The following is a 228,765-nucleotide window of genomic DNA, read 5'->3' on the forward strand; positions in this document are numbered from 1 at the left end:
CGGTCACCACCCCATCACCAGGTGATCAGGACGGCGGGCCCACCCTCACAGTCAGCCCTCGGTGCCCATGGCCAGCTTGCCGAGCATGTCGCGGGCCTTCTCGGCGTTGCGGGGCTGGCAGAGGACGTCGTAGCGCCCGGCCACGATCTGGCTCTGCGAGGTGAAGTCGCGCCGGCCGCGGGAGGCGCCGTAGGTGATGGCGCCCGAGACCACGCCGAACACGATGCCGATGACCAGGCCGGTCAGGATCGAGGCGAGGCCGCCGGTGGGCGAGAGCAGCGAGAGCACCAGGCCCACGAACAGACCCAGCCACGCCCCGGACGCCGCGCCCGTGAGCAGCACGCGCCCCCAGGTCAGGCGACCGATGACCCGCTCGACGAGCATGAGGTCGACGCCGACGATGGTCACGTCGGCGACGGGGAAGTCGTTGTCCGCCAGGTGGTCGACCGCGCGCTGGGCTTCCTCGTACTTGGCGTAGGAGCCCACCGGCCAGCCGGACGGCGGCTCGGGGAGGTTGGGCAGCCCGGGCTGGGTACCGGGTCGGCCGGTGAACGGCGCAGTCACGACGATTCCTCGCTGTCCTCTCGACGGTTGGCGTCCCGTACAACGCGGGACGCGGCCCGGGAGTGCCCGGGCCGGTACCGGTGTGACGGAGGACGGTACCGCCGATCAGCGCAGCTTGTAGTCCTTGAGCAGCCCGCGGCTGATGATCGTCTTCTGGATCTCCGAGGTGCCCTCGCCGATGAGCAGGAACGGCGCCTCGCGCATGAGGCGCTCGATCTCGTACTCCTTCGAGTAGCCGTAGCCGCCGTGGATGCGGAACGACTCCTCGGTGACCTCCTTGCAGTACTCCGAGGCGATCATCTTGGCCATCCCGGCCTCGACGTCGTTGCGCTCGCCGCGGTCCTTGAGGCGCGCGGCGTTGACCATCATGTGGTGCGCGGCCTCGACCTTGGTGGCCATCTCGGCGAGCTTGAACGAGATCGCCTGGTGCTGGGCGATCGGCTTGCCGAACGTGGAGCGCTGCTGGGCGTACTCGATGCCGAGCTCGAAGGCGCGGATCGCGATGCCGCAGGCGCGGGCGGCGACGTTGACGCGGCCGACCTCGACGCCGTCCATCATCTGCGCGAAGCCCTTGCCGGGTGCGTGGCCCAGCACCTGCGACTGCGGGATGCGGAAGCCGTCGAACACCATCTCGGTGGTGTCGACGCCCTTGTAGCCCATCTTGTCGATCTTGCCGGGGATGCTGAGGCCCTCGGCGACCTTCCCGAAGCCGCGCTCCTTGTCGACGAGGATCGTCGTCAGGTTCTGGTACGGCTTCTCGGCGCCCTCGTCGGTCTTGACCAGCACCGCCGACAGGTTCGACGACCCGCCGTTGGTCAGCCACATCTTGGCGCCGTTGACGACGTAGTCGTCGCCGTCGGCCTTGGCGCTGGTCTTGATGGCCGCGACGTCGGAGCCGAGGTCGGGCTCGGACATCGAGAACGACCCGGTGATCTCCCCGGTCGCCATCTTCGGCAGGTAGTGCGCCTTCTGCTCGGGCGTGCCGTGCTGGCGCAGCATGTAGGCGACGATGAAGTGGGTGTTGATGACGCCCGAGACGCTCATCCACCCGCGCGCGATCTGCTCGACGACCAGCGCGTAGGTCAGCAGCGACTCGCCCAGACCGTCGTACTCTTCCGGGATCATGAGCCCGAACAGGCCCATCTCCTTCATCCCGTCGACGATGTCCTGCGGGTAGACGTCGTCGTGCTCGAGCTGCTGCGCGTGCGGGATGATCTCCTTGTCCACGAAGTCGCGGACCGTGGAGAGGATCTCCTGCTGCACATCGGTCAGGCCGGCGGTCTGGGCGAGGCGTGCCATGCGTGGTGCTCCTGCTGCGTAGAAGTTACCGACGAGTGTGTGCTCAGCTCTCCGGCGGCGTCCACCGCTCGCCGCGGGACATGCCCGCCGCGCGGCCCTTGCCCGCGATGACCAGCGCCATCTTGCGCGACGCCTCGTCGATCATCTCGTCGCCGAGCATCGCGGAGCCCTTGGCGCCGCCCGCCTCCGAGGTGAACCAGTCGTAGGCGTCGAGGATGTTCTCGGCGTGGTCGTAGTCCTCCTGCGACGGCGAGAAGGTCTCGTTCGCGGCGTCGATCTGGCCGGGGTGGAGCACCCACTTGCCGTCGTAGCCGAGCGCGGCGGCGCGGTTCGCGACGCGGCGGAAGCCGTCGACGTCGCGGATCTGCAGGTAGGGGCCGTCGATGGCCTGCAGGTCGTTGGCCCGCGCGGCCATGAGGATCTGCATGAGGATGTAGTGGTAGGCGTCGCCCTCGGTGTAGCCGGGGGGCTGCTCGCCGACGACCAGCGACTTCATGTTGATCGAGGCCATGAAGTCGGCCGGGCCGAAGACGATGGTCTCCAGGCGCGGGCTCGACTCGGCGATCGCGACCACGTTGTTGAGCCCGCGCGCGTTCTCGATCTGCGCCTCGATGCCCAGCCGGCCGACCTCGAGGCCCATCGTCTTCTCGATCTGCGTGAGCAGCATGTCGAGCGCGTGGACCTGCTCGGGCGTCTGGACCTTCGGCAGCATGATCGCGTCGAGGTTGGCCCCGGCGCCCTCCACGACCTCGGTGACGTCGCGGTAGGTCCACTCGGTGGTCCAGTCGTTGACGCGCACGACGCGCGTCTTGCCCTCCCAGCCGCCCTCGTTGAGCGCGGCCACGATCGTCTTGCGGGCCTCGGGCTTCACCAGCGGCGCGCAGGCGTCCTCGAGGTCGAGGAAGACCTGGTCGGCGGGCAGGGTGCGGGCCTTGTCGATGAACTTCTGGCTCGACCCGGGCACCGCCAGGCACGACCGGCGGGGGCGGTTCACGACACTCACGAGACTGCTGACCTCCTCGTCGACACTGGCCGCCGATGCTGACACGGACGGTCACGGCGCATCGGCCGAGGTGGCGACCCTCTCACCGGTGACTCGATCCAGCCGCACGGCACGACCGGCGGCGCGCGACCGTTAACCTGCTGCCGTGACTACCGCCATGTCCAGGGTGTTCGTGGCCCGCATGGTCGGGCTGCCCGTCCTGGGCCCGGACGGCGAGCGGATCGGCCGCGTGCGCGACGCGGTGTGCGCGGTCGCGGTCGGCCCGCGGCCACCTCGCGTGCTCGGCCTCGTCGTCGGGGTGGGCTCGCGGCGGCGGATCTTCGTGCCGATGCTGCGGGTGACGGCGGTGGACGCGGCGGCGGTCACGCTCGCGACGGGGCAGGTCAACCTGCGGGCCTTCGCCCAGCGCCCCAACGAGGTGCTCGTCGTCGGCGAGATGCTCGACGCCCGCGTGCGGGTGGTCGACCACGACGCCGACGCGCAGGTCGTCGACGTGCTCATGGAGCACCAGCGCAGCCGCGACTGGCTGGTCACGCGCCTGGCGGTGCGCGAGCTGGTCGGGCGGCTGGGCCGGCGGGGCCCCGTGCAGGTGCTGCCGTGGGCGGCGATCTCCGGGCTCTCGCTCTCGGAGACCGGGCAGGGCACCGAGCAGCTGCTCTCGACGTTCGAGGACATGCGCCCGGCCGACATCGCGCACGCGCTGATGGACCTGCCGCAGCGTCGCCGCCACGACGTCGCCGACGGCCTGGGCGACGACCGGCTCGCCGACGTGCTCGAGGAGCTCCCGTCGTCCGAGCAGCAGGACCTCCTGCGCCACCTGTCCACCGAGCGCGCCGCCGACGTGCTCGAGGAGATGGACCCCGACGACGCCGCCGACCTGCTCGCGGACCTCCCCGGCGCCGAGTCCGAGGAGTTGCTCGGTCTCATGGAGCCCGAGGAGTCCGAGCCGGTCCGCCGCCTGCTGACCTACTCGTCGGACACGGCGGGCGGGCTCATGACGCCCGAGCCGATCGTGCTCCAGCCCGGCGCGACGATCGCCGAGGCGCTCGCCCACGTCCGCAACCCCGACATCACCCCGGCGCTGGCGTCGATGGTGTTCGTCTGCCGGCCGCCCACCGCCACGCCGACCGGGCGCTACCTCGGCTGCGTGCACGCCCAGCGGCTGCTGCGCGAGGCGCCGTCGGAGCTGGTCGCGGGCGTGCTCGACGCCGAGCTCACGCGGCTGGGGCCCGAGGCGTCGCTCGCCGAGGTCACCCGCTACTTCGCGACCTACAACCTCGTCTGCGGGCCCGTCATCGACGAGGGCGGGCACCTGGTCGGCGCCGTCACCGTCGACGACGTCCTCGACCACCTGCTGCCCGAGGACTGGCGCTCGCAGCCCGACCCGGAACCGGGCCGGACGGCACCGGCCCCGCCGGTCGCGCCGGCAGGAGGCGGTCGTGCCTGAGCCCACCACCCGCCGGCGCCTCGACCAGCCCGCCGGCACCCGCCGCATCCGCCTCACCGTCGACACCGAGTGGTTCGCGCGCGTCGCCGAGCGCCTCGCCCGCTTCCTCGGCACCGGGACGTTCCTGCTGTGGCAGTCGGTGATCGTCGTCACCTGGATCACGCTCAACGTCTTCGCGATCAGCCTGCAGTGGGACCCCTACCCGTTCATCCTGCTCAACCTCGCGTTCTCGACGCAGGCCGCGTACGCCGCGCCGCTGATCCTGCTGGCGCAGAACCGCCAGGACGACCGCGACCGCGTCTCCCTCGAGGAGGACCGCACCCGCGCCGGGCGGCTCTCGGCCGAGACCGAGTACCTCGCCCGCGAGCTGGCGTCGATGCGGCTGCAGCTCGGCGAGGTCGTCACCCGCGACTACCTGCGCGGCGAGCTGGAGCAGGCCCGCGGCATCCGGGACGGCGCCCGGGAGGGCGACCGGTCGGGCAAGCCGGACAAGGCCCTGGAGAAGGCGGTCACCAAGGCCGTGGACCGCGCGGTCAACCGCACGCTCGACGACGCCGTGGAGCGTGCCCTGGTCCGTGCCCTCGAGCAGCGGGCCCTCGCCGCGGAGGGCGAGCGGACCAACGGGCGCTGAGTGTGCTCCCGGTGCCGTCATCGCCCGCGCACGGGGCGTGACGCGCACCGCCTGCCGTGCCGGAGCCCCGCGGGTGACCGGCACGTAGCATGGGGGTGAGCCGACGGGGGCCTCACGCCTCCGCCCCGGTGCCCCGGCGGGTCCCCCGCGGTGCGTGGGCCCGGGTGTCCTCGAGATGTCGAGAAGGGTCCGATGGCCGCAGCACCATCCGTCGACGCGATCCGGTCAGCACTGGCCGGCGTCGAGGATCCCGAGATCCACCGCCCGATCACCGAGCTGGGCATGGTCAAGGACATCAACGTCCTCGACCACGGCAAGGTCGAGATCGGCGTCTACCTCACCGTGGCCGGCTGCCCGATGAAGGAGACGATCACCCAGCGGGTCACCTCGGCGGTGTCCGCCGTCTCGGGTGTCACCGCCGTGTCGGTCGACCTCGACGTCATGAACGACGAGCAGCGCCGCGAGCTGCGCAAGACGGTGCGCGGCGACGCCGACGAGCCCGTCATCCCGTTCGCCCAGCCCGGCTCGCTGACGCGCGTCTACGCCGTCGCGTCGGGCAAGGGCGGGGTCGGCAAGTCGTCGGTGACGGTCAACCTGGCCGCCGCGATGGCCGACCGCGGCCTGTCGGTCGGCGTGGTCGACGCCGACATCTACGGCCACTCGGTGCCGCGCATGCTCGGCACCGACGACCGGCCCACCAAGGTCGACGACATGATCCTCCCGCCGCAGGCCCACGGCGTGAAGGTCATCTCGATCGGCATGTTCACCCCGGGCAACACCCCGGTCGTCTGGCGCGGCCCGATGCTGCACCGCGCCCTGCAGCAGTTCCTCGCCGACGTCTTCTGGGGCGACCTCGACATCCTGCTGCTCGACCTGCCCCCGGGCACCGGCGACATCGCCATCTCGGTCGCGCAGCTGATCCCGAGCGCCGAGCTGCTCGTCGTCACCACGCCGCAGCAGGCCGCCGCCGAGGTCGCCGAGCGCGCCGGCGCCATCTCGCTGCAGACCCGCCAGCGCCTGGCCGGGGTCGTCGAGAACATGTCGTGGATGGACATGCCCGACGGCTCGCGCCTCGACCTGTTCGGGTCGGGCGGCGGGCAGGCCGTGGCCGACTCGCTGGCGAAGTCGGTGGGCGGGAACGTGCCGCTGCTGGGCCAGATCCCGATCGACACCCGCCTGCGCGAGGGCGGCGACGCCGGCGTCCCGCTGGTGCTCAGCCAGCCGGAGTCCGCCGCCGGCGCCGCCCTGCGCGCCGTCGCCGAGAAGCTCTCGGTGCGCTCGCGCGGCCTCGCGGGCATGTCGCTCAACATCTCGCCCGCGGGCCGCTAGTCACCTCCCCGCGTCGGTCGCCGTCCGGGTCGCAGCGAACGCGCTGTTCGCTGCCTCTAGGCGTACGAAGTCCGCGTTCGCTCGCGGGCTCGCGTTCGCCTCCGGCGGGCGAATGCGCTGTTCGCTGCCTCTACGCGTACGAACAGCGCGTTCGCTGCAGCACGCCGGTCACCGCCCCCGCGCCCGGTACGCCGCGCGCTGGTCCTTGGTGACCTGCTTCCAGCGCCCCCGACGCTCGGCCGCGAGCCGGGCGTCGGTGCGCGCCGCCGCCCACTCGTCCTCGCGCACGAGCTTGCGGTAGGCCTCGAGCCGCCGCGCCGGGAGCGTCCCGCCCCCGACGGCGTCCTGCACCGCGCAGCCGGGCTCGCGGTCGTGGGCGCAGTCGGCGAACCGGCACGCCTCGGCGAGCTCGACGACGTCGGCGAAGGCGCGGTCGATGCCCTCGGCCGCGTCGCGGACGCCCACCGCCCGCAGGCCCGGGGTGTCGACGAGCACCCCGCCGCCGGGCAGGGGCAGCAGCTCGCGGTGCACCGTGGTGTGGCGGCCCTTCCCGTCGACGGCGCGGACCGCCCCGGTGGCCATCGTCTCGGCGCCGAGCAGCGCGTTGGCGAGCGTGGACTTGCCGGCGCCCGAGGGCCCGACGAGGACCGTGGTGCCGCGGGCGGCGGCCGCGACCTCGGCGAGCCCGTCGCCGGTCACGGCGCTGACGGGCACGACGTCGACGCCGGGGGCCGCGACGGCGAGGTCCCCGAGCGCGTCGACCAGCGCCTCGCCGTCCCGGTCGATCTTCGTGAGGACGACGACGGGCGTCGCCCCGCTCTCCCACGCGAGGGCGAGCAGGCGTTCGACGCGGCCGGTCCGCAGCCCGGTGTCGAGGGGCACGGTGACCAGGACCGTGTCGACGTTGGCGGCGAGGACCTGCGCGTCGGAGCGCCCGGAGACCGTGGCGCGGACGAGGGCGGTGCGCCGGGGCAGCACCGCGGTGACGGTGCCGTCACCGACGAGGACCCAGTCGCCGACGGCGAGGGCGTGACCGCGCGGGTCGGCGTGGACGCGGTCGTCGGCGGTGAGGACGTCGACCCGACCGCGGTCGACGCGGGCGACCCGCCCGGGCGCGGCGCCGTCGGCCGACCCGGGCACGAGCGCGGCCCACGCGTCGTCCCAGCCGTAGCGGGTGAGGGTGGTGTGGTCAGGGGTGGGAACAGCAGCGAGCAACGGAGGAGGCCCTTCGAGGAGCCGCCGTCGGGCGACGGCGGGCAGGAGCCCTGGTGCGCGCAGCACTCGTCACGAGCCGGTCGGCGTCACCAGGAGGTGCGTCGGACGGCGCCCTTCATGGCGCCCGTGCGGGCGGCCATGGCGTTCACTCCTCGAACGGTTCCCCGGGGATCGACCTCCCCGGACGGAGCCAGCATGCTCCCCCGGCGCCGGCGCGCGCCAGAGCGTTTCCCGTGACCGTCAGGCCACCTGCAGCGACCGGCGGGACAGGCCCCACATGGTGCCGTCGATCGTCGTCGTCACCGGGGCCTCGGGGTCGGTGGCCGCGCCCAGGGTGACGAACAGCGGCACGAAGTGCTCGGCCGTCGGGTGCGCGTAGGGCATGCCCGGGGCCTGGCGGAAGCGGTGGAGGGTCTCGAGGTCGCCGCGGTCGAGCGCCTCGGCGGCCCAGGCGTCGAACTCGCCGGTCCAGCCCGGGGTCTCCTTCCCGCCGAGCATGTCGCGGGTCAGGAACGGCAGGCCGTGGGTCATGAAGCCCGAGCCGATGACGAGCACGCCCTCGCTGCGCAGCTCGCGCAGGCGGGTGCCGATGGCGAGCAGGCGGTCCGGCTCCTCCGTGGGCAGGCTCATCTGCAGGACCGGGACGTCGCCGAGCGGGTACATGACCTTGAGCGGCACCCAGGCCCCGTGGTCGAGCCCGCGGCGCGAGGTGTGCACCGGCTCGCCGTCGGGCAGCGTCGCCGCGACGCGGGCGGCGAGCGCGGAGGCGTCGGGCGTCGCGTAGGTCATGCGGTAGAAGCGCTCCGCGAACCCGCCGAAGTCGTACACGAGCGGGGTGCCGGCCTCGGGGCTCAAGAGCGTCAGCGGCGCGGACTCCCAGTGCGCCGAGACGATGAGGATCGCGCGCGGCGTCGGCAGCGTGTCCGCCCAGGCGCCCAGGCGCGTCATCCACTCCGCGTCGTCGAACAGCGGCGGCGCCCCGTGGCTGACGTAGAGCGCGGGCAGCGGCCCGTCCTGCGGGGTCCACGGCGCGCGGCGGGTGGCACGCTCCCGCGCGGCCGGCTCGTACGCGTCGAACGCCGCTCCCGGGTGGGCGGTGGCGAACGGATCCATGGCCTACTCCTCGCTTGATGATTCAACCGCCGAATCTACCTGCTTTGGGTTGAAGCATCAAGTAAAGTGGGGCCATGGACGACTCGCCCTGGCTCGACGACGCGGAGCAGCGGGCCTGGCGCCGGACGGCCGCGGTGATGACGCTGCTGCCCGCCGCGCTCGACGCCCAGCTCCAGCGTGACGCCGGCCTGACCCAGTTCTCGTACCTGACGCTGGCGATGCTCTCCGAGACGCCCGGGCGCACGCTGCCCATGAGCGCCCTGGCGGCCACCGTGAACTCGTCGCTCTCGCGACTCTCGCACGTCGTGGCGCGCCTCGAGCAGCAGGGCTGGGTGACGCGCGAGCCGTCGCCGGAGAGCGGGCGGGTGACCGTCGCGCGGCTCACCGAGGCGGGCATGGAGAAGGTCCGCGAGACCGCACCCGGGCACGCCGCGGAGGTCCGCCGGCTGATCTTCGACGCGCTCGACGACGAGGGCGTCTCGTCGCTGGCCTGCGTCACCGCGGCGATCCTCGGACGCCTCGACCCGGCCGGCGGGATGCGGGCGAACCCGCTCAGCCGCGAGGCCCACCCGGACGACGACCGATCCGCCACGGGGTGATGTCGGGCGGCACACCCTTGCCGCGCCGCCCGCTCAGGGGGAACGCCGCGAAGCGCTCGGCGTCGAGGAACTCGCGGCTGGTGCTGGAGACGCACACCTCGCCCGGTCCGGCGGCGTCGGTGATCCGGGCGGCGATGTTGACGTCGCGGCCGTAGTAGTCGCCGCCGAGCTGCTGCGGGGTCCCGACGTGCACGCCCGCGCGCAGGGCCAGGCGGTGCCCGTCGACCTCGAGCTCGCCGACGGCGTCGCGCGCCGCCAGCGCCACCTCGACCGCGTCCTCGACGGTCGGGTGCACGGCCATCAGCCCGTCGCCGAGCCGCTTGACGACGCGCCCGCGCCGGCGCACGAGGGGCTCGACGGCCGCGCCGACCCGCCGCAGCGCGGTCACCGCCACGTCGTCGCCGACCTCGAGGGTCCAGTCGGAGAACCCGGCGAGGTCGGTGAACAGGACGACGACGTGCTCGTCGCTGTGCTGCTCCTCGACCCCGGCGTGCGCCTGCCACACCTGTAGCGCGGTCAGCCCGACCTCGCGCAGCACGCTCGGGCGGGTCGCCGCCAGCGGGGCGAGCTGGGCCGCGAGCCGGCCGACGGCGTCGTCCCCGGTGGACAGGGGGTCGCCGTACGTGGCGTCGCCGGGCAGCCGGGAGCGCGCCCACTCGAGCGCGGCGAGGAGGCGCGGGTCGGAGTCGAGCCGGTGGGCCGCCTCCAGGACCCGGCGGCGCACCGGCTCACGGTGGGACGCGAGCACGTTGATCGACGGTAACAGCCGGTCCGCCGCCACCCCGTGCCCCCGAGCACCTCGTGAGGAGGGACACGGGCGCGCCCTCAGGTGGCGTCGGGGTCCACCGGGGCGATCTCGCCCGGGCCCAGCGGGCGGGCGGCCTCGGGGCGGCGGACGGTCGGTGCCGGCGTGGCGGGCACCGACCCGGTGGTGCCGGCGGTCGTGCTCGCGGTCGTGCTCGCGGACGTGCTCGCGGTCGTCCCCGGCGTCGGGGACCCGCTCCAGGTGCCGTCGGCGGGCGGCTCGGTGAACAGGTGCTGGCGGACCGCCCGGCGGGGGTTCAGGTCCCGCACCGAGCGCAGGTCCTCGAGCGGCTTGCGGAGCTCGTCGAACTCCGGCCCGAGCTCCTGGCGCAGCTGGTCGCGCGCGCCGGTCGCGTAGTCGCGGATCGTGCGCACGGTGTTCGCCACCCACGCCGCGGCGGCCGGGAGACGCTCGGGTCCGAGGACGAACAGCCCGACGAGCGCGAGGACGAGCAGCTCGGGCCAGCCGACGTTGTCGAACACCCCTGCCCCCTAGAGCGTGACCTGCAGCGTCAGCGGACGGCCCTGGCGCACCACGCCGAGGGTGATCACCTGGCCCGGCGGGTGCTCCCGCACGGCCACGACGAGCTCGTCGGCGGACGCGATGGGCCGGTCGTCGACCCGCAGGACCACGTCGCCCTCCAGCAGCCCGGCGCGCGACGCGGGTCCACCCTGGCGCACGTTGAGCACCTGCGCACCGTCCGCGGTGCCGTCCGTGACCGACTTCGCGTTCACCCCGAGGTCGCTGTGGGTGTAGCCGCCGGTGCGGATGATCGACTCGGCGATGACGCGGACGTCGTCGATCGGGATGGCGAAGCCGAGGCCGATCGATCCGCCCTCACCGCCGCCGAGGGTCCGGATCGCGGTGTTGATGCCGACGACGGCCCCGGAGGTGTCGACGAGCGCACCACCGGAGTTCCCGGGGTTGATGGCGGCGTCGGTCTGGATGGCGTCGATGACGGGGTTGGCCTCGGCCGACTCGGCGTCGAGCCGCACCGGGCGGTCGACCGAGCTGACGATGCCCTCGGTGACCGTGCCCGCGAGGCCGAGCGGCGAGCCGATCGCGATGACGCCGTCGCCGACGCGCAGGTCGGACGAGCGCCCGAGCTGGGCGACGACGGGGTTCGCGATGTCCACCTTGACCACGGCGATGTCGGTCTGCGGGTCGCGGCCGACGACGCGCGCGGGCGCCCGCAGCCCGGAGGCGAAGACGGCCTCGAGGGTGGCGCGCGGGTCGGTGGCGGCGAGCTCGACGACGTGGTTGTTGGTGACGATGTAGCCGTCGGGGCTGAGCACGACGCCCGACCCCGTGCCGCCGCTGGTGCCGGCCTGCAGCTCGAGCGACACCACCGCCGACGTCACACGGCCCGCCACCTCGGCCACCGAGCCCGGGGGGCGCTCGCGGCCGGTCTCGACCGGGGTCAGCGTGGCTCCCGGGTCGACGAGGCTGTCCGCACCACCCGCGACCGCCCAGCCGGCCACGCCCCCGACCCCGCCGAGCAGCAGCGCCACGGCGGCGAGCAGGGCCAGCGCGGTCGGCTGCACCCGGCGGCCGAGGATCAGCTCGCGGGCCGACAGGCGCGGGCCCACGGGGCGGGCCGCCTCGCCGGGCCGGGACTCGCCCAGCGCGGGGCCGCCGAGCTCGGCGCCCGTGCCGGGGTCGCGCCAGGGGTCGGCGGTCGCGGTCCCGCCCGCCCAGAAGTCGTCGGGCCCGTCGGTGGAGCGCTCCGGGGGCCGGTCGGGGCGCTGCAGCGACGTCGCGGCGCCGCCCTCGGGGCGCCCGAACGCCGCGGTCAGCGCCGGGGCGGGGGCGTCACGGTGCCCCGTCGGGCGCCGGCCGGCGTCACCGTTGCGGGCGCCGAAGCCGCCCTCGACCCCCGCGGGCCGGCCGAAGACGGCGGCGAGCTCCCGCTCGTCGGGGGCGTGGCCGTTCGGGTGGGCGGCGCCGTTCGCGGGGACGGTGCCGTTCGCGGGGACGGTGCCGTTCGGGTGGGCGCCGTTCGGGAGGGCGCCGTTCGGGAGGGCGCCGTTCGGGAGGGCGCCGTTCGGGGGGGCGCCGTTCGGGTGCGCGGCGCCGTTGGTGCCGTGCCCGTTGGTCGGCGCCTGGCCGTGGCCGGGGCCGTACCCGTCGGCGGGGTGGCCGTTGCTCGGGCCGTGGCCGTTGCTCGGGCCGGAGCCGTTGCCGGAGCCGTTGCCGGAGCCAGGGCCGGCGTCAGGGCCGTGCCCGGTCTCGGGGGTCGGGTCGGGGCGCGGGTCGGTGGGTCCGCTCATGACGCCTCCCCGCGGGGGGCGGCGGGCCGCGGCCCGGGCTCAACGGTGGTGCTCATCGCCCCTCCACCGTAGAGCCTCGGCCCGCGTCACGCGTCGACACGGTCACAGCGTGCGACCGGCGTGGTGAAGGGCCCGTCAGGGGGCGGGTCAGGGAGCGCCGGGTCCGGGCAGGCCCGGCGCCGGGGAGGTGGCGGTGCGCGCGCGGACGGCGAGGTCGGCGGCCGCGGCGGTGGGGGTGACGGTGGGCGCGACGACGACGGGCGCGCCCGGCGAGGACGCGGGCGCGGTGCCCGACACGACGGCGGGCCCGGAGAGGGCGGCCAGCGCGGCGGCGCCGACGACCACCCCGGAGCTCAGGGCCACGGGCACGCCGAGACTCCGGCGCCGCGCGCGGCGGCCGCGCGGGGTCTCGGCGGGGACGACGAGCTCGCCGTCGGGGCCCACGGCCAGCCCGGCGGGCGGCTCGGGCAGCGGGGCGGCGTGGGGGATCGAGCACAGGGCGCTGAGCAGCGAGCTCGGCACGGCCGGCCCCCCGGCGGCGCGGACCCGCCGGCGCGCCTGGCGCTGCGCGGCGACCTCGGCGGCGCAGGACAGGCAGTGGTCGACGTGCGCGGCGGCCCGGCGGGCCGGCCCGGGCGGGAGCTCGTCGTCGACGAACGCGACGACGGCGTCGAGCGCGAGGTGGCCGGCGTCGGTGAACCGACGCGGCCAGCCCCCCGTGCGCCCGGAGATCACAGCGACCTCCCCGGCGACCTCCGTGGGCCGGCGCCGACCCGGTCGGCGGCACGGGACTCGAGCGCGGCGCGCAGCGCCTGGCGCCCACGGTGGATGCGGCTTCGCACGGTTCCCAGTTTGACACCGAGCGTCGCCGCGATCTCCTCGTACGAGAGACCTTCCACGTCGCAGAGCACGACGGCGGCGCGGAACTCGGGCGCCAGGGCGTCGAGCGCGGCCTGCAGGTCGGGGTCGAGGTGGGCGTCGGACCAGACCTGCTCGGGGTCGGGGCCGCCGCCGGGCAGGCGGTCGGTGTCCTCGGGCAGGCCCTCCATCCGCAGGCGGGCGCGGCGGCGGACCATGTCGAGGAAGAGGTTGGTGGTGATGCGGTGCAGCCAGCCCTCGAACGTGCCGGGCTTGTAGCCCGCGAGCGACCGGAACACGCGGATGAACGTCTCCTGCGTGAGGTCCTCGGCGTCGTGGGCGTCGCCGGTCAGGCGGTACGCGAGGCGGTAGACGCGGTCGGCGTGCTGGCGCACGACGTCGTCCCAGGTCGGCGGCACCCAGGCCTCGCCGCCGTCGGCGAACGGCTCGGCCGCTGTGCTGACCTCGGGACGCTCGAGCAGGGCCGTCCCACCGTGCGACGGCCGGACGCCGTCGGACACCGGACCGGGGGAGGCGGCGGCGGGGACGGGGCGATCGGGCATCGGCGGGCGCGCTCCTCGGCTCGTCGGTGGCGGCGCCGGTCGGGGGTGCCCGGCGACCTGGCCACCACTGTGGCGGCCCGTGATGTCACGGGGGTGAGGTCGGCCTGAGAGACCCCTGAGTTTCGGGACGGGCCGGTGATCCGTCCCTCACCCCGTCCGTGTCGGCGGCGTGTCGGCGCGGCACGCCGCCCCGCACCCGGACCGCGCTCTAGCCTGCACGGATGGCGACGGGACGCCCCGGGGGGCGAGGGGGCGGCGGTGCGCGCGGCCCGTCCCGTCCGCTGCGGGCCGTGCGGCGCACCCCCGACGCCGCGACCGGTCCCGTGGCCGTCGGCGACGCCCCGGACGCCGCGTCCGACGCCGAGGCCGCCCGCGCCCGCGCGCGGACCCGTCTCGCCGAGCGCGCGGAGGCGTTCCTCGCCGAGGACGAGCTGGTCACCGGCCTGCGCGAGCGCGCCGTCGCGGAGGGCGTCGTGCCGGTCGCGCCCGCCACCGCCGCGGCGCTGACCTTCCTCGCGGCGTCGACGCGGGCGCGCGCGGTGGTCGAGATCGGCACCGGCCTGGGCCTCGCCACCGTCGCCCTCCTGCGCGGGATGCCCACCGACGGGCTGCTGACCAGCATCGACCCCGACGGCGACCGCCAGGCCCGGGCCCGCGCGGCCTGCGTCGAGGCGGGGTTCGCGGCGAACCGGGTGCGCATGATCAAGGGCACGTCGCGCCAGGTGCTCCCCCGCCTGTCCGACGCCGGCTACGACCTCGTCGTCGTCGACGGCGTCACCACCGAGTTCCCCCGCGACCTCGAGGCGTCGCTGCGCCTGCTGCGCCCGGGCGGGGTGGTGGTCGTCGACGACGTCCTGTGGTCCGGGCGCGTCGCCGACCCGGTGCGCCGCGAGGCGGTCGCCGGCGCGCTGCGCGAGACCGTGCGCCTCGTGCGGGAGGACGAGCGCCTCGTGCCGCTGCTGCTGCCGGTGGCCGAGGGCCTGCTCTGCGCCGCGCGGCGCTAGACGCGTCCGGCGACGAACTCCACGAGCGTGCGGGCGGCGAAGCCCGTGGCGCCCTTGGCGACCTCCTCGTGCGGGCTGTCGCAGCGCGCGGGCCCGGCGATGTCGAGGTGCGCCCACGGCTGCCCGTCGGTGAAGCGGCGCAGGAACAGGGCCGCCGCGATCCCTCCCGGGCCGCCCGGAGCCTGGCGCACGTCGGCGATGGTGGAGTCGACGTCGGGGTCGAGGTCCGCCGACAGCGGCATCGGCCACCACGACTCCCCCGTCGCCGCGCCGGCGTCGACGATCGCGGTGCGCAGGGCCGGCTCGCTGGCGAACACGCCGCCGGTGCGCACGCCGAGCGCGACCTTCATCGCCCCGGTCAGCGTGGCGACGTCGACGACGACGTCGGGGCCGAGCACCTCGAGGGCGTAGGCGATCGCGTCGGCGAGGACCATGCGGCCCTCGGCGTCGGTGTTGGTCACCTCGGTGGTGGTGCCCCCGCGGTGGCACACCAGGTCGCCGGGGCGGTACGCCGAGCCCGAGACGTGGTTCTCGGCGAGCGGGACGAGCCCGGTCACCCGCACCGGCACGCGCAGCCGGGCCAGGGCGCGCAGGGCGGCGACGACCGCCGCGCCGCCGGCGCAGTCGGTGCGCATGTCCGCCATGCCCGCGTTCGGCTTGATCGAGATGCCGCCGGTGTCGAACGTGATGCCCTTGCCGACGAGCACGACGTGGCCGGCGGCGGGGTCGGCGTCCGGCGGCGACCAGGACAGCTCGAGCAGCCGCGGCGGGCGCGACGAGCCACCGCCCACGGCGAGCACGCCGCCGAACCCCTCCGCGGCGAGCCAGTCCTCGTCCCGCACGGTGACCTCGAGGCCGCGGGCGTCGGCGACGAGCTCGCCGGCCGTGGCGGCGAACCAGGCCGGCGACTTGGCGCCCGAGGGCGTGTCCGCGAGGTCGCGGGCCCGGGCGGTCGCGGTGGCGAGCTCCACGGCGCGCTCGACGGCGTCGTGGTGCTCGGCGGGGACGTCGAGGTGCACGCGCACGCGCGGCGCGACGCCGTCGGGGCGGACGGTGAAGCGGTGCGAGCCGAGGACGACGCCGAGGGCCAGCGCGGCCCACTCGTCGGCGGTCGCGGGCCGGTCCTCGTCGCGGTCGGGGCGCAGGAGCGCGCTGCGGGTGGCGTCGGCGACGGCGTCGCCGAGGGCGTGCGCCGGCGCGTCCCGGACCGCGCGGACCGCCGCGGCGCCGGCGGCGCGCCAGTCGCGGGCGCGGCCCTCGCCGACCCCGACCAGCCAGCTCGCCGGGGCCTCGCCGGGCAGCGCGACCACGGCACCCGGCGAGGGGCGCCAGCCGGGCGGGGCGCCCTCGACGACCGAGGGCGCGTCGTCGTCGCTCCCGGTGCCGTCGGCGTCGGTCCCGGTGCTGCCGGAATCGGTGCTGCCGTGCTCGGTGGTGCCCTCGGTGGGGGTGCGCTCGTCACGCCGTCGCCAGCGCAGCACGGCGACGGCGCCGGCGGGCGCCTCGGGGGTGAGGACGGCGAGCGGGGTGGGCAGCGCCGGGGCGGCGAAGGCCGCGGAGGCCACGTCCGCGGCACCCTCGCTCTCCGCCCCGGCGGCGCCGTCCGGCCCGTCGGGCGTCGGGGTGCTCAGCCGACCACGCCCTGCAGGGCCTCCCGCAGGTCGCCCGCCTCGTCCGCCGTCATCTCGACGACGAGGCGCCCCCCACCCTCGAGCGGCACGCGCATCACGATGCCGCGCCCCTCCTTGGTGACCTCGAGGGGACCGTCACCGGTCCGGGGCTTCATGGCCGCCATAGCGTGCTCCCTCCACGAACTGGTCGTCTTCGCCCTCCCGTCGCCCGAAGGGACGACCGGGGAGCGCGCGCCGTGTGACAGGCGACGATTCTTCCCTATGGGTCCGACCGGCACGACACCGGAGCGATCACCCGGGCGTGTCCTCCCCGGTCAGGCACCGTCCGGGGCCTCCGGCGACCCCGCCGCGCGGAAGCACCCGGCCACGTGGTCGTCGACCATGCCGGTCGCCTGCATCATCGCGTAGCACGTCGTCGGGCCCACGAACCGGAAGCCGCGGGCCCGCAGGGCCTTGGCCATCGCCGTCGACTCCGACGTGGTCGCGGGCACGTCGGCGAAGCTCGCCGGCGCGGGGCGCGGGGCCGGCGCGAACGACCAGAGCAGCGTGTCGAGGTCCTCGCCGCGCTCGGCGAGCCCCAGCACGGCGCGGGCGTTGGCGACGGTCGCCTCGATCTTGGCGCGGTTGCGGACGATGCCGGCGTCGGCGAGCAGGCGCGCCACGTCGTCGTCGCCGAAGCGGGCCACCGCCTCCGGGTCGAACCCGGCGAAGGCCGCCCGGAACGCGGGCCGCTTGCGCAGCACGACGAGCCACGACAGCCCCGACTGGAACGCCTCGAGGCTGATCCGCTCGAAGAGCGCGTCGCGTCCGCGCAGCTCCCGGCCCCACTCGCTGTCGTGGTACTCCGTGAGCAGCCCGTCCCCGGCACCCCACGGGCAGCGCCCGACACCGTCGGCACCGACGACGGCGGTCAGCACCGCGGTCACGACGCCGTCACCGCGCCGTCACCGTGGCCGTCACCGTGGCCATCACCGCGCCGCGTCCCGCTCGCAGCGCCGGGCCAGCTCCTGCAGCGAGCGCTGCAGGCCCCAGGCGAACGCCGGCTTGACCACGGGCCAGCCCAGCGCCCCGAGCGGGCCCAGCGGCAGGTCGAGCTGCTCGCTCCACACGAACGTCGCCGCCTCGCGCCCGTCGTCGGTGCGCCGCTCCAGGACGGTGAAGACGCCGCTGCCGCGCACGACGTGGCCGGTGTGCCGGACGGTCGCGCGGTGCGGCGGGTCCCAGCCGACGATCTCCATGGTGTCGGTGACCCCGAGGGGGCCCACGCCCGTCGTCGCGGCCAGCTCCGAGCCGATGCTCGTGCCGTCGCCGCGCGTGACCTTCACCGACGTGCCGAGCATCCACTCGCCCTGGGACTCCCAGTCGGTGACCTCGCCCCACACCGTCTCGACCGGGGCGTCGACGTCCACCGACACCGTGATCTCGCGCCGCGCCATGTCCGCTCCCCGCTCGCCGGTCCTGCCGTTGCCCCGCCGCTCAGCGCCGCGGGCCGTCGATCCCCGACGTTCCCCGCAGCGCCCCGGACGACGCGCCGCGCGCGTCACCTCCCGCGCTCCCTCCCGCGCTGCTGCCGGCCGGGACCGTCGGGTCGGTGGGCGTCGGGTCGGCGACGCCGTCGGCCCGCCCGTGCCCGTGACCGAGACCGTGAGCGCTGCCGTTGGTGCGCACCACCGTCGCGGGCTCCACCGGCGGCCCGGCCTCGGGCGGCCCGGCCGCGGCACCCTCCATCGCCTCGACGCGCGCCCGCAGCGCGTCGACCTCGGCGGCGAGGCGCTCGAGCGCCCAGTCGACCTCGCTGCACTTGTAGCCGCGCAGGGTCTGCTGGAAGCGCAGGTCGCGCACGTCGCCGCCGGTGAGGTCACGCGCCGGCAGCCGCGTCGGCGTGGCGCCGGGCGGCATCGGGGCCAGCTCCTCGCCCCGGCCGAAGACGAACGCAGCGAGCAGGTAGACCGCGGCGGCCACGAGGCCGACCACGATGACGTACACCAGCGCGCTGCCCATGCCCCCGATCGTAGGTGGCGACCCCGACACTTCCCGCCGGCTACCGCCCGTCAGGTCCCGGTGGCGCGGCGTGTCGTCACCGACGCCAGCGGCGGCCGGTCGGTCGTGGCGACGGCCTGCTCGTCGGGCAGCCAGTCGCCGTCGACGGGCACGAACTGGGTCAGCGGGTCGCTGCCGGGGTGGCCGGGCACGCAGCGGCGCAGCACGGCGTCGAGCACCTCGGCCGCCGTGGCGCCGAGCGCGCGCAGGCTGCGGTGGCGGTGCTTGCGCACCCCGAGGTCGACCTGCGCGATCGCGTCGAGGCCCCGCTCGCGGTGGGTGTCGAGCAGCAGGCCGATCTCGACGCCGTAGCCCGCGGCGAACGGCAGCGACTCGAGCAGCTCGCGGGTGGCGGCGTACTCCCCGCCGAGCGGCTGGACGACGCCGGCGAGCTCGGGGCGCAGGGCGGCGAGGGCGGGGCGGGCGGTGAGCTCGGTGACCCGACCACCGCCGGTCAGTGCGGCGTCGTGGTCGGACGTGCGCAGTGGGCGGTGGTAGAAGCCCTTGACCAGCGCCACCCCGGCGACGGTGAGCAGCGGGCCGAGCAGGTGGGTGACGAAGTCGGGGCCGAGGTCGACGAGGTCGGAGTCGAGGAAGACGACGAGGTCGCCCGACGTCGCGGCCAGCGAGCGCCACAGCACCTCGCCCTTGCCCGGCCGGACCGGGACCTCGGGCAGCACGGCGTCGCGCGGCACGACCCGGGCGCCGGCCGCCCGGGCGCGCTCGGCGGTGGCGTCGGTGGAGCCGGAGTCGACGACGACGAGCTCGTCGACCAGCGTCCCGAGCAGCGGGCGCACCGCGGCGACGACCCCGCCGACCGTCGCCTCCTCGTCGAGCGCGGGCAGCACCACCGACACCGAGCGCCCCCGCTTGGCGGCCGTGAGGGCCTCGGGCGTCCAGTCCGGGTGCGCCCAGGTCCGGCGCGCGAACCAGTCCTCGGTCGCGTCCCTCACCGGTGCGCCTCCGGCGCAGGTGAGCAGAAAGGAATGCTGGAGCACGCGTTTCTGCTCACCTGCGCGCAGCGCACCATCACGCCAGCGCCCGCACGGTCCGGACCGGGGCGCGGTCGCCGCGGATCGCCGACACCATGTCGACGACGCGGCGGGTGGCCGCCACCTCGTGCGCGCGGAACATCCGCGCGCCGGCCCACGCCGCCACGGCCGTCGCGGCGAGCGTGCCCTCGAGGCGCTCGGTGACCTCGGTGGTGCCGAGGGTCTCGCCGACGAAGTCCTTGTTCGACAGGGCCATGAGCACCGGGCGCCCGAGCGCGACGAGCTCGTCGAGGCGGCGCAGCAGCTCGAGGCCGTGGAACGTGTTCTTGCCGAAGTCGTGGGTGGGGTCGACGAGGATGCGCGCCGGGTCGACGCCCGCGGCCTCGTGTGCCCGCGCCTGCCGCGTGACCTCGTCGATCACGTCCGCCACGACGTCGGTGTAGCGCACGCGGTGCGGGCGGGTGCGGGGCACGGCGCCGCCGGTGTGCGAGCAGACGATCCCCGCGCCGAACTCGGCGGCCACCTCGCCCAGCGCCGGGTCGACGCCCGCCCAGGTGTCGTTGATGAGGTCCGCGCCCGCCGCGCAGACCTCGCGCGCCACGTCGGCCCGCCAGGTGTCGACGCTGATCGCGACGTCGGGGTGGCGGTCGCGCACGGCCGCGACGGTCGGCAGCACCCGGCGCAGCTCCTCGGCGACGTCCACCCCGGGCCCGGGGCCGGCCTTCACCCCGCCGACGTCGACGACGTCCGCGCCCTCGGCCACCGCGCGGTCCACCGCGTCCAGCGCCGCCGAGGGGTCCCAGGCGGCGCCGCGGTCGTAGAACGAGTCCGGCGTGCGGTTGACGATCGCCATCACCGCGACGCGCCCGTCGGGCGGCAGCAGGGGGCGTGTCGGCCGGTGGGTGGTCATCACCCCGATCCTGACACGACCTCCGAGGTGCGGGCCGGGTCGAGCGCGTCGAGGGCGGTGTCCACGGTCGTCGTGCGCACCACCCCGGACATCCCGCGCGCGGTGACGAACCCGGTCAGTCGCAGGTCCTCGAGCCACGTGAACAGCGGGTCGTAGTGGCCGTCGGGGTCGAGCACGACCACCGGCTTGTCGTGCATCCCCAGCGCGTGCGACGTCCAGGCCTCGAACAGCTCCTCGAGCGTCCCGAGGCCGCCGGGCAGGGCGAGCACCGCGTCGCTGCGCGCGTCCATCTCGGCCTTGCGGGTGCGCATGTCGCCGACGACGACCAGCTCGTCGGCCTGGTCGTCGGCCACCTCGAGCGCGACGAGCCCCTCGGGGATGACCCCGACCGTCCGGGCCCCGCCCTCGCGCGCGGCGCGGGCGACCGCGCCCATCATCGACACCCGCCCGCCGCCGGAGACGAGGCTCCACCCCCGCGCGGCGATGGCGGCGCCGACCTCTCCGGCCAGCGCGATCGCCGCCTCGCTCACCGGGCCCGAGGCGCAGAAGACGCAGACCCTCACGAGCCCACGACCTCGCGGAAGCCCTCCTCGACGATGGCGACCACCTCGTCGATGTCGTCGGTGAGGTGGATGAGGTCGACGTCGTGGCGGCTGATCGTCCCCGCGTCGACGGCGGCGCCCGCGAGCCACTCGACGAGCCCGCCCCAGTAGCTCGTGCCCAGCAGCACCACCGGGAACCGCGTGACCTTGCCCGTCTGCACCAGCACGAGCGCCTCGAACAGCTCGTCGAGCGTGCCGAAGCCGCCGGGCAGGCAGACGAAGGCCTGCGCGTACTTGACGAACATCGTCTTGCGGGCGAAGAAGTAGCGGAACCCGACGCCGAGGTCGACCCACGGGTTGAGGCCCTGCTCGAAGGGCAGCTCGATGCCCAGGCCCACCGACAGCCCGCCGGCCTCGGCGGCCCCGCGGTTGGCGGCCTCCATGACCCCGGGACCGCCGCCGGTGATGACGGCGTAGCCCGCGTTCGCCAGCGCCCCGCCCAGCGCCATGCCGAGCGCGTAGTCGGGGTGCTCGCGCGGCGTGCGCGCCGACCCGAACACCGTCACCGCGCGCGGGATCTCGGCGAGGACGCTGAAGCCCTCGACGAACTCGGCCTGGATGCGCTGGAGGCGCCAGGCGTCGGAGTGCACCCAGTCCGCGGGGCCCCGGGAGTCCAGCAGGCGCTGGTCGGTGGTGGAGCTCAGCCGTGCCGGGTCGCGGTGCTCCGGGCGACGGCGGTCGATGGTGGTCGGGCGCGGCGCGGTGGCGTCAGTGCCCGCCGGGTCGTCGTGGAGCATGCGGCCGAGCCTAGGAGCCCGCCCCGAACGGGGCCGGACCGCCGGGTCCACGGTTTGCGACGGCCCGCTGCGTGGCACGCCCCGGATGGTTGAAGCACGAACCACCCCCCGAGGAGGAACCACCGTGGCGACGGTCACGCCCAAGGTCGCGATCATCTACTACAGCTCGACCGGCACCATCCACGAGCTGGCCCAGGAGTACGCGAAGGGCCTGGAGAACGCGGGCGCCGAGGTGCGCCTCCGCAAGGTGCGCGAGCTCGCGCCGCCGGAGGCCGTCGCGGCCAACGAGGCCTGGCAGCGCCACGCCGAGGCCACCGCCGACGTCCCCGAGGCGACGGCGGACGACGTGCTGTGGGCCGACGCGGTCGTGTTCGGCTCGCCGACGCGCTACGGCAACATCGCCGCGCAGCTCAAGCAGTTCATCGACACCCTCGGCCCGCAGTGGGCGCAGGGCCAGCTCGCCGACAAGGTGTACTCGGGCTTCACGTCGACCTCGACCGCCCACGGCGGCCAGGAGTCCACGCTGCTCGCGCTCTACAACACGATCCACCACTTCGGCGGCGTGATCGTGACCCCGGGCTACACCGACCCGATCCAGTTCACGGTCGGCAACCCCTACGGCCCGTCGCACGTCGACGGCCAGGGCTCGATCCCGATCTCGGATGACACGCGCCACGCCACGCGGTACGCGGGCCAGCGCATCGCCACCGTCACCCGCCAGCTCGTCGCGGGCCGCAGCGAGGTCGCCGCGGTCTGAGGCGCGCCGTTCGGGGCGAGGGACTCCCTGGGTGCGTGGGAGGCAGCGAGGGTGACCTTCGCTGCCTCCCACCCCGGCTCAGGCGCGCGTGAGGTAGGTGCGCAGGACGTCGCCGGCCTCGGAGATCGCCGCCACGGGCACCGACTCCTCGCGCGTGTGGGCGAGGTTCGGGTCGCCCGGGCCGAAGTTCAGGGCCGGGATGCCCAGCGCCGCGAAGCGGGCGACGTCGGTCCAGCCGTACTTGGCGACGGGCACGGTCCCGGTCGCGGTGACGAAGTCGGCGGCCGCGGGCGCGGAGAGCCCCGGCAGCGCGCCCGGCGAGGCGTCGGTCTCGGTGAGGTCGTACCCCGCGAACACCTCCGCGACGTGGGCGCGGGCGTCGTCGAGCGAGCGGTCGGGCGCGAAGCGGAAGTTGACCGTCACCTCGCAGACGTCGGGCACGACGTTGCCCGCCACGCCGCCGGCGATCCGCACCGCCTGCAGGCCCTCGCGGTAGACGCAGCCGTCGATGTCGACGTCGCGCGCTTCGTACCCCGCCAGTCGCGCCAGGATCGGCGCCGCGGCGTGGATCGCGTTGCTGCCCAGCCACGACCGCGCCGAGTGCGCGCGACGTCCCTCGGTGCGCACCACGACCCGCAGCGTGCCCTGGCACCCCGCCTCGACCTGGCCGGACGTGGGCTCGCCGAGCAGCGCGAGGTCGGCGTCGAGCCAGTCGCGGTGCTCGCGCTCGAGCCGCCCGAGGCCGTTGCGCGACGCCTCGACCTCCTCGCAGTCGTAGAGCACGAGCGTGACGTCGTGCGCCGGCTCGACGAGCGCGGCCGCGAGGTGCGTCATCACCGCCACCCCGGACTTCATGTCGCTCGTCCCGCAGCCGTACAGCGTCCCGCCGTCGCGCCGGGAGGGGACGTTGTCGGCGATCGGCACGGTGTCGAGGTGCCCGGCGAGCAGCACCCGGCGCGGGCGCCCGAGGCGCGTGCGGGCGAGGAGCGCCTGCCCCGAGCGCAACAGCTCCAGGTGCGGCGCCTGGCTCGCCAGCGCGGCCTGGAGCGCGTCGGCGAGGGCCTGCTCGTCGCCGGACACGCTCGGCACGTCGACCAGCGCGGCGGTCAGCGACACCGGGTCGGCGAGCAGGTCGAGGGTCACGGGCGGGGCACTCACGCTGTCGGAGGCTAACCGGGTGTTCGGTCCGTCCGACGGAGGACCGCCCCCTCACCCGCTCGGGGGCTCGCCGTCAGCCCCCGGACGGGTCCGCGGCGGCCGTCCCAGCACCCCCAGCGCCGCGACCAGCAGCGCGACCGCGAGCAACGGCACCGACCACCGCGCGACGCCGAGCAGGACCGCCGCCACCGCGGCGCCCACGACGAGCGCGCCGAGCTGGCGCAGCGCGAGCACCCGCCCGCGCGACCCGCCGGCCACGAGCGTCGCGAGCCCGCCGGTGAGCGTGCCGGTGAGGTACGTCGTCGACTCCCCGAGCCGCAGCGCCGTGGCGCTCTGCGCGCCCATCGCGAGCGACGCCGCGATCAGCAGGACGAGCACGACGCCCGGCGGCCCGGCGCCGGCGAGCACCCACGCCACCGCCAGGGCGACCAGCACGACGAGCTCCGCGAGCAGCGGCCGGGCGACGGAGGCGGGGTGCCGCCGCCACGCCAGCGACCACACCACCACCCCGACGGCGAACCCGAGCACGGCGAGCGCCGGGGGCCACAGCGCGCCGAGGTCACCGCGGCCGGCCGCCCCGCCCGCGGTGACGAGGTTGCCGGTGACGACCCCGGCGAACGGCCCGCCGAGGCTCGTCACGGCCCACAGGTCCACGACGCCCGCGACGCCGGCCAGCAGGGTCGCGGCGGTCGCCACCCGGCCGGGGGCGCGGCGGGTCGCGCCCGTCGCCGGTGCGGTCACGGCCACCACCCTGGCGGACGACTAGCCTGGCCCGCGATGAGCACCCCCGCGCCGCCGTCCCGCGCCCTCGGCGTCGGACTGGCCACCGTCGCCCTCGACGGCACCGTCCTCGACACCTGGTACCCGCTGCCCGAGCTGGCGGAGGCGGACGGTGCCGCGGGCGGGATGACCGAGGAGCCGGGCACGGTGATCGTGCCGGCCGGGGAGCTCGAGCCGTCGCTCGTCGACGCCCTGGGCACCGACCAGGACCGCGGCGTCGAGGTCGTCGCCGTGCGCACCGTCGCCGACCTCACCGGCCCGCCGGCCTCGGCCTACGACGTCTACCTGCGCCTGCACCTGCTCTCCCACCGCCTCGTGCCGCCCCACGGCGTCGACCTGACCGGCATCTTCGGCCACCTCGCCAACGTCGTGTGGACCAACCACGGCCCCTGCCCGGTGCCCGAGTTCGAGCGCGTCCGCGCCCGCCTGCGCGGCCGCGGCCCGGTGACCGTCTACGCGGTCGACAAGTTCCCGCGCATGGTCGACTACGTCATCCCGTCCGGCGTGCGCATCGGCGACGCCGACCGCGTGCGCCTCGGCGCGCACCTCGCGAGCGGCACGACCGTGATGCACGAGGGCTTCGTCAACTTCAACGCCGGGACGCTGGGCAGCTCGATGGTCGAGGGCCGCATCTCCGGCGGCGTGGTCGTCGGCGACGGCTCCGACGTCGGCGGCGGCGCGTCGATCATGGGGACGCTCTCGGGCGGCGGCAAGGAGGTCATCGCGATCGGCGAGCGCTGCCTGCTGGGCGCCAACGCCGGCATCGGGATCTCGCTCGGCGACGACTGCGTCGTCGAGGCCGGCCTCTACGTCACCGCGGGCACGCGCGTCACCCTCGAGGACCGCAGCGTGGTCAAGGCCGTCGAGCTCTCCGGGCGTCCCGGGCTGCTCTTCCGCCGCGACTCCGTCACCGGCGCGGTGCACGCCCTGCCGCGCACCGAGGGCGCGCGGGTCGAGCTCAACGCCGCCCTGCACGCGAACGACTGACGCCGACGTAACCTGACGATCGTGGACGTCGAGGTCACCCGGCTGCCCGGGATCGGCACCAAGCAGGAGTTCGACACCGCGGCGGGGCGCCGGATCGGGGTGCTGACCCACCGCGACGGGCACCGGGAGCTCCTGGTCTCGGGACGCGACGACCCGGACGCGTGCAGCGCGTCGGTGGCGCTGTCCGACGCCGAGGGCCAGGCGCTCGGCACCCTGCTCGGCGCGCCGAACCTGGTGGCCCAGCTGCAGGACCAGCAGCGCGAGGTCGAGGGCATCAGCACCGCGCAGTTCCCGGTCGGCGCGGGGTCGCCCTACGACGGCCGCACGCTGGGCGACACCGCGATGCGCACGCGCACCAGCACGTCGATCGTCGCCGTGGTGCGCGACCACGTCGTGTCGCCGTCGCCGGGCCCGGAGTTCGTGTTCCGTGCCGGCGACCTCGTCGTCGTGGTGGGCACCGGCGAGGGCCTCGGGCGGGCGGCCGCGATCCTCGAGGACGGCTGACCGGGCAGTGCACTCCACCGCCCTCTCGCTCATCGAGCTGGGCGCGCTGTTCTTCGGGCTCGGCGTGCTCGGGCGCCTCGCCGGGCGCCTCGGCATCTCGCCGGTCCCGCTCTACCTGCTCGGCGGGCTCGCGTTCGGGTCCGGCGGGCTGGTGCCGCTCGAGGGCATCGAGCCCTTCACCGGCGTCGCCAGCGAGGTCGGCGTCGTCCTGCTGCTCCTGCTGCTGGGCCTCGAGTACTCCGCGTCCGACCTCATCGGCGGCCTGCGCCGCTCGTGGCTCGCGGGGATCGTCGACATGGTCCTCAACGCCGCACCCGGTGCGATCACCGCGCTGATCCTCGGGTGGGGCCCGCTGGGCGCGCTCGCGATGGCCGGGGTCACGTGGGTGTCGTCGTCGGGGATCGTCGCGAAGGTCCTCGACGAGCTCGGCCGGCTCGGCAACCGGGAGACCCCGGCCGTGCTCTCGGTCCTCGTCATGGAGGACCTCGCGATGGCCCTCTACCTCCCCATCACCACCGCCGCGCTCGCCGCGCTGGGCTTCGTGGCGGGGCTGCGCACGGTCGCGATCGCCGTCGTGCTCCTGGTCATCGTGCTCGTCGTGGCGCTGCGCTTCGGGCGCGCGGTCTCGGCGGTCGTGGAGTCGCCGACGACCGAGGTGTTCCTGCTGCGCGTGTTCGGCATCGCGCTGCTCGTCGCGGGCATCGCCTCGCAGCTGCAGGTCTCCGCCGGCGTCGGGGCGTTCCTGCTCGGCATCGCGATCTCCGAGGACACCGCGGAGAACGCCACCCGCGTGCTCGCCCCGCTGCGCGACCTGTTCGCCGCGGTGTTCTTCGTCGTCTTCGGGCTCAACACCGATCCGCGCCAGGTCCCCGCGGTGCTGCCGGCCGCGATCGCGCTGGCGATCGTGTCGACGGCGACGAAGCTCGGCGCGGGCTGGTTCGCGGCCCGCCAGATCGGTGTGGGGCGCCTCGGACGGTGGCGCGCGGGGGCGGCGCTGGTGGCCCGCGGGGAGTTCTCGATCGTCATCGCCGGGCTGGCGCTGACCACCGGCTCCGTCGACCCCGGCCTCGCGCCGCTGGCGACGACGTACGTGCTGCTCATGGCGATCCTGGGCCCGGTGGCGGCGCGGGTCGTCGAACCCGTGCACGGCGCCGTCACGCGTCGCCTGCGGCCGTCACCGGGCTGACCGAGCTGACCGAGCTGACCGAGCTGACCGAGCGACCGGCCCACACCGACGCCGCGGCGGCGAACCCCGCGGCGGTGAGCACCCAGGCCAGGCCGTCGACCACGTGGTGCGGGACGACCACGGCGGCGACGAGGTGCAGCGGCTGGCACACGACCAGCGCGACCGCCGCCCACCGCGGGACCGCCCGCCACAGCGCCACCCCGAGCAGCACGGTGCCCAGGACGTGCCCGACGACGAACAGCGTCGTGCCGGCGGTGGTCACGGGGTCGGCCACGACCGCCGCGACGAGCGCCGCGGTGCTCCCCTCCGGCAGGCCCGCCGCGAGGCCGGCGCGGGCGACCAGGTCGGGCGCGACGACGACCGCCAGACTCGCGAAGCCCACCCACGCGAGCGCGGCGGCGACGAGACCCAGGACCGGGCGGGCGCGCACGGCGACCGCGCCCACCACCAGCACCCCGAGCGGCAGCGTGAGCAGGGCGAGCAGGGACAGCCACAGCACCACGGACTGCGCGCCGAGGTCCCCGGCGACCCGGGCGACGAGGGTGCCGGGGTCGTCGGTGGTGTCGTAGGGCAGCAGTGCGCGCACCCCGGCGATCGCGAGCGGGCCGAGCGGCGCGACGACGAGCGCGGCGCGCCGGACGAGCCGGGTGGTGGTCGGGGCGGGCGGGGTGAGGGTCGCGGTCACGGCGACGACGGTCGCGCCGCCGGGCTCCCGCGGGCCAGGGTCGCGCGCCCGGTCCGCCCGGGCGTCCGCCCGGGACGGTCGGGCGGCCGGGTGTCCTCGGCTGGGCTGTCCTCGGCTAGGACGCCTCGTAGGTGACCCGGCGCGGGCCCAGCAGCACGACCGCGACGCCCTGCACCGCGACGGCGGCCAGGATCACGACCAGCGCCGCGCGGAAGCCCGCGAGGTCGATGAGCACGCCCATGACCGGCGGCGCGAGCGCGGCGAGGACGTAGGCCGAGCCGAGGGTCAGCGCCGACACCGACGCCGACGTCGCGCCGTCCGGGGTCCGCCAGGCGACCACCGCGAGGCCCAGCGGGAAACCCGCGCCCACCGCGACCGACGCCAGCACCACCCACGGCCACGGCCCGACGACGGGCAGCACGGGCGCGGCGAGGATCCCCGCCACCCCCACGCCGGCGCACACCACGCAGAACGCCGCCCACGGCGCCCAGGCCCGCCGGCGCTCGGCGAGCACCGGCACCAGCAGGGCCGCCGGGATCTGCACGACGTTCCACACCGACAGCACGACCGCCGCCCGGGCCGTCGAGAACCCCTGTGCCTCGTAGAGCGGGGCGAGCCACGTCAGCCACCCGTAGAACTGCACCGACGACATCGCCTGGAACAGCACCGCGAGCCGCGCGAACCGGTTGCGCCACGGCAGGTGGACCGGCGGCGGCGCCGGCACGTCGTGCAGGCGCCTTGTCACCGGCCACCACACGACGAGAGCCAGCACGGCGGGCACCGTCCACGCCGCGAGCGCCCACCACCACCCACCGAGCAGGTCCTGCAGCGGCAGCGCGGTCAGCGAGGCGACGGTGGCGCCGCCCATCATCGACACGGTGTAGAGGCCGGTGGCGGCGCCGGCGCGGTCGGGCAGGTGGTCGCGGACGACGCCGGTGATCGCGACCCCGACGACGCCGATGCCCAGCCCGATCGCGAGGCTGCCGGCGACCAGCGGCACCGCCGCGGGCAGCCCGTGGGTCAGCGTGCCGAGCGCGATCGCCGCGACGCCCAGCGCCGCGGCCTGCTCACGGCCCGTGCGGCGCGCGAGGGCGGGCGCGGCGAACGAGCCGGCGCCCATCATGAGGACCGTCGCGGCCTGCACGAGCCCCGCGAAGCCCGCCGAGACGCCCAGGTCGGCGCGGATCGTCTCCAGCAGCGGCGGGTAGACCGAGAGCGCGGCGCGCAGGTTGAGGCCCAGCGCGAGGACCGCGAGGAGGACGACGACCGGCCGCACCGGCTGCCGGGTGGCCGGCTGGCTCACTCCGCGGTCACTCCGCTGTCCACCCCGCTGTCCTCCTCGCCGTCACTCCGCCAGGCGTCGCGCGGCCGCGGCGATCCCCTCGTCGGAGGCCGTGAGCGCGACGCGCACGTGGGAGGCGCCGGCGGGCCCGTAGAACTCGCCCGGGGCGACGAGGACGCCGCGCGCGGCGAGGCGGTCGACGGTGGCGCGGCACGGCTCGCCGGCGGTGGCCCAGAGGTACAGGCCGGCCTCGGAGTGCTCGACGCGCAGGCCGGCGGCCTCGAGCGCGGGGCGCAGGACCGCGCGGCGGGCGTCGTAGCGGGCGCGGGTGTCGGCGACGTGGAGGTCGTCGCCCAGCGCGGCCGTCATGGCCTCCTGCACGGGCCGCGGCACGATCATCCCGGCGTGCTTGCGCACCTGCAGCAGGCCGGCCACCAGCGCGGGGTCGCCGACGACGAGGCCCGCCCGGTAGCCCGCGAGGTTGGACGTCTTCGACAGCGAGTGCACCGCCAGCAGCCCGGTGAGGTCGCCGCCGTGCACGACGGGGTCGAGCACCGAGGTCGTCACGACACCCGGCCCGGGCAGGGCGAGGTAGCACTCGTCGGCGGCCACGACCGCCCCGAGCGCCCGGGCCTCGGCCACCCGCGCCGTGAGGGCGGCGGCGTCGAGGACCCGGCCGGTGGGGTTCGACGGCGAGTTCAGCCAGACCAGGCGCGTGCCCGCGGGCAGCGGCTCGTCGTCGCCCACCCGCGCGGGGCGCGCGCCGGCGAGCTGCGCGCCGACCTCGTAGGTCGGGTAGGCGAGGTCGGGGAAGGCGACGAGGTCGTCGCCACCCAGCCCCAGCAGCGTCGGCAGCCAGGCCACCAGCTCCTTGGAGCCGATGGTCGGCAGCACGGCGTCGGGGTCGAGGCCCTCCCCGGCGGACGCGGCCGCGCCGTGCCGGCGCGCGAGCGCGTCGACCGCGGCCCGGCGCAGCGCCGGTGTCCCCCAGGTCTGCGGGTAGCCCGGGGAGTCCCAGGCAGCCCGCAGCGCCTCGCCCACCGCGGTGGGCACGGGGTCGACGGGCGTGCCGACCGACAGGTCGACCACCCCGTCCGGGTGGCTGCGGGCGACCGCGGCGGCCCCGGCGAGGCTGTCCCACGGGAAGTCCGGGAGCGCCGGGAACGCGACGCTCGTCGGACCCGCGGTCGGGTTGGTGGTCACTCCCCCTGCGGCGGCAGGTCGGGCACGGGGCCCGCGTCGCGCTCGACCTTGCCGACCTTCGACGCGCCGCCGGGCGAACCCAGCTCGTCGAAGAAGTCGACGTTCGCCTGGGTGTAGACCGACCACTGGTCCGGGACGTCGTCCTCGTAGTAGATGGCCTCCACCGGGCAGACCGGCTCGCACGCCCCGCAGTCGACGCACTCGTCGGGGTGGATGTACATCATCCGACCCCCTTCGTAGATGCAGTCGACAGGGCATTCCTCGATGCACGCCTTGTCGAGCACGTCGACACACGGTTCGGCGATCACGTACGTCACGTCTGCTCCTGCTCCTCACTCACGAAAGTCCGGCGCGACCCTGACCCACGCGTGGTGGTGGCACGCGGCCGCGGGTGACGCCTGCGGCGAGTATTCCGGTCGCCGCCGCGTCATGCCCGTGCGGGGGCGACCTGAATGCCCGACAGCGGCATGTCAGACGTCACACCATCACCCCCGACCCTGCTCCCGCGCCACCCACCGGGCCGCCGCGCGGGCGGCGCGCTTGAGGCCCGAGCGCTCGCTGCGGTAGCTCGCCAGCGCTCCCACGAACGGCAGGTTGGCCAGCGCGCGCCAGAAACGGTTGCCCTGCGGGCGCCGGTCGAGCTCGCCCTGCAGGCCCCACAGCGTCTTGCCCATGCGCCACACGGCGCTCGCCAGCGCGGACAGGTGCCCACGCTCCTCGCGCTCGGTGCTCACCGTGCCCGCCAGCTCGCCGGCCTCGCGCTCGACGTCGGCGCCGTGGGCGTCGCCGTGGCGGCGGGGGTCGACGTCGCGGCCGAAGAGCACCGACGCGAGCAGGCGCACCTGCTCGTCGCGCCCGTCCATGCCGTGCTCGCTGGCGATCGCGCACACGACGAGGCCCTGCGCGCCCAGCCCCAGGATGTCGGAGACGGGCAGCCGGCGCGCCAGCGCGCCGCCGATGCCGGGGATCGAGGCGACCACCGAGGTGAAGCGGCCGACCCGCGACACCCACCACTGGTCGCGCTCCTCGGGGCTCATCGTCTGCCAGCGCGGGGTGCCGGGGAGCTTCGAGGTGGCCAGGCGGTCGAGCACGCGGGCACGCACCGTGCGGAACGCCCGCCCGACCCTGCCGCGCCGGGTCGTCGGTGCCGGGGCCGTCTCGTGACCACCCTGCTGCAGCTCGAGCGCGCGCCGGCGGGCGAGGCGGCCGAGGCGGAAGGGGTCGGCGTCGCGCAGGCCGCGCAGCACCGGGCCGGTGGCGGCCACGAACGGTCGCAGGACGCGCACGACGTGCTCGTCGGGGATGGCGGGCATGGCGGCTCGTTTCCCGACGGTCGCCCGGCTCAACCCCCGGACGGCGGGGCGACGCGCCCGGCGCGCCGGGTGGCCCGCGCGGAGCGCCACGACAGCGCCAGCGCGCCCGGCACGACCCCGGCGCCGAGCAGCAGGACCGCGCGCCAGTCCGGCGGCAGCACGCCGGCGCCCGCCGGGCTCCACAGGCCCGCGACGAGCACGGTCAGCGTCCACGCCGCCAGCGGCACCACCGCCGCGCGCCCCTCCGGCAGCACCGCGTCCGCGGCGAGCACGAGCAGCGGCGTCGTCACCAGCGCCACCAGCGCCGAGACCGGCAGCGGGATCCCGGCGTCGGCGGTGCGCAGGGTCAGCCACGCCATCTCGGTCCACGCGAGCACCACCGCGTCCACGGCGAGCAGGACGACGATCGCGACCGGCGCGGCTGAGGTGGTGGAGCGAGGGTCACCCTCGCTGCCTGCCACGCACCCAGGGACTCCTTCGCTGCTCGCGGGCTCGCCGGGCGTGGTGGAGCGAGGGTCACCCTCGCTGCCTGCCACGCACCCAGGGACCCCCTCGCTCCCCCCGGGCCCGCTCCCCCCGGCCCCGCTCCCCCCGGGCGCGCTCACGAGGGCGGGAACAGGTCGTCCGGCGCGCTCGCCGGGCCGCGCAGGTGCACGAAGCACTCGGCGTCCAGCACGGGCTGGGCGAGGCCGTTCGAGAGCGCGAACACCGGGGGCTCACTGCCGTCGTCGTAGACCGCGATCTGCGTGGCGTGGGCGCGCAGCGCGGCGAGCTTGCGGATCCGTGCCCCGCCCAGCGGCACCCGGGTCGTGATCGTCGCGTCGGGCACCGTCGGCAGGTCCTCGACGGGCGGCACCGGCAGCCCCAGCCACGAGCGGCGGCGCAGCACCGCGAGCCCCGCCGCGACCTCGTCGTGGGCCGCGGCGGTGGCGGCGACGGTGATCTCGGTGGCGTCCGGGTCGACGGTCTCCATCGCGGCGATGGTGATGTCGTGGGCGCGCACGTGGGCGGGGTGGCCGTAGCCGCCGTGCGCGTCGTAGGTGACGACCACCTGCGGCCGGACCTCGCGCAGCACCTCCACCAGGGACGCGACCTGCGCGTCGAACCCGTCCGGACCCGCGAACGAGCCCGGCGCGATCACCGACGGCGCGGCGGCGAGGATGCCCTCGCCCACGCGCTCCATCCCCGAGTCCTGCCACGTCCCGGCGCCGGCGAGCCAACGGTGGTCGGTGACGCCCAGCGCCGCGCACGCCTTCGCGAGCTCGCCCTCGCGGTGCTCCCCCAGCGCCGGGCCGGTGAGGTGCGCCAGCTCGGGCGGGATCACCTCGCCCTGCTCGCCGCGGTTGCACGTCACGAGCGTCACCGGCACGCCCGCCGCGGTCGCGAGGGCCATCACGCCGCCACAGGTGATCGTCTCGTCGTCCGGGTGGGCGTGGACGAGCAGCAGCGGACCGGGGCTCACGAGCACGTGACCGTAGGTGCTCGGCGCGGTGGGCGCGGCCACCGGGTATGACGTCACAGCGCCCGAGCGGGAGGAGAGCGGTGACGGAGCTGCACTGGTCGGTGTCCTGGGAGACCGACCTCGACGACGCGGACCACGCACCGCTGACCGCTCTCCTGGCGCGGGCCTACCCAGGTGAGGCGCACCGCCTGGTCGGTGAGCGCAGCTGGACCGGCGCGCGCCCCGAGCTGCGCGTGGTCGCCCGCGACGGCGGCGCCCCCGTCGCCCACGCCGGGATCATCCGGCGGTTCCTGCGCGCCGACCCGCAGCACGGCCCGGGTCGCGACGTCCTCGTCGGCCACGTCGGCCTCGTCGCCGTCGACCCCGACCAGCACCGCGGCGGCGTCGGCCGCGCGCTGATGGCGCAGGTCGTCGACACCCTCGTGGGCCTCGACGTCCCGTTCGGCTTCCTGACCTGCGGCCCCGACGTCGAGGGCTTCTACCGCGCCGTGGGCTGGACGCGCCTGGCCGACGTCGCGGTGCGCATGGTCGACATCGACGACCGGGTCGTCACCGACCACGACCCGGCGATGGTGCACCCGGCGGGCCGCCCGCTGACGGACTGGCCCGCCGCGCGCCTGCTCGCCCAGGACGGCCGAGGGATCTAGCGCCTCGCAGGGTCGAAGTGCAGTGGTCGAAGTACCGATACGGACACTCGTCGTCAGCGACGGGACTTCGCAGACACGGGCGCGCTACTCCACGCGCACCAGGTGCGGGGGCTCGGCGAAGTGGCAGGCCGCGGGGTGGTCGGTCGACGGGCGCACCTCGAGCGCCGGCGGGTCCTCCGCGCACACCGGCGCCGCCTTGGGGCAGCGCGTGCGGAACCGGCAGCCCGAGGGCGGGTCCGCCGGGCTCGGGACGTCGCCCTCCAGCCGGACCGCCTCGCGCCGCCCGCGCAGCGACGGGTCGGGCACCGGCACCGACGACAGCAGCGCCTGCGTGTACGGGTGCGACGCCCGTGTGTAGATCTCCTCGGCGGTCCCGGTCTCGACGATCGAGCCGAGGTACATCACCGCGACGCGGTCGCAGAGGTGGCGCACGACGCCCAGGTCGTGGGCGATGAACAGGTACGCCAGGCCGAACTCGCGCTGCAGGTCGGAGAGCAGGTTGAGCACCTGCGCCTGGATCGACACGTCGAGCGCGGACACCGGCTCGTCGCACACGATGACCTTGGGCCGCAGCGCCAGCGCCCGCGCGATCCCGATGCGCTGGCGCTGGCCGCCGGAGAACTGGTGCGGGTAGCGGCGGATGTGCTCCGGGTTGAGCCCGACGACCTCGAGCAGCTCCTGCACCCGCCGCTGCCGGTCGCTCTTCGGGGCCACCTCGGGGTGGATGTCGAAGGGCTCGCCGACGATGTCGCCGACCGTCTTGCGCGGGTTCAGCGACGTGTAGGGGTCCTGCAGGACGATCTGCATGTCCCGGCGCCAGGCGGTCAGCGCCGCGCCGCGCTTGGCGAACAGGTCCTCGCCCTCGAACGTCGCGGTCCCGCTCGTCGGCGGGGTGAGGCGCATGAGCACCTGGGCCAGCGTCGACTTGCCGCAGCCCGACTCCCCGACCACCCCGAGCGTCTCGCCGGGGTACAGGTCCAGCGACACCCCGTCGACGGCGCGGACCTGGCCGACGGTCCGGCGGAACACCACGCCGCGGGTCACGGGGAAGTGCTTGACGAGGTCGCGCACGGCCAGGACGGGCTCGCTCACCGGCTGATCACCTCCTGTGTCGCCGGGCGGTCGGGTCCCTCGGCGGCGAAGCGCTCGGCGAAGTGGCAGGCGGCCCGGTGGCCGGCACCGATCTCCCGCAGCGGCGGCACCTCGTCGGTGCACACGTCCACCGCGTACGCGCAGCGCGGGTGGAACGGGCAGCCGTTCGGGATCGCCGACAGGCTCGGCGGCAGGCCCGGGATGGGGCGCAGCGGGGCCCCGGCCCCACGACCCAGGTCGTCGACGCGCGGCACCGAGTCCATGAGCCCGCGGGTGTACGGGTGCGCGGGGTGCGCGTAGAGCGACGCGGCGTCGGTCTGCTCGACGATCCGCCCGGCGTACATCACCGCGATCCGGTCGGCGACCTCGGCGACCACCCCGAGGTCGTGGGTGATGAGGATCAGGCCCATCCCCCGCTCCCGGCGCAGCTCGTCGAGCAGCTCCATGATCTGCGCCTGCACGGTGACGTCGAGCGCCGTGGTCGGCTCGTCGGCGATCAGCAGCTCCGGGTCGAGCGCCAGCGACATCGCGATCATCGCGCGCTGGCGCATGCCGCCGGAGAACTGGTGCGGGTACTCCTTGACCCGCTGGGCCGCGCTCGGGATCCGCACGAGGTCGAGCATCTCGACGGCCCGCGCCATCGCGTCCCGGCGCGACATCCCGCGGCGGAACCGGAACTGCTCGGCGATCTGGAAGCCCACCGTGTAGACGGGGTTCAGTGCCGAGAGCGCGTCCTGGAAGATCATCGCCATCGACTCGCCGCGCAGCAGCCGGCGGCGCTCGGGGGCCGCGCCGAGCAGTTCCTCGCCGCGGAAGCGCACCGCACCGCCGGTGATCCGGCCGGGCGGGGTGTCGAGGATGCCCATCACCGTCTGCGCGGTGACGCTCTTGCCGGAGCCGGACTCGCCGAGCACGGCGAGGGTCTCGCCCTCGTCGACGTGGTAGCTCACGCCGTTGAGCACCGACGCGGTCTCGGGGCCGGTGCCGAACTCCACGCGGAGGTCGTCGACCTCGAGCAACGGAGCAGCCATCAGCGTCCCCTCGGGTCGAAGGCGTCGCGCACGGCGTCGCCGAGCATGACGAAGGCGAGCACCGCGACGACGAGGAAGGCGGCCGGGAAGAACAGCGCCTGGGGGATGTCGGCGACGCGCTCCTGCGCCTCGGAGATCATCACACCCCAGGACACCACGGGGTCGCGCAGGCCGATCCCCAGGAACGACAGCGTCGCCTCGGCGCCGATGAACACCCCGAACTGGATGGTGGCGAACACCAGCACCGGGGCCAGGGTGTTCGGCAGGATGTGCCGGCCCACGATGCGCCACGGCCCGGCCCCGAGGGCGCGGGCGGCCTTGACGTAGTCCTGCTGGGTCGCCTCCAGCGCCGCCGCCCGCATGATGCGCATGGCCAGCGGCCAGGACAGGACGACGATCGTCAGCACGACCTGGGTGATGATGCGGACCTCGCCGACGATCTGCCCGGGCTTGTTGAACGTCGTGAGGATGACGATGCCGCCGAGGATGAACGGCAGGCCCGCGAACACCTCGGCGAACCGCGAGATCAGGCTGTCGCCCCAGCCGCCGACGTAGCCCGCGGCGAGCCCGGCCAGCGACCCGAGGACGACCGTGCCCAGGCTCGCGAGCAGCCCCACGGTCAGCGTGGGGGCGGCGCCGTGGATGGCGCGCGCGTAGATGTCGTGGCCCTGGAGGTCCCGGCCGAAGATCGCGTCCGGGGACGGGTCCGCCCCGGAGAGGGCGAGGTCGGCGGCCTGCGGGTCCACCGAGGTGAACAGCGACGGGAACAGCGCCATCAGGAGCAGGACCCCGATGAGCGCCGAGGCGATCCAGAACAGGGGGCGGCGGCGCAGCTGGGCCCACCCGTCGGCCCACAGCCCGCCCGTGTGCTCGGTGCCCGCGCCGGTCCCCTCGGGCGCGGCGGCCCCCGCGGGGCGGACGCCCGGTGCGGTCTCAGTCATAGCGGATCCTCGGGTCGAGCACGGCGTAGAGCAGGTCGACGAGCAGGTTCGCCAGCAGGAAGACGATGACGAGCAGGGCGACGATGCCGACGACGGTGGCGATGTCCTGCTGCTGGATCCCGCGGAACACCAGGCCGCCGATGCCCCGGATGTTGAACACGCCCTCGGTGACGATGGCCCCGCCCATCAGCGCGCCGATGTCGTAGCCGAGGAAGGTCACCACCGGGATCAGGGAGTTGCGCAGCATGTGCACCCCGACCACCCGACGTCGCGGGAGACCTTTCGCGATCGCGGTGCGGACGAAGTCGGCGCGCTTGTTCTCCACGAGGCTCGTGCGCATCAGCCGCGCCACGTAGGCCATCGACAGGCTCCCCAGCACGAACCCGGGGACGAGGAGCTGCCCGAGCGTCGGGTCCGCGGGGACCGAGGTCCGGATCCACCCCAGCTCCACCCCGAGCACCTGGCGCAGGACCAGGCCGGTGACGAACACGGGCAGCGCGATGAGGACCAGGGTCGAGACCAGCACGAGGTTGTCGACGAAGCCGCGCCCCCGCAGCCCGGTGAGCACCCCGGCGGTGATGCCGATGAGGGCCTCGATCACCACGGCCACCAGGGCGAGCTGGATCGTCACCGGATAGGCGGTGGCGATGAGGGTCGACACCTCGGTACCGGAGAAGGTCTGGCCGAAGTCCCCGGTCAGCAGGGCACCCAGGTACTTGAGGTACTGCACGATCAACGGGTCGTCGAGGTTGTAGCGCTCGGTCATCTGGGCGACGTAGGAGGCGGAGCACTCCCGCTGCCCGCACTTGCCCGCGAACGGGTCGTCGGACAGGCCCCAGACCAGGAAGTAGACGATGAACGTCGTCCCGAGGAAGACCGGGACGAGCTGCAGCAGGCGCCGCAGGGTGTAGCGGCCCACGGGCGTCCTCCTTCAGGGCCCGACCCGGACCCCGCGACCGTACGTCGGTGACGGTCGCAGGGCTCGGTGGTGGTGGTCGGCTCCGGAGGGGATCAGCCCTGCGGGTTGAGCCGGTAGGTCGCGGTGTCCTGCCGGTTCAGCGGGTTGTGCTCGGCCTCGGCCACCCGCGCGGAATTGCCGTAGATCACCGGGCGGCTCCACAGCGGGATGTTGGGCATGTCGTTGAGCACGAGCCGCTCGGCCGCCGCGTAGCCCTGGTCGGCGGACGCGATGTCCGGGGCCTGGTCGGCCTGGCTCAGCGCGGCGTCCACGGCGGGGTTCGAGTAGCCGTAGTCGTTCGTCGACGCGTCGGTGCGGTAGAGCTGGGTCAGGAACGTCTCGATGCTCGGGTAGTCGCCCTGCCAGCCGTTGCGGAACAGGCCGGTGAACCCGCGGTCGTTGGCCAGCCGCCGCTGCTCGGAGAACGACGGCACCGGGGTGTAGCGGGCGTCGATGCCGAGGGTCTGGCGGATGCTGTTGGCCACGGCCTGCATGTACGGGTCGTGCCCGCCGTCGGAGTTGGCGGTCAGCGTCAGCGGGCCCTGGAAGCCCCCGGCCTGGGCGAGCAGCTGCTGCGCCCGCTGCGGGTTGAAGGTGCAGAACTCGCCGCACTGGTTCGGCACGAAGCCCTCGGCGGCCGACGTCGCGTAGCCCGTGGCCGGCCGGTACACGCCGCCGAAGATCTGGTTGACGATCGCCTGCCGGTCGATGGCCATCGAGATGGCCTTGCGCAGGTCGGGGTTCGCGAAGCGCGGGTCGTAGAGCGGGAAGCCGAGCGAGTCGGTGACCAGGCCCTCCTTCTGGTGGGCCCCGCCGCCGAGGTCGGTGCGCCAGCGGTCGCCGGCCAGCGCGGCGCTGGGCATCGCGCGGATGTGGTCGAGGTTGCCGGAGACGACGTCGTCGTAGGCGGTCTGGATCTCGGAGTAGACGCGGAACTCCAGGCGCTGGGCCTGCGGCCGCACCGAGCCCGCGTACTGGTCGTTGCGCACCAGCGTCAGGCTCTGGTTCGGCGTGCGGGACTCGAAGCGGAACTCGCCGTTGCCCACCGGGGCGGCCTCGTAGCCGGCGCGGTCGGTGAAGAACTTCTGCGGCAGCGGGTAGTACGCGGAGTACCCGAGCGTCAGCGGGAAGATCGTGAACGGCGCCGTGAGCGCCACCGTGAACGTCTGCGGGTCGACGACGCGCAGGCCGCGCATGGTCGGCGCGGTCGGGGCCTCGGTGGAGACCTCGTCGTACCCGTCGATCTTCTCCATGAACGACTGCGCCTCGGCCGCGTTGGGGCCGTAGGCGGTCCAGTTCCAGGAGTCGACGAAGCTCTGCGCCGTCACCGGGGTGCCGTCGTGGAACGTCCAGCCCGGCTCGATCCGGATGGTGAAGTTCCGGTTGTCGGTCGTGGTGATCGACTCCGCGACCTCGTTGCTCGGGTCGGCGGTGTTCACGTCGTACTTCACCAGCCCGGCGAACAGCGCGTCGATGACGTCGCCGCCGTTCTGCTCGGTGGTGTTGCCCGGGATCAACGGGTTCTCGGGCTCGCCCCACTCGATGCCGATCGTCTGGGCGGCCTGGTCGTCGCCGCCCCCTCCCCCGCCGCACGCGGTGGCGAGCAGCGCCACGGCCAGCGCGGCGGCCACGGCGGTGACCAGGCGGCGCATCGACAACGTTCCTCCTCGGGGGTCCAGGGGGACCGGTCGCTCGCGCGGTGCGATCGCGTCGTCACCGGGCGTCACTCGGTCGCGGGTGACCTTAGCGTTCACCAAGGAGCCCGCAAGATTTCTCGGGAACGTTCACGTGAACCGTCCCGGACGCGGTCGCGCGGTGGGGTCAGTTGATGCCGTCGTCCCCGCGCTGGGTCGCGGGCGGCGGGGTCCAGCGGTCGGCGCCGGCGAACGGGCTCTCGGTCAGCGGCGGGAGGACGACGTCGGCCCGGTCGGTGGGTCCGACCAGCACCGACGCGGCCTGGAAGAGCGGGATCGTCGGCAGCGACGACCACAGCGACGGCTCGGCGAGCGCCAGGGCCGTGTCCGGGGAGACGGCGCCGGACGAGGCCGCGTCGAGCAGCGACTGCAGCGCCGGGTCGCAGAACCCCGACGGCGTCAGGGCCTCGGAGGCCTGGGGCTCGGCGAGCTCTTCGGTGAGCTCGTCGACCTCGCCGGCGTCGGGGGTCGTCGCCGCCGTGGAGGGACCCGCGGCGTCGGTGGACGTCGGCGCGGCGCCGGTCGCCGACGCGGGCGGCGCGGCGCTGGTCGGCGGGGACGTGCTGGTCGGCGCGGCGGCGGTGCTCGGCGGGGCGGCGGTCGCGCCGGGGGCCGCCGGCGTGGTCGGCGTCAGGTCGGCGGCGAGCGCGACGCCGGGATCGGTGCCGGTGCGCCCGGACGTCGCCGGGGCCCGACCGCCGGGGCAGCCGACGACCGAGGCGAGGTCGGCGATCGGGTCGCCGCCGATCGGCAGGGCCTGCACGGCGACGTCGGCGACGGCGAGGTCGGACGGCGAGTTCGGGGTCGGCGGCACCGTCGTGGTCGTCGACGTGGTGCTGCCGGGCCTCGGAGTGCTGCTCGTGGTGCCGTTCGTGGTGCCGCCGCCCGGGGTCGGGGTCGGGGTGGTCGCGAGCAACGCCCCGGCCGGCGGGCCGGTGGTGGTCGTGGACGCCGGGCCGCGGCCGGGCGAGAAGCCGGCGGTGCCGCCGTCGGCCACGACCACCGAGGCGATCCCGGCCGCGCGCAGCTGGGTGCCCAGCGTCGCGATCAGCCGCCCGTACGGCGCGACCTGCGGCGGGGCGGCGAGGCGCAGGATCAGCGGCTGCCCGCCGCGCTCCCACGTGCCGTCCGCGCCGCGGGTGTAGCCGGCCTCGGTGAGCAGCCGCGCGGTCTCCTCGAGGTCCTGGCGGGCCGCGGGCGAGTCGGCCGGCAGGGTGGCGCGGTAGTCGGGCTCCGACGGCGCGCGGCCGAAGGCGTCGGCGGGCAGCGTGGCCGCGGGCCCGCCGTCGGTGCCCACGGAGCGCAGCGCGGAGCGGTCGGTCGCGGCGGCCACCGCGCGCCGGACCCGCAGGTCGGCGAGCGGCCCGTCGTCGCTGCGCAGCACGAGCTGCACCAGGGCGGGCTCGGGCAGCGTGCGCACGGTCAGGCCCGCGCCCGCGGTCCGCAGCGCGGCGAGGTCGTCGGCGCCGGCGCGGAACTGGGTGGCCTGCACGTCGCCGGAGCGGACCCGGTCGATCAGCGACGACGCCTCGGCGGCCTGGAAGACGACCTCGTCGGGGACCGCCGGCGTGCCCCAGAAGCGGTCGTTGCGGGCGAGGGTGACCTGCCCGCGGATGCGGTCGACGACGCGGACCACGAACGGCCCGGCCGAGACCGGGATGCTGTCGGTGAGCGCGCCGCCCCACGACCCGGGCGCGTCCTTGAGCAGGTGCGCGGGCAGCAGGTGGTCGAAGAGCGTCGGCCAGGCCGGGTAGGGCCGGTCGAAGACGACGTCGACGGCCTTGCCGCCCGCGCGGGAGCGCACGTCGCTGATCGCGCGGTAGCCGGCCGCGCCCACCACGCCGGGCTGGCTGCGCATCTGCTGCCACAGGTAGACGAAGTCCTCGGCCGCGACCGGCGCGTTGTCCGACCAGCTCGCCGCCGGCGCGATCTCGTAGGAGACGGTGAACGGCTCGGTCTCCGTGACGCGCGCCGAGGTCACGACCGCGGTGTCCAGGCGCGGCTCCCCGTCGGGGCCGGGGCGGAACGCCGACGGGAGCACGAGCGCCGCCATCGCGCGCGAGAGCGGGGTGTCGTCGGCGACGCGGTGGGGGTTGAAGCCGACCCCGAGGTCGTCGACGCCGATGCGCAGCTCGCTGGGGTCGGGCTCGAGCTGCGGGGTCGGGGCGGGCGCGGGCGTCGGCACCTGGCCGACGACGGGCGGGGGCGCGCCGGTGCACCCCGCCAGGACCGCGAGGGCGACCAGGAGGGCCGGGAGGACTCCGACGGCACGTCGGGGACCGCTCACGCCGGCGCCGGCCCTTCTGCCTCGGGGGTGCTGCTCCTGGTCGACCCGGTCGGCGACACCGGCCGTACCGGGATCCTCATCGTGACACGGTCGCCCGGGGCGGGGTCCGAGGGGTCTGGTCCGGGCGGCGGAGCGGAGGTTAGCCTCACCTCATGGGGAAGGGCGGGAAGGTCGGCAAGGAGCCGAAGCCCCCGAAGGTGCCGCTCCACCTCGCCCACCTCGCGCACGCCGCGCCGCTCACCGGGGCCAAGAAGATCAAGAAGAAGTGCTGCCGGTCGTCGCCGCGCTGCAAGGGCTGCCCGGTGCTGCTGCTCCAGGCCGCGCGCCTGTCCGAGGCCGGCCTCTCCGGCAAGGACCTCAAGAAGGCGCTGAAGAAGGCCCGGGCGGCCTGAGGAGGTCCGCGAGCGCCGGGAGGACGGCGCGGTCGGAGTCCAGCCAGTCGACGTCGTCGAGCTCGTCGGGACCCAGCCACCGCAGCGCGTCGTGCTCGAGCGCCGTCGGCTCCCCCGCGCTCGCGCACACCCGGATGCGCAGCACCCGCTCCCCCGGCAGCGGCACCTCGGGGCCGAGCCGGTCGCCGACGACGACGGCGAGGGCCAGCTCCTCGTGCAGCTCGCGCGCGAGCGCCGTGGCCTCGTCCTCGCCCGGCTCGACCGCGCCCCCGGGCAGCTCCCAGCGCCCGGCCGCGGCGGCGGGGCGGGTGCGCCGGGCCGCGAGCACCCGCCCGTCCCGGACGAGCGCGGCCCCGACGACGATCCGCTCCACGGTCACGAGTGTGCGGGGCACGGCGCGCGTGCCAGGATCCGGGCATGGCTGAGCTCCTGGGAGAGGACGCGATCGCGCAGGCCCTCGACGGCCTGCCCGGCTGGCAGCGCGAGGACGAGGCGACGATCGTGCGCTTCGCGAAGCTGCCGAGCTTCCGCGAGGCGATCGCGACCGTCGGCGAGGTCGCCGACCTCGCCGAGGAGGCCGACCACCACCCGGACATGGACATCCGCTTCAACAGCCTCAAGTTCAAGCTGTCGACGCACTCCGAGGGCGGGCTCACCGCCAAGGACACCGACCTCGCCGCGCAGATCTCCTCGGTGCTCGACCGCCGCGGCGCCTCCTGAGCACCTCCCCCGGCGACTCGCTGTGGTCGCCGCCGTTCGTCGCGGTCCTCGCCGCCACCGTGCTCGCCTTCGGCGGGTACGCGCTGCTCCTGCCCGTGGTGCCGGTGCACGCGGCCGCGGGCGGGGCGAGCCCGGCGGCCGCGGGCGCGACGACGGGCGTGTTCATGGCGGCCACGGTCGCCACGCAGCTGACGGTGCCCGCCGTGCTGCGCCGGGTCGGTCCGCGCGCGGCGATGATCACCGGCATGCTCGCGATGGGCGTCCCGGCGGTGCTGCTCGCGGTGACGGCGGCGCTGCCGGTCCTGCTCGCGGTGGCAGTGGTGCGCGGGGTCGGGTTCGGTCTCGTCACGGTGATCGGGGCCGCGCTCACCGCCGACCTCGCGCCGGAGGGTCGCCGCGGGCGGGCCATCGGGCTCTACGGCGTCGCGGTCGGCCTCCCGCAGCTCGTGCTGCTCAGCGGCGGCGTGTGGGCCTACGAGGCGCTCGACGCGGCCGTGGTGCTGCTCGTGGGCGCCGCGCTGCCCGTCGTCGCGGCGCTGCTGTGCGGCCGCCTGCCGACCACCCGCGCGGCACCCCGCCGTCGCGCCGGCGGCCTGCCGGCGTCGATCGTCGTGGCGCCGTGGTCGGCGATGGTCGTGTCGGCGGCGGCCGCGGGCGGCGTCATCACCGTGCTGCCGCTGTGGACGCCGGGCACGGGATCGCCGACCGGGCTCGCCGGCGGCACCGCCACCGCCGCCGTCGCGCTCGCCGTCCTCACCGCGGGCCAGCTCGCCGGCCGCGGCCTCGCGGGCGAGCTCGCCGACCGGCCGGGCCGGCGGGTGCGGACGCCCGTCGTCACCGTCGTCGGCCTGCTGCTCGTCGCGGCCGGCGCCGGGGTGGTCGCCGCGGGCGGGACCAGCGCGGGCGCCGCGGTGCTCGCCGGCGCGGTGCTCGTGGGATTCGGGTTCGGGGCGGTGCAGAGCGACACCCTCATCGCCCTGTTCGCCCGCGCCGGCCCGGACCGCTCCGGCGCCGCGAGCACCTGGTGGAACACCGCCTACGACGCCGGCACGGGCCTCGGCGCGGCCGCCCTCGCCGCGGTGCTCGGGGCCGCCGGCGGCCCGGCGTCGTTCGTCGTCGCCGCCGCGGCCTGCCTGCTCGCCGTCCCGGTCGCGGTGGCGGGCGGCCGGGGTGGGCGCGGCTCCTGAGCGAGGGACACCTCCGCTCGCCCAGGAAGCGGGCGTGCGCGGGACGTTCCCCACCGATCACCGGAAGCTGTCGACCATCGGCGCGAACGCGCTGTCCATGTCCCAGAGGGGCTCGAAGGTGATGTTCACGACGTGGCCGTAGGTCTGCAGGTGGAACGCCTGGTAGCGGCCGAAGGCCTCGGGGTCGTCCGCCTCGACCAGGCAGTACCCACCCCAGGAGGTGCCGTAGGTGCCCCGGTGGGTGATGCCCTTCTCGACGTCACCCCAGTTCCCGTTCCGGGCGAGTGCCTTGAACCCCTCGGTCCACGCCTCGTCGATCGTCGCCTTGGGGCAGCCGTCACGGTAGGCGAACCGACACATGTAGACCTGTCCCATCTGACCCTCCTCAGCCGACGCGTGCCACCTTCAGTGTGACTTGGATCACTCGGTTCGGGAAGGTCTGCGGTCGACCTCGCGGGGGCGACGCATCGCCCGACCGGCCGTCGCCGATCACGCGCACGAGGTGGCGCGACCTCCCCTCGGGTGATCCCCGTGCGCGTTCGGGGGAGAGCACGTCGTCGCCGGTCACGAGCCCGATCCCGCCCGCGATGTCCGGCTGCCCGGGACGCGGGAGATCACCGGGGCGGGTGTGGCGGAGCGTGCTCGGAGGCCGGCGTGGTGAAGAAGGTGCTGCTCGCGGCGCTGCTCGGCGCCGTCGTCATGCTCGGGTCCGCGCAGGTCGGCTACCTGACGCCGGGCACGCTCTCCGACGCGACGACCACCGGCCGCCCGGACGCCGCGAGCCCCGACGCCGCGCCCGCCCCGACCCCCTCCGGCGCGGTCACGCCGGCGGCCCCGCCGGTCGCCCCGCCGCCCGCGGCGGCGCTCCCGGGCACCCCGCCGCCCGGCCTGGCCGGCACCCCGAGCACCGCGAACGCCGCCGTCGCCGACCCGCGCCCGGCGCGCACCACGGGCCGCCCGGCGTCCGGGGGCACCCGCGAGCGCACGCCGGCGCGCGGGACCGACGCCGGCGCGCGGGAGGAGGACCGCGACGATCCGCCGGCGCGCGCGGGTGGGTCCTCGGGCGGGTCGTCGGAGCGCCCCGCGAGCAGGCCGGACAGCGGCTCGTCCGGCGGCGTGCGCGCCACCGCCTGCCTCGAGCGCCTGCTCGACGGGACGTGCGTCCGGGTGGGTCTGGGCTGACCCGGCCTCAGCCCGCGGGCACCACCACGCGCACGACCGTGTCCTCGGCGCGCGCCCGGCGCTCCGCGTCGCGCACCGCGGCGATCGTGTCGTCGAGGAGCCCGACCAGCACGCGGTCGCGGGCCTCGGCGTCGAGGTCGGCCACGCGGGCGGCGACGAGCAGGTGTGCGCAGGCGTGGTTGACCGGCCCGACGTGCAGCAGAGTCGCGAGCCGCCCGCCGTCGCCGTTCTCGCCGCGTCCCCGGCGACGGGGCGCGGCGGCGGCGCGACGCTCGAGGCGGCGCTGCAGGCGGGGGAAGAAGCGGTTGCCCGGGTCGATCGCGAGGCCCGCGCGGGCGATCGTCGCGAGGACGATCGGGCGGACCTCGACGCCGGCCTCGCGGCCGAGACCGATCAGGGTGACCGCGCGGGTGGCCAGCTGCTGGCGCGTCGCCGACGACACGGCGTCGTTGACCTGCCAGGCCACCGCCGCGAGGGCGGGGTGGGTGCAGCGGGGCCGGTCGGTGAAGCGTTCACCGGCGAGCACGGAGACGTACTCCATGAGACAGCTGCCGGCTTCCGCGTCGCGGTGCGCGCCGGCCTCGAGGACGGGCAGGCCCTCCGGAGGGCGGGTCGACGTCATGGGAAGCTCCCTTCCCCGGCCCCGGGCCCTCGCGCCCGGTTCGGAGGCCCTACCGTAATCCGTTTTCGCCGCTTCGGCAGGGGGTCCGGACGAGCGAATCGCCGGGCTGCAGCCGCCCGGGGGCGATCAGTGGTCCGAACCGATGACCGTGGTCGCGGTGAGCGCGGCCAGCACCGACGCCACGGTCGGCGACACGAGCCGGCGGATGTCCTGCGCGACCCCGAGCGTCACGTGCCGGCCGTCGGCGATGGCCCGCGCGCGGCGGGACGCGCGGGTGAGGTCGGCCGGGCTGAGGTCGCGCACGCGGCGCCCGTGGTGCAGGAGGACGACGAGCATCGCGACCGCCTCGTCGGGGTCCTCCCCGTCCAGGACGGCCCGCACCGCGGATCGGTCGTGGTGCAGTGCCTCGACCTCGTGCACGCGCAGCGCCGACCCGAACACCGGCATCGCGAGGTACCCGAACACCCGTCGCGGCTCGCGCCCGGCCAGGCCCCGCTCGACGAGGCGGTCCATCGTGCGGCGGATCATCTGCGCCCCGCGCGCGCCCGTCACCGCGTGCTGGAGGTCGGCCTTCGCGCCGCCGTGGGCGAGCAGGCCGTCGACGACCCACGCCAGCAGCGGGTCGTGCACCTCGACCGGCCCGCGCCGGTACGCCGTCCCCGCGTCGAGCAGGGACGCGTCGAGCAGCAGCTCCACCATCGCGGCCGCGACGAGCAGGCCCGCGGGCTCGGTCAACGTCGAGACGGGCCGGCCGTGGTCGTCGCCGAGGACCCACGCCACCCGCTCGGGCAGCGTCAGGTCCGCGGTCCGGGACGACCACCGATCGGAGCGCACGGAGACAGACTAGGCAGGATCGTCCCCCACCCGAGCGAGCAGTCCCCGGACGGCGGCACACGGCGTCGAACGGTGCGTCCGCCCGGGTCACACCGGTCGTCCGTGCGGCCGGAGGGCCGGTGGCGGGGCGTGAGGGGCTCGGCGGTGTCGGACCCGCGCGGCACACTCGTGGCCATGAGCACGACGCCGGTCGGGCACGCCCCGGATCCCGATCTCGAGCGCGCGCGGGCGGGCGACGACGCGGCGTTCGAGCGGCTCGTCGCGCCGCTGCGCCGCGAGCTGCACGCCCACTGCTACCGCATGCTCGGGTCGGTCCACGACGCCGACGACGCCCTGCAGGACGCCCTGGTGCGCGCCTGGCGGGCGATCGAGCGCTTCGAGGGCCGTCCGGACCGTCCGGGCGCGCTGCGGGCGTGGCTCCACACCGTCGCCACCAACGCGAGCCTCGACGTCGTCGCGCGACGCGGCCGCCGCGCGCTGCCGATGGATCTCGGGCCGTCGAGCGAGCAGCCCGGGGACGACCCGCCGCTCACCGAGGTGGCCTGGCTCGGGCCGTATCCGGACCTCCCGGACGCGACGGTCGAGGAGCGGGAGACGGTCGAGCTCGCGTTCGTCGCCGCGTTGCAGCACCTGCCCGGCAACCAGCGCGCGGCGCTGCTGCTGATGGAGGTCCTCGGCTTCTCCGCCGCCGAGGTCGCGTCGATGATGGCGACGACGACGGCGTCGGTGAACAGCGCGGTCCAGCGCGCCCGGGCCACGCTCGCCGCCAAGGTCGACGGGCCGAGCCAGCAGCGCACGCTGCGCACCCTGTCCGACGCGCAGCTCGCCGCGACCGTCGCGCGCTACACCGCCGCGCTCGAGGCCGGCGACGCCGAGACGCTGGTCGCCCTGCTCACCGCCGACGTCACGTGGGCCATGCCGCCGAACGCGGAGTGGTACCGGGGCACCGCGGCGGTCACCGCGTTCCTCGAGGCCGCGCCGCTGCGCACGCCGTGGCGCCACGTCCCCGCGCGCGCCAACGGTCAGCTCGCCGTCGGCTGCTACACGTGGGAGCCCGACGCCGCGCGCTGGCGGGGCATGGTGCTCGACGTGCTCACGCTCGCCCCGGACGGGCGGATCGCCGAGGTCACGGCGTTCATCGGCCCCGAGAACCTGGCGCTGGTCGGCCTGCCGGCGACGCTGCCGGCCGACACGCCGGTCACAGCTCCCGGATGATCTCCTCGGTGCGCTCCTCCGCCCGCGCGAGGAACGCGCCCATGTGGTCGAGCTCGGCGGGGTCCGCGTCCGCGAGCTCGGCGGCCAGGCGGGCGTTGAGCGGCTCGTAGAGCGCGCCGATCCGGGCGAGCGACGCCGGGTCGGGCTCGACGAGCACCCGACGCCGGTCGGCGGGGTCGGGCACCCGGTGCACGTGGCCCGCGGCGTGCAGGCGCTCGACCAGCCGCGATGCCGACCCCGTCGTGAGGTTCAGCCGCGCCGCGAGCGTCCCGGGCGTCGCCGGCCCGTGCCGGGCGAGCTCGTAGAGGCACTGCAGCTCGGTGACGCCGACGCCCAGGTGCGCCGCGACCATGCCGTTGAACTGCACCAGCCGCACGCTCCACGCCCCCAGCGCCGCCACGACCTCCTCGGGACGCACGGAACCTCCTCGCCATTTCGCTGCACTGTGCAGCTGATGTGTGTCACACTCGCTGTGTGACGCAGACATCTTCTCACGGGACCTGCCCGTTCGACCCCGGGGTCCGCCGGTGGGGCGCGCCGTACCCCGGGCGGGAGGCGCTGCGCGCGGCCGGCCCGGTGGTCGTCACCGAGGCCCCGGCGGGCGGACCGGTCGCCGTCGTCACCACCGCCGCACTCGCCCGGGCGGTCCTCGGCGACCCGCGCCTGGTCAAGGACACCGCCCTCGCGCCACCCACCTGGGACCCGCGCTCCGCCGGCCTCGAGCCCACCGCCGCGGACGCCCTGTCGCTGACCACCGCCGAGGGCGCGACCCACGCCGCCCTGCGCCGCGCCCACGCCCCCATGCTCTCCCCGCGCCGCATCCGCGCCCGGGCCGGCGCGATGCGCGACGCCGCCCGCGAGCTGCTCGGCGGGCTCGGCCGCCTCGGCGACACCGTCGACCTCACCGCCGACTTCACCACCCGCTACCCCCTCGTCGTCGTCGGCGACCTGCTCGGCGTGCCGCGCGGGATGCTCGACGACGCCGTCGAGGCCTGCCGGCGGATGTGGGGCGACGAGGCCGACGGGGCGGCGGCGATGGTGGGGTTCGCCCGCCTCGGCGCGGCCGCGATGGCGCACGACGGCCTGGCCCGCGAGCTGCGGGCACGCCTGCCCGCGGGCGTCACCGACGACCAGGTGCACTACCTGCTCTTCGCGCTGATCTTCGCCGGCCAGCTGACGACCGACGCTGCCCTCGGGTTCCTGCTGGCGCGGGTCCTCGTCGACGGTCCGCCGGAGGACACCGCCGCGCTGGTCGACGACGTCCTGCGCCGCGACCCACCCGCGCCGTTCACGCTGTGGCGGTTCGCCGCCGAGGACGTCGAGATCGCCGGCACCCCGCTGGCCGCGGGCACGCCCGTGCTCGTCGACCTCGCCGGCGTCGCCGACGACCCGGGCCCGAGCCTGGCGTTCGGCGCCGGCCCGCACGTGTGCGCGGGCGCCCACCTCGCGCGCGTCGAGCTCGCTGCGGCCGTCGACGTCCTCGTCACCGACTTCCCGGACGCCCGGCTCGCGGTCCCCGCCGACGAGCTGCGCCGTGTCGACCCGGGCGGTGTGGTGGGCAGCCGCCTCGCCGCCCTGCCCGTCACGGGCCTGCGGGCGCGGGACGGTTAGCCGTCAGGGCCGCCCGCCGTGGGGCACGTCGACCCGGGTGGCGAGCAGGACCGCCTCGCGCACCGGGCGCCGCTCGTGCTCGGCGAACGACGGGGCCGCGCAGGCGTAGAGCGTGCGCCCGTCGTCGCCGCCGAGCATGCAGGCGTAGACGCCGAGCCCGCCGGTGGGCCGCTCCTCGAGCACCTCGCCGCCCTCGGCGACGCGCAGGACCCGCTGGTGCAGGGCGTCGGCTACCCAGATCGCGCCCTCGGCGTCGCCGCCCATCCCGTCCGGGGCGACCGCGAGCCCGCCGAGCGCCTCGCCGACGTCCTCGGTGGCCGGTGGCGGGCCGAAGCGCGCCCAGTCCCGGCGCCGGGCCAGGCCGCCGTCGGCGGCGACGTCGAAGGCGGTCAGCCGCGCCCCGAACGTCTCGGCGACGACGAGCACCCGGTCGAACAGCACCATGCCGTTGGGGAAGAGCAGGTCGTCGGCGATGGTCGTCGGGGTGCCGTCGGGGTCGACGTAGGTCAGCGTCGTGCGGGCGAGCGGCGCGCCGGACATGAGGTCGAAGCCGAAGTTGCCGACGTACGCGCCGCCCCGGTCGTCGACGATCATGTCGTTGAGCACCGGCTCGACCAGGCCCGACAGGTCGGCGTGCTCGACCAGCGACCCGTCCTCCTCGCGGCGCAGGATGCGCCGGTCGCGCATGGAGACGATCAGCGCGCGGCCGTCGGGCAGGAAGCCCAGCCCGGACGGCTGCCCGGGCACCTGCGCCATCACCTCGTGGCCGCCGTCCGGGTCGATCGCCACGACCTTCTCGGTGTAGAAGTCCGAGACCCAGAGCCGGCCCTCGTGCCACCGCGGCCCCTCGAGGAACGACCAGCCGTCGGACACCACGTCGAAGTCCTGCTGTCCCACGGCTCCTCCTCGAGACCGGTGATCGTCCGTGCACGATCGAGCGTGTGGCACGGGCCGTCAAGGGCAGGTCGGCGGCAGGATGGCTCCGTGTCGACGGCGGTGGACCTCGCCCGGGCGAGGGTGGCGCGGGTCCGCGACGACCCGGAGGCGCGGCTCGCGCTCATGCATCGGCTCTACCGCGGGGACGACAGCACCTTCCTGCCCTACCGGCGCGGCGCGGTCGCCTTCACGCGGTGGCAGGTGCGCCGGGGCCTCCTCCGGCCGCCCGACGACCAGCGGCCGGGCAGCCCGTGGTGGCGAGCGGTCAACGAACGGCTGCTGCGTGACGGGTGGGAGGCGCGGGCGCTCGCCGACGGGCACGACCCGGCCGGCGGCACGGCGAGCGCGCTGCCCACCCTCGACTTCATCCGGCACCCGACAGCGCCCCGGTGGTACCGCGCGCACAACGCCAGCATCGTGACGGCCTTCCTGGAGCACCGCCACCTCGCCGAGCAGGAGAGCCGCACCGAGCGCTTCTTCATCGACCTCGTGCTCCTGCGGGTGCTGTACGCGCACGCGCTGGTGTCCGCGCCGCGGCTCGCGCTCGGCCGCCTCGCCCCGATCGCCCCGGTCCTCGGTGATCCCCGGGTGCGGATGACCGGTCTCTTCCTCGCGATCTCGCGGGTCCTCCCGGACACCTACCCCCTCGGCGACGACGTCGAGAGCTACGTCGCCGTCGAGAACCGGTGGGGCCGCCTGCTCGACGTCGGCGTGATCCAGCCCCGCCGGCGCGCGATCTACGACTGGTCAGCGTCCGAGCTCGGCGAGCCCGCGCTGCGCGACCTCCTCGCCGACGACGTGCCCTGCTACGCGTGGCCGCCGGACGACCGGGGGCCCTGGTTCCCGCCCCCGACCGTCCTCACGCGGCTGGCGCGCCGGGTGGTGCCGCCGCGGTGAGTCGTCAACCCCCGGGAGCTGCGAAGGCCCGCGACCCCGGCAACGTCCAGCTCGAGCTCTTCTTCATGGACCAGGGCTGATCGGGGCGGGCTCGGGCGTCAGGCCTCGGATCGGTCGGGCAGGGTCGCGGCGGCGCAGCGCACGAAGTCGGCGACGAGCGGGTGGCGCTCCCCGGCGCGGGTGGCGACGACGACGCGCACGGGGTCGACGCCGTCGAGGGGCACCGCCACGAGGTCGGGGCGCAGCCGCATGCCCGGGGTGCCGACGGCGATCGCCAGCGCCTCGCCGGCGGCCACCGTCTCGAACTTGTCCTCGAGGTCGGCGATGAGCGGGCCGTCGGGCGCGGGCCGCCCGCCGCGGTGCGCCTCGAGCAGCCAGAACGCGGTCCACGCGGGGTCGGCGCCGCGCACGCGGGGCAGCGGCTCGTCGGCGATGTCGTCGACGCCCACCGACTCCTTGCCCGCGAGCCGGTGGTCGCGCGGGACGACGACCACCCGGGGCTCGGCGTAGAGCTCGGTGACGTCGAGGCCGTCGGTGGCGAACGGCAGGCGCGAGACGACCGCGTCGACCTCGCGGTCGCGCAGGGCAGCCGCGGCGACGGTCATGTCGACGTGCCGGGCGAGCACCTCGGCGTCGGGGTGGCGCCGCCGCAGCGCGCGCACGGCCGGGGTGACGATCAGCCCGCTGATGTAGCCGACGGTGATCCGGCGGCTCGCGCCGGCGGCGCGGGCGTCGGCGCTCGCGCGCGCCGCGGCGGCGAGCAGCTCCCGCGCGCGGGGCAGGAACGCCTCGCCCGCGGCGGTGAGCCGGGTGCCGCGCGGCGTGCGGTCGAGCAGGCGCACCCCGAGGTCGTGCTCGAGGCGCCGGATCTGCCGGCTCAGCGACGGCTGGGCGATGCGCAGTTCCTCGGCGGCGCGCCCGAAGTGCTGGTGCGCGGCGACCACGGTGAAGTACCGCACCACGCGCAGCTCGAGGTCGCCCACGGGCTCAACCTACGCGGTGAGCTGTGGTGATGCCTGCGAGGCATCGGGGCGTGCGGGACGGGTCTTGGATCCCGCGGGGCCCGCGGGCCGACGGTGGTCGTGCCGGGCCGCACGGTCCGGTGGTTCCTCCTCGGGAGTGCGTGATGAAGGTTTTCGTGACGGGTGCGACGGGCTTCGTCGGGAGCGCCGTCGTCGACGAGCTGGTCGCCGCGGGCCACGAGGTGGTCGGCCTGGCACGGTCGGACGCCGGCGCCGCCGCGGTGACGGCGGCAGGCGCGCAGGTGCGCCGGGGCGACCTCGCCGACCTCGACGGGCTGCGCGAGGCCGCCGCGGCGGCGGACGCGGTGGTGCACACCGCGTTCGTGCACGACTTCGCGGCGTTCGCGGCGTCCGCCGAGACCGACCGGCGCGCCATCGAGGCGCTCGGCGGAGCGCTGGTCGGCTCCGACCGGCCGCTGGTGGTCAGCGCGGGCACCGCCGGCCTCGCGGTCGGCCGGCTCGCCACCGAGGACGACGTCCCGGGCGAGGGGTCGCCGCGGGTGTCCGAGCAGACGGCGCTGGCGTTCGCCGACCGGGGCGTGCGCGCGATCGCGCTGCGCCTGCCGCCGTCGGTGCACGGCGAGGGCGACCACGGGTTCGTCCCGCACACCATCGACATCGCCCGCGCGGCCGGGGTGTCGGGCCACCCGGGCGACGGGTCGCAGCGCTGGCCCTCGGTGCACCGCCGCGACGCCGCGCGGGCCTACCGCCTCGCGATCGAGTCCGCGCCGGCCGGTACGCGCCTGCACGCCGTCCACGACGAGGGCGTGCCGGTCCGCGCGATCGCCGAGGTCATCGGCCGCCACCTCGACGTCCCCGTCGCGGCGATCCCCGCCGAGCGGGTCGAGGAGCACTTCGGCTGGATCGGGATGTTCCTCGGGCTCGACATGGCCGCGACCGGCGCGCGGACGCGCGAGCTCCTGGGCTGGACACCGACCGAGGTCGGGCTCCTCGCCGACCTCGAGGCCGGCCACTACTTCCGCGAGACCGCCACGAGCGCGATGCGGGGCTGATCACCCGGCTCGCACGGTCGTCCCTGCTGACCGTGCGGGCCAGGGTGATCCACGGGAATGGCCGGCGACCACCGGCCGTTCGTTGAAACGTGAAGCGCATCGGGTTCCTGTCCTTCGGGCACTGGTCGCCGTCCCCGCAGTCGCAGGTGCGGTCGGGGGCCGACGCCCTGCTGCAGTCGATCGAGCTGGCCGTGGCCGCCGAGGAGCTCGGGGCCGACGGCGCCTACTTCCGCGTGCACCACTTCGCACGCCAGCTCGCCGCGCCGTTCCCGCTGCTCGCCGCGGCCGCCGCGAGGACGAGCCGGATCGAGCTCGGCACCGGCGTGATCGACATGCGCTACGAGAACCCGCTGTACATGGCCGAGGACGCGGGCGCCGCCGACCTCATCTCGGGCGGGCGCCTGCAGCTCGGCATCAGCCGCGGCTCGCCCGAGCAGGTCATCGACGGCTACCGCTACTTCGGCTACGTCCCGCCCGAGGGCCAGACCGACGCCGAGATGGCGCGCAACCACACCGCGCTCCTCCTCGACGTGCTCCGGGGCGAGGGGTTCGCGCAGCCCAACCCGCGCCCGATGTTCGCCAACCCGCCCGGCCTGCTGCGCCTCGAGCCGCACGCGCCGGGCCTGCGCGACCGCATCTGGTGGGGTGCGGGCAGCCGCGCGACCGCCGAGTGGGCCGGCGAGCAGGGCATGAACCTCATGAGCTCGACGCTGCTCACCGAGGACACCGGCGTGCCGTTCCACCGCCTGCAGGCCGAGCAGATCCAGCGGTTCCGCGACGCCTGGGCCGCCGCGGGCCACGACCGCGAGCCCCGCGTCTCGGTGAGCCGCAGCATCTTCCCGATCGTCAGCGACCTCGACCGCCAGCTCTTCTGGCGCGAGCGCCACTCGACCGACCAGGTCGGTCACCTCGACGGCGGCGACGCCCGCTTCGGCAAGACCTACGCCGGCGAGCCCGACAAGCTCGTCGCCGAGCTGGCCGAGGACGAGGCCATCGCGGCGGCCGACACGCTGCTGCTCACGGTGCCCAACCAGCTCGGGGTGGACTACAACGCGCACGTCGTCGAGAGCGTGCTGACCCACCTCGCGCCGGAGCTCGGCTGGCGCTGACCCGGAGCACGACGACGAGTTCCGTCGCACCGACCATCGTCACCCGCGCGGTGACGGGATGTCGTCGACGGGGGGCACCAGCGTCGTCAGCTCGGGCAGCTCCTGCGCCAGACCCTCGTCGAGGGTGGCCAGCCTCGCGTCGCGACCTCCGCTCGCCGCCAGGCCGGCGAGATAGGCATCCGTCACCTGGCGGTGTCCGCGCACGCGGTCGAGGGGCGCGTCCGCGTAGGACAGCGCATCCGCCCAGAACTCACATCCCGGGAGGGCGTGCAGGGCCCGCAACACGGCCGTCGCCACCGACGGCATCTCGCCGGCCCGGATCAGGAACCTGACGAGCGCCCCCTCGACGACGGGGCAGACCGCGAATCGCTCGATCCCGGCGGCCCACCGCGAGGCCCGGTCGTGGTGCTCGTGCTCCGCCACCGTGAGCGCGATCAGGACGTTCGCGTCGAGGAGGTAGGTGGTCACTCCTCGTCCTGGGTGACCGCCACGTCTTCGGCGGTGACTCGGCGACCGATACTGACCACCGGGAATCCCGACCTCTCGTCGACGCCGATCGCGGCCGGCTCACCGAGCTGGATCAGGCCGCGGGCGGCGAGCTCCGCGACCACCGCCGAGAGCGAGACGCCCCGACGCTCGGCGATCTCCTTCGCCTGCCGATGTACGGCGGGCGGCAGGTCGACGGTGGTCCGCATGCTCGCATCGTAGCTGCATCAGTCGCGATGCACGGGCGCCTCACACGTTGAAGCGGAACTCCACGACGTCGCCGTCCTGCATCACGTAGTCCTTGCCCTCCATGCGGACCTTGCCCGCGGTCTTCGCCGCGTTCATCGACCCGGCGGCCACGAGGTCGTCGTACGAGACGATCTCGGCCTTGATGAAGCCCTTCTGGAAGTCGGTGTGGATCACCCCGGCCGCCTCGGGCGCCGTGGCGCCGATCCGGATCGTCCAGGCCCGCGACTCCTTGGGCCCGGCCGTCAGGTAGGTCTGCAGGCCGAGGGTGCGGAACCCGGCGCGGGCCAGCGCGTCGAGACCCGGCTCGGGCTGGCCGATCGACTCGAGCAGCTCCTGCGCCGACTCGGCGTCGAGCTCGAGCAGCTCCGCCTCGACCTTCGCGTCGAGGAACACCGCCTCGGCCGGGGCGACCAGCTCGGCGAGCTCCTTGCGCCGCGCGTCGTCGGTCAGCACCGACTCGTCGGCGTTGAAGACGTAGAGGAACGGCTTCACCGTCATGAGGTTCAGCTCGCGCAGCCGCGGCGAGTCGAGGCCCGCCGAGAACAGCGTACGGCCCTCGTTCAGCACCGACTGCGCGTGCTGGATCTCGTCGACGGCGGCCTTGGTCTCCTTCTTGACCCGGGCCTCCTTCTCGAGGCGCGGGAGGGCCTTGTCGATCGTCTGCAGGTCGGCGAGGACGAGCTCGGTGGCGATCGTCTCGATGTCCGCGGCCGGGTCCACCCGCCCGTCGACGTGGACGACGTCGTCGTCGGCGAAGACGCGCACGACCTGGCAGATCGCGTCGGCCTCGCGGATGTTGGCGAGGAACTTGTTGCCCAGCCCGGCGCCCTCGCTGGCGCCCGCGACGATGCCGGCGATGTCGACGAACGACACCGTCGCCGGCACGACCTTCTCCGAGTGGAACATCGCCGCGAGCCGGTCGAGGCGCGGGTCGCGCAGGGGCACCACCCCGACGTTCGGCTCGATCGTGGCGAACGGGTAGTTCGCGGCGAGGACGTCGTTGCGGGTCAGGGCGTTGAACATCGTCGACTTGCCCACGTTGGGCAGGCCGACGATGCCGAGGGTCAAGCTCACGGGATCCCAGTCTGCCAGCGAGGGATCCGGACGGGCGCCGGCGGCGTCCAACCAGGGTGACGACACTTCTCACCCGGAGGCTCCCTTGTCCGCCATCGCCACGATCCCCACCCTGCTCGGCCCCTTCACGACGCTCGTCGACGACGAGGGCACCGTCCTCGCCTCGGGCTGGACCCACGACGTCGACGGCCTGCTCGCCCTCGTCCACGCCGAGCTGCGGCCCACCGACCCGACCCGGCGCGCCGAGCTCGGCGCCGTCACCGCCGCGGTCACGGCGTTCCACGCGGGCGACCCCGCGCCGGCGGCGTCGGTCCCCGTGCGCCAGATCAGCGGGCCGGCGACCACTGCGATCTGGACGGCGCTGCGGGCGGTGCCGGCGGGGGCGCCGACGACGTACGGCGAGCTCGCCGCGGCCGCCGGGCACCCGAACGGCCACCGCCTCGCGGCCCGCGCCTGCGTGCACAACGCCGCCACCCTCTTCGTGCCGTGCCACCGCGTCGTGCGCCGCGGCGGGGCGCTGGGCGGCTACCGCTGGGGCCTCGAGCTCAAGGACCGGCTGCTCGCGATGGAGAAGTCGTGGCTCCCGGAGGAGCCGGCGCTGTCGGGGGTGTGATCCATCCTTGCCGACCATGACCGTGGAGGGTGTGCTCGCCGGCCTCCTGCTGGGCCTCGTCCTGGGCGCGGCGATCGGCGCGTGGGTCGCGCTGCGCCTGGCCCGGGCGTGGCGGGACGCGGCGGTGTCGGACGCGGTGCGGCGGGCCGGCGCCGAGGTGGCGGCGGCGCGGGCCGAGCTCGACGCGGAACGGCGGGGCGCCGGCGAGCGCGAGCGGGCGATGGTGCCCGCGGTCCGCGCGGCGTCGTCGGACGCGCTGGACCGCGTGCTCGAGCCGGTGGCCGCCACGCTGCAGCGCATGGAGCGCCAGCTCGCCGGCGCGGAGCGCGAGCGGGAGGTCGCGTTCGCCTCGCTGCGCGAGCAGGTCGGGGCAGTGGCCACCAGCGCGCAGGGCGTCGCCGGCGAGACGCGGGCGCTGGCCGGGGCCCTGCGCGCCCCGCACGTGCGCGGGCGCTGGGGCGAGCTGCAGCTCGAGCGGGTCGTCGACCTCGCGGGCATGGTCGAGCACTGCGACTTCACCCGGCAGGCGCACGCGGCGGGCAGCGACGACGACGGCGCCCAGCGCCCCGACCTCGTCGTGCACCTCGCGGGCGGCAAGCAGGTGGTCGTCGACGCCAAGGTCCCGTTCGCGGCGTACGTCGAGTCGACCGAGGCCCGCGACGACGCCGCCCGCCGCGAGCGGGTGGCGGCGCACGCCAAGCAGGTCCGCGCGCACGTCGACGCGCTCGGCGCCAAGGCCTACTGGCGGCGCTTCGACCCGTCGCCGGAGTTCGTGGTGATGTTCGTGCCGGGCGAGGTGTTCCTCTCCGCGGCGCTCGAGGCCGACCCGGCGCTGCTCGAGCACGCGTTCGGCGCCGACGTCGTCATCGCGACGCCCACCACGCTCATGGCCCTGCTGCGCACCGTCGGCTACGCCTGGCGGCAGGAGGCGCTGGCGCACAACGCGGCGCAGGTGCACGCGCTGGGCCGCGAGCTGCACGGCCGGCTGGCGACGCTCTCGGGACACCTGACCCGCCTCGGCCGGTCCCTCGACGGCAGCGTGCGGTCGTTCAACGAGACGGTGAGCTCGCTGGAGTCGCGCGTGCTCGTCAGCGCCCGTCGGTTCGCGGACCTGTCGGTGACCAGCGCGGAGCTCGAGGGCCCGGATCAGGTCGAACGCCGCCCGCGGGCGCCCGCCGACGACGCCGGCACGACCGCGTAGGGCGTTCGGGTGGTCCACGTCACGGAGATCGCGGGGCGACGTGGCGGCCGGACGGAACGGCACACCCCGACCGCTAGCGTTGAGGGGTGACCAGTACACGGGAGGACGCCGGGACCGGGGCCGTCGGTCCCGGCGAGCGCTCCGTCGTCCGGTCACTGCGCGGGCTGCGGTGGTGGGGCTCGCTGGCGCTCGGCGCGGCGTTCACCGGCCTCGGCATCGCCGTCGACCTGCTGACCGCCGGCGAGCTCGGAGTCGTCTTCACCGCCTGCTTCGCCGCCGGCTGCATCCTCGCGACCGCGTGGGCGCGCCGCGACTCGCTGTTCGTCCCGCTCGTGCAGCCGCCGCTGCTGCTCGCGATCGGGGTGCCGGTGGTCGTCGCCGCCACCGGCTCGCTCCCCCGCTCCGGCGGCACCGCCTCGACGCTGCTGGCCGTCGGCGGGCCGCTGGTCAACGCCTTCCCCAGCCTCGCCGTCACCACGGCGATCTGCCTCGCGCTCGGCTTCATCCGCTCGCGCCTCGAGCCCTACCAGCGGCCCGAGGACGAGCTCGACCCCGACGCCCGCCCCGAGCGCCCCGCCCGGCCGCCCCGGGACCCCCGCGACCGGGACCCCCGCGACCGCGACCCGCGTGACCGGGACCCCCGCGACCGGGAGCCCCGCGACCGGGACCCCCGTGACCGTCCGCCGAAGGACCGCGACCGCGACCGGCCGCCCAAGGACCGCGACCGCGACCGGCCGCCCAAGGACCGGGACCGGGACCGGCCGTCCAAGGGCCGCGACCGCGACCGGGACCCGCGCGACCGGGACCCCCGCGACCGCGAGGACCTCGACCGACCCCGCCGGGTGCGCATCCAGGCCCGGCCCGCGCGCGACGACGGCCGGCGCCCGGCCGACGACCGCCGCCGGCCGGTGCGTCCCGACGATCCGGACGACGAGTTCGGCCCCGGCGTCCGCCGCGTGCCCCGCCGCGTCGACGGGCCCGACGAACCGCGCTGACCGGGTCTCGCCGTCCCCGACGGGCCGCGAGAGGCACGTTCGGCAGGTCACCAGGCCCGTCGATCAGGCGGAACGTGCCCCTCACCCTCGATCTCGGGCGCGATGGCTGCCGCGACGAGCACCGACCCGCCCGACCCGTGTCCCGAGGACACGGCTCGCGACCTGGCCCCCGACCCGGCGAGGTCCCACCCCGCCGGGCTGGTGACGGGACCTACCGCACCGCCTGCGGTTTCATGTCGCGCTTGAGCTCGCGGGGTAGGGAGAAGGTCAGCTTCTCGTTCGCCGTGGTGATCTCCTCGACGTCGACCCAGCCGCGCTCGGCGAGCCAGTGCAGGACGTCACCCACGAGGATCTCGGGCACCGACGCGCCGCTGGTCACACCGACCGTCCGCACCCCGGACAGCCACGCCTCGTCGATCTCGCCGGCGTGGTCGACGAGGTGTGCGTCGTCGGCGCCGGCCTGCAGCGCGACCTCGACGAGGCGCACGGAGTTCGAGGAGTTGCGCGACCCGACGACCAGCACGAGGTCGCACTCGGGCGCCATCTGCTTCACCGCGACCTGGCGGTTCTGCGTGGCGTAGCAGATGTCGTCGGACGGCGGGTCGGACAGCGCGGGGAAGCGCTCGCGCAGGGCACGGACGGTCTCGAGCGTCTCGTCGACCGACAGCGTCGTCTGCGAGAGCCAGATGACCTTCTCGGGGTCGCGCACGGTGACGTCGGCGACGGCGGACGGACCGTCGACCAGCTGCACGTGGTCGGGCGCCTCGCCGGCGGTGCCCTCGACCTCCTCGTGGCCCTCGTGGCCGATGAGCAGGATGTCGTAGTCGTCGCGAGCGAAGCGCTTGGCTTCCTGGTGCACCTTGGTGACCAGCGGGCAGGTGGCGTCGACGGTGCGCAGCTCGCGTGCCGCGGCCTCGGCGTGCACCGCCGGGGAGACGCCGTGCGCGGAGAAGACGACGGTGGCGCCCTCGGGCACCTGGTCGGTCTCCTCGACGAACACCGCGCCGCGCTCGGCGAGGGTGTTCACGACGTGGCGGTTGTGCACGATCTCCTTGCGGACGTACACGGGCGCGCCGTAGGTCTCCAGCGCCTTCTCCACGGCCACGACGGCGCGGTCGACGCCGGCGCAGTAGCCGCGGGGCTTGGCGAGCAGCACGCGGGGCGCGCTGGCGGGCTCGGCCGGGTGCTCAGGGGACATACCACCAGCCTACGGGCGACGCGCGTCACCGACCGGACGCGCGACCCCGCCCGTGGCCGTCCGCACATCATCCGCCCGCTGCTGGCACCCTGTGGCGTATGAGTTCGCTCCCGTTCCCGGTGCGGGTCGCCGCCGGTCTGGTCGTCACCGCCGTCGAGGAGGCCAAGGACCTCCCGCGCACGGTCGCCGGCCTGCCCATCACGGCCGTCAGCCGCGTGCTGCAGATGACGATGCGGGCGCAGCAGGTCGTCACCGAGCTGGCGATCAAGGGCGACACCGCGCTCGACGGGATGCGGCCGGTCGAGGAGGCCCCGTCGTGGGCGCGCTTCGACGACGACCTGCCCGAGGCGCTGCCCAGCGGGTACGCGTCGTACGAGGTCGACGACACCTCGCTGGAGAGCACCGACCTCGCCGGCACCCCGCGGGTCAACGGTCACGCCTCCGCGCCCGCGCTGGGCGTCGTCGGCGAGGACGGCGAGACGGCGTCGGTGACCCCCGACGTGCTGCCGGGCTACGAGTCGATGACCATCGCCCAGCTGCGCGGGAAGCTGCGCTCGCTGTCGGTCGAGGACGTCGAGGAGCTGCTCGCCTGGGAGCAGGCGCACGCCGCGCGCCCGCCGTTCGTGACGATGCTGTCCAACCGGATCGCCACGCTGCACGCCGAGTGACCACCCCGCCGCCCACCAGCGCCGAGGAGCCGTGGCCGGTCCGCACGGTGGCGCGCAAGATCGCGGCCTGGATCGAGCGGCTCGGCGCGGTGTGGGTGGAGGGCCAGCTCACGCAGGTCACCGCGCGGCCCGGGACGGGCACGGCGTTCCTCGTGCTCCGCGACCCCGCCGCGGACGTGTCGATCAACCTGACGGCGCCGACGACCATGGTGCGCGGGGCCGTGCCGCCGCTGGCCGAGGGCGCACGGGTGGTGGTGCACGGCCGGCCGTCGTACTTCTTCGGGCGCGGGACGCTGTCGCTGCGCGTCGACGAGATCCGCCCGGTCGGGGTCGGCGAGCTGCTCGCCCGCATCGAGCGCCTGCGCGCGCTGCTCGCCGCCGAGGGCCTGTTCGACCCCGGTCGCAAGCGCCGCCCGCCGCGGCTGCCGCGCTGCGTGGGCCTCATCACCTCGCGGGCCAGTGCCGCCGAGCACGACGTCGTCACGGTCGCGACGTCACGGTGGCCGGCGGTGCGCTTCCGCACCTGCAACACCCCGACCCAGGGCGCGCAGGCGGTCCCGGAGATCCTCGACGCCCTGCGCGCGCTCGACCGTGACCCGGACGTCGAGGTGATCGTGCTCGCCCGCGGCGGCGGCAGCGTCGAGGACCTGCTGCCGTTCTCCGACGAGGCGCTGTGCCGGGGGGTGGCGGCGTGCCGCACGCCCGTCGTCTCGGCGATCGGGCACGAGCCCGACACCCCGCTCGTCGACCACGTCGCCGACCTCCGCGCCGCGACACCGACCGACGCCGCGAAGCGGATCGTCCCCGACCTCGCCGAGGAGACCGCGCACCTCGCGCAGCTGCGCCGCCGCGCGCACCGCGCCCTGCACGCCTGGGTCGAGCGCGAGGAGGCGGGGCTCGCCGCGCTGCGCCGCCGTCCGGTGCTCGCCGACCCGCTCGGCCCGGTGACCGCGCGCGCCGACGCCGTCGCGGCCCTGCGTGCCCGGGCCCGCCAGGTGCTCGACGCCGGCCTCACCGCCCGCGCCGCCGACGTGCGCCACCTGCGGGCCTCGCTGACCGCCCTCGGGCCCGCCGCGACCCTCGCCCGCGGCTACGCGATCGTGCAGCACGGGGACGCCGTGGACGCCCCGGTGCTGCGCTCCGCCGAGACCCCCGCGGCCGGCGACCACCTCCGCGTACGCCTCGCCGACGGCGCCGTGCACGCCGTCGTCCACCCCGTCACCGACCGCGACGACGACTGAGGCCCGGGATGTCGGCGACGTACCGTGACGGACGTCGAGTGTCGGTGACGGCACCTCCCCGGCACGGGGGAAGATGGCGCGCATGACGGAGAGCGCCGAGCCGGGCTACGAGGAGGCGCGGGCGGAGCTCGAGCAGGTCGTGGCACGGCTCGAGGCCGGCGGGCTGAGCCTCGAGGACTCGCTCGCGCTGTGGGAGCGCGGCGAGACCCTCGCCCGGCTCTGCGAGCGCCACCTCGCCGGCGCCCGCGAGCGTGTCGAGACCGCGCTGGGCGAGGCCGACGGCGGCCACCGCGACGACGGCTCGGACGACGGCTGAGACGACGGCTGAGGCAGCCGGGCGACACCCGGGCGAGGGACACCCGCGCGCACGCCGCGATGGCGCAGACTCGACGCCCATGAGCAGCCCGTACACCCCGAACGGGAGCAGCGGCGGCGGGGAGGTCGACCGGGCGGTGTCCGGCGCCCACGCCGACTACCACCGCGAGATCCAGCAGCACGTCGAGCCCGACGGCCTCGTCGACGACGTCGTCACCTACCGGATGCTCGCGCCGCACCTCATGCGCACGCTGCTGTTCCTCGTCGTGCCGACGGTGCTGCTCCTGCTCAAGGCGGTCATCGACTACCTGGCCGCGATGTCGTCGCCCGACGACCTCACCGACGTCGTGTCCCTGCTGCTCGGGCTCGTCATCGTGGTGCTCTACCTCGCGGGCCTGGCGTCGTTCTTCGCGCCGGCCAAGGAGCCGATCGCCGAGCACGCACGCCTGCTCGAGAACCGCGGCGATGCGGCGGGGGCCGCGTTCGAGTACGTGCGCGCCGCCGCCGAGGCGCGCCGCAGCCCCGCCGAGGTCCGCCCGTCGAGCGTGGCGGGCGTCCCCGTACTGATCTTCGAGCAGTACAGCGAGCGGGCGATGCTGCTGGTCCAGCCCTACGGCCGCGACCTCTACGTCGGCTGGACGATGTGGCGCTCGCGCTCCACCGCGACCCTGCTGCTGCACTTCCTGCGCGACACCTTCGGCCGCTTCGCCCCCTCGCCGCGCTTCTCCGCCGAACTGCGCGCCGCCGCCACCCGGGCGCTGCGCGAGAGCGTGCACTCGCTCGCGCGGGAGGGGGTGGCCGCCGCGCTGCACCTCGCGCCCGGGCCCGCCCCGTCCCCCGCCGGCCCGTCGCCCGAGCCCCACGCCGGGCAGGGCCACCGCGCCGAGCCCCACGCCGAGCAGACCTACGCCCCGCAGGCCCACCGCGCCGAGCCGTACGCCGCCCCCACCGAGACCGACGGCCGGCCCCGGCAGCACGAGCCGGCCGGGCACCCGGCACCGTCGGCACCCTCCGGCGCCCTCCCCACCGCCGGTCCGGACGAGCAGGCGTGGACCGGTGGCTGGTCGGCGCCGCCGGGCCGCGGGGAGGACGACCGCGTCGGCGTGGCCCGCGAGACCCCCCGCCGCGACGCCGACCGGCGCGAGCCCCGCCCCGACGCCGACGACGGCTGGGGCCCCCCGCCGCGCGACCGCTGGTGAGTCGCCTCAGCGCACGAACGGCGCAACGAGCGTGGCCTCGGCGAGCTGGCGGAAGCGCTCGACCGGCGCGCTGCCGGTGACGAGCAGGCGCACGCCGTCGACGTCGGTGACCCACAGCGTCTCGCCGCGCCGCCCGGTGTGCGTCACCCACGTCCGGCCGCCGGCCTCCGCCGTGCCGGCCGCGGTCGGGTCGCCGGCCTCCGAGGTGACCAGCGCGACCTCGTCGGCGTCGGACTGCACGAGGCGCGCGAACTCGTCCTCGGGCGTCACCCACCCGACGCGGGCCGCCCGCGGCACCGCGGTGGCCCCCGGCGGGCCGACGAGCACGACGTCGGACGACTGCGCGATCCAGTCCGGCGGCAGCGTCGGCACCCGCAGCGGCACGCCCACCGAGGGCTGGGCGCGGCGCAGCTCGGCGGCCGGGTCGACCCGGGGCAGGCTGTTCCGGTCGACCTCCGGCTGACCCGGGGCGAACGAGCACGCGCGCAGCAGCCCCGCCAGCAGCAGCACCGCGACGCCGAGCACCACGAAGCCCCGCAGCAGCGCCGCCGGCCCGCTGCGGGGTCCGGGGTCACGCGCGCCGGGATCGCTCGGGGAGGTGGCCACGGCGCCATCCTCGCAATCCGTGGTGTGAGGCGCCTCCGCGCACCGGCCCGACGTGCCCGGTTCTGCGAGGATGGGCGGTCCGTCCGGCGGGATCACCGCCAGGCCCCGTCACGATCCCTGGCACGACCCCCGCCACGACCCCGCCCCGCCCCACGGAGGTGCACCCGGTGAGCTCGCAGGAAGCCGCGTCCCGCGTCCGGTCCCCCGAGCAGCCCGACCGCAACCTCGCGCTCGAGCTCGTCCGGGTCACCGAGGCCGCCGCCATGGCCGCCGGCCGCTTCGTCGGCCGCGGCGACAAGAACGGCGGGGACGGCGCCGCCGTCGACGCGATGCGCAAGCTCATCGGCTCGGTGTCGATGCGCGGCACGGTCGTCATCGGGGAGGGCGAGAAGGACGAGGCCCCGATGCTCTACAACGGCGAGGAGGTCGGCAACGGCGACGGCCCCGAGTGCGACGTCGCGGTCGACCCCGTCGACGGCACCACGCTGATGGCCAAGGGCATGCCGAACGCACTGGCCGTGCTCGCGGTCGCCGAGCGCGGCGCGATGTTCGACCCGTCCGCGGTCTTCTACATGGAGAAGCTCGCCGTGGGCCCGGAGTGCGCCGACGTGGTCGACATCAACGCCCCGGTGCGCGACAACCTGCGCGCGGTCGCCCGGGCCAAGGGCATCAACGTCTCCGACGTCTCGGTGGTCGTGCTCGACCGGCCGCGCCACGACCAGCTGGTCCAGGACATCCGCGACGCCGGCGCCCGCATCCGCTTCATCTCCGACGGCGACGTCGCCGGCGCCATCGCCGCGGCACGCCCGGAGAGCGGCGTCGACATCCTGCTCGGCATCGGCGGGACGCCCGAGGGCATCATCACCGCGGCGGCGCTGGCCTGCATGGGCGGCGAGATGCAGGCCAAGCTCTGGCCCAAGGACGACGCCGAGCGCGAGAAGGCGCTGGGCGCGGGCCACGACCTCGACCGCGTGCTGCGCACCGGCGACCTCGTCCGCGGCGAGAACATCTTCTTCTGCGCCACCGGCGTCACCAACGGTGACCTGCTGCGCGGCGTGCACTACCGGGCGGGCGGCGCGTCGACGCAGTCGCTGGTGATGCGCTCGAAGTCCGGGACCGTGCGGATGATCGACGCCTGGCACCGCCTGCACAAGCTGCGGGAGTACTCGAACGTCGACTTCGGCGGACGCGACGACGACCCCGACGTCACCCCGGCGTGGGGCCCCGAGCACTCGTCCCTCTAGCACGAGGATGGGATGATCCGGCGTCACTCGGGGTAGTCCGATGTGACCAGATCTTCTCGGAGGTCCCCGTGTCGACGCGCGTGCACCGGTCCCCGTCCGCCCTGCTGACCGTGATCCTCGGCGTGCTCGCCGCGCTCCTCGTCGGGGCCGGCGGCGCGACCGCGGCGCCCACCGAGGTCCCCGCCCCGGTGCAGCTCCCGGTGCAGTTCCCGGCCCAGGCAGCGCCACCCGCGGCCGTGCCGCCCGCGCCGGCGGTCGCCATGACCGCCGGGACGCCGTGCGCCGCGAACGTCGACGCCTGCGTCGACCTCTCCGAGCAGCGGGCGTGGCTCACCGACGGCGCGGGCACCGTCACCTACGGCCCGGTCGGCGCGCTGGGCGGCACGCGCAAGGACCCGACACCGACCGGCACCTTCACGGTCGACTACAAGGACCGCGACCACGTCAGCAACCTCTACGACGCCGACATGCCGTACTCGGTGTTCTTCGCGCCGGCGATCGCGTTCCACACCGGCAGCCTCTCGGAGCGCTCGCACGGGTGCATCCACCTCGGGACGACGGCCTCGAAGCGCTTCTTCGCGAACCTCTCGCCGGGTGACACCGTGCAGGTGGTCCGCTGAGCCCGGTGAAAGACTGCGCACCATGACCGACGAGCAGGAGTACCGGACCGAGCACGACACCATGGGCGAGGTCCGGGTGCCGGCCGCCGCGCTGTGGGCCGCGCAGACCCAGCGCGCCGTCGAGAACTTCCCGATCTCCGGACGTCCCATCGAGCCCGCGCAGATCCGGGCGCTCGGGCTGGTCAAGGGCGCGTGCGCGCGGGTGAACCGCGAGCTCGGGGTGCTCGACGCCGACCTCGCCGACGCGGTCGCGGCGGCCGCGGACGAGGTGGCCTCCGGCGCCCACGACGGCGAGTTCCCCATCGACGTGTTCCAGACGGGCTCGGGCACGAGCTCGAACATGAACGCCAACGAGGTCATCGCGACCCTCGCCTCGCGGGCGAGCGGGCACAAGGTCCACCCGAACGACCACGTCAACGCCTCGCAGAGCTCGAACGACGTCTTCCCGACCACCATCCACGTCGCCGCGTCCGAGGCGATCGTGCGCGACGTCGTCCCGGCGCTCGACCACCTGGGCGCCGTGCTCAACCGCAAGGCCCAGGAGTGGCGCCACGTCGTCAAGGCGGGGCGCACGCACCTCATGGACGCCGTGCCGATCACCCTGGGCCAGGAGGCCGGGGGCTGGGCGAGCCAGTGCAGCCACGGCACCGAGCGCCTGCGCGCCGTGCTCCCCCGCCTCGCCGAGCTCCCGATCGGCGGCACCGCGGTCGGCACCGGCATCAACACCCCGGAGGGCTTCGGCGGCCGGGTCGTCGAGCAGCTGCGGCAGGCCACCGGCATCCCCGAGCTCTCCGAGGCCCGCGACCACATCGAGGCCCAGGGCGCCCGCGACGGGCTCGTCGAGGCCTCGGGTGCGCTGCGCACCGTCGCGGTCAGCCTCTACAAGATCGCCAACGACGTGCGCTGGCTGTCCTCGGGGCCCTCGACCGGTCTCGCCGAGATCCGCATCCCGGACCTGCAGCCCGGCTCGTCGATCATGCCCGGCAAGGTCAACCCGGTGATCTGCGAGGCGACGATGATGGTCGCCGCGCAGGTCATGGGCAACGACGCGACCGTCGCGTTCTCCGGCAGCCAGGGCAACCTTGAGCTCAACGTCATGATGCCGGTGATGGGCTACAACGTCCTCGAGTCGGCGCGGCTGCTCTCGGCGGCCGCCCGCCTGCTCGCCGACCGGGTCCTCGAGGACACGGTGCCCGACGAGGAGGCGTGCCGCCGGTACGCCGAGTCGTCGTCGGCGATCGTCACGCCGCTCAACCGCCTCATCGGGTACGAGGAGGCCGCGAAGATCGCCAAGCAGGCGATGAAGGAGCGCAAGACCATCCGCGAGGTCATCGAGGACGAGGGCTACGTGCGGGACGGCCGCCTCACGCAGGAGCAGCTCGACGAGGCGCTCGACGTGCTGGCGATGACGCGGGTCGACTCCTCCTCGTGACGTCGTGACGCTGTTCGGCGCGGTCGTCGCCACCTCCGGCGAGGTGGCGGCGACGCGCTCCCGCAAGGCGAAGACGGCCGCGCTCGCGACGCTGCTGGCGTCCCTGGAGCCCGGCGAGGTCCGCCCGGCGACGGCGTGGCTGGCCGGCGAAATGCTCCAGGGCCGCACCGGCATCGGCTGGCGCACGCTGCAGGCCGTCACCCCGACGCCGGCCACGACCTCGACGCTGACCGTCGGCGACGTCGACGCCGCCCTCGACCGGCTGGCCGCGCTCGCCGGCTCGGGGACGGGCGTCGGGGCGCGGCGTGCCGCCGAGCTCGCCGGCCTGCTCGACGCGGCGACCGGGGACGAGGGCCGCTTCCTCGTGCGGCTGCTCGGCGGCGAGCTCCGCCAGGGCGCCCTCGAGGGGATCATGATCGAGGCGGTGGCCGCTGCGGCCGAGGTCCCTGCCGACGCCGTGCGCCGGGCCTTCATGCTCTCGGGGCGGCTCCCGGCCACCGCGCACGTCGCCCTCACCGGCGGCGACCCCGTCGTCGAGCTGGGCGCGGTCGGGCTCGAGGTCATGCGGCCGCTGCGCCCGATGCTGGCCTCGCCCGGCGACTCGCTCGCCGCGGCCCTGGCCGAGCTCGGCGCCCCCGACGGCGACCCGGGGGTCGTCGTGGAGCACAAGCTCGACGGGGCGCGCATCCAGGTGCACCGGCGCGGCGACGAGGTGCGGGTGTGGTCGCGGACGCTGCACGAGATCACCGACGCGGTGCCGGAGATCGTCGCGCTGACGCGGACCCTGCCCGTCGACACCGTCGTGCTGGACGGCGAGACCCTCGCGGTCGCCGAGGACGGCCGGCCGCGCCCGTTCCAGGAGTCGATGAAGGGCCTGGGCAGCGGGGCCATGCAGCCGTGGTTCTTCGACTGCCTGCACCGCGACGGCCTCGACCTCGTGGACGAGCCGCTGGCGGCGCGCCGGGAGGTGCTGGCCGAGGTCGTCGGCGACCGGCTCATCCCCGGCGTCGTCCGCCCGACCGTCGCGCAGGCCGAAGCCGCCGTCGCCGACGCGCTGGCCGCGGGGCAGGAGGGGTCGATGGTCAAGGCCCTCGACTCGACCTACTCGGCGGGCCGGCGCGGGCGGGCGTGGCAGAAGGTCAAGCCGTCGCACACGCTCGACCTCGTCGTCCTGGCCTGCGAGTGGGGCTCGGGGCGGCGGCGCGGGTGGCTGTCGAACATCCACCTCGGGGCGCGGGACCCCGACGGCGGCTTCGTCATGATCGGCAAGACCTTCAAGGGCATGACCGACGCGACGCTCGCCTGGCAGACCGAGACGTTCCCGCGGTACGAGACACACCGGGACTCCAACACGGTGTACCTGCGTCCGGAGATCGTCGTCGAGATCGAGCTCGACGGCGTCCAGACCTCCACCCGCTACCCCGGCGGCGTGGCCCTGCGCTTCGCCAGGGTGGTCCGCTACCGCGACGACAAGCCGGCGTCCGAGGCCGACACGATCGAGACGGTGCGGGGGCTGCGCGGCTGAGCTGGTGCAGCGAACGGGCGGTTCGCTGCTTCTACGCGCGCCAACTCCCCGTTCGCTCGTCGCCGAGCTCGCCGCGGCGCACGGCTCGGCGCTCGAACCAGATCGTCGCCGCCGGCGGGATGCTGGCCGCCAGCGCGAGCAGGGTGGTGACCGCGCCCCAGCGGAACACCCGGGCCGTGACCAGCGCGATCACGACGTAGGCGACGAACAGCGCGCCGTGGATCGGCCCGAACACGCGGACACCGAGGTCGTCGAACACGACGAGGTACTTGAACGCCATCCCGACCAGCAGCCCGATCCACGAGCAGGCCTCGGCGATCGCGACGGCGCGGAAGGTGCGGGCGAGGGCGGCGGCGCGGGGCGCGGTGGGGCGGGTCGGCACGGTCGGCACGGTCGGCACGTCCCCACTCTGCCCGGCCGATCACGGGTCGGGAGCGCGGCGCGGCGATCGCCACGCGTAGGCTCGTGACACGTGCAGTTCCTCGACGGCGAGCGCCCGCCCCACGACCTGACCTACGACGACGTGTTCCTCGTCCCGACCCGGTCGGACGTGCCGTCCCGCTTCGACGTCGACCTCGGTGTCGCCGACCCGTCGGGCGCCACCATCCCCGTCGTCGCGGCCAACATGACGGCGGTCAGCGGCCGGCGCATGGCCGAGACGCTGGCGCGCCGCGGCGGGCTCGCCGTGATCCCGCAGGACGTCGACCCGGCGGCCGTCGCCGACATCGTCGCGGGCGTGAAGTCGCGGCACACCGTGTGGGACACGCCGGTCGTGCTGCACCCCGGCGACGCCGTGGCCGACGCGCTCAACCTGGTCAACAAGCGCGCGCACGGCGCGGTGGTCGTCGTCGACGACGCCGGACGGCCGGTGGGCGTGGTCAACGAGTCGGCGTGCACCGGCGTCGACCGCTTCACCCGCCTCGCCGACGTCCTGTCCCCCGCGGTGACGCTGCCGGTGACGACGGCCCCGCGCGAGGTGTTCGACGCGTTGCAGGACCCCGCGCACGCGGGCACGCCCGCGCTGGGGGTCGACGAGGACGGCCGCCTCGCCGGCATCCTCACCCGCACCGGCGCGTTGCGCGCCGAGGTCTACCGGCCCGCGGTCGACGCCGACGGGCGCCTGCGGGTCGCCGCGGCGCTCGGGGTCAACGGCGACGTCGCGACGCGGGTCAAGGAGCTGGGTGCCGCGGGCGTCGACGTGCTCGTCGTCGACACCGCGCACGGGCACCAGGAGAAGATGCTCGCCGCGCTGGCCGCCGCCCGGGACGCCGCGCCCGAGGCCGTCCTCGTCGCCGGCAACGTCGTCACCACCGAGGGCACGCGCGACCTGGTCGCGGCGGGCGCGGACGTCGTCAAGGTCGGCGTCGGCCCCGGCGCGATGTGCACCACGCGCATGGCGACCGGTGTCGGACGGCCCCAGTTCTCGGCCGTCGCCGAGTGCGCGGCCGCGGCCCGGGCGGCGGGGGCGCACGTGTGGGCCGACGGCGGGGTCCGCCACCCCCGCGACATCGCGCTGGCGCTCGCCGCCGGGGCGTCGGCGGTGATGGTGGGCTCGTGGTTCGCCGGCACCTACGAGTCGCCCGGCGACCTGCTGCGCGACGAGCACGGCGCGGCGTACAAGGAGTCGTTCGGCATGGCGTCCAAGCGCGCCGTCAGCGCCCGCACCCGCGGCGACGGCGCCTTCGACCGCGCCCGCAAGGGCCTGTTCGAGGAGGGCATCTCGTCCTCGCGCATGCGCCTGGACCCCCAGCGCCCGGGCGTCGAGGACCTGCTGGACTCGATCTGCGCGGGCCTCCGCTCGGCGTGCACCTACACCGGCGCGGCGACCCTCGAGGAGTTCCACGCCCGCGCCGTGCTGGGCGTGCAGTCGTCCTCGGGCTTCGCGGAGGGCCGCCCGCTGCCCGCCGGCTGGTGAGCAGCGAACGGGTATCTCGTGCGCATAGAAGCAGCGAGATACCCGTTCGCTGCGACCACCGTCAGAGCCGCTCGCCCTCCAGCATCTCGGTGACGAGCGCGGCGATCGGCGAGCGCTCGGACCGGGTCAGCGTGACGTGGGCGAACAGCGGGTGGCCCTTGAGCTTCTCGATCACGGCGGCGACGCCGTCGTGGCGCCCGACGCGCAGGTTGTCGCGCTGGGCCACGTCGTGGGTGAGCACGACGCGCGAGTTGGTGCCGAGCCGCGAGAGCACGGTGAGCAGCACGTTGCGCTCCAGCGACTGGGCCTCGTCGACGATGACGAAGGCGTCGTGCAGCGAGCGCCCGCGGATGTGGGTCAGCGGCAGGACCTCGAGCATCCCGCGCTCGATGACCTCCTCGACCACGTTCGACGAGACGAGCGCGCCGAGGGTGTCGAACACCGCCTGCGCCCAGGGCGCCATCTTCTCGTTCTCGCCGCCGGGCAGGTAGCCGAGGTCCTGGCCCCCGACCGCGTACACGGGACGGAAGACGACGACCTTGCGGTGCTGCTGGCGCTCGAGCACGGCCTCCAGCCCGGCGCAGAGTGCGAGCGCCGACTTGCCGGTGCCGGCGCGCCCGCCGAGGGACACGATGCCGACGTCGGGGTCGGAGAGCAGGTCGATCGCGATGCGCTGCTCGGCGGAGCGGCCGTGCAGGCCGAACACGTCGCGGTCGCCGCGCACGAGGCGCACCTGCTTGTCCGGGGTGACGCGGCCCAGCGCCGACGAGGTGCCCCCGAGCAGGCGCAGCCCCGTGTGGCACGGCAGCTCGCGGGCGGTCTCGACGTCGGCGAGCCCGTCGGCGAACAGCGTCGACACCTCGTCGGGCGTGGCCGTGACCTCGGCGGTGCCCGTCCAGCCCGTCGTGGTGACGTCCTGGCCGTGGTACTCGTCGGCGGGCAGGCCCACCGACGCCGCCTTGACCCGTAGCGGCATGTCCTTGGTGACGAGGGTGACCGCGTGACCGTCGGCGGCGAGGTTGAGCGCGCAGGCGAGGATCCGGCTGTCGTTCTCGGCCGTCCGGAACCCGGCCGGCAGCACCGACGGGTCCGAGTGGTTGAGCTCGACGCGCAGCGTCCCGCCCTCGGCGGTCATCGGGAGCGGCTGGTCGAGGCGGCCGTGGTTGATGCGGAGGTCGTCGAGCAGTCGCAGCGCCTCGCGGGCGAACCACCCCAGCTCGGAGTGGTGACGCTTGCCCTCGAGCTCGGAGATGACCACGAGCGGGAGGACGACCTCGTGCTCGGCGAACCGCGTGGGAGCCCACGGGTCGGACAGCAGCACGGAGGTGTCGAGGACGTAACAGCGCACGCCGTCCGCGGCCCCGGCGGGGTCCAGGGCGGGGGTGCTGGCGGTGCTCACGGAAGCGGGACGCTCGGCTGGTGCTGCGCTCACGACTACTCCCTCGAGCGGCCACGGCACCCGCGACCACTGTGTTCCTCGGAGGAACGGGTCGACTAGCCCGGTGGCTCGACGGCGCGGTGGCGCGGCCCGGGGGCCGTCCTGCGCCATCGCGGGGCAGTGCCGGGTGCCGGCCCTCCCCCGGGACCGGAGCGCGGCGGTCGCGTCGCGCCGACCGCGGTGCGCGGTGCCGCGTGGGCACCTGCTCCGCGAGCGGTGGACGTCCCCGTCCCGCCCCGATCTGCCACTACCGGCCTCCCCGGACGCCCCGCATCCGGTGCGGGTCCGTCGGGGCGGACGCTACCGCCGGTAGCCGGTCGTTGTCGCGCGACGAGCGTGACGAGTTGGTGACGTGACTCACCGATCTCCCGGGTCCCTGCGGCGACCGCCGACCGTTCGGCGCAGCGCCGGCGCCCGGACGGCATGCCGATGGGTCGACGGTGGGGTCACACGGCGACGTCGGCACGCAGCTCGGCCCGGCGCTCGGCCCGCAGCTCGGCCGGTGTGGGCGGGGCGTCGAGCACGCGGACGAGACGCGCCGTGACCACCTCGGCCGGGCGGGAGCCGTCGGCGCCCAGCAGCCACGGGCGCAGGAGGCGGGCGCCCTCGACATAGGTCGTGGTGTGGGTGCGCCAGCGGGGGTGGCCGAGGAACTCGAGCATCCGCCGCGCCCGCGGCTCGTCGAGGAGCAGCCAGCGGCACAGGTGCGCGACGACCTCGTCGGGCGAGCGGTGCTCGTCGTGCAGCATCAGCGCGGCGTCCTGGCGCACCGGCGCGAGCCGGGCCATGACGTCCTCGACGGCCTCGCCGAGCGCGCCCCGCTCCGGGTCGGTGGGCACGCCGGCGGCGCCGAGGACCTCGGCGTTCCACCGGCCCCACCCCGGCCCGACCACCGCCTCGAGGCCGAGCTCGGCGGCACCCTCGGCCACGAGGCTCTGCGGGGTCCGCGCGAGGAAGACCTCGCGCTCGGGGCGGACGCGCCGTCCCGCACCGTCGGCAGCGGCGTCGGCGAGGTCGGCGGCGGTGCGGCAGTGCTCGGTGTGGTGGCCCGGGTAGGCCTCGTGCGCCACGAGCAGGGGCAGGTGCGTGACGCGGTGCCCGATGCCGCCGTTGACGGCGACCGCGGAGCGCCGGGGCCCGATCCAGCGGCTGAACCCGCTCCACGGCGCGGCGTCGACGACCTCGAGCGTCACGTCCTCGCCGGGCGGCAGCCCGACGGTGGCCGCGGTCCGCTCGCGCAGCGCATCGACGGCCGCGCCCAGGGCGGTGCGCAGGTGCCCGGCGGCCAGGCGGTCGCCGTCGCGGAACGCCGCGAGCCGGTCGGGCAGCGCGCCCGGGCCGTCGAGCAGGGCGTCCAGGTCGCGGTGGGCCGCGCGGTAGCGGTCCTCGTCGCCGCGGGCGATCCGCACGTCGAAGCAGCGCTCGACCTCGTCGACGAAGCCGACGTCCCGCCCGGCGGCCCGCTCCGCGAGCACCCGGCAGGCCCGCAGCTGGGCGTCGAGGAAGGCGACACGGGCGGCCTCGGTGGCGGGATCGGTGGCGGGGCCGGCGGTGGCGCCGGTCGTGGCTCCGGCCAGCTCGGCGCGCAGCCGGTCGGCCTCGCGCACCAGGTCGTGGGGGTCGGGCGCCGGTGCGGCCGCGACCCGCGCGGCGTGGGCGGGGTCGCCGAAGTGGGCGTCGAGCACCCCGGGCAGCACGCGGTCGAGCCGCAGCGCGAGGTCGACGTAGGCCCGCGCGAGCCCGTCGAGACCCCCGCCCGGGCCCGGGTCCGCAACCACCGGACGAGGCTACGCCGAGTGGCGCTCCGGAGCCTCGTCCAGCAGCGCTCGGCCCTTGATACGACACCCGGGTGTCGAGGGCTGCGACGCACCGCCACTGAATGCCCCGCCGGCCGCGGAGAACGGGGCGCGGCCGCGCGGTGGATCACCCGGATATCGCACTACAGTCGCGCTCGGAATTGTCAATCACTCGATGGTGGGCCGCCGCTGGAAATGCTGCTCGGGCGGCGGATAGCTTTTCTCCCGTCAGCCGCACCGTCCGTGGGGCTGGAGCCATTCGACGGGAACCCCGAATTCCCGCCGATGACCACGAACGAAACTGGAGCACTGGATGCTGAAGAAGGCGGGAATCGTCGTCCTGGGCGCGACGGCGGGCATGATCTCGCTCGCTCCCCTGGCGAACGCCGGCGAGGCGCGCGACCACGGCCACGACGAGCACCACTCCTCGAGCGACTGCGCGAGCGCGACCGCGGTCGGCGGCCGGCAGGGCAACACCGGCAGCCAGCTCGTCGGCGTCAACAACACCAACCTCCAGGCCCCGATCAACCAGCTCGGCGTGCTCAGCAGCTACGACAACGACTGCGACGACGACGACCGCGGCGGCCACCGCGGCGGTCACCACGGCGGTCACCACGGCCACGGCCACGGCGGCCGCGACGACAACGACGACGACGGCGGCGGCGGCAGCAGCAGCAGCGCCACGGCCGTCGGCGGCGACCAGATCAACACCGGCGACCAGCTGATCGGGATCAACAACACCAACATCCAGGCCCCGATCAACCAGCTCGGCGTCCTCAGCTCGTACGACAACGACTGAGTGACGAGGCGCCACGGAGGGCGCCCTCGGATCTGCGCGCGACCGTGCCCATCGGGGGATGGCACGGCCGACGCGAGGACGCAGGTCACGACGGCCCCGGGAGCACCGCTCCCGGGGCCGTTTCCGTGTTCCTACTGACCGAGGCGGCGATTCCGCCGTGAATAGTCGCGCAGGGCGCGCAGGAAATCGATGTGCCGGAACTGCGGCCACAACGCCTCGGTGAAGTAGAACTCCGAGTACACGGACTGCCACATGAGGAATCCCGAGAGGCGCTGCTCGCCGGAGGTGCGGATGACGAGGTCCGGGTCGGGCTGGCCCGAGGTGTAGAGGTGCTCGGCGATGTGGTCGACGTCGAGGACCTCGGCGAGCTCCTCGATCGACGTGCCCGCCTCCGCGTGGCGCAGCAGCAGCTTGCGCACGGCGTCGGCGATCTCCTGACGCCCGCCGTAGCCGATCGCGACGTTGACCTGCATCCCGTCGCGGCCCGCGGTGCTGCACGCGGCGGCGTCGACCCGCTCGGCGATCGCCCGCGGCAGGGCGTCCGGGTTGCCCACGACGCGCAGCCGCCACCGCCGGTCCGGGGCCGCGAGCCCCTCGACCGCCGAGGCGATGATCTCGAGGAGCGCGTCGAGCTCGGCGGCGGGCCGGTCGAGGTTGTCGGTCGAGAGCAGGAACAGGGTGACCAGCTCGACGCCGGCCTCCTGGCTCCAGTCGAGCAGGTCGACGATCTTCGCCGCGCCCGCGCGGTGTCCCGCGCTCGGGTCGGCCAGCCCGGCCTCGCGCGCCCAGCGCCGGTTGCCGTCGAGGATGACCCCGATGTGACGAGGCGGTGCGCTCGTCGCCCCGCGCCGGCGGAGCCGGCGTTCGTAGAGCGAGTAGGCGACCCGGCGCAGATCGTCCCGGAGTGTCACGGGCCACCACGCTAGCCGGTGGCCCTGACGGCGTGGATCCCCGTGACGGGGCGGTGACGCGTCCACGAACGTCACCCACGGGCGCGGTCACGCACAGGAACCACACCTACCCTGGTGACCGTGACCGTCATCGACCCCGCCGCCGAGCCGACGCCGGTCAAGCCGCGGATGCGGGGCTGGCTGCACCTGTGGTCCTTCGTGGTCGCCGTCGCGGCCGGGATCGTCCTGGTCTCGCTCGCGGGCGCGACCGTGTCCGCCGAGGCCGCGGCCGCCGTCGCCGTCTACTCCGTGACCGTCTGCGGCGTCTTCGGCGTCAGCGCGCTCTACCACCGGCGGACGTGGGTGACGCCACGCGGCCGGGTGCTGATGAAACGCCTCGACCACGCGATGATCTTCGTCTTCATCGCCGGCACCTACACGCCGTTCGCGGTGCTCGCCCTACCCGAGCGCACCGGGCTCGTCGTGCTCGCGATCGTCTGGGCCGGGGCCCTGGGCGGGGTCGTGCTCAAGGTGGCGTGGCCCCACGCGCCGCGGTGGGTCGGGGTGCCGTTCTACCTGGCGCTGGGCTGGGTCGCGGTGTTCGTCATCCCCGACCTGCTCCACCGCGGGGGCGTCGCCGCGCTGGTCCTGCTGCTGGTCGGCGGGGTGTTCTACAGCCTCGGCGCCGCCTGCTACGCCTGGCGCCGACCGGTGGGCTGGCCGCGGACCTTCGGGTACCACGAGTTCTTCCACGCCGCGACGGTCGTGGCCGCCGCCTGCCACCACGTCGCCATCTGGCTGGTGCTCTACGCCGGCTGAGACGCCCCGAGCCCCGACGCAGCGAGGGACGCCCCCGCTGCGTCGGGCGCAGCGAGGGCGTCCCTCGGTGACGTCAGCCCTGCGCCGAGGTCGGGTCGCCGCCGCCCCCGTCGCCGGGGTCAGGCGCGCCGCCGGTGTCGTCCTGGCCGCCGCCCGGGGCGTCGTCGTCGAGCACCGGACCCTTGGCCCGCAGCTCGTCGACCGCGCTCATGGCGCCGCGCAGATCCTCCAGCCACGTGCCCGCGTGCTCGCCGACCAGGGCCACGGCCCAGGCCAGCGCGTCCGAGCGCGAGCGGGCCACGCCCGCGTCGACCAGCGTGTCGAGCACCAGGCGCTCCTGCTGGCGCAGCCGCGTCATCACCGGCACCGACAGCGTCGTGAACAGCTCCTCGACGTCGCCGATCCGCGCGCCCCAGGCGACCTTGCGCCCGTAGCGGTGCTCGGCCTGCCGCGCGACCTCGATGCGCTCCTCGCGCGTCTCCTCGCGGAACCGCTCGATGCGCCCGCGCGCCGCGGCGCTGTGGGCCGCCTCGTCGGCGCCCTCGTCCAGGGTCGGGGCCGGCAGCTCGCCGACCACGAGGATCTCCTCCCGGTCGACCGTCACCGACGGCGCGCCGACGAACCACCCGTCCGGCAGCCGCCCGGTGAGCCAGCTCGCGAGGTCGTCGGTGCCGGGCAGGTCCGCCGGCACCCGACCGCTGCCCCGGCGTCCCGGACCACCACGACCCGGCCGACCCCGGTGTCCGCGTCCCACCATCATCGCGCTCTCCCTCCGCGCTCCTGCAACGCTTACAGCATTACACAGCAACGGTGAACGCGGTGTTCGCCCGCGGCGAAGGGCGCCGGCGGGCCGAGCGCGGGTGATCGACGGGGAGTTCGTGCGCGTAGAGGCAGCGAACAGGCCGTTCGCTGCGGCAAGGGCCGAACGCTCAGCGCGCCAGCGCCGCCGCGAGGTCGTCGACGGCGGTGCGGGGGCGGTCGCACACGAAGCCCCGGCACACGTAGGCCGCGGGGGCGCCGTCGACCAGGGGCCGCTCGGCGAGCAGCGGCACGCCGTCGGCGTCGGGCTCGCCGGCGACGACCACCGAGCCGCCGGGGGCGTGGCGGCGGGCGGTGTCGGCGAGGCGGACGCGCCCCGCGCGCCCCTCGGGGTCGTCGGCCGCGACCACGGCGACCTGCAGCGGCCCGTGCGCCGCGGCCTCGGCGACCGCGAGCCAGTGGCCGGCGAACCGCGCGTGCCGGGCGAGCAGGCCCCCGACCTCGGTGACCGCGGCGTCGGCGAGCTCCCGGTAGCGCGCGGACGCCGCGGGCTCCACGAGCAGCGACGCCGTGAGCAGCGCGCCCGCCACCAGCGACGACCCGCACGGCGAGGCGCCGTCGGTGACCTCGCGGGGACGGGTGACCAGGGACTCCGCGTCGTCGGCGGTGTCCCAGAACCGGCCGGTGAACGCGCCGTCGTCGCCGGTCTCGGCGAAGTGGTCGAGCGTGGTCTCGAGCAGCGCGCGGGCCTCGGTGAGCCAGCGCGCCTCGCCGGTGGCCTGGTGCAGGGCGAGCAGGGCCCCGGCCAGCGCGGCGTGGTCCTCGAGCACCGCGGGGGCGTCGCCGACCACCCCGTCGCGCGAGGTACGCCGGAGGCGGCCGTCGACGACGTGCACGCGCAGCAGCAGCGCCGCGGCGCGCCGGGCGGCGGCGAGCCACTCCCCGCGCCCCAGCGCCGCCGACGCCTCGACGAGCGCGGTGACCGCGAGCCCGTTCCACGCGGCCACGACCTTGTCGTCGCGCTCGGGCTGCGGGCGACGCCCGCGCGCCGCGAGCAGGGCCTTGCGGACGGCCTGCCAGCGGCCGGGGTCGTCGGGGTCGGCGCGCAGCTGCAGCGTCGACCGGCCGTGCTCGAACGTGCCCTCCTCGGTGACCCCCAACAGCGCGGCGGCCCAGGCGCCGTCCTCGGGACCCAGCACCTCGACGAGCTCGGCCGGGCTCCACACGTAGGTCGTGCCCTCCTCGCCGGCGGCGTCGGCGTCGAGGGCCGAGGCGAAGCCGCCCTCGGGGGTGCGCAGGTCGCGCAGGAGGAACGCGGCGGTCATGTCGGTGACCCGCGCGGCGGCCCCCGACCCGGTCAGCCGGGCGAGGTGGGCGTAGACGCCGAGGAGCTGCGCGTTGTCGTAGAGCATCTTCTCGAAGTGCGGCACGACCCAGTCCGGGTCGACGGAGTACCGCGCGAACCCGCCTGCGAGCTGGTCGAACACCCCGCCGCGGGCCATCGCCTCGGCGGTGATCTCGGTCATCGCCAGCGCGTCGGAGCTGCCGGTGCGCTCGTGGTGGCGCAGCAGGAACTCGAGCACCGCCGACGGCGGGAACTTCGGCGCGCCCCCGAAGCCGCCGCGGGACTCGTCGAAGTCCTCGGTGAGGGCGGCGACGGCCCCGGCCAGGGTGTCCGCGTCGACCCCCGCGGCCGGCAGCGACCGCGACACCGACGCGAGCCGTCCCGTGATGGCGCGGGCGGCGTCGCGCACCCGCTCGCCCTCCTGGGTCCACGCCCGCACCACGGCCCCGAGCAGCTGCGTGAACGACGGCATCCCGCCGTGCGGGCGCGCCGGGTAGTAGGTGCCGCAGTGGAAGGGGTCGCCGTCGGGGGTGAGGAAGCAGGTCATCGGCCAGCCGCCCTGGCCGGTCATGGCCTGGGTGGCCTCCATGTAGACCGCGTCGACGTCGGGGCGCTCCTCGCGGTCGACCTTGATCGCCACGAAGTGCTCGTTGACGAACGCCGCGACCTCGTCGTCGGTGAACGACTCGTGCGCCATGACGTGGCACCAGTGGCAGGCCGCGTAGCCGACCGACAGCAGGACCGGCACCTCGCGCCGCCGCGCCTCCGCGAACGCCTCGGTCGACCAGGGCTGCCAGTCGATCGGGTTGTCGGCGTGCTGTCGCAGGTAGGGGCTGGTGGAGCCGGCGAGCCGGTTGGCCATGACCGGAGATGGTCGCAGCCGGATCCTCCTCAGGGCGAGCCGGCGGTCGGCGGCCCGTCCGTCCGGTCCGTCCCGCCCTGCCCGTTGCCCTGCGCGGCGGGGGGACGACCCTCGGCACCCGGCGCATCGCCGTGGTCCGGGCGAGCGGACGGGCCCGTGTCGTCCGGCGGGTCGAACGACGCGGGGACGTTGCGCAGCCGCTTGGTCATCGACCGGATGAGCAGCGCGGTCGCCAGCCCGAGCAGCAGGATGACGACGAGCGCGATCGGCGAGGACTTGCCGAACTCCTCGCCGCGCTCGCTGCCCGGCGGCGCCCCGGGCGGGGGCGCGGCCATCGGCAGCAGCGTCCACCAGACGGCCAGGCGGGTCATGCGCCGACCCGCTCCCGGATGCCCGCGAACAGGTCGCCGTCCTCGGCCGACTCGGTCTCCGCGGGATCACCGACGAGCGAGCGCGCGAGCTCGTACTCCTCGGTGGGCCAGACCCGCTGCTGCATCTCCATCGGCATCGCGAACCAGCGGCCGTTGGGGTCGATCTGGGTGGCGTGGGCCTTCAGGGCGTCGTCGCGCACCGGGAAGTACTCGGCGCAGCGCACCCGCGTGGTGACCCGCGCGCCCGGGTCGGGGCGCGAGTCGTCCCAGCGCTCCAGCCACTCCGCCCACGGCGACTCCATGCCCGCCTCCAGCAGCGCCTCGTGGTAGGCCAGGATGCGCGCCTTCGAGAAGCCGTGCGAGTAGTAGAGCTTCAGCGGCTGCCACGGCTCGCCCGCCTCGGGGAAGCGGTCCGGGTCGCCGCAGGCCTCCCACGCCGCGATCGACACCTCGTGGCAGCGGATGTGGTCGGGGTGGGGGTAGCCACCGGTCTCGTCGTAGGTGACGACGACGTGCGGGCGGAACTCGCGCATGACCCGCACCAGCGCCTCGGTGGGCACCTCGAGCGGCTCGAGCGCGAAGCAGCCCGGCGGCAGCGGGGGTTTCGGGTCGCCCTCGGGCAGCCCCGAGTCGACGAAGCCGAGCCAGCGGTGCGCCACGCCGAGGATCGCCGCGGCCTTCGCCATCTCGGCGTACCGGGTGCCCGGCATGTCGGCGCGGACCTCGGGGGTGTCCATCGCGGGGTTGAGGATGCTGCCGGCCTCGCCGCCGGTGCACGTCACGACCATGACCTCGATGCCGTCCGCGACGTAGCGCGCGCACGTGGCGGCGCCCTTGCTGGACTCGTCGTCGGGGTGGGCGTGGACCGTCATCAGCCGCAGCGGCTGGTCGGAGGGGAGTGCGCTCATCGTCTGTCCGGAGCCGTCCTCGTGCGTCGTCCTGCTGACCAACGGGTTCACCGATCGCTTCACCGCGGGGTACAACGCCCCCGCTCTCCCCCATCATCCCGGGCACCCCCGACAGTGCCCGTCGTGGGCCGCGCCGGGCCCGGCGCGGGGCCGTGATCGAGGGGCCGGTGGCACGGAAAAGCGCAGGTGGTCAAGGCCCTTCACGCGCACGCGATCCCGCCGTCGGCACTCTCGAACGGGTTCCACACGGGGCGCAGCGTGTTACCGTGGATCGACACGGCCCGCATGCCGCGGGCCGTGTTTTTCCGTCTGTGGCCCCCGGGCCGCCGGCACCGCGCCACCCGGCGCGGTGTCAACGGGCCCGCGAGGAGAGCAGGCCGCCGACCCGCGCAGCGCGGGACCGGACCTCCGAGGAGTTGATCGACGTGACCGAGACGCAGACGCAGGTGACCTGGCTGACCCAGGACGCGCACGACCGGCTCAAGGCCGAGCTCGACGACCTCGTCGCCCAGCGTCCCGTGATCGCGCAGAAGATCAACGCCGCGCGCGAGGAGGGCGACCTCAAGGAGAACGGCGGCTACCACGCGGCGCGCGAGGAGCAGGGCGTCATGGAGGCGCGCATCCGCCACCTCCAGGAGCTGCTGCACACCGCCAAGGTCGGCGAGACGCCCACCGAGAGCGGCGTCGCCGTGCCGGGCACCGTGCTCACGGTCCGCTTCGAGGGCGACGACGAGACCGAGACCTTCCTGCTCGGCTCCCGCGAGGAGGGCTCCTCGGGGACCATCGAGGTCTACTCGCCCAACTCCCCGCTCGGCTCCGCGCTCATGGGCGCCAAGGCCGGCGACACCGTGAGCTACGACCTGCCCGACGGCGGGTCGATGGAGGTCACGCTGATCTCGGCCGAGCCCTACTCGCCCTGATCGCCCGCCCCCTCCGCTACTCCGCCGCCACCTCGTAGCCCGCCGCCGCGAGGTCGGCCAGGATCGCCGCCCGGTGGTCGTGGCCCCGCGCCTCGAGCGTGAGGGCCACGTCCACGGTGCCCGGCGTCGTGCCCGCGCCGGACAGGCGCCGGTGCTCGACGTCCACGACGTTGCCGCCTGCCTGGCCGACGCGTCGGAGCACGTCGGCGAGGTACCCGGGGCGGTCGGTCAGCCGCACCCGCAGCGCCGCGTAGCGCCCGGCGGCGACGAGGCCGCGGCGCACGATGTCCTCGAGCAGCATCGGGTCGACGTTGCCGCCCGAGACCACGGCGACGAGCGGCGCGGGCCAGCGTCCCGGGTGCTCCGCGACGGCCGCGACCGCCGCCGCCCCGGCGGGCTCGACGAGGAGCTTGTCGCGCTCGAGGCAGCGCAGGACGCCGCGGGCCAGCGCCTCCTCGGACACGGTGACGATCTCGTCGACCAGCGCCCGCACGTGCGCGAACGTCACCGGCCCCGGCCGCGAGACCGCGATGCCGTCGGCGATCGTGGCGCCCGCGACCCCCGTGGGCGCTCCGGCGGCCAGCGACGCCGGCCAGGTCGCCAGCGCCGCCGCCTGCGCGCCGACCACCCGCACGCCCGCCGGCACGCACGCCGCGGCGATGCCGGAGAGCAGGCCGCCACCGCCGGTGCAGACGACGATCGTCGCGACGTCCGGGACCTGCTCGAGGATCTCCAGGCCGACGGTGCCCTGGCCCGCGACGATGTCGGGGTGGTCGAAGGGGTGGATGAGCACCGCCCCGGTGCGCGCCGCGAACGCCTCGGCGCCGGCGAAGGTGTCGTCCAGCGAGTCCACGAGCTCGACGTCGGCCCCGTACTCGCGGGTGGCCTCGATCTTGGGCAGCGGCGCCCCGGCGGGCATGAACACCGTCGCCCGCGTGCCGAGCAGCTGCGCGGCGAGCGCCACGCCCTGCGCGTGGTTGCCGGCGCTCGCGGCGACGACGCCGGCGGCCCGCTCGTCGGCGTCCAGGCGCTGGATGCGCCGGTACGCGCCCCGGATCTTGAAGCTGCCGGTGCGCTGCAGGTTCTCGCACTTGAGGAGCACCGGGCCGTGGCTGAACCCCTCCAGCGCCCGCGACGGCGTCACCGGCGTCTCGCGCACCACCCCGGCCAGCGCCGCCCGCGCGGCCTCGACGTCGGCGGGACGGACGAGCTCCACCCCGCGATCCTGACACCCCCGCCGGTCCGGTTCTCTCAGGCCCCGCTCAGGACGAGCGGTCACCGCGCGGTGGGCGGCGCCGGCGGCGCGTATAGCACATCGGGTGTGTGACCGGTCGTCGCGCCCGCCCCGACGCCGGTCGCCCGATCGTGCGCGAGGGGTCAGCACCCCCCGAGCGTCGGTAGCCTCGTGGTGTCGGCGTGAGGCGCCGGCCTCGAGCATCGGGGGGGTGGGGCACCGTGGGCACGGTCCCGACGTCCGACGCGCGCGTCACCCGCCTCGCCCGCGCGCTGCCGTTGCTGCTCGCCGCGCTGCTCGCCCTCGGGGCCGTCGGCACCGTCGGGACCGCCGGCTGCGACGACCCCGCGCGCTACGTCACCACCCCCGACGGCATCTCGCTCGAGGGCGGGTGCCTCTCCCCCGGGAAGATCGACCCGCTGACCGGCGACCCGAGCGACGGCGACCCCGCCGCCCGCCGCGGCTGACACCGCACCGGTCCCGACGAGGGCCATCATCGAGGGCATGACCGCGTCCTCGTCCGGCCCCGCGACGTTCGACCCCCGTGCCCTGCTCGCCGAGAGCCGCCTCGGCGTCCTCGCCACCCTCCGGGCGAACGGGATGCCCCAGCTCTCGCCCGTCATGCCGTTCTACGACCCGGAGGCCGGCACGCTGTCGGTGTCGATGACCGAGGGCCGGGCGAAGACCGCGAACCTCCGCCGCGACCCCCGCGCGGCGCTCGAGGTCACCTCCGCCGACGGCCGCGCCTGGGCGACCGCCGAGGGTCCGGTGACGCTCACGGGCCCGGGCGACGACCCGCGGTCCCCCGAGGTCGAGGCGCTCGTGGCGTACTACCGCACCGCCGCGGGCGAGCACCCCGACTGGGAGGACTACCGGGCCACGATGGTCGCCGACCGCCGCGTGCTCATGGTCATGACCGTGCAGCGGGTGTACGGCGACCGGATCTAGGACAGCGGGTCAGCCCAACGAATCCAGGGCCTGGCGCAGGTCGTCGACGAGGTCGTCGGCGTCCTCCAGCCCGACCGAGAGACGCACGAGGTCGGCGGGCACCTCGAGCAGCGAGCCGGCGGCCGACGCGTGCGTCATGGCGCCGGGGTGCTCGATGAGCGACTCCACCCCGCCCAGCGACTCGGCGAGCGTGAAGACGCGGGTGGCGGCGCACAGGTCGCGCGCGGCCTGCTCGCCCCCGGCGACGCGCACCGAGACCATGCCGCCGAAGCGGTGCATCTGCTTCGCGGCGACCTCGTGACCCGGGTGGTCGGCGCGGCCCGGGTAGAGCACGGTCGTGATCCTCGGGTGGGCGGCGAGCACGTCGGCGACGCGCTCGGCGTTGTCGCTGTGGCGCTCCATGCGCACCGCCAGCGTCTTGAGCCCGCGCTGGGTGAGGAAGCAGTCGAACGGCGAGGGCACCGCGCCCATCCCGTTCTGCATCTTGCCCAGCGTCACGTGCAGCTCGTCGTCGTCGGTGACGAGCGCGCCGCCGACGACGTCGGAGTGGCCGCCCAGGTACTTCGTCGTCGAGTGCACGACGACGTGCGCGCCGAGCGCGAGCGGCGTCTGCAGGTACGGCGAGGCGAAGGTGTTGTCGACGACGAGCAGCAGGTCGTGCTCGCGGGCCAGCGTGCCGAGCCCGGCGATGTCGGCGATGCCGAGCAGCGGGTTGGTCGGCGTCTCGCACCACAGGACCTTCGTGTTCGGCCGGATCGCCGCCCGCACCGCGTCGAGGTCGGCCGTGTCGACCGCGGTGTACTCCACGCCCCAGTCGCAGTAGACCGTGGAGATCAGCCGGTAGGTGCCGCCGTAGGCGTCGAGCGGGATGAGCACGTGGTCGCCGGGGCGCAGGACGCCGCGCAGCAGCGCGTCCTCGGCGGCCATGCCCGACGCGAAGGCGCGGGCGTGCCGGCCGCCCTCGAGGGACGCGAGCGTCGTCTCCAGCGAGGTCCGGGAGGGGTTGCCGGTGCGCGCGTACTCGTAGCCCGACCGCAGCCCGCCGACGCCGTCCTGGGCGAAGGTCGACGAGGCGAAGATCGGCACCACGACCGCGCCCGTCGTCGGGTCGGGCTCCTGGCCGTCGTGCAGGGCGCGGGTGGAGAAACCGTTCACCCCGTCCAGGGTAGGCCGCTCGGTCCTAGGCCGGTCCACCGACGTCGTAGCGGCTGCCGGTGGCGAGGAAGGCCAGGACGTCGGCGCGGGTCACGATGCCCGCGGGCCGGCCGTCGACCACCACCAGCGCCCCGTCGCCGCCGCGCAGCGCCTCCACCGCCTTGGAGATGGGCTCGTTGCTGCCGAGGCTCGGCAGGGGCTTGGACAGGTGGCGCTCGACGGGGTCGGTCAGCGAGGCCTGCTCGTTGAACACCTTGTCGAGCAGGTCGCGGACCGTCACCGCGCCGCGGACCTCGGCGGCCATGACCGGCGGCTCCGCGCGCACGATCGGCATCTGCGAGACCCCGAACTCGCGCATGATCGACACGGCGTCGGCGACGGTCTCGCTGGGGTGGCCGTGCACGAGGTCGGGGATCGAGCCGTCCTTGCGGCGCAGCACGTCGCCGACGGTCCACTCGCCGGTGTCGGGCGCCAGGAAGCCGTAGGACGCCATCCACTGGTCGTTGAACACCGTCGACAGGTAGCCCCGGCCGCCGTCGGGCAGGAGCACGACGATGACGTCGTCCGGCCCCGCGCTCTCCGCGACCTTGGCCGCCGCGCACACCGCCATCCCGCACGAGCCGCCGACCAGCAGCGCCTCCTCGCGGGCCAGGCGCCGGGTCATGAGGAACGAGTCGCGGTCGGGCACCGCGACGATCTCGTCGGCGATGCCCTGGTCGTAGGTGCTGGGCCAGAAGTCCTCGCCGACGCCCTCGACGAGGTACGGACGCCCGTCGCCGCCGGAGTACACCGAGCCGACCGGGTCGGCGCCGACGACGCGCACCTTCCCGTCCGAGATGTCCTTGAGGTAGTGGCCGGTGCCCGTGATGGTGCCGCCGGTGCCGACGCCGGCGACGAAGTGGGTGATGCGGCCCTCGGTCTGCTCCCAGATCTCGGGGCCGGTGGACTCGACGTGCGAGGCGGGGTTCGCCGGGTTGGCGTACTGGTTGGGCTTCCAGGCGCCCTCGACCTCGCGGGCGAGCCGGTCGGACACCGAGTAGTACGACTCCGGGCTCTCCGGCTCGACGGCCGCGGGGCACACGACGACCTCGGCGCCGTAGGCGCGCAGCGCGTCCTGCTTGGCGACGCTGACCTTGTCCGGGCACACGAAGATGCAGTGGTAGCCGCGCTGCTGGGCGATGATCGCCAGCCCGATCCCGGTGTTGCCCGAGGTCGGCTCGACGATGGTGCCGCCCGGCTTGAGCTCGCCGGACGCCTCCGCCGCGTCGATCATCTTCTCCGCGATGCGGTCCTTCACGCTGCCGCCGGGGTTGAGGTACTCGACCTTCGCGAGCACGAGCGGGGCGTCCGGGCCCGTCGGCACCACGTGGTTGAGACGGACCAGCGGCGTGTTCCCGATGAGCTCGGCGACGTGCTCGACGTAGCGCATGACCCCATCCTCCGACGTCACCGGTCCCCGACGCTCCCCGGCCCCACGGTCGTGCGCGGGATCACGGTGGCGTCGGCCCCGGCCGTCAGCGAAGTGCCGTCGCTGACGACGAGTGTCCGTATCCCTCCTTCGTCGTAGGGTCGGCGGCATGGTCGACCCTGGCCGCGAGGCCGTCATCGTGTCCGCCGTCCGCTCGCCCATCGGCCGCGCCCGCAAGGGCTCGCTGGCCGCGATGCGCCCGGACGACCTCACCGCGCAGGTCGTCACGGCCGCGCTCGACGCCGTGCCCGCCCTCGACCCGACCGAGGTCGAGGACCTCCTGCTCGGCTGCGGCCTGCCCGGCGGCGAGCAGGGGCACAACCTCGCGCGGATCGTCGCCGTCGAGCTCGGGCTGGACCGGCTGCCCGGCGCCACGATCACGCGGTACTGCTCGTCGTCGCTGCAGACCGCGCGCATGGCCGCACACGCCATCCGCGCCGGCGAGGGCGACGTCTTCCTCGCCGCCGGCGTCGAGACCGTGTCGCGGTTCGAGAAGGGCAACTCCGACTCGCTGCCCGACACCCACAACCCGCTGTTCGCCGACGCCGAGCGCCGCACCGCCGAGGTCGCCGCCGCGGGCGCGTCGGAGTGGCACGACCCGCGCGCCGACGGCCTGCTCCCCGACCCCTACATCGCCATGGGGCAGACGGCCGAGAACGTGGCGCTCGCCGAGGGCGTGAGCCGCGAGGAGATGGACCGCTTCGCCCTGCGCAGCCAGCAGAACGCGGCGCGGGCGCAGGCGTCGGGCTTCTGGGCCCGCGAGATCACCCCGGTGCGCCTGCCCGACGGCTCGGTGATGGAGCACGACGACAGCCCGCGGCCGAGCACGACGTACGAGGCGCTCGCCGACCTCAAGCCCGTCTTCCGTCCCGACGGGCGCATCACCGCCGGCAACGCCTGCCCGCTCAACGACGGCGCCGCGGCGCTCGTGATCATGTCGGCGCAGCGGGCCGAGGCGCTCGGGATCGCGCCCCTCGCGCGGATCGTGTCCACCGCCGTCAGCGCGCTGTCCCCCGAGATCATGGGCCTCGGGCCGATCGAGGCCTCGGCCCGCGCCCTGGCCCGCGCCGGGCTCGGCATCGGCGACGTCGACCTCGTCGAGATCAACGAGGCCTTTGCCGCCCAGGTCATCCCCTCGGCCCGCGGGCTCGGGATGAGCGACGAGGACATGGAGGCCAAGCTCAACGTGCACGGCGGCTCCATCGCCGTCGGCCACCCGTTCGGCATGACCGGCGCGCGGATCGCCACGACGCTGCTCAACGGCCTGCGCGAGCGCGACGCCACCCTGGGCCTCGAGACCATGTGCGTCGGCGGCGGCCAGGGCATGGCGATGGTGCTCGAGCGCCTGAACTGAGCGGGCGCGTCGGGGGCGTGCTGGGGCGGGCAGTCGGGAGGTGGTGGCAGCGAGGGTCACCTTGGCTGCGTGGGAGGCAGCGAACGTCACCCTCGCTCCACGGGCCGGGCGCTGCTGGTGACCGGCCTGGTGGAGCGAAGGTCACCTTGACTGCCTGAGACGCAGCGAGGGAGTCCCTCGCTCCACGATTGCGGTCGCCCGCGGAACCGTCGGCGTCGAGCCCGCGTCGAACGGGAGTATGAGCCGCCGCCGCAGCATCGACTGGGTCGCCGTCCACCAGGCCGCCCTCCACGACCAGATCCGTCACGCCGATCTCCTCGAGCTCGGCGTCCTGTCGAGCACGATCGCTCGGCGCGTGCACGCGGGGACCTGGGGTCGGAGTGCGTTCGGCGTCATCTCGCTCACCGGTCCGCCGAGGACGCTCGACCAGCGACTCGCGGGTGCCGTGCTCTACGGCGGGCCCGGGGCGGTGCTGTCGGGAGTCGCCGCGGCGCGGCTGCACGGGCTCGAGCGACTGCCGAACCAACCCGCCGGGACCGCGCTGCTGCTCATCGGGCACGACAAGCACCGCGTCTCCCGGGGCCTGATCACGGTCGAGCGCACGACCCGGCTCCCCGAGCCCCGCGCGATCCGCGGACTCCCCGTCGCGCCGGTCACGCGCGCGGTCGTCGACGCGGCCAAGCGGCTCGAGGGGACGGACCAGATCCGGGCGTTCCTGGCCGAGACCGTGCAGCGGCGGTTCACCACCGCCACGGCCCTGCGCACCGAGCTCGAGGCGGGCAGCGGACGCGGGACGGCGAAGGTGCGGCCGGTGCTCGTCGAGATCGAGGACGGCGTGCGGTCGGTCCCGGAGGCCAAGGCCCGGGCGCTGGCGGCGTCGATCCCCGATCTGCCGCCGATGATGTGGAACCCCCGACTCGTCCTCGACGACGGCACGTGGCTCGCCGACCCCGACGGCTGGCTGGACGACGTCGGGCTCGCCTGGGAGATCCACTCGTTCCGGCACCACGCCGACCCGGACGCGTTCGACGACACCCTGAGTCGCCAGGCCCGGATCACGAGCACCGGCGTGCACGTCATCGCGCACACGCCCCGCCAGATCGAGAGCGACCGTGGACGCGTGCGCGCCGACCTCCTCGCCGCGTACCGCGCCGCGAGCCTCCGCCCGCGCCCCGCGGTGACGGCGCTGCCGGCGGCCTGACGCGGGGTGGGAGCGAGGGCGTCGTTCGCTGCCTCCCAGGCACTGGAGGAGTCCCTCGCTCCTCGGCCGGCGCGCACCTCCAACGGAGCGAAGGTCACGTTCGCTGCCCCCCACGCAGCGAACGTGACCCTCGCTGCCCCCCACCCGCGCGCCACCCGCGCGCCATCCCCCAACGCACGACGGCCCCTCCCGCGCGGGGCGGGAGGGGCCGTCGTCCGGGTGCGAGTGGCTAGCTCACTCGCGGAAGTAGCTCAGCAGGCGCAGGATCTCGATGTAGAGCCAGACCAGCGTGGTCATGAAGCCGAAGGCGAGGTACCAGGCGAAGCGCGCGGGGACGCCGGCCTTGACCGCCTGGTCGGCCTGGTCGAAGTCGAGCATCAGCATGAACGCGCCGATGGCGATGCAGACCAGGCTGAAGATGATCGCCAGGGCGCCGCCGTCCCGCAGGCCCATGCCGCCGGGGACGAAGAAGCCCGCGACGAGGTTGGCCAGCATCAGTACCACGACGCCGATCGCGGCGCCGATGACCATCTTGGTCAGGCGCGGCGTGACGCGGATGGCGCCGGTCTTGTAGACGACGAGCATGCCGATGAAGATGCCGAGCGTGCCCAGGATCGCCTGGACGCCGATGCCGGCGTAGCTGGTGCCGCCCGGCGAGGTGGCGATGCTCTGGAACACCCCGGTGATCGCGCCGAGCGCCATGCCCTCGGCCGCCGAGTATCCGAGCACCAGGAACTTGTTGGTGCTCTGCTTGAAGATGATGACCAGTGCGAGGACCAGCCCGACCACGAAGCCGAGCAGCCCGAGCACGTAGAGCCCGCTCCACGCCGTGGCCACACCGACCGCGAGGGCCAGGACCACGTTGATCGCGGTCTTCTGGACCACGTCGTCGACGGTGAGCGGACGGTCGTCCGCCGCCGCGGTCGGCATCGGGCTGCCGCCACCGCCGAACATGCCTCCGGCACCGGCCATGCCGGCCGGGGCCCCGCCTGCAGGGCCGAACCGCGCGTACCCACCCGGCGAGGTGGGCAGGTTGCGGAACGCCGGGTTGCTGCTGGTGCGCACCTCTCGTCCTCCTCCTACGCGGAGCCGGCACCGATGGCGGGATGTCATCGGCCGGGTCGACCGCGGACTGTTCGTCCACCCGGTGCAACGACGTGGTGGGTGGATCGGTTCCCGCCTCGGTAAAAAGAACTTTACCGGACCCGTGGTGAACGCAGCGTGTCCGCTTCGCCCCGGGATGGGGTCCGTCAGGAAGTCTATCCCCCCTGATGGCGGCACCCCTCCGGGTCGGAGGTGTCACCCCGGGTCGGGACGGGGAACGCTGCGCACGCAGACCTCGCAAGCAGCGACGAGGAGGGGTGTCGATGGTCGACTTCGGCAAGATGGTGGACAAGGCCAAGGACTGGGCCGGCAAGAACCCGGACAAGGCCGACGCGTACGTGGACAAGGGCACCGACGCCGTCGGGCAGCGCTTCGGCCACGAGCAGCAGGTCGACCAGGCCGGCGACCGGGCCAAGCAGTTCCTGCACGGCGACCAGGCGCCGGGCCAGCCGCACGAGGGTCAGGCGCCCCCGCCGCCGGACGGCCAGGCGCCCCCGCCGCCGGAGGGCCAGGCGCCCCCGCCGCCCCCGCCGGGCGAGGAGCCGCCGCGACCCTGAGCCAGGGTCCGGCACGGCTCGGGAACGACACGCACGACACTCACGACACGGGGGCCCGGTACCGCAGCGCGCGGGGCCGGGCCGTCGCACGTCCGGGAGCGGTGCTACGCGGGCGCGGGCCCGTCCTCGCCGTCGAGGCGGATGGCGAGCAGCACCGCGTCGTCGCGTAGGCCGTCGACGCCGAGCATGCCGAGCAGCCGGTCGCAGAGCTCCTCGACGGGCATGTCGGCCGACTGCGCGGCGAGGGTGTCGGCGATGAGCTGCGTGCGGTCGTCCGGGTCGGCGCCCGGCGCCTCGATGAGGCCGTCGGTGTGCAGCACCAGCAGGTCGCCGTGGCCGCAGTGCACCGTCGTCTCCTCGCGGGTGACCGCGCGGGTCGCCCCGATCAGCGGGGAGAGGTTGCCGGTGAGCAGCTCGACGGTGCCGTCGGCGCGGCGCAGCAGGGGCGGCGGGTGGCCGGCGTTGGAGTACCGCAGCACCCAGCCGCCCTGCTCGCCGCGCTCGAGGCGGGCGTAGACCGCGGTGGCCATCGCCGCCATGCCCAGGCCCTGCACCACGTCGTCGCAGCGGTCGACGACGTCGGCGGGCCCGAGGCCCTCCCACGCGTACGAGCGCAGCACCCCGCGCAGCTCGCCCATCGCCGCGGCCGCCCGCAGGTCGTGGCCGACGACGTCGCCGACCGCGAGCCCGACCGCGCCGTCGGGCAGCGAGAGCATGTCGTACCAGTCACCGCCGACCTGGGCGCCGTCGGTCGCGGCCAGGTAGCGCGACGCGATGGTCATCCCCGCCATCCGCGGGACGGCGGGCAGCAGGCTGCGCTGCAGCGTCTCCGCGGCCCCGTGCTCGCGGGCGTAGAGGCGCGCGTTGTCCACCGCGAGGCCGGCGCGGGCGGCGAGGTCCGCGGCCAGGTAGAGGTCGCGCTGGGAGTAGCGGCGCCCGTAGGGCAGCTCGGTGCCGAGGGTCAGGGCGCCGAGCATCTGCCCGCGGGCGCGCAGCGGCACCACGATCGCCGAGCGCGGCCGCAGCGCCTCGTAGCGGCGCAGCAGGTCGGGCTGGTCGGAGATGCCGGCGGGCCGCACCGGGAGCTCGGGCAGCAGCGACGGCGAGCCCGAGCCGAGCGCCTGCCCGATCGGGTCGCGGCCGTCCTCGGTGGGCGCCACCCAGCGCCCGAGCCCGCGGACCTCGTCGGTCTTCGTCTCGTCGCGGTGGTTGACCGCCGCCCGGCGCACCGAGGCGTTGCCCTCGGCGTCCTCGAGCAGGTCGACGCAGCAGAAGTCGGCCATCGCCGGCACGACGATGCGCGCGAGGGCCTCCGCGACGCCGACGGTGTCGAGGCTCGCCGACATCGCCGAGGTCGACTCGGTGAGCAGGCGCAGCTGCTCGCGCGTCTCCTCCGCGGCGGCGAGCGCGGCGCGACGCTCGTTCTCGACCATCACGCGCTCGGTGACGTCGGACTGGACGCCGACGAAGTTGACGACGCGGCCCTGGCCGTCGAGCACCGGAGTGATCGAGACCTGGTTCCAGAACGCGGTGCCGTCGCGGCGGTAGTTGAGGAGCACCTCGGTGATCGGGCGCTCCTCGTCCAGCGCCGTGCGGATGCGCGAGATCGAGGCCGGGTCGGTGTTCGGGCCCTGCAGGAAGCGGCAGTTGCGGCCGAGCACCTCGTCGAGCTCGTAGCCGGTCAGCCGCGTGAAGGCCGGGTTGACCCACACCAGCGGGTTCTGCTCGCGGGCCGGGTCGGAGATCGTGAACGACAGCTCGGTGGCCACGACGGCGCGGTCGCGCACCATCTCGAGGTGACGCTGGGCGCCCGCCCCGGACAGCTGCAGGAACACCACGAGCGCGAGCCGGCGCTGGTCCTCGTTCACCACCTCCGAGAGCGGGAAGCCGGTGACCCACAGCAGCCGGCCCTCGGCCTCCTCGCGCTCCTCCTCGGTGGCCTCGGAGCCGCGGCGCGCGGCGTCGGACACCGCGACCGGCTCGCCGGAGACCGGGATGCCCTGGGCGACGCGCGAGAGCGGCGAGGCCGTGTCGCGCATGGGGCGGCCCGACAGGTCCGTGAGGCCCGCCGCCTCGCTCCACGCGTCGATGTCGACGGGCAGCGAGGCGCGGCCGCCGGTGAGCGCGGCGGCCGAGTCGTTGGCGTAGGTGACCAGGCCCTCGCCGAGGTCGATGAGGGCGACGGCGGCGGGCGCCGTGTGCAGCACCTGCGGCAGGTCGGGCTCGCGGACGCCGCTCGGGTCGACGACGGCGTCGCGCACCCGCTGCGCCTCGGTGGCGAAGTCCGGGCCCAGCTCGGCGGGCCCGGGCGCGTCGGTCGCCACGTCGCCGTGGTCGCCGTTCGTCCTGCCCGTCACCTGCCGGAGCCTATCGGCCCCAACCGATCGACGAGCCGGGTGTGACCCCCACGGGGCGCCACCGGGACTGCTGTCGTGACGAGGAGCCTCCGGGGCTCCGACGGAACGGAGCGTGTCGGCACGCCCGTTCGGGTGATGGCGGACCTGCTCACACCAGGAAGACCTCGCGGGGACCGGGGGCGGAGCCGTCGGGCAGTTCGCGATCGCGTCCGGGACGGCCACCGAACGCCGCGCTGGCGGCGAGCTTACGGGCCTGCACGGTCTCCGACAGCGCGAGCTGGCGAGCCCGACGCCACGGCACCTCGGCGGACTCCGGCCCGGCCCAGCTCCACGCCTGGTCGAGCCAGCGGACGAGGCGGACGCGGTAGGCGGCGCACACGGTCTCCGCGGCGCGCCCGGCGGCCTCGTGGTCGTCGTCGCCGTCCCCGGACCAGGGCGCGAGCACGCACAGCCCGTGCGGGTCGTCGGCGAACCCGACGATCTCGCTCAGCGCGGCCACGACGTCGGCCTCGCAGCCGGAGAGACCGGCGTCGGGTAGCCCGAGGCGGTGCCGGCGGACCTCCACGACCCCCAGCGCCTCGTAGGCCGCCGCGAGCTCGGCCTCCCCGTGGTCGACGGGGTGGTCGACGGCGGGCGCCTCCTCCTCCGGTTCCTCGGCGCCCTCGAGGCGCGCCAGCACGGAGGCGAGGGTGTCGGGGTCGGCGAGGTCGCCGGGGCGCACGACGAGGTCGGCGAGCGGCCGCTCGCGCTCGCGGGGCACGGCGAGCCCCTCGGGCGGCGTGCAGGTGCGGCCGGGGCCGTCGGTGAGCGCGAGGACGTCGACCGAGGCGTGGCGCGCGGCGAGGCGGCGCAGGAGCCCGCCGGCCGCGCGGATCTCGTCGCGCGGGTGCGGGGCGACGACGACGAGCCGCCGGCACTCCCGCAGCGTCAGCGGGCGCAGTACCTCGAGCTCGCGCCACGGCGGCCGTGCACCACCCGGCGCGGGGATCCGTCCCGACAAGTCCCCCGGATCAGCCACGACGCCTCACCTCCCGACGACGAGTGTGGCCGATCTTCTCGCCCGTTCGGAGCAGCTCGGATCGGGTCGGCGTCGAGCGGTCCGTCCGGGGCGCCCGAGCGGTCGTCGTCACGCACCCGGTCGTGACACCGACCGCTCTCCGCGTGACCGCTGCGACGGGCGGGTGACGGCGAGCTGTCGTCACGGGGTGGATCGGGTGACGTCGGGGCGGCCGGCGGGGTGGCGGCCTGCGCTGGGTGATGTGGAGTGTCGGGCGTGGTGCGGTCGGGCGTGGTGCGGCCGGGGGTGGTGCGGTCGGGCGTGGCGCGGTCCCCCGCGGTGCGTGCCCCCGGTGGGGTTCGAACCCACACTGTGGCGATTTTAAGTCGCCTGCCTCTGCCGATTGGGCTACAGGGGCCGATCTCCCGCCGGTGGAGACCCTAGTCGCCGGCGCGCGCCGGGACCGTCGGATCCAGCCCTGCGGCCCGGGCGGCGTCGGTGAGGACGTCCTCGAGCATCGCCGGGGTGAGGCGTCCCGTGAAGGTGTTCTGCTGGCTGACGTGGTAGCTGCCGAACAGCTCGAGCGGGGCCGCGGAGGTCGGGGCGTGCTCGTCCGCCGGGGCGAGCGTGACGTGGACGGCGTGCCCGAACGTCGGGCGGGGCCGCGGGACGACCCAGCCGGGGTGCCCGCCGGCCGGGTCCGGGGTGGCGAGGACGGGCAGGAGCGCTTGCCACCCGAAGCCGCCGAGCACCACGACGGAGCGCACGGTGCCGCGCAGCAGGGCGAGCTCGCGGGCGAGCCACGGGCGGCAACGGTCGCGCTCGGCGGGCGTGGGCCTGTTCTCCGGCGGGGCGCAGCGCACCGGGGCGGTGATGCGGGTGCCGTAGAGCTCGAGGCCGTCGCCGACCGCGACCGCCGTGGGCTGCGAGGCGAGCCCGACGGCGTGCAGGGCGGCGTAGAGGACGTCACCGCTGCGGTCGCCGGTGAACATGCGCCCCGTGCGGTTGGCGCCGTGCGCGGCCGGGGCGAGGCCGACGATGAGCAGCTGCGCGTCGGTGGCGCCGAACCCGGGCACCGGGCGGCCCCAGTAGGTCTCGTCGCGGAAGGCGGCGCGCTTGGTGGCGGCGACCTCCTCCCGCCACGCCACGAGCCGCGGGCAGGCGCGGCACCCCGCGACCAGGGCGTCGAGGGTCGGCAGGTCGGGGGCGTCGGCGGGTCCGGGCTGCGCCGGCTGCGCGGGCTCAGCCGTGCCAGGCACCCCAGGCCTCCCGCGCGGCGAGGACGGCGACGACCGCCGACACGGCCGGCGCGGCGAGCGAGGCGGTGACGGGGCCGACGCTGGCGAGCAGGTCGACGCCCGAGGCGGCGAGCAGCACCACGACGAGCGCGACGACGAGCGGCGCGGGCGCGGCCCGGCGGACGCGTGGGTCGCGGAAGGCGCCCTCCGCCCGCCCGGCCCGCGCGTCGAGGGCGACGAGCACCGGCAGCGCGACCGCCCCGGCGAGCCCGAGCAGGCCACCGACCAGGGCCTCCCCCGGGCGGCCGGGCGTCAGCGCGTCGGCGACGGCGTCGACCGCGCTGTAGACGGCGAGCACGACGAACGACACCGTCATCGCCCGCACCGCCTTGGCCTCGCGGCGCGCCGGGTCGCCCGCGAACTGCCAGCGCACCGGCAGCGCCGCGCCCAGCGAGACCGTGAGGTGCGCGACGAGCGACGCGACGCCGGGCAGCGTGGGCCCGTTGCCGGCGAGCCAGGCGGCGACGGCGAGGACGACGGTGTGCACGACCGTCACGGCCACCAGCGCCCGCACCCGCCGGGCGAGCACCAGCGCGGCGAGCGGCAGCGCCCCGGGGACGGCGCCGGGCGGGTCGGCCGGGCGCGCGCTCACCACGCGATCACCCACGCCGTCACCCCGCGCCTCACCATCGGGCGGCCAGCTCCCGTGCGATCCCGTCGAGGATGTCGTGCTCGGAGACGACGAGCTCGGTGACGTCGGTGCGCTCGGCGAGCTCCTCGGCGAGCACCCGCATGACGAGCGACCCGCCGCCGATGACGTCGACGCGGCCGGGGTGCATCGGCCCGAGCGCGGCACGCTGCTCGCGCGGCATCGACTCGAGGCGCCGTGCGGTGGCGCACACGTCGTCGAGGCCCAGCCGCGAGAGGTGGATCCGGTCGGGGTCGTAGGTGCGCAGGTCCATCGCGACGGCCGCCAGCGTCGTCGCCGTGCCCGCCACGGCCACCCAGGTCTGGACCTCGTCGACCGCCACCTCGGCGAACGCCGGCGCCAGCGTGGCGCGCGTGAACTCCTCGGCCTCGGCGATCTGCTCGCCGGTCGGCGGGTCGTCGTGGAGGAACTTCTCGGTCAGGCGCACGCAGCCGACGTCGGTGGAGCGCGCGGCGGTGACCTGCGCGTGCACCGCGTCCCAGGTGCCGGTGACGAGCTCGGTGGAGCCGCCGCCGACGTCGGCGACGACGAACGGGCCCTCGTCGGGGTCGAGGTCGGCGACCGCCCCCGCGAACGACAGGCGCGCCTCCTCGTCGCCGGTGATGACGTCGGCGTCGACCCCGATGAGCTCGCGGACCGCGCCGAAGAACTCCTCGCGGTTCGCGGCGTCGCGGGTGGCGGAGGTGGCGCAGACGCGCACGGTCTCCGGGGAGACGGCGACGCCGTGGCGGCGCAGCATCTCGGCGTAGGCGCCCAGGGCCTCGCGGGTGCGCGCGAGCGACTCCGGCGCCAGCCGCCCGGTGGCGTCGACGCCCTGCCCGAGGCGGTTGACCCGCATCTCGCGGTGGACGTCGCGCAGCCAGGCCGAGCCGTCCTCGCGCACGGTCACGTCGGCCACCAGCAGGCGGATCGAGTTGGTCCCGCAGTCGACGGCCGCGACCCGTGGCATCGACATCCCCCTGCTGCACTCGGCGTCCCCGGCGGACCGGGCTACCCGACGACGCTAGCGAGGACGCCCGCCGCGTGCCGTCCTCGGGGTGCGCTGCGCGCTCGTGAGCAGTTCGGAGTGCTCAAGCACTCGATGGTGCTCACGAGCGCGGAGCGCACCCGGTCCGGACGCCGGGCGACCCCAGGCGGGTGGGGTCGCCCGGCGACCGGTCCGCGGGCGGGAGCCGTCGGGCAGCCGCGGAGGGCGCCGCGCGGCGGATCACCGCCCGTGCGTGTGACGGGCCGTCCGCACCGTCGCACTGAGCCGGTCGGGGGAACCGGCTCCTGCCCATCCTGGGGCGCCCGGCGGGCGTCGATCAACTCCGCGCGGGGGTCGGTACCGGGCCGGGTCGGATCGGCACCGGTCCGTGGGCCGGCGGCCACCGAGCGTGCCGGTCGGTCGCGTCCGTCCCGTCGCCCGGTGGGGGTCGGGGTGTCAGCCCGTCGGGTCCCCGCGTCCGGAGCTGCCGGGGTCGATGCACGGCCCCGCGTGCCACCAGTCGCCGAGGCGCGCGAGGGTGTCGTCGCCCGCCGGGTTCACGCCCGGCCCGCGGGCGAGGGTGTGCGCGACGTGGACGTGCAGGCACTTGACCCGCTCGGGCATCCCGCCGGCGCTGACGTCGGTGCCGAGCGGCTCGATCGCGTCGCGGTCGGCGAGGTAGTCGGCGTGGGCCCGGGCGTAGCGCGCGGCGAAGTCGGGGTCGGTGCCCAGGCGCTCGGTCTGCTCGCGCATCAGACCCTCGGCCTCCAGCGTCCCGATCCGCGAGGTCAGGCGCGGGCAGGTCGCGTAGTAGAGCGTCGGGAAGGGCGTGCCGTCCTCGAGCCGCGGGGCCGTCTCGACGACGTCGGGCAGCCCGCAGGGGCAGCGGTGCGCGATGCGGCGCAGCCCGCGGGGCCGGCGCCCGATCTGCGCGGCGACGGCGGCCCGGTCGGCGTCGGTGGGGGCGTCGGTGGGGGTGTCGGTGGGCTCGCTCACGGCGCGGTGCCGAGCGTCGACCGGGCGACGCGCGCGTACCAGGGCAGCTCGGCCTCGGCGGGCGGCAGCCCGGCGCGGGGGTCGGTGTCGCGGGGGTCGCGGGGCGCGGCGGCGTCGCCGGGCAGCTGGACGCGGTAGGGCACCTCGCCCGGCCGGGCGTAGCCGAGGCGGTCGCGGGCCAGGGCCTCGATGTGCGCCGGGTCGCGCAGGGCAGCGCGCTCGTCGGTGAGCCGCCGGACGTCGCCGGCGAGGCGCTCCTGCTCGGCGGTCACGGCGGCGATCTCGTGGCGCTGGGTGACGTAGTTGCGCAGCGGCACGGCGACGGTCAGCGCGAGGGCGCAGACGACGACGGCGAGCACCGCCGCCCGCCGTGCCGTCGACAGCCCCAGCGCGCCGCCGGTGGCCTGCGCGGCACGCCGGGCCCGGGCGGCCGCCGCGGCCGGGCCCGAGGGCACGCGCAGCGGGTGGCGCCGGCGCACGACGCGCTGCGGGTCGCGGCGGGGTCCCTGACGGGCGCGGGTGCGTCCGCGCGCCGGGGCGGACCCGCGGGTGCCCGACGCGGCCCCCGACCGGCTCCCGCGCCGCCCCCGGCCCCGCGCGCCACCGGGCCGGCCGGCGGCGCCGCGGTCGGCGGAACCGTCGTCGGGGGTGCGCTCGGGGCCGGCCACGCGGCTCAGGCGTCCGGGTCGAAGCGCGGGAAGGCGAGGTCGCCGGCGTAGCGCGCGGCGTCGCCGAGGGCCTCCTCGATGCGCAGCAGCTGGTTGTACTTGGCGACGCGCTCGGAGCGGGCGGTGGCGCCGGTCTTGATCTGCCCACAGTTGGTGGCGACGGCGAGGTCGGCGATCGTCGTGTCCTCGGTCTCGCCCGAGCGGTGGCTCATCATGCAGCGGTAGCCGTACTGCTGGGCGAGGCTGACCGCGTCGAGGGTCTCCGAGAGCGTGCCGATCTGGTTGACCTTGACCAGCAGCGCGTTCGCGGCCCGGCGCTCGATGCCCTCCTCGAGCCGCTCGATGTTGGTGACGAACAGGTCGTCGCCGACGATCTGGATGCGGTCGCCGATGTCGCCGGTGAGCTTGGTCCAGCCCTCCCAGTCGTTCTCCGAGAGCGGGTCCTCGATGCTGACCAGCGGGTACGCGTCGAGCAGCTCGCCGTAGTACGAGCTCATCTGCGCGGCGCTGCGGGTCTCGCCCTCGAAGGTGTAGACGCCGTCGGCGTAGAACTCGCTCGCGGCCACGTCGAGGGCGAGGACCACGTCGCGGCCGGGGGTGTAGCCGGCGTCGCCGATCGCGGACATGATCAGGTCGAGCGCCTCGCGGTTGTGCGGCAGCGACGGCGCGAAGCCGCCCTCGTCGCCCAGGCCCGTCGAGAGTCCCTGCTTCTTGAGCACCTTCTTCAGCGCCTGGTACACCTCGGCGCCCCACCGCAGGGCCTCGCGGAACGACTCGGCGCCGATCGGCGCGATCATGAACTCCTGGACGTCGACCCCGGAGTCCGCGTGGGCGCCGCCGTTGAGGATGTTCATCATCGGCACCGGCAGCACGTGGGCGTTCGGGCCGCCGACGTAGCGGAAGAGGTCGAGCTCGGCGGACTCCGCGGCGGCGCGGGCCACGGCCAGCGAGACGCCGAGCAGCGCGTTGGCGCCGAGACGGGACTTGTCCGGCGTGCCGTCGAGGTCGATCAGCTTCTGGTCGACGACGCGCTGCTCGGCGGCGTCGATGCCGACCAGGCCGGGGCCGATCTCGTCGAGCACGCCGGCCACGGCCCGCTCGACACCCTTGCCCAGGTAGCGCGAGTCGTCGCCGTCGCGCAGCTCGACCGCCTCGTGCTCGCCGGTCGACGCCCCGGAGGGCACCGCGGCGCGGGTCAGCGTGCCGTCGTCGAGCGCCACCTCGACCTCGACCGTGGGTGTGCCCCGCGAGTCGAGGATCTCCCGTGCGCCGACCTGCTCGATGACCGCCACGGACCATGCCTCCGAACGCTGTGATGAACGCTGATCGTCTCGCCGCGCCCCGGGGCACGGCACGTCGCCCGCATCGTAGACGCCGCCGCTGACCCGATCGGTGAGCCACGCACGGACCGTCCGCGGGCGGCCCTCGCGCGGTGCCGGGACTCGGCATACGGTGACGGGGATGTCCGCCGCACAGCCCGACCCCGACGGACCGGACGGCACCGGGGCGGTGTCGGCGGTGGACGCCTTCCGCCGCGCCGAGGACCTCCTCGAGCACCGCCGGCCCCTCGACGCGTTGAAGATCGTCGTCCCGCTGCTCGAGAGCGAGCCCGAGGCGGCCTCGGTGCACCTGCTCGCCGCCCGGGCCTACCTCGCCTCCGCGCAGTTCCGCCGCGCCGAGGCGGGCTTCCTGCGCGTGCTGGAGCTCGACCCGTCCGACCACTACGCGCGGTTCGCCCTGGGCCGCACGCTGCAGCGCCAGAGCCGGCTCGAGGAGGCCCGGACCCAGCTGCGCATGGCGGCGGCGATGGACCCGCGGCCCGAGTACCAGGAGGCGCTCGGCGAGGTCAGCGCCAACATCGCCTTCCGGTCGGACCGCGCCGGCGGCGGCTGAGTGTCGCGCCGAGCCGGTCGCGACACCTTGCGCTCCTCCGTCGCGCACCAGGTCGGCTGCGGCGGCGCGCTCCGGTGGACGCGAGCCAGGGCCGGTCAGCCCCGGTTCGCCGCGGCGTACGAGTCGGCGGCGGCGTAGACGCGGCGGCCGTACTCGTCGGAGTAGTTGTACGAGAGCACGGCGTTGCGCCAGCCCGGACCGGTGGCGAGGTCCCGGCCTCCCGCGCAGAGGTAGCGGCCGGCGGCGAGGGCCGCATCGTCGATGTTGTTCGGGTCCGCGACGCCGTCGCCGTTGCCGTCGGACCGCCACTTCGCCCAGGTCGACGGGATGAACTGCAGCGGGCCGACGGCGCGGTCGAGCGCGGTGTCGCCGTCGAGGACGCCGCGGTCGGTGTCGCCGATGGTCCGGTTGCCGCCGGTGCCGTCGAGCGGGACGCCGATGATGCGCGGGGTGACGTCGCCGTTGGCGGCGATCGAGGCACCCCGGTAGCGACCGTGGTTCGACTCGATGCGCGCGAGGCCAGCGATCGTGACCCACGACAGGTTGCAGCCGGGCTCCTCGGCCTTCACCGCGAGGTCGGCGACGCCGTACGCCTGCACCGCGCGGGCGGGCACGTCGACGCGGCTCGCGATGCCCTCGGCCCAGTCCGCGAGCGACGTCGGGGCGGCGCCGCCGGCCGGGGCGCGCCCCGGCAGCCCGAGCGACGGCGGGGCGAGCGCGTCGGGCTGCGCGACCGTGCCCAGCTGGACCGGCGCGGGCTCGACCTCGAGCGCCGGGATCTCCTCGGCGCCCGCGTCCGGTCGCCCGAACTCGTTGCGGTTGCTCACCAGCACCACGGTGCCGACGACGGCCGCGAGCAGCACCACGACGAGCCCGAGCCGCCCGAGGACCGCGAGACGGCGCCGCGGGGCCGCCTCCTCCGCCTCGACACCGCTGCGCACCGTCGAGCGGCGCGGGGCCGGCTGACGGTCGCGGGAACCGGGTTCGGTCGGCGCGCTCATCGTGCGGGAGATTACGCGGCGGTAGACAAGGCCTCCGGTTCGCCCGGGCGGCTCAACCCTCGAGGACCGTTCGGCCCCAGTAGGCGCCGTCGCCGAGCCCCGGCGGGACCGCGAAGACCGCCGATCCCGTGTGCTCGATGTACTCCATCATCTTGTCCCGCCGCGCCAGCTGGCTCTGCATCGGCACGAACTGCCGGTGCGGGTCGCGCATGAACGCGACGAAGAACAGGCCCGCGTCGAGGTGCCCGAGCCCGTCGGACCCGTCGACGAAGTTGTAGCCGCGCCGCAGCATCCGCGCGCCGCCGTTGTTCTGCGCCGACGCGAGCCGGATGTGCGCGTCGGCCCCGATCGGCGAGCCCGGGCCCAGGTCCGGCAGGTCGAACTCGCGCGGCTGCCCGATCGGCGCGCCCTCGCCCTTCGTGCGCCCGGTGAGCGACTCCTGCTCGGCGAGCGAGGTCCGGTCCCACGTCTCGACGTGCATCCGGATGCGGCGCGCGACGAGGTAGGTGCCGCCCGCGAGCCACGCCGGTCCCTGCGCCGGCGGCACCCACACGTGCTCGTCGAGCAGCGCGCCGTCCTCGGCCTTGAGGTTGTTCGTGCCGTCCTTGAAGCCGAAGAGGTTGCGGTGGGTCTGCTGGGTGGTCGACGTCGACGACGTCCGCCCGAACCCGAGCTGCGACCAGCGCACCGTCGTCGTCCCGAACCCGGTCCGGACGAGGTTGCGCACGGCGTGGACCGCGACCTGCGGGTCGTTGGCGCAGGCCTGCAGGCACAGGTCGCCGCCGGAGAGGGCCGGGTCGAGCTGGTCGCCCTGGAACGGCGGGAGGTCGGCGAGCTCGGGCGGGCGCGGGATGCCGAGCTTGTCGAGCAGGCTCCCGCCGATCCCGAAGGTGATGGTCAGCGCGGCGGCCGGGAGGCCGAGGGCCTCGCCGGTGTCGCTGGGCGGGGCCTCGGGGTTGCGCTGCACCGCGCCGCCCGGCGCGGCCTCGGCCCCGGCCGTCATCCGCTCGGCGGCCGTCGTCCAGCGCTTGAGCAGACTGATCACCGCGGCACGGTCGGTGGTGGTCAGGTCGAGGGCGACGAAGTGCAGCCGGTCCTGCGCCGGCGTCGTGATGCCGGCCTGGTGGACGCCGCGGAACGGCACGACGCCGCCGCCGGGATCGGCCGGGGCGTCGGACGTCGACTCCCCCGCGGCGAACCCGGCGACCGCACCGGCCCCGGCCAGGGCGGCCCCGGCGCCGGTCCACCCGAGGAGCCGGCGCCGGGAGATGCCCCGCATGCCCGAACGCGTCATGCCCCCACCGTCACGCCGAGATCACCGCCGCGACCTGGCTGACCGGCTCGCCGAGGGCGTCGATGGCCTGCGTCATGCGCTGCTTGTCCTGCTCGGTGAGCGCCGTGTAGAGGACGAACCCGTCGCCCTGGCGGTAGCCCTCGAGCAGCACGTCGACGTCGCGGAAGCGCTGGTCGAGCACCGGGCCCAGGGCCGGGTCGCGCTGGTCGAGCACCGGGCGCAGCGCCGCGACCGCGGCCTGGGAGCCGTCGACGTTGGCGCGGAAGTCCCAGAGGTCGGTGTGCGAGTAGCGGTCCTCCTCGCCGGTGATCTTGCCGGTGGCGACCTCGTCGAGCAGCTCCTTCGCCCCGTTGGCCAGCTGCAGCGGGGTCAGCTCGATGCCGGCGGTGCGGGCCTGGAGCTCGCGGATGTCGGCCATGAGGCGGTCGGCCATGGCGTTCGAGTCGGGCTGCAGGCCGGTGACCCACAGGTCGCGCTCGAGGCGGTGGTAGCCGGTGAACTCGACCCCGGGCTCGCCGTCGTCGCGGCCGTCGATGCGCGGGTCGAGGTCGCCGAACGACTCGGCCACCGGCTCGATGCGCTCCCAGTAGGTGCGCGCGACCGGGAAGAGCTGCTTGGCGCCCTCGACGTCGCCGCGCTTGACCGCGTCGACGAACTCCTGCGTGCGGGTCACCAGGGCCTCGACCTGCGACGTCGTGTAGCGCTTGTAGCCCGACACCGCGCCGGCGAGCAGGGCGTCGCCCTCGGCGGAGCCCGGGACGTTGCCGGTGACGGTGAACGGCCCGCGGATGCCGTCGCCGACCATGCCCGGCTTGCACGCCGTCGTGTACTGGCCGCCCTGGGGCACCTCGACGATGAGCTGGCGCGTCAGGCCCGGGCCGATGTTCTCGACCTCGCCGAGGATCCGGTCACCGGTGCCCAGCAGGTAGAACTCGGTGACCTTGGTGCCGGTGTTCTGCACCGAGAACGACACGTTGCCGGCCGGCGCCTGGGTGACCGAGACCTCGCAGGCCGTGTCGGACGCCCGGACCTGCACCGGGCCGCCACCCGCGGCGCCTCCCGGCGGCGGAGCGGTGCTCGTGCACGCCGACAGCGCGCTCAGGGCGACGACGGCCAGCGCCGCGGTGGTGGCGGCGAGGGACCTGCGGGACATCGTTCTCCTCCGGGCGCGCATCGCTGCGCTGGTCGAGCGGGTCGGGGTCGTGGGGGGTCAGGCGCCGCGGTCGGCCGGGGCGGGGGACGCGGCCGGGGCGGGGGTCGCGCGGCGGGGGCGGACGAAGAGCGTCAGCACGATCGCCACGTAGAGCACCCACACCACCGCCTCGAGCACGGTGGTCTGCGGGGAGAAGTTGAAGACGCCCTTGAGCAGCACGCCGTACCAGGAGTCGGCCGGGATCGCGGCGCTGACGTCGAAGGCGAGGGTGTAGAGGCCGGGCAGGATGCCGGCCTCCTGCAGGTCGTGGACGCCGTAGGCGAGGATGCCGGCCGCGACGAAGATCAGCAGCACCCCGGTGACGGTGAAGAACTTCCCCAGGTTCAGCCGCACCGCGCCGCGGTAGACCAGGTACGCGAGCACGACCGCGGCCGCGATGCCGAGGAGGAAGCCGACCAGCGGGCCCGTGGTCTCCCCCGCCGCCTGCACGGCCGCGAAGAAGAACACCGCGGTCTCGAGGCCCTCGCGACCGACGGCCAGCGCGGCCATGACGACGACCGCGATCGAGCCCATCGCGATCGCCTTCTCCAGGCCGCCCTCGAGCTCGGCCGCGATGGTCCGGCCGACGCGGCGCATCCAGAAGATCATCCAGGTGACGAAGCCGACCGCGACGATCGACAGCGAGCCGCCGAGCGCCTCCTGGGCCTCGAACGTCAGCGCCTGCTGGGACAGCGTCAGGGCGAGGGTGACGCCGACGCTCACGGCGATCGCCAGGCCGACACCGAGCCAGACCTTCGGCAGCTCCCGCCGACGGTCGGTCCGGACGAGGAACGCCACCAGGATGCTGACGACGAGGGAGGCCTCGAGGCCCTCGCGCAGCCCGATCAGCGCGTTCCCCAGCATGGCGTCCTCTCACCTCGAGTTCAGGTGATGCTCACCTGCTGTGAGGTGAGGCTAGCCTGGCTCGACCGGACGACGGAAGACGGGCCGGACGCGATCACACAAGGTGACCGAATTGTCCGTTTCCCGACGGAGACCTCACGCCGGCCAGAACCGGCGCCACCCCTGCTCGTCGAGGGCGGTGGGGTCCTCGCCCGCCGCGCGTGCCGCACCCTCGGCCCCCCGCACCCGGCGCGCGAGCTCGCCCGCGGCCGCGCGCAGATCGCCCTCGGGGTCGCCGTGCGCCGCGGCGACCGCGTACAGCGGGTCGGGCGACGCGCCGGCCAGCAGGTCGTCCGGGACCCCGGCCCGCCGCGCCCGCGAGAGGTACTTGGCGACGAGCGCCGCCGCCGGCTGGGCCCGCGCGACGCCCTCGAGCGCCGACGCGCGCCGCTTCTCGACGGCCTTGAGCTCCTCCCAGCGCACCTGCTGCTCCGCGGCGCCGGTGATCGTCTCGCCAGCGCCGAAGACGTGTGGGTGGCGGCTCACGAGCTTGCCGACGAGCTCGGCGGCCACCTCGTCGATCCCGAACGGGTCGGCGCGGTCCTCCTGCGCGATCCGCGCGTGGAAGAGCACCTGGAGCAGGACGTCGCCGAGCTCCTCGCGCACCGCGACGCGGTCGTCGTCGGCGACGGCGTCGTAGAGCTCGTAGGTCTCCTCGACGAGGTAGCGCAGCAGCGACGCCGGGGTCTGCGCGGCGTCCCAGGGGCAGCCGCCGGGCGAGCGCAGGCGGTCCATGATCCGCACGGCCTCGAGGAGCTCGGCGCCCGGCGGGCCGTGCCCACCGGGAACGAGCTCGACGACGGCACCGTCGCTCTCGGGGGCCTCGGGGCCGACCGCGCCGAGGTCGCGGGCGAAGGCGGCGGCGACGCCGGCGGGGAGGTCGGGGTGCAGGCGGACCTGATCGGCCGCGGCGACCGCGCGCACCGCCGCGGCGGGCAGGACGGCGCCGAGCCGGGGGTCGACGGTGACGGTCTCCCGCGCGCTCACGGTGCCGGGCTGCGGACCGGGGTCACGACGCCGACCGATCCCTCGTCCTGCACGACGTCGAGCTGCGTGGGGTCCCAGGCGCCGTAGCGCGGGCTGACCGTGACGCCGAGCTCGAGCGCGAGCGGCTGGAGCTGGCGCAGGCCGAAGCCGAACATCGTGTCGTCGTCGACCGCCGAGGCCGGGGTGACGCCCGGGGGCGGCGGGGTGCCCGGCGCGGCGAGGGTGCGCTCGCGGACGTGGACCACCGACCACGGGCCCTGCGACGGGTCCTGGCCGCCGGCCTGCGAGGACGACGAGCGGCCCGGCGTGATCGTCACCGTGCCCGCGGGCAGGCCGAAGAGCAGCGACGACGCCGACGACTGCAGGCCCGTGCCCTGGTCCTGGCCCGGGCGCACGGTCAGTCCCGCCGGCGGCGTGCCCCCGACGGCGCCGAAGAGCTGCGGGGCGCGCGCCGGGTCGGCCGCAACGGCGCCGGCCAGGGCCTCGGCGGTCGCGCGGTCCGGGGCGGTGGCGTAGTCGAGGGTGACCTGGAGCCGGTCGAACACGGTCCGGCCGATGTCGCTCGCGGCGATCTGGTCGGCGACGAGCCCCCGGATCGTCGCCGGGTCGAACCCGCTGCCCCGCGCCGCGGCCTCGGCCCCGCCCGCGCGCGCCAGGGCCGCGTCCACCCGCTGCGGGGTGACGACGATGCCGTCGCGGCGCGACTGCTCGGCGATGAGCTCGTGGAGCACCCGCACCGTGACGAGGCGGCGCGACTCCTGCGCGAGCAGCTGCGGCGGGATCGGCGCGCCCGGCGCGATGCCCTGCGCCGCGCCCTGCTGGTCGACCGCGACCCGCAGGTCCGGCGCGGCCGTCCGCAGGCCGCTCTGGATCTCGCTGATCGGGATCACGGTGTCGCCGACGATCGCCGCCGCCTGGGTGCGGTCCGGGCCCGTCCCGCACCCGGCGAGGACGACCAGACCCACGACGACCGACGCGACCAGGGATGACAGGCGACGCACGGGCGTCACCTTCTCACCCGGGCGGTGGCGTCATCCCGGCCGCCCCGTCCTGCACCCGCCCCGGCCGCGGTCACGTGGTGATCACCAGGCGGAAAGGCACCGCGCGCGTGCCTCCCGAGGTGCGTTTCGGCCTGGTGATCACCCGACGCCGGGCGTCAGGTCGCCGCGGCCGGCGCGGGCTCCGGGAAGAGCTGGCCGAACAGCTGCTCGCACCACGCCAGGAGGGCGAGGTCGCGCAGCGGGGCGGCGCCCATGCGCACCGGACCTCGTGATCCTGATGGGCCGTCGGAGCCCTCGACGGGCCGGGGCAGCGAGAGCGTCCGCGAGGCCGCCTTGTACTGCGCGCGCGGGTGCAGGCGGCGCAGCCGCATCTGCATCGACTCGGGCAGCTCCACCGGCGCGAACCGGATCATGTTGCCCTGGCCCGCGACCTCGGTGATCCCGTGGCGCCGGCACGCCTGCCGGAACGCGGCGACCGCGAGCAGGTTGCCGACCGGCGTCGGCGGCTCGCCGTAGCGGTCGACGAGCTCCTCGCGCACCGCGTCGAGGGCGGCGGCGTCCGCGGCCTCGGCGATCTTGCGGTAGACGTCGAGGCGCAGGCGCTCGGTGTCGACGTAGTTGTGGGGCACGTGGGCGTCGATCGGGAGGTCGACGCGCACCTCGGCCAGCGGCTCCTCGCCGCCGTCGGCGCCCGCATGCGCCTTGAACGCCTCGACGGCCTCGCCGACCAGGCGCACGTAGAGGTCGAAGCCCACGCCCGCGATGTGTCCCGACTGCTCGGCGCCGAGGATGTTGCCCGCGCCCCGGATCTCGAGGTCCTTCATGGCCACCGCGGTGCCCGCGCCCAGCTCGGAGTGCTGGGCGACGGTGGCGAGGCGGTCGTGCGCGGTCTCGGTGAGCGGCTGGTCGGCCGGGTAGAGGAAGTAGGCGTAGCCCCGCTCGCGCCCGCGCCCGACGCGCCCGCGCAGCTGGTGGAGCTGCGAGAGCCCGAGGGTGTCGGCGCGCTCGACGACCAGGGTGTTGGCGTTGGAGATGTCCAGGCCGTTCTCGACGATCGTCGTGCACACCAGCACGTCGTGCTCGCGCTCCCAGAACTCGTTGACCGTGCGCTCGAGGCGCTCCTCGGCCATCTGCCCGTGCGCGGTGGCGATGCGCGCCTCGGGCACGAGCCGGCGCAGGCGCGCGGCGGCGTCGTCGATCGAGTTCACGCGGTTGTGGATGTAGAAGACCTGGCCGTCGCGCAGCAGCTCGCGCCGGATCGCCGCGGCGACCTGCTTCTCCTCGTAGGCGCCGACGTAGGTCAGCGTCGGGTGCCGCTCCTCGGGCGGGGTGAGGATCGTCGACATCTCGCGGATGCCGGCGAGGCTCATCTCCAGGGTGCGCGGGATCGGCGTCGCCGACATCGACAGCATGTCGACATGGGCGCGCAGCCCGGTGATGTGCTCCTTGTGCTCGACGCCGAAGCGCTGCTCCTCGTCGATGATCACCAGGCCGAGGTCCTTCCACGCCACCCCGGTCTGCAGCAGCCGGTGGGTGCCGACGACGACGTCGACGCTCCCGTCGGCGAGGCCGCGGATCGTCGCGTCGGCCTCCTTGGGCGCGGTGAACCGCGAGAGCCCCTTCACCGTGATCGGGAAGTTGCGCATGCGGTCGGTGAACGTCTGGAGGTGCTGCTGGGCGAGCAGCGTCGTCGGCACGAGCACCGCGACCTGCTTGCCGTCCTGCACCGCCTTGAACGCGGCGCGCACCGCGATCTCGGTCTTGCCGTAGCCGACGTCGCCGGAGATGACGCGGTCCATCGGGACCGGCTTCTCCATGTCGGCCTTGACGTCGTCGATCGCCGAGGCCTGGTCGGGCGTCTCGGTGAACGGGAACGCGTCCTCCATCTCCCGCTGCCACGGGGTGTCGGCCGCGAACGCGTGCCCGGGCGCCGACTGGCGCGCCGCGTAGAGCTGCACCAGCGAGGCCGCGATGTCCCGGACCGCCTTGCGCGCCTTCGACTTGGTCTTCGACCAGTCCGAGCCGCCGAGCTTGTTCAGCGTCGGCAGCTCGCCGCCGACGTAGCGGCTGACCTGGTCGAGCTGGTCGGTCGGCACGAACAGCCGGTCCGACGCCTGGCCGCGCTTCGACGACGCGTACTCGAGCACCAGGTACTCGCGCGTGGTGCGCGCCGGGCCGGTGCCCGTGGTGCGCTGGGTCATCTCGACGAACTTGCCGATGCCGTGCTGGGCGTGGACGACGTAATCGCCGGGCTGCAGCGTCAGCGGGTCGACGGCGTTGCGCCGCTTGACCGGAGCCCGCTTGACCGCGCCCTCGGTGCCCGGGCGGGTGCCGGTGAGGTCGGCCTCGGTGATGATCACCAGACCCGGACCGGCCCCCGTGCCGCCGGCGGTGACGCCGTCGCCCAGCGTGCCGCGGGTGATGGTGACGACGCCCGCCTCGGGCGCCGCGGCCAGGCCCTCGGCCGCGAGCTGGACCGGCACCTCGTGCTCGCGCAGCTGCTCGGCCGCGCGCTGGGCGGTGCCCGCCGCGGGCACGACGAGCACGCCGGTGCCACCGGAGGCGGCCAGGGCGCGCAGGTCGGCGGCGGCGCGCGGCACGTCGCCGCGGTAGGCCTCGACCCCGGTGAACCCGGGGCGCAGCACGCGGGCCCCGTCGCGGGTGTGGGAGTCGTCCTCGACGTCGGGGTCGGTGGCGAGCGAGGACAGCGTCCACCACGGGCGCCCGGCCTTGGCCGCGACGGCGCGGACGTCGCCGAGGTCGCGGTAGGCCGAGGCGCCCAGGTCGATCGGCGCGCGCCCGTCGGTGCCGTCGGCCGCGGCCAGCCACGACGCCTCGAGGAACTCCTGACCGGTGCGCACGAGGTCGGCGGCGCGGGTGAGCACGCGCTCGGGGTGGCAGAGCAGCACGTGCCCGTTCGCGGGCAGCAGCTCGGGCAGCAGGGCGAGCTCGGGCGTGTCCCCACCGTCCTCACCCCCAGCGCCGAGCAGCGCCGGGATCAGCGACTCCATGCCCTCGGACGGGATGCCCTCGGCGACGCGGCTGAGCAGCTCGGCGAGCGCCTTGTCCTTCGTGTGCTCGGCGGCGAGCTCGGCGGCGCGGGCGCGCACGGCCTCGGTGAGCAGCAGCTCGCGGCACGGCGGGGCGACGACCTCGGCGGGCCGGGCGTCGGGACCCTCCCCGGGCAGGGATCGCTGGTCGGCGACGGAGAAGCAGCGCAGCTCCGAGACCTCGTCGCCCCAGAACTCGACGCGCACCGGGGCGGCGGCCGTCGGCGGGAACAGGTCGACGATGCCGCCGCGCACCGCGAACTCGCCGCGCTTCTCCACCATCTCGACGCGCGCGTAGGCGAGGTCGACCAGGCGGGCGGTGAGGTCCTCGAGCTCGTACTCGGTGCCCTCGACCAGGCGCACGGGCGCGAGGTCGCCGAGCCCGGGCACGACGGGCTGGATGAGGCTGCGGGTCGCGGCGACGACCACGCGCAGCGGCACGTCCGGGGTGTCCTCGGCCTCGGGGTGGGCCAGGCGGCGGAAGACGGTGACGCGCCGGCCGACGGTGTCCGCCCGCGGGGACAGGCGCTCGTGGGGCAGCGTCTCCCAGCTCGGCAGGTACGCGACGGCGTCCGGGCCCAGCAGCTCGCCGACCGCGCCCGCGAGCTCCTCGGCCTCCCGCTCGGTCGCCGTGACGACGAGCAGGGGCACGTCGGCCCCGCCCGCGGCCTCGGGGGACGCCAGCGCGCCGGCCAGGAACGGCCGCAGGCCCGTCGGGCCCTCGACGGCCACGTCACGACCCGCGGCGGCCACGACCTCGCGCAGGCCGGGGTCGGCCAGCACGGCGGGCAGGAGGGGAGCGAGCGGTGCGGACTCGGGCGACGTGGAGATCTCGGGCGGGGCAGCGAGCGACGCAGCGGGCGACAACGCGGGGGGACCCTTCGACGGACCGTCGGGCGCGACCGGGCTCTCGGGCGCGCCGGGGGATGTCCTCCAGCGTACGTGCGCACCCCGACACCGGTGGCGCGGCTCCGGTGCGCCCGGTCTCCCGCGGCCGCGGCGGCCGTGATCGACGTACCGAGACGGACGTCCGGTGTCGGCATCCCGGTGAGCAGCCGACAGGGGGACTTCGCTGACACGGGGAGCGGGGGCGCCGGTGGGACCGCCACCGGCACCCCCCGGCCCCGTCGCGACCGTGCGTGCCCCCCGGTCAACCGCACGGGCTCCTCGGCGCCGCGTGAAAAAGTACCGTGCGGTTCGTTCAGCGACAACAGCAGGTGGGCCGCCGGATCTCCGGGGGCCTCGGGGGCCGTTCGGGGGCAGGGCCCCACGCCGGCCGGACGCGGCGGGCGGCATCATGATTCCCCGTGACCCCGAGCCGATCACGACCGGCGCGCGCCCTGCTGGCCCTCTCGGCGCTGCTGGCCCTGGCCCTCACCGCGTGCGGCGAGGCCACCGAACAGACCTCCGCCGCTCCCCGGCAGGGCGGAGGCGCGGGGGCCGCCCCGGCGCCGACGACCACGGCGCCGACCGGCACCGCCCTGCGCGTGGAGACCGTCGCCGGCGACCTCGCGAACCCCTGGGACGTCGCGTTCGTCGGCGGCGACCGCATGCTCGTCACGCAGCGGGACGGGTCGTTGTCGCTGGTCACGGGCCTGGGAGCCGGCGCGCGGGTCACACCCGTCACCGCCGACCTCCAGGACGTGTACGCCCGTGGCGAGGGCGGTCTCATGGGCATCGCCGCGGCGCCGGACGTCGCCACCTCCGGCACGTTCGTCACCTGCCAGACCCACCAGGAGGGTGGCCGCCCGGTCGACGTCCGCGTCGTGTCCTGGCGCCTGTCGCCCGACGGCACGCGCGCCGAGAAGGTGCGCGACCCCCTCGTCGGCGGCCTGCCGATCAACCCGTCGGGCCGGCACTCCGGCTGCCGCCCGACCTACGCCCCCGACGGCGCGCTGCTCGTCGGCACCGGTGACACCGCCCGCGCCACCATCCCCCAGGACCGCAACTCCCTGGGCGGGAAGGTGCTGCGCGTCGACCCGCAGACCGGCGGACCGGCCCCGGGCAACCCCTTCGCCACCTCGGGCAGCGCCTCCGAGCGGCTGATCTCGGGGTACGGGCACCGCAACGTGCAGGCCGTCGCCGTCCAGCCCGGCACCGGCCGCGCCTGGAGCGCCGAGCACGGCCCCGACATCGACGACGAGGTCAACGTCGTCGTCCCGGGCGCGAACTACGGGTGGGACCCGGCGCGGGGCGGCGAGTCGCCCGGCGGGTACGACGAGGACGTGCCGATGACCGACCTCGACCGCTATCCCGACGCGGTCCCCGCCGCCTGGAGCTCCGGCGACCCGACCGAGGCCATCAGCGGCGCGGCGTTCCTCGACGGGCCGGCGTGGGGCGACATGGCCGGGATGCTCGCGGTGTCGGCGCAGCGGGGCGAGAAGCTCCTCCTCATGCGGCCCGGACAGGGTGCCGACGAGGGCCGGATCGTCGAGGTCACCGCCCCGGCCGAGCTCGACGGCGAGTTCGGCCGGCTGCGCGGGTCGCGGCTCGGCCCCGACGGGGCGCTCTACCTCACCAGCGACAACGGGTCGGACGACGTCATCCTCCGCGTGACCCGCGGGTGACCGGACCTCCTCCCGACCGGCCCGGGCCCGGCGGGTACCGCCCCGGTCCCCCGGCGGGAGGACCCGGAGGGGCGCGCCCGCCCCACCGTCCCGGGACGCCGCCGGGCCCGGGCGGGTGGCAGCCCGGCCCGCCGCGGCCGTCGGGACCCCCGACGCGTCACCTGCCGCCCTCCGGCGAGCGGGGGGCCGACCGCGCCGCGTCCCGCCCGACGACGGCGATGCCCCGGGCCGGTGCCGCGGACGGCGGGACCGGTGGAGCCGGTGGACGCGGTGGAGTGAGGCGGTCGCCGGGCCGCGGGTCAGGCGCGGTCCTCGGCGCCGCGCGCCGGCGCTTCGGGGCGCCGGGACCGGCGGCGATCGGGGCCGCGGTGGTCCTCGGGCTCCCGGCCGCCGTGGTGATGTTCTCCGACCTGCTCGGCATCGACCACCGCACGCCGTTCGTCCAGACGATCGCCTTCCGGCCCCAGCTCGCGACGGCGACGGTGGTGTTCGCGGTGCTCGTGGCCGTCGTGGCGCGGCGGGCGTGGCCCACGGCGCTCGCGCTCGGGCTGGTCGGCGTGCTCGGGCTCGCGATGGTGCTGCCGCGCGCCGTGGGCTCCGGGGCGACGGGCGCCACCGGCGGCCCCGAGCTGACCGTGCTCACCGCGAGCACCTACCTCAGCCGCGCGGACCCCGACGCGCTCGCGGGCCTCATCGCCGCCCGCACGCCCGACGTCGTCGTGCTCCCCGAGGCGCGCGGCGAGCTGCGGGCGAGCCTCCAGGAGGCGCTGGTCGACGAGTCCGGCGGAGAGGAGGGGACGAGCGGTTACCGCGTCTTCGCCGCCGACGCGGACCGCGACGACAGCCCGATGACGGTCTTCGTGCGCCGCGAGCTGGGCCGCCCGACGGTGACGCCGAACCGCGACACCGAGTTCCCCTCGCTGATCGTCGAGCTCGCCGACGTCGACGGCCGCCCGGTGCGCGTCGTCGCGACGCACCCGCAGTCACCCCGGCCGGGCGAGACGGGCGACTGGCGACGCGACGTCGCGGCCCTCGCGCGCTGGTGCACCGGCGACCGCCCGACCGTCGTCGCGGGTGACCTCAACGCGACCCTCGACCACGCCGAGCTCCGCGAGGCCATCGAGGGCTGCACCGACGCCGCGAGCGACGTCGGCGCGGGCCTCATGGGCACCTGGCCGTCGGCGGCGCCGCGGCTGCTCGGGGTCCAGATCGACCACGTGCTGGTCTCGGGCGGCCCGACCGCCCGGGAGGTCGACATCGTCGACGTCCCGGGCAGCGACCACCGGGGGATCCTCGCCCGCGTCGGCCTGGGCTGAGCCCGCTCAGTTGCGGCGGAAGCCCGGTCGCGGGGCCGGTACGGCGCCCGTGACGGCGCCGGGGAGCGTGCGGGCGGCGGCGAGCCGGGCGGGGTCGACGCGGCGCTGGGCCGGCATGCCGGGAGCGTGCTGGTCCTCGAGACCGCGACGCCACGCCTCGTCGAGCGCGGCGCGGGCGCCGTCCCGCACCGTGTGCAGCATGTCGTGCATCGACACCCCCAGGGTGCGCGGCACGAGCGGCGAGTCGGCCAGCCGCACCAGGGGCTCCAGGCGCACGACCGCGTCCTGCAGGATCGCCGCCGCGGCGACCGGGCCGTCCGGCGGCTGCGCGACGATGCGGTCGCCCAGCGCGGTCTGCCACTGGCGCACGCGCTCGGCGAACGCGGCGGACAGCCGCTCGAGCAGGCGGGCCTCCACGTAGGAGCCGAAGCCGCCGCGGACGGGGCCGAGCCCCGCGGTCGACGGGTCCTCGCCCCGCCGGAAGGCCTCCAGCCAACTGACCCAGGCGGCGTATCCGCCGCGGGGCGGGGCGCTCATCGTCGTCGCCCGTTCGACAGGGGTGCTGTCGTTCTCACGTTCGAACCCTTCACCACGCGCCGAGATCTCCGGCCGTGTGCTCGTCCCGGTGGGCGCCGCGTTGCACCCGGATACGGCCCGGAAGTCGCTCGGCGGTCGAGCGGTGTTTCGCCGTGCGGCCAGATCCCGTCATGTTCGCCCGAGCAGAGCAATGGCGCCGCTCGACGGTGTGACGTGACCGTCGCGACCGGGCTGCGCACCCGCCCCGCTGTCCGCGGAGCGCACCCGGTGCGTGCCCGGATCGTCGCGCTCCGTCACGCCCGGACGACCAGGGTCCGCGCGGCCATGTCGCCCACGCGCTGGTGCCGCGCGGCGGTCGACATGACGATGAGCCCGACGACGCCGGCGAACAGGCCGTCGACGACGAAGAGGAGCCAGCGCACCGCGCACTGCCCGAGGGTCGGGACGCCGCCGTCCTCCTCGCGGACGATGCGGATGTTCAGCCACCCCATCGCCGGCGTCTGGCCCTGGTGGGTGGAGGGCCAGTAGACGAACACGGCGAACCCGCCGCCGAGGCCCAGCAGCAGGGCGAGGACGTAGCCGATCCCGATGACGGTGAACGCCGTCGACGGGTCCGTCGTGGCGCCCGCGATGCCGATGACCACGAACAGGACGACGAACGTCGGGACCGCCGTCAGCAGCGCGTCGAGGATGTACTGCCCGACGCGGGAGCCGACGACCTCGGTGGGGTCGCCGCCGGGCGCCCCGTACACGGGCGGCCCGGGCTGCTGGCCGTAGACGGGCAGGCCGTACCCGGGCTGCTGGCCGTAGCCCTCCTGGCCGTACCCCTGCTGGCCGTACCCCTGCTGGCCGTACCCGGGCTGCCCGTAGCCCTCCTGGCCGTACCCCTGCTGGCCGTACGGGGCGGGCTGCTGCCCGTAGCCGGGGTCGGGCTGCGCGAACGACTGGCCGGGTGCGCCGTACGCGGGCTGGCCGTACCCCGGCTGCTGCCCGTGGCCGCCCTGGCCGCCCTGCTGCCCGCCCCACGGCTCGGCGCCACCGGCCGCCGGGTCACCGCCGGACGGGCCGTACTGCCCTCCGGGAGGGGCTCCGAAACCCGACTGCTGGTGGTACTCGCCGGGGTTGCTCACGCTCTGTTCTCCCGAAGTCGTCGACGAGGGCGATCCGCTCCCCGAGTGGCTGCTGACCGTAGTGCTCGCCCCGGAGCAGGGCCGGCGACGCAGCCCGCGCCACCGGTCCGGGGGCCGTGCACTACGCCCTCGGCGCGGCAGCATGCCACCGACCGCTCACACAGGGCAGCACGGGCCGGGCCGTCCGGGGCACCGCATCACCCGGCCGGCCCGGACTCGCCCCTCACGCTCCGCGCCCGGCACCGGACCACTCCTTTGCCCGGTGCGCCTCGCCCGACCGGAGCATGACACCTCGGGGGGCTCGCGCGTTGGGTGTAGGTCAGGTCACGACACCGCAACATCCCGGGAGGAGGTCACGATGACCGTCCCGCCCCGGCCCACGACGACGGGCCCCTCCGCGGCGATCGTCGCCGTGCCCACCCCGCGGTCTGCGCCGCCCGGTCCGGCCCACCACGAGGCGCTCCCGGAGGGCTTCACGGCCTCCACCGACTCCACGGCCTCCGCCGACGTCGCCGGCGTCGCCTGGATCGTCCGCGAGGTCACCCACGTGCCCGGCATCCTGCGCCTGCGCGGCGGGCGGCTGAGCTTCGAGTCGACGCGCGGCGTGCGCTTCGACGGGACGCCGGACGAGCTGGTCCTCGAGGTCGGCCGCTCGGCGCGCGCGGGGATGCACGTGACCGCCGGCGGCGAGCGCCTGCGCGTGTGCGTCGTCCGCCCCGCGGGCGGCGTCTCCCCGTGTCGCGAGCTCGTCGACCGGGCCGCCGACGGTGTGCCGGTCACCGCCGGGGACGCCGACGCGTGGGCCCTCTGGGCGCCGCTGCTCGCGCCCGCGCCGCCCGCCGCCGCGCGCGTGCGCCCGCGGCGCTTCGCGTTCGCCCGCCACCCGCTGCGCGCCCAGGGCGCCTGGCCGACCTGAGCGCGTCCCGCCGCGCAGCCGCCGGTCAGCGGCCCGCGCGGGGCAGCGAGGCCCAGCGGTCGCCGCTCGGGCGCCCGTCGGCGGACGTCCCGTCGGCTGCGGCCTCACCCACCGCACCCACCGCGTCCTCGTCCACCGCGTCCTCGTCGTCCCGCCGGGCGTGACGGGAGCGCGACGCGGGTCGCTGCTCCCCGTCGCCGTGGTGGGCGTGGGAGCGGGCGTGGGAGGGGGCGTGGGCCTCGCCGTGCTCGGCGGTGGACGACGTCCGCGGCGGCGTGTACTGCCCGGGCACGGACGCGTCCCCGGTCATCGCCCCCGAGGGCGCGACGTGGTGGCCCGTCGGCGGGCGCGAGCCCGTCGGGCCGTGCGCGGCGGGCGGGCCCGCGGGCACCGGGGCCCCGTGCGGCGGGCCGGGCGGGAACGGCGAGCCAGGCGGCGGGACGCCGGGCCGGCCGGGCGCGCCGGGCGGTGGGCCGGGGTGTCCGGCCGGCGGTGCGAGCGGGGGTCCGGCCGATCCGCCCCGCGGCGGCATCCCGGCCGGCATCCCGGGTGGCGCCCCCACCGGCACCCCCGGCGGCGGGCCCACCGGCATCCCCGGCGGCGGGGCCACCGGCATCCCCGGGGGCATGCCGTGCCGGCCGGTCGGCGCCGGTCGACGCGGCGGGCGCATCGGCCAGGGCACGCCAGCGCCGATCGCGTCGACCAGCGGCCGGATCGCGGCGTGCATCAGGCGCGCGGCCTCGGCGTGCTCGGCGACCTCGCCCTGCACCGGGTCCGGGATGGCGTCGTCCTCGGCGTCGACCGGCGCGCCCTGACCGCGCTGCGCGAGCGCCGCGGCGACGAGGGCGTGCGCGCGCTCGCGCGGGTCGGCGGGCAGGGCGGCGTGCTCGGCGGGGTCGATGCTCCCGAGCAGGCGCGCGAACTCGCGCATCGTGAACGTGCTGCGCAGCGCGCGGGGCTCGAGCTCGAGCACCGCCGACCGGTGCGAGCGGCTGACGGTGAGCACGAGGTCGGCGAGCTCGACGTCGCGCGCGGGCAGCTGGCGGGCCCGGAAGGCGGCGACGTCGGGGTGCGTCGCGAGCGGGCCGAGCTGCGCGCGCGACAGGGGGTGCATCTCCGCGCCGACGACCGCGCCCGTCCCGCCGCTGGCGACGTCGAACCACGACGCCCACCGCGGGCCGAGCCGCATCTCGAGCAGCGCGCGGGCGTGGAACCGCGCGAACGGCGACCGGCAGATGTTGCCGGTACAGACGAACAGGAGCCGGAAACGCCGCGGCGCACCGTCTCCCCGACCGTCCATACCGCCGATCGTCGCAGTCCAGAGCGGTTCTCGCGAGCCGTTCCCTCAGGTGACCTGCCCGTTCGTGGCGCGGACCCCCCGGAGGAGGGCCAGCACGGCGGCGTTGAGCGGGGTCGCGACGCCCGTGCGCGACCCGGTCCCGACGACCGCGCCGGTGAGGTACTCGTGCTCGAGCGGCCGGCCCGCGAGGCGGTCGTAGAGCATCGAGGTCCCGAGGCCCGCGGGCATGTCCGCGTAGTGCGCGACGAGCGCGTCCACGTCCGCGTCGGTGAGCGCGGCGCCCACCGACCGCCCGACGGCCACGACCTCCCGGGCGAGCGCGACGACGAGACCGCGCGTCGCCGGCTCGGCGAGCACGTCGTTGCGCCGGCCCGTCAGGGCGGTGACGGGGTTGGCGATGGCGTTGCTGAGCAGCTTGCGCCAGGCGACGGTGGTGAAGTCGTCGCTGGCCACGACGGACAGGCCGTCCGGCGTCCCGGGCGTGCCGTCGCCGGGGTCGGCACCGAAGAGCGCCGCGAGCCCGCGGGCGGCCTCCCCGGCCGGCACCGTGAGCCGTCCGTACCCGTGGTGGACGACCCGGCCGGGCGCCACGGCCTCCGCCCCGAGGCGCACCGAGGCCGGCAGCACCGTCGCCCCGGGGTCGACGAGACCGTCGACGCGGCGCGCGTGGTCCACGCCGTTCTGCGCGACCACGACGACCGCGCCCGGACCCGTCAGCGCCGCGAGCCAGCCCGCCGCCGACGGCGTGTCCTGCGCCTTCGTCGCGAGCAGCACCCAGTCGGCGGCGCCGACCTCGGCGGGGTCGGTCGCGACGGTGGCCGGCACCGCGCGCTCGACGCCCCCGCGGGTTACGTGCAGCTCGTCGAACGGCGTGCGCACGCACACCGTGACCTCGTGCCCCCGCTCGGCCGCCAGCGCTGCGAGGACGCCGCCGATCGCACCCGCGCCCACCACCGCCACGCTCGCCACGGGACCCGATCGTCCTCCCGGGGCCCGGCGTCGGGGTACGGCGGGTCGATCAGCGCCCGTGGCGGGCGAACGCCTCCAGGTCGAGCACGACGCGCGCGACGCGCAGCGCGGTGACGACCGCGTCGACCTCCACCGCCGACGCGGCGCGCTCCTCGGCGTCGAGACGCCCGAGCAGCAGCTCCGCCGCCTCGTGCAGCGTGGTCGCGATCTCGACGGCGCCGGCGAGGTCGTCGGCGGCGAGGCCGGTCGACCACCCCGCCTCGGGCACGCCGGACGCGGACAGGTCGAGCGCGCGCAGGAGCGCGCGGCGGTCGGGGTCGTCGTCGCTGCCGCCCTCGAGGTGGGCGAGCTCCGCGACGAGCTGGTCGACGGCACCGACCAGCTCGGCCGGCGCGGCGCCGGCCCGGCCGAACACGGCGGGTGGGACCACGCCCTGGGGGGTGCGGGGCGCGGGGATGACCGTCTCCTCCGGCTCCAGGCGCTCGCGGGCCTCGCGCATCCGGGCGGTCAGGCGGCCGCCGGCGGGCTCGTCGGGCACCGGCGAGGGGACAGCGGCTTCGTCCTCGGTGACCGGCTCGGGGTCCTGCCCGGTGGCCGGCGTCCGGTCGGCGGCGGGGACCGCCCCACTCGCCGCCCGCGGGGCGGGCACCACGGGCTCGGGCGGCTCGGGGCGGGACTCGGCATCGCCGGGCTCGTCCGCGGTGGCGGTCGCGCCGGTCGCGGCCGGGTCCGCGGCGCTCGTGGGCGTCGGGTCGGCCGTGGTCGCGTCGGCGGCGGTGGCGTCGGCAGCGGGCCCGGCGTCCCCCGTCCTGTCCTCGGCCCTCTCCTGCGCCCCGTCGTGCACCCCACCGTCGGGTTCGGCCGTCACGAGTGTCTCCGGGGTCGCGGCGTCGGTCGACAACGGCGCTCCTTCATGGGCGAGGTCGTGTCGCCGCCGGGTGCGCCCAGGGCGTCGATGCGGCGACACAGGGTCACCCGGTGGATCGTCCCCGCCAGCCTGACGCGTTGCGGACGGCTCGCGGAACAGCCCGTTCGGGGGATCTCCTTCACCCGTTGGACCGCTCACCACCACGAGGTGCGGCCGTTGGACGCTATCGCTTGGTCCGTGTGGGCGCTCACCCTCCGGCACAGATGGTCCCGAGCCCGCCGGCGAGGGCACCACCGGGGGCGTCAGTGCAGGTCCCGGGGCCGCGGGCCGGAGGGCACGCCGCGGCCGGTCCGCGTCATCAGCGCCCGCCGGGTGGCCGACACCGAGCTCCCGCGAAACCGGCTGACGATGACGACGCCGGCGAACGCCAGCCCGTTCACCGCGCCGAGGCCGAGCATCGCCACCTCGAGCACCTGCTCGTCGGCGAACGACCCGCCCGGTTCCGGGGCCTCGAGCGCTCCGCCGTACGGCACCGGCGCCGGGGCGGGCACGGGGTCGGCGGCCAGGGCGGGACCGGGGTCGGGCAGCTCCGCCCCGAGCACCAGCCCGCCGGCGACCAGCAGACCCACGGCCGCGCCGCGCGCGAGGGCGGTCCGGAGCCGGCGTACCCGCGCACCCCGCACACCGAGGACGCCGTCGGCGCCGCTCCCGTCCCCACGACGGCCCCCACGACCGTCTCCTCCACCGACCATGTGCCCGCCCCGTCCCCCCGATGTGTCCTCGGACACTCATCGGGGCGGTCCGGCGGGCTCGTTACCGACACGACGCCGGAAGGGCACGACACACCGTGATCGTGACCGGACCGTGATCGACGTGTCCGATCCTTCCGGTTCGCGCAGCGCACGGCGCCGCGCGGCGGGGCTCAGACGCGCTGCGTCTGGTACTCGTCGACGATCTGGCGGTACTCGTCGTCACCGACCTCGCGGCCCAGCAGGCGGCCGGCGAGGCGGCGGGACAGGCGGGCCACGTCGGGCTGCAGGTCCGAGGCCACCGACGAGCGCTGGGAGGCGAGCTCCTCGCGACCCTGGGCGACGAACGACGACGCCTCCTCGCGCGCGGCGGCGAGGACCTCGTCGCTGCGGCGCTGGCCCTCCTCGCGCGCGGTGTCGCGGATGCGGGCGGCCTCGTCGCGGGCCTCGCCGATGCGGGTGCGGTACTCGGTGTGCACGCGGCGCGCCTCGGCGCGGGCCTGCTCGGCGCGCTCGAAGCCGCCCTCGATGCGGTCGTGGCGCTCGCTGTAGACCTTCTCCAGCCGCGGCAGCAGGACCCGGCTCATGACGAGGTAGAGCGCGCCGAACGCGATCAGCCCGATCACGATCTCGTGCCAGATCGGGCTGAGCACGAAGTAGCCACTCGCCAGGGTCATCGCCGGCTGCACCGCCTGTGGGTCGCTGTTCGGTCGCTGCGCGGCACCCGGTGACCGACGTCGTCGGCCGGGCGCTCGCGCACAGTCTGTCCGATCTCCCCCCGCGAAGCGACCCGGGGTGGGCGGACGGGCCGCCGCCACCCTGCGGGAACGCCCGCGCGGGCGACCCCTAGGGTGCCGCCGTGGGTGACTACAAGCTGGTGGCCGTGGGCACGGACGGGTCCTCCTCGGCCACGCTCGCCGTCGGGCGCGCCGCCCGGATCGCCGCGGACGCGGGCGCCAAGCTCCTCATCATCTGTGCCTACGAGCGCTCGAGCCGCCCGGGCGGGCGCGACCAGGCCGAGGCGGAGCGCGCGCTCGGCGACGAGGCGTACAAGATCATCGGCGCGAACCCCGCCGAGGAGAAGCTCCGCGACGCCCGCGACGTCGCCCGGCGCGAGGGCGCCGACGAGGTCAACACCGTCGCGGTCGAGGGCGAGCCGGTGCAGGCCATCTGCGACAAGGTCGAGCTGCACCACGCCGACCTGGTCGTGGTCGGCAACAAGGGGCTCGCGAGCTTCGCCGGGCGCCTGCTCGGGTCGGTGCCCGCCGAGGTCTCCCGCCGCGCCCCCACCGACGTGCTGATCGTCCACACCACGTAGGCAGGCGGACTCAGCGCGCCGCTTCCTCCAGCGGCACCGTCGTGTCGACCTGCACGGCGAGGTCGCCGCGCCGCGGCGCCGGGGTGGCCGGCGTCGGGGGCGTCGCCCAGGTGCCCGGCACCGAGCAGTAGGGCGCGGCGCGGTGGCGTCCGAGCAGCTCCGACAGCGGCGCGTCGGCGAGGACGTCGGCCAGCGCGTGCTCGAACGAGCGCCGGGTGCCGCGGTCGCGCGGGCGCGCCAGGGCCTCGGCGAGCCGGCGGGTGAGCCGCTCGGAGTCGGCGAGGAACGTCGTCAGCGACAGGCGCCCGCGCCCCAGCTCGCGGCGGCAGCGGCCGGCGACCGTGTCGCCCTCGCCGACGATGCACACCTCGACGTCGACGTCGCCGTCCTCGAGCAGCGACCCGGCCGGCCCGGCCCCCTCCGGCGTGGGGCGCGCCATGGTCGCGCGGAAGACGGCGTTGGTGACGCGGTCGGCCGGCTCGCGCACGAGGGAGGCGAGCAGGTTCCAGCCGCCGCGGCTCTCGAGCACGTCGCGCAGGCCGCGGACATCGACGGTCAGCCGCCGGACGCGCACGCCGTCGCCGGCCCGGTCGAGCAGCTCACCGACCGTGTCGGGACGCGGGGCGTCCCCGGGGACGACGACGTGCAGCCGCGGCACCGCGGGGGTGCCGGGGACCTGGGGGTCGATGCCGCAGACCGCCACCTCCGGCGCGGGCGGCCGGATCGCCTCGCGTGCCGGGGTGTCGAGGTACTCCATCCCGACCATGACCTCGGGACCGGGCACGACGCGCGCCGTGGTGGTGGCCCGGGCGGTGCCGGACGCGCCGGCCCGGCGGGTGGTGACCTCGGCGGCACGGCTGCTGGCACGGCTGGTGGGACGGCGACGGACGAACGGGATGCGCACGAGCTCTCCGCTCACTCGGCTCCGGAACCGCCCACGATGCCATGCCCGAGTGACCGTCGCCACGTCGAACGATTCAGGGGACCCCGACGCGCGCGATGATCACCCGTCCTGTCGCTCGCTCAGCCCGTCGCGGAACCGTCGAGCCGCCGTTCGAGGTCGGCGAGGGTCCGCTCGAGGTCCTGCTGGACCTGGTCGTGGTGCTCGGGGTCGTCCGTGCCGGGCGTGTGCAGGCTGACGGTGACCCGCGAGTCCTCGTCGCCGATGCCGGTCACGAAGAGCTCGCCGTGGTAGTCCGAGACCCGGTCGGCGCCCCACCGCACGCTGCGCGCGTCGGCGTCGGCGTGCATCCAGGCCCGGTCCTCGTGCTGCTCGCCGCCGCCGACCGCGACGACGTCGACCTCGTCCCCGCCGGCGCGCTTCGCCTGCTGCAGGCCGCTGACCCACTCGGGCAGGTGCTCGGCGTCGGAGAGGTACGCGAAGACCTCCTCCGGCGGGCGGCGGACGTCGATGCTGTGCTGGAAGTCGCCCATGCGGGGCGGCTACCCGCGCCGGGGAGACCCGACGCGGCTCAGCGCGTCGCCGGCGTGATCGCCGCGCCGCCGCCGAAGCCCGCGACGCCGGTGGTCTCGACACCGAGGCCGAGGTAGGCGTTGACCAGCACCGGCGCGGCGCCGGGCCGGGTCTCGCGGTCGGCGCCCGTGCGCGCGTCGAGCACGACGGGGCCGTTGACCGTCGTCCCGTACACCGCGCCGTGCCAGGCCGTCGTCATCTGGGGGGCGACGCGGTTGGCGGCGGGGTCCGGCAGTTCCCACAGCGGGGCGGCCGTGCCCGCGTCGACGGCGAAGAGGCGGGTGTCGCCGCCGCAGACGGTGGTGGCGGCCTGGTCCCAGACGCAGCGCGGCGGCGTGTAGGTGCGGCCGACGTCAAAGGTGCGCACGGTGGCCCCGCGCGGGTCGACGAAGCGCAGCGACGCCGACGGCGCGGACAGCGTCGTCGCCGTCGTCCGCCCGCTGACCACGGCGAGCCCCGGCCCGGCGACGGTGATCCGCGGGTCGCGCAGCACCTCGGGCAGCGCGAAGCGCCGCAGCCCCGTGACGACGTCGAGCCCGACGACCGTCGAGTCGGCGTAGGCACCGCTCTCCCCCGGCGTCGTGGCGACCCCGACCGCGGTGCCGCCGGCCGGGCCGTCGGCGAGCAGGGCGTCGACCGCGATGCCGTCGGCGGTCCACAGCACCCGCCGGGTGGTGAGGTCGACGCCGAGCGCGGTGCGCTGGGTGTCGGTGCTCGCGGTGAGCACCGCGACCCCGGCCACCACCCCGGCCACCTCCATCGCGACGGCGGGCGGGCGCTCGGTCCACGGCAGCACGGTCGGCGCGCTCCAGCGCAGTGCGCCGCTCGCCGCGTCGAAGGCGAGGAGGTCGACGGCGAGGCCGGGCGGCGTGGTGCCCGACCCCGGGACGACGCTGCCCGCGCCGACCAGCACCGCGCCGTCCGGGCTCGCGACGGGGCGCCCGGCGGCGAAGCGGCCGGGTGGCGCGTCGGTGCCCGGGACCGGGGTGCCGGTGGAGTCGAGGCGCGCGATGCGCCCGCCGTCGGTGGCCCAGATCGCGGTGCCGACGAGGGCCGCGGGCAGCGCGTCGGCGTCCCGCCCGAACACCGACGTGCCCGAACCCCCGAAGATCGTCCCGGTGGGGGCGCCGAAGCCGGTGGGCGGGTCGAAGGCGGGCGGCGGGGCCGCCTCCGTGGGCGCGCCCCCGCAGCCGGCGAGCAGCAGCGTCGTCAGCACCGCCGTCAGGAGGGGGGCGACCACGGTCGCGGCCAGCCGGTCACGCACGCCGCGCAGGATTCCACGCCGGCGCAGCGGGCCGGAGCCGGACCAGGGAGCTCCGCGCGCCTCACTCGGTCGGGACGGCCTCGTCCGACGAGCGGCGCGGGGTCACGACGGGCAGCGGCCCGGTGGCCTGGGCGAGGCGGCGCTGGGCGCGCGCGACGCGGGCGGCGTACTCGGCCGCCGCGGCCTGCTCGGCCTTCGCGGCCTTGCGCTCGGCGCGGGTGAGGCGCGGGGGCGTGTCGTCGGCACGCTCCGACGGGGCGTCGGCACGGCGGCGCAGGAACGACATCGGCTCTCCTCGATGACCTCGAGCGGGTCTCGTGGGGAGTGTCGTCGCGATCACCGAGGACGTGAGCAGCGATCACACCATCGTGTCGCAGCTGTGACCGTGTGCGGGGACGTGACCGGACAGCAGGTCGCGGACGGGGACGAACCGGGCGTCACGCGGGGCGCGTGGCGACCCCGGCGACCGTCCCGGCGATCAGGTCGGCGGCCCGCTCGCCCAGCATCAGGGCGGTCGCGGCGGGCCCGCGGCGGGGCACGGTCGGCAGCACCGACGTGTCGACGACCCGCAGTCCGCAGAGCCCGTGCACGCGCAGCTCGGGGTCCACGACGGCCTCGGGGTCCGACGCCGGGCCGAGCTTCGCGGTGCTGCACAGGTGCGCCGACGTCGTGACGTGCGCGGTGATCCAGGCGTCGAGGGCGCGGTCGTCGCGGCCGCGGCCGGGGTCGAGCGCGAGCCCCCCGGCCGCGAGCAGCTCCCCCGCCCGGCGCACGACCTGGCGCATGCGGGCCCGGTCGCGACCGGTGACCAGGTAGCGGTGCTCGAGGCGCGGGCACTCGCCGGGCGCCGACGCGAAGGACATGACCCCGCGGCTCTCCGGGGCCTGCACCGCGCACATGAGGTGGCACGACCCGCCCGGCGCGAAGGGCCGCGCGAACAGGAGGATCTCGAGGTCACCGGCCGGGTCGTCGCCGGAGTCGAGGTGCACCGCCGCCTGGGCGCCGGGCGCCTCGGGGTGCAGGCCCTCACCGGGGTCGGGGAAGGCCAGGTAGACGCTCGGGTGGTCGCTGTAGCCCCGCCCGACGCCGGGGAGCTCGTGGCGCACGGGCAGGCCCGCGGTGTGCAGGGCGTCGGGCGGCCCGACGCCCGAGAGCGCGAGCAGCTGCGGGGTGCACACCGACCCGGCCGCGAGCACCACCTCGCCGGCCTCGATCCGCTCGCCATCGGTGCTCTCCACGCCGACGGCGCGGTCGCCGTCGAGCAGCACCCGGGCGACGGTGACGTCACCGCGGACGGCGAGGTTCTCCCGCGCGAGGTGCGGCAGCACGTAGGCCATCGCCGCGTTCACCCGCACCCCGCGCCGCACGTTGCCCGGCACGAGCCCCGCGCCGGGGGGCTGGTCGCCGTTCTTGTCGGGCTCGGCGGGCACGCCGACCCGGGCCGCGGCCGCGAGGAACCGCTCGGTGACCGGCGCGCGCAGCTCGCCCGCGGGGCGCACGACCGGCACCGGCCCCGCGTCCCCGTGCAGCGGGCCGCGCATGTCGAGGTCGCGCTCGCCGCGGATGTAGTAGGGCAGCGTCGCGTCGTACGACCACCCCGGCCACGCGTCGAGGTCCGCGCGCGTCGCCCGGAGGTGGTTGGCGCCGTTGACCGCGCTCGACCCGCCCAGGAGTCGCCCGCGCCCGACCCGGGTGTGCCGGCCGGGCAGGAGCTCGACGCGGACGTCCCAGGTGTGCGGGCCGTCGGGGTCCGCGGCCGCGAGCGAGGCGACGGCGCGGACGTCCGCGCCGTACGCGGCCGCGTCGGACACCGCCGTCCCGCACTCGAGCAGCAGCACGCGCCGGCGCGGGTCCTCGGTGAGGCGCCCGGCCAGCGCGCAGCCGGCCGAGCCCGCGCCGACGACCACGACGTCCCAGCTCATGGTCCAGGCATACCCGGATCTAGCGCGGCGTGTCCGAGAGCTGCTCCTGCGGGCGCTGGGCGACCCACTGCGGCACCGTGTCCGTGTTCACCGCGAACCACAGGTCACGCCCGGCGCCCTCGTCGAGGTAGACGACCGACTGGTCGCCCTCCGTCCCCGTCCCGGTCACCGGCACCGTCAGGAACGAGACGTTCGAGTTCCGCAGGTCGCGCATCCCGAAGGCGAGCTGGGCCAGGCCGGTGTTGGACAGCGAGTCGTCGACGCCGACGTGGCGGGTCACCGTGTCGACGAGGTTGTACGCGCCGGTCGGGCTGGACAGCGTGCCGGACGACAGCGCCTTCTCGAGGAACGCGCGCAGGGCCGCCTGCTGGCGGCGGACGCGGTCGAGGTCGCCGCCGGGCAGGCTCTTGCGCTCGCGGACGTAGACCAGGGCCTGCTCGCCGTTGAGGCGCTGCTCGCCGGCCGGGACGACGACGCCGTCGCGCTCGGACTCCTGCCCGACGTTGACGTCGATGCCGCCGACGGCGTCGGTCATCTGCGCGAAGCCCGCGAAGTCGATGACGGCGTAGTGGTCGATGTGCACGCGGGTGAGCTGCTCGACGGTCTGGATCAGCAGCGGCGGGCCGCCGAACGCGAGCGCGGCGTTGATCTTGTTCTGGCCGCGGCCCGGGATGTCGACGTAGGAGTCGCGCGGGATCGAGACGATGCTCGCGCTCTGCCCGTCCTCCGCGATCGACGCCACCATGATCACGTCGCTGCGCTGCGAGCCGAACACGGCGTCGGGCGCGGCGTCGGTGCCGGTGGTCGGCTCGGGCGAGCGGGAGTCGGTGCCGATCAGCAGGAACGTCTGGCCGGCGGCGTCCGCGGGTCGCGTGGACGGGTCGATCGGGGCGAACACCGACGGGTAGCGCCCGACCTGCGAGCCCAGCTGCTGGGTGACGATGACGACGCCCGCCGCCGCGAGCAGGACCAGCACCAGCAGGGCGATCAGCCCGTAGACCAGCGCGCGGACCCCGCGCCGCCGCCGCCCGCGCTCCTCGTCCTGGTCCGGTGCCGGCCCCCCGCCGTCGACCATGCCGCCGATGCTCATTCCCCGACCACCCCTGCTCCCGTCGACCGCCCGCCGTCGGCCGGTCACTCCCGTACCTCTCGGACGACGAGCGGCGCGCGTTACGCGCCCCACGCTGCGGCCCGGCCCGGACCGGCCCAGGGTGACAGCCCGTCGACACGCGATGCCACGCGGTCCGCCACGCCGAGCTGCGGTTCGTCGCGCCCAGCCCGCCGTCGCCCGCCCGGACGCGGGCGTGCACCCCGCTGCTGTGACCCCCGTCCTACGCTCGGACGGGTGACCCCCGATCGTGACGCCGGCGAGTCCGTGCTGGACCCGACCGGGACGCCCGACACCACCCGGTCCGATCCCGCCGGGCTCGCCGACCTCTCCGACCTCTCCGGCCTCGCCGACCTCGCCGCCGAGGTCGCCGTGGGGCCCGTGCCCTCGCCCCGGCCCGAGGTCCTCGCCCGGGTGCTCGACGGCCTGCGCGAGCTGCCGGCCGCGCGGCGCGCCCCCCGTGACGACCGCGAGGACGCCGGCGCCGGGCCCACGACGATGCCCCTGCCCCGCCGCCGCTCGTGAGCGGCGCCGGGCCCACGCCCGGCGACCTCGCCGCCCGGCACCCGCGGCTGTTCCACATGGCCGAGGCCGGGGCCTGGCCGTCGATCCGCGAGCACGGCCTGGCGAGCGCCGCCGCCCTCGTCGAGCGGTTCGGTGCGCCGTCCGCCCTGGTCACGGGACGTCGGACGACCGCGGTGCCGCTGGGCGACGGGGTCGTCCTGCGCGACAACGGGGTGCTGCACGACGGCCAGCTCGCCCGCTGCCTCGACGGCATGGCGATCCCCGACTTCTACCGGATGCTCAACGGGCGGGTGTACTTCTGGCCGACCCGCCGGCGGGTGAGGGGCCTGCTCGCGGCGCGCGCCTACCGAGCCCGCGCCCACCTCGTGCTCGAGATCGACACCGCACGGCTGCTCGCCCGGCACGCGGACGCCGTGCGGCTCTCCCCGATCAACATGGGCGCGACGCTGATCAACCCGCCGCGCCGCGGGCCGCACACCGCGCGCCGCCTCGCCGACTGGCCACCCGGGCGGGCCGTCGCCGAGGTGTCGGTGGAGCACGCCGTCCCCGACGTCGCCGACCTCGTCGTCGCGGCGGCCGTGCACCACCCCGACGGGCGCGTGGACCCGGTCGCGCTCTGACGCCCGGGCCGGCAGTCCGGCACTCCGGCCCCTTCGGCCCTCCGGCGCGCCCGGTCCGGCGGCCCTCCCCCGTCGCCCCAGTCCGTGATCAGCAGGACGTGAGGCACCTCGCGCGGCCGTCCGAGGTGCCTGAGGTCCTGCTGATCTCCGGTGCGCAGTCCGGGCGGCGCTCGGCGGCGCTCGGCGTTCCTCGGCAGCGCAGGGGCGCGGGTTCGCCGTGGGTGAACGGGCGCGGGGCCGACAGGGCGGGGTCGGCGACCTACCGTTGTCGGCGCGCACGCCACGGCGTGTCGCGCGAGCGAGGATGTGGCGATCCTGGCGGTGGACGCCGGCGATGCCGCATCGCTCGGACACCGACGAGGGAGCGTGTCATGACCGTCCCCGACCCCGGACACCCCGACGCCCGGCCCACCCGACGCCCGTCGAGCGGGCTCGACCCCATGCCGTCCTCGACCCCGCCGCCCCCGCTGGGCGACCGGCCCCCCGAGCCCGAGCCGCCGCGCCGCCCCACACCCGGCGACCCGGCCCCGGACGGCACGCTCGTGCTCGTCGCCGCCGGGCGGGACGACCGGCGGCGCCACGTCGTCGACGTCACCGCCGGCGAGCTCGGCGACCCCACCGGCCTGCGGGCGCGCTGCGGCGCGGCGGTCGAGCAGGTCGTGCCCGGCCTGCGCGCCGAGCAGGCCGACTGCCCCGGGTGCCTGCTCTCGGTGCACCGCTGAGCCCCGGGCCGGCGGCGATCGACGTCCCGACACGGACACTCGACGTCAGCGACGGGACGTCGCTGACACCACCTACTCGTCGTCGGGCCCCGCGCGCCGCACGCACAGGAGGCGGTCGCCGCGCTCGAGGGCGTCGACCTCCGGGGCGTCCATGGCGTGCACCTGCCCGTCGCGCACGACGCCGAGCACGATGTCGCGCAGGTGCCGCGGCGAGCCGCCGACCTCGGCCTCGGTGACCGTGCGCTCGCCGATGCTCATGCCGGCCTCGGGCGAGATGAGGTCCTCGACCACCGACACGACCGCGGGCGTCGTCGTCGCCATGCCGAGCAGGCGGCCCGCCGTCTCCGCGGACACGACCACCGAGTCGGCGCCCGACTGCCGCAGCAGGTGCACGTTCTCGGCCTCGCGCACGGCGGCCGTGATCGTGATCTTCGGGGCCATCTCCCGCGCGGTCAGCGTCACCATCACCGCCGTGTCGTCGCGGTTGGTGGCGACGACCAGCGCCGTCGCGTGCGGGAGGCCCGCGGTCCGCAGCACCGACGACTGGGTCGCGTCGCCGCGCACGGTGACGAGGCCCAGCGCCGACGCCGCGTCCAGGCGGCCCCGGTCGGTGTCGACGACGACGATGTGGTCGACGTCGTGGCCGTCGCCGCGCAGCGTCGTCACGGCGGCCTGGCCCTTCGTCCCGTAGCCCACGACCACCACGTGGTTGCGCACGCGCGACCTCCACCGTCGGATGCGGAACGCCTGCCGGGACCGTTCGGTGAGCAGCTCGACCGTGGTCCCGACCAGCACGATGAGGAACAGCAGGCGCAGCGGGGTGATCGCCAGGATCGTCCAGAGCCGGGCCGACTCGGTGACGGGCACGATGTCGCCGTAGCCGGTGGTCGAGAGCGAGACCGTGGCGTAGTACAACGCGTCGACGAAGCCGATGCCGTCGTCGTTGTTGTTGTCGATGTAGCCGTCGGCCTGGAACCAGACGATCAGCGTCGCCGCGAGCAGCGCCCCGACGGCGAGCACGAGGCGTCGCACGAGCGCCATGACCGGGCCGACACGGCCCTCGGGCATGAGGACCGTGGCGCCCACGGCGGGCCCTCCGGGCGCCACGTCCCGCGCCACCCGGCTCCGCAGGACCATCCCGGCCCCTCCCGCGCTAGAGACCCCCGACCGACAGCGGGCCCGACGCCGCGCCGGGTGGAGGTTACTCGCGCGGAGGGTCAGGTCGCGGGGTACCGGTGGTAGCCGGGGAAGTTGCCGTAGAGGTTCTCCCCGGGCGGGCCCTCGGTGACGGCCTGCACGAGGTACTCGCCGCCGACGAAGGCGCCCTTCCACGACTCGCCGCGCCCGCCGAACGCCTCGTCCTTGTCGCCGCGGGAGCGCAGCTTGTTGATCCCGACCTTGAACGCCTGGACCTGCTCGGCGAGGCGCTCGCCGTGCTGGGTGTCGTCCGTGGCGATGCTCGCGACGAGCGCGCCGTTCGAGGCGTTCATCTGGGCCAGCATCTCGGCCTCGGTGTCGACGACGACGATCGAGTCGACCGGCCCGAACGGCTCCTCGTGCATGAGCCGCGACGCCCCCGGCGGGGCGAGCATCGACACCGGCGCGTGGTAGGCCGACGTGTCCTGGCCGGGCAGGAAGCGGCCGTGGTCGAGGCTCCCGCGGTAGAGCGGGATCGCGCCGTGGCGCAGGGCCTCGGCGACGCTGTCGTCGAGCTCCTGGGCCTTGCCCGCGGAGATCAGCGGGCCGAAGTCGAGGGCGGGCAGGTCGTCGGTCGACCCCGAGGAGCCCTCCTCCACCGCCAGCGGGTGCCCGAAGCGCACCCCGTCGAGCACCGGCAGGTACGTCCCCAGGAACTGGTCGACGAGCTTGCGCTGCACGACGAACCGCGGGTAGGCGGTGCACCGCTGCTTGGCGTACTCGAAGCCCTTCTTGAGGATCTCCGAGAACGACTCCCAGTCGGAGAACTCCCAGATGCCCCAGGTGTTGAGGCCCTCCTGCTCGAGCATGTGCCGCTTGCCGGTGTCGGCGAGCTGCGCGGCGACCTTGCCCCCGTTGGAGCGCCCGCCGACGAACGCGAGCGCGCCGATCTCGGGCGAGCGGATCAGCGCGTCGGAGAGCTCGGAGCCGTCGCCGGAGAGCAGGGTGACCGGCAGCCCCTCGCGCGCCATGAGGGCGTGGGCGACGGTCAGCGTCATCCACCCGCCCTGGGTGGGGGTCTTCGCGACGACGCCGTTGCCGGCGAGCAGCTGCACGAGCTCGGCGTGCACCTGCACGCTCATCGGGTAGTTCCAGCTCGCGATGTTCGAGACCGGCCCCTCGAGCGGCACGCGCTTGGCCGGCGCGCCCTCGACGTCGCGCGCGAGCATCCCCTCGATCTCGTCGACGTACCAGCGCACGCCGGAGATGGCGCGGTCGACGTCGGAGCAAGCGGCCTTCCACGGCTTGCCGATCTCCCAGGCCAGGAGCAGGGCGAGGTCGTCGCGGGCGCCCTCGATGGCGTCGAGGGCCGACGACACGCGGCGGCGGCGCTCGTCGAGCTCGGTGCCCGCCCACCCGCGGTGGGCCTGCGCGGCGCGCTGCACGGCGTCGGTGGCCGTGGCGGCGTCCAGCTTGAGCATCGTGCCCAGCGACGACCCGTCGTTGGGGCTGGTCTGCTCGGTCGCCGTGCCGACCGCCCGCCACTCGCCGTCGATGAGGTTGGCGGGTCCGTCGTCGGCGAAGGCCTCGCCGACCAGGTCGCGGACCCGGCCGGTCACCGCGGACCAGGTCAGGTTCTCCGGAACGTGGAGCTGCGTGTCGCTCATGGCCGTCCTCCCGTGTGGCGGTCGTGGGCGTCGACCGACCCTAGGCACCCGAAGGGCCGTCCGGAACCGCCGGAGCGGAGGGGATACCGCCCGGTCCCGACGGGATCCGGGCCCATCGGGTCGCGGTGACGACCGCGGAGCGGCCGTCGAGGCGGCGGGTCAGGGGTCCGGCTCCCGGCCCCGGCGCCGGGCCTTTCGTCGACGAGGAGTGAGCGGCCTGACACAGCCGGTGGCGATCACGTTCAGCGCGTGACACAGGTCGCCGAGTGGTACCCCCGCCCGAGTGAATGGTTGAAATCTTGAGTCAGAGGGTGGGCACCCTGACGTCACCACTCGTGACAGCGACCCGCACGAGCGCCGTCAGCGTCACTCGACGGTGTCACGGACGACGGGGTCACCGGGACGGCGCGCGGTACCCAGCGCCGAGCGCGGAGGAGGAGCCGATGGACCACGACCCCCGGTGCTGCGCCCGAACCGACCCCACGGCGGGCGAGCCCGGCCCGGGCGCGGACGCCCCGTTCGACCCGGCGGCGCCGATCGACGACCCGGTCACGGCGGAGCAGGTGGAGAACATCGACTGGATCGCGGTGCAGACCGATCTCGACCGCTGCGACGGCTACGTGGTGCTCGCCGTCGACCCGCAGACCGGCGAGGTCGACGCGCACGGGCCCTACCCCGGTCTCGACGCGCTCCAGACCGCCGACGGCCTGCGCCGGACGCTCGACCGGGAGGGTCTCGACGACGTCGTCGTGCGCGTCGTGCGCTGGCATCAGCAGCGGGGTGGCGACACGGCCGCCTGAGCGGCGCTACCGCCCCAGCGCCCGCAGGATCCCGGCGGCGATGCCCTCGGCGTAGCGCTGCCGCCCGGCCGGGTCGGTGACGACCCGCGCCTCGCCCGGGTCGGCCATGTTCGCGCACTCCACGAGCGCGGCGGGCACGCGGGCGAGGTCGAGGCCTGCGAGATCCGGACGCCGGTCGAGGCCCGCCTCGCCGCGGTAGGTCGACGGCGCGAACCCCTGCTGCTCCAGCCCCGCCACCAGCGCCTCCCCGAGCGCGGTCGACGGGGCGCGCTGCGACGCCGCGAGCGGCGGGGCGGCGAGCGCCACGTGGAAGCCCGGCCCGTTCCCCGGCGCCGAGTCGGCGTGGATCGACACCGCCACCACCGTCGCCCCACCGGCGCGGCCTCGTTCGCGATCGCCGCCCGCCGGTCCACGCACGGCCCGACGCCGGTGTCGTCGGGACGCGTCGAGCGCACGTCGACCCCGCGCGCGGTGAGCAGCTGCGTCACCCGCATGGCGACGTCGGTGGTGAAGGCGTGCTCGGCGTAGCCGCCCGCGGTCGCCGTGCCCGTGGTGGACGGCGAGCAGCAGGACGAGGGGTGCGCTGCGCGCAGGTGAGCAGAAAGAAGTGCTACAGCACTTCTTTCTGCTCACGAGCGCGATGAGGTCAGCACGCCGATAGGGCACCAGTCCCGCGCCGACGACCCGCGGGCGACGAGGACGGGGTCGTAGCGCCCGGGCGTCGCGGACATCGCGACCTGGTCGGTGACGCCCTGGTAGGCGCCGAGACCGGTGTCGGCGGTGAACACCGCGGGGTCGAGGTAGCGGTGCTCGGAGGTGGTGTCCGCCGTCGCGTGCGCCCACGCCCGGTCGAACAGCCCCAGCGACAGGATCCACAGCGCGACGCGGGTCAGCGACACGTGCACGTGGTACGAGCCGCCCTCGACCGCGCGGCGCCGCAGCGCCGCGACGACGCCCGCCTGCGCGAGCCACGGGACGATGTAGTCGTTGACCACGAGGATCGGGGGCAGGCGGGGAGCCTCGCCGCCGCCCTCGAGCAGCATCATCCCGGTCACCGAGCCGGCGGTCTGGTCGAACCCGGGCCGCCCGGCCCACGGCCCCGCGAGCCCGTGCAGCGACACCGACACGTGCACGATCCCGGGCCGCTCGGCGGCGACCTGTGCCGGCGTGAGGCCCACCTCCTCGAGGAACGGCAGGCGCCGGTTGTGGAAGAAGACGTCGGCGCCGGCGAGCAGGCGGGAGAGCTCGGCCCGGTCGCGGCGCGGGTCGAGCCAGGCCGAGCGCACGCCGACGTTCGCCGACGCGTAGGTCGTCTCGTGCTCGGTCTCGCCGGGCCGCCAGAGGTTGAGGACGTCGGCGCCGTGCAGCGCGAACGACCGCCCGAAGCCGGCGCCGGCGATGACGTGGCCCATCCCCAGCGCCCGCAGCCCCGAGAACGGCTGCTCGGCGACCGCGGGCAGCGGCTCCGGGGCGCTGTCGCCGATCCTCGTGACCTCCACCAGCGGCAGGTCCGCGAGCACGTCGGTGTACTGGGGCTCGGCGAGCATCTCGGGCAGCGACCGCACCACCGGCATGACGACGCCCGCCCCGGCCGCCGCCTCCTCCAGCTCGCCGGCGTCCCAGCGGCTGATCGCGTCGGTGACCGCCGCGCGCGTCAGCGGCACCCCGAGCAGCTCCTGGGCGCGTTCCCGCAGGTTGGGGTACATGTTCTGCGGCATCACGAAGCGCCCGTCGGCGCAGCGGAAGAAGCTGAACCCCATGACGTTGCCCTGCTCGACGCTGGATGCGACGGGGTAGCCGCCGATCAGCTCCCAACGCCGGTCGTAGAACGGGCAGAGCCGGTGCGGGGCCGCGCGCAGGTCGACGTGGATGTCCTGGCCGGGCCCGCCGCGGTCCCGGTGCAGCGCGGCGGCCGCCACCGACTTCGCCAGCAGCCCGATGCTCGCCGCGGCGCCGACGCGCACGGGGCTCGGGACGACGGGGTCGCGCCCGGTGAGCGTCACGGCGCCGCCCGCGTCGGCCGCGGACAGGCCCAGCGGCGCCAGCACCTCGTCGAGCTCGGCGAGCGGGTCGAAGCCGTCGTCGGCGGTGGTGAGCGGGTTCTCCCACGCGTGCTGCAGACGGCTCGTCAGAGCAGACACTCGGGAACCTCCACGTGTCGGGCGCGCAGGAACTCAGCTATTGCCTTGCCCGCGATGTCGGGGCGGCCGTTGGACGACGCGCCCTTGCCGAGCACGTCGTGGACGACGAAGTGCACCGCGCGCAGGCCGGGGAGCTCGTGGCGCTCGATGACGACGTCGGCCGCGTCGGGGAACAGCGCCCGCAGGCGCTCGGTGGACAGCGTCGCGCGCAGCCAGTCCCACGCCTCCTCCCGCGCCCAGAAGCCGATGTCGGAGTTGCCGCCCTTGTCCCCGCAGCGCCCGTGCGCGACGAGCCCGAGCGGCGCCCGGCGGGTCGGGCCGAGATCCGGTGGCGGCGGGGCCTCGTCCGACGGGCGCTGGGCGGCGGCCGGCTCGCGCACCGGGGTGTCCTTCACCGGCGTGCGCTGCCCGCCGGCGCCGACGACGACGTGGTCGAGCACCTCGACGGGCACGAGCGCGGGCCAGTACTCCACGACCGGCGCGCACACCTTGAGCGGGTTGACGTAGAGCCCCGGGTAGCCGGGCAGGAACAGGCCGGTCATCGGCGCAACGAAGTGCTGCGCGTCGACCTGGCTCCGCGTCCGCGACTGCGCGGTGACGAGGATCTGCTGGGCGGCGGCCCACTGGTCGGGCGGGTCCTCCACGGGCGCCCCGATGCGGTCGACGCGCAGGAGGGACAGGTCGAGCCCGGCGGTGATGCGCTCGACGTGCGTGCGCAGCAGCGCGACCTTCGCCTCGAGGTCCAGGCCGGTGGCGTAGAAGGCGACGCTGGACTCGTAGCCGCCGGGCGCGGTCATGGCGAGCTTGGTGGTCGACGGCGGTGGGGAGCCGGTGACGCCCGTGATCTCGACCCGGTCCGGCGCGACCTGCTCGAGCACCACGTCGTCGAGGTGCACGGTGACGTCGGGGTTGAGGTAGGTCGGTCCCTGGATCTCGTAGAGCAGCTGGGCGGTGACGGTGTCGGTGGTGACGGTGCCGCCGGCGACCTCGTGCTTGGTGATGACGGCCGTGCCGTCGGCGGCGATCTCGGCGATCGGGTAGCCGAGGTCGTCGACGCGCGGCACGGACGTGAAGCCCGAGAAGTTGCCGCCGGTGGCCTGCGGGCCGCACTCGATGACGTGCGCGGCGGCCACGGCGCCGGCGAGCGGGCCCCAGTCCTCGGTCCCCCAGCGGTGCCACCACGCGGCCGCGCCGACGGTCAGCGAGGCGTCGGTGACCCGCGGGCAGACGACGACGTCGGCGCCGTCCGCGAGCGCCGCCGCGATGCCCCAGCCGCCGAGGTAGGCGTTGGCCGTCGTCGGCTCGAGACCGGAGTCGGCGAGCGGGACGCCGGTGTCGAGGTGTTCGAGCGCCCCGAGGGTGTCCAGGCGCGCGGACAGGTCGTCGCCCTCGACGTGCGCGACGGTGAGGTCCAGCCCGGTGTCGGCGATCACCCGGCGCACCTCGTCGGCCAGGCCCGCGGGGTTGAGCCCGCCGGCGTCGACCACGAGGCGCGCGCCGCGCTGCGCGAGCAGCCCGACGGCGTCGGTGAACTGGGCGAGGAAGCTGCGCGCGTACCCCAGCGACGGGTCCTGCGCGCGCTCGAGGGCGAGCTGGCGCAGGGTCGGTTCGGCGAGGTAGTCGCCGGTGACGACGTCCACCGGGCCGGCGAGGGCGTCGCGCAGCCCGGAGAACCGGTCCCACAGCCAGCCGGCGCAGTTGGCGATGCGGACGGGGCGGCGTGCGGAGCGGGACGGGGGCGACGGGTCGGTCACGGGCGTCCTCCCGGCGGCGGATTCGGGAACGGTCAGGGCTGACGGGTTCGCAGTCTGCACCCGCCGGCGTGGGGCCCGCCCAGTGACCCACGTCACCGGGATGTGAGAGCAACCTGAGCGCCCGTCACCCGTACGGCTCACGGCAGGCCACGGGTGCCGCTCTACCGTTTCGAGTGCCGACCGGTGGTCGGTGTGCAGCAGTGCCCGACCCCGTTCGGGCGCAGGGGGGAACACCACATGAAGACGATCACGCTCGCCCTGGGGGGCCTGGGCGGACTCGCCGTCGCGACCTGGGTCGCGACCCCGACGGTGCTCATGAGCACCCGGGGCACCATCGAGCAGCGCACCCGCGCCGCGTGGCGGGCGACGTCCGCCGAGGTCGAGGCGCCCGCGCCGCCCGTGGCCGTCGTCCCGGCGCCCCGCCGCGTGCCGCGGGTGGAGCGCATCCCGGCCTAGGGAACCCCGCGCCGTCCGGACCTGGGCCGTTCGCGTCTGCGCCGTCCCGCGTCGGGGCCGTCCCGCGTCGGGGCCGTCCCGCGTCGGGGCCGTCCCGCGTCCGGGACGCCCGTCCCGCGTCCGGGCCGTCGGCGGCTAGGCCGTCCGCACCGCGGGCCGCAGCCGCGGCAGGGGTTCGAAGAGCGAGCCGCCGAACAGGCCGCGCCCGGTGCCGACGCTCGCGAGCAGCAGGTCCTGGCAGCGCCGGGCGAGGCCCGCGGCGACGGTGCCGCCCGTCGCCGACGCGACCTGGTCGAGCACGTACTGGGGCCAGCCGGCGAGATCGGGCCGCATGCCCGCGCGCCCGGCCTCGCAGGCGGCGACGACCTGCGACCACCGCGCCGCGTCGAGGGCCTCGCGTCCGCGCTCGAGGAACAGCGCGCCGAGGTGCTCCTGCACGGCCAGCACGTTGTGCGCCGTGGCCGGGAACCCGGCGCGGAGCAGGATCGTCGCCGCGAGGTCCGGGGCGAGGCGCGGTCCGGGCAGCGGGCCCGGCCGGTCGCGGCGCGCCACGACGACGGTGAGCACGACGGCCAGCACTGCGACGATGCCGAGCACGATCTCCACGGCGACCCTCCCCCTGCCCGCCCCGGTGGCGGATGCCTGCGGAGTCGTCGCCTGCGACCCGGCCGTTACCGCGCCGCGACACGCCCGCCGGAGGAATCGATTCCGCCGGTCGCGAGCGGCCGGTATACCGGCGCCATGCGCACCCTCGAGGTCACCAAGCTGCGGGACCTGACCGGGCCGGGCCACACCGACGACTACGGGATCGGCGGGACGGACCTCGGCGCGGCGGCGCTCGCGCCGGACGGGCGGCTGGTCGCGGTCTTCGGCGACACCTTCGAGAGCAAGCAGGCGGGCGGCCCGGGCTGGCGCTCGCCGGTGATCCTGTTCGGCGACCCCGCGACGGTCCGCGACGAGGGCGGCGTGCGGTGGACCGGCTCCGCGGGCGGCGACCACCCCTACGCCGAGCAGGTCGTCTCGTACCGGCACAACGCCCGCATCGGCGGCCGGTTCGGCGGCCTCGTCGGCGGCACGCGGATCACCACGCAGCTGCCCACCGACCTCATCACCGTCGGCGACGAGATGTACCTGCACGTCATGGCCTGCGAGGGCCTCGGCAACGTGCACTGGACCGAGATCCACCGCTCGCGCGACAACGGCGTCACGTGGGAGTCGACGGGTCTGTCCTGGCCGGGCGGGCACCTCGGCGGGCTCTTCCAGATGCTGACCTGGGAGCTCGGGCCCGACGGCTACGTCTACGCGCTGACCACCGGCTTCCAGCGCGACAAGCCCCTGCTGCTGCACCGCGTGCCCGCCGACCAGCTCCTCGACGCCGCCGCCTGGGAGGGCTGGGGCTTCGCCGACGGGGCCTGGGCGTGGGGCAACCCGCCGACGCCGGTGCTGCCCGGCGCGTTCGGCGAGCTGTCGCTGCGCCGCGTCGGCGACCAGTGGTGGCTCGCGCTGTTCGACGCCGGCAACTACCGCATCGACCTCATCCCGATGCCCCAGGGACCGACCACCGACCTCACCACCGCCGAGCGCCTCACCGTGATCGCCGGCTGCGGCTGGGGCGACGAGGACCACGGCTGCGGGCGCGTCGCCCAGTGCTACGGCGGCTACATCCTGCCCGGCTCGACGCCCGACGAGATCCACCTCGTCGTCAGCCAGTGGCACACCGCCGACAACTGGCCGTACCGCGCGATGCACTTCCGGGCGCGGATCGGGGCCTGATCACGCGACCGCGCGGGCGAACACCACGGTGTTGTCGCGGTAGGAGCCCGCGCCCCGGTCGAAGCTCCCGCCGCAGGTGATGAGCCGGAGCTCGGGGCCGCGGGTGGGCCCGTAGACGCGGTCGGTGGGGAACGCGTCCTTGGGCACGACGACGACCTCGGTGACCTCGAACGTCACCGTGACGCCGTCGGCGCGCACCACGTCCGCGCGGTCGCCGGGGCGCAACCGGCCGAGCTCGTAGAACACCGACGGCCCCGACGCCGCGGAGTCCACGTGCCCGATGAGCACCGACGGGCCCTGGCGCCCCGGGGTGACCGAGTACCGGAACCACGCGGCGTGGTCGTAGCCCGGCGAGCCCTCGGCGGGGACCTCCATGGTGCGGTCGGGGTTGAGGCCGACCTGGTCGACCGGCGAGTCCACCCCGATCGCCGGGATGCGGAGGGTCGCGGGCGGGGCGTTCGGGGTGTTCGGCGACGCGGGCGGGGCGGTGGCGAGCGAGGCCGGGGGCGGCGGGCCGGGGGCGACGGGGGCGGCGACGGGGGCGGCGACGGGAACCGGCGGCGCCGACGTCTGGTGACCCACGGCCCAGCCCAGCAGCGCCACCCCGAGCACCGCGAGCAGCGCCGCCCCGACCAGCAGGGCCCGGCGCGTGCGGTCGGGGCCGGGCCGCTCGGTGATCACCAGGACGTCACGCACCTCGCCCGCCTGCTCGGGGTGCGTGGAGTCCTCGTGATCTTCGCCGGCCCGGTCGGGCACCTCGGGGCCGGCGACGGGTGGTGGAGCGAGGGCGTCGCTCGCTGCCTCCGAGGCAGCCAAGGCGTCCCTCGCTCGCTCGGTGGCGGGCGCCTGCGGCCCGGGGGGTGCAGCGAGGGCGTCACTCGCTGCGTCCGAGGCAGCCTGGGCGTCCCTCGCTCCCTCGGTGGCGGGCGCCTGCGGGGCAGCGAGGGCGTCACTCGCTGCGTCCGAGGCAGGCAGGGCGTCCCTCGCTCCCTCCCCGCGATCGCTCCCGGACCCCTCGGGCTCGGCGGGGTCGTCGGCGGTGTCGGGCACCTCGCTCACGCTGCTCCCCTCCCGCGCGGACCGCGAGCCGGCGTGCCGGTGACACACGACGACCCCGCACACCGGATGGTGGGCGGGGTCGTCGGCGTCACGGTCGTCAAGGGTGCTCAGCCCTCGGAGCGGCGACGGCGCGCGGCCACGCCGCCCAGCGCGCCGGCCCCGGCCAGGGCGAGCGCGCCGGCGCCGATGAGGCCCGCGTGCTCGACGCCCGAGGTCGAGCCGCCGCCGGTGGCCACGCCGCCCGAGGGGGTCTGGCTCGCGCCGCCACCCGAGCCCGAGCCGCTGCCCGAACCCGAACCGCTGCCGGAACCCGAGCCGCTGCCCGACCCGTCCTGCGACCCCGAGCCGTCGGCGTTCGTCCCGCCCGGCGCGCCGGTGCCCCCGGCGCCGCCAGCACCGGGCGCGGTACCCGCACCCGGCTGCCCCGCCGCACCCGGCTGCCCCGCCGCACCCGGCGCGCCCGGCGCACCGGGCTGTCCGGCGCCCGGCTGCCCCTGGCCCGCGGCGGCGCTCGGCTGCCCGGCCGGCGCCGGGGCCGCCGGCTGCTCCTGCGAGCAGCCGGCGAGGACGCCGAGCGAGAGGGCGCCGGCGAGCGCCGGTGCCCAGAGCAGGCGTGTCGTGTTCCTGGAGATCACGGATTCCCCTCCCGATGAGTCGCGGCACGCCAGCCCCCGACGGGGCGTGACGCGGTCGCGCAGACCCTTCCCGGCGCCCCCGCACCGCACACCTCACCGGTCCAACGTGCTGCGACGAACGGCCGTGCACGACCGGTCGAACGGCCCGTCGTGATCGACTCCGTGGATCACTAGCGTCCTCGCGGTGCTCGGCATCGTGCGGCCCTGCCGCCACCACCTCCCGCCCGCGCTGCTCCGCCGGTGGGCGGCGCACCTCTGCGGGACGTGCCTGGCGCTGCGCGACGGGCACGGCCAGCTCGCCCGCACCGCGACGAACGTCGACGCCCTGCTGGTCTCGGTGCTCACCGCGGCCCAGACGACGACAGCCGGTCGGCACGATCGCCACGCCGGCCCCTGCCCCGCCCGCGGGATGCGCACCGCCACCGTCGTCGCGGGGGACGGGGCCCGGCTCGCCGCGCACGCCGCGCTGCTGCTCGCGGCCGGACACCTCGCGGACCACGTCGACGACCGCCAGGGCGTCCTGCGCCACCGGCCGGCGGCGGCGCTGACGCGGCGGGTCGCCGACCGGTGGAGCGCGCGGGCCCGCCCCACCGCCCCCGCGGGCTTCGACCCGTCCGCCCTGCTCGCGGTGCCGGCGCGCCAGCACGCCGTCGAGCACGCGGCCGGGCCGCTCACCCTCGACGAGGTCACCGCCCCGACCGCCGACGCGGTGGCCGCCGCCTTCGCGCACACCGCGGTCCTCGCCGGCCGCCCGGCCAACGCCGCGCCGCTGGCCCACGCCGGCGCCGCCTTCGGCCGGCTGGCGCACCTCCTGGACGCCCTCGAGGACCTCGACGACGACCGGCGCACCGGCCGCTGGAACCCGGTCGACGCCACCGGGGCCGGCGTGCCCGCCACCGCGGCCGCCGCGCGGGCGCAGGTCGCGACGCTCGGCGCCGCGCTGCCCGTCGTCGAGCTCCCCGACCCGCACGGCCTCGACGCCCGCCTCGCCCACCGCCTCCTCGTCCACGAGACCGAGCGCGCCCTCGAGCGCACGTGCGTCCGGACGGAGCAGCCGTCCACCGACCACCCGCCGCAGCCCGGCGACGGCACCCCGGGGCGCGGGCCGCGCGGGCTCGTCGGCGGCTGCGTCGCGGCGGCGGGCCTCTGCTGCACCGGGCAGCTCTGCTGCGCCGACCCGATCACGGGCCCGTGGAGCGGGCAGCCGCGGTCCAACCCCTGCGCGAGCTGCTGCGACTGCACGGAGTGCGGCTGCGACTGCTGCGACGGCTGCTCCGAGGGCGGCAGCTGTTGCGACTGCTGCTCCTGCGGCAACTGACGGCACGGGTCCCGACGAACGGGCGAACTCGCGCGCCGAAGGGGCGACCCGCCGTTCCCGACCCGCTCCCGCACCGTTGGACCCGTCCGGGTGATGCTGACCCGCGTCCCCCGCGCACCCGGCGGGCACCGACCACGAGCGGAGGCACGAGGAGCGCATGTCGCAGGCGACGCTGGTGGCCGGGCGGTACCAGCTCGGCCCGAGCCTGGGCCGTGGCGGCATGGCGGACGTGCACGCTGGCCACGACGTGCGGCTGGGGCGCGAGGTCGCGATCAAGGTGCTCCGCGCGGACCTCGCCCGCGACCCCTCGTTCCGCCTGCGCTTCGAGCGCGAGGCGCAGAACGTCGCCTCGCTGAACCACCCCGGGATCGTCGCGGTCTACGACACGGGCGAGGTGGCGGCGGAGGGCATCGGCCTCCCGTACATCGTCATGGAGTACGTCAGCGGCTCCACGCTGCGCGACCTCCTGCGCGCCCACGGGCCGATGCCGCCCGAGCGTGCCTGCGCGGTGACGGCCGACGTCTGCGCGGCGCTGGGCTTCAGCCACGAGCACGGCGTCGTGCACCGCGACGTCAAGCCGGCCAACATCATGATCACGCCGGGCGACGTCGTGAAGGTGATGGACTTCGGCATCGCCCGCGCCCTCACCGAGACCGGCCCGGCGCTGACCGGCGACATGGTCATCGGCACCGCGCAGTACCTCTCGCCGGAACAGGGGCTCGGGCAGGAGGTCGACGCCCGCGCGGATGTCTACGCCGCCGGGTGCGTGCTCTTCGAGCTGCTCACCGGCGAGCCGCCGTTCACCGGCGACAGCCCGGTCGCGATCGTTTACCAGCACGTGCGGGAGGACCCGCCGCTGGTCGCGACGCTCGCCCCGTCCGGGACCGACATCCCGACCGAGCTCGAGGCCGTCGTGCGCCGGGCGATGGCGAAGAACCCCGACAACCGCTACGAGACCGCCGCCGACATGCGCGCGGACCTCCTGCGGGTCCTCGCCGGCGAGCGCCCGGACGCGCCCGCCGTGCTCGCCGAGCACGAGCGCCTCAGCGGCGGGGACAGCGGCGGCGGGACCGACCCGGGCCGGCGGCGGGCGCGGGGCGGCCGGGCCGGCGCCCACGAGGACACCGCCGAGACGGTCCTGACCCCCGAGCTCGCGCGCGGCGGCCACCGCGGCACGCGGACCGGCGCGCACGCGGCCGCCGGGTCGTCGCGGCGGCGCGGACGTCTCGTGGCGGTCGTGGCCCTGCTCGTGGTGCTGCTCGGCGGCGCCGGGTGGTGGGCGCTCGGCCCCTCGGACAGCGAGGTGCCGCGCCTGGTCGGGCTCACCCGCGGCGAGGCCGAGCGGACCCTCGCCGACGCCGGCCTCGCGGCGATCGTCGTGCCGACGGCCTCGCCGCCCGAGCAGGTCGACCGGGTCGTCGCGGTGACCCCGGACGTCGGGGCGCGGGTCGAGGAGGCGTCGCCGGTCACGCTGCGGGTCGGGCGCGGGCCGGGCCTGGTGCAGGTCCCGCTGCTCGTGGGCCGCAGCCCGGAGGCCGCGCGCGTGGCGGCGGAGGGCGCGGGCCTCGTGCTCACCCCGGTACCCCGCCTGCGCGAGACCGACGACCCCACCGAGGTGGGCCAGGTCGTCGGCCAGGACCCGGTGCCCGGCTCCCTGCGCCCCGCGGGCGGTGCGATCGAGCTGACCATCGGCCAACGACGGGCGACGCTGCAGGTGCCCGACGTCGTGGGGCGCTCGCAGGCCTCGGCAGAGGCGACGCTCGAGGGCGTGGGCCTGGAGGTCTCGGTGCGCGAGGTCGACGGCGGCGGCGCGGCCGGCACCGTCGTGGCCCTGACGCCCGGCGTGGGCACCGCGGTGCCGCGCGGCAGCACGGTGACCCTGGACGTCGCGCGCGCCGGGTCGTCGTCGGGCAGCGGCGACGGGTCCGGTGAGGGCGTCGACGGCTCCGGGACGGGCGACGCCGAGGGCGGCGCGGCCGGCGACACCGGCGCCGGCGAGACCGGCGACACCGCCGACGACACCGGCGCGGGGCAGGACGACGGGTTCTTCGACGATCTGTTCGGCTGACCGGGGACGGGTGCTGACGCACGGCCCCTATCGGCCGATCGGCCGCGACCTGGAGTCCACCGGTCGGCCCATCAAGAACCGCCGCGCGGCGCTCGATGCAGAGGGTGACAGCACGTCGGCCCGTCGCACCGAGGGACGTGATCCACGATGTTCCGCCGCTCGACCACCACCACCCGCACCCGCCGCTCCACCGCTCTGCGCGCCGACGTCGTCGACATCAAGCAGGAGGACGCCGGGCCCCGCCACACCCGCCGCGCGAAGCAGCGCCGGGCCGTCGACGACGCGGCGCTGCAGGCGCGTCTCGACCGGGTGCACCGCCGCCTCGCCGAGGTCGGCGCGGTCCGGGTCACGGGGGGTGCGCACGTCATCGGCAACGAGGACGCCCGCCGCGACCCGCTGACCCGCCCCTTCGCGGCCGTCGACGGGGTCCCGGCCGCGCGCCGGTCGCACACCGCGCCGCTGCCGCGTCCCGCCTAGCGCGGGCGTCGCTCACCCTCGGTGATGGTTCGCCGCGATTATCGCGAACCCCCTGGCTGAGGTCTTCTCGCGAACACACACTGTCACCGCTCGGGCGGCTAGCCCGGGCGCGGTGACGTCGTCGGGCCCTGGCGCCCGACCCGCGAGGAGGAGGAAGCGTGCACCCCGTGGAGCCCGTGCCCCGGCCGGCCGCCGGTCGCCGCCCCGCGCGCGGGCGGGCGCTCACGGTGCCGCAGCTCGAGCTCACCCACGGTGACCAGCGCCTGGTGGTGCCGACCGGCCGGGCCCTGACGATCGGGCGGGACGAGGCCGCGGGGTTCCAGGTGGTGCACCCCCTCGTCTCCCGGGTGCACGCCGAGCTCCGCCCGCTGCCGACGGGCTGGGAGCTGGTCGACCGGAGCCAGAACGGCCTCTACGTCGGCGGGGAGCGGCTCCAGCAGCTGCGCCTGTCGCCCGGCTCGACCCCGCGGCTGACGCTCACGCTCGGTGTCGGCGGCCCCGAGGTCCGCCTCGTCCTGCGGGCCGTGGGGCGGACCCCGGGGCCCCGCCCGTGCCGATGCTCGCCCCGGCGTCCCGGCCCGTCCTCCCGCCCGTCTCGCCCGTCGCCACCCCCTCGAGGGGGATCCCCTCCGCCGCCACCCAGCGCCTCGGCACCCCGGGCCGGGGCACGCCCGCCGTCGACGCCCCCGCGCCGTCCGGGCCCAGCAACCAGGGCCGCTTCTCGGCGGTGCACCGCCTCCCCTCCGCGCCACTGCCCCGGGAGGGCACCTCGCCCGCGGGGACCCCGGCCCCTGGGACCCCGCCCGGCGGGCGCATCCGCATCGGCCGCGAGACCGACAACGACGTCGTCGTCCACGATCTGCTCGTCTCGCGGCACCACGCCGAGCTGATCGCCGACGGCGCGGGTGGTTGGGAGCTGGTCGACCTCGGCAGCCCGAACGGCACCTACGTCGACGGCCGGCGCATCCGCCGCGTCCCGCTGCGCCCCGGGATGCTCGTCGGTATCGGGCACGCGCTGTTCCACCTCGAGGCCGGGGCGGACGGTGTCCGGCTCGTCGAGCGCGAGGACGCCGGGGCGATCGCCTTCCGCGCGCAGGACCTCGTGGTGCGCACCGCCAAGGGCCGCACCCTGCTCGACGGTGTCGGGTTCGCGCTGGAGGAGAACAGCCTCCTCGCGGTGGTCGGGCCGTCGGGGGCGGGGAAGTCGACGCTGCTGCGCGCGCTGACCGGGTTCCGGCCCGCCGACGAGGGCGTGGTCACCTACGCCGACCGCGACCTCTACGCCGACTACGACGAACTGCGCCAGCGCATCGGCCTGGTCCCCCAGGACGACATCCTCCACCCCCAGCTCACCGTCCGGCGCGCGCTCGCCTACGCCGCCCGCCTGCGGTTCCCGTCGGACACCACCGCCGACGAGCGCGACCGCCGGATCGACGAGGTGATCGGCGAGCTGGGGCTGACCGGGCAGGCCGACCAGCGCATCGACTCCCTCTCCGGCGGGCAGCGCAAACGCACCTCCGTGGCCCTCGAGCTGCTCACCCGCCCCTCGCTGCTCTTCCTCGACGAACCCACCAGCGGCCTCGACCCCGGCCTCGACAAATCGGTCATGCACACCCTGCGCGGCCTCGCCGACGACGGACGCACCGTCGTCGTGGTGACCCACAACGTCGCCCACCTCGACGTCTGCGACCGCCTCCTGCTCCTCGCCCCCGGCGGCACCGTCGCCTACTTCGGACCACCCCAGGAAGCCCTCGCCCACTTCGGTGTCACCGACTTCGCCGACCTGTTCCTCCTGCTCGACCGCGACCAGCACGTCGACTGGGCCGACCGCTACCGCCGCTCCCCCCTCGGCGAGCGGTACATCGGCACCGCGCCGCCGTCGCGCGCGCCCGCGGGCCGCGGCCCCGCCCCGGTGGTGCCCGCGGCACCGCCGCCGCGCCAGCAGTCGGCGATCGCGCAGTTCGGGGTGCTCGCCCGGCGCTACCTCGCGGTGATCGCCGCCGACCGCCAGTACACGATCTTCATGGCGGCGCTGCCGCTGCTGCTGGCGGCGCTGTCGCACGCGCTGCCGGTGGACACGGGCCTGTCGCTCGCCGAACAGCTGCGCGGGGTGCCGGGCGCGCCGCAGAGCCTGCTCATGGTGTTCATCGTCGGAGCCGCGCTGATGGGGTCGGCGGCCTCGATCCGCGAGCTCGTCAAGGAACGCGAGATCTACCGCCGCGAGCGGGCGATCGGGCTCTCGCGCGCGGCCTACCTGCTCTCCAAGGTCGTCGTGCTCGCCGTCGTCACGGGCCTGCAGGCGGTGGTGCTGGGCGTGCTGGGGACGCTCGGGCGGCCGGGCCCCGACGAGGCCGTCGTCCTCGCCGACCCGCGCCTGGAGATCCTCGTGGCGATCGCCGCGACCACCGTCGCGAGCATGGCCGTCGGGCTCGCGGTGTCGGCGTGGATCGACAACGCCGACCGCGGGATGCCGCTGCTGGTGCTGCTGGCGATGCTGCAGTTCATCCTGTCCAGCGCGCTGCTGCCGATCCAGGACAGCCCCGTGCTCGCCCAGCTGTCGTGGCTCGTGCCGGCCCGGTGGGGCTTCGCGCTCGGCGCCTCGACGATCGGCGTGCGCAGCGGGCCCGGCGCCCCGCCGCCCTACACCGACGCCGAGCCGCTGTGGGCCCACGACGCCGCCACCTGGCTCTTCGACCTCGGGGCGCTCGCCGGCGTGACCGTGCTCTTCGTCGTCGTCACGGCGCTCCTGCTGCGCCGCCTCGACCCGCGGGCCCGGCGGCCGCGATGAGCACCCCGACGACCGCGCGGCCGGGCCGGATCGCGGTCCGCGTCGTCCCGCGCGGTGGCACGGTCGAGCCGGCGGTGTCGACGGTGTCGGCGGTGTCGGCGGTGTCGGCGGTGTCGGCGGTGTCGGCGGTGTCGGCGGTGTCGGCGGTGTCGGCCGAGCCCGCCGTCGCGGCCCGGCCCGGCGTGTCCGCCGCACCGGCCGAGCCGTCGCCGCCGGCCGTGCCGGTCGCGCCCGCGACCCCCCGCTACGTCCCCGTGGCCGACGGCGGGCCCGCGCTCGGCGCCGCCGTGCCGGCGCCACGCCCGCCGACGTCGCCGCGCGTCACGGCCGCCCCCACGGGCCCGCCCACCGCTCCGCCGACCGCACCGCCCGCTCCCCGCCCCGCGCCACGTCCGCGGCCGCGCCGGCGGGCGTCCGCGGTGCTGCTCGGGTTCGTGGTCGGCCTGGTGATCGGGCTGCTCGGGGTGGCCGCGATGCTCGCCGTCGTCGGCTGGCCGCCCGGGGCCGCCGGTACCGACCGTGCCGCCCCCGACGCCGCGCCCGTGCCCGCGCTGCCGGGGCGGCTCGCCGCCGCGTTCCCCGACCTCACCGTCCTCGGCAGCGCCTGCACGACCTATCCTCCGAGCGCCGCCGAGTACGTGACCTCGACCGGCGCCCGCCCCCTCGCGGTCGTCCGCTGCGACCACGGTGCGGCGGTGCCGGGCGGCTACGTCTACTACACGGAGTGGCCGACCGTCGCCGACGCCGTGCAGTGGCAGAACGACCAGGTGCGGTGGGGTCCGAGCATCGACGGCGCGGTCCAGTGGCGCGACGGCGGCGGGCAGCTCCAGGGACCGTGGCACACCCGCGCGGCCGCCGACGGCACGGTCTACGCCACCGCCGCCTACGCCGAACGGCCGTACTCCTTCGACGTGGTCACCCGTTCGCCGCAGGACGCCCAGCGCATGCGGTCCGCGCTCCACCTGCGGCCCGCGACGGAAGTCCCGGGCTGACGGTGACCCGAGCTGTCACCAAGAGTGAGGGAACTCTGCGAAATGTGTGAGGGCTATGGCCTGCCTCGGGGGCATCGCACATACTCTCGGTGACTTTCACCCGGGCTGTCCGTCGCCCCGGTGAACCCCGATCCAGGAGAGCGCCGCATGAGCACCGAGGCCCCGGGCCACACGCCGCCGTCGTCGGGCGAGCCGGTGGAGATGTTCGGGCCGTACCGCCTCGAGGAGCGCATCGGGCGGGGTGGGATGGGCGAGGTCTTCCGCGCCTACGACACCAGCCGGCAGCGCACCGTCGCGGTCAAGCGCCTCCACGGCGGCCTCGCGGACGACGGCGACTACCAGGAGCGGTTCCGCCGGGAGTCGCGCACCGCGGCGCGCCTGTCGTCGCCGCACGTCATCCCGATCCACGACTTCGGCACCATCGACAGCCGCCTCTACATCGACATGCGGCTGGTCTCGGGCGTCGACCTCGCCGAGGAGATCGAGCGGAACGGCCGCCTCGATCCGCGCCGCGCCGTCGAGATCGTCCGCCAGACCGCCGACGCCCTCGACGCCGCGCACGACGACGGCCTCATCCACCGCGACGTCAAGCCGTCGAACATCCTCCTCACGCAGCACCGCGGGCGCGACTTCGTCTACCTCGTCGACTTCGGCATCGTCCGCGCGATGGGCGGCGACACCAAGAGCTCGCTGACCGGCACCGGCTCGGCCATCGGCACCCTCGCCTACATGGCCCCCGAGCTGTTCGTGGGCCGGGAGATGGACCGCCGGGTCGACGTCTACGCGCTGGGCTGCCTGCTGTTCGAGGCGATCGCCGGGCGCCCGCCGTTCGTGTCCGAGGGCCCGGGCCTCATGTACGACCACCTCAACGAGACGCCCCCGCGGCTCTCGGAGGTCGCGCCGGGCTCGCCGCCCGCCCTGGACGCGGTGCTCGCGACCGCCATGGCCAAGGACCCCGCCCAGCGCTACGCCACCGCGGGCGACTTCGCCGACGCCGCCGTGCGCGCGGTCGGCGGGGACGCACCGGCCGGCACCGGGTCGACCCCAGGCGCCGAGGACGCGACCGTCCGCGGTGTCCGCGCCGGCGGGCTCGGTGCCGGGGCCGCCGGCGCCGCCGGGGCTGCCGGTCTGGCCGGTGCCGCCGGGGTGGCCGCCGCCGGCGGGACGTCGGGGCCGCAGGGCGCCACGCCGACCCAGGTCCCCGGTCCGCGCCGTCAGTCGGGCCCGCAGGCCCAGCCGCAGTCCCAGCCCTGGTCGCCGCAGGGACCGTCGCCGCAGGGCCCCTCGCCGTTCGGGACGCCCCAGGGCTCGGGGCCGCAGCCGGCGCCCGCCGCGTGGGGCCCGACGCAGCCGGGCGGGACGCAGAACTACGGCCAGCCCGGCTACCCGCCCACCCAGGGCTACCCGCCCGGCTACGGCACCGGCCAGTACCCGCCGCCGCCCGGCACGAGCGGCCCGCAGGGCTGGTACGGCCAGCCGCCACAGCCGCCGAAGGGGGGCAAGGGCAAGGTCGTCGCGATCGTCGCCGGCGTCCTCGTGCTGCTGCTCGTCGTCGCGGTCGGCGCCGTGGTCCTGCTCAACCAGGGCTCCACGACGGCCGCCCCGCCCGCCCCGCCCGTCACCACCGGGGCGCAGCCGCCGGCCACGACCGGCTCGGGTGGCAGTGGCGGTGCGGGCGGGTCGGGCGGCGCGACGAGCGCCCCGGACGGCCAGGCGACGATGGCCCAGGTGTTCCCGGACACGACGACCGGCAACTGCCGGCCGTCGACCGCCCAGGACCGGCTGACCACCAGCAGCGGCGTCAACCCGACCGAGGCCTACATCTGCGACTTCGCCACCGCGGCGCCGGGCGCCCGGGTGATCTTCGCCCGCTGGCCCGACGCCGCCGGGGCGCGCTCGTTCTACGACGACACCGCCGCTCTCGGGCCGCGCATCGAGCAGTTCGACGTGTGGCGCTCGGGCGGGGTCGAGCAGGGTCCGCTCTACACCGCGGAGCGCGACGGCACCGTCTACTCCACCGGCATCTACAGCGGCCTGAACTACAGCTGGGAGATCCGGACCTCCACCCTCGACCAGTCCAACGCCGTGTTCCAGCGGATCCAGTTCCGGGCCCGGACGAGCTTCGGCGGCTGAGCGACCGACGCACCGGGTCGACCGGGACGGTGACGGTGACGAGAGGAGCGCCCGGCGGGGACCCCGCGCCGGGCGCCCCGGGAGAGCTGCTCTCGGGCGGGCACTACCGGCTCGGCGACGCGGTGACCGCCGCGGTCCGGGTCGCGCACGACGACTGGGAGGACCGCGCCGTCGTCGCGGTGGCGCTCGCCCCCGACGACGGTGACGGCCCGCCCGGGCCACGTTTCCTGACGCGCGTCGTCCGCGACGTCCGGCGCGGCGTCGAGCATCCCCACCCCGGTCTCGCCCCGGCGCGCGACGTCGCGGCCGGGCGCGGACGGGACCTGTGGCTCGTGCACGACCTCCCCGCCGACGTCCGCGGGCTCGCCGACGTCGGCCCGCTGCCCGCGTCGTGGGTGCTCGCGCTCGCGGTGGTGCTGGCCGGGGCGCTCGCGGCCGCCCACGCGGCGCGGCTGGCGCACGGCGGGATCGGCGCGGACGTCGTGCTGGTCGGCGCGGAGCCGTCGGCGGCCTGGCTGGTCGGCGCCCCGTCCGGGCGGCGACCCGGCGACCGCCCGCGGGCCGAGGACGACGACGCCCGCGCCCTCGCCGCCACCCTCGCCGCCGTCCCCATGGCGCCCGACCCCGGCGAGCACGAGGCCCCACCCGCTGGGGACCTCGCCGGGGACCTCGCCGGGGACCTGGCCGCGCTGCTCACGCGCGTCGCGCAGGAGCGCCCGGACACCCCGGGCGGGCTCGGGGCCGCGCTGCTCCGCGACCTGCAGACCCTCGCCGCCGCGGCAGACCCCGCTCCTGACCCCGCTCCTGACCCCGCTGATGACCCCGCTGACGACCACGGCACCGAGGACATCCACACCGACCTCGCCACACGGCCAACGGACGTCATCCCCACACCCGCCCCGGTCGTGCCCGCGGGCGCGGTCAGGGCGGCGGGGGACGCCACCGCCCCCGTCGGCCCGCCGGACCCGGACGCCTCCACGATCCACCTGTACGAACCCGTCCGCGTGACGCAGACTGCCCCGACCAGCGGTAACGCACCGACGTGATCGTCTCGATACTGCGGCCGAGACCGATCGAGGAGGGCCACATGATCTGCACCGGGCCGAGCACCGCGCGCGGGGCGGCGGCATGGCGGTGAGCGCGCCGGCCGCGTCGGCGGGTGCCGCGCGCGGTCCGTGGATCGCGAGCGCCGCGCTCGCCGTCGCCATCGTCGTGGCCGCGGCGCTGGCCGTGCTGACCCTCGTCACCGCGCCGAGCTCCGCCGGGACCTCCTCGGCGGCCGCGTCCGCGGTGCCCGCCCCCGCGCCGAGCGCCGCGGCGCCGGCGACCCCGCCCGCCCCCGCGGGCACCCCGGCCGTCACCGACACCGCCGGCCGCGCTCTGCCCGCAGCCGTCGCCACCGGCGTCCAGGGCCTCTACACCGCGCTCGGCACGGGCGACGTCGCCGGCGTCGAGTCCCGCTACCGGCCGTCGGCGGCCTTCGACGCGGCGCCGTGGTCGCGGGTGGCGCCGCTGCTCGCGCAGCCCGACAACCGCGAGGAGCTCCTCGCCGCCCTCCGCGAGCCGCCGCAGCGCCGGACGGGCGTCTACCGCTACGCGGCCGGTGGGGCCGTCGTCGGCGTCGACGCCCAGGGCAGCATGGCCTTCCTGCGGCTGCCCTGAGCGGGCGGGAGATCGCCGACGGCGTCGGGAGCACCCACGGTGCGCGCAGGGCGTTCGACCCCCCGCGCGCCCGGTCCGACGCCACCGGCGGCCCTCGAGATCCGCGCCGACGGGCACGACCCCGTCGCCTGGCTGCTCGACCTCGGCGCCCTCGCGGGCCTCACCGTGCTGTTCGCGCTGCTGACGGCCGTGCTGCTGCGCCGCGTCGAGCCAATCTGCGGGCGTCGGCGCCGCTGACCGGCCCTGCCAGGGTTTCCCCAGGAACATCGACGGGCGCCCCCACCGTCAGAGGGTCGACGCACCGATCACCTCGGCGAGGAGACCCCGATGAGCGACCCCGGCACCGACTCCCCCAGCACCGACACGCCCGGCACCGACACCTACACCTCCGGCGACGGCTCGACCTACGGCGCCGACGGCGGCCTCCTGTCCTTCCCGGCCGGCACGCCGAGCATGACCTCGTGGGACGGAGACCGCGACGGCTACTACGAGTCGACGGCCACCGACGCCGACGGCGACGGCTACGCCGATACCGCGTCCGCGGACGAGGACGGCGACGGGTACGACGAGTACGCGGTCTCGGACCACGACCGCGACGGCGTCATCGACGAGGTCGTGATCGACGCGAACGCCGACGGCTACGGCGACGCGGCCATCACCGACGGGGCGGCCTACGGCGAGGACGGCCCGGTCGCGGTGGCCGACACCGACGGCGACACCTACGCCGACCTCGTCGTCCCCGCCTCCTGACCCCCGCGCCCGCCGTCCCCTCTCCGGAGGCACCGACCCCGGCGACCCGTGTCCTCGGGACACGGGTCGTCGTACGTCGGCGGCCGGTAACCGGCGACTCCCCGGCCATGCGAGGAGCAGCGCGCCCGCCGACCCGTGTCCTCGGGACACGGGTCGCCGACACCGGCGCCCGCCCGGGCATCGACAGCTCGCCCCGGCTCCCACTTCCGACGGCAGCGCGCCCGCCGAGCCGTGTCCTCGGGACACGCCTCCCGCGCCGCGACCGGCCGTTCCACCCGACCGCTCACGACGATCGGACCATCACGGCTGCGCGCCACTACGATCCGGAACGTGAGCTCGCCGTGGGAACCGCCGCGCGACGGCCGGGACGGGGCCGAGACCCCGGCGCCGTCCGCTCCCGAGACGCGCGACCCGTCGCCGCGGGAGCCACACCCCGAGCCGTACTCCTCCGGGGCCTACGAGCCCGGCCCGTACACGCTCGAGCCCTACTCGGATCCCTACGCCGCCGACCGCGCCGCCGGCTACGACCCCTACGGCCAGGTCCCGCATCCGTACGGCCAGCAGTACGGCCAGCAGTACGGCCAGCAGTACGGCCACACCCCGTACGGCCAGAACCCCTACGCACAGCCCTCCGCGTCGACCCCCTACCCGTCCGCGCCCTACGGCGCCGGCCCCTACGGGTCGTCCTACCCGAGCACCCCGCCGACGTCGGGGCTCGCGGTGGCGGCGCTGGTGTGCGGCATCCTCGGCTTCTTCACCGCCGGGCTCGCGTCGATCGCCGCGGTGATCTGCGGGCACCTGGCCTGGCGCGACACCGGTAGCGGCCGGTACGCGGGCCACGGCATGACGATCGCCGGCCTGGTCCTCGGCTACCTCCCGATCATCGGGTGGATCGCGTTCTGGCTCTTCTTCGTGGTGGTCGGGCTCGGCGCGGTCTGACGCGCGAGCCGGCCTGGCAACCTCCACCCGTGCTGTTCGCCCTGCGGTTCGCCGAGCCGGTCGCGCGCGGCGAGGTCGACCTGACGTTCCGGCGGTGGCGGCGCGCCCAGGTCCGCCCCGGGCGGCCCTACCGGACGCCGATCGGGCGGTTGCAGGTCGACGAGGTGGACGTCGTGCGCCCCGAGGACCTCGGCCCGGACGACGCCCGGCGCGCCGGGTTCGACTCCGTCGACGCCCTGCTCGCGGCGGCCGCGAAGCAGGCGGCGCCGGACGCCGAGCTCTACCGCGTGCGCTTCCACCCGCTCGACGAGCCCGACCCGCGCAGCGAGCTCGCCGCCACCGTCCCCGACACCGACGACCTCGCCGCCGTCGCCGGGCGCCTCGACGCGATGGACGCGCGCAGCGGGCACGGGCCCTGGGCGTGGGCGACGCTCGCGGCGATCGCCGAGCGCCCCGGCGTGCGCGCTCCCGACCTCGCCGCGTCGTTCGGCCGCGAGACCGCGCCGTTCAAGGCCGACGTGCGCAAGCTCAAGGCGCTGGGCCTGACGCACTCGCTGCCGGTCGGCTACGAGCTCTCCCCGCGCGGCCGCGCGGTGCTCGCCGCCCGGGGCTGACCGCTACAGCGCCCGGGCCGGGTGCACCGCGCGCACCACCGCGACCCCGTCCAGCTCGGTCCCGGGCACGCACGGCACCGTCGCGCGGGCCGGCGCCGCCGCCGACACCTCGTCACCGACCGAGCGCCGCACGGTCGCCTCGCCGGCCCACGCGGTGACGGCGGGCGGGACGGCGGGGTCGCGCAGGTCGAGCACCGCGTCCCGGGGCAGCGCGTCCAGCAGCACCCCTTCGAGCGAGGACGCGGGCACCTCGCCGAGGCGGTGGGTCGCCGGGGTGCGGGTAGGACCGAAGAGCCGCCGGCGCCGGGTCGCGCGCACCGTCCCCGTGCCCGCCGAGAGCACCAGCGTGCGGTAGCCGTCGCCGAGGCGCTCGCGCAGGTGCGCGCCGAGGGTCTGCTCGCGGACGACGACGTGGTCGGCGTGGGCCCAGAGGACGAGGCGGTCACCCTGGTCCTGGGAGTCGAGGGCGTCGAGCACCGCGTCCGCCATGAGCCGCGCGGCGACGGCCTCGGCGCGCTCCGGCGGGGTCGCGGCGAGCTCCGCGGCGCGCGCGAGGAACCCGGCGTGGCGCACGGCCTCGGCGTGCCGGGTGGGCGAGGTGGCCGCGACCAGCGCGGGCACGTCGCGCGCGAGCCGCTCGCGCACCTGCTCCACCGCCGCGCGCGTGCCCTCGCCGTCGCCGTAGCCGAGCGCGAGGTCGGCGAGCCCGTCGGCCACCGGCGGCAGCGCGTCCGGCGCGGCGGCGCGCAGGAAGGCACCGACGACGCGGACGGCGGGCGCGGGGCGGCGCGGGTCGATGCCGACGACGCGCACCCCGCCCCGGCTCGCGAGCGCCCGCACCACGTCGAGCACCTCGCGGGTGTGCCAGCTCCACGAGCCGAGGCCCTGGAGCGCCTCGCCGAACCCGCCGGCGTTCCCGGTGCCCTGGCGGACGTGGTCGTCGAGCACCGTCGTGCCCGACTCCGCGGCCTGGAGCGCGAGAGTCCCGACGCCGGCTCCGGCGTCCGCGACCAGCTCCTCGACGCACCGCCCGGCCAGCGCCGCGAGCTCGCGCGTCCCGCCGACCGCCGGCCCGAGCGCCACCACCCGCGCCCCGCGCGCGGCGCGCACCCACGCGGCCAGGCCCTCCTCGGTGGGCTCCCCGTCGGGCAGGTCGTCGGGCACCCCCAGCGGCCGGGCGTGGGCCGCGAGGGCGCGGGACAGCTCGGTCGGGGGTGCGCTCACGCCGAGCACCCTGGCAGGCGGCGATCACGCCGGGAGCGGTAGGTCCTCCTCGGGTCGCCGCCCGTCGGGGCTCGACAGCCGCGGGGCGACCGACGGAAGGTGCAGGGGTGACGACCACGGACAGCCCGCCCGACGCCGCAGCACTGGCGCGGCGCGTCGAGGAGTTCCTCGCCGAGCACGACCCCGCGAGCAGCGACCCCGCCGAGTTCCTCCGCGAGCGCTTCGCCGCCGGCCTCGCCTGGGTGCACTACCCCGCGGGTCTCGGCGGCCTCGGCGCCGAGAACGGCCTGCAGACCGCCGTCGACGCCGCGTTCGCCCGCGCCGGCGCCCCCGAGAACCGCCCGCGCCTCAACGTCATCGGCCTCGGCATGGCGGCGCCGACCATCCTGCGCTTCGGCGACGACGACCAGAAGCAGCGCTGGCTGCCCTCGCTGTGGACCGGCGAGGACATCTGGTGCCAGCTCTTCAGCGAGCCCGGCGCGGGGTCCGACCTCGCGGGCGTCGGCACCAGCGCCGTGTGGGACACCGACGCCTGGGTGCTCAACGGGCAGAAGGTGTGGACCTCCATGGCCCACCACGCCCGCTGGGGCATCATCCTCGCCCGCACCGACCCCGAGGCCGTCAAGCACCGCGGCCTGTCCTACTTCGTCGTCGACATGACCGCGCCCGGTGTCGAGGTCCGGGGGCTCCGGCAGATCACCGGCGAGGCCGAGTTCAACGAGGTCTTCCTGACCGACGTCCGCGTCCCCGACGACCAGCGCCTCGGCGAGGTCGGCCAGGGTTGGGCGGTCGCGCAGTACACGCTGATGAACGAGCGCGTCGCCATCGGCGGCGGGACGCTGCCCCGCGAGAGCGGCGCCGTCGGGACCCTCGCGACCCGCTGGCGCGAGCACCCCGAGGCCCGCACCCCCGGACTGCACGACCGGATGCTGCGCCTGTGGGTGCAGACCGAGGCGGCGCGCCTGACCGCCGAGCGCCTCGGCCAGCAGCAGGCCGCCGGCCAGCCCGGCCCCGAGGGCTCCGGCGTGAAGATCACCTACGCGCGCCTCAACCAGGAGTGCTCGAGTCTCGAGCTGGAGCTGCAGGGCGAGGACGGCCTGCGCTACCGCGACTACACCGAGCGCCGCCCCGAGGTCGAGGACTACGGCAGCCGCGACGCCGGCTGGCGCTACCTGCGCTTCCGCGCCAACTCGATCGAGGGCGGCACGTCCGAGATCCTCCGCAACGTCGTCGCCGAGCGCGTGCTCGGCCTGCCCGCCGAGGCCCGCGCCGACAAGGACGTGCCGTGGAAGGACCTGCCCCGATGAGCACCACCGCGACCACGCCGGGCACCCCCGAGACCGGCGACCTCCTCTACTCCGACGTCGAGGAGGACCTGCGCGCCAGCGTGCGCGCGCTCGTCGACAAGCAGGCGCCGTGGGACGCGGTGCTGCGCCGCACCGACACCGAGGACCCGGTGGACACCGACCTCTGGAAGCGGCTCACCCAGGAGATCGGCGTGGCCGGCCTCGCGGTGCCCGAGGAGCGCGGCGGCGCGGGCGCGTCGTGGCGCGAGGTCGCGGTCGTCGCCGAGGAGCTCGGCCGGGCCGTCGCGCCCGTCCCGTTCCTCGGCACCGTCGTGGCCACCGCGCTGCTGCTCGGCACCGGTGAGGACGACCTGCTCGCGGCCGTCGCGGGCGGCGAGCGCACCGCCGCGCTCGCGGTCGGCGCGACCCGCGGCGCGGGGCGGCCGGTGCCGGTGACCGTCGAGCGGCAGGGCGGGGGCGACCTGCTGGCGGGCACCGTCACCGCGGTGATCGACGCCGTGACCGCCGACGTGCTGCTGGTGCCGGTCTCCGCCACCGAGATCGCGGTCGTCGAGGCCGACGGCGACGGCGTCACGCGCACGACCGCGGAGTCGCTGGACATGACGCGCCGGCTCACCGACGTGGTGTTCGACGGGGCGCCGGCGCGGGTCGTCACCGCCGATCTCGACCACGCTCTGCGGGTCGGGGCGGCGATCCTCGCCTCCGAGCAGCTCGGGCTCGCCGAGCGCTGCCTCGCCGACACCGTGGAGTACCTGCGCACGCGCCACCAGTTCGGCCGCCAGCTCGCGTCGTACCAGGCGCTCAAGCACCGGCTCGCCGACCTGTGGGTGGCGATCACCCAGGCCCGCGCCACCGCTCGCTACGCGGCCCGGTGCGCGGCGGACGACTCGCCGGACCTGCCGATCGCGGCGGCCGTCGCGGCGGCCCACGGCGCCGAGGTCGCGCTGCTCGCGGCCGAGGACGGGCTGCAGCTGCACGGCGGGATCGGGTTCACGTGGGAGCACCCGGCGCACCTGTTCCTCAAGCGCGCCCGCGCCGACGCCCTGGTCCTGGGCTCGGCCGACCACCACCGCACCGTGCTGGCCGACCTCGTGGACCTGCCCGCCTAGACCCGGGTGTGCGGTGTGCCGGCCTCGACGACCCCCTCGGGGGCCAGCTCCGAGAGGTACACCCACACCAGCTCCGCGGCCACGTCGGTCGCGGACACCACGGCGTCCCGCGCGGCGCCGGCGAGGGCGCGCATCGTCGCCTCGTCGGCGCCGGCGGGCACGTGGCCGCGCACGAACACCGAGCCCGTCGGGGCCAGGCGGCCGCCGATGAAGTGGTCCCGGCCCTGGACGTCCTCGATGAGGATCTGGACGAGGCCGGGCGAGGTGCCGGTGGTGTCGGCGTGGGCGGTGGTGAGGTTCTCGGCGAGACGTGCTCGACGTCCGGGCCCGAGGGTCTCGGTGCGGGCGCGGACGAGGTAGGTCGGCACGTGGGGGCTCCCGGGGTCGGCGGCGACGCGAGAAGCTTGGTCAACCGAGCCGCCACCGTCCAGAGCCCGGACCCTCGGGACTGTCCCGCAGCGGCCGGCGACGGGCAGACTGCAGCGATGGCCGGTCGGCGGGGTCTGCGGTGGCTCGTGCGCCGCGACCCGGGGCTCACGGCGACCCGGCGCGCGCTGCGGGTCGCCGCCGTCGCCACGGTCGCGTTCACGGTGTGCCGCTACGGCCTCGACAGCACGACGGCCGCGATCTACGCGGCCTTCGGGGCGATCGGGTTCGGGGTCCTCTCGCAGGTCGTCGGCACCCCGCGCCAGCGCACCCGCACCCTCGCCGTGAGCTTCGTCGCCGGCACCGTGCTGCTCGTCGTCGGGACGCTGCTCGCCGGCAGCACGATCGCGGCGTCGGTCGGGATGCTCGTCGTCGGGATCGTCGTCGCGTTGCTGCCGATCGGCGGCGCGCGGCCCGCGGGCGTCGCCAACGGCCTGCAGCTGCTCTACATCCTGCCCTCGTTCCCGCCCTTCGCCCCGGAGACGCTGCCCGAGCGCGTGCTCGGCCTCGCGCTGGGCATGGGGCTGCTCGCGCTCGCCGACCGCGTGCTGTGGCCGCCCCGGCCGATCGAGAGCTACGCGTGCCGCGCGGCCGGCGCGGCGCGGGCGCTCGCCGACCTGCTCGACGCGCTCGCCACCGGGTCACCCGACCTCCCGGCCCGCCGCGCCGCCTCCGCGCACGCCGTCGGCCGGCTGAAGTTCCTCGCGACCCCGTGGGAGGAGCGCCCCACCGGTCCGGGCGCGAAGGACCGCGGCCTCGGGCACCTCGGCGCCGCGCTCCGGGCCGCGCAGGGCCGCGCCGAGGCGCTGCTCGCCGCCGACGCCCGCAGCGGCGTGCCCGAAGAGGCCGCCCGCCCGCTGGCGGCCACCGCGACGGCGCTGCGCCACACCGCGATCGCCCTGCGCGGGGCGGGTCCGCTGCCCGACCCCGCGGCGATCGACGCCGCCCGGGCCGACTACACCGCGCGCCGCCTCACCGTCGTCGCGACCCTCCTCGACGGCGACGAGGCCGTGGTGCACGCGCGCGCGGCGGTGGCGGTCGGCCAGGTGCTCACGGCCGCGCACGTCGCCGTGCAGGCCGCCGCGGTGGTCGTCGACCCGCGGGGCCGGACGCGGGCGCCCGACGACCTCGCGTGGTGGACGGGCGCCGCGGTCACGCAGCTGTGGGCGCGCCGGATCGGGGTGCACCTCTCCGTGCGCTCGGTGTACCTGCAGAACGCCGTGCGGCTCGGGATCGGCCTCGCGATCGCCCGGCTCGTCGCCGGGGGGCTCGACCTCTCCCACGGCCTGTGGGTGCTGCTCGCGACGCTCACGCTCATGCGCACGTCGGTGACGTCGACGCGCGCGACGCTGCTGCCCGCGATCGTCGGGACCGCGGCCGGGGCGGTGGTGGCCGCCGTGCTGCTCGAGGTGGTCGGGACGCAGGCGGCGGTGTACGCGGTGCTGTTCCCGCTCCTGTGCGTCGCCGCGGTCCTCGCCGGCCAGCTCGTCGGGATGATCGCGGCGCAGGCGTGCTTCACCGTGCTCGTCGCCGTGCTGTTCGCCCAGCTCGCACCCGCGGGCCCGTCACTGGCGGGCGTGCGCCTGCTCGACGTCGCGGTCGGCGCGACGGTCGGCATCGCCGTCGGCGCCGCGGTGTGGCCCGCCGGCGGGCACGGGCAGGTCCGCCGGGACGCGGCCCGCTCGCTGCACGCCCTGTCGGCGCTGATCACCGCGATGGTGCGGTGGACGACCGGCACCGGCTCGCGCGCGGACCTCCTCGCGTGCCTGCGCGCCGGCGACCGCGAGCTGCTGTTCCTCGAGGCCGACTTCCTGCAGTACCGCGCCGAACGCCGCCGGCGCCACGAGGACGACGTCGACTGGTTCACCGTCCTCGGCGTCGCCCACCGCACCATCCGCACCGTGCGCTCGGCGCTCGACGAGGACCCCGACGAGCGCTCCGTGCCGTGGCCCGATCTCCTCACGCATCTCGAACGCGACGCGACCGCCCTCGCCGAGGGTTACGCCGCGGTCGGGCGCGCGGTGGCCGAGGGTCGGCCGCCGTCGGTGGTGCTCACGGTCCCCGCCGACTTCCTCGACCGCGCCCTGCACGCCATCGCCGACGCGCCCGGGCGCCGCGAGCACCCGCGCGAGACGCTGCTGCTCGTCGACGCCTGGGGCCGGCTCGGGTGGTCGGCCGACGACCTCGCGGCGCTCGGGGTCGTGCTCGCCCCGGTCCCCGTCGCGGGCCGCCGGCCGCTCCCCGCGTGAGGATCAGGCGGCCCGGTCGGTCTGCTCGGCGGCCCGCTCTACGGCGCGTCCGTCCTGCTCGGCGGCCTGTTCCCCCTCGGCGGCCCGGTCGTCCTCGGCGTCGAGGCGGGCCCGGCGCTGCTGCTCACGGGTGCTGTACGCCGCGGCGCGGACGTCCTCGGGCGCGGTGAGCCCCGACCCGACGGCGCCGGCGACGATGCCCATCGACGTCGCCATCGACGCGACCGCGAGGTACGCCGCGGGTCCGGCGGGGTGGCCGAGGGTCGCGGCGAGCGTGTCCGGCGGGATGACGACCACCGCCGCCGTCCCCGCGAGCGCCAGCAGCAGCGCGTAGCAGCACACGACGCCGAGCACGATCGTCGACGTGGTCGCGGCGTTGTACAGGTGCACCTCGGCCCGCAGCCGCCGCGACCGCGCGCGCTCCCACAGGTGGTTGTCGGCGATCAGCCAGGTGCTCATCGCGGCGACGGCGAGCACCGCGATGAGTGCCAGGCGCCACGGCCCCGCGTCGTCGGCGAGGCTCCAGATGTTCGAGTAGAAGATGCCGAACGCGGCACCGGCGGCCGCCGCGGCGAGGGCGGTCGAGAGGCTGGGCACGAGGCGCCACGGCCGGTTGCTGCGGACCATGCCCGCGAGCAGCCGCATCCGCCCGCGCGTGCCGTGCAGCGCGAGGTGGCTGTCGATGCCCTCGTGCTCCGAGGCGATCCGGCAGATCGGCGGGCCGAACAGGCCGCGACGGGTCGACCCGGACGCCGGCGGCGCGGCGGGGTCGGCGAGGCCGTGCTCGAGCAGGTCCAGCACCGCGGCGCGCAGCCGCCGGCGCAGCGCGACCGCGCCGAGCGCGGGCACCGACACCAGGCCGACCCCGTCGTCGGACCCGAAGTCGGAGACGAGCGGCTCGGTGCCGGCCCGCCGCGGCAGGTCGGTGACGATGACGACGACGTCCCAGCCGTGACGGCGCTGCTGCTCGCAGCCCAGCCGCAGCATCGGCAGGAGGCCCTCGGCGTCGAGGCCGACCGGGCCCTCGGCGGTCTCGACGCGCCACGTGCGGCCGGGCAGGCGGTCGGCGAGCAGGGCCGGGAGGTCGCCCGCGACCTGCTCGGCGAGCTTCGTCGGCAGGCCGGGGTCGGCGAGCAGGCCGACGGTGCGGACGGGGGTGGTGCTGTCGGGGGTGGGGGTGTGGGGGCTGGTCGTGTCGGGGGTCTCGTCGTGGCGAGGCACCGTGGAGGTCACTGGCGTCTCCTGGCGCGGAGCGGGGGAGAGCGCACGCACGGACGCGGAGCAGCCGTGTCCTCGGGACACGGTGGGAAGCCTCGGCCGTCGTCGCGTTCTCGGGGGTGATGACGTCGCCACCATCTCGACGGGCCGAGGGAAGCAGAGCTTCCGATCTCACTCACCGCGTGCCCGCCACGGACGGCGCTCAATCTTCTGCGTCGGGGCCGCCCGGCGACCGTGCTCGACGGCACACCGCGCGCGGTGGCACGGGCCGGGCGGGTGCGTGTCGGCCGGTGCCCCGACGGGCGAGGGCCGTCAGAGGGGCACGCGGGGTCGGCCGCCGGGGCGTGGTCGCCGGTCGGGGTCGATGACGTCGGGCGGGGTGAACCACGGGGTGCCGTCGCGGATCGCGACGGTCCAGCGGCCGCGATGGACCAGCTGGTGGTGGTAGCGGCAGAGCAGCACCATGTTGTCCAGGGCCGTGTCGCCGCCTTCGATCCAGTGGTGGACGTGGTGGGCGTGGCAGCGCCGCGGGCGTCGCGTGCAGCCCGGGAAGGCGCAGCCGCCGTCGCGCAGCTCCAGCGCGCGGCGGAGGGCGTCGGGCGCGGTGCGGGCGGCCCGCCCGACGTCGAGGGGCTCCGATCTGGTGCCCAGCACCATCGGCACGACCTCGGCGTCGCACGCCCACCGGCGCGCCGTCCCCGGGGCGACCCGCGCGCCGGAGTCCAGCGTGCCGTACCCGCCGCCCGCGCCGAGGGCTGCACACAGCCACCGGTGGTCCATCGTGATCGTCACCAGCGCCCGCCCCGGCCGCGCCACGCCACCGCGCTCACCCCTGCCGGGCGATCGTTCGGCGTTCGCGGGCCGGCGCGGCGCGGGGATCAGCGCGGCCTGCGGCTCGTCGCCGTCGCCGTCGCCGACCCCGTCGCCCGCGGCGTCGGCGGCACCGCCCTCGGCCGTCTCTGTGTCCTCGGTGGCCGTGTCCGCGGGGTCACCTACGCCGTCACCGAGGGCGTCGGCGACGACACCGCGCGGGCCGCGGGCGTCGGCCACGAGGTCCTTGAGCCCATCGGCCCGGCGCACGGCGAGCTCGCGCTCGTCGTCGGGGCCGCACGGCTCGGCCAGCCCGTCGATCACCTCGACGAACGCCTCTCCGTCCGCGGGGTCGGACAGCCGCCCCCGGAACACGACCGCGCCGTCCCGGCGGCGCACGATCAACAGCTCGTCGTCCCGGCCCAGACCCTCCTCCGGCGGCTCCTCGCCGTCGGGGTCCAGGTGGGCCAGCAGCTGGTCGGCGACCGCCTGCAACCCCCTCGGCCCCAGCTCGGTCGCCCTCGCCGCGAGCGTCTGCTCGGCCTCGGCCCACCGCGACGGCGGCAGGTGGCCGACGCGGTCGAGCCGCGGCATGGTCGCCCGGATGATCGCGATGTGCGCCGGCCCGATCTCGCCCGACGCCGCCACCCTCGCCGTGCACGGCAACCGCGGCGGCAGCTCCTCGCCCAGCAGGGAGGCCCGCGGACACAGGTCGCGGGCCTCGCGCACGAGCCGCTTCGCCTCCGCCGGGGACACGCGCCACAGCTCCTGCACCAGGCGATCCGTCCCGCGGTCGCCGGTCTCGACCGCGGCGTCGAGGCGCTCCAGCTCGGCCACCCGCTCCAGGCGCTCGTGGTAGCCCCGTCGGTGGGCGATCTCCTCGACGCGGGTGCACTCCAGCGCCTCCCGCGTCGTCGGACCCACCGATTCGCTCATGTGTTCGACCGTAGACCCGACCCCCGACACCGCCGCCCACAACGCTGAGACGCCCTCAGCGAGCAGGTGTGAGCGGGGCCACTCGGCGGGCACCCCGCCCCTGTCCCCGAGAAGCGACCGAGGAGGGTCTCTTCATGGCCGACAGCGTCTACCGGGTCACCGAGGTCATCGGCACGAGCACCGAGTCCTGGGAGAAGGCGGCGCAGAACGCGATCGCCACCGCCGCGGAGTCCGTGCGCGACCTGCGCATCGCCGAGATCAAGAAATCCGATCTCGTCGTCGAGAACGGGCAGGTCTCGGCCTACCGCGTGCGGATGGACCTCTCGTTCAAGTACGACTCCACCGCCTGACCCCGAGCGCACCGACGGCCCGCCGACCGCCCGGTCGGCGGGCCGTCGTGTGCCCGTCATGTGGCCGGTGCGGGTCAGAGCGACGTCCCCTGCTCGGGCAGGCAGATCACCGCGTCGTAGCCGGCGGCCACGTCCACGGCGGTGTGGGTCGTGGCGTGCCGGATCGAGGCCGGACCCGTGTCGCCGCGCGCCGCCCGCAGGTCGAGCAGCACCGGCTCCGCGCCGAGGCCCGCGTCGAGCACCGCCCGCTCGACGCTGTCGGGCGCGGGGTCGGGCAGCGGGCCGGTGGACAGGGCGATGCCGTGGCGGGCGGAGTCGTCGAGCGCCAGCCCCGTGGTGGTGCCGGCGAGCGCGGTGATGCCGAGGACGGCGTAGTCGTCGCCGAGCTCCGCGGCCAGGAACGTCCCGGCCGACGGCGCGGCCACCCCGGGCAGGAACGCGAACGGGACGCGCTGGGCGTGCCCGTTGTGCAGGAGCAGGACGATCCGACGGTCGGGGTGCTCGGCGAGCAGGAGCCGCACCGTCTCGGCCATGTGGACGTCGCGCGACGACACCACCCGCGCCGGCGGGTCCCCGGCGAAGAGCACCGCGAACTCGCGCAGCTGCTCGTCGAGCCGCAACGCCCCGCGGACGAGGTGTCGGGCCACGTCGTGCCCCTCCCCCAGCGCCTCGACGCGCAGCAGCAGCCGGGCCAGGGCCGTCGTCGCGGCGTCCTGCGTGGCGGCGTCCAGCGCGGACCAGCGACCGGGCGCGACGCCGTTGTTGGCCGCCGCGTACGGCGCGGTCGCCGCGAGGGCGCGGTCGACGGCCTCCGTCAGCCAGGCCGCCGGCCCAGCCGCCAGCCCTGCCGCCAGCTCGGCCGTCTGTCCGGCCGCCGGCCCGGCGGCCGGCTCGGCCGCCGGTCCGAACGCCACCTCGGCCGTCACCCCCGACGCCAGCTCGGCCGGCAGCTCCGCCCGCAACCGCCGCAGCGCCGGCGCCGGCGACCCGCCCGACCCCGGCACGTCGAGCCCCGCGAACCGCACCACGCCACCCGCCGCGCGGTGCTCGCGCAGCCCCGCGACCAGCGCCGCCGTCTCCGGGTGGTCCCCCGCGCGGAACGTGAAACCGTCCCGCGCGACGTCCTCCCACGACGCGTCCCCGCCCTGCACCCACGCGTCCACCAGCGCGCCCTCGGCGAACCCCGACTCCAGCGCCACGACCCCGAACCCCCGCTCGCGCACGAGGAACCGCACGAGCTGCTCGCGCAGCACCCCGAACTGGCGGATGCCGTGGTTGTTCTCCCCGAGCGCGGCGACCCGGGCGTCGCCCACCACCGCGTCGACGGCCACGTGGAGAGCCGCGGGATCGGCGACCGTTCGGCACTGGACGGACGGGGGCAGGGTCACGGCCGCATCGTCGACCCGGACGGCGGTGTCGTCGAGCGGGTTCCGGCCACCCGGACGTCCAGCTTTCAACCGAACGGGTGGTGTGGTGCACAACCGATAACGAGCGGGCCCTCCGCCGCGACGACGAGGCAGAACGTTCCATCGGGGGAGCGTCGGGGATCGTCGGGGGATGACATGGGTGTTCTGGCTGCCGTGGGCGCGATCGGTGTCGGTGCGGGCGCGTGGATGGTGACGCCGCTGGTGAGCATGGCCCGTCGGGGCACGCTCGAGCAGCAGGCCGCCGCCGCGATGCGCGAGGAGGCGCAGCGCGTGGCGTCGGTGCAGCGTGCCCGTCGCCGCGCGGCGCTCGTCGCGACGATCCCGACCCAGCGCACCGCCGCCCCGGTCACCCGCCGCTCGCCGATCGCGAGCTGAGCGCCCGGCGCACGGCCGCCGGTCCGTTGCTCCGGGCCTGTTAGCGTCCGGCGCCCGACCGGCCCCTCCACCGTTCCGCCGGTCGGCGACCGGGGGGTCCGCCATGGCTGCACGACACCGGCTGCGCGTGCTGGTCCTCGTCCTCGCCGCGGCGGTGGTCGCGGGGTGCGGATCGGCACCCGCGCCCGCCGCACCGGCGCCGACACAGCCGCCGGCCGGGCCGGACGCGCAGGCCCGCGGCGGACCCGTCGCGGCGGACGGCTCGGTGCTCGCCTTCGCGGACGCCCAGCTCGCCGCGACCGCCGACACGCTCGCGCCGCCGGCCTACCCGGTCCGTACGAACCCGGACGGGTCGTGGCTGACCAAGGCCGCGAAGGACTGGACCTCGGGCTTCCTGCCGGCGGCACTCTGGCGCGTCTTCGAGCGCACCCGGGACCCGGCGTGGCGCGTGCGCGCCGAGCGCTGGCAGGAGCCGCTGACGCCGGAGACCGCGCACGACGACACCGACCTCGGCTTCAAGATGTTCATGACGTTCGCGGTCGACCACCAGCTCACCGGCGACGAGGCGGCCAAGCAGACCGCGCTCGCGGCCGCCGACACGCTGGCGGCCCGGTTCGACCCGACCGTCGGCATGATCCGGGTGTGGGACAAGCGTGACGACCAGGAGAAGTACCAGGTCAACATCGACGCGATGATGAACCTCGAGCTCCTGTACTGGGCCGCGCAGAACGGCCGCCCGCAGTACGCCGACATCGCGAACCGGCACGCGGACCGCACGATGCGCGACCTCGTGCGGCCCGACGGCAGCACCTCGATGTTCGGCGGTTACGACCAGCGCACCGGCGCGCTCCTGCGCACGTACACCGAGCAGGGTGCCCGCGACGACTCGACGTGGGCGCGCGGGCAGGCGTGGGCGGCGTACGGGTTCGCCATGGCCCACCGGTACACGCAGGACCCGCGCTACCTGGAGACCGCGCACCGCACCGCCGACTGGTTCCTCGACCACCTGCCGCCCGACCGCGTGCCGTACTGGGACTTCGACGTCCCGCAGGCCCCGCCCGAGCCGCGCGACACCTCGGCCGCCGCGATCACCGCCGGCGCACTGCTCGCGATGAACGAGCTGGACACCGACCCGGCGCAGAAGAACGCCGACGTGGACGGGGCGCGCGGCATGCTCGCGTCGCTGTCCTCGCCGGCCTACCTCGCCCGGGGCACCCCGTTCCGCTCGGTCCTGCTGCACGGCACGCAGAACGTGCCCGAGGGCCAGGCCGACACCGGGATCATGTTCGGCGACTACTACTTCGTCGAGGCACTGAACCGCTGGGAGCGCCAGGTCGGGCCGTCGACGCAGCTCACGGGGGGCTGACTACCCCGCGCCCGTGCCCGCGACGTCACCCCCGGCCGGCGATCGCCGGTTCCGGCAGCCGGGCCCAGAACTCCGTGAGGGCCCGCGCGACCGGCGCCGGCGTCTCCTCCGGCCACCAGTGGCCCACGCCCTCGAGGTGCACCATCGTCGCGCCCGCCTCGCGCGCCGCCCACTCGTGCTGGGCCACCGTCCCGCTGGCCCGCCCGACGTCGTCCACGGCGATGATCGCGAGCCCCGGACGTCGTGCGGCACCCGGGAGGAGCCGTCCCGCCTCGGCCATCGCCGGCTGGCGTGCGGACCGCAGGAGCCGGAGGACGGCGCGGCCCATCTCGGGGTCCATGCCGGCCGCGACCCGCTCGGCCATGCGACCGGTCATGCCGAGACCCGCCGTCACCGCGAGTCGCGCCTCCAGGTCGCCGCCCCAGATCTCCTGCACCGACGCCTCCCCCGGGCCCTCCTGCTGCCAGACCTGGGCCCGCGGGTGCCACTGGTAGTCGGGGGCGAACACGCCGAGGGCGTCGGAGGCCCAGCTGCGGACGAGGTCCGGACGGCTCGTGGCCAGCGCCGCGACGTGGATGCCGCCCCAGTCGTGGCCGACCAGGTCGACCGGGTCCCGGAACAGCTCGAGCTGCGACGCCAGCCAGTCGCGGTAGGCCGTGGCCGACGGATCGAAACCGCGGGGCACCGGGACCCCGAACCCGGGCGGGGACAGGACGACCGCGTCGGCCCGGTCGAGCTCCCCGATGAGCGGTCCCCAGACGGCCGCGGACTCGGGGTTGCCGTGGACGAGTACGAGTGGAGTGCAGGGCACGGAGCCACCTCTCAGAAACTTGCTAGTCGGTTCACAAGTATCGTAGCAGGCGGGTCCGGTCAGAAGTTGCCCTTCGCCGACCAGCCGCCGTCCACGGGGTAGGTCAGGCCGGTGAGGAACGCGCCCTCGCGGAAGAAGTACGCCACCATCGACGCGACCTCCTCCGGGCGCCCGAGCCGGCGCACCATGTGCGCGTCGGCGTTGGCCTGACGCATCTCCGGGGTGATGTCGGCGAGGATCGGGGTGTCGATCGTCCCCGGGGCGATGGCGTTGATGAGGACGTGGTGCGGCGCGTACTCGAACGCCGCCTGGCGCGTCAGGGCCGCGACACCGCCCTTGGCCGCCGAGTAGGACGCGAGGTTCGGCAGGCCCCGCAGCGCCGCGAGCGACGAGATGTTGACGATGCGCCCGCCGCCGCGCTCGATCATCCCGGGGATCACCGCGCGCATCCCCAGCCACGGGCCCTTGAGGTCGGTCGCGATGACCTCGTCCCACGCCTCCTCGGTGAGCCCGGTGACGCTGTCCTCGCTGATCAGGTTGACGACGCCGGCGACGTTCGCGAGCAGGTCGACGCGGCCGAAGGCGCCGACGACGTCCTCCACCGCGTCGGACCAGGCCTGCGCGCGGCGCACGTCGACCCACACCGCGCGGGCGGTCCCGCCGTCGGCCTCGATCTGCTTGACGGTGTCGGCGGTGTCCTGGATGTCCGCGCACGCGACGAGCGCGCCCTCGGCGGCCAGCCGCAGCGCGGTGGCGCGCCCGATGCCCTGGGCGGCACCGGTCACCAGGGCGACGGAGCCGGCGAGGGACGCGGTGCGCGGGTCGGGGACGGGGCTCGAGGTCATCTGCTTGCCTCCGGGGGTGGCGGGCGGGGTGACCCCAGTCGACCCGCGCTCCGCTCCCCCGCGACAGGACCGCCCGCGCCGGCGGTTGTCGGCGGGCACAAGATCCGCGACACCAGCCCGCGACGTCAGCCCGCGTCGCGGAACCACCCGGCGAGCTCGAGGATCTGGAAGGCCGCCCGCGCCGCGAGCAGGGTGTCCAGCGACGCCGGGTCCTTGCCCGTGATCTCCCGGATGCGCCCCAGCCGGTAGCGCACGGTGTTCTCGTGGACGCCGAGGTCGGCCGCCGCCCGCTGCACGCGGGCCTCGGCGGCGAGGAACGCCCGCCACGTCGCGAGCAGCGCCCCGTCGGCGCCGTCGTGCTCGCGGACCGGACGCACCAGCTCGTCGGCGAACCGCACCGCCTCGCGCACCCGCCCGCTGGCCACCACCACGCGGAACAGGCCCAGCTCGTCGAGGGTGACGACGCGCCGCGACCAGCCGAACGACCGCGCCAGCTCCTCGACCTCGCGCAGCTCGCGGTGGGCGCGCGGGAAGTCCTCGGGCTCGCGGCACACCGCGGACACGACCCCGCCGCGCACGTGCACCCGCGGCAGCACGGCGTCGGCGACCGCGGCGATGTGCGCGCGGACCTCGTCGGGGTGCGACACCCCCGCGCCGTCCCCGAGGCGCACGAGCACCACCACCGCCCCGGGCAGCGTCGTCGCCGGCGCCTCGTCGGTGCCCAGCCGCGCGGCGAGGTCGGCGACGACGAGCCGGCGCGCCACCGACGCGTGCAGGTGCCCCTCCCCGCCGTCGACCGCGATGCGGACGAGGACATGCGGCTCGGTCAGGTCGATGCCGAACGGCACGCCGCGGCGCGCGAGGTGGGCGACGTCGCGGTGGCTGTGGAGCAGGTCGGAGAGGAAGTCGTCGCGCGCCTGGCCCTCGGCCTCGATCTGCCGGCGCTCGGAGAGCACCTGCAACGCGAGCACCGTGGCGCCGCGCTCGGCGAGCTTGGTGTCGAGGTCGCCGAGCGCCCGCCCGGCCTCGACGACGGTGAGGTAGCCGCTGGGCCGGCCCTCCACGATGAGCCGGCAGACGACGTGGCGGCGTCCCAGCCCCAGGGCCGACGACGGCTCGAGCACCGTGCTCGGCCGCGCCGCGGAGAGCTCCGCGAGGGCCGCGCGCAGGACGGGACGCTCGCGGGCGCGGTCGCCCAGCACCGGCGGGCCGGAGCGCAGCGGGGCGGGCGCGGTCCAGGTCAGCACGGCGAGGTCCTCGTCGAGCAGCGCGACCGGGGCGCCCGCGAGGTCGGACAGCAGGCCCACGACGGCCCGGATGTCGGCGCCCTCGAGGACCGCGCCGGTCAGCCGAGCGTGGACGTCGGCGAGGTACTCGAGCGTGCGCTTCTGCCGGTCGAGCTCCTCGGCCTGGGCCGCGAGGCGCGAGGCCTGCAGCGCCTGGCGGATGAACAGGGCCGCGAGGCGCCCGAACAGCTCGGCGAGGGAGACGTCGTCGTCGGTGTAGGTGTGCTCCTGGGCGACGTTGTCGACGAACACGAGCCCGATGACCTCGCCGTCGAACACCAGCGGCACGCCGAGCATGGCGCGCACGCCCCAGTGCTCCATGGTGCGGCGGTGCGGGCGGGGATCGTTGGGGACGTCGCTGATGAGCACCGGGGCCGCGCTGCGGATCACCTCGCGGCTGAAGGCGTCGCCGGGGATGCCGGCCTCCTGCGCCTGCACCGCGGCGCTGATGTTCCCGGCCTCGCCGCACCAGCCGGCGCCGCCGCGGAAGCGGCCGTCGTCCTGGCGCAGGTAGACGGAGCACCGGCTCACGCCGAGCAGGTCGCAGAGCTTCTGCCCGACCAGGGCGAGCAGGTCCTCGAGGCGGGTCGCGGTGATCGCCTCGGTGGTGACCTCGGAGAAGGCGGCGATGACCTCCCGCTCGCGCGGCGTCCCGCCGGCGACGGCCGGGCGTGCGGGGGCGAGGGGGGTCGCCATGCCGGTACCGCCTCCCCGTCGACGCGTCCGCAGGCCGAGTCTGCCCTGCGGACCGCGCCGAGGGGGAGGGGTCACGACGCTCCGGAGCCCGGCCTCAGACCGCGGCGGGCGTCTTGCTGCGCATCTTGTGCAGCTCCGGCACGACCTTCTCGCCGAACAGCTTCATGCTCGCGTGCACCTTGTCGTAGGGCAGGCCGGCGTAGGAGAAGGCGAGGTTCGCCATGAAGTCGCCGACGGCGTCGCGGCGCTCCTCGTACTTGCCGATGATCTGCTCCGGGGTGCCGTAGACGTTGGCGTCGACGTAGGCGCTCGCCGCGGTCTCCATGCCCGCTTCGCGGATCATGTCCGCCCCGACCTGGTAGGCCTCGTAGCCCGGCGTCTCGCGCCAGTGCGAGCCGGCGAAGTCGTAGTGCTTGATCACCGACAGGAAGTACCGCGAGATGTACTCGTGGGCGACCGCCTTCGCCTCGTCGGGGTCGGAGTGGCAGTAGGTGAAGTCCTGCAGCAGCGGCGGCCCGGGCTCGGTGCCGTGGTGCTCGCGGTGCAGCCCGCGCCAGCGGTCGATCGCCTGGGCGTGCGTCCCGATGTCGTACTGCATGAACGTCATCATCTGCACCGGCAGCGACGCGATCGCCGGGATCGAGTCCGGCGACATCGCCACGCCGAACAGGCGCCCGTCCAGCGAGCGGCTCGGGCCGGGCCGGACGGCGGTCCGCGGCTGGTGGTAGTGGGTCCCGTCGTGCTCGACGATGCCCTCCTCGAGACCCTTGATGATCATCGGGGCGGCCTCGTCGAAGCGTCCGCGGGCCTCGCCCATGTCGACCCGGAAGGCCTCGTACTCCATCTTCGCCAGGCCGCGGCCCATCCCGAACAGCACGCGCCCGTTCGACAGGTGATCGAGCATGATCACCTTCTCGACCACACGCAGCGGGTCGTTCCACGGCAGGATCACCGCGCCGGTCCCGAGCTTGATCCGCTCGGTGCGCCCGGCCAGGTACGACATGATCTGCAGGTTGTCGGGGCACATCGAGTAGTCGTCGAAGTGGTGCTCGGCCGACCACACGGAGTCGAAGCCGTACTGCTCGGCGAGGATCCCGAGCTCGGCGTCGGAGCGGAACACCTCCTCGTCGGTCTTGTCCGAGAACCAGTTCTGGAAGACGAGCAGGACGCCGACGTCCATGGATGTACCTCCTGGGGCAGTGGGGTGACGGCCGGTCAGCCGAGGAAGATCGCGCGGGTGTGCTCGGTGTCGAGGTACTCCCTGACGCGGCGGATGCGGCCGCCGGAGAGCTCGAAGACGAAGTGGTAGTGGTTGTTGTAGACGCGGCCGTTGGTGAGCTCGGCGTACGACTCCGTCTCGGCCGCGACCCGGTCGCCCTCGGCGGTCAGGGCCCTCGGCGTCAGCGCGATCGCGCCGGTCGTGGAGAGCGTGGACAGCCCGGCGAGCATCTCGCCGAACGCGGCCTTGTCCTTCTCCCCCGAGATCCCCTCGATCGTCCCCGCGACCCACCAGGTGGCGTCGTCGGTGAGGAACTCGAGGATCGCGTCGACGTCGCCGCGGGAGAACACCTCCATGAACTCCGTGACGACGGCCTTGTTGGCGTCTTCCTTGCTCTGGGTCGCTGCCTCGGTGCTCATGCGGCCGACGCTAGGAACGGCGAGGGCGGCGACGGAACGTCACGGCTCGGTGACCGTTGGAGGTCTGCACAAGTCATCCGGCACCGCCGAACGTCGCCATGAGACCGCCGTCGACGGGCACGACCGCGCCGGTCATGTAGGTCGCGCCGGCCACGGCGACGACGACGTCGGCGATCTCCTCGGCGGTCCCGGTGCGCCCCGCCGGGATCGCGGCGACGATCCGGCGGCGGGCGGCGGCCGAGACGCCGGCGGTCATGGCGGTGTCGACGAACCCGGGCACGACGAGGTTCACGCGCACCCCCGCCGGCGCGAGCTCCACCGCGAGCGACCGCGTCAGGCCCGCCAGTCCCGCCTTCGCCGACGCGTAGGCGCTGTCGCCCGGGAAGCCCCGGAAGCCGACGACCGCGCCCACGTTGACCACCGCGGCGCCGTCGCCGAGGTGCGGCACCGCGGCGTGGCAGACCTCGTAGGCGCCGGTGAGGTTGGTGGCGAGCACCTCGTCCCAGCGCGCGCGGTCGAGGTCGGCGATGCGCCCGCCCCGGTGCACGCCCGCGCAGTTGACGACGACGTCGACGGCGCCGAGGTGCTCGTGCGCCCGGGCGAGCGCGGCGGCCACGCCGGCGCCGTCGGTGACGTCGGTGGGGATCTCGAGGACGTCGTCGGAGGGGTAGGGCTCGGTGGCGGGCGTCCGCGCGAGGACCGCTACGGCGCCGCCGGCCTTCGCGACGTGGTCGACCACCGCCCGCCCGATGCCCCGGGTCCCCCCGGTGACCAGCCAGCCGCGGCGCATCGTCACCGGGCCGTCTGCGCCAGGAACGAGCGGAGCTCGGCGAGGTAGGTGTCGCGGGCCTCCAGGTGCGGGGCGTGGCCGACGCCGTCGAGGGCGACGAGGCGGGCGTCGGGGTACAGGTCGATCGCGGCCTCGGCGCCGGAGAACGCGACGAAGCCGTCGTTGCGGCCGTGCAGGACGAGGACCGGGACGTCGAGCGTGCCGATCGTCTTGCGCTGGTCGAGGGTCGCGAGGTCGCGGATGGCGTGGTCGCCGCGCGGCCCCATCTCCATGAACATGCCCCACATCCAGTCGACGACGTCGCTGCTCACCGGCACCGCACACACCGCCTGCGCGACGCCCCGGAACGTCGTGGCCCGGTCGGCGGCGGCGCCCGCGAGCACCGCCTCGACGTCGTCGACGGTGCCGCCGTGCGGCCAGTCGGGCGCCGACGTGTAGCGCGGGGTGGCGCCGCCGGTGAGCACGAGCCCGCCCGCCGCCGAGCCCAGCCGGGCGACGGCGTCGACGGCGACCGCGCCGCCGAGCGACCACCCGTTGACCACCGGGCGCTGCAGGCCGAGGTGCTCGCACAGCCGAGCGACGTCGGCGCCCATCGCCGCGATCGACACGTCGGCGAAGTCCTTGTCGGACCGGCCGTGCGCCCGCGAGTCGACCAGGACGACCTCGTGCCCGTCGGCGTGCAGGGCCGGCGCCACCGTGTCCCACGCGTGCGCCGTGACCCCCCAGCCGTGGACCAGCACCACCGGTTGGCGCTCCCCCGCGTGGTGCTCGAAGTAGATCCGCCGACCGTCCTCGACCTCGAGGTGTCCCACGTCGTCCTCCCGCTGGTCCGCGCCGCTGGTCTGGTCGTCGCGGACGCTAGGAGCGGGCCGCGCAGGCCCGGGAGGCGTCGGCACCGGCGGCGTTGTGGCTTCCTCCAAGGTGCGCTCCGCGCACGTGAGCACTTCAGCGTGCTAGAGCACTTCTTTCTGCTCACCTGCGCGCAGCGCACCCCGCAGGGCGCGCTTGTCGACCTTGCCGACGCTCGTGCGCGGCAGGGCGTCGACGACCTCGACGCGGTCCGGGCACCACCAGCGCGGCACCCGTCCCGCGAGCGCGCCCAGCACCGCCTCCGGGTCGAGGCCCTCGCCCGCCGGCACGACGACCGCGACCGGGCGCTCCTGCCAGCGCTCGTGCGGCACCGCGACCACGGCCACGTCCGCGACGCCCGGCGCCTCCAGCAGCGCCGCCTCGAGGGCCAGCGAGCTGATCCACTCGCCGCCGCTCTTGATGAGGTCCTTGACCCGGTCGACCACGCGCAGCCGGCCGTCCGGGTCGATCGTCGCGACGTCCCCGGTGTGCAGCCAGCCGTCGGTGAACGCCTCCGGCCGGTCGCCGCGGTAGTAGCTGCTCGCCACCCACGGCCCGCGCAGCCAGAGCTCGCCGCGGCTGACGCCGTCGTGCGGGACGACCGCCCCGTCCTCGTCGACCAGCCGCCAGCGCAGCCCGGGCAGCAGGCGGCCCTGGGTGCGGACCTGCTCGATCCGCTCCTCCGGGGTCGCGTCGGGCTCGGGCGCGGAGAACGTGGCCATCGGCGAGGTCTCGGTCATCCCCCAGCCCTGGAACGCGGGCACGCCGAGGTCCTCGGTGATCGCGCGGATCAGCTCCCGGCTCGGCGTCGACCCGCCGAGGACCAGCGCGCGCAGGCTCGACAGGTCGGTGCCGGTGCGCCGGACGTGCTCGACGAGGTCGACCGCGAGCGTCGGGACCATGCCCAGGTAGGTGGCCCGCTCGCGCTCGACGATGGTCGCGACGTCGGCGATGCGCGGGTGCGGGCCCGGCAGCACCTGGTCGGCGCCGACCATGAACGCCGCGAGCGGCACACCCCACGCGTTGGCGTGGAACATCGCGACGAGGTGCACGACGCGGTCACGGCGGGACAGCGCGTGCCCGTCGGCGAGGCCCGCCGCCATGGTGTGGAGGTACAGCGCCCGGTGGGAGTAGCCGACGCCCTTGGGCGCGCCGGTCGTCCCGGTCGTGTAGCAGAGGGCCGCGAGGTCGTCCCCGTCGCGCGGCGGCGGGCCCTCCAGCGGATCCCCGGACGCCACGAGGTCCTCGTACGCCAGCTCCCCCGGCTCGGGCTCGCCGTCGAGGACGACGACGCGCATCCCCGGCCGGGCGGCCCGGGCCGGCGCGGCGGCCGGGCGCAGCGCCGCGTCGAGGAACAGCACGCTGTCCTCGGCGTGGTCGACGACGTAGGCGATCTCCGCGGGGTCGAGGCGCAGGTTGACCGTGTGCAGCACGGCCCCGGCCAGCGGTACGGCGAGGTAGAGCTCGAGGTGGCGGTGGTGGTTGCCCGCGAGCGTCGCCACCCGGTCGCCGGGGCGGACGCCGAGCGCGACGAGGGCGCCCGCGACCCGGCGGATGCGCGCGTCCTGCTCGCGGTAGGTGCTGCGGCGCACGCAGACGCCGTCGACGTAGTCGACGATCTGCCGGTCGGGAGCGTGCTCGCGGGCGTGGTCGAGGAACGCGGTGACGAGCAGGCTCACGCCTGGGCCACCGGGGTCGCCAGGCGCTGCTTCACCGCCGGCGCCACCTGCGTCGCGAGCAGCTCGACGCGCCGCGACCCGTGGTCGACCGACTCGCCGGGCAGCTGGGCCCAGAAGTGCACGTCACGGATCTGGGGCCGGTCGGTGAGCATCGCCGTGAGCTCCTCGACCGCGGTCGCCGGGTCCCACAGCGTGAACGCGCCCGCGGCCACGATCTGGCCCGGGTCGGCGAAGCGGGGCGTCGCGTCCGGCGGCCCGAACGCGCCCCACGCGATGTAGGTGTTGAGCTGCTCGAGCACCAGCGGGCCGATCTCCGCCCACTCGCGCTCCGGGTCCTCGGCGACGAGCGCCCACTGACCGGCGTAGATGCGGCCCTGCTCGCGCGGCGTGCCCTGGCGCTCGAGCGCGTCGAGGTAGACCGCGTGGTGGTGGTTCTGGGTGGACAGGAACCCGTCGCCGATCCGCGCGACGCGCTCGATCGCCGGGTCGGCCATCGCCCCGACCAGCAGCTGTGGCGGCTGCTCGGGCTGCGGCGTCACCGGCAGGCCCGGGAACCGGTAGCGGCGGCCCTCGTACGGCTCGGTCGACCCGGACCAGGCCCGCCGGATGATCTCGACGCCCTCGGTCAGCAGGCTCGGGCGGTTCTTGATGTTCTTGCCGAACGCCGCGAACTCGCGCTCCCAGTAACCCTGGCCGACGCCGAGGTCGAAGCGCCCGCGGGTGAGCAGCGAGACGGTCGCGGCGTCCTCGGCGAGCCGGATCGGGTCGTGCAGCGGCGAGACGATGAGGTTCGTGCCCACGCGCATCCGGCGGGTCCGCTCGCCGATGGCCGCCGCGAGCGTGAACGGCGAGGGCGTGTAGCCGTCGTCGCAGAAGTGGTGCTCGGTGAGCCACACCGAGTCCAGCCCCAGCTCCTCGGCCCACGCGATCTGGTCGAGGACCTGCCGGTAGAAGGTGCTGAACGGCCGGTCCCGCACCGGGTTGCGGAAGTCGTACCAGAGCCCGAACGCGACCTCGTGATCCATGCGCCCGATGCTGGCGAGCCCGCCCGCCCCGGCGGCACCACCGAGGTCGCGGGCCCTTGTGGACTCCTCTAACCGCGCGCCGTCGCCCAGGCCTCCTCGAGCAGCGCGGGCACGTCGCGCTCCAGCGCCGCCGCGTACGGGGTGTCCAGCTCGCCCCGGCGGTACTGGGCGTAGGCGGCCTCGACGATCGCGGCGAGCTTGAACAGGGCCAGTACGCGGTAGTACACGACGTCGCCGACCGGGTGCCCGACCCGCTGCTCGTAGCGCGCCACGAGGTGCTCGACGGGCGGCGCGCCGGGTCCTCGGGACACGGCCTGCAGGGCGGGCATGGCCGGCGGGTCGACGGTCCGCGGACCCCAGAACCCGAGGAGCAGCCCGAGGTCGAGCAGCGGGTCGCCGATCGTCGCCATCTCCCAGTCGATGACGGCGAGCAGGCGGGGCTCGGTGCGGGCGAACAGGCAGTTGTCGACGTGGAAGTCGCCGTGCACGAGGCCCGGGCGGAAGGTGGCGGGGCGCCGCTGCTCGAGCCAGGCGGCGAGCTCGTCCATGAGCGGCAGCGGGCGGCACGCGATCTTCTCCCACTGCCCGTACCAGCGCCGCACCTGGCGCTCGAGGAACCCGTCCGGGCGTCCGAAGCCGTCGAGACCGACCTCCTGCCACGCCACCCGGTGCACGGCCGCGAGCGCGTCGACCACCTCGTCGGCCAGCGTCGCGACGGCGTCCGCGGGCCACGTCGCCGGCAGCGTGTCGATGATCGAGACGGCGTCGGGCAGGTGCTCCATGACGAGGAACGGGCCGCCGGGGACGTCGGCGTCCTCGCAGCACGCGGCCGGGCGTGGGGCCGGGGCGCCGGCGGCGGCCAGCGCGGTGAGCACCCGGTACTCGCGCCCGACGTCGTGCGCCGACGCCGACAGGGCGTGGCGCGGCGGGCGGCGCAGCACCCACGAGGCGCCGGCGGCGTCGGTGAGCAGGCAGGTCTCGTTGGAGTTCCCGCCGGTCAGGCGCTCGAGGCGCCAGGGGCCGGTGCCGTCGAGGTGGTCGTCGAGCCAGGTCTGCAGGCCGTCGGCCACGGCGAGGGTCACACGGTCTCCAGGGGGTGCTCGAGCACCTCGGCGAAGCGGGCCAGGGCGGCCGCGCGCCGGGTGGGGACGTGCTCGGTGGGCGTCGGTGTCGGTGTGTAGTCGCGCAGCAGCCGGCGGGCGACGCTGACGCGGTGCACCTCGTCGGGGCCGTCGTAGATGCGCGCGGCGCGGGCCCAGCGGTACATCTGCTCCAGCGGCATGTCGGTGGTGAAGCCCAGCGAGCCGTGGATCTGCACGGCGCGGTCGAGGACGTCGTGCAGCACCTGCGCACCGTGGTACTTGATCATCGCGATCTCGGTGCGCGCGGCGGGCGCGCCGACCCGGTCGATGCGCCACGCCGTCTGCAGCGTCAGCAGCCGGGCCGCCTCGATCGCCGCGGCGCTGTCGGCCACCCAGTTCTGCACCGTCTGCTTGTCGGCGAGCGGACCGCCGTGCACCGAGATCGACACGGCGCGCTCGGCGAGCATGTCGAAGGCGCGCCGGCAGACCCCGATCCAGCGCATGCAGTGGTGGATGCGCCCGGGCCCGAGACGGCGCTGGGCCAGCGTGAACGCCTCGCCGCGCCCGCCGAGGAGGTTCTCGGCCGGCACCCGCACGCCGTCGTAGACGACCTCGCCGTGCGCCCACACCGGGTTCTCCCCGCCGGGGTCGTTGAGCAGCCCGAGGTCGCGGACGCGGATGCCGGGGCTGTCGCCGGGCACGAGCAGCATCGACATGCGGTGGTACAGGTCCGCGTCGGGCTCGGTGACGGCGAGGACGATGTGCAGGTCGCCGCGCGAGGCGTTGCCGACCATCCACTTCCGCCCGGTGATCACCCACTCGTCCCCGTCGCGCTCGGCGCGCGTCGTGAACTGGCGGGGGTCCGAGCCGGTGCCCTGCTCGGTCATCGCGAACGCCGAGAGGATGCGGCCGTCGAGCAGCGGGTCGAGCCAGCGGCGCTTCTGGGACTCGGTGCCGGCGAGCGCGATGAGCTCGGCGTTGCCCGAGTCGGGGGCCTGGCAGCCGAAGACGAACGGCGCGAGCTCGCTGCGCCCGAGCACCTCGTGCAGCAGGCCGAGGCGCAGCTGCCCGAAGCCCTGGCCGCCCAGCTCGGGGTCGAGGTGCGCCGCCCACAGCCCGCGCTCCTTGACCCGCTCCTGCAGGGGCGCGGCGAGCCTGCGGAACGTCGCGTGGTCGAGGTCGAGCACCTCGAGGGGGTAGATCTCCTCCTCCACGAAGGCCCGCGCCCAGTCGAGCTCGGCCGCGAACTCCGGCTCGGTCGAGAAGTCCCACGCCATGGTCGGGGACGCTAGGGAGCCACGGAGGTCGTCGCGACCGAGCACGGGGACGTCGTTGGAGCTTCGTCCAACGCCGTCAGATCACCCCACGGGCGCGCAGGCCGGCGCGGGCGGCCCCGTCGACCCCGATCTCGGCGAGCACCTCGTCGGTGTGGGCGCCCAGCGGCGGGCCGAGGTGGTCGACCCGCGCCTCGACCCCCGAGAGCCGCGGCACGGGCGACTGCACCAGCAGGCTCCCGACCTCGTCGTCCGGGACCCGGCGGAACACCTCGCGCGCGACCATCTGCTCGTCGGCGACGAGGTCCGCGACCGTGTACACGGGGCCGGCGGCGATCTCCGCGGCCTCGAACACCGCCATCGCCTCGTCGGCCGTGTGCCGCGCGACCCAGGCCGCGACCACCGCGTCGACCTCCCCGGCGCGGGCGAGGCGGCGCTGCGGGTCGGCGAGGTCCGGGTCCTCGGCGAGGTCGGCGCGCCCGATCGCCCGGAACACGCGCAGCGCGACGGTCGGCGCGCTGCCCGACATGGCGATCCACCGGTCGTCGGCGGTGCGGTAGGTGTTGCGCGGCGCGGAGATGTCCCACCGGTTACCCCGCCGCCCCGGGACCTCGCCGGTGACGTCCCAGGTCAGCAGCGCCTGCTCGATCAGCCGCGCGAGCGGGTCGACGAGGTTGACGTCGACGAGGCGGCCCTCGCCGGTGCGGGTGTCCCGTTCGTAGAGCGCCGTCATCACCGCGTACGCCGCGGTCAGCGACGCGACCCCGTCCGCGAGCATGAACGCGGGCAGGGTCGGCGGACCGCCGGCCTCGCCGGTGAGGTGGGCGAACCCGCTCATGGCCTCGCCGACCGTCCCGAACCCCGGCCGCTCCGCCTTCGGCCCCTCGAGCCCGAAGCCGGTGACGTGCAGCACCACCAGCCGCGGGTCCTGGGCGCGCAGCCGCTCGTGGTCGAGCCCCCAACGGCGCAGGGTCGCGGGGCGGGTGTTGGCGACGACGACGTCGCAGGTCGCGGCGATCAGGCGCGCGAGGTCCTGGCCGTCGGGGGTGCGCAGGTCGACGGTGACCGAGCGCTTGTTGCGGGACAAGCTCTTCCACATCACGCCGACCCCGTCGCGCTGCGCACCCCAGCCGCGGATCGCGTCCCCGACGCCCGGCGGCTCCAGCTTGACGACGTCCGCCCCGAACTCGCCGAGGTACGTCGCGGCGAGCGGGCCGGCGGCGAGCGAGGCCATGTCGAGGACGCGGAGGCCCGCGAGCGGGAGCGGCACGGGCACGACGGTACCGAGGATGATCGACAGCCTAGGCTGAACAGTCCACCCTGATTAGCTATGCTGAGGACATGCCCGGCACCCAGGAGCTCAGCCCGTCGTCGGTGCGCGCGGCGCACGAGGTCCGCGTCGCGATCGGGCGGCTGCGACGCCGGTTGCGCGAGACGGCCGACCGCGACGAGCTCACGCCGTCGCAGACCTCGCTGCTCTCCCGCCTCGACCGCGACGGCCCGCGCACGGCGAGCGAGCTGGCCGCCGCCGAGGGGGTGCGCCCGCAGTCGGTCGCGGTGTCGGTGGCCGCACTGGAGGAGCGCGGGCTGGTGACGCGGCGGCGCGACCCCGACGACGGCCGCCGGCAGACGATCTCCGTCGCGCCCGGTGGCCGGGCCTTCCTCGACAGCACGCGGGCCGCCGGCGAGGAGTGGCTGGCCCGCGCGCTGCACGAGCGGCTCACCGAGGACGAGCGCGCGACCGTCGTCGCGGCGATGGGGCTGCTGGACCGGGTCGCGAGCCGGTGACGTCGGCCCTCGAACGCCTGCGGCCCGGAGGAGCACCCGCTCCGGACCGCTTCGACCGCCGCCTCGTCGTGCCCATGGTGCTGGGCTCGATCCTCAACCCGATCAACTCGTCGATGATCGCGGTCGCGCTCATCCCGATCGGCGCGGCGCTCGGGGCGCCGCCCTCGCAGACGGCCTGGCTCGTCTCCGGGCTCTACCTCGCGACGGCGATCGGCCAGCCGGTGGTGGGACGGCTCGTCGACCTCGTCGGCGCGCGGCCGCTCTTCCTCGCCGGCGCGACGCTCATCGGCGTGGGCGGGCTGCTCGGGGCGCTCGCGCCGTCCATCGGGGTGCTGGTGCTCGCCCGCGTCCTGCTCGGGCTGGGCACGTGCGCGGGCTATCCGGCGGCGATGACGATGATCCGCGGCGAGGCCGACCGCACGGGCCGCGACAGCCCCGCGGGCATCCTCACCGTGCTCGCGGTGTCGACGCAGACGGTCGCGGTGATCGGTCCGACGCTCGGCGGCTTCCTCATCGGCGTCGGCGGGTGGCGGCTGACGTTCACCGTCAACGTCCCGCTGGCGCTCGCCTGCCTCGTGCTCGGCGCGCTGTACCTGCCGCGCCCGCGGCGCACCGGTCCCGCCGGACTGCGGGCGGTGGTGCGCGCGGTCGACCCGACCGGCGTGGCGCTGTTCGTCGTCACCCTGGTGTCGCTGCTGCTGTTCCTCACCCACCTGCGCGCCGACCTGTGGTGGCTCGTGGCGCTGACGGTCGTCGCCGGCGCCGCGCTGACGTGGTGGGAGCTCCGCGCGCCGCTGCCGTTCCTCGACCTGCGCCTGCTCGGCGGCAACCGCCCGCTGCTCGCGACGTACGCGCGGGCGCTGCTCGCCGCGATCACGTCGTACGCGCTGCTCTACGGCTACACGCAGTGGCTCGAGGAGGGTCGCGGGCTGTCGTCGCAGGTCGCCGGCCTGGTCCTGCTGCCCGTGTTCGGCACGGCGATCCTCGTGTCGTCGGCGACGGGGCGACGGCCCGAGATCCGGGGGAAGCTGGTCGTCGGGGCCGTCGGTCAGGTGGTCGTGGCCGCGCTGCTGCTGCTCCTCGACGCGGGCAGCGGGGTCGGGGCGCTCGTCGTGCTCGCGCTGCTGGCGGGGGTGCCGCAGGGCCTCACCAACCTCGCGAACCAGAACGCCGTCTACGCCCAGGCCGACCCCGACCGCCTCGGGTCGTCGGCGGGGCTGATGCGGACGTTCTTCTACCTCGGCGCGATCGCGGCGTCGGCGGCCAACGGGATCGTCTTCCGCGACGGCGCCACCACCGCGGGTATGCACGAGCTCGCGGTGGTCATGCTCGTCGCGTCGGGGCTCTTCCTCGTGCTGACGCTCGCCGACAAGTCGCTGGGGCGCACGACGCTCAGGAGCGGCTCGTCTCCCGCGGCCGCAGGTAGATGAGGCGGCGGGACGAGGGGGGCGCGGGGTCGGGGTCGGGCTCGGGCGCTGGTGCCGCGGCGGGGGACTCGGGCGCCGGTGCCGCGTCGGCGGGCCGGCGGGCCTGCGGGATCGCCAGGTCGTCCTCGCCGTCGGGCCGGGCCTGGTCGCGCCGGGCCTGGTCGCGCCGGGCCTCGATCTCGAGGATCGCGCGGTGGGTGCGGGCGACGAGGTCGGGGTCGGCGCGGTCGAGGGCGGCGGTCAGCCAGCGCAGCGCGCCGCCGTCCCACCGGCCCGGGTCCGGGGTGTGGGCCGCGGAGCGCGCGGCGAGCACGACGCCGAGGCGGTACAGGGCCTCGGGCTCGAGGTCGTCGGGCGGGACGCCGGTCGCGAGCCACAGCGCGACCTGGTCGTCGCCGCGGGCGAGGGCGACGCGGGCGAGGCGCGCGCGGTCGTCGGGGGCGAGGCGGTGCCAGAGCTCGCGGGCGAGGTCCTCGGGCACCGCCCAGCCCGCGGTGTCGCGGTCGGCGAGGTGCGAGAACAGGCGGTCGGCGGCCAGGGTGCGCCCGCCCGGGAGGGCGTGCAGCAGGCGCACGCCGCCGTGGTCGGCGCGCAGGAGCTGGCGCACGACCCCGCGCAGCTCCGCCGGGGACGGGGCGGGCGTGCCGAGGGCCGCGAGGTAGGGCGGGGCGAGCTCGACGAGCAGGGCGGGTGTCAGCGGGAGCGGGACGCCGAGGCGGTCGTGGTCGACGGCGGCGCGCAGCAGGGCGAGGGGCGCGCGCGACGACCAGCCGACGGGGTCGAGCACCGCGTGCGCCCGCGCCACCGGCCGGACCGTCTCGCCGATCGGCGGATCGCCGGGCACCACGACCAGCGCGTCCGCGAGCCGCGCGCGGATGGCGGGGGCGAGGTGGGCGTCGAGGAAGGTCCGCCGCGTCGTCAGCACCAGGCGCACCGCGGGCGTCAGCGCGGCGTGGACCTCGGCGGTGAGCTGGTCGAGCAGCGACGGCGGCGCGTCGTCGGCCACGACCACCACGGGTCCCGAGCGGGCGGCGACGGCGCGGGCGGTGCGCAGGACGGCGGCGAGGTCGGCGCCGTGCGGATCGGCGACGGGCAGCAGCAGGCGGTCGCCCAGCATCCGGCGCAGCGCGCGGTGGACCGCCCGCGAGGTGCCGGCGAGACGCTCCCCGGTGACCACGACCAGCGGCCTGTCCTGCCCGCACGCGTCCTCGAGGGCGTCGTCGACCGGGCGCGGGACGTAGGGCGCCCCGGCGTCCGGGTCGCGGACGCCGAGCAGCTCCGGTCCCGCGTCGCCGACCTTCACCGGCTCGCCACGCTGCGGTGTTCGCCCCCTCGCCATGCACGAAGTGTCACCGGGACACGGACGAGTGACCAGTCCTGACCTCGCCGTCACCCGTTCGCTCGGCGTGTCCCGCTCGGTAGATCGAGGCGTACGCGGTAGAGCGCATCCGATCGGCGTCGGTCCCCCAGGTGTGAGCGGCGCCCCGATGGCAACCCTCCTCTACGCCGAACAGCTCAGCGCACGAGGAGCGCTGAGCCCACGGAGGTGCTCCATGGGTCGCCACGACCGTCACGACACGACCAGCACGCCCGCCGACCGGCAGGCCCCTTCGACGCCGCGCCGGATCGCGCTCGCCGTCCGGCAGACGATCCCGACGCCCCCGGCCCCGCTCCCGGGCGCCGACGCCACGACGCTGACGATCCGCCCGTTCGGCGCGGCCGGACCGACGGTCGTGCCGGGCCCGTCCCCGCACGTCGGCGGCGACGGCCCGATCCCGACGGCCGGCCCGCCCGCGCGGTTGAGCCGCCGCGAGCGCCGGGCCGCGAAGCACGAAGAGGCCGAGCGGGCCGCGCTCGCCGCGCGCCTGTCGCGGGCGCAGCGCCGCAACCGTCAGGTCGCGGCCTGGAGCACGCCGGCGGTGCCGGCACCCCGGTCGGCGGACCCGTCGTCGACGAGCGGCCCGCTCGACACCCGGCGCGCGGCACGGCCGCCGGGCGCCGACGTCTTCGTCCCGACCCAGCGCTCCTGAGCCTGACCGGTGGCGGGGCCCGCGGGTCCCGCCACCGGGTGCGCTACTCCTCGTCGAGGCGGAAGTCGTCCGGGGTCGCCTCGGACAGCGCGCGGCGCAGGGCCTCGACCTCGTCCTCGACGTCGGCCGACGTCGCCGTCGTCCCCGCCTCGGTCTCGTCGGGCTCGTCCTCGGGCCCGCCGACCGTCGCCACCGCGTTCGAGGGCAGCGCGGCCTCGCTGAGCACGTCCTCGGACACCTCGATCGTGCAGCCCTGGTGCACCGCGAGCGTCACCGCGTCGCTCGCCCGCGCCGACACCGACCGCGAGCCGCCGTCGGACGTCGTCAGGTCGAGCTCGGCGTGGAACTGCCCGTCGACCAGCGCGGTGAGCCGCACGCCGACGAGCTGCGCGCCGAACGCCTCGACGGCGTCGAGCAGCAGGCGGTGGGTCAGCGGGCGCGGCAGGGTCGCGGCGACCTCGGCCGCCGCGAGCGCCGTCGCCTCCGGCGCCCCGATCCAGATCGCGAGGTACCGACGTCCCCCGCCCTGCTCACGCAGCAGGAGCACCGGGTCCTCGCTGCCCTGCTCCTGCCCCACACCGGCGACCTCGACCACAGCCATGCCACCACTATCCGCCCGCCCGCGGGGCGGCGTCGACCCGGCCGGTGTCGCGGCACGTCACGCGACGTCTCCCCCTCGGCGGTGTGGCACCGATCATACTCGCGGGCACCGCGGAAAGCTCCCGATCATCTCCCTTCTCACCGGAGCGCAGTTCCGTCTGGGGCGCGGGGTACCCGTCCCCGCGTGCACGCTGATCTCTCGCTGACCGTCGACGGTCACCACCACACGCTCACCGTCGACACCCGCACGACGGTGCTCGACGCCCTGCGCGAGCACCTCGCCGTCACCAGTCCCAAGAAGGGCTGCGACCACGGGCAGTGCGGTGCCTGCACCGTGCTGCTCGACGGCCGACGCACCCTGTCCTGCCTGTCGCTCGCCGTCGCCCACGACGGCGCCGAGGTCACCACCGCCGACGGCCTCGCGCCCGAGGGCGAGCTGCACCCGGTGGCGCAGGCGTTCCTCGACCACGACGCCTTCCAGTGCGGCTACTGCACGCCCGGCCAGATCTGCTCCGCGGTCGGGATGCTCGACGAGGCCGCGGCCGGCCACCCGAGCGTCGTCACCGACGACCTCGCCGGGCCGGTCACGCTCGACCGCGCCGAGATCGCCGAACGCCTCTCGGGCAACCTCTGCCGCTGCGGGGCGTACGCCCACATCGTCGACGCCGTCGCCGAGGTCGGGTCGGAGGTGGCCCGGTGAGGCCCTTCGCCTACGAGCGCCCCGACGACGCGGCCGGCGCCGTCGCCACGGTCACCGCCGACCCGGACGCCGTCTTCCTCGCCGGCGGGACCAACCTCGTCGACCACCTCCGGCTCGGGCTCGCCACGCCCGGCACGCTCGTCGACGTCACCGGGCTGACGTCGACGGAGATCACCGACCTGCCCGACGGCTCGCTGCGCGTGGGGGCCGGGGTCCGCAACGCCGACCTCGCCGCCGACGAGCGCGTGCGCACCCGCTACCCGGCGCTCGCGCAGGCCCTGCTCGCCGGGGCGTCGGGCCAGCTGCGCAACATGGCGACGACCGGCGGGAACCTGCTGCAGCGCACGCGGTGCGTCTACTTCCAGGACCTCACGACGCCCTGCAACAAGCGCGCGCCCGGGTCCGGCTGCTCGGCGCTCGACGGCTGGGCCCGCCACCACGCGGTCCTCGGCGCCACCCACGAGCCGGCCGGCGTCGCGTGCGTCGCCACCCACCCGTCGGACATGGCCGTCGCCCTGGTCGCGCTCGACGCGCAGGTCCGGGTGCTCGGGACGGACGGGGAGCGCACGGTCCCGATCGGCGACCTGCACCGCCTGCCCGGCGACGACCCGTCGCGCGACACGGTGCTCGCGCACGGCGAGCTGATCACCGCCGTCGACCTGCCGCCGTCGCCGATCGCCGCGCACTCGACCTACCGCAAGGTGCGCGACCGCGCCTCGTACGCGTTCGCGCTCGTCTCGGTCGCCGCGGCGCTCGACGTCGCCGACGACGGCACGATCCGGGACGCCCGCGTCGCGCTCGGCGGCGTCGCCCACCGGCCCTGGCGGGCGACCGCGACCGAGCAGTCCCTGGTGGGCGCGCCCGCCACCGAGGACACGTTCCGCGCCGCGGCGCGCGCCGAGCTCGTCGACGCCCGGCCCGTCGAGAGCCCGCGCGGCGGCACCGCGTTCAAGCTGCCGCTGGTCACGGCGACGCTGCTCGCGACGCTGCGCGACCTCACCGCGCGCACGGCGGCGACGACGACGAGGGAGGACCCCGCATGACCACCGCATCCCGCCCCTTCGTCCCGCGGGCCACCGGCCGCCCGATGACGCGGCCGGAGGGGCCGCAGAAGGTCCGGGGCACCGCCCCGTACACCGTCGAGACGCCGGGCACCGACGCGCTCTACCTCTCCCCCGTGCAGGCCGGCGTCGCCCGCGGCCGCGTCACGGCGATCGACACGAGTGCCGCCGAGGCGCTCGACGGCGTCGTCGCCGTGCTCACCCACGAGGACGCGCCGCGGCTGGCGCGCGAGGCCGACGCCGACCACGGCGTGCTGCAGTCGGCGACGATCCACCAGCACGGCCAGTACCTCGCCGCCGTGCTGGCCACCTCGTCGGAGACCGCGCGGGAGGCCGCGTCGCTGGTGACGGTGGACGTCGTCGAGGAGCCGCACGCGGCCGTCCTCGACGAGGACTCCCCCGAGGTCTACGCCCCGGCGGCCCTCGTCGTCGGCGCGACCGACGACACCCGCGGCGACCCGGAAACCGCCCTCGCGGACGCGGAGGTCGTGCTGCGGGCGACGTACCGGACTCCGATGGAGCACCACCAGGCGATGGAGCCGCACGCCACGGTCGCGCGGTGGGAGGGCGAGCGGCTGGTCGTCCACGAGGCGACGCAGGCCGTGAGCTGGACCCGGCAAGCGCTCGCCGCGGCGTTCGGGCTCGAGGAGTCCTCGATCGAGGTGATCTCCCAGCACGTCGGGGGCGGCTTCGGGTCCAAGGGCGGCACCCACCCGAACACGGTGCTCACGGCGCTCGCCGCCCGCGTCGTCCCGGGACGGTCGGTGCGCTACGCGCTGACGCGCCAGCAGACGTTCGACCTGGTCGGGTACCGGCCGGCGACGGTGCAGCACGTCGCGCTGGGCGCCGACCGCGACGGCCGCCTCACGGCGATCACCCACGACGTCGTCACCCAGGGCTCGCGCATCGGCGAGTTCGTGGAGCCGGCGGCCGCCTTCAGCCGCGGCATGTACGCCGCCGAGGCGCGGCGGACGACACACCGCGTGGTGCCGCTGGACATCGGGGCACCGACGTTCATGCGCGCGCCCGGGGAGGCGCCGGGCAGCTTCGCGGGCGAGTCGGCGATGGACGAGCTGGCGATCGAGCTCGGGATCGACCCGGTCGAGCTGCGGGTGCGCAACGAGCCCGAGGTCGACCCGGAGACCGGGCTGCCGTTCTCCAGCCGCAACCTCGTGGCCTGCCTGCGCCGGGGTGCGGAGCGCTTCGGGTGGGCCGAGCGCGACCCGGCACCGCGGGCCCGCCTGGTCGACGGCTGGTGGCACGGCACCGGCGTCGCCGCGGCGTCGTTCCCGGTCGTGCGCTTCCCCGGCTCCGAGGCGACGATCCGGGCGGTCGGGGGCAGGGACGGAGACGGCGACGGCCCGGTGGGCTACGCGGTCGAGATCGCCGCCGCGGAGATCGGCCAGGGCGCGCGGGCGGCGCTGACGGCGATCGCCGCCGACGCCCTCGACGTGCCCGTGGAACGGATCGACCTGCGCATCGGGGACACCGCGTTCGGGGCGGCCGGCCCGGCGGGAGGGTCGGCGGGGACGACGTCGTGGGGCGCGACGATCGTCGAGGCGGCCGAGCGATTCCGGGACAAGTACGGCGACGACCCCGACGACGGCGACGAGGCCGACGCGTCCACCCCGGACAACCCGTGGGCGTCGGACTACGCCATGCACGCCTACGGGGCGCACTTCGTCGAGGTGGCGGTGCACGCCGACACCGGCGAGATCCGCGTGCCCCGGATGCTGGGCGTGTTCGCGGCGGGCCGGATCGTCAACCCGCTGACCGCGCGGTCGCAGTTCCTCGGCGGTATGACCTGGGGGCTCTCGGCCGCCCTGCACGAGGAGAGCGTCCTCGACGACCGCTTCGGGCACGTGGTCAACCGGGACCTCGCCGGCTACCACGTCGCGACCAACGCCGACGTCGGCGCGGTCGAGGTGGAGTGGCTCGACGAGAACGATCCCTACGTCAACCCGATGGGCACCAAGGGCATCGGCGAGATCGGGATCGTGGGCGTCGCCGCCGCCATCGCCAACGCCGCCCACCACGCCACCGGCGTCCGCGTCCGCTCGCTCCCGATCACCCTGGACGCGTTCCTCTGACCGGCCTACGTGAGTGATTTTCCCGGCTATAGCCGGGAAAATCACTCACATAGGGTCAGCGGGCCGAGGCGATGCCCCGGGCGAGGCGGGTCACGGCGGTGCGGGTCTCCTCGACGGCGGCGACGCACACGCCGGGGTCGGGCGGCGCGCCCGCGGCGCAGCCCCCACGCACGAAGCGCTCGTGGCCCGCGCGCACCGCGGCGGCCGGATCGGTGATCTCGCGGTCGCCGGGGCGCGCGCCCGCCGCCGCGTTCCCGACGTTGAGGACCTCCTCCTCCCAGCGCCCGCACCGCCGCCAGCGCCGGTCGACGTCGCGCGCGGTGTAGCAGGGGTCCTGCGCGACGAGGCCGAGCTTGCTGCGCGCGGCCTCGAGCGAGCCGTCGGGCCGCGCGGGCGTCGCGGACGTGCCCTCGGTGAACGACGACGTGCAGCCGGTGAGGGCGAGCAGGCAGACGAGCAGGCCGACGAGCCGGCAGAGCGCCGGCCCGGCCACGAGGCGTCCCGTCACCGGCACACGGTGTCAGGGGCGTCGGGGCCCTGCCACCGGAGCCACCGAGGGAGATCCACCGGCCCGTGCGGTCGATGTCGATCTCCGTGGTGACCGCACGGGCCGGGTGGCCACCGTCAGGCCGACTCCGGGAAGTCGGTGTCGCGCCCGAGCGCCTCGACCTCGTCGAGCTCGGCCAGGCGCGCCGTCAGCGTCGCGCGGATGCTGTCGAACGCGCTCGGGCCCAGCGGCAGGCGCAGGGGCGGGTCGGCGAGGTCGGCGACGGCGACGACCACCTGCGCCGCCCGCTCCGGGTCGCCGGGCTGCGTGCCGTGCAGCGTCGCGAACTTCGCCCGCGACTCGTCGAGCACCTCCGCGTACGCCGCCATCGGCTCGGCACGGGCGGGCGAGCGGCCGGCGAAGTCGGTGCGGAACGGGCCGGGCTCGATCATCGTCACCTTGATGCCCAGCGGCGCCACCTCCGCCGCGAGCCCTTCGGACATGCCCTCGAGTGCGAACTTGCTCGCCGAGTACGCCGACCCCCCGAGCGCCGAGCGCACCCCTGCCAGCGACGACATCTGGATCACGTGCCCCGACCCCTGCGCCCGCATCACGGGCAGCACGGCACGCGTCACCGCGAACGCGCCGAACACGTTGACCTCGAACTGCGCGCGGATCTGGGCGTCGGTGAACTCCTCGAACGCCCCGCGGCTGCCGTAGCCGGCGTTGTTCACGAGGACGTCGATCCGTCCGAGCTCGGCGACCGCGTCGTCGACCGCGGCGCGCACCGAGTCCTCGTCGGTGACGTCGAGCGCCGCGACGCGCACCCGGTCGGGGGCCTCCGCGGCGAGGTCCGCGACGTCCTCGGTCCGCCGGGCGGTGGCGACGACCCGGTCGCCGCGCGCGACCGCGGCCCGCGCGATCGCCCGCCCGAAGCCGCTGCTCGTCCCCGTGACGAGCCACACCCGCCCGTCCTGCACTCCCTGCGGCGCGGACATCGCCGCCTCCTCCCGCTGCGCTCTCGTGTCCCCGACGACCCGAGTCTCCCCCGCCGTCGTCAGGACCCGCGCACGACCGCCACGGCGCCCAGCACCAGCGCCACGGACAGCAGGTCGGCGGTGGTGACCGCGTGGTTCTGCGACAGCACGAGGAGCTTCGGCCCCTCGACCCGCTTGTCCAGGTTGTTCAGCGGCACCCAGGCCACCGCCGCCGCCGTCATGAGTCCCGCCAGGGTCCACCGCCGCCGTCGCGTCACGGCGCGAGCGTGCCAGCCGGGCAGGATCGGTCGGTGTGGACCAGCGTGGTGACCCGGCGGGGACGGCCGGCGTCGTCGTCACGACGAGCAAGTCGCCCTCGGACGCGCTGCGCGCCGAGGCGCACCGGCTCGCCGCGACGTGGGGACTGCCCGTCGTCGAGCGGCACCGCGGCTCGGTGGCCACGGCCCGAGGCGGCGCGGCGACCGCGCTGGTGTGCACGAGCGAGGGCCTGGTCGCGGAGTCGGCGTCCGGGCGGCTGGCGTTCCACCAGGGCACGGCGGCCAAGCGTCTGCGGACCCTGCGCCACGGCGGCACCGACCCGCTCCTGCGCGCCGGCGAGCTCCGCCCCGGCGACCGGGTGCTCGACACCACCCTCGGCCTCGGCCGCGACGCCCTCGTCGCCGCCTGGGCGCTGGGCCCCACGGGCGAGGTGCTCGGCGTCGAGGCCGACCTCGTGCTGGCGATCCTCGCCGCCGAGGGCTTCGCCGGCGCCGTCCCGCGCCCAGGGTCGGCCCCGGTGCGCGTGCGCCACGGCGACTCGCGCGAGGTGCTGACGGCGATGGCGGCGGCGGGCGAGCAGGTCGACGTGGTCCTGCTCGACCCGATGTTCGCCGACCCCCGGGCCTCCGACCACGGCTTCGCCCTCGCCCGCGACCACACCGTGCCCACGCCGCTGACCCCCGAGTGGGTCGCGCTCGCGCGGGCGGTGGCCCGGCGCCGGGTCGTCGTCACCGCCGAGCGTGCCCGCCCGTGGTTCGCCGAGGCGGGCCTGGAACGTCTCGAGGGCACCCGCTCGGGCCGCTGGTTCCGCGCCCGCCCGAGCTGACCGCATCAACGCCGCGTCAGCGCCTCGGTGTCGGCGAGGGCGGCGACCAGCGGGCGTCGTCCCGCCGGGTGGGCGGGGCCGGCGGGGGCGGCGCCTGCGCGGGCCCCCCGAACGGCGTCGACTGCCAGCGGTCGTCGGCCGCCGGCCGCCGCTCGGGACGCGACTCCGGGGCCCGCCACGACGGCCAGGCGATCACCACGGCCATGGCGAGCATGACCAGGGACAACAGGTCGGCCGTCGTCACCCCGTGCCGGCGGGAGAGCTCCAGCAGGACCTCACCCTCGACCGGCTTGTTGATCCGGACCCAAATCACCGCGCCGACCACGAGCAGCCCCGCGAGGAGCAGACGCCGCGTCGAGAACACCATGACCGATAGACGTGCGCGGGCCACGGATCGTTCCCCGGGTGTTCACCGCGCCACTCGTCAGTGCTCCAGCACCAGCCGCAGCAGCAGCACGACCAGCCCCAGCACGCCGGCGCCGACCGCGCCCCGCAGCGCCCCGGTCCACCGCCGCCCCGCGCGCCATCCCGCGATGCCGCCGATGGCGACGAGGAAGGCGAGCCCCAGCCAGATGACGGCGTCGATCGCGGTGACGGGGTCGTAGAGCCCGCTGACCCCACCGACCACGACGACGAGCAGCGGGAGCACGCCGAGGAGCAGGAACTGCGCCGAGTGCCGGCGGACCTGCCGCAGCTCCGCCCGCGTCGGCGGCGGCAGGTCGTGGCGCGCCCGACGGGCGAGCGACGTGGCGAACGCGTGCGCGGCGAAGGCCGCGATCAGCGGCCCGAGGACGACCTGCCCGGCCACGACGAAGTCCTCGATGCCTCGGTCGAGCGCCACCACCAGCACCGTCATCAGCACGACCGTGCCCTCGACGCCGATCTCGACGTCGAGCCGCAGCGGGCCCCACCGGACGACGGGCGTGTCGTTCACGGGGCGCATCCTCCCGGTGCGCCGCCGACCGGAGGCGTCAGGTCACCGACCGGGTGATCAGGGGTCCATCGCCAGGACGTCGCGGAGGCCGCGGTCGATGAACGCCGTGTCCTCGGGACACAGCCCGCCGCCCGCGAAGTGGCCCCACACGCCCGGGATCACCCGCACCTCCCCGCGCGGGATGTGCTGGGCGGCCCACTGCTCGTCCTCCGGCGGGAAGTACAGGTCCTTCTCCGCGGGCATCGAGAGCAGCGGGCAGCGGATCGAGCTCAGCGCCGCCACGGTGTCGCCGCCGAAGCCGGGCGTCTGCCCGACGTCGCCGTGGAACCATGTCCAGGCCATCGCGAGCAGGTTGTTCGGGTCGCGCTCGTCGAGCCAGAAGCCCTCCCAGAACCCGACGAGGAAGTCCTCGAGCGACGAGTAGCCGAGACGTCGCCACTCCTCCTGCCAGTAGAAGGCCTGCGAGAACCCCCACCCCGCGTAGACGCGGGCGAAGGCCCGGACGCCCTTCTCGGGCAGCTCCCGGTACCAGCCCTCGGCGAAGGCGGCGTCGGCGCGCAGCGCGGCGGTGATCGACTCGAGGAAGACGCGGTTGTGCGGGCTGGTGACGCTCGACCCGCAGAACGGCGCCGCCCGCTGGACCATCTCGGGGTGGCTGACCGCCCACTGGTAGGTCTGCCCCGCCCCCATCGACCAGCCCGTCACGAGCTGCAGGGTCTCGATGCCGAAGTGCTCGGTGACCAGCTTGTGCTGGCATTCGACCTGGTCGTAGAAGGAGACGTGGGGGAACCGCGCGCGGTCGTAGGGCGGCGGGGTGTTGCTCGGCGACGACGAGAGCCCGTTGCCGAGCATGTTGGGCACGATGATGAACAGCTCGTCGGGGTCGAGCGCCTTGTCGGTGCCGATGAGCCACTCGTTGTCGGTGTGCCGGCCCGAGTACCAGGTCGGGTAGACGACGGCGTTGCTCTTGTCGCCGTTCAGCGTGCCGTAGGTCTGGAAGGCGAGCTTCGCGTCGCGCAGCGTCAGCCCGTCCTGGAGGACGACGTCGCCGAGCTCGAAGATCTGGTGGTCGGTGGGGATCGGCATGGACGCTCCCGTCGTCGCCGGGTCAGATCGTTTCCTCGGAAACTAGTCCGGCCGTGGCGCGCGTCAAGACCCGCAGAGGGCCTCGGTCGCGGTCCGCGCGATCCACGCCTCCCAGCGCGCGGGGCTCCAGCCGCAGAGATCGACGAGCCGGTGCGCGGTCTCGGGAGCGAGGAGCGTCCACAGCACGTCGCGGGCCTCGGCGACGGTGACGCCCTCGCGCAGCCCGAAACGCTCGGCGAGCCAGCCCGCGACGACCCCGGTGCCGGTACGGCGTTCCGCCTCGATGGTCTCGACGAACGCCCGGACCTGCGGATCCAGCTGCGGCGCGTCGAGGTACACGGTGACGAGCAGCGGCCCGGCACGCTCGAGCATGAGTCGCCCGACCTGCGCGTAGATCGCCAGCGCCGTCGCCGCGTCCGGCGCCGAGCGCATCGCGACGGCGTGCGGGCGCTGGGTCATCGCCACCGGGATGTCGTCGCCCGCCAGTGCCACGTCGTAGACGGCCTTGAGGACCTCGGCCTTGCCACCGACGACGTTGTAGACGGTCTGCGTGCTCACACCGGCGCGGTGGGCGATTGCGTCGACGGTCGCCCCCGCGTAGCCGCGGCGCACGAACAGGTCGCGCGCCGCGTCGAGGACACGACGGCGGGTCTCGCGGACCTGCTCGGCGCGCGGCGCGTGGGCCGGGGGCGACGGACGCCCCCGGCCAGGGACTTCGGTCACCACAGCAGTCTGCGCTGCTCAGGCGCCTGCGGACAGGAATTCCGCGGGCGGCGCGGGGGTCGGCAGCGCCCCGCACTGCCACAGCGCACCGAGCTCGTCGCGGACACCCCAGTGCTCGGCGAGCCGCCCGTCGCGCACGACGTAGAGGTGCATCGTCTCCATCGCGAACGGCCGGCCCGTCGGCGGGAAGCCGAGGTGGTCCGACGTCGAGACGCCGTGCACGATCGCCCGCGCGGCGACCCGGTCGCCCTGCGCGACCACCTGGCGGATCTCGTAGCGGATGCGCAGCACGTCCTTGAGCCACCGCATGGTGGTGACGTAGGCCTCGCGTCCCCGCGGCATCCAGGGCGGGGCGCCGTGGTCGACGAAGTCCTCGGTCACGAGGTCACCGATGCGCTCGATCTCGCCGGCCTCGAAGTGCGCGATCACCTGCCGGGCGAGGGCCTCGGCGGTGGTCATGGTCTGTGTGTTCGTCATGGAACGAGGTTCGACCGAATCCGGGCGGCACCGCCACGATCATGGAGCAACCGGGGTCGCCGTTCCACCGGGCCGGGGACGCCGGCCGGTCCTAGGGTCCCGGCGTGACGCTGTGGCACGCGGTGCTCATCGCCGTCGCCGGCGTGTGGGCGGGGACCATCAACACGGTGGTCGGGTCGGGCACGCTCGTCACGTTCCCCGTGCTCGTGGCGCTGGGCTACCCGCCGGTGACGGCGACGACGTCGAACGCGATCGGCCTGGTCCCGGGCTCGATCACGGGCGCGTGGGGCTACCGCCACGAGATCACCGGCGCCCGCCGCCAGCTCGTGGCGTGGTCGGTGTGCTCGGCGCTCGGGGCGATCGGCGGCACGGCGCTGCTGCTCTCGCTGCCCGAGGACGCCTTCGAGACGATCGTGCCGTTCCTCGTCGGGATCGCGCTGGTGCTCGTGGTGGTCCAGCCGGTGCTGACCCGCCGGCTCGCACGGACCCCGGCCGCCTCCCGCCGCACCTGGCCGCTCTACCCGCTGATCTTCCTCGTCGGCGTCTACGGCGGGTACTTCACCGCCGCGCAGGGGATCCTGCTGGTCGGCGTCATGGGCCTGCTGCTCACCGAGCCCCTCCAGCGGCTCAACGGCTACAAGAACGTCCTCGCGGCCGTGGTCAACGTCGTCGCGGGCGCCGTCTACGCCGTCGTGGCCCCGATCAGCTGGCCGGTCGTCGCGATCCTGGCCGTGAGCTCGACGATCGGCGGGCTGCTCGGGGCGAGGGTCGGCCGGCGCCTGTCCCCCACGGTCCTGCGCGCGGTGATCGTGGTCGTGGGGCTCGTGGCGATCGTGCGGCTGGTGACGGAGTGACGGTCCCGTCGACGACGACGCCGAGGAGCCCTGTCGGCGACACCGTGGGCCACGGGGCCGCTGCCCCCGGGGGCGCGCACGACCCGTGTCCTCGGGACACGGGTCGACGACGTCGACGACGCGGTCGGTCCGTGCTCCGGCAGTGCTCCGACCGCGCGGGCACGACCGTGCGGGCGTGGGAGGCCGGCACCGGGAGCCTCGTCCTGCTCCGCGGGCCGGGGCTCGCCGGAGTCGAGGACGGCCGGCCGCTGCACGCCGTCGACGGCCCGCGCGAGGGACGCCGGACGTCGGTGACGTTCCGCGCCACCGGCACGCGGGATCTGTCCGTGTGACGCATCGACCACGAAGATGGGCCGTGAGGAGGTGCCGTGCCCGCCGAGCCCGAGGTGATCGGTCGCGCCGACGAGCGCGCCGAGCTCGCCGCCGCCGTCGACCCGCGGCGCCGCGACGGCACCGTGACGGTCCTCGCCGGCGAGCCGGGCAGCGGGAAGTCGACGCTGCTCGACGAGGTCGCGGCCGCGTCGACGCGCCGGGTGCTGCGCACGGCCGGGGTCGAGGGCGACGCCGTGCTCCCGTTCGCGGCGGCCGCCGACCTGCTGCTCCCGCTGATGAAGCACGCCGACGGCCTGCCCGACGTGCAGCGGGAGGCGCTCGAGGTCGCGCTGGCGCTGCGCGCCGGCGTCGTCGGGAGCCCGCTCGCGGTGTGCGCGGCCGCGCTGGCGACGCTCGCCGCCGCGGCCGACGACGAGCCGCTGCTGCTCGTCGTCGACGACTTCCCCTGGATCGACGCGCCGTCCCAGCAGGTCCTGCTGTTCGTCGCCCGGCGCCTCGCCCCGGAACGGATCGCGCTGGTGCTGTCGGTGCGCTCCGAGGTGCCCGTCGACCCCGCGGTGTGGCGGCTGCCGACGATCGAGCTCCCCCCGCTGACGCCCGACGAGAGCCGGGAGCTCGTGGCGGCGCTGCCGGTGCGGGCGTCGCCGCGGGTCGTGGAGACGATCGTGGAGCGGTGCGCGGGCAACCCGCTCGCCGTCGTCGAGATCGCGCGGGCCGCCGGCCCCGAGCTCCTCGTCCCCGGCGACGCGGCGACGCCGGCGCTGCCGCCCGGCTCGGCGCTCGAGCGCACCTGGTCGGCCGCGATCGACGCGCTCCCCACCGCGAGCAGGACCGCGCTCGCGGTGCTCGCCCTCGGCCGGACCACGTCCCGCGAGCAGCTCGACCCCGTCTTCGCCGACCTCGGGATCGCCGACGACGACCTGCTCCCCGCGGAACGCCGGCGGCTCGTGACGCGTGACGGCGACGAGGCGTGCCTGCGCCACGGCCTGCTCCGGCCCCTGGTCGCGGCCCGGACCTCGCGGACGCTCCGCCGCCGTGTGCTCGACGGCCTCGCCCGCCACGCCCCGCCCGACCTCGCGGTCTGGTACCTCGCCGAGGCCACCGAACCGCCGGACGACGACCTCGCGACCCGTCTCGTCGAGGCCGCGCACACCGCCCGCCAGCGCGCGGGTCTCCTGGCCGCCGCACGGACCTGGGCGCGCGCCGCGGACTTCACCGCCGACCCGACGCGGCGCGCCGAGCGCCTGCTCGCCGCGGCCACCGACTCGTCGCTGTCGGGGGGCGCGGAGCAGGCGGTCCGCTGGTGCGAGGAAGCGCTCGCCCTCCGCGACGACGTCGGGTTCGCCGCCGAGGTCGAGGTCGTCCGCTCCCGCTCGCTGACCTGGCTCGACCCGACGCGCGCGGTGGACCTCGCTCTCCGGACCGCCGAGGCCGTGCAGCCCCTCGACACGCGGGCGGCGATGCGCCTCCACGGCGAGGCGATCATGCCGCTGACGATGCTGGCGCGGCTGCGCGAGGCGGAGTCGGTCGCCGACCGCGCGCGGGCCCTGCCCGTCGACGCCGACTTCGTGACGCTCACCGAGATCTGCCACACCTACACGCTGCGGGGACGGTGGGACGAGGCGAACGCCCTGCTCGATGACTTCCTCCGCCGCGCCGACGACGCCGACCCGCTGTGGGACGCGGCGGCGCTGGCCGGCGGGGCGCAGGCCGCCGTGTACCTCGAGCGGCCCGAGGACGGGCGCCGTCTCGTCAGCCCCGTGGCGACCACCGCGCGGCGGGCCGGGGCTCCGCTGCTCCTGGCCTACGCCCTCGGGGTGCGCGGCGAGATCGACTGGTGGGCCGGGCGCTGGCCCGCCGCGTACGCCGACGTCACGGAGGCCGTGGCGTGGGCCGACGAGCTCGGCCAGCGCCACAGCAAGGCCTTCGGTCTGACGCTCCTCGCCCGCCTCGAGGCCGCCCGCGGCGACGTCGGGACGAGCCGCGAGCACGCCGAGGAGGGGCTGCGCATCGCCGGTTCCCTCGGCGTCGCCAGCCTCCACGGCTACGCCGCCGCCGCCCTCGGTGCCGCGGCCCTCGCCGTCGCCGACGTCCCGACCGCCATGGCCCACCTCACCCGGGCCCGCACCCTCGTCGAGCGCCAGGGGTCCGTCTGCGACGTCGCCATCCCGTTCGCCGGCGACCTCGTCGACGCCACCGCCCGCAGCGGCGACCGCGCGGCCGCCGAGGACGCCGTGGCCTGGGTCGCCGCGAACGCGCAGCGCACCGGGTCGGCGTACGCCGAGGCGATGGCGGCCCGCGGGCGCGGCCTGCTCGCCGACGACCGCGAGCAGGCCGAGCACTGGTTCGCCGCCGCGCACCGCGCCCACGCCCGCCTGGTCGCCCCCTACGAGCGCGCCCGGACGTTGCTCGCCCACGCCGAGGTCCGCCGGCGCTGGCGGCGTCCCGGCGCGGCCCGCCCGTTGCTGCTCGAGGCGGAGGGCGCGCTGGCCGCGCTGGGCGCCCGCCCGTGGGTCGAGCGTGCCCGGACGGAGCTCGCCGCGACCGGGCACCGCGGCGCGGTGCCCGAGGCGGCGGAGGAGAACAGGCTCGAGTCGCTCACCCCGCAGGAGTTCCAGGTCGCGCGCGCCGTCGCCGAAGGGCTCTCCAACGTCGAGACCTCGTCGGCGCTGTTCGTCTCGCGCAAGACCGTCGAGGCCCACCTGACGCGGATCTATCGCAAGCTCGGCGTGCGCTCGCGGACCGAGCTCGCCGCGGAGTTCACGCGGCGTCGCGACGCAGGCGAGGGACCTCCCTAGTACCGCGCTCAACCATCACTCGACAGAGTGATGAGCGAACACGGAAGGTACTCGGGTCGGAGGAGGTGGAGACGGTGATCGGCACCGAACGGCCGCAGTTCACCGGGTTCCACCACTACTCCCCGGCGATCACGGACGTCGACACCAGCGCGGCCTGGTACGAGCGGGTGCTGGGTCTGACCCGGACCACGGCGCCGTGCCCGGAGGACGAGGGCACGGAGACGGTCGTGCTGTCCGACCCCGACTCCGGGGTCGCGATCCAGCTGAAGGCCCCGGCCCTCGGCCGGCGTCACAGCCACACCGGCTTCTCGGTGGCGAGCCGTTCGCAGCTCGACACGTGGGCGACGTGGCTCGACGGCCTCGGGATCGCGCACGGCGGCGTCGTCGACGTCGGCGAGCCGGAGCCGTACGCCTACCTCGTGTTCCGGGATCCGGACGACGTCCCCTTGGTGCTGGTGCACGTGGGGGTGTGAGTCCAGCACGGCCGCGGAGCGCGGTGCACACGTCGGAGAGGCGCCGGGGGGCGCGGGACGGCGTGGCGCGGGGACGACGTCGGGGGGCGTCGGCACCGGCTCCGCGTTCCCGGCTCCGGCGGCTCGGGGGGAGCCGCCGGAGCCGGGCGTGCTCACCCCTCGGTCGGCGCCTGCCCGCGCGACCGCCGGTGAGCGGCTTCCTCCGCCTCGTCGTGCGCGCCGTCCCGCGGAGCGGGCACCGCGGGACCCTCCGACTCGCCCGGCCAGCCGTGGGCGCGCGAGGACCCGACCTCGGCGGCCTCGACGTTCGCCAGGACCCGCGCCACGACGAGCGCGACGACCGCGCCGACGACGAACCACAGCACGACCGCGCCCAGTACCCACCACAGCGTCGACGTCGCCACGGTCGCCCCCACGGCCGTCAGGGGTCGCCACGCGACCCCTCCCCCGCCCGTCACCCCCCGTGACGAGTCGAGGACCCATGATGGGGCCTCCGCGCCTCGATCAGGGCAGCGGTGCTATCACGAAGCGGTGACACCGGCGCCGGCACCGCGGCTCCTGCTGCTCCCCTCGATGGCCTACCGTGACGCCGGTGATCGAGCGGGTCCCCGCGTGAGGACGAGTCGCCGCGGCTTCCTGGTCGCGAGCGCGCTGGCGGCGGTCGCCCTGGGTGCCTGCAGCACCCCGGACGCGGTAGCCGCCCGTCCCGAGGGTCTCCTCGACCCCCAGCGCCGCCGGGTCGCCGACGCCGTCATCAGCACGTTCGAGAACTCGACGGTCGACCTCCCCTACGCGCAGGCCCAGCGTCTCGGCGACGGCCGGGGCATCACGGCGGGCCGCGCCGGGTTCACCAGCGGCACCCGCGACCTGCTGCTCGTGGTGCGGCGGTACGAGGCGAGCGCCGGCGGGGCGACGCCGCTGACCCGGTTCGTGCGGCCGCTGGAGCGGATCGACGCCGCGGGAGGCGGGTCGAGCACGCGCGGGCTCGACGGCTTCGAGGACGTGTGGCGCACGACGTCGCAGACCGACCCGCGGCTGGACCAGGCCCAGGACGCCGTCTACGACGAGCTGTACTTCCGTCCCGCGATGGACCTCGCGCGGGGCGCGGGGCAGGTCACGGGGCTGGGCCAGCTCGTCGTGCTCGACACCGCCGTCCAGCACGGGCGGGGCGGCCCCGACGGGCTGCAGGCGCTGATCACCGAGACCGGCGCCCAGCCCGACCCCACCACCTGGCTCGGCCGCTTCCTCCAGGTCCGCCGCGCCCACCTGCAGGACCCGGCGAACGAGGAGACGACCGAGGTGTGGCGGGAATCCATCCCGCGCGTCGACACCCTCGAGACCCTGCTGCGCAAGCGGCGCTTCGAGCTGGACACGCCCCTGACGTGGGACTTCGCGGGCGACCGGTTCAGCCTCGCCTGAGACTCACGCGACGCGGTCCGCCAGGGTCCGCAGGCCGTCGGGCGCCGGGTCGCCCCCCGCGGCGGTCGCACGGACCTCGACCACGAGGGTCCCCCGGGCCGCCACGAGCGTGCGGGCGTCCGACCCGTCGAGCGCCTCGGCCCGCTCCTGCGCCGCCGCGCTGCTCGCGGTCGACGTGATCGTCGCGGTCAACAGGGTCGTCGACCCGCCGGTGACGGTGCAGGTCACGGAGGTCCCCGAGCCGCTCGAGGCGACGTCCAGCCCTTCGGCGGGGACGCCGATCGCCCGTGCCACGGCCGTCGGGTCGAAGGCGCGTGCGCAGAGCCCCGGCGGGACCGCCGCCGGCCGGGGCGTCGTGGTCGTGCTCGTGGTGAGCGGGGTCGTCGTGCTCGTGGTGGGCGGCGTCGTGGTCGTCGATGACGTCGGGCTGGCGGGCGAGCTCACCGGCGGCGAGGTGGACGTGGCGCCGGTCGTGGTCGTGCCGGTCGTGGTCGTTCCCGTCGGGGCCGTGCCGCTCGTGCTCGCGCCCGGCGTCGTCGTGCCCGCCGCGCTCGTGCCCGTCGCATCGGGCGTGGTCGTGCCGTTCGCCGAGGGCGAGGTCGCCTCACCCACCGGCGGCGGCACGACCCCCAGCGACGCCTCACCCGGAGGCGCCGGCACGACCGGCGGGGCCGGCACCACGATCGGCGTTGTCCCCACCTCTGGCAGCGCGAGCGGCTCCGGCGCGACGGGCGCGTCGAGGGGCCCCGGCTCCGCGAACCCCTCCGGCGCGACCCCCTCCGGCGCGCCGTCCACCGGGAAGGACGAGGCCGTGTCCCCCGCGAGCGCCAGGTCCGCGGCCCCCGACGGGTCGTCGGGCAGCACGGTGACGCCGCCGTCGTAGAGCGCGGCCCACCGCAAGACCGTGTCGACGTAGCTGTCGGAGTGGTTGTAGCGGAACACCGCGGCGCGCAGCTGGCCCGGATTCGCCAGGTCGAGCCCGCCGGCACACAGGTAGCGGCCCGTCGACACCGTCGCGTCGTGGACGTTGTCCGGGTCCGCGCGGCCGTCGGCATTGCCGTCGGCGCCGTAGGTCGCGAACGTCCCGGGGATGAACTGGGTGGGCCCGACGGCCCGGTCCCACACGTTGTCGCCGTCGAGGAGGCCGTCGTCGGTGTCGACGATCGCGGCGTTGGCGCCGGTGCCGTCGAGCCGCGGCCCGAGGATCGGCGACAGCGTCGTCCCGGTGGCGTCGATGGCGCCGCCGCGCGCGTGGTCGGACTCGACCTTGCCGATCCCCGCCACCAGCGACCACGACAGCCGGCACGACGGCGCGCTCTGCGCCAGCTGCTCGGCGGCGCCGTGGTAGGCGGTCAGCACCTCGCCGGGGATGCCCGGGTGCTCGGGGAAGGCCGGCACACCGACGTCGGGCAGGACGAGCTCGGGTGCGGGCCCGGGCAGGAGGTGGTCGGGGAGCCGGCCGGTGGCGCCGAGCGGGCTGGTGTCGGGCGGCGGCAGGGCCGCGACCGTCGTCGCCGACTCCCGCGATCCGGCGGCGGCGAGCGACGCCAGCAGCACGGCGAGCACCGCCCACGCCGCCACCCGACGTCGACGGACAGCCGCCGTACGGCGCGCCCGGTGCGCACCGCCCCCCGATGACCGATCCACGCGTTCCCCCCGGAACCGCCGACGCGCCGCCGGCTCACGGCGGGAGTCGGCCCGCCGATGCTCGTCGTTACCCGGACGCCCCGCCACCCCACCGACGGGTGGTCCTCACCGCCGGCTCAGCACCACCAGCTGGCGAGGGTGGTCCGCCGGCGCGGTGGTCGGCGGGAGGTGCACATCCAGCCCGCCGACGCGCCGCAGCTTCTGCCACCCCAGCCGGATGCCGCCGGCCGCCGTGACGACCGACCGGATCAGCACCGCGTACATCAGCTGCCGGTACACCACCTGCTGCAGCGGCAGCAGCCACAGCACACCCAGCGGCTCGCGCTCGAGCCGGAAGGCGATCACCGCGGCGGCGAGCTGCACCCCGAGCACCGCCGACCACGCCACCAGCGTCGTCACCGGGTCGAGGAAGAGCAGCCCGTAGACCAGGAAGATGTCCACCAGCGGCGCGAGCAGCGGCAGCAGCACCTGGAACACCGCCAGGTGTCCCAGCCCAGCCCGCCCGAAGCGCCCCGACGCGCCCGACTCGAGCACCGCGCGGCGGTGCTTCCACATCGACTGCATCGTCCCGTAGCTCCAGCGGTAGCGCTGGCGCCAGAGCTGGCCGAGGGTCGCGGGCGCCTCGGTCCACGCCGTGGCGGTCTCCTCGTAGACCACGCGCCAGCCGCTGCGGCAGACCGCCATCGTCAGGTCGGTGTCCTCGGCGAGGGTGTCGTCACTGACCCCGCCGACCTCGAGCAGCACCCGCCGCCGGAACGCCCCGATCGCGCCCGGCACCGTCGGCATGCAGCGCAGGACGTCGTAGACGCGGCGGTCGACGTTGAAGCCCATGACGTACTCGATGTGCTGCCACCGCGCGATCAGGCTGCGCCAGACTCCCCCCTGGGCCTGGTTGGCCACCTTCGCGTTGCCCGCGACCGCGCCCACCGACGGGTCCGCGAACGGCGCCACGAGCCGCCCGACGGTCTCGGGCGCGAAGACGGTGTCGCCGTCGATCATGACGACCAGTTCGTGGCGCGCGTGCGCGATGCCCGTGTTCAGCGCCGCCGGCTTGCCGCCGTTGGCCTGCCGCACCACCCGCACGTTCGGCAGCCGCTCAGCCCGGACCAGCGCCTCGACGATCTCCGCGGTGCCGTCGGTGCTGCCGTCGTCGACGACGATCACCTCGACCCGGTGCGTCGACGCGGCCAGCGAGCGCACCGTCGCGGCGATGTTCTCCTTCTCGTCGTACGCCGGGACGATCACCGACACCGGCGCGGTGACGGGCGGACCCCACGTGAACCCGGGCCGGTGCCGGCGACGGTGGTGCCGGACGGCGACGACGAGCATCAGCACCAGCCGTGCGACGACGAGCACGCCGACCACCACCAGCAGCCACGTCAGGGCGTCGACGACGACCCCGGCGATCGCGACCAGGCCGATGAGCACGCTGCCCAGGAGCTGGTCGACGGTGCCGACCGGCTGGTTGTCCAGCGGCAGCCCCACCGCGGCCTCGGGGACCTCGAAGCGGTAGCCCTGCGCCCGGAGCTCGGGGATGAGGCGGTCGAGGGCGGCCACGGTCTGCGACCGGTCGCCGCCCGCGTCGTGCAGCAGCACGATCCCGCCGGTGCCGTTCGCCGGGATCGAGTTGCGGACGATGGCGTCGACGCCGGGCCGCTCCCAGTCGCGGCTGTCGACGTCGGAGAGCACGGTGACGTAGCCGTCGGCGCCGGCCGCCCGGAACGAGCGCAGGGCGTCGTCGTCCACCGCGTCGGCCGTCGACGAGTAGGGCGGGCGCAGCAGGTAGCTCGACTCCCCCAGCGCCCCGGCCAGCACCAGCTGGGTCTCGGAGAGCTCGCGGTCGATGCGCAGGTCCGAGGCTGCGGACAGGTCGGGGTGGGTGAAGGTGTGAACGCCCACCTCGGAGCCGGCCGCGCGGATGTCGCGCAGCAGGTCGGGGTGCTGGGCGGCCATCGAGCCGACGACGAAGAAGGTCGCGGGCACCTGGTGGCGGCGCAGCACCTCGAGGATCTGCGGGGTCCAGGTCGGGTCGGGGCCGTCGTCGAAGGTCAGCGAGATCGTGCGCGCCGGCATCCGCGCGCTCACCGGGGTGGCGCCGCGGGCGTCGACGACCGGCCCGCCGCCGGTGATCGCCGCCGGCACCTCGTCGTGGGTTCCCGCGCTCGCGTGCCCGCCGGTGGCGTCGACGCCGACCTCCGAGCGGGCGAGCCCGTTGACCACCAGCAGGCAGCCGAACATCAGCAGCGCCACCACGACGAGCAGCACGCCGGCGCGGGGCCGCACCCGGCGCCGACCCGCGTCGGTGACCGGGGCACGGTGCGGGTGGCGCACGGGCGGGAGGTCCCGGGCCCTGGAGGTCGCGGCTCCGTGGGCGGCGGAGCGGTGTCGGGACACGGTCAGGCCCCGATCGCGAGCACGTCGGCGGTGGCCGGGTCGGTCACGGTGGCCCCGGGCGTCGGGGTGGTGGTGCTGCCAGTGCTGCCCGTGTCTCCCGTGCTGCCCGTGCCCCCGGGCGTCGCGGTGCCGCCGGTCGTGCCGCCGGTCGTGCCACCCGTGGCGCCGCCCGACGTGCCCCCGGTCGTGCCACCCGTCGACGTGTCGCCCCCGGTCGTGCCACCGGTGGTCGTGCCGCCCGACGACGACCCGGCCGGGGTGGCCCCGCCCACCGGCGGGGCCGTCTGCGCGACCGGCCAGAGCTGAGCTGCTGGCGCGGGAGCGGCCGCGGGACGCGGCGCGCTCGCCGCGGCCCGCGGCGTCACCTCCCGCAGCGGCACCAGCGCGGCGCGCGCGGGCGCGGACACGGTGCGGTCGGCCGCCTCCCGCTCGCGGTGCTGCGCCGGGCGCGAACCGTGGTCCTGCGCGTCCGCCACCTCGACCACGGTGTCGGTGGCCTCGATCGGCTCGCCGACCGCGTCGTCGACACCCTCGTCCGCGGTGACCGGGCTCGGCGTCAAGGTGGCGCCGGTCGTGTGCAGCTGCCCGGCCGTCGTGCCGATCGTGATCCCGAAGGCCGCGAGGTACGCCGTGGCCGCCGAGGCCCCGAGGTAGCCGATCACCGTCACCCCGCGGCGACGTCGCCCCGTCACGTCCACGAACACCGGACCGCGCGGGCGCTCTCCCTCGCTCATGGCCATCCCCCGAATCACCGCTGAGTCGCCGCGAGACCTCAAGTGGGTCTCGTCGATCACTCATCGTCAGTGCGGCGACGGAGTGCTACGGAGTAGTAGCCACTCGTTCGGGTGATTCGATCATCGAGGGCCGCGGAGCGGTGACGTTCAGGCCCCGAGATTGATGTTCAGGTCGATCCCGAGCAGGACGAGCGGCCACAGGAACATGGCCAGGAGGAAGGACAGCAACGAGGAGAGGTCGGTGATCCCGTAGCCGTTGGACAGGGCCACGACCACACCGATGATCAGGTAGAGGGCGGTCCCCAACGAGATACCGCGACGTTGGCGCATGCCACTCCTCATCTCGACGGCGTCCCCGGCGCACGAGCGCGAGCCCAGGTCGGGACACCTTGGCGCACCGGCCCCGACTCGCCGCGCGCGCCACGCCGAACCCCGGACGCGCGTGTCCGTAGTCCGATCGCGTGACGTCCTCGTGACCCGCTCGTTGTCCGGATCACAGGCGGCCCTCCAGCGGCGCGATCGCGCCGCATCGACGGACAACCGGGCCGGTGGGAAGGCACCTCGTGGCACCGATCGGACCCCTGCGGCGCGGACTCGTCACGCTGGTCGCCGCGGTCGGCCTGACGGCCCTCGGCCTCCCGGCAGCGCTCGCGGACGGCGCTGACGGTCACGGTGGCGGGAACCCCGGCGGCGGCAGTGCCGACGTCGTCGAGTACGTCAACATGGGCGACAGCTACAGCGCCGCCAGCGGCGTCCTGCCGCCCGCGCCCGGCGCGCCACCCCCGTGCCTGCAGTCGGCCCGCAACTGGGGCCACGTCCTCGCCACGCGCTGGGGCATCGACGGCGAGGCCTTCACCGACGTGTCCTGCGGCGCCGCGGAGACCCGGCACTTCACCGAGCCCCAGTACCCCGGCGTCCCGCCGCAGGTCGAGGCGCTGTCCGCGTCGACGGACGTGGTGACGATGACGATCGGCGGCAACGACAGCGGCGTCTTCATCGGCACCATCCAGGCCTGCACGACCGCCGCCGCGCTGACGCTGGGCACCGGCAACCCCTGCGAGGAGCAGAACGGGGACCGGTTCACCGACACGATCGAGGACGTCACCTACCCGTCGCTGGTCGAGGCGCTGGAGACGGTCAAGGCCGCGGCCCCCAACGCGCGGATCGCGATCGCCGGCTACCTGCAGATCCTCCCCGAGGAGGACGGCTGCTACCCGGTCATGCCGGTCGCGCGCGGCGACGTCCCGTACATCAACGACATCCAGGCCACCCTCAACGACGCCGTCCGGCGCGCCGCCGCGGCCACCGACGTGACCTACGTCGACGTCACCGCGGCGTCGCAGGGCCACGACGCGTGCCAGCCGATCGGCACCCGCTGGGTCGAGCCCGCCGTCGGCGGCACCAACCCCGTCGTCGTGCACCCCAACGCCCTCGGCGAGCAGGCCATGGCCGACCGGGCCGCCGAGGAGCTCGACCTGGGCGCCCCGGTCCGGACGCCCGACGCCCCGCTCGCCGTCGGCGGTCCCTGACCTACCCCGGACGGGTCGGGCGCCGGAGCAGCAGGAGGTAGAGCACCGCCACGACGCCGGTGATCACCAGCGCCGGCAGGGTCACCGGCGCGAGGTCGGCGACGGGCGGGCGCGTCACCACCGCGGTGCCGGCGACGGCGACGAGGCTCACCAGGACACCGAGGACCGACCCGCGCCGGGCCCGGACCGCGCCGCTGTCCAGCAGGAACCCGTCCCGCGCCCACCGGCGCAGCAGCACCGCGCCGAGCGCCGTCACCAGCAGGGCGCTCGGCGCGAGCAGAGCGAGGACCAGGACCGCGGGACCGGGTGGGTACGACGAGAACGACGGCATCCGCCCGTAGGCCAGGAGCACCAGCACGAGCGTGACCGCCCCGGCGGCCCCGCTGACCACCGCTACCGCCACCGCGACCCCGCGGATGCGGTCGGACCGGTGCTCGCCGATCCAGTCCCACTCCTCGTCGGTGGCGGGCACGCACCCTCGGCGGCTCGCCTCCACCAACTCGGGTGGGACCAGCACGGGTCCTCCAACGGGCGGCGGCACCCCGGCGGGGACGACGGCGGCGCCGCGCAGTGCCTGGTCGATGACCTCTGCTCCCAATCATCGGCTCGTGGATGTGAGACGGTGTGATCCCTACGTCGATCAAGTACTCCGCCACGCCGTGCCTTGGAGAAGTGCCCTCGCCCTGGAGTAGCCCGACGTTCCTGACCAACCGACCGGGTACTTGCGACAGGACCGACCTTGAGGTGGCTCCTGTCTCGAGCACCGTGGGAGCTCGTTATTACGAGGATCGCCGGCGGCAGCAGCGGAGTCGGGTGTCGCGAAGGCAGGAACCCTAAGCGGACTGGAAGATCGACTGGACAGCAAGAGACGCAGAAGAACAGGTAAGCCCTCACAAGCGAGCCGGAGTTCGCCTCTCCGAGCGACGATCGCCCGGAAAGAATTACTCCCCAAAGGACAACGACATAGTCGGGTCCGGCGAGATAGCAGCGACCTGCGCGACGGATTGGTAGATCAGGACCAAGCTCGGGCCTTCGTTGGAGGTCGTCATCGCCGGCATAATGGTGCTGCAGCGCGCGCGTCCCTGGCGGCCGCCGAGGGCGACGGCACCCGTGTCGGCGATAGCGTGGCCGAGGGCTCGGCCCGCTCGCGGGTTGGCACGAGGCCAGCGGCCCGCTCGGGATCACAGTGCCCGAGCGGCGCCGAGACCGGCCATGCACGTTGAACTGAACCGCCGCGTCGCCGATACCCCGCTGCTGGCGCCCCTCGATGACGTCCACCCGCGGGACTCGTCTTCACTCGGGGTGCTCAGCACTCCTCGCCCGCCTCGGCCTGCCCCACGGGCTCGTCCTGCTGCTCGGCGCCCTCGCCCTGGACTCCGAGGCGCACCCCCATGGGTCCCCGCGCACGCCGAGCTGGCCGACTCGGGCCGGTCGAACGGATCGATCACGCTCGACCTGCTCGACAACGACGCGGTGTGCAGTCTGGTGGACGCGCGTCTCGGCTGCCGGCGGAAGCCCGCGTCCGCCTCGCCGCGATCCTCGGGCGCCGCGCCTACGGCCACCCCTGCACGCCGCCGGCGGCTCGACATCATGGCAGCCCGGAGGCAGGTTTCTCACGACTGGCCCCCGGGCCGGACGGGACGCCGGATGGAGGTTCCCCGGTCCTTCGTCGCCGCCTATCGGTTGGCCTGCGACTGCCTCGACACACCGCCCTCGCCGGGCAAGCCCGACGGAGCAAGGGAGGGTCGAGCCGCTTCACGGGCCTTTCGAGAGCGGTTCTCGACGGTGGCACACTACTCACTGGTTGACCGGGGGGTACGCGGAGCTAGGATGCTGCGCGCCCGAGCTGACCGCCTGTACGAGCACGGGCCACTACGGACTCGGTGCTCGCCGGGGCACTCCGAGTGCATGTCCTAATGAACGACGCATCGCTGACCCCACGAACGACCGGACGGAAGGCGAAAGGCCTCGATGATCCTGCGTGCGTCGGTCGTCTCTGGCGTGCTGGTCGTCGCGGGCACCCTGTTCGGCCTCTTCCGGGATTTGACGATCGCTCGTTACTTTGGGGCCTCCGGCGTTACCGATGCGTTCCTGGTCGCGTGGACAGTCCCAGAGACGGCGCAGCCCCTGCTCGTCCAGGGCGCCATGACGCTCATCATGATCCCGGCGTTCAGCCGCGCGTTGACGACCGAGCGTCCGACCTTGGCCATCCAGGAAGTCGTCGATGCGACGTTCCCTCGCATCCTCGCGGCGCTCATGCTCGTGTCCGGTCTTCTAGTGGTCCTCGCGCCGTGGCTGGTCGACCTGCTCGCGCCGGGACTGCAGTACCCCGATGTGGCGGTGCGGTGCTTCCGCATCGTCGCTGTCACGGTGCTCATCATCGGTGTCGCCGGCTACCTCACCGCAGCATTGCGGGCAAGTCAGGTCTTTGGCGCCCCCGCCGCCGTGAGCCTGGCGTTCAATGCCGGGGTCGTGGCCCTGATGGTCGGCTTCCACGACAGCCTCGGCGTCGAGAGCGCGGCCTACGGTCTCGTGCTCGGGTGCATCTTGATGGTCCTCGTGCAGGTGCCGAACGCGGTATCGCGAGTCCCTCGGCCACGCTCATGGTCACGGTCGACCACGTTGGTCTCGATGGGCACGTTCATCCCCGTCGCTACCTACACGCTCACAAGACAAGCGCAGGTGTTTGTCGAGCGCTTCTTCGGGTCCTACCTTGCGCCAGGGACGCTCTCCCAGCTCAACTACGCGCAGAAGGTCGGCCAGATGCCGACGAACATCACCCTCCTCATTGCCATCGTCACCTTCCCGCTCCTCGCGCGCGCCTCGGCGTCCGGCGACCAGGCGGCAGTCCGGGCCCGCCTGTCCGCCGATGTGCGGCTCATCCTGGGCCTGACCCTCCTGGGCGCGCTCTTCCTCCTCGTCGTGGCCCCAGAAGTTGTCCAGGCCCTTCTCCAGCGAGGGGAGTTCACTGCGCAGGACACGGCGGCGACGGCAGCCATCCTGCGCTTGTACGTCCTGGGGTTGGCCGGTCAGGTCCTAGTCGACATCTTCTCGCGAGCGTTCTTCAGCCGCTCCGGCCCTACCTGGTACCCAGCACTCGCGATGACAGTCGGATTGGTGGCCACCGCAATCTTGTCCGGTGTGGCGGTCCTGGTCAGCTCGGCTCCCCTCATCGCCGCCGCGAACGCGGTCGGCATCTCCGTTTGCGCGATCCTGCTCCTGCGCGGCGCAGGCCTGCAGGCGCGGGAGCGTCCACTGGCCCGCGTCGCCCGCTTCACCGGTCAGGCCGGTCCACCGCTCGGCGTGGCGGCCGCGGCGGCCGTGCTGTCGGTGGCCTGGTCCGCGACCCTCCACCCGGCCGTGCGCGCCGTGGTCGTCGGGACGGCCATGCTGTTCGCCTTCACCGCCGTCGTCCTGGTCCAATGGCGTTTCTCGCCGATCGGCTCCATCCTTCCGCGCTCTCGACGCGGTCAGGAATCACACTTGTCCATCAATACCGGGCCCTGATCGTCGCCGGCTCTCGAAGGAACGGGTGTCATCATTACTGCTCCTCAACTCGGGCTGGACCTCGACACCACCACACCAGTCGTGGTGTTGAAGCTCGACCACAACGTCATGCACCACGGCGGCCTCGGCGTCATCCGCACCCTGGGGCGCCACGGCGTGCCGGTCTATAGCGTCCACGAACACCGGTGGGCACCCGCGGCGCGTTCGAGGTTCATCAATGGCCGGATTCTCTGGAACCCGAGCGCGGATCACGTTGGTGAGCTGCTCGCGGGGCTCGAGCGGCTGTCGGACATCATCGGTCGTGAGGCGGTCCTGCTGCCGACGGACGACGCGGGCGCCGTCTTCCTCGCCGAGCACGGCGATGCGCTACGGCAGCGCTTCCGCTTCCCGGCACCTCCTCGGAGCCTGCCCCGGAGCTTGGCGGACAAGCACTCCCTTCTCGGTCTCTGTGCCGCGCACAACGTTCCGGCGCCGCGTTCGGTCACCGCGATGACCACCCGGGAGGTGGCGGACTTCGTGGACCTCGTGGGGTTCCCGTTGTTGGTGAAGAAGGTAAAGCCTTGGGTCGTGAACGGGTCGGGACCCGCCCTGAGTGCTTCCGTCGCCCGCTCTCGTCCGGAGCTCGATGACCTCCTCGCCGACGTCGTGGGCGAGGGTGAGATCCTCCTCCAGGAATACATCCCGCACGCTCCGGAGCACGACTGGGGCGTGGCGGCCTACTTCGACGAGTCCTCGCGTGGAGTACCGGTGTTCACCGGGATCAAGGAGAGGTCGTACCCCAGTGATGCGGGCCAGACCACGCTGGGGAGGGCGCGCAGCAACCCTGATCTTGTGGACCTCGTCCGGCGATTCCTCTCGGCCGTCGGCTACCGCGGCATCGTGGACATGGACTTCCGCGAGGACCCGCGCGACGGCCAGTACAAGCTCCTCGACGTCAACCCCCGGATCGGCGCTCAGTTCCGGCTCGGCCGCGACGCCGCCGGTCTAGACGTCGCGCTTGCGCTCCACCTGGACCTCACCGGACGGAAGGTCGTCGAGCGCCCGCAGGACGTCGACCGTAGGCTGCTCGTCGAGAGCTATGATCTGGTGCCCGCGGTCAAGGGCTTCCGCGCTCGGAGCCTGAGCTATGGAGACTGGTGGCATTCGGTCAGGCAACGTGGAGAATTGGCGTGGTTCGCCGCCGACGACCTCGCCCCATTCGGCCTTATGTGTCTGCGAATGGTGAGGCGCGTGGCGCGGTCCCGCCACCCACGCAGACCTGTCTCTGCGCAGGCTTCGCAGCTCGTGTTCGAGAGCGGCCGGAGGTCGGACCGGCACGCGGGTGTAGGGTGATGCCGCGCCTGCAGTTTGCGTTCATCGCCGCAATGGTCATCATGGTCATCCTCTCGACCGGGTGTGCATACGCCGACCCCGGCGCGGAAGCGCGTGTGCCCTTCGGTGCCTTCCTCGGCTCGGATGCGGAGGGAGTCGAGGCGTTCGACGGCTACGACCGCTGGTTGGGAGAGGACGCTGAACAACCGACGGTCGGTCACACCTACTTGCCGGGCCACCAGTGGTCCGACATAGAGGACCCGGAGCTGTACGTCGGCCCCTGGGCGACGTGGGCTCGCCAGGAGGCCTCGCGGCAGCTGGTGGTCAACGTTCCCCTCCTCGTCCCGAACGAGCCTCCGCTAGAGGCCGGCGAGGTCGAGGACCTCCTCGAGCGGGGCGTACAGGGGGAGTTCGACCAGAGCTTCACTCGATTGGGGGAGAGGCTGGTCGATCTCGGTGCGGAGCGCGCCATCCTGGTGCTCGGCTGGGAGATGAACGGATCGACCTATACGCACAGGTGCTCGCCCGAGCCAGAAGCGTGGAAGAAGTACTGGCGATCGGTCGTTGCCGCCCTGCGGTCCGTGCCCGGGCAGGAGTTCCGCTTCGACTACACGGCGAGCCGTGGTACGGACTCGATCTCGTGGACGCGGTGCTATCCCGGTGATGATGTCGTCGACATCATCGGCATGGACTCGTACGACCAGGAACCGGGATCGTCGTTCACCGACTACAGGGATCAGCCGGACGGGTTGGCCGACCACGCAGCTTTCGCTCGTGAACGCGGGAAGCCGGTCTCCTTCCCGGAGTGGGGACTCTCCGAGGAGCACGGCGACAGGCCCGAGTTCGTGCGCGCGATGCTCGAGTGGATGGAAGACCAGCCGACGGTCTACCAAACCATCACGGACTATTGTCCGCACGGTGTCTACCAGTGCGATGCGCACCCTGATTCAGCTGCCACGTACCTCGAACACTATCGCTAGCGGTGAGCATCGAGCCCCATATCAAGGCGCGGCCAGTCACCGTCGTCGATCCCGACGGGGTTGAGGCGTCGGTGTCCCCGGGCCGAGCGGCGGCTTCCGGGCCTCCGCCGTTACCGGGATGTCCCGGACCGTCGTCTCGTCGGCCGCGTGCGACCGCTGACGTGCTTCGACGTGAAACGTGGACGCCGCCTCGGCGCGTTGATCGTGCTGATGGTCGGCACGGCCGTCGCTGACCGCGCCGGCGGGGTCACCGGCGGGCTCGTCGGCCGTTCGCCGCCTGGTCGATCCACTCGTTAGCGTGCGCAGAGCGGCCGGTAGGGGGTACCTGTCTGCGCCTGCGGCCAGCGCGAGGATGCCCAGCAACAACCCCGCCGCGGCGCCCACGGCGACGCAGGCCACCACTCCGGCCGAGGCCGGATCGGTCGGCGCCGAGGCTCGGCCGAAGATGGACAGCCGAACGCCGGTATCAGCGATCTTCGAGTTCCCAAAGTCCACGAACGCCCCGGCCACGGCATTCGCCTCCCGCGCCGACTGCCCCGCGTCACGCGCCGTGCTGATGATCTCGATCAACGGGGCGTCGGGCGATGTCGCAGCCGTTACGCGACGCTGGAGATCGGCGGCGGAGCTTCCGGATGCCCGCGACGCAACGTCGATCACCTGCGGGTCCGTGGCAATCCTGCCGTAGGCCTGTGTGAATCCGGTGGCCAGCTCCGTGTTCTGGGCGAGGATCGGCGTGACGGCCACATAACTCGACGCCTGGAAGAGTCGAGGTACGGAGGCGTAGTAAACAGCCCCGGCCGCCGCTCCGATGATGAACATGATCAGGGCGATGCTGACTCGACCGAGCAGGCTGGCCCTGCCGACACGGGCTTCTCCGGCGGGCGACATCCTCACCTGCTCCATTCTTCGTCGGGGGAGTATAGGCGCTCGATCTCGCTCACGATACGCTGGATCTCGCACACGTCGACGATCGGCCAGGGAGCGCGGGCTGGGGCGGCGAGGAATTTACGAATCGCGAGGACGCCGTCGACGGCCTCGACGAAGCATTCGACACTGTGCTCTGTCTTGCGTGCACACGGTCCGAAGGCATCGGCTCTCTCCTCGAGGGCCGGGCATGGGGCGTAGACGACCGGGAGGCCGAAGGCGAGTAGTTCAATGATCGCGAGCCCGTAGGTCTCCTCGGGGCTCGGTGACGCCAGGATGTCGGCGGCAGGGAGCAGCCCCGGCACGTCGGAGACCTCGCCGGTGAAGTGCACCCTGTCGGCGATCCCGAACTCTCGCGCCGCACGGCGGAGCTCACCCTCGGCGGAACCGGAGCCGATCAACAGGGCCTCAGTGGTCGGGCGTTTCGCGATCGCCTCGAGCAGGACATCGAATCGCTGTCCCGACACGAGACGCCCGCACCCGGCGACGAGGGGAGTGGTGAACAGGAGGGTGTGGGCGCCGTCGTACCGAACTGATCGGATCAGCCTCACGTGGCACACCCGAGCGCGTGGAGATCGTGGTTCGACCGCATCGCGATGTCGATGACGGGGGTCCCGCGTGCGGCGATGGCTTTGGCGACTGGTCCCGCGTTGATCAGCATCGCGGCCTCGCACAGCACGTGTGTGTGCGCACAGCAACCGGAGTTCCTGCTCGGCGTCTACTGCCGCGAAGCCCGTGATCACGCGGATGACCTTCGCCAGGTCGTCCCCCTCGCGCGCCAGTACTCGAAGTGCAGGCGCTTGCCGAGCAACCGCAGCGGCCCGTCCACGTCGCCGATGTATGTCCTTGGTACGGCGAAGGTTCCATTGGCGCCCGGTTGATGCTTTACAGCACTGGCGTGCTGGTAACCCGCCGCCCGCACCGCGTTGACCTCACGGCTCGTGACGTCGCCGTAGGGGTAGGCGAACCCGGTCACCCTGGACCGGATCACGTCCTCGAGGATTGCGCGGCTCTCCGTCACTTCGCGATGCACCTCGTCTGGCTCGAGCGCGGGCAGGTGCGCGTGCGAGAGGGTGTGCGAGCCGACCTCCATCCCGCTCAGCTCCACCGCCCGCGCTTGGTCCGCGTTCATGATCCTTTTGCGCGGGGCGTCCCGATCCCACTCATTGCTCAGAGCGAGCCGTCCTGCGACGACGTACACCGTGGCGGTGAACCCGAACCGCTGGAGGATCGGCACGGCGTTCGTGACGAAGTCGCTGTATCCGTCGTCGAAGGTCAACCCAACTAGTCGTGCGCGAGAGCGGGACGACAACAGGTCCCGCATGCTCACGCCGCGCAGCCCGGCTCGCGCGAGAGCGCGCATCTGCTCTTCGAACCGGCCGGGGTTCACCGTGATCTTGTGCGGATCGCTGACGTACTCGTCCACCGAGTGGTACATCCACACCCACGGTGCTCGCGGCGCAGACCTCGGGCATTGCTTCATCGAGTCGCCCTCCACCGGGGTTCGGCCTGACGGTGCCCTGCTTGATCGACGCTCTTGGTCCCGAAGGAGTGCTTGACGGTGAGGCCGACGACGACGGCGATGACGGCGCTGTTCGGTCCTCCGATGTCCCCGTACACGAACGTGACGAGTACGAAGACCGACATACCAAAGGTTACCGACTGCATGATCGATGGCCGAACGAGCGTTCCCCGGATCCTGCGCCACAGCAGGACGATCGGTGGACCGACCAGGAGGGCGCCCACGGCGAGGGCGCCGATCACGCCCTGCTCAGCGAGGACGAGCAAGTACATGTTGTGGGGACTGAGCAGCTGCTGACGATGGAAGCCCTGCCCCACCTGCTCCGTGTCGCTCGACGACGACAAGCTCAACGGGGCCTCGGTGTCCCGATACTCAGGGAAGCTCCGTATCCCCACCCCGCTCACGGGCTGGCGCATCCACATGTCGAGCGCGGCGCCCCACAAAGAATACCGGTCGATGACGGACTGGTCGGCACGTTCCGACGTCGAGGCGGTGATCGAGACCAAGCGCGCACCGACTCCGCCCTCGTCTTGGTCGAGCGTGCCGGGGGTCGCGGTGAGGACGGCGATTGCCGCGACGCACACAGCCGTCACGGCGCTGGTCAGGAGGACGCGAGGCCGGGCGAGCGCCGTGACGGCGACGGCGGCCACAATCACGCCGATCAGTGACCCGCGGCTGAACGAGACCAGGAGCGGCGCGACGAGTCCGAGAGCGGTGACGAGCGCGATCCAACGCACCCAAGGACGGTCGGTACGGAGCGCGACGCCAAGTGCGGCGACCAGCCCGAGGCCCACCACCGTCGACATGCTGATCACGTTGGACGCGCCGAAGGTGCCGGTGGCTCGGACGGGGTTGCCGTCGTACGACGCTCCCGTCCCGGTGAGGTACTGGTTCAGGCCGATCGCCCCCTGGAAGACGGCCATCCCGACGAAGGCGCCCGTGATGACCCGGTCGTCGACGCAGTCCCGGTGGACGATCAGTACCGCGGCGGGGACGAGCACGAATAGCTGCATCCATCGGAGGTAGCCGATGAAGCTCTCGCTTGTGTCGGTCGATGCCAGCACCGACGCGCTCGTCGCGATCGCGACGGCAGCCAGCAGCATCGCCGGGCGAACACCGAGCGCTGGTCGGCCGGACCGGAACGCGAGGACGGCCGCGAGAATGACGAGCACGACGGTGAGGCCGTCACCGAACGTCGCTCCGAAGGCGTCCTCGCCGGCCACGCTGACCTCGTAGCTCGCTCCGAAGATAACGGCCGCGACCACGAGACTCGGCCGGCGGAACTGGGTCGCGCGGACGAGGGCGCGCCGGGACGACGTCGGTGTGCGAGCACTCACTTCCGACGCCGCGATGTCTTCCTTTGCGACCCGGAGGTCCGTGGTCACGGACTCGGCAGTGTTCGAGGAGCAGGCCAGGGAGCCGGGGGGCTCCCCACGGTGGCGGAGGTTCACGAGGGCACGGCCCGCGGCGGAGCTGCTCACCTGCTTCGGGGACCGCTTGCCCGTCGCACGCCACATGTCCATGGCGGGCCGTCCGTTCACCATCGGGGCCGACCCGAGGTGCCCAGCAACCCGTTGTAGACGGCCAGCATGTAATCCCCCCAGGCATCGAGCCCGTGGTGCGCGAGGACGTGGGTGCGCGCTGCCGCACCCTCCCGTTCGACCAGCGCCGGGTCGCGCAGCCGAGCGACCATTGCAGCGGGGAGCGACCGTACCCCTGGGTCCTCGGCAGCTCCGAGGTCGGTCCCGTCGGTCGACTCGACCTGGAGCCCCGGCTGCGCCTCGCCGTGCTCGCGCATGCTCCCCCAAGCAGTCACGCGATCGACGTAGGTTGTCGGTCGCCCATTGCGATGAAAACACCAACTAGGCCGCCGCGACTAGTCCTTCTGCGGCACCCGACTAGGGCTCCTTGGCGACGCACCAGGTCGACGACTCGACCAGGCGGGGGCCTACCCGCCGTGGGCCGCCTCGTGCGGTGTGCGGCATCTTCACCTGTTCGCTTCCCCGGTGAGCGAGTAGAGGCTCTCGATCTGGCTCACGAGACGTCGGATGTCGTACACGTCAACGACCGGCCATGCCGTGCGAGAAGACGCTGTGGCGAGGGGTCCGCGAACGGCGAGGACGTCGTCGATGGCCTCGGCGAAGCGCTCGGCCGTCGGTTCGGTCCTACGGGCCCACGGCCCGAGGGCATCGGCCCTCTCCTCGAGGGCCGGACACGCGGCGTAGACGACCGGGAGGCCGCAGGCAAGTGCTTCGATGATGGCCAGCCCGTAGGTCTCCTCGGCGCTGGGCGACGCCAGAACGTCCGCCGCCGACAGCAAGCCTGGTACGTCGGAGACCTCGCCGGTGAAGTGCACCCTGTCGGCGATCCCGAGTTCTCCCGCCGCACGGCGCAGCTCACCCTCGGCGGGACCGGACCCGATCAACAGCGCCTCGTGGGTCCGGTACTTCGCGACCGCCTCGAGCAGGACTTCAAAGCGCTTTCCCGATACGAGGCGCCCGCACCCCGCGACGAGCGGGGTCGCGGGGCCGATCCCGAGCTCGGCGCGCACCTCGGCCCGACGACGCGCCGAGAACCGCAGCTCAGCCGAGTCGATGCCGTTGGGGACGACCGTCACCTTCGAGGCCGGGATGCCCCAGCTGAGCATGATGTCGGCAGTGTGGCGCGACACTGCAATCGTCCGGTCACCGAGGCTTTCGCCGAACCTGTAGAGGGTGCGGATCCCGCGTCGAGACACGGGTCGTCCCTCAATGTGGCTCGCGCCCAGCGAGTGCTCCGTGGCGACGACACGGGGAACGCGGGCGATGCGCGCAGCCAGCCGACCGAAGAGCCCCGCCCGGAACAGGTGGGTGTGGACGCAGTCGTACCGTCCTGACCGCATGAGCCGCACCAGGCGGCCGAGCGCGCGGATATCGCGGTTCGAGCGCATGCCGATATCGACGACGGGCGTTCCGCCGGCGGCGATCGCTTCGGCCACCAGACCAGGGTTGGTCAGCACCGCGACCTCGCACTGCACCCCGGAGTGCGCGCACAGCAACCGGAGTTGCTGCTCGGCGCCCCCGGCCGCAAGGCCTGTGATCACGTGGAGGACCTTCACCGGGTGGTCCCCCGAGCGCGCCTGTACTCGACCCGCGCGCCCTTCGCGAGAGGGCGGAGCGACCCGTCCGCGTCGCTAACGCCCGTCCTCTGGACGGCGAAGGTCCCCCTGCTGCCTGGCTGTTGCTCGACCGCGCTCGCGTGCACGTCGCCGGCTACCCGGGCCGGGTCGACCTCCCGAGGCGTGACCTCGCGGTAGGGGTAAGCGAAATCGGTCACCCGGAAGCGGATCGTGTCCTCGAGGATCGCCCGGCTCTCGATCACGTCGCGGTGTATCTGGTCGGCGTCCAGCGCCGATAGGTGTGTGTGCGACACGGTTTGCGAACCGACCGCCGTCCCGCCGCGCTCCACCGTCCGCATCTCCTCCGCGCTCATAGTGGCTTTCTCAGGTGCGTCCAAACTCCTGCCATCTGCTCACACTCCGTCCAGTAGCGACGTAGACCTTGGCCACTCGCGAGTCGAGCGTCAGCTTGTCAAGGCCCAGCCGTCCACCCACCGTCTGGGCTCAGGTCAGAGCCGGGCGCCCGGCAACCCGTCGTAGGCGGCCAACATGTGACCTCCCCAGGTCTCGAGGCCGTGATGCGCAACGACGTGGGCGCGGGCCGCCGCACCCTCCCGTTCGGCCAGCGCCGGGTCGCGCAGCCGAGCGACCACGGCGGCCGCGAGCGAGTCGGGGTCCTCGCGCGCCACGATCACCCCGCAGCCCTCGGGCACCGTCTCGCGCGCGCCGGCGACGTCGGTCATGACCACACTGCGGGCACCCGCACTGGCCTCCAGCGGGACGAGCGCCATCCCCTCCCATCGGGATGGCACCACCACCACGTCCGCCGCGGCGTACCAGTCCGCGGGACCCGTGCTGCTGCCCACGAAGTCGACGCCATCACCGGCGTCGGCAGCCAGCCGATCGCGCCAAGGCCCCTGGCCCACCAGGGCGAGCGAGGCACCGGACAGCTCGCGGCGCACAGAACGCCAAGCGCGTAGGAGGACGTCCTGGCCTTTCTGCTCGCAGAGCCGACCCACGCAGACCGCCAGCGACCGGTCAGCCGGCAGGCCCAGTCGGCGCCGGGCCTCCGAACGGTCTCGGGGTGCAAAACGATCCGTGTCAACGGAGTTCGGGACGACGCGCGCCCGGTCACCGAGGCCCACGCCGGCCTCTTCGGCCTGCTCGCGCTCCGACTCGCTGACGCACACGACGCGGTGCGTCCATCGCAGCGCGGTGCGCTCCCAGGCGACGGTGGCCCGACTGAGGACGTCGGGCACGGCCAGGAAGGACCAGGCGTGCGGCTGGAAGACGGTGGGCACGGCCCCGCGGACCGCGAGGCGGCCCACCAGCCCCGCCTTCGAGCTGTGCAGGTGCACCAGGTCGTGGTCGAGATCTCGCAGAGCACGGCGCAGCCGCCTGACCTCGCCCGGCACGGCCAGGTTCGGGTTGCGGTCGGCAGACCACGGCACGTGCTGGGCACCGGCCTCCACCGCCTCGGCGGCGAGCCACCCGTCGGTCGGCGACACGACGACGACACGGCATCCGCGCGCCACCTGGTGTCGGACGAGCGCGACGATGCACCGCGGCACTCCCTCGGTTGTCGGCTGCGAGACGTGCACAATGCGCGCATTCACGCGGTCATCCTGCCCGCCGGACCAGCAGCTCGTCGTTCCGGGCGCGCCGAAGCACCCAGGCGCAGTCCCCGTGCATTGCCCGTTCGCGTACGCGCGTCGGTTCCGCTCTTCCACCCTAAGAGGTGGTCCTCGAGGCGACCGCTCGCTCAGCCACCTTGCCGCCGGACCACCTGGCCGACCGTCATCAAAATGATCTTCAGATCGAGCCAGGGAGACCAATTCTCAATATAGTAGTTGTCGTACCGAGCCCGCTCTTCGATCGAGGTGTCCCCCCGGAGGCCGTGGACCTGGGCCCACCCCGTAAGCCCTGCGGGCACGCGGTGGCGGGTGACGTAGCGGGGGATGTAGGACGAGAACTTCTCGACGAAGTGGGGGCGTTCCGGGCGCGGACCGACGAGGCTCATGTCGCCCCGGAGGATGTTCCAGAGCTGCGGCAGCTCGTCGAGGGACGACGCCCGAAGTAGCCTGCCGAGTCGCCCGAGCCGGTCGTCGTGCTTGATGTTCCAGTTGGTCTGAGACTCAGCCTCGTCAACCGGCTTGAGCGACCGGAACTTGAGGACCTCGAACGGACGGTTGTCGATGCCGACGCGTTGCTGGCGGAAGATGATCCCGGGACCGCCTTCCAGCCGGACCGCGAGCGCACAGATGGCGAGAATGGGCGAGAGCAGGACGAGGGCGACGGCTGCGACGGCGGCGTCCACGAGCCTCTTCACGGCCCACCAGGGACTGCGGAACGTGGCCCGGCGCAGCCGGACGAGCGGGATCCCCTGGACCTCGTCCGTGTCGCGGTGGGTGTTGTGGAGTTCGAAGAGGCGGGGGACGACGAACACCTCGACGTCGAGGCGGTCGCAGGTCCGGAGCATGTCGACCAGCGCGTTCTCTCGTGTGCCCCCGAAGGCCACGATCACGTCTCGGATGAGGTGCTCGCGGATCAGCTGGCCCAGTCGGTCGTAGTCACCGAGCAGGGGCAACGGTCTGAGGTGCATCTTGTCCAGACCGCAGGCGGCATCGACGAAGCCGACCGGTTCGAGCCCGTAGCGGCGATCATCGAGCAGGGCGTGGGTGATGCGAGTGCCGATCACACCAGCGCCGAGCACCATCGTCCGATGCCGGACCCAGCCGCGCCTCCGGGCGCCGCGAACGATGGCGTAGGCGATCGAACGCACGACGATGACGACGAGGAGGAGGACGGTGACGTGCTCCACCTGCTCCAGCGGCGGATCGATGCCGGGCACGAAGGTGGAGAGCGAAACTTTCAACGCAAGCCCTGCCACCACCGCCGCGATCAGGTATGGAAGATCGTCCAGCAGGGAGAGTTTGAGCCGCGAGCGGTACAACCCTGCCATCGACAAGGTGATCAAGGTGATCAGGAGGACGAGCAGGTGGGTCGGCGACGTTGGGAGTGTGATCGCGGACGCTAAAACGAACGCCACGAGGTCGCCTACTACGAGATAGGGCCCAACGCCAGCCCGTAGCCACCAGGCTTCGGGATTGCGCCACCGGTTCTCGGCCGTCCATAGCGGGGCATCGGTTGCCGAGTCGTCGCTGGCTCGGCGGACGTCGTCCGCCGGATCGAGCTCGAACTCTGGCTTCGTCTGGTGATCCTCCGACACGGCCCCCCCGGTTGTGCCACGTAATCGACCGTTTCCCCTCGCGCCGGGAATGAAACACCTACTGCACTGTTCCGGCCAGCCCTACGACGTCGCCCGCGCGCCCGGTCAGGATGCGGCGTTTGGGCGGCACGGCCCTTCCGTGTGAGCGCTGCGCAGGGTGCAACAGCAGCCGCCGACAAGAGACCCCGCTTAGACCTTCCACCCGTCCCGCAGGGCCTCGTGGCCGCGCATCGTGCCAGCTGGCCGGACTCCACCTAGCGTCGGTCGGGCCTAAACGCGCCGGGGCCACAAGTCCAAGGGCTGTCTGACGTGCCTTGGTCGTCGAGCGGGCTGAGAACCGAGGTCGTGGGCGAGTCGACCGGCGATCTCGGACGAGGCGTGGGAGTGGCTGGAGCCGCTACTACCCGAACCAGCGGCACCGTTGCGCGCTCAGGTCGGTGACCAGCCCCCGCTCCAGCACCAGCTCGGGCAGGAAGCCGCCCTCCCAGTCAACACCAGCTCTCCGACCGAAGCTCGCGCCGCCACCTCATCGAGCAGCACCGGTCGGTTACACCTACGCCCGGACTTCACCCCGGGACCGTCTGCCGTTACAGAGCGGCTACCTGCCTCGGGCGCAGAAGACCTCACCGAAGGTACGGAGGAGGACCTTCGCGTCGAGCCAGAGCGACCAGTTCTCGATGTAGTAGTTGTCGAACCGGGCGCGGTCGGTGATCGGGGTGTCGCCGCGCAGGCCGCTGACCTGAGCCAGGCCGGTGAGGCCGGCGCGAACGCGGTGACGGTGGTCGTAGCGGTCGATCTCGACCGAGAACTTGCTGACGAAGTGGGGCCGCTCGGGGCGTGGACCGACGAGTGTCATGTCGCCCTTGAGGATGCTCCACAGCTGAGGGAGCTCGTCGAGAGAGGAGCGTCGGAGAATCTTGCCGACCGGCCCGACGCGGCTGTCGGTGGCGATGTTCCACTGCGTCGCCGACTCGGCAGAAGTGGCGGGCTTCATCGAGCGGAACTTCAGGCAGGAGAAGAGCCGGCCGTCACGGCCGACCCGCTCCTGACGGAAGATCACCCCGGAGCCACCCTCCCAGCACACAGCGACCGCGCAAGCCACCATCACCGGCGCTAGCAGGAGGAGCAGGGCGCCGCTGACCACGACGTCGAAAGCGCGCTTCACGGCCCAGGAAGGCCCCTCGAGGCGCGGGGTGCGGATGCGCATCACGGGTACGGAGCCGATGTGGTCGACCATGCCGGCTTGGGTATGGAACTGCGGCAGCCGCGGTATGACCAGCAAGTCGCAGTCGAGGCAGTCAGGGCGGCGCACGACGTCGAGCAGCTCAGCCTCGGAGACGTCACCGTCAGCCATGAGAATCACATCGGCGCCGGATGCGGCCACGGCGAGGTCCAGGTCGTCGACACGACCAAGGCGCGGGAGCACCGACTTCGCGGGGCAGACCAGACCGTCGTCGACGAAACCGACGGGCGCGAGACCGTACTGCGGGTAGCGCTGCAGCAGCGTCGCCATCTCAGCGGCTCGGGCGCCGCCGCCGATGATGATCGTGGGGTGAGCGACGACCCGCCGCTTGCGCGCGGCGAGGATGATCTGCGTCGTCATCATGCGGCCGGCGATGACGAGCCCGACGGTGCCCAGCATCATCGCCAGGAACGGCGCGACCTCCTGTTGAGTGTTCCACAGGGCGAAGAGCGTGCCGACGATCGCGGCCGCGGTCAGCAGGCGCCCGACGAGGGCGGGCAGCTCGTCGAGCACGCTGAGGTGCAGCCGGGCGCGGAAGCGGCCGGCACCGTTGAGGACGACCATCGCGACCGCGGCCATCAGCAGGATCGCCTTGGTATTAAGCGGCGCCCAGAGCAGGGGCAGCAGCAGCATCACGGCGTCGACTGGCGGCACCACCATCCATGCGGCGATGCCACGCGCTGACCTGATGCCAGCGAGAGGACGGGCGACGGGGAGGGGATTCGAGCGGATCTCCAGTTCCGAGCGCTGCTCGGGGACCAGAGTGAGCGGACGCTTTCGTGTGACCTCCCGCTGGTCACGCTCCGTACCAGAGGCGAACCGACCGAGCTCCAACTCGATCGACTGAGTTACGTCGACGCCGCTGCTCACTTCGAAGTCCCCCGTTGTCCGTGGACGGCGCAAGAGCCATCCGACTGACTGCTACGCCGGGCAGCTCGTCGCCTGAGCTCCGTCCCTGCGCCTGTCCCACTATCGCGTGACCCCAGCCCAGCCGTTACACGAGCGGTGAATCAGAGTGTCGGCGTGTCGCGGCGACACGCTGGTTATCGTGACGCTTTCTCACCCATTCAGGTTTGTGTGGCGTAGGTCGCACCTCGGTCAGGTAACGCTGTGAGACCGGACGATCCGTGGCGAGCCGGCCCGCAACGGGAGGCGGAGGGAGTCCGAGACGCCACAACGTGCCACTACACAGGGGCCAGATGGGCTAATTGTCCGCGACACGAACGAGCGAGCCCGAAAGGTCCGTGAAAGCGGGACGGGTTTTGCTCTGCGTCACGGACCTCGGGGCCGGGCGGCGGAGGGAGCGGATCGGTGTCGATCTCGCGCGACGACGCCGCCCGGGGCGCGGGGTCCGCAGCCACGGGCGATCGCGCCCGTCGTCCTGGCGAGGGGGGTACGTCAGGACGGCGGGAGCAGCCCGAGCGGACGGGCGTCCGGCGGCAGGGTCGGGGGGACCTTGGGGTCTGCTGTCGGACGCCCGGCTCCTCCCCCGGCCTGGCTGCGGACGACGCGGGCGAAGGTGCGGGCGGTGTCGGCCCAGGGCGCCCAGCCGAGGCCATCGGCGAGCGATGCGGCCTGGGCGAGGAGCCTGCGGGCCTCTGCGCGTTCGCCGAGCACGGCGGCGGCGAGGCCCTGGTAGAGCGTGATCGGCCCGAAGGTGGCCGAGCCGATGCCGACCACCACCACCGCGCCGGGGTCGGGCGGCAGGTCGCGGCGCACGACCTCGGCCGTGACCACGTCACCGAGCGCGAAGGCCGCGCAGGCGGCGAGGCAGAGGCCGGGACGGTCGAAGAGCGCGCCGGCCCGTCCCTCCCGTTTGCGGTGCCAGTCGGCGAGGTGATTGGCGGCGCCGGTGAGGTCCTCCCCCACCGCGGCGTCGACGGCGGCGGCCGCGGACCAGGCGGCGACCAGCGGGTACATCGTGGCCGCGCCGGCGGGCAGGCCCTTGAGCGAGGGCAGGGTGCCGCCGAGCAGGTGCCGCACGAGCAGGTGCACCCCGTAGGCGCCGACGGCGTCGGGGAGCCCGAGCTCCTGCCCGCGCGTCATGGCCGCGAGCGCGGCCTCGTCGGCCTCGATGGTGTCCCCGCGCGCGAGGGTGAGGCCGGCGTCGAGGAGGGAGACCATCCACATCGTCCGGGGACGGTGGCGGTCGACGGCGAGCGGCTCGAGGTCGCGGCGCGCGGCGAGGGCCTCGTCCTGGCGCGCGGTGGCGAGCAGGGCGGCGATGCGCAGCTCCTGCGCCTCGAACCACACGGCGTCGTCACCGGCTTCGGCGGCCAGGCGGCAGGCCTGCTCGCAGACCGCGAGCCGCTGGGTGGCGGGCACGGGCGCGTCGACGAGGTGGTTGGCCTCGAGGACGCGGACACCCGCGAGCAGGCGCCGGTCGTCGAAGCCGGTGGTGGCGAGGGCGAGCAGCTCGGGCAGGGCGGTGGGGTCGCCGACGTCGCCGTGGAGCTGTTCCTCCTCGAGGATGAGGCTGCGCAGGACCTCGGCGCGCTGGCGGTTCGACAGCGGCAGCCCGCGGGTACGCCGGAGGCGCCGGGCGCGTCGGGGGCGTCCGGCCACGCTGATGCCCATGGCGTCGTGCCCCACGGCGGCGACGACCGCGTCGTCGATCACGCGGTCGTCGATCTCGCGTCGATCCGCCGCGGGTTGGCTCTGGTCGACCGCAGCGAGCGAGGCGGCCTGCTCGACGACCTCGTCGAGCACCTCGTCGGCCTCCTCGTGCCGCCCGAGGGCCTCGAGGACGAGGCCCCGGTGGAGCGCCAGGGTGCTCGGCCGCGAGGTCTCCAGCACCGCGTCGAGCTGCGCGAGGGCTTCGTCGAGCGCGCCCTGGCCGTACGCCGCGATGCCCGCCGCGAGCCGGGCGTCGCCCAGGTCCCGCGCCTCGACCAGCGGCCCGGCGCCCGCCGCGTGGCGCAGCAGGGTGAACGGCTCGGCCCCGTCAGCACCGCCGGCCGCGACCAGCACCTCGTACCGGGCGTGGTGCAGCGCCTGCGCGATCGCCGGGGGGACGGCGTCGAGCACGGCGTCGCGGGTCAGCGCGTGCCGGAAGGCGAAGCCGTCCGCGGTGGCGGCGAGCAGGCCCCGGTCGACGGCCGCCCGGAGCAGCGTCGACAGCGTCCGCGGGGTGCCGCCGACGACCGTCCCGAGCTCGGCGAGCGAGAGCGGGGCGAGCACCGCCAGCGCCTCCAGGGCGTCCCGCGCGGTGGGCGCGAGACCGGCGAGCTGGTGCTCGAGCAGCGGGCGCAGGCGCCCGGGGATGACGGTGAAGAGCTCGTCGCACGCCTTCTCCCCGTCGGGCTCGTCGAGACCGGAGAGCGTCTCGATCAGCGCCGCGACGTGCAGGGCGTGCCCGCGCGTGCGCTCCCACAGCGCCGTCGCGACCCGCTCCGCGCCGTCGGGCGCGAGCCCGGACAGGTCCCGGACGACGAGTCCCCGCACGGTGGCGCGGGCGAGCTCGGGCAGGCGCAGGTCGCGGACGTTCTCGAGGAGTGCGAGCTCGGCGTGGGTCGCGCCCCAGGCGGGGTGGACCTGGGCGTCGGGCTCGCGGGCGGCGACGAGCACCAGGACGCCGGCGGGCAGCCCGGCGCGGGCGAGCCCGCGGAGCGCGGCGAGGGTGACCGAGTCGGCGAGGTGCGCGTCGTCGATCGTGACGAGCACCGGGGAGCGCCGGGCGGTGAGGCGGTCGCGCAGGGCACGGCCGGGCGCGGGCTCCCCGGGGTGGACGGGCTCGGCGCCGAGGTCGGCGAGCGCCTCGGCCCACGCCGACCACGGCGGCGCGTCGGCGTCGCAGGTCCCGCCGCCGACGACGACTCCGTTGCTTCGAGCTTCAGCGCGGGCGGCGGTCATGAGGGCGGTCTTGCCGATGCCGGCCTCGCCGGTGACGAGCAGGACCGCACCGCTGCCGGGCGTCTCGAGCAGGGTGCGCACGACGCCGAGCTCGTCCTCGCGGCCGAGGAGCGTCGGTCGGGGCCGGTGCTGCCGCGTCGGGGCCTGGAGCCGGCGAGCGAGGTCCTCGATCTCCGGGCCGGGGGCGACGTCGTACTCGTCGCGCAGGGTCCGGCGCGTGGCGGCGAGGACCTCGAGGGCCTCGGTGGTGTGCCCCTGGCGGTGCAGCCCGGAGGCGGCGACGACGGCGAGGCGCTCGCGGGAGCGGTCGGCGGAGAGGTCGCCGAGCACGAGGTCGACGGCCTCGTCGGGCCGGTCGAGGTCGAGCAGCGTGGCGCCCATGCGCTCGAGGAGGCGCAGCCGGCGGTCGAGGGCGCGGGTGCGCTCGGCGTCGAGGCGCAGCCCGACCGGGGTGCCGGCGAAGGGCTCGCCGCGCCAGGTCGTCAGGGCCCGGTGGCCGGCGTCGAGGACCGTCGCGCGGGCGGCGTCGGGGGCCAGGGCGGCCGCGGCGGCGTCGTGGAAGCGGTGCAGGTCGACGGCGTCGCGGGGGAGGTCGAGGCGGTAGGTCTCGCCGATGGGTGGGATCGGCAGTCGGGTGCCCTCGTCCGGCGCCTCCCGTCGCAGGCGGCTGACCAGCACCTGCAGCGCGGCGTCGGGACGCTCGGGGAGGTCCTCGCCCCAGATCTCGTCGATGAGCGTCGGCACCGCGACGGTGCCCCGGCAGGCCGCGGCGAGCAGCGCGAGGAGGGTGCGCAGCCGCCGGCCGGGGTGCGCGACGGCGCCGGACGCACCCTCGACTGCGACCTCACCGAGCACACGGATCCGGATGTCCGGGGGCGACGAGGATGACAACGAACCCCCTGGAGTCACAGACTGTCACTGGAGTACAGGAGGTTACGGCCTTTCGGACGATCCAACCAAGTCAGGTGCGGCAGGGCGATTTACTGTTGGTGACACAGATCCCGGGCGAGCCGCTGGGCCGGTTGATGCAGGACCTCGACGGCACGTGCTTCTCGCACTCAGGGATCGCGGTGCTCCCGGGGGGCGGGGACGGGCCGGCGACGCACCTGGCCAGCGCGCTCGCCAAGGACCTCCCCGACGCGGGCCTCGACCTCGGCGGCGTCCGCTGGGACCCGTTCGACCTGTTCTGGGACAAACACCGCGAGCTCTACTGCATCCCCATGCCGGACAGGCACCGCTCTGATGCGCTGCGCTACCTCGCGCGATTCCACCCGGAGCCCGGGCGCGAGGGCCGGTTCTCCTACGTCAAGCTGATCGCCGTGGCCGCCGGGCTGCGGTCGATCGACCTGCTCGACAGCGACCCCGCCCTCGCCGACGAGCTGTTCGCGGCGGCCTGCCGGGTCGGCGAGACCTGGACCGCCACCCACCACGCGCCCACCTACTACTGCGCCGAGCTCGTCGCCTCCGCCTACGGCCGCCGGTTCACGCGCGCGGAGATGGTGCCGCCGGCCGCCGCCGGTCTGGACGACGACGCCGACGAGCCGGAGTGGTTCGTGCGCCTGCTCGGGCTGCTCGACGACGAGATCGACGACGTCGACCGGTCGCGCTGGTCGGCGTGGACGGACCTCCTGGCGCTCCTCGTCCGCCGGGACTGGCCGTTCCTGCGCCGAGCGATCAGCTCGAGCGCGCAGGCCGGATTGTTCGTGCTCGACGACGTCGAGGGCCCGGCGGCGCTGCCGGAGGCGCTGGGGGTCGTGCCGCCCGGGCACCCGGGGCTGGCGCGCACCGACCCCGTCCCCCACGCGCTCGTGACGCCGCGGATGCTGTGGCAGGCCTTCGGGCGGGAGACGATCCGGCGGGTGGAGAGGGAGGCGTGACCCCGGGTCGGTGGCGCGGCGACTCGCCCCCGTGACTCCCCGCCGGACCTGAGGGGCGCAGGATCACGTCGGGCCTGTCTCGGCCGCCGCGGACGATCTGGGCCACTTGCGCGTCGCACGACCCTCTGTCGGCGGAGCCACAACGTGCGCGGCACCGCCTACGCTTCGCCGCGAACGGGGCACGAGGCCGCCTGTCTGCGGCGCGGGGAGAGCGTGTGCGACAGACGAAGTGGGAA

The 228,765-nt window shown here is 75.4% G+C and carries 223 protein-coding genes, 1 tRNA gene and 2 pseudogenes (1 of these 226 only partly in view); 88 read left to right on the forward strand and 138 right to left on the reverse strand.

Annotated elements, in window-relative coordinates; all coding sequences use genetic code 11:
• Positions 1-51: 51 nt before the first annotated feature.
• The 3 genes from PH190_RS00005 to PH190_RS00015 form a co-directional block, all read right to left on the reverse strand.
• On the reverse strand, positions 52-564 hold the full coding sequence (locus PH190_RS00005; protein WP_274229453.1) for a YflT domain-containing protein: 513 nt from the start codon (positions 562-564) through the stop codon (positions 52-54).
• Between the two features lie 105 nt (positions 565-669).
• A complete protein-coding gene (locus PH190_RS00010) occupies positions 670-1,863 on the reverse strand; it encodes an acyl-CoA dehydrogenase family protein (RefSeq protein WP_274229454.1) in 1,194 nt (397 codons plus the stop codon).
• Positions 1,864-1,906: 43 nt separating this feature from the next.
• Positions 1,907-2,866, reverse strand: a complete 960-nt coding sequence (locus PH190_RS00015) for an HpcH/HpaI aldolase/citrate lyase family protein (protein WP_274229455.1) — start codon at positions 2,864-2,866, stop codon at positions 1,907-1,909.
• Positions 2,867-3,023: 157 nt separating this feature from the next.
• On the opposite strand from PH190_RS00015, the gene PH190_RS00020 reads away from it, so the two are divergent.
• From PH190_RS00020 to PH190_RS00030, 3 genes are all read left to right on the forward strand, one after another.
• A complete protein-coding gene (locus tag PH190_RS00020; protein WP_274229456.1) occupies positions 3,024-4,313 on the forward strand; it encodes a magnesium transporter MgtE N-terminal domain-containing protein in 1,290 nt (429 codons plus the stop codon).
• Positions 4,306-4,944 carry a DUF1003 domain-containing protein gene (locus tag PH190_RS00025; RefSeq protein ID WP_274229457.1) on the forward strand — a complete coding sequence of 213 codons (639 nt, stop codon included), beginning with the start codon at positions 4,306-4,308 and terminating at the stop codon, positions 4,942-4,944. Before PH190_RS00020 ends, PH190_RS00025 begins: the two co-directional genes overlap by 8 nt.
• Before the next feature lie 192 nt (positions 4,945-5,136).
• Positions 5,137-6,273, forward strand: a complete 1,137-nt coding sequence (locus tag PH190_RS00030; RefSeq protein ID WP_274229458.1) for an Mrp/NBP35 family ATP-binding protein — start codon at positions 5,137-5,139, stop codon at positions 6,271-6,273.
• Between the two features lie 168 nt (positions 6,274-6,441).
• Here the strand turns inward: PH190_RS00030 and rsgA are convergent, their stop codons facing one another.
• On the reverse strand, positions 6,442-7,488 hold the full coding sequence (gene rsgA, locus PH190_RS00035; protein WP_274229459.1) for a ribosome small subunit-dependent GTPase A: 1,047 nt from the start codon (positions 7,486-7,488) through the stop codon (positions 6,442-6,444).
• Between the two features lie 240 nt (positions 7,489-7,728).
• Positions 7,729-8,601 (reverse strand): dioxygenase family protein, encoded by an 873-nt coding sequence (locus tag PH190_RS00040; RefSeq protein WP_274229460.1) that lies wholly within the window; start codon positions 8,599-8,601, stop codon positions 7,729-7,731.
• 74 nt (positions 8,602-8,675) lie between these two features.
• On the opposite strand from PH190_RS00040, the gene PH190_RS00045 reads away from it, so the two are divergent.
• Positions 8,676-9,200 (forward strand): MarR family winged helix-turn-helix transcriptional regulator, encoded by a 525-nt coding sequence (locus PH190_RS00045; RefSeq protein ID WP_274229461.1) that lies wholly within the window; start codon positions 8,676-8,678, stop codon positions 9,198-9,200.
• On the opposite strand, the gene PH190_RS00050 is transcribed toward PH190_RS00045, so the two are convergent.
• From PH190_RS00050 to sigE, 5 genes are all read right to left on the reverse strand, one after another.
• Entirely contained in the window at positions 9,154-9,948 is a 795-nt protein-coding gene (locus PH190_RS00050) for an adenylate/guanylate cyclase domain-containing protein (protein ID WP_274229462.1), read from the reverse strand. The genes PH190_RS00045 and PH190_RS00050 overlap by 47 nt on opposite strands.
• 77 nt (positions 9,949-10,025) lie before the next feature.
• Positions 10,026-10,487 (reverse strand): Sec-independent protein translocase protein TatB, encoded by a 462-nt coding sequence (gene tatB, locus PH190_RS00055; protein WP_274229463.1) that lies wholly within the window; start codon positions 10,485-10,487, stop codon positions 10,026-10,028.
• A 9-nt stretch (positions 10,488-10,496) separates the two neighbouring features.
• On the reverse strand, positions 10,497-12,275 hold the full coding sequence (locus PH190_RS00060) for a trypsin-like peptidase domain-containing protein (protein ID WP_274229464.1): 1,779 nt from the start codon (positions 12,273-12,275) through the stop codon (positions 10,497-10,499).
• Positions 12,276-12,422: 147 nt separating this feature from the next.
• The gene (locus PH190_RS00065) at positions 12,423-13,010 is read right to left on the reverse strand and encodes a zf-HC2 domain-containing protein (RefSeq protein ID WP_274229465.1); all 588 of its coding nucleotides are present in this window, start codon (positions 13,008-13,010) and stop codon (positions 12,423-12,425) included.
• Positions 13,007-13,696: an RNA polymerase sigma factor SigE gene (gene sigE / locus PH190_RS00070; protein ID WP_274229466.1), complete on the reverse strand. Its 690-nt coding sequence runs from the start codon at positions 13,694-13,696 to the stop codon at positions 13,007-13,009. Before sigE ends, PH190_RS00065 begins: the two co-directional genes overlap by 4 nt.
• A 290-nt stretch (positions 13,697-13,986) precedes the next feature.
• On the opposite strand from sigE, the gene PH190_RS00075 reads away from it, so the two are divergent.
• The gene (locus PH190_RS00075; protein WP_274229467.1) at positions 13,987-14,700 is read left to right on the forward strand and encodes an O-methyltransferase; all 714 of its coding nucleotides are present in this window, start codon (positions 13,987-13,989) and stop codon (positions 14,698-14,700) included.
• Here the strand turns inward: PH190_RS00075 and PH190_RS00080 are convergent.
• The 9 genes and pseudogenes from PH190_RS00080 to PH190_RS00120 form a co-directional block, all read right to left on the reverse strand.
• Positions 14,697-16,265, reverse strand: coding sequence for a leucyl aminopeptidase family protein (locus PH190_RS00080; protein WP_274229468.1), 1,569 nt, complete (start codon positions 16,263-16,265; stop codon positions 14,697-14,699). The genes PH190_RS00075 and PH190_RS00080 overlap by 4 nt on opposite strands.
• Before the next feature lie 62 nt (positions 16,266-16,327).
• Positions 16,328-16,495: a DUF3117 domain-containing protein gene (locus tag PH190_RS00085; protein ID WP_133827309.1), complete on the reverse strand. Its 168-nt coding sequence runs from the start codon at positions 16,493-16,495 to the stop codon at positions 16,328-16,330.
• A 150-nt stretch (positions 16,496-16,645) separates the two neighbouring features.
• Entirely contained in the window at positions 16,646-17,248 is a 603-nt protein-coding gene (locus PH190_RS00090; RefSeq protein ID WP_274230033.1) for a DNA-3-methyladenine glycosylase I, read from the reverse strand.
• Positions 17,249-17,299: 51 nt separating this feature from the next.
• On the reverse strand, positions 17,300-17,767 hold the full coding sequence (locus PH190_RS00095) for an SRPBCC family protein (protein WP_274229469.1): 468 nt from the start codon (positions 17,765-17,767) through the stop codon (positions 17,300-17,302).
• A 286-nt stretch (positions 17,768-18,053) separates the two neighbouring features.
• Positions 18,054-18,332 (reverse strand): annotated as a pseudogene (locus PH190_RS00100) (DivIVA domain-containing protein); the annotation flags it as partial.
• A 50-nt stretch (positions 18,333-18,382) separates the two neighbouring features.
• A complete protein-coding gene (locus PH190_RS00105; RefSeq protein WP_274229470.1) occupies positions 18,383-19,324 on the reverse strand; it encodes a glucosyl-3-phosphoglycerate synthase in 942 nt (313 codons plus the stop codon).
• 76 nt (positions 19,325-19,400) lie between these two features.
• The gene (gene folP / locus PH190_RS00110; RefSeq protein WP_274229471.1) at positions 19,401-20,273 is read right to left on the reverse strand and encodes a dihydropteroate synthase; all 873 of its coding nucleotides are present in this window, start codon (positions 20,271-20,273) and stop codon (positions 19,401-19,403) included.
• On the reverse strand, positions 20,273-20,836 hold the full coding sequence (locus tag PH190_RS00115) for an LOG family protein (RefSeq protein WP_274229472.1): 564 nt from the start codon (positions 20,834-20,836) through the stop codon (positions 20,273-20,275). The genes folP and PH190_RS00115 overlap by 1 nt, the downstream gene beginning before the upstream one ends.
• Positions 20,833-21,612, reverse strand: a complete 780-nt coding sequence (locus PH190_RS00120; RefSeq protein WP_274229473.1) for an LOG family protein — start codon at positions 21,610-21,612, stop codon at positions 20,833-20,835. Before PH190_RS00120 ends, PH190_RS00115 begins: the two co-directional genes overlap by 4 nt.
• 124 nt (positions 21,613-21,736) lie before the next feature.
• On the opposite strand from PH190_RS00120, the gene wrbA reads away from it, so the two are divergent.
• Positions 21,737-22,369 (forward strand): NAD(P)H:quinone oxidoreductase, encoded by a 633-nt coding sequence (gene wrbA, locus PH190_RS00125; protein WP_274229474.1) that lies wholly within the window; start codon positions 21,737-21,739, stop codon positions 22,367-22,369.
• A gap of 78 nt (positions 22,370-22,447) precedes the next feature.
• Here wrbA and dapE read toward each other — a convergent pair whose 3' ends face one another.
• Positions 22,448-23,527, reverse strand: a complete 1,080-nt coding sequence (gene dapE, locus PH190_RS00130) for a succinyl-diaminopimelate desuccinylase (protein ID WP_274229475.1) — start codon at positions 23,525-23,527, stop codon at positions 22,448-22,450.
• 51 nt (positions 23,528-23,578) lie between these two features.
• Positions 23,579-24,268, reverse strand: coding sequence for a DUF1275 family protein (locus PH190_RS00135; RefSeq protein ID WP_274229476.1), 690 nt, complete (start codon positions 24,266-24,268; stop codon positions 23,579-23,581).
• A 36-nt stretch (positions 24,269-24,304) separates the two neighbouring features.
• On the opposite strand from PH190_RS00135, the gene dapD reads away from it, so the two are divergent.
• The 3 genes from dapD to PH190_RS00150 are packed head-to-tail and all read left to right on the forward strand — an operon-like array spanning position 24,305 to position 26,984.
• Positions 24,305-25,294: a 2,3,4,5-tetrahydropyridine-2,6-dicarboxylate N-succinyltransferase gene (gene dapD / locus PH190_RS00140; protein WP_274229477.1), complete on the forward strand. Its 990-nt coding sequence runs from the start codon at positions 24,305-24,307 to the stop codon at positions 25,292-25,294.
• Between the two features lie 21 nt (positions 25,295-25,315).
• Positions 25,316-25,798, forward strand: a complete 483-nt coding sequence (locus PH190_RS00145; RefSeq protein ID WP_274229478.1) for a cation:proton antiporter regulatory subunit — start codon at positions 25,316-25,318, stop codon at positions 25,796-25,798.
• Positions 25,799-25,805: 7 nt separating this feature from the next.
• Complete coding sequence (locus PH190_RS00150; RefSeq protein ID WP_274229479.1) at positions 25,806-26,984, forward strand: cation:proton antiporter; 1,179 nt, start codon at positions 25,806-25,808, stop codon at positions 26,982-26,984.
• Here PH190_RS00150 and PH190_RS00155 read toward each other — a convergent pair.
• The 7 genes from PH190_RS00155 to mshB all read right to left on the reverse strand — a co-directional run bounded on the left by PH190_RS00155 (position 26,953) and on the right by mshB (position 32,929).
• The gene (locus PH190_RS00155) at positions 26,953-27,669 is read right to left on the reverse strand and encodes a hypothetical protein (protein ID WP_274229480.1); all 717 of its coding nucleotides are present in this window, start codon (positions 27,667-27,669) and stop codon (positions 26,953-26,955) included. The two genes, PH190_RS00150 and PH190_RS00155, sit on opposite strands and share 32 nt — an antisense overlap.
• 115 nt (positions 27,670-27,784) lie before the next feature.
• Positions 27,785-28,972 carry an MFS transporter gene (locus tag PH190_RS00160; RefSeq protein WP_274229481.1) on the reverse strand — a complete coding sequence of 396 codons (1,188 nt, stop codon included), beginning with the start codon at positions 28,970-28,972 and terminating at the stop codon, positions 27,785-27,787.
• Positions 28,973-29,014: 42 nt separating this feature from the next.
• The gene (gene dapC, locus PH190_RS00165; RefSeq protein WP_274229482.1) at positions 29,015-30,154 is read right to left on the reverse strand and encodes a succinyldiaminopimelate transaminase; all 1,140 of its coding nucleotides are present in this window, start codon (positions 30,152-30,154) and stop codon (positions 29,015-29,017) included.
• Positions 30,151-30,471 carry a ferredoxin gene (gene fdxA, locus PH190_RS00170; RefSeq protein WP_133827292.1) on the reverse strand — a complete coding sequence of 107 codons (321 nt, stop codon included), beginning with the start codon at positions 30,469-30,471 and terminating at the stop codon, positions 30,151-30,153. Before fdxA ends, dapC begins: the two co-directional genes overlap by 4 nt.
• Positions 30,472-30,639: 168 nt before the next feature.
• A complete protein-coding gene (locus tag PH190_RS00175; protein WP_274229483.1) occupies positions 30,640-31,467 on the reverse strand; it encodes a hypothetical protein in 828 nt (275 codons plus the stop codon).
• A gap of 29 nt (positions 31,468-31,496) precedes the next feature.
• Positions 31,497-31,928 carry a hypothetical protein gene (locus PH190_RS00180; protein ID WP_274229484.1) on the reverse strand — a complete coding sequence of 144 codons (432 nt, stop codon included), beginning with the start codon at positions 31,926-31,928 and terminating at the stop codon, positions 31,497-31,499.
• Between the two features lie 140 nt (positions 31,929-32,068).
• A complete protein-coding gene (gene mshB / locus PH190_RS00185; RefSeq protein WP_274229485.1) occupies positions 32,069-32,929 on the reverse strand; it encodes an N-acetyl-1-D-myo-inositol-2-amino-2-deoxy-alpha-D-glucopyranoside deacetylase in 861 nt (286 codons plus the stop codon).
• 80 nt (positions 32,930-33,009) lie between these two features.
• Here mshB and PH190_RS00190 point away from each other — a divergent pair, with 80 nt between their 5' ends.
• Positions 33,010-33,576 (forward strand): GNAT family N-acetyltransferase, encoded by a 567-nt coding sequence (locus PH190_RS00190; RefSeq protein ID WP_274229486.1) that lies wholly within the window; start codon positions 33,010-33,012, stop codon positions 33,574-33,576.
• A gap of 84 nt (positions 33,577-33,660) precedes the next feature.
• On the opposite strand, the gene PH190_RS00195 is transcribed toward PH190_RS00190, so the two are convergent.
• The 6 genes from PH190_RS00195 to PH190_RS00220 all read right to left on the reverse strand — a co-directional run bounded on the left by PH190_RS00195 (position 33,661) and on the right by PH190_RS00220 (position 41,579).
• Positions 33,661-34,668 carry an ABC transporter ATP-binding protein gene (locus PH190_RS00195; RefSeq protein ID WP_274229487.1) on the reverse strand — a complete coding sequence of 336 codons (1,008 nt, stop codon included), beginning with the start codon at positions 34,666-34,668 and terminating at the stop codon, positions 33,661-33,663.
• A complete protein-coding gene (locus tag PH190_RS00200) occupies positions 34,665-35,699 on the reverse strand; it encodes an ABC transporter ATP-binding protein (protein WP_274229488.1) in 1,035 nt (344 codons plus the stop codon). Before PH190_RS00200 ends, PH190_RS00195 begins: the two co-directional genes overlap by 4 nt.
• On the reverse strand, positions 35,699-36,640 hold the full coding sequence (locus tag PH190_RS00205; protein ID WP_274229489.1) for an ABC transporter permease: 942 nt from the start codon (positions 36,638-36,640) through the stop codon (positions 35,699-35,701). The genes PH190_RS00200 and PH190_RS00205 overlap by 1 nt, the downstream gene beginning before the upstream one ends.
• Positions 36,633-37,559, reverse strand: coding sequence for an ABC transporter permease (locus PH190_RS00210; RefSeq protein WP_274229490.1), 927 nt, complete (start codon positions 37,557-37,559; stop codon positions 36,633-36,635). Before PH190_RS00210 ends, PH190_RS00205 begins: the two co-directional genes overlap by 8 nt.
• 92 nt (positions 37,560-37,651) lie before the next feature.
• Positions 37,652-39,250, reverse strand: a complete 1,599-nt coding sequence (locus PH190_RS00215; protein ID WP_274229491.1) for a peptide ABC transporter substrate-binding protein — start codon at positions 39,248-39,250, stop codon at positions 37,652-37,654.
• A 169-nt stretch (positions 39,251-39,419) separates the two neighbouring features.
• On the reverse strand, positions 39,420-41,579 hold the full coding sequence (locus tag PH190_RS00220; protein WP_274229492.1) for an ABC transporter family substrate-binding protein: 2,160 nt from the start codon (positions 41,577-41,579) through the stop codon (positions 39,420-39,422).
• 152 nt (positions 41,580-41,731) lie between these two features.
• Between PH190_RS00220 and PH190_RS00225 the strand changes: the two genes are divergently transcribed.
• On the forward strand, positions 41,732-41,971 hold the full coding sequence (locus PH190_RS00225) for a hypothetical protein (RefSeq protein ID WP_274229493.1): 240 nt from the start codon (positions 41,732-41,734) through the stop codon (positions 41,969-41,971).
• Here the strand turns inward: PH190_RS00225 and PH190_RS00230 are convergent.
• Positions 41,937-42,344 (reverse strand): NUDIX domain-containing protein, encoded by a 408-nt coding sequence (locus PH190_RS00230; protein ID WP_274229494.1) that lies wholly within the window; start codon positions 42,342-42,344, stop codon positions 41,937-41,939. The two genes, PH190_RS00225 and PH190_RS00230, sit on opposite strands and share 35 nt — an antisense overlap.
• Positions 42,345-42,388: 44 nt before the next feature.
• On the opposite strand from PH190_RS00230, the gene PH190_RS00235 reads away from it, so the two are divergent.
• Positions 42,389-42,691 (forward strand): 4a-hydroxytetrahydrobiopterin dehydratase, encoded by a 303-nt coding sequence (locus PH190_RS00235; protein WP_274229495.1) that lies wholly within the window; start codon positions 42,389-42,391, stop codon positions 42,689-42,691.
• A 59-nt stretch (positions 42,692-42,750) separates the two neighbouring features.
• Positions 42,751-43,878, forward strand: a complete 1,128-nt coding sequence (locus tag PH190_RS00240) for an MFS transporter (protein ID WP_274229496.1) — start codon at positions 42,751-42,753, stop codon at positions 43,876-43,878.
• 57 nt (positions 43,879-43,935) lie between these two features.
• Here the strand turns inward: PH190_RS00240 and PH190_RS00245 are convergent, their stop codons facing one another.
• A complete protein-coding gene (locus PH190_RS00245) occupies positions 43,936-44,253 on the reverse strand; it encodes a hypothetical protein (protein WP_274229497.1) in 318 nt (105 codons plus the stop codon).
• 279 nt (positions 44,254-44,532) lie between these two features.
• Between PH190_RS00245 and PH190_RS00250 the strand changes: the two genes are divergently transcribed.
• Positions 44,533-45,060, forward strand: coding sequence for a hypothetical protein (locus tag PH190_RS00250; RefSeq protein WP_274229498.1), 528 nt, complete (start codon positions 44,533-44,535; stop codon positions 45,058-45,060).
• A 7-nt stretch (positions 45,061-45,067) separates the two neighbouring features.
• On the opposite strand, the gene PH190_RS00255 is transcribed toward PH190_RS00250, so the two are convergent.
• Positions 45,068-45,682 carry a hypothetical protein gene (locus tag PH190_RS00255; protein ID WP_274229499.1) on the reverse strand — a complete coding sequence of 205 codons (615 nt, stop codon included), beginning with the start codon at positions 45,680-45,682 and terminating at the stop codon, positions 45,068-45,070.
• A gap of 126 nt (positions 45,683-45,808) precedes the next feature.
• On the reverse strand, positions 45,809-46,516 hold the full coding sequence (locus PH190_RS00260) for a GPP34 family phosphoprotein (protein ID WP_274229500.1): 708 nt from the start codon (positions 46,514-46,516) through the stop codon (positions 45,809-45,811).
• Between the two features lie 174 nt (positions 46,517-46,690).
• Here PH190_RS00260 and PH190_RS00265 point away from each other — a divergent pair, with 174 nt between their 5' ends.
• A complete protein-coding gene (locus tag PH190_RS00265) occupies positions 46,691-47,731 on the forward strand; it encodes a sigma-70 family RNA polymerase sigma factor (protein WP_274229501.1) in 1,041 nt (346 codons plus the stop codon).
• Here PH190_RS00265 and PH190_RS00270 read toward each other — a convergent pair.
• The gene (locus tag PH190_RS00270) at positions 47,715-48,149 is read right to left on the reverse strand and encodes a MarR family winged helix-turn-helix transcriptional regulator (RefSeq protein WP_274229502.1); all 435 of its coding nucleotides are present in this window, start codon (positions 48,147-48,149) and stop codon (positions 47,715-47,717) included. The two genes, PH190_RS00265 and PH190_RS00270, sit on opposite strands and share 17 nt — an antisense overlap.
• Positions 48,150-48,205: 56 nt before the next feature.
• On the opposite strand from PH190_RS00270, the gene PH190_RS00275 reads away from it, so the two are divergent.
• Positions 48,206-49,342, forward strand: a complete 1,137-nt coding sequence (locus PH190_RS00275; RefSeq protein ID WP_274229503.1) for a cytochrome P450 family protein — start codon at positions 48,206-48,208, stop codon at positions 49,340-49,342.
• A gap of 3 nt (positions 49,343-49,345) precedes the next feature.
• Here PH190_RS00275 and PH190_RS00280 read toward each other — a convergent pair whose 3' ends face one another.
• Positions 49,346-50,239: an SMP-30/gluconolactonase/LRE family protein gene (locus PH190_RS00280; RefSeq protein WP_274229504.1), complete on the reverse strand. Its 894-nt coding sequence runs from the start codon at positions 50,237-50,239 to the stop codon at positions 49,346-49,348.
• Positions 50,240-50,326: 87 nt separating this feature from the next.
• Between PH190_RS00280 and PH190_RS00285 the strand changes: the two genes are divergently transcribed.
• Positions 50,327-51,175, forward strand: coding sequence for a hypothetical protein (locus PH190_RS00285; protein WP_274229505.1), 849 nt, complete (start codon positions 50,327-50,329; stop codon positions 51,173-51,175).
• Between the two features lie 98 nt (positions 51,176-51,273).
• On the opposite strand, the gene PH190_RS00290 is transcribed toward PH190_RS00285, so the two are convergent.
• Complete coding sequence (locus tag PH190_RS00290) at positions 51,274-52,158, reverse strand: LysR family transcriptional regulator (protein ID WP_274229506.1); 885 nt, start codon at positions 52,156-52,158, stop codon at positions 51,274-51,276.
• Between the two features lie 143 nt (positions 52,159-52,301).
• Between PH190_RS00290 and PH190_RS00295 the strand changes: the two genes are divergently transcribed.
• Both PH190_RS00295 and PH190_RS00300 read left to right on the forward strand, forming a co-directional pair.
• Positions 52,302-53,210 carry an SDR family oxidoreductase gene (locus PH190_RS00295; protein WP_274229507.1) on the forward strand — a complete coding sequence of 303 codons (909 nt, stop codon included), beginning with the start codon at positions 52,302-52,304 and terminating at the stop codon, positions 53,208-53,210.
• An 89-nt stretch (positions 53,211-53,299) separates the two neighbouring features.
• Positions 53,300-54,319, forward strand: coding sequence for an LLM class flavin-dependent oxidoreductase (locus PH190_RS00300; RefSeq protein WP_274229508.1), 1,020 nt, complete (start codon positions 53,300-53,302; stop codon positions 54,317-54,319).
• A 39-nt stretch (positions 54,320-54,358) separates the two neighbouring features.
• Here PH190_RS00300 and PH190_RS00305 read toward each other — a convergent pair whose 3' ends face one another.
• The 3 genes from PH190_RS00305 to ychF are packed head-to-tail and all read right to left on the reverse strand — an operon-like array spanning position 54,359 to position 56,128.
• The gene (locus PH190_RS00305; RefSeq protein WP_274229509.1) at positions 54,359-54,787 is read right to left on the reverse strand and encodes a TA system VapC family ribonuclease toxin; all 429 of its coding nucleotides are present in this window, start codon (positions 54,785-54,787) and stop codon (positions 54,359-54,361) included.
• Positions 54,784-55,014 (reverse strand): antitoxin, encoded by a 231-nt coding sequence (locus PH190_RS00310; protein ID WP_274229510.1) that lies wholly within the window; start codon positions 55,012-55,014, stop codon positions 54,784-54,786. Before PH190_RS00310 ends, PH190_RS00305 begins: the two co-directional genes overlap by 4 nt.
• A 40-nt stretch (positions 55,015-55,054) precedes the next feature.
• Complete coding sequence (ychF, locus tag PH190_RS00315; RefSeq protein ID WP_274229511.1) at positions 55,055-56,128, reverse strand: redox-regulated ATPase YchF; 1,074 nt, start codon at positions 56,126-56,128, stop codon at positions 55,055-55,057.
• A gap of 85 nt (positions 56,129-56,213) precedes the next feature.
• On the opposite strand from ychF, the gene PH190_RS00320 reads away from it, so the two are divergent.
• From PH190_RS00320 to PH190_RS00330, 3 genes are all read left to right on the forward strand, one after another.
• Positions 56,214-56,741 (forward strand): methylated-DNA--[protein]-cysteine S-methyltransferase, encoded by a 528-nt coding sequence (locus PH190_RS00320; protein WP_274229512.1) that lies wholly within the window; start codon positions 56,214-56,216, stop codon positions 56,739-56,741.
• Between the two features lie 16 nt (positions 56,742-56,757).
• On the forward strand, positions 56,758-57,942 hold the full coding sequence (locus PH190_RS00325; RefSeq protein WP_274229513.1) for a DNA recombination protein RmuC: 1,185 nt from the start codon (positions 56,758-56,760) through the stop codon (positions 57,940-57,942).
• Positions 57,943-58,028: 86 nt separating this feature from the next.
• Positions 58,029-58,937: a DUF6542 domain-containing protein gene (locus PH190_RS00330; protein ID WP_274229514.1), complete on the forward strand. Its 909-nt coding sequence runs from the start codon at positions 58,029-58,031 to the stop codon at positions 58,935-58,937.
• 211 nt (positions 58,938-59,148) lie between these two features.
• Here PH190_RS00330 and PH190_RS00335 read toward each other — a convergent pair whose 3' ends face one another.
• The gene (locus tag PH190_RS00335) at positions 59,149-60,135 is read right to left on the reverse strand and encodes a 4-hydroxy-3-methylbut-2-enyl diphosphate reductase (RefSeq protein WP_274229515.1); all 987 of its coding nucleotides are present in this window, start codon (positions 60,133-60,135) and stop codon (positions 59,149-59,151) included.
• A gap of 98 nt (positions 60,136-60,233) precedes the next feature.
• On the opposite strand from PH190_RS00335, the gene PH190_RS00340 reads away from it, so the two are divergent.
• The 4 genes from PH190_RS00340 (at position 60,234) to PH190_RS00355 (ending at position 63,558) form a co-directional block, all read left to right on the forward strand.
• Complete coding sequence (locus PH190_RS00340) at positions 60,234-60,803, forward strand: lipid droplet-associated protein (RefSeq protein ID WP_274229516.1); 570 nt, start codon at positions 60,234-60,236, stop codon at positions 60,801-60,803.
• Positions 60,800-62,044 (forward strand): exodeoxyribonuclease VII large subunit, encoded by a 1,245-nt coding sequence (xseA, locus tag PH190_RS00345; RefSeq protein ID WP_274229517.1) that lies wholly within the window; start codon positions 60,800-60,802, stop codon positions 62,042-62,044. Before PH190_RS00340 ends, xseA begins: the two co-directional genes overlap by 4 nt.
• Positions 62,045-62,126: 82 nt before the next feature.
• The gene (locus tag PH190_RS00350; RefSeq protein ID WP_274229518.1) at positions 62,127-62,360 is read left to right on the forward strand and encodes an exodeoxyribonuclease VII small subunit; all 234 of its coding nucleotides are present in this window, start codon (positions 62,127-62,129) and stop codon (positions 62,358-62,360) included.
• 79 nt (positions 62,361-62,439) lie between these two features.
• The gene (locus tag PH190_RS00355; protein WP_274229519.1) at positions 62,440-63,558 is read left to right on the forward strand and encodes a hypothetical protein; all 1,119 of its coding nucleotides are present in this window, start codon (positions 62,440-62,442) and stop codon (positions 63,556-63,558) included.
• 6 nt (positions 63,559-63,564) lie between these two features.
• On the opposite strand, the gene PH190_RS00360 is transcribed toward PH190_RS00355, so the two are convergent.
• Positions 63,565-64,164 carry a DUF4245 domain-containing protein gene (locus tag PH190_RS00360; protein WP_274229520.1) on the reverse strand — a complete coding sequence of 200 codons (600 nt, stop codon included), beginning with the start codon at positions 64,162-64,164 and terminating at the stop codon, positions 63,565-63,567.
• A 167-nt stretch (positions 64,165-64,331) separates the two neighbouring features.
• On the opposite strand from PH190_RS00360, the gene glpX reads away from it, so the two are divergent.
• The 4 genes from glpX (at position 64,332) to PH190_RS00380 (ending at position 68,985) form a co-directional block, all read left to right on the forward strand.
• A complete protein-coding gene (gene glpX / locus PH190_RS00365) occupies positions 64,332-65,408 on the forward strand; it encodes a class II fructose-bisphosphatase (RefSeq protein WP_274229521.1) in 1,077 nt (358 codons plus the stop codon).
• A gap of 68 nt (positions 65,409-65,476) precedes the next feature.
• Complete coding sequence (locus PH190_RS00370; RefSeq protein ID WP_274229522.1) at positions 65,477-66,028, forward strand: L,D-transpeptidase; 552 nt, start codon at positions 65,477-65,479, stop codon at positions 66,026-66,028.
• Between the two features lie 22 nt (positions 66,029-66,050).
• Positions 66,051-67,460: a class II fumarate hydratase gene (locus PH190_RS00375; protein ID WP_274229523.1), complete on the forward strand. Its 1,410-nt coding sequence runs from the start codon at positions 66,051-66,053 to the stop codon at positions 67,458-67,460.
• Between the two features lie 4 nt (positions 67,461-67,464).
• Positions 67,465-68,985 carry an ATP-dependent DNA ligase gene (locus PH190_RS00380; protein ID WP_274229524.1) on the forward strand — a complete coding sequence of 507 codons (1,521 nt, stop codon included), beginning with the start codon at positions 67,465-67,467 and terminating at the stop codon, positions 68,983-68,985.
• 31 nt (positions 68,986-69,016) lie between these two features.
• Here the strand turns inward: PH190_RS00380 and PH190_RS00385 are convergent, their stop codons facing one another.
• Positions 69,017-69,385, reverse strand: coding sequence for a DUF3817 domain-containing protein (locus tag PH190_RS00385; protein ID WP_337993774.1), 369 nt, complete (start codon positions 69,383-69,385; stop codon positions 69,017-69,019).
• A 72-nt stretch (positions 69,386-69,457) separates the two neighbouring features.
• Between PH190_RS00385 and guaB1 the strand changes: the two genes are divergently transcribed.
• The gene (gene guaB1 / locus PH190_RS00390; protein WP_274229525.1) at positions 69,458-70,900 is read left to right on the forward strand and encodes a GMP reductase; all 1,443 of its coding nucleotides are present in this window, start codon (positions 69,458-69,460) and stop codon (positions 70,898-70,900) included.
• A gap of 61 nt (positions 70,901-70,961) precedes the next feature.
• On the opposite strand, the gene PH190_RS00395 is transcribed toward guaB1, so the two are convergent.
• Both PH190_RS00395 and PH190_RS00400 read right to left on the reverse strand, forming a co-directional pair.
• Positions 70,962-72,299 (reverse strand): PhoH family protein, encoded by a 1,338-nt coding sequence (locus PH190_RS00395; protein ID WP_274229526.1) that lies wholly within the window; start codon positions 72,297-72,299, stop codon positions 70,962-70,964.
• A 485-nt stretch (positions 72,300-72,784) separates the two neighbouring features.
• Positions 72,785-74,116 (reverse strand): DUF885 domain-containing protein, encoded by a 1,332-nt coding sequence (locus PH190_RS00400; RefSeq protein WP_274229527.1) that lies wholly within the window; start codon positions 74,114-74,116, stop codon positions 72,785-72,787.
• Between the two features lie 331 nt (positions 74,117-74,447).
• Between PH190_RS00400 and PH190_RS00405 the strand changes: the two genes are divergently transcribed.
• Positions 74,448-74,933 carry a hypothetical protein gene (locus PH190_RS00405; protein WP_274229528.1) on the forward strand — a complete coding sequence of 162 codons (486 nt, stop codon included), beginning with the start codon at positions 74,448-74,450 and terminating at the stop codon, positions 74,931-74,933.
• A gap of 131 nt (positions 74,934-75,064) precedes the next feature.
• On the opposite strand, the gene PH190_RS00410 is transcribed toward PH190_RS00405, so the two are convergent.
• A complete protein-coding gene (locus PH190_RS00410) occupies positions 75,065-75,826 on the reverse strand; it encodes an isoprenyl transferase (RefSeq protein ID WP_420791557.1) in 762 nt (253 codons plus the stop codon).
• Between the two features lie 186 nt (positions 75,827-76,012).
• Here PH190_RS00410 and trhA point away from each other — a divergent pair, with 186 nt between their 5' ends.
• Positions 76,013-76,642 (forward strand): PAQR family membrane homeostasis protein TrhA, encoded by a 630-nt coding sequence (gene trhA / locus PH190_RS00415; protein WP_274230035.1) that lies wholly within the window; start codon positions 76,013-76,015, stop codon positions 76,640-76,642.
• A 73-nt stretch (positions 76,643-76,715) separates the two neighbouring features.
• Here trhA and PH190_RS00420 read toward each other — a convergent pair whose 3' ends face one another.
• The 4 genes from PH190_RS00420 to mca all read right to left on the reverse strand — a co-directional run bounded on the left by PH190_RS00420 (position 76,716) and on the right by mca (position 80,887).
• Complete coding sequence (locus tag PH190_RS00420; RefSeq protein ID WP_274230036.1) at positions 76,716-77,399, reverse strand: hypothetical protein; 684 nt, start codon at positions 77,397-77,399, stop codon at positions 76,716-76,718.
• 172 nt (positions 77,400-77,571) lie between these two features.
• Positions 77,572-79,608 (reverse strand): thioredoxin domain-containing protein, encoded by a 2,037-nt coding sequence (locus PH190_RS00425; RefSeq protein ID WP_274229530.1) that lies wholly within the window; start codon positions 79,606-79,608, stop codon positions 77,572-77,574.
• Positions 79,609-79,637: 29 nt separating this feature from the next.
• Positions 79,638-79,979 (reverse strand): hypothetical protein, encoded by a 342-nt coding sequence (locus tag PH190_RS00430; RefSeq protein ID WP_274229531.1) that lies wholly within the window; start codon positions 79,977-79,979, stop codon positions 79,638-79,640.
• The gene (gene mca, locus PH190_RS00435) at positions 79,976-80,887 is read right to left on the reverse strand and encodes a mycothiol conjugate amidase Mca (protein WP_274229532.1); all 912 of its coding nucleotides are present in this window, start codon (positions 80,885-80,887) and stop codon (positions 79,976-79,978) included. The genes PH190_RS00430 and mca overlap by 4 nt, the downstream gene beginning before the upstream one ends.
• Positions 80,888-81,312: 425 nt before the next feature.
• Here mca and greA point away from each other — a divergent pair, with 425 nt between their 5' ends.
• On the forward strand, positions 81,313-81,807 hold the full coding sequence (gene greA / locus PH190_RS00440; protein ID WP_274229533.1) for a transcription elongation factor GreA: 495 nt from the start codon (positions 81,313-81,315) through the stop codon (positions 81,805-81,807).
• A gap of 16 nt (positions 81,808-81,823) precedes the next feature.
• Here the strand turns inward: greA and ilvA are convergent, their stop codons facing one another.
• A complete protein-coding gene (gene ilvA, locus PH190_RS00445) occupies positions 81,824-83,023 on the reverse strand; it encodes a threonine ammonia-lyase (protein ID WP_274229534.1) in 1,200 nt (399 codons plus the stop codon).
• Positions 83,024-83,262: 239 nt separating this feature from the next.
• Between ilvA and PH190_RS00450 the strand changes: the two genes are divergently transcribed.
• Complete coding sequence (locus PH190_RS00450) at positions 83,263-83,508, forward strand: hypothetical protein (RefSeq protein WP_274229535.1); 246 nt, start codon at positions 83,263-83,265, stop codon at positions 83,506-83,508.
• A gap of 37 nt (positions 83,509-83,545) precedes the next feature.
• Complete coding sequence (locus PH190_RS00455) at positions 83,546-83,989, forward strand: PPOX class F420-dependent oxidoreductase (protein WP_274229536.1); 444 nt, start codon at positions 83,546-83,548, stop codon at positions 83,987-83,989.
• A 9-nt stretch (positions 83,990-83,998) separates the two neighbouring features.
• Here the strand turns inward: PH190_RS00455 and PH190_RS00460 are convergent, their stop codons facing one another.
• Together PH190_RS00460 and PH190_RS00465 are read right to left on the reverse strand one after the other, a co-directional pair.
• A complete protein-coding gene (locus PH190_RS00460) occupies positions 83,999-85,144 on the reverse strand; it encodes a cystathionine gamma-synthase (protein WP_274229537.1) in 1,146 nt (381 codons plus the stop codon).
• A 25-nt stretch (positions 85,145-85,169) separates the two neighbouring features.
• Complete coding sequence (locus tag PH190_RS00465; RefSeq protein ID WP_274229538.1) at positions 85,170-86,573, reverse strand: cystathionine beta-synthase; 1,404 nt, start codon at positions 86,571-86,573, stop codon at positions 85,170-85,172.
• A gap of 148 nt (positions 86,574-86,721) precedes the next feature.
• On the opposite strand from PH190_RS00465, the gene PH190_RS00470 reads away from it, so the two are divergent.
• Both PH190_RS00470 and PH190_RS00475 read left to right on the forward strand, forming a co-directional pair.
• Positions 86,722-87,966 carry an acetyl-CoA C-acetyltransferase gene (locus tag PH190_RS00470; RefSeq protein WP_274229539.1) on the forward strand — a complete coding sequence of 415 codons (1,245 nt, stop codon included), beginning with the start codon at positions 86,722-86,724 and terminating at the stop codon, positions 87,964-87,966.
• Between the two features lie 238 nt (positions 87,967-88,204).
• The gene (locus PH190_RS00475) at positions 88,205-89,167 is read left to right on the forward strand and encodes a hypothetical protein (RefSeq protein ID WP_274229540.1); all 963 of its coding nucleotides are present in this window, start codon (positions 88,205-88,207) and stop codon (positions 89,165-89,167) included.
• Between the two features lie 234 nt (positions 89,168-89,401).
• Here PH190_RS00475 and PH190_RS00480 read toward each other — a convergent pair whose 3' ends face one another.
• On the reverse strand, positions 89,402-90,232 hold the full coding sequence (locus tag PH190_RS00480) for a Bax inhibitor-1/YccA family protein (protein ID WP_274229541.1): 831 nt from the start codon (positions 90,230-90,232) through the stop codon (positions 89,402-89,404).
• A gap of 302 nt (positions 90,233-90,534) precedes the next feature.
• Between PH190_RS00480 and PH190_RS00485 the strand changes: the two genes are divergently transcribed.
• A complete protein-coding gene (locus tag PH190_RS00485) occupies positions 90,535-90,828 on the forward strand; it encodes an antitoxin (protein ID WP_274229542.1) in 294 nt (97 codons plus the stop codon).
• A gap of 104 nt (positions 90,829-90,932) precedes the next feature.
• Here the strand turns inward: PH190_RS00485 and PH190_RS00490 are convergent, their stop codons facing one another.
• The 9 genes from PH190_RS00490 to eno form a co-directional block, all read right to left on the reverse strand.
• Positions 90,933-93,185 (reverse strand): SpoIIE family protein phosphatase, encoded by a 2,253-nt coding sequence (locus tag PH190_RS00490; protein WP_274229543.1) that lies wholly within the window; start codon positions 93,183-93,185, stop codon positions 90,933-90,935.
• A gap of 148 nt (positions 93,186-93,333) precedes the next feature.
• Positions 93,334-94,203, reverse strand: coding sequence for a PIG-L deacetylase family protein (locus PH190_RS00495; protein ID WP_274229544.1), 870 nt, complete (start codon positions 94,201-94,203; stop codon positions 93,334-93,336).
• Positions 94,204-94,526: 323 nt separating this feature from the next.
• Positions 94,527-94,600, reverse strand: a tRNA-Leu gene (locus PH190_RS00500).
• 22 nt (positions 94,601-94,622) lie between these two features.
• A complete protein-coding gene (locus PH190_RS00505) occupies positions 94,623-95,441 on the reverse strand; it encodes a uracil-DNA glycosylase (RefSeq protein WP_420791541.1) in 819 nt (272 codons plus the stop codon).
• Positions 95,425-96,087, reverse strand: a complete 663-nt coding sequence (locus PH190_RS00510) for a hypothetical protein (protein WP_274229545.1) — start codon at positions 96,085-96,087, stop codon at positions 95,425-95,427. Before PH190_RS00510 ends, PH190_RS00505 begins: the two co-directional genes overlap by 17 nt.
• 16 nt (positions 96,088-96,103) lie before the next feature.
• Positions 96,104-97,078, reverse strand: coding sequence for a Ppx/GppA phosphatase family protein (locus PH190_RS00515; RefSeq protein ID WP_274229546.1), 975 nt, complete (start codon positions 97,076-97,078; stop codon positions 96,104-96,106).
• A 474-nt stretch (positions 97,079-97,552) separates the two neighbouring features.
• A complete protein-coding gene (locus tag PH190_RS00520) occupies positions 97,553-98,092 on the reverse strand; it encodes a DUF501 domain-containing protein (RefSeq protein WP_274229547.1) in 540 nt (179 codons plus the stop codon).
• A complete protein-coding gene (locus PH190_RS00525; protein ID WP_274229548.1) occupies positions 98,089-98,760 on the reverse strand; it encodes an FtsB family cell division protein in 672 nt (223 codons plus the stop codon). Before PH190_RS00525 ends, PH190_RS00520 begins: the two co-directional genes overlap by 4 nt.
• A gap of 5 nt (positions 98,761-98,765) precedes the next feature.
• Positions 98,766-100,052 (reverse strand): phosphopyruvate hydratase, encoded by a 1,287-nt coding sequence (gene eno, locus PH190_RS00530; RefSeq protein WP_274229549.1) that lies wholly within the window; start codon positions 100,050-100,052, stop codon positions 98,766-98,768.
• A gap of 169 nt (positions 100,053-100,221) precedes the next feature.
• On the opposite strand from eno, the gene PH190_RS00535 reads away from it, so the two are divergent.
• Complete coding sequence (locus tag PH190_RS00535) at positions 100,222-100,653, forward strand: tetratricopeptide repeat protein (protein WP_274229550.1); 432 nt, start codon at positions 100,222-100,224, stop codon at positions 100,651-100,653.
• Positions 100,654-100,748: 95 nt separating this feature from the next.
• Here the strand turns inward: PH190_RS00535 and PH190_RS00540 are convergent, their stop codons facing one another.
• The 7 genes from PH190_RS00540 to mfd form a co-directional block, all read right to left on the reverse strand.
• Positions 100,749-101,654 (reverse strand): lytic transglycosylase domain-containing protein, encoded by a 906-nt coding sequence (locus tag PH190_RS00540; RefSeq protein WP_274229551.1) that lies wholly within the window; start codon positions 101,652-101,654, stop codon positions 100,749-100,751.
• Positions 101,655-101,706: 52 nt separating this feature from the next.
• Positions 101,707-102,948 carry an iron uptake transporter deferrochelatase/peroxidase subunit gene (gene efeB / locus PH190_RS00545; protein WP_274229552.1) on the reverse strand — a complete coding sequence of 414 codons (1,242 nt, stop codon included), beginning with the start codon at positions 102,946-102,948 and terminating at the stop codon, positions 101,707-101,709.
• A gap of 10 nt (positions 102,949-102,958) precedes the next feature.
• Complete coding sequence (gene efeO / locus PH190_RS00550; protein ID WP_274229553.1) at positions 102,959-104,101, reverse strand: iron uptake system protein EfeO; 1,143 nt, start codon at positions 104,099-104,101, stop codon at positions 102,959-102,961.
• Positions 104,102-104,158: 57 nt separating this feature from the next.
• On the reverse strand, positions 104,159-105,004 hold the full coding sequence (gene efeU, locus PH190_RS00555; RefSeq protein ID WP_274229554.1) for an iron uptake transporter permease EfeU: 846 nt from the start codon (positions 105,002-105,004) through the stop codon (positions 104,159-104,161).
• A 135-nt stretch (positions 105,005-105,139) separates the two neighbouring features.
• Positions 105,140-106,030, reverse strand: a complete 891-nt coding sequence (locus PH190_RS00560; protein WP_274229555.1) for a nucleoside triphosphate pyrophosphohydrolase — start codon at positions 106,028-106,030, stop codon at positions 105,140-105,142.
• Positions 106,027-107,031: a hypothetical protein gene (locus PH190_RS00565; RefSeq protein WP_274229556.1), complete on the reverse strand. Its 1,005-nt coding sequence runs from the start codon at positions 107,029-107,031 to the stop codon at positions 106,027-106,029. The genes PH190_RS00560 and PH190_RS00565 overlap by 4 nt, the downstream gene beginning before the upstream one ends.
• A 155-nt stretch (positions 107,032-107,186) precedes the next feature.
• Positions 107,187-110,873 carry a transcription-repair coupling factor gene (mfd, locus tag PH190_RS00570; RefSeq protein WP_420791558.1) on the reverse strand — a complete coding sequence of 1,229 codons (3,687 nt, stop codon included), beginning with the start codon at positions 110,871-110,873 and terminating at the stop codon, positions 107,187-107,189.
• 515 nt (positions 110,874-111,388) lie between these two features.
• On the opposite strand from mfd, the gene PH190_RS00575 reads away from it, so the two are divergent.
• Positions 111,389-112,648, forward strand: a complete 1,260-nt coding sequence (locus tag PH190_RS00575) for a PQQ-dependent sugar dehydrogenase (protein ID WP_274229558.1) — start codon at positions 111,389-111,391, stop codon at positions 112,646-112,648.
• Positions 112,649-112,923: 275 nt separating this feature from the next.
• A complete protein-coding gene (locus PH190_RS00580; RefSeq protein ID WP_274229559.1) occupies positions 112,924-113,964 on the forward strand; it encodes an endonuclease/exonuclease/phosphatase family protein in 1,041 nt (346 codons plus the stop codon).
• Positions 113,965-113,970: 6 nt separating this feature from the next.
• On the opposite strand, the gene PH190_RS00585 is transcribed toward PH190_RS00580, so the two are convergent.
• Positions 113,971-114,501 (reverse strand): hypothetical protein, encoded by a 531-nt coding sequence (locus PH190_RS00585; protein WP_274229560.1) that lies wholly within the window; start codon positions 114,499-114,501, stop codon positions 113,971-113,973.
• A gap of 293 nt (positions 114,502-114,794) precedes the next feature.
• Complete coding sequence (locus PH190_RS00590; protein ID WP_274229561.1) at positions 114,795-115,631, reverse strand: RDD family protein; 837 nt, start codon at positions 115,629-115,631, stop codon at positions 114,795-114,797.
• Between the two features lie 358 nt (positions 115,632-115,989).
• On the opposite strand from PH190_RS00590, the gene PH190_RS00595 reads away from it, so the two are divergent.
• Positions 115,990-116,547, forward strand: coding sequence for a hypothetical protein (locus PH190_RS00595; RefSeq protein WP_274229562.1), 558 nt, complete (start codon positions 115,990-115,992; stop codon positions 116,545-116,547).
• A 25-nt stretch (positions 116,548-116,572) separates the two neighbouring features.
• Here PH190_RS00595 and PH190_RS00600 read toward each other — a convergent pair whose 3' ends face one another.
• From PH190_RS00600 to atpF, 5 genes are all read right to left on the reverse strand, one after another.
• Positions 116,573-117,847: an arsenate reductase/protein-tyrosine-phosphatase family protein gene (locus PH190_RS00600; RefSeq protein ID WP_274229563.1), complete on the reverse strand. Its 1,275-nt coding sequence runs from the start codon at positions 117,845-117,847 to the stop codon at positions 116,573-116,575.
• A gap of 45 nt (positions 117,848-117,892) precedes the next feature.
• Positions 117,893-118,816: a 2-dehydropantoate 2-reductase gene (locus tag PH190_RS00605; protein WP_274229564.1), complete on the reverse strand. Its 924-nt coding sequence runs from the start codon at positions 118,814-118,816 to the stop codon at positions 117,893-117,895.
• A 49-nt stretch (positions 118,817-118,865) separates the two neighbouring features.
• Positions 118,866-119,684, reverse strand: a complete 819-nt coding sequence (locus PH190_RS00610) for a hypothetical protein (protein WP_274229565.1) — start codon at positions 119,682-119,684, stop codon at positions 118,866-118,868.
• A gap of 302 nt (positions 119,685-119,986) precedes the next feature.
• On the reverse strand, positions 119,987-120,313 hold the full coding sequence (locus PH190_RS00615; RefSeq protein WP_274229566.1) for a hypothetical protein: 327 nt from the start codon (positions 120,311-120,313) through the stop codon (positions 119,987-119,989).
• A gap of 293 nt (positions 120,314-120,606) precedes the next feature.
• Positions 120,607-121,110, reverse strand: a complete 504-nt coding sequence (atpF, locus tag PH190_RS00620) for a F0F1 ATP synthase subunit B (RefSeq protein ID WP_274229567.1) — start codon at positions 121,108-121,110, stop codon at positions 120,607-120,609.
• A gap of 182 nt (positions 121,111-121,292) precedes the next feature.
• Here atpF and PH190_RS00625 point away from each other — a divergent pair, with 182 nt between their 5' ends.
• The gene (locus tag PH190_RS00625; RefSeq protein ID WP_274229568.1) at positions 121,293-121,751 is read left to right on the forward strand and encodes a universal stress protein; all 459 of its coding nucleotides are present in this window, start codon (positions 121,293-121,295) and stop codon (positions 121,749-121,751) included.
• Positions 121,752-121,761: 10 nt separating this feature from the next.
• Here PH190_RS00625 and PH190_RS00630 read toward each other — a convergent pair whose 3' ends face one another.
• The 6 genes from PH190_RS00630 to PH190_RS00655 all read right to left on the reverse strand — a co-directional run bounded on the left by PH190_RS00630 (position 121,762) and on the right by PH190_RS00655 (position 127,501).
• On the reverse strand, positions 121,762-122,655 hold the full coding sequence (locus tag PH190_RS00630) for a hypothetical protein (protein ID WP_274229569.1): 894 nt from the start codon (positions 122,653-122,655) through the stop codon (positions 121,762-121,764).
• A gap of 119 nt (positions 122,656-122,774) precedes the next feature.
• Positions 122,775-123,185 carry an SRPBCC family protein gene (locus PH190_RS00635; protein ID WP_274229570.1) on the reverse strand — a complete coding sequence of 137 codons (411 nt, stop codon included), beginning with the start codon at positions 123,183-123,185 and terminating at the stop codon, positions 122,775-122,777.
• Positions 123,186-123,223: 38 nt separating this feature from the next.
• Positions 123,224-124,489, reverse strand: a complete 1,266-nt coding sequence (locus tag PH190_RS00640; protein WP_274229571.1) for a PQQ-binding-like beta-propeller repeat protein — start codon at positions 124,487-124,489, stop codon at positions 123,224-123,226.
• A 61-nt stretch (positions 124,490-124,550) separates the two neighbouring features.
• Positions 124,551-124,775, reverse strand: a complete 225-nt coding sequence (locus PH190_RS00645) for a hypothetical protein (RefSeq protein ID WP_274229572.1) — start codon at positions 124,773-124,775, stop codon at positions 124,551-124,553.
• A gap of 151 nt (positions 124,776-124,926) precedes the next feature.
• On the reverse strand, positions 124,927-126,411 hold the full coding sequence (gene mftG, locus PH190_RS00650; protein WP_274229573.1) for a mycofactocin dehydrogenase MftG: 1,485 nt from the start codon (positions 126,409-126,411) through the stop codon (positions 124,927-124,929).
• A 19-nt stretch (positions 126,412-126,430) separates the two neighbouring features.
• Positions 126,431-127,501, reverse strand: coding sequence for an LCP family protein (locus PH190_RS00655; protein ID WP_274229574.1), 1,071 nt, complete (start codon positions 127,499-127,501; stop codon positions 126,431-126,433).
• Positions 127,502-127,756: 255 nt separating this feature from the next.
• Between PH190_RS00655 and PH190_RS00660 the strand changes: the two genes are divergently transcribed.
• The 3 genes from PH190_RS00660 (at position 127,757) to PH190_RS00670 (ending at position 129,386) form a co-directional block, all read left to right on the forward strand.
• Positions 127,757-128,044: a hypothetical protein gene (locus PH190_RS00660; protein ID WP_274229575.1), complete on the forward strand. Its 288-nt coding sequence runs from the start codon at positions 127,757-127,759 to the stop codon at positions 128,042-128,044.
• A complete protein-coding gene (locus PH190_RS00665) occupies positions 128,041-128,664 on the forward strand; it encodes a DUF7002 family protein (RefSeq protein ID WP_274229576.1) in 624 nt (207 codons plus the stop codon). The genes PH190_RS00660 and PH190_RS00665 overlap by 4 nt, the downstream gene beginning before the upstream one ends.
• Before the next feature lie 371 nt (positions 128,665-129,035).
• Positions 129,036-129,386 carry a hypothetical protein gene (locus PH190_RS00670; RefSeq protein ID WP_274229577.1) on the forward strand — a complete coding sequence of 117 codons (351 nt, stop codon included), beginning with the start codon at positions 129,036-129,038 and terminating at the stop codon, positions 129,384-129,386.
• Between the two features lie 72 nt (positions 129,387-129,458).
• On the opposite strand, the gene PH190_RS00675 is transcribed toward PH190_RS00670, so the two are convergent.
• Together PH190_RS00675 and PH190_RS00680 are read right to left on the reverse strand one after the other, a co-directional pair.
• Positions 129,459-130,454 carry a potassium channel family protein gene (locus PH190_RS00675; RefSeq protein WP_420791559.1) on the reverse strand — a complete coding sequence of 332 codons (996 nt, stop codon included), beginning with the start codon at positions 130,452-130,454 and terminating at the stop codon, positions 129,459-129,461.
• Positions 130,455-130,603: 149 nt separating this feature from the next.
• Positions 130,604-132,190, reverse strand: a complete 1,587-nt coding sequence (locus tag PH190_RS00680; protein ID WP_274229579.1) for an aldehyde dehydrogenase family protein — start codon at positions 132,188-132,190, stop codon at positions 130,604-130,606.
• A 443-nt stretch (positions 132,191-132,633) separates the two neighbouring features.
• Between PH190_RS00680 and PH190_RS00685 the strand changes: the two genes are divergently transcribed.
• Positions 132,634-132,990, forward strand: a complete 357-nt coding sequence (locus PH190_RS00685) for a hypothetical protein (RefSeq protein WP_274229580.1) — start codon at positions 132,634-132,636, stop codon at positions 132,988-132,990.
• 6 nt (positions 132,991-132,996) lie between these two features.
• Here the strand turns inward: PH190_RS00685 and PH190_RS00690 are convergent, their stop codons facing one another.
• Positions 132,997-133,344 (reverse strand): N-acetylmuramoyl-L-alanine amidase, encoded by a 348-nt coding sequence (locus PH190_RS00690; RefSeq protein ID WP_274229581.1) that lies wholly within the window; start codon positions 133,342-133,344, stop codon positions 132,997-132,999.
• On the opposite strand from PH190_RS00690, the gene PH190_RS30930 reads away from it, so the two are divergent.
• Positions 133,333-133,518, forward strand: coding sequence for a hypothetical protein (locus PH190_RS30930; RefSeq protein ID WP_274229582.1), 186 nt, complete (start codon positions 133,333-133,335; stop codon positions 133,516-133,518). The genes PH190_RS00690 and PH190_RS30930 overlap by 12 nt on opposite strands.
• Positions 133,519-133,619: 101 nt before the next feature.
• Here PH190_RS30930 and PH190_RS00700 read toward each other — a convergent pair whose 3' ends face one another.
• Positions 133,620-135,131 carry a CoA transferase gene (locus tag PH190_RS00700; protein WP_274229583.1) on the reverse strand — a complete coding sequence of 504 codons (1,512 nt, stop codon included), beginning with the start codon at positions 135,129-135,131 and terminating at the stop codon, positions 133,620-133,622.
• The gene (locus tag PH190_RS00705; RefSeq protein WP_274229584.1) at positions 135,119-136,885 is read right to left on the reverse strand and encodes an acyclic terpene utilization AtuA family protein; all 1,767 of its coding nucleotides are present in this window, start codon (positions 136,883-136,885) and stop codon (positions 135,119-135,121) included. The genes PH190_RS00700 and PH190_RS00705 overlap by 13 nt, the downstream gene beginning before the upstream one ends.
• 237 nt (positions 136,886-137,122) lie before the next feature.
• On the opposite strand from PH190_RS00705, the gene PH190_RS00710 reads away from it, so the two are divergent.
• Positions 137,123-137,341, forward strand: a complete 219-nt coding sequence (locus tag PH190_RS00710) for a hypothetical protein (protein WP_274229585.1) — start codon at positions 137,123-137,125, stop codon at positions 137,339-137,341.
• A gap of 135 nt (positions 137,342-137,476) precedes the next feature.
• Here the strand turns inward: PH190_RS00710 and PH190_RS00715 are convergent, their stop codons facing one another.
• Entirely contained in the window at positions 137,477-137,947 is a 471-nt protein-coding gene (locus PH190_RS00715; protein WP_274229586.1) for a hypothetical protein, read from the reverse strand.
• A 135-nt stretch (positions 137,948-138,082) separates the two neighbouring features.
• Between PH190_RS00715 and PH190_RS00720 the strand changes: the two genes are divergently transcribed.
• The gene (locus PH190_RS00720) at positions 138,083-139,114 is read left to right on the forward strand and encodes a DUF4185 domain-containing protein (protein ID WP_274229587.1); all 1,032 of its coding nucleotides are present in this window, start codon (positions 138,083-138,085) and stop codon (positions 139,112-139,114) included.
• Here PH190_RS00720 and PH190_RS00725 read toward each other — a convergent pair whose 3' ends face one another.
• On the reverse strand, positions 139,115-139,930 hold the full coding sequence (locus PH190_RS00725) for a class F sortase (protein ID WP_274229588.1): 816 nt from the start codon (positions 139,928-139,930) through the stop codon (positions 139,115-139,117). It lies immediately after the preceding gene.
• Positions 139,931-140,280: 350 nt separating this feature from the next.
• Positions 140,281-140,808, reverse strand: coding sequence for a hypothetical protein (locus PH190_RS00730; protein WP_274229589.1), 528 nt, complete (start codon positions 140,806-140,808; stop codon positions 140,281-140,283).
• 184 nt (positions 140,809-140,992) lie between these two features.
• Between PH190_RS00730 and PH190_RS00735 the strand changes: the two genes are divergently transcribed.
• The 13 genes and pseudogenes from PH190_RS00735 to PH190_RS00790 all read left to right on the forward strand — a co-directional run bounded on the left by PH190_RS00735 (position 140,993) and on the right by PH190_RS00790 (position 154,549).
• The gene (locus PH190_RS00735; protein WP_274229590.1) at positions 140,993-142,126 is read left to right on the forward strand and encodes a DUF5685 family protein; all 1,134 of its coding nucleotides are present in this window, start codon (positions 140,993-140,995) and stop codon (positions 142,124-142,126) included.
• A gap of 157 nt (positions 142,127-142,283) precedes the next feature.
• Positions 142,284-144,194 (forward strand): Stk1 family PASTA domain-containing Ser/Thr kinase, encoded by a 1,911-nt coding sequence (pknB, locus tag PH190_RS00740; RefSeq protein WP_274229591.1) that lies wholly within the window; start codon positions 142,284-142,286, stop codon positions 144,192-144,194.
• A 147-nt stretch (positions 144,195-144,341) separates the two neighbouring features.
• Entirely contained in the window at positions 144,342-144,671 is a 330-nt protein-coding gene (locus tag PH190_RS00745) for a hypothetical protein (RefSeq protein WP_274229592.1), read from the forward strand.
• A 347-nt stretch (positions 144,672-145,018) separates the two neighbouring features.
• Positions 145,019-145,072, forward strand: a pseudogene (locus tag PH190_RS30690) (hypothetical protein); the annotation flags it as partial.
• A gap of 155 nt (positions 145,073-145,227) precedes the next feature.
• Entirely contained in the window at positions 145,228-147,459 is a 2,232-nt protein-coding gene (locus PH190_RS00750; protein ID WP_274230038.1) for an ATP-binding cassette domain-containing protein, read from the forward strand.
• Positions 147,456-148,451: a hypothetical protein gene (locus tag PH190_RS00755; RefSeq protein ID WP_274229593.1), complete on the forward strand. Its 996-nt coding sequence runs from the start codon at positions 147,456-147,458 to the stop codon at positions 148,449-148,451. The genes PH190_RS00750 and PH190_RS00755 overlap by 4 nt, the downstream gene beginning before the upstream one ends.
• Before the next feature lie 147 nt (positions 148,452-148,598).
• On the forward strand, positions 148,599-150,584 hold the full coding sequence (locus PH190_RS00760) for a serine/threonine-protein kinase (protein ID WP_274229594.1): 1,986 nt from the start codon (positions 148,599-148,601) through the stop codon (positions 150,582-150,584).
• Positions 150,585-150,619: 35 nt separating this feature from the next.
• Positions 150,620-151,630 carry a hypothetical protein gene (locus PH190_RS00765; protein WP_274229595.1) on the forward strand — a complete coding sequence of 337 codons (1,011 nt, stop codon included), beginning with the start codon at positions 150,620-150,622 and terminating at the stop codon, positions 151,628-151,630.
• A gap of 82 nt (positions 151,631-151,712) precedes the next feature.
• Positions 151,713-152,246, forward strand: a complete 534-nt coding sequence (locus PH190_RS00770) for a hypothetical protein (protein ID WP_274229596.1) — start codon at positions 151,713-151,715, stop codon at positions 152,244-152,246.
• 39 nt (positions 152,247-152,285) lie between these two features.
• Positions 152,286-152,483: a hypothetical protein gene (locus tag PH190_RS00775; protein ID WP_274229597.1), complete on the forward strand. Its 198-nt coding sequence runs from the start codon at positions 152,286-152,288 to the stop codon at positions 152,481-152,483.
• 90 nt (positions 152,484-152,573) lie between these two features.
• A complete protein-coding gene (locus PH190_RS00780; RefSeq protein ID WP_274229598.1) occupies positions 152,574-152,996 on the forward strand; it encodes a hypothetical protein in 423 nt (140 codons plus the stop codon).
• Positions 152,997-153,326: 330 nt separating this feature from the next.
• Positions 153,327-153,935, forward strand: coding sequence for a DUF4190 domain-containing protein (locus tag PH190_RS00785; RefSeq protein ID WP_274229599.1), 609 nt, complete (start codon positions 153,327-153,329; stop codon positions 153,933-153,935).
• Positions 153,936-153,964: 29 nt separating this feature from the next.
• Positions 153,965-154,549 carry an ASCH domain-containing protein gene (locus PH190_RS00790; RefSeq protein WP_274229600.1) on the forward strand — a complete coding sequence of 195 codons (585 nt, stop codon included), beginning with the start codon at positions 153,965-153,967 and terminating at the stop codon, positions 154,547-154,549.
• 3 nt (positions 154,550-154,552) lie between these two features.
• Here the strand turns inward: PH190_RS00790 and PH190_RS00795 are convergent, their stop codons facing one another.
• Positions 154,553-155,773: an erythromycin esterase family protein gene (locus tag PH190_RS00795; RefSeq protein WP_274229601.1), complete on the reverse strand. Its 1,221-nt coding sequence runs from the start codon at positions 155,771-155,773 to the stop codon at positions 154,553-154,555.
• A gap of 107 nt (positions 155,774-155,880) precedes the next feature.
• Between PH190_RS00795 and PH190_RS00800 the strand changes: the two genes are divergently transcribed.
• Entirely contained in the window at positions 155,881-157,080 is a 1,200-nt protein-coding gene (locus tag PH190_RS00800; RefSeq protein WP_274229602.1) for an acyl-CoA dehydrogenase family protein, read from the forward strand.
• Positions 157,077-158,189 carry an acyl-CoA dehydrogenase family protein gene (locus PH190_RS00805; protein ID WP_274229603.1) on the forward strand — a complete coding sequence of 371 codons (1,113 nt, stop codon included), beginning with the start codon at positions 157,077-157,079 and terminating at the stop codon, positions 158,187-158,189. The genes PH190_RS00800 and PH190_RS00805 overlap by 4 nt, the downstream gene beginning before the upstream one ends.
• On the opposite strand, the gene PH190_RS00810 is transcribed toward PH190_RS00805, so the two are convergent.
• Complete coding sequence (locus tag PH190_RS00810; RefSeq protein ID WP_274229604.1) at positions 158,186-158,557, reverse strand: tautomerase family protein; 372 nt, start codon at positions 158,555-158,557, stop codon at positions 158,186-158,188. The two genes, PH190_RS00805 and PH190_RS00810, sit on opposite strands and share 4 nt — an antisense overlap.
• 117 nt (positions 158,558-158,674) lie before the next feature.
• Between PH190_RS00810 and PH190_RS00815 the strand changes: the two genes are divergently transcribed.
• Positions 158,675-160,864 carry an FUSC family protein gene (locus PH190_RS00815; protein ID WP_274229605.1) on the forward strand — a complete coding sequence of 730 codons (2,190 nt, stop codon included), beginning with the start codon at positions 158,675-158,677 and terminating at the stop codon, positions 160,862-160,864.
• Between the two features lie 3 nt (positions 160,865-160,867).
• On the opposite strand, the gene PH190_RS00820 is transcribed toward PH190_RS00815, so the two are convergent.
• A complete protein-coding gene (locus PH190_RS00820; RefSeq protein ID WP_274229606.1) occupies positions 160,868-162,097 on the reverse strand; it encodes a hypothetical protein in 1,230 nt (409 codons plus the stop codon).
• A gap of 297 nt (positions 162,098-162,394) precedes the next feature.
• A complete protein-coding gene (locus tag PH190_RS00825) occupies positions 162,395-163,828 on the reverse strand; it encodes an HNH endonuclease signature motif containing protein (RefSeq protein ID WP_274229607.1) in 1,434 nt (477 codons plus the stop codon).
• A 134-nt stretch (positions 163,829-163,962) separates the two neighbouring features.
• Here PH190_RS00825 and PH190_RS00830 point away from each other — a divergent pair, with 134 nt between their 5' ends.
• Complete coding sequence (locus PH190_RS00830) at positions 163,963-164,178, forward strand: dodecin family protein (RefSeq protein WP_274229608.1); 216 nt, start codon at positions 163,963-163,965, stop codon at positions 164,176-164,178.
• 74 nt (positions 164,179-164,252) lie between these two features.
• On the opposite strand, the gene PH190_RS00835 is transcribed toward PH190_RS00830, so the two are convergent.
• The gene (locus PH190_RS00835; RefSeq protein WP_274229609.1) at positions 164,253-165,566 is read right to left on the reverse strand and encodes an erythromycin esterase family protein; all 1,314 of its coding nucleotides are present in this window, start codon (positions 165,564-165,566) and stop codon (positions 164,253-164,255) included.
• 174 nt (positions 165,567-165,740) lie between these two features.
• On the opposite strand from PH190_RS00835, the gene PH190_RS00840 reads away from it, so the two are divergent.
• The gene (locus PH190_RS00840) at positions 165,741-165,980 is read left to right on the forward strand and encodes a hypothetical protein (RefSeq protein ID WP_274229610.1); all 240 of its coding nucleotides are present in this window, start codon (positions 165,741-165,743) and stop codon (positions 165,978-165,980) included.
• A 103-nt stretch (positions 165,981-166,083) separates the two neighbouring features.
• The gene (locus PH190_RS00845; protein WP_274229611.1) at positions 166,084-167,346 is read left to right on the forward strand and encodes a glycoside hydrolase family 88 protein; all 1,263 of its coding nucleotides are present in this window, start codon (positions 166,084-166,086) and stop codon (positions 167,344-167,346) included.
• Positions 167,347-167,371: 25 nt separating this feature from the next.
• On the opposite strand, the gene PH190_RS00850 is transcribed toward PH190_RS00845, so the two are convergent.
• From PH190_RS00850 to PH190_RS00905, 12 genes are all read right to left on the reverse strand, one after another.
• The gene (locus tag PH190_RS00850; RefSeq protein ID WP_274229612.1) at positions 167,372-168,157 is read right to left on the reverse strand and encodes an alpha/beta fold hydrolase; all 786 of its coding nucleotides are present in this window, start codon (positions 168,155-168,157) and stop codon (positions 167,372-167,374) included.
• 59 nt (positions 168,158-168,216) lie between these two features.
• Entirely contained in the window at positions 168,217-169,002 is a 786-nt protein-coding gene (locus tag PH190_RS00855) for an SDR family NAD(P)-dependent oxidoreductase (protein WP_274229613.1), read from the reverse strand.
• Between the two features lie 125 nt (positions 169,003-169,127).
• Positions 169,128-170,984, reverse strand: coding sequence for a GAF domain-containing protein (locus PH190_RS00860; protein WP_274229614.1), 1,857 nt, complete (start codon positions 170,982-170,984; stop codon positions 169,128-169,130).
• 94 nt (positions 170,985-171,078) lie between these two features.
• A complete protein-coding gene (locus PH190_RS00865) occupies positions 171,079-172,164 on the reverse strand; it encodes an LLM class flavin-dependent oxidoreductase (RefSeq protein WP_274229615.1) in 1,086 nt (361 codons plus the stop codon).
• Between the two features lie 35 nt (positions 172,165-172,199).
• The gene (locus tag PH190_RS00870; RefSeq protein WP_274229616.1) at positions 172,200-172,622 is read right to left on the reverse strand and encodes a nuclear transport factor 2 family protein; all 423 of its coding nucleotides are present in this window, start codon (positions 172,620-172,622) and stop codon (positions 172,200-172,202) included.
• A 73-nt stretch (positions 172,623-172,695) separates the two neighbouring features.
• Positions 172,696-173,412 carry an SDR family NAD(P)-dependent oxidoreductase gene (locus tag PH190_RS00875; protein WP_274230039.1) on the reverse strand — a complete coding sequence of 239 codons (717 nt, stop codon included), beginning with the start codon at positions 173,410-173,412 and terminating at the stop codon, positions 172,696-172,698.
• Between the two features lie 2 nt (positions 173,413-173,414).
• Complete coding sequence (locus PH190_RS00880) at positions 173,415-174,224, reverse strand: alpha/beta fold hydrolase (RefSeq protein ID WP_274229617.1); 810 nt, start codon at positions 174,222-174,224, stop codon at positions 173,415-173,417.
• 141 nt (positions 174,225-174,365) lie between these two features.
• Complete coding sequence (locus PH190_RS00885) at positions 174,366-175,940, reverse strand: long-chain-fatty-acid--CoA ligase (RefSeq protein ID WP_274229618.1); 1,575 nt, start codon at positions 175,938-175,940, stop codon at positions 174,366-174,368.
• Positions 175,937-176,965, reverse strand: a complete 1,029-nt coding sequence (locus PH190_RS00890; RefSeq protein WP_274229619.1) for an LLM class flavin-dependent oxidoreductase — start codon at positions 176,963-176,965, stop codon at positions 175,937-175,939. The genes PH190_RS00885 and PH190_RS00890 overlap by 4 nt, the downstream gene beginning before the upstream one ends.
• Positions 176,966-177,033: 68 nt before the next feature.
• Positions 177,034-178,047 carry a phosphotransferase family protein gene (locus PH190_RS00895; RefSeq protein WP_274229620.1) on the reverse strand — a complete coding sequence of 338 codons (1,014 nt, stop codon included), beginning with the start codon at positions 178,045-178,047 and terminating at the stop codon, positions 177,034-177,036.
• Complete coding sequence (locus PH190_RS00900; protein ID WP_274229621.1) at positions 178,044-179,324, reverse strand: acyl-CoA dehydrogenase family protein; 1,281 nt, start codon at positions 179,322-179,324, stop codon at positions 178,044-178,046. Before PH190_RS00900 ends, PH190_RS00895 begins: the two co-directional genes overlap by 4 nt.
• Positions 179,325-179,400: 76 nt before the next feature.
• Complete coding sequence (locus tag PH190_RS00905) at positions 179,401-180,591, reverse strand: CaiB/BaiF CoA transferase family protein (protein ID WP_274229622.1); 1,191 nt, start codon at positions 180,589-180,591, stop codon at positions 179,401-179,403.
• Positions 180,592-180,662: 71 nt separating this feature from the next.
• Here PH190_RS00905 and PH190_RS00910 point away from each other — a divergent pair, with 71 nt between their 5' ends.
• The gene (locus tag PH190_RS00910; protein ID WP_274229623.1) at positions 180,663-181,109 is read left to right on the forward strand and encodes a MarR family winged helix-turn-helix transcriptional regulator; all 447 of its coding nucleotides are present in this window, start codon (positions 180,663-180,665) and stop codon (positions 181,107-181,109) included.
• On the forward strand, positions 181,106-182,539 hold the full coding sequence (locus PH190_RS00915; RefSeq protein WP_337993776.1) for an MFS transporter: 1,434 nt from the start codon (positions 181,106-181,108) through the stop codon (positions 182,537-182,539). The genes PH190_RS00910 and PH190_RS00915 overlap by 4 nt, the downstream gene beginning before the upstream one ends.
• On the opposite strand, the gene PH190_RS00920 is transcribed toward PH190_RS00915, so the two are convergent.
• A complete protein-coding gene (locus PH190_RS00920) occupies positions 182,502-183,839 on the reverse strand; it encodes a hypothetical protein (RefSeq protein ID WP_274229624.1) in 1,338 nt (445 codons plus the stop codon). The genes PH190_RS00915 and PH190_RS00920 overlap by 38 nt on opposite strands.
• A gap of 250 nt (positions 183,840-184,089) precedes the next feature.
• On the opposite strand from PH190_RS00920, the gene PH190_RS00925 reads away from it, so the two are divergent.
• Positions 184,090-184,566, forward strand: coding sequence for a hypothetical protein (locus PH190_RS00925; protein WP_274229625.1), 477 nt, complete (start codon positions 184,090-184,092; stop codon positions 184,564-184,566).
• A gap of 43 nt (positions 184,567-184,609) precedes the next feature.
• On the opposite strand, the gene PH190_RS00930 is transcribed toward PH190_RS00925, so the two are convergent.
• Positions 184,610-185,167: a bifunctional nuclease family protein gene (locus PH190_RS00930; RefSeq protein ID WP_274229626.1), complete on the reverse strand. Its 558-nt coding sequence runs from the start codon at positions 185,165-185,167 to the stop codon at positions 184,610-184,612.
• 183 nt (positions 185,168-185,350) lie between these two features.
• On the opposite strand from PH190_RS00930, the gene PH190_RS00935 reads away from it, so the two are divergent.
• The 3 genes from PH190_RS00935 to PH190_RS00945 are packed head-to-tail and all read left to right on the forward strand — an operon-like array spanning position 185,351 to position 189,017.
• Positions 185,351-185,866, forward strand: a complete 516-nt coding sequence (locus tag PH190_RS00935) for a 2Fe-2S iron-sulfur cluster-binding protein (protein WP_274229627.1) — start codon at positions 185,351-185,353, stop codon at positions 185,864-185,866.
• Entirely contained in the window at positions 185,863-186,909 is a 1,047-nt protein-coding gene (locus PH190_RS00940) for an FAD binding domain-containing protein (RefSeq protein ID WP_274229628.1), read from the forward strand. The genes PH190_RS00935 and PH190_RS00940 overlap by 4 nt, the downstream gene beginning before the upstream one ends.
• Positions 186,906-189,017, forward strand: coding sequence for a xanthine dehydrogenase family protein molybdopterin-binding subunit (locus PH190_RS00945; protein ID WP_274229629.1), 2,112 nt, complete (start codon positions 186,906-186,908; stop codon positions 189,015-189,017). The genes PH190_RS00940 and PH190_RS00945 overlap by 4 nt, the downstream gene beginning before the upstream one ends.
• 55 nt (positions 189,018-189,072) lie before the next feature.
• Here PH190_RS00945 and PH190_RS00950 read toward each other — a convergent pair whose 3' ends face one another.
• The 3 genes from PH190_RS00950 to PH190_RS00960 form a co-directional block, all read right to left on the reverse strand.
• A complete protein-coding gene (locus PH190_RS00950; RefSeq protein ID WP_274229630.1) occupies positions 189,073-189,525 on the reverse strand; it encodes a hypothetical protein in 453 nt (150 codons plus the stop codon).
• Between the two features lie 116 nt (positions 189,526-189,641).
• On the reverse strand, positions 189,642-190,502 hold the full coding sequence (locus PH190_RS00955; RefSeq protein WP_274229631.1) for an oxidoreductase: 861 nt from the start codon (positions 190,500-190,502) through the stop codon (positions 189,642-189,644).
• A gap of 59 nt (positions 190,503-190,561) precedes the next feature.
• Positions 190,562-190,759 carry a hypothetical protein gene (locus tag PH190_RS00960; RefSeq protein ID WP_274229632.1) on the reverse strand — a complete coding sequence of 66 codons (198 nt, stop codon included), beginning with the start codon at positions 190,757-190,759 and terminating at the stop codon, positions 190,562-190,564.
• Between the two features lie 35 nt (positions 190,760-190,794).
• On the opposite strand from PH190_RS00960, the gene PH190_RS00965 reads away from it, so the two are divergent.
• Entirely contained in the window at positions 190,795-191,586 is a 792-nt protein-coding gene (locus PH190_RS00965) for a class I SAM-dependent methyltransferase (RefSeq protein ID WP_274229633.1), read from the forward strand.
• Between the two features lie 16 nt (positions 191,587-191,602).
• On the opposite strand, the gene PH190_RS00970 is transcribed toward PH190_RS00965, so the two are convergent.
• The 5 genes from PH190_RS00970 to PH190_RS00990 all read right to left on the reverse strand — a co-directional run bounded on the left by PH190_RS00970 (position 191,603) and on the right by PH190_RS00990 (position 194,806).
• On the reverse strand, positions 191,603-191,977 hold the full coding sequence (locus PH190_RS00970) for a hypothetical protein (RefSeq protein WP_274229634.1): 375 nt from the start codon (positions 191,975-191,977) through the stop codon (positions 191,603-191,605).
• A gap of 33 nt (positions 191,978-192,010) precedes the next feature.
• Positions 192,011-192,520, reverse strand: a complete 510-nt coding sequence (locus PH190_RS00975) for a hypothetical protein (protein ID WP_274229635.1) — start codon at positions 192,518-192,520, stop codon at positions 192,011-192,013.
• A gap of 57 nt (positions 192,521-192,577) precedes the next feature.
• Positions 192,578-193,606 carry an alpha/beta fold hydrolase gene (locus PH190_RS00980; RefSeq protein ID WP_274229636.1) on the reverse strand — a complete coding sequence of 343 codons (1,029 nt, stop codon included), beginning with the start codon at positions 193,604-193,606 and terminating at the stop codon, positions 192,578-192,580.
• A gap of 63 nt (positions 193,607-193,669) precedes the next feature.
• Positions 193,670-194,329, reverse strand: a complete 660-nt coding sequence (locus tag PH190_RS00985) for a TetR/AcrR family transcriptional regulator (protein WP_274229637.1) — start codon at positions 194,327-194,329, stop codon at positions 193,670-193,672.
• Positions 194,330-194,347: 18 nt separating this feature from the next.
• A complete protein-coding gene (locus PH190_RS00990) occupies positions 194,348-194,806 on the reverse strand; it encodes an ester cyclase (RefSeq protein ID WP_274229638.1) in 459 nt (152 codons plus the stop codon).
• Positions 194,807-194,910: 104 nt separating this feature from the next.
• On the opposite strand from PH190_RS00990, the gene PH190_RS00995 reads away from it, so the two are divergent.
• From PH190_RS00995 to PH190_RS01010, 4 genes are all read left to right on the forward strand, one after another.
• Entirely contained in the window at positions 194,911-195,660 is a 750-nt protein-coding gene (locus tag PH190_RS00995; protein WP_274229639.1) for a sulfite exporter TauE/SafE family protein, read from the forward strand.
• Positions 195,661-195,791: 131 nt separating this feature from the next.
• Positions 195,792-195,992: a hypothetical protein gene (locus PH190_RS01000; protein WP_274229640.1), complete on the forward strand. Its 201-nt coding sequence runs from the start codon at positions 195,792-195,794 to the stop codon at positions 195,990-195,992.
• A 36-nt stretch (positions 195,993-196,028) separates the two neighbouring features.
• Positions 196,029-198,791 (forward strand): helix-turn-helix transcriptional regulator, encoded by a 2,763-nt coding sequence (locus PH190_RS01005; RefSeq protein WP_274229641.1) that lies wholly within the window; start codon positions 196,029-196,031, stop codon positions 198,789-198,791.
• 74 nt (positions 198,792-198,865) lie between these two features.
• Complete coding sequence (locus tag PH190_RS01010) at positions 198,866-199,264, forward strand: VOC family protein (RefSeq protein WP_274229642.1); 399 nt, start codon at positions 198,866-198,868, stop codon at positions 199,262-199,264.
• Between the two features lie 152 nt (positions 199,265-199,416).
• Here PH190_RS01010 and PH190_RS01015 read toward each other — a convergent pair whose 3' ends face one another.
• A complete protein-coding gene (locus PH190_RS01015; protein ID WP_274229643.1) occupies positions 199,417-199,680 on the reverse strand; it encodes a hypothetical protein in 264 nt (87 codons plus the stop codon).
• Positions 199,681-199,876: 196 nt separating this feature from the next.
• Here PH190_RS01015 and PH190_RS01020 point away from each other — a divergent pair, with 196 nt between their 5' ends.
• Positions 199,877-200,683 carry a chitosanase gene (locus PH190_RS01020; protein WP_274229644.1) on the forward strand — a complete coding sequence of 269 codons (807 nt, stop codon included), beginning with the start codon at positions 199,877-199,879 and terminating at the stop codon, positions 200,681-200,683.
• Between the two features lie 3 nt (positions 200,684-200,686).
• On the opposite strand, the gene PH190_RS01025 is transcribed toward PH190_RS01020, so the two are convergent.
• The 4 genes from PH190_RS01025 to PH190_RS01040 all read right to left on the reverse strand — a co-directional run bounded on the left by PH190_RS01025 (position 200,687) and on the right by PH190_RS01040 (position 205,788).
• Positions 200,687-202,264, reverse strand: a complete 1,578-nt coding sequence (locus PH190_RS01025; RefSeq protein WP_274229645.1) for a lytic transglycosylase domain-containing protein — start codon at positions 202,262-202,264, stop codon at positions 200,687-200,689.
• A 171-nt stretch (positions 202,265-202,435) separates the two neighbouring features.
• On the reverse strand, positions 202,436-204,661 hold the full coding sequence (locus PH190_RS01030; RefSeq protein ID WP_337993778.1) for a bifunctional polysaccharide deacetylase/glycosyltransferase family 2 protein: 2,226 nt from the start codon (positions 204,659-204,661) through the stop codon (positions 202,436-202,438).
• 65 nt (positions 204,662-204,726) lie between these two features.
• Positions 204,727-205,458 (reverse strand): hypothetical protein, encoded by a 732-nt coding sequence (locus PH190_RS01035; protein ID WP_274229646.1) that lies wholly within the window; start codon positions 205,456-205,458, stop codon positions 204,727-204,729.
• Positions 205,459-205,605: 147 nt separating this feature from the next.
• Positions 205,606-205,788 (reverse strand): hypothetical protein, encoded by a 183-nt coding sequence (locus PH190_RS01040; RefSeq protein WP_274229647.1) that lies wholly within the window; start codon positions 205,786-205,788, stop codon positions 205,606-205,608.
• Positions 205,789-206,021: 233 nt separating this feature from the next.
• Here PH190_RS01040 and PH190_RS01045 point away from each other — a divergent pair, with 233 nt between their 5' ends.
• Positions 206,022-206,987, forward strand: a complete 966-nt coding sequence (locus PH190_RS01045; protein ID WP_274229648.1) for an SGNH/GDSL hydrolase family protein — start codon at positions 206,022-206,024, stop codon at positions 206,985-206,987.
• Position 206,988: 1 nt separating this feature from the next.
• On the opposite strand, the gene PH190_RS01050 is transcribed toward PH190_RS01045, so the two are convergent.
• Entirely contained in the window at positions 206,989-207,459 is a 471-nt protein-coding gene (locus tag PH190_RS01050; protein WP_274229649.1) for a hypothetical protein, read from the reverse strand.
• Positions 207,460-208,958: 1,499 nt separating this feature from the next.
• Between PH190_RS01050 and PH190_RS01055 the strand changes: the two genes are divergently transcribed.
• The 3 genes from PH190_RS01055 (at position 208,959) to PH190_RS01065 (ending at position 212,785) form a co-directional block, all read left to right on the forward strand.
• Complete coding sequence (locus PH190_RS01055; protein ID WP_274229650.1) at positions 208,959-210,494, forward strand: lipid II flippase MurJ; 1,536 nt, start codon at positions 208,959-208,961, stop codon at positions 210,492-210,494.
• An 81-nt stretch (positions 210,495-210,575) separates the two neighbouring features.
• Complete coding sequence (locus tag PH190_RS01060) at positions 210,576-211,826, forward strand: carboxylate--amine ligase (RefSeq protein WP_274229651.1); 1,251 nt, start codon at positions 210,576-210,578, stop codon at positions 211,824-211,826.
• Positions 211,826-212,785, forward strand: coding sequence for a glycoside hydrolase family 26 protein (locus tag PH190_RS01065; RefSeq protein ID WP_274229652.1), 960 nt, complete (start codon positions 211,826-211,828; stop codon positions 212,783-212,785). The genes PH190_RS01060 and PH190_RS01065 overlap by 1 nt, the downstream gene beginning before the upstream one ends.
• Positions 212,786-212,821: 36 nt before the next feature.
• On the opposite strand, the gene PH190_RS01070 is transcribed toward PH190_RS01065, so the two are convergent.
• The 10 genes from PH190_RS01070 to PH190_RS01115 form a co-directional block, all read right to left on the reverse strand.
• Positions 212,822-213,688: a YveK family protein gene (locus PH190_RS01070; protein ID WP_274229653.1), complete on the reverse strand. Its 867-nt coding sequence runs from the start codon at positions 213,686-213,688 to the stop codon at positions 212,822-212,824.
• On the reverse strand, positions 213,676-214,260 hold the full coding sequence (locus tag PH190_RS01075; protein WP_274229654.1) for a glycosyltransferase: 585 nt from the start codon (positions 214,258-214,260) through the stop codon (positions 213,676-213,678). The genes PH190_RS01070 and PH190_RS01075 overlap by 13 nt, the downstream gene beginning before the upstream one ends.
• A gap of 188 nt (positions 214,261-214,448) precedes the next feature.
• Positions 214,449-215,135 carry a polysaccharide deacetylase family protein gene (locus PH190_RS01080; protein ID WP_274229655.1) on the reverse strand — a complete coding sequence of 229 codons (687 nt, stop codon included), beginning with the start codon at positions 215,133-215,135 and terminating at the stop codon, positions 214,449-214,451.
• Between the two features lie 53 nt (positions 215,136-215,188).
• Positions 215,189-216,616, reverse strand: coding sequence for an O-antigen ligase family protein (locus tag PH190_RS01085; protein WP_274229656.1), 1,428 nt, complete (start codon positions 216,614-216,616; stop codon positions 215,189-215,191).
• A 602-nt stretch (positions 216,617-217,218) separates the two neighbouring features.
• Positions 217,219-218,328 carry a glycosyltransferase gene (locus tag PH190_RS01090; protein WP_274229657.1) on the reverse strand — a complete coding sequence of 370 codons (1,110 nt, stop codon included), beginning with the start codon at positions 218,326-218,328 and terminating at the stop codon, positions 217,219-217,221.
• A complete protein-coding gene (locus PH190_RS01095; protein ID WP_274229658.1) occupies positions 218,325-218,702 on the reverse strand; it encodes a polysaccharide deacetylase family protein in 378 nt (125 codons plus the stop codon). Before PH190_RS01095 ends, PH190_RS01090 begins: the two co-directional genes overlap by 4 nt.
• 135 nt (positions 218,703-218,837) lie before the next feature.
• A complete protein-coding gene (locus PH190_RS01100) occupies positions 218,838-219,944 on the reverse strand; it encodes a glycosyltransferase family 4 protein (protein ID WP_274229659.1) in 1,107 nt (368 codons plus the stop codon).
• Between the two features lie 146 nt (positions 219,945-220,090).
• A complete protein-coding gene (locus PH190_RS01105; protein ID WP_274229660.1) occupies positions 220,091-221,557 on the reverse strand; it encodes a sugar transferase in 1,467 nt (488 codons plus the stop codon).
• A 598-nt stretch (positions 221,558-222,155) separates the two neighbouring features.
• Positions 222,156-223,670: a sugar transferase gene (locus tag PH190_RS01110; RefSeq protein WP_274229661.1), complete on the reverse strand. Its 1,515-nt coding sequence runs from the start codon at positions 223,668-223,670 to the stop codon at positions 222,156-222,158.
• A gap of 528 nt (positions 223,671-224,198) precedes the next feature.
• The gene (locus PH190_RS01115; protein ID WP_274229662.1) at positions 224,199-227,507 is read right to left on the reverse strand and encodes an ATP-binding protein; all 3,309 of its coding nucleotides are present in this window, start codon (positions 227,505-227,507) and stop codon (positions 224,199-224,201) included.
• A gap of 134 nt (positions 227,508-227,641) precedes the next feature.
• On the opposite strand from PH190_RS01115, the gene PH190_RS01120 reads away from it, so the two are divergent.
• Both PH190_RS01120 and PH190_RS01125 read left to right on the forward strand, forming a co-directional pair.
• Positions 227,642-228,529 carry a hypothetical protein gene (locus PH190_RS01120; RefSeq protein ID WP_274229663.1) on the forward strand — a complete coding sequence of 296 codons (888 nt, stop codon included), beginning with the start codon at positions 227,642-227,644 and terminating at the stop codon, positions 228,527-228,529.
• A 215-nt stretch (positions 228,530-228,744) separates the two neighbouring features.
• Positions 228,745-228,765 carry the start of a class I SAM-dependent methyltransferase gene (locus PH190_RS01125; RefSeq protein WP_274229664.1) on the forward strand. Its footprint extends 666 nt past the window's final position, so only the first 21 of its 687 coding nucleotides appear in the window; it begins with the start codon at positions 228,745-228,747; its stop codon lies off the right edge, out of view.

Origin of the sequence: Actinomycetospora straminea, assembly GCF_028737255.1 — a bacterium.
Classification (GTDB): Bacteria; Actinomycetota; Actinomycetes; order Mycobacteriales; family Pseudonocardiaceae; genus Actinomycetospora; species Actinomycetospora straminea.

Excerpts from the sequence above, each read along its gene's own strand:
- PH190_RS00420 (WP_274230036.1), bottom strand. The coding sequence starts at position 77,399 with ATGGTGGGACGCGGACACCGGGGTCGGCCGGGTCGTGGTGGTCCGGGA.
- PH190_RS00710 (WP_274229585.1), top strand. The coding sequence starts at position 137,123 with ATGAAGACGATCACGCTCGCCCTGGGGGGCCTGGGCGGACTCGCCGTC.
- PH190_RS00595 (WP_274229562.1), top strand. The coding sequence starts at position 115,990 with ATGACCGTCCCGCCCCGGCCCACGACGACGGGCCCCTCCGCGGCGATC.
- PH190_RS00425 (WP_274229530.1), bottom strand. The coding sequence starts at position 79,608 with ATGGCCAACCGGCTCGCCGGCTCCACCAGCCCCTACCTGCGACAGCAC.
- PH190_RS00830 (WP_274229608.1), top strand. The coding sequence starts at position 163,963 with ATGGCCGACAGCGTCTACCGGGTCACCGAGGTCATCGGCACGAGCACC.
- PH190_RS00770 (WP_274229596.1), top strand. The coding sequence starts at position 151,713 with ATGGCGGTGAGCGCGCCGGCCGCGTCGGCGGGTGCCGCGCGCGGTCCG.
- PH190_RS00475 (WP_274229540.1), top strand. The coding sequence starts at position 88,205 with ATGAGCCGCCGCCGCAGCATCGACTGGGTCGCCGTCCACCAGGCCGCC.
- PH190_RS00405 (WP_274229528.1), top strand. The coding sequence starts at position 74,448 with ATGCTGAAGAAGGCGGGAATCGTCGTCCTGGGCGCGACGGCGGGCATG.
- PH190_RS00175 (WP_274229483.1), bottom strand. The coding sequence starts at position 31,467 with ATGCCCGCCATCCCCGACGAGCACGTCGTGCGCGTCCTGCGACCGTTC.
- PH190_RS00085 (WP_133827309.1), bottom strand. The coding sequence starts at position 16,495 with ATGGCGGCCATGAAGCCCCGGACCGGTGACGGTCCCCTCGAGGTCACC.
- PH190_RS00295 (WP_274229507.1), top strand. The coding sequence starts at position 52,302 with ATGAAGGTTTTCGTGACGGGTGCGACGGGCTTCGTCGGGAGCGCCGTC.
- PH190_RS00845 (WP_274229611.1), top strand. The coding sequence starts at position 166,084 with ATGGCTGCACGACACCGGCTGCGCGTGCTGGTCCTCGTCCTCGCCGCG.
- PH190_RS00890 (WP_274229619.1), bottom strand. The coding sequence starts at position 176,965 with ATGGATCACGAGGTCGCGTTCGGGCTCTGGTACGACTTCCGCAACCCG.
- PH190_RS00990 (WP_274229638.1), bottom strand. The coding sequence starts at position 194,806 with ATGACGAACACACAGACCATGACCACCGCCGAGGCCCTCGCCCGGCAG.
- PH190_RS01040 (WP_274229647.1), bottom strand. The coding sequence starts at position 205,788 with ATGCGCCAACGTCGCGGTATCTCGTTGGGGACCGCCCTCTACCTGATC.
- PH190_RS00840 (WP_274229610.1), top strand. The coding sequence starts at position 165,741 with ATGGGTGTTCTGGCTGCCGTGGGCGCGATCGGTGTCGGTGCGGGCGCG.
- mca (WP_274229532.1), bottom strand. The coding sequence starts at position 80,887 with ATGAGCGCACTCCCCTCCGACCAGCCGCTGCGGCTGATGACGGTCCAC.
- PH190_RS00875 (WP_274230039.1), bottom strand. The coding sequence starts at position 173,412 with ATGCGCCGCGGCTGGCTGGTCACCGGGGGGACCCGGGGCATCGGGCGG.
- PH190_RS00310 (WP_274229510.1), bottom strand. The coding sequence starts at position 55,014 with ATGCGGACCACCGTCGACCTGCCGCCCGCCGTACATCGGCAGGCGAAG.
- PH190_RS00805 (WP_274229603.1), top strand. The coding sequence starts at position 157,077 with ATGAGCACCACCGCGACCACGCCGGGCACCCCCGAGACCGGCGACCTC.
- PH190_RS00030 (WP_274229458.1), top strand. The coding sequence starts at position 5,137 with ATGGCCGCAGCACCATCCGTCGACGCGATCCGGTCAGCACTGGCCGGC.
- sigE (WP_274229466.1), bottom strand. The coding sequence starts at position 13,696 with ATGCCCGATCGCCCCGTCCCCGCCGCCGCCTCCCCCGGTCCGGTGTCC.
- PH190_RS00535 (WP_274229550.1), top strand. The coding sequence starts at position 100,222 with ATGTCCGCCGCACAGCCCGACCCCGACGGACCGGACGGCACCGGGGCG.
- pknB (WP_274229591.1), top strand. The coding sequence starts at position 142,284 with ATGTCGCAGGCGACGCTGGTGGCCGGGCGGTACCAGCTCGGCCCGAGC.
- PH190_RS00335 (WP_274229515.1), bottom strand. The coding sequence starts at position 60,135 with ATGTCCCCTGAGCACCCGGCCGAGCCCGCCAGCGCGCCCCGCGTGCTG.
- PH190_RS00430 (WP_274229531.1), bottom strand. The coding sequence starts at position 79,979 with ATGACCCGCCTGGCCGTCTGGTGGACGCTGCTGCCGATGGCCGCGCCC.
- PH190_RS01055 (WP_274229650.1), top strand. The coding sequence starts at position 208,959 with ATGATCCTGCGTGCGTCGGTCGTCTCTGGCGTGCTGGTCGTCGCGGGC.
- PH190_RS00680 (WP_274229579.1), bottom strand. The coding sequence starts at position 132,190 with ATGAGCGACACGCAGCTCCACGTTCCGGAGAACCTGACCTGGTCCGCG.
- PH190_RS01095 (WP_274229658.1), bottom strand. The coding sequence starts at position 218,702 with ATGAGCGCGGAGGAGATGCGGACGGTGGAGCGCGGCGGGACGGCGGTC.
- dapD (WP_274229477.1), top strand. The coding sequence starts at position 24,305 with ATGAGCACCCCCGCGCCGCCGTCCCGCGCCCTCGGCGTCGGACTGGCC.
- PH190_RS00685 (WP_274229580.1), top strand. The coding sequence starts at position 132,634 with ATGGACCACGACCCCCGGTGCTGCGCCCGAACCGACCCCACGGCGGGC.
- PH190_RS00350 (WP_274229518.1), top strand. The coding sequence starts at position 62,127 with ATGACGGAGAGCGCCGAGCCGGGCTACGAGGAGGCGCGGGCGGAGCTC.
- PH190_RS00825 (WP_274229607.1), bottom strand. The coding sequence starts at position 163,828 with ATGAGCGAATCGGTGGGTCCGACGACGCGGGAGGCGCTGGAGTGCACC.
- PH190_RS00860 (WP_274229614.1), bottom strand. The coding sequence starts at position 170,984 with ATGGCGACCCCCCTCGCCCCCGCACGCCCGGCCGTCGCCGGCGGGACG.
- PH190_RS00760 (WP_274229594.1), top strand. The coding sequence starts at position 148,599 with ATGAGCACCGAGGCCCCGGGCCACACGCCGCCGTCGTCGGGCGAGCCG.
- PH190_RS00955 (WP_274229631.1), bottom strand. The coding sequence starts at position 190,502 with ATGTCCGCGCCGCAGGGAGTGCAGGACGGGCGGGTGTGGCTCGTCACG.
- PH190_RS01070 (WP_274229653.1), bottom strand. The coding sequence starts at position 213,688 with ATGGAGCAGGTGAGGATGTCGCCCGCCGGAGAAGCCCGTGTCGGCAGG.
- PH190_RS00585 (WP_274229560.1), bottom strand. The coding sequence starts at position 114,501 with ATGAGCGCCCCGCCCCGCGGCGGATACGCCGCCTGGGTCAGTTGGCTG.
- efeB (WP_274229552.1), bottom strand. The coding sequence starts at position 102,948 with ATGACGCGTTCGGGCATGCGGGGCATCTCCCGGCGCCGGCTCCTCGGG.
- PH190_RS00745 (WP_274229592.1), top strand. The coding sequence starts at position 144,342 with ATGTTCCGCCGCTCGACCACCACCACCCGCACCCGCCGCTCCACCGCT.
- PH190_RS00120 (WP_274229473.1), bottom strand. The coding sequence starts at position 21,612 with ATGCTCCACGACGACCCGGCGGGCACTGACGCCACCGCGCCGCGCCCG.
- PH190_RS00245 (WP_274229497.1), bottom strand. The coding sequence starts at position 44,253 with ATGGGACAGGTCTACATGTGTCGGTTCGCCTACCGTGACGGCTGCCCC.
- PH190_RS00855 (WP_274229613.1), bottom strand. The coding sequence starts at position 169,002 with ATGACCTCGAGCCCCGTCCCCGACCCGCGCACCGCGTCCCTCGCCGGC.
- PH190_RS00200 (WP_274229488.1), bottom strand. The coding sequence starts at position 35,699 with ATGGCTGCTCCGTTGCTCGAGGTCGACGACCTCCGCGTGGAGTTCGGC.
- PH190_RS00215 (WP_274229491.1), bottom strand. The coding sequence starts at position 39,250 with ATGCGCCGCCTGGTCACCGCCGTGGCCGCCGCGCTGGCCGTGGCGCTG.
- efeU (WP_274229554.1), bottom strand. The coding sequence starts at position 105,004 with ATGCTGGGGAACGCGCTGATCGGGCTGCGCGAGGGCCTCGAGGCCTCC.
- PH190_RS00900 (WP_274229621.1), bottom strand. The coding sequence starts at position 179,324 with ATGGCGTGGGACTTCTCGACCGAGCCGGAGTTCGCGGCCGAGCTCGAC.
- PH190_RS00755 (WP_274229593.1), top strand. The coding sequence starts at position 147,456 with ATGAGCACCCCGACGACCGCGCGGCCGGGCCGGATCGCGGTCCGCGTC.
- PH190_RS00540 (WP_274229551.1), bottom strand. The coding sequence starts at position 101,654 with ATGAGCGCGCCGACCGAACCCGGTTCCCGCGACCGTCAGCCGGCCCCG.
- PH190_RS00720 (WP_274229587.1), top strand. The coding sequence starts at position 138,083 with ATGCGCACCCTCGAGGTCACCAAGCTGCGGGACCTGACCGGGCCGGGC.
- PH190_RS01065 (WP_274229652.1), top strand. The coding sequence starts at position 211,826 with ATGCCGCGCCTGCAGTTTGCGTTCATCGCCGCAATGGTCATCATGGTC.
- PH190_RS00645 (WP_274229572.1), bottom strand. The coding sequence starts at position 124,775 with ATGTCGTTCCTGCGCCGCCGTGCCGACGCCCCGTCGGAGCGTGCCGAC.
- PH190_RS00980 (WP_274229636.1), bottom strand. The coding sequence starts at position 193,606 with ATGCCGATCCCCACCGACCACCAGATCTTCGAGCTCGGCGACGTCGTC.
- PH190_RS00265 (WP_274229501.1), top strand. The coding sequence starts at position 46,691 with ATGAGCACGACGCCGGTCGGGCACGCCCCGGATCCCGATCTCGAGCGC.
- PH190_RS00515 (WP_274229546.1), bottom strand. The coding sequence starts at position 97,078 with ATGCCACGGGTCGCGGCCGTCGACTGCGGGACCAACTCGATCCGCCTG.
- PH190_RS00325 (WP_274229513.1), top strand. The coding sequence starts at position 56,758 with ATGACCGTGGAGGGTGTGCTCGCCGGCCTCCTGCTGGGCCTCGTCCTG.
- PH190_RS00225 (WP_274229493.1), top strand. The coding sequence starts at position 41,732 with ATGGGGAAGGGCGGGAAGGTCGGCAAGGAGCCGAAGCCCCCGAAGGTG.
- PH190_RS00375 (WP_274229523.1), top strand. The coding sequence starts at position 66,051 with ATGACCGACGAGCAGGAGTACCGGACCGAGCACGACACCATGGGCGAG.
- PH190_RS00040 (WP_274229460.1), bottom strand. The coding sequence starts at position 8,601 with ATGGATCCGTTCGCCACCGCCCACCCGGGAGCGGCGTTCGACGCGTAC.
- efeO (WP_274229553.1), bottom strand. The coding sequence starts at position 104,101 with ATGTCCCGCAGGTCCCTCGCCGCCACCACCGCGGCGCTGGCCGTCGTC.
- PH190_RS00870 (WP_274229616.1), bottom strand. The coding sequence starts at position 172,622 with ATGAGCACCGAGGCAGCGACCCAGAGCAAGGAAGACGCCAACAAGGCC.
- PH190_RS00020 (WP_274229456.1), top strand. The coding sequence starts at position 3,024 with ATGTCCAGGGTGTTCGTGGCCCGCATGGTCGGGCTGCCCGTCCTGGGC.
- PH190_RS00355 (WP_274229519.1), top strand. The coding sequence starts at position 62,440 with ATGAGCAGCCCGTACACCCCGAACGGGAGCAGCGGCGGCGGGGAGGTC.
- PH190_RS00600 (WP_274229563.1), bottom strand. The coding sequence starts at position 117,847 with ATGGACGGTCGGGGAGACGGTGCGCCGCGGCGTTTCCGGCTCCTGTTC.
- PH190_RS00095 (WP_274229469.1), bottom strand. The coding sequence starts at position 17,767 with ATGGCGCGGCGCGAGATCACGGTGTCGGTGGACGTCGACGCCCCGGTC.
- PH190_RS00925 (WP_274229625.1), top strand. The coding sequence starts at position 184,090 with ATGGGTCGCCACGACCGTCACGACACGACCAGCACGCCCGCCGACCGG.
- atpF (WP_274229567.1), bottom strand. The coding sequence starts at position 121,110 with ATGACCCTGGCGAGTGGCTACTTCGTGCTCAGCCCGATCTGGCACGAG.
- folP (WP_274229471.1), bottom strand. The coding sequence starts at position 20,273 with ATGACCACCCACCGGCCGACACGCCCCCTGCTGCCGCCCGACGGGCGC.
- PH190_RS00815 (WP_274229605.1), top strand. The coding sequence starts at position 158,675 with ATGGCCGGTCGGCGGGGTCTGCGGTGGCTCGTGCGCCGCGACCCGGGG.
- PH190_RS00045 (WP_274229461.1), top strand. The coding sequence starts at position 8,676 with ATGGACGACTCGCCCTGGCTCGACGACGCGGAGCAGCGGGCCTGGCGC.
- PH190_RS00010 (WP_274229454.1), bottom strand. The coding sequence starts at position 1,863 with ATGGCACGCCTCGCCCAGACCGCCGGCCTGACCGATGTGCAGCAGGAG.
- PH190_RS00655 (WP_274229574.1), bottom strand. The coding sequence starts at position 127,501 with ATGAGCATCGGCGGCATGGTCGACGGCGGGGGGCCGGCACCGGACCAG.
- PH190_RS00910 (WP_274229623.1), top strand. The coding sequence starts at position 180,663 with ATGCCCGGCACCCAGGAGCTCAGCCCGTCGTCGGTGCGCGCGGCGCAC.
- PH190_RS00930 (WP_274229626.1), bottom strand. The coding sequence starts at position 185,167 with ATGGCTGTGGTCGAGGTCGCCGGTGTGGGGCAGGAGCAGGGCAGCGAG.
- PH190_RS00670 (WP_274229577.1), top strand. The coding sequence starts at position 129,036 with ATGACCGTCCCCGACCCCGGACACCCCGACGCCCGGCCCACCCGACGC.
- PH190_RS00865 (WP_274229615.1), bottom strand. The coding sequence starts at position 172,164 with ATGGACGTCGGCGTCCTGCTCGTCTTCCAGAACTGGTTCTCGGACAAG.
- trhA (WP_274230035.1), top strand. The coding sequence starts at position 76,013 with ATGCGGGGCTGGCTGCACCTGTGGTCCTTCGTGGTCGCCGTCGCGGCC.
- PH190_RS00205 (WP_274229489.1), bottom strand. The coding sequence starts at position 36,640 with ATGACTGAGACCGCACCGGGCGTCCGCCCCGCGGGGGCCGCCGCGCCC.
- PH190_RS00675 (WP_420791559.1), bottom strand. The coding sequence starts at position 130,454 with ATGCCCGAGGGCCGTGTCGGCCCGGTCATGGCGCTCGTGCGACGCCTC.
- PH190_RS00635 (WP_274229570.1), bottom strand. The coding sequence starts at position 123,185 with ATGGGCGACTTCCAGCACAGCATCGACGTCCGCCGCCCGCCGGAGGAG.
- mftG (WP_274229573.1), bottom strand. The coding sequence starts at position 126,411 with ATGAGCTGGGACGTCGTGGTCGTCGGCGCGGGCTCGGCCGGCTGCGCG.
- PH190_RS00945 (WP_274229629.1), top strand. The coding sequence starts at position 186,906 with ATGACCACCGCATCCCGCCCCTTCGTCCCGCGGGCCACCGGCCGCCCG.
- PH190_RS00485 (WP_274229542.1), top strand. The coding sequence starts at position 90,535 with ATGGTCGACTTCGGCAAGATGGTGGACAAGGCCAAGGACTGGGCCGGC.
- PH190_RS00465 (WP_274229538.1), bottom strand. The coding sequence starts at position 86,573 with ATGCGCTACGTCGAGCACGTCGCCGAGCTCATCGGGAACACGCCGCTG.
- PH190_RS00750 (WP_274230038.1), top strand. The coding sequence starts at position 145,228 with ATGCTCGCCCCGGCGTCCCGGCCCGTCCTCCCGCCCGTCTCGCCCGTC.
- PH190_RS00455 (WP_274229536.1), top strand. The coding sequence starts at position 83,546 with ATGACCGCGTCCTCGTCCGGCCCCGCGACGTTCGACCCCCGTGCCCTG.
- PH190_RS01035 (WP_274229646.1), bottom strand. The coding sequence starts at position 205,458 with ATGAGCGAGGGAGAGCGCCCGCGCGGTCCGGTGTTCGTGGACGTGACG.
- PH190_RS00340 (WP_274229516.1), top strand. The coding sequence starts at position 60,234 with ATGAGTTCGCTCCCGTTCCCGGTGCGGGTCGCCGCCGGTCTGGTCGTC.
- PH190_RS00780 (WP_274229598.1), top strand. The coding sequence starts at position 152,574 with ATGAGCGACCCCGGCACCGACTCCCCCAGCACCGACACGCCCGGCACC.
- PH190_RS00060 (WP_274229464.1), bottom strand. The coding sequence starts at position 12,275 with ATGAGCGGACCCACCGACCCGCGCCCCGACCCGACCCCCGAGACCGGG.
- PH190_RS00470 (WP_274229539.1), top strand. The coding sequence starts at position 86,722 with ATGGTCGACCCTGGCCGCGAGGCCGTCATCGTGTCCGCCGTCCGCTCG.
- PH190_RS00235 (WP_274229495.1), top strand. The coding sequence starts at position 42,389 with ATGGCTGAGCTCCTGGGAGAGGACGCGATCGCGCAGGCCCTCGACGGC.
- PH190_RS00255 (WP_274229499.1), bottom strand. The coding sequence starts at position 45,682 with ATGACGTCGACCCGCCCTCCGGAGGGCCTGCCCGTCCTCGAGGCCGGC.